The organism is Amycolatopsis sp. NPDC114505 (genome assembly GCF_055633615.1).
In genome coordinates, this window is sequence record NZ_JBVKDV010000001.1 from 3179172 (window position 1) to 3401269 (window position 222098).

The 222098-nt window shown below is 71.8% G+C and carries 220 protein-coding genes and 2 pseudogenes (1 of these 222 only partly in view); 109 read left to right on the forward strand and 113 right to left on the reverse strand.

Features of this window, described 5'->3' with window-relative positions:
* The first annotated feature begins 95 nt into the window (after nt 1-95).
* Nucleotides 96-587: a hypothetical protein gene (locus ACZ7OU_RS15765; RefSeq protein ID WP_470241232.1), complete on the forward strand. Its 492-nt coding sequence runs from the start codon at nt 96-98 to the stop codon at nt 585-587.
* Nucleotides 588-643: 56 nt separating this feature from the next.
* Here the strand turns inward: ACZ7OU_RS15765 and ACZ7OU_RS15770 are convergent, their stop codons facing one another.
* Nucleotides 644-1075, reverse strand: a complete 432-nt coding sequence (locus ACZ7OU_RS15770; RefSeq protein ID WP_470255517.1) for a MarR family winged helix-turn-helix transcriptional regulator — start codon at nt 1073-1075, stop codon at nt 644-646.
* Nucleotides 1076-1136: 61 nt separating this feature from the next.
* On the opposite strand from ACZ7OU_RS15770, the gene ACZ7OU_RS15775 reads away from it, so the two are divergent.
* Nucleotides 1137-2249, forward strand: a complete 1113-nt coding sequence (locus ACZ7OU_RS15775; protein WP_470255518.1) for an FAD-dependent oxidoreductase — start codon at nt 1137-1139, stop codon at nt 2247-2249.
* On the opposite strand, the gene ACZ7OU_RS15780 is transcribed toward ACZ7OU_RS15775, so the two are convergent.
* The 4 genes from ACZ7OU_RS15780 to ACZ7OU_RS15795 form a co-directional block, all read right to left on the reverse strand.
* Nucleotides 2246-2452: a helix-turn-helix domain-containing protein gene (locus ACZ7OU_RS15780; RefSeq protein ID WP_470241229.1), complete on the reverse strand. Its 207-nt coding sequence runs from the start codon at nt 2450-2452 to the stop codon at nt 2246-2248. The two genes, ACZ7OU_RS15775 and ACZ7OU_RS15780, sit on opposite strands and share 4 nt — an antisense overlap.
* The gene (locus ACZ7OU_RS15785) at nt 2452-2931 is read right to left on the reverse strand and encodes a DUF2975 domain-containing protein (RefSeq protein WP_470241228.1); all 480 of its coding nucleotides are present in this window, start codon (nt 2929-2931) and stop codon (nt 2452-2454) included. Before ACZ7OU_RS15785 ends, ACZ7OU_RS15780 begins: the two co-directional genes overlap by 1 nt.
* Before the next feature lie 50 nt (nt 2932-2981).
* Entirely contained in the window at nt 2982-4160 is a 1179-nt protein-coding gene (locus tag ACZ7OU_RS15790) for a PucR family transcriptional regulator (protein ID WP_470241227.1), read from the reverse strand.
* A 104-nt stretch (nt 4161-4264) separates the two neighbouring features.
* On the reverse strand, nt 4265-4630 hold the full coding sequence (locus ACZ7OU_RS15795) for a hypothetical protein (RefSeq protein WP_470255519.1): 366 nt from the start codon (nt 4628-4630) through the stop codon (nt 4265-4267).
* Nucleotides 4631-4640: 10 nt separating this feature from the next.
* Here ACZ7OU_RS15795 and ACZ7OU_RS15800 point away from each other — a divergent pair, with 10 nt between their 5' ends.
* Both ACZ7OU_RS15800 and ACZ7OU_RS15805 read left to right on the forward strand, forming a co-directional pair.
* Nucleotides 4641-6584 carry a glycosyl hydrolase family 28-related protein gene (locus ACZ7OU_RS15800; RefSeq protein WP_470255520.1) on the forward strand — a complete coding sequence of 648 codons (1944 nt, stop codon included), beginning with the start codon at nt 4641-4643 and terminating at the stop codon, nt 6582-6584.
* A gap of 23 nt (nt 6585-6607) precedes the next feature.
* Nucleotides 6608-7075, forward strand: a complete 468-nt coding sequence (locus ACZ7OU_RS15805) for a nitroreductase family deazaflavin-dependent oxidoreductase (RefSeq protein ID WP_470255941.1) — start codon at nt 6608-6610, stop codon at nt 7073-7075.
* Here ACZ7OU_RS15805 and ACZ7OU_RS15810 read toward each other — a convergent pair.
* Nucleotides 7065-7598, reverse strand: coding sequence for a GNAT family N-acetyltransferase (locus ACZ7OU_RS15810; protein WP_470255521.1), 534 nt, complete (start codon nt 7596-7598; stop codon nt 7065-7067). The genes ACZ7OU_RS15805 and ACZ7OU_RS15810 overlap by 11 nt on opposite strands.
* An 85-nt stretch (nt 7599-7683) precedes the next feature.
* Here ACZ7OU_RS15810 and ACZ7OU_RS15815 point away from each other — a divergent pair, with 85 nt between their 5' ends.
* Together ACZ7OU_RS15815 and ACZ7OU_RS15820 are read left to right on the forward strand one after the other, a co-directional pair.
* Nucleotides 7684-8262, forward strand: a complete 579-nt coding sequence (locus tag ACZ7OU_RS15815; protein ID WP_470255522.1) for a YdeI/OmpD-associated family protein — start codon at nt 7684-7686, stop codon at nt 8260-8262.
* Nucleotides 8263-8475: 213 nt separating this feature from the next.
* Nucleotides 8476-9815 (forward strand): annotated as a pseudogene (locus tag ACZ7OU_RS15820) (pyridoxal phosphate-dependent decarboxylase family protein).
* Here the strand turns inward: ACZ7OU_RS15820 and ACZ7OU_RS15825 are convergent.
* The gene (locus tag ACZ7OU_RS15825) at nt 9809-10201 is read right to left on the reverse strand and encodes a hypothetical protein (protein ID WP_470255523.1); all 393 of its coding nucleotides are present in this window, start codon (nt 10199-10201) and stop codon (nt 9809-9811) included. The pseudogene ACZ7OU_RS15820 and the gene ACZ7OU_RS15825 sit on opposite strands and share 7 nt — an antisense overlap.
* Nucleotides 10202-10356: 155 nt before the next feature.
* Between ACZ7OU_RS15825 and ACZ7OU_RS15830 the strand changes: the two genes are divergently transcribed.
* Entirely contained in the window at nt 10357-11577 is a 1221-nt protein-coding gene (locus tag ACZ7OU_RS15830) for a glycoside hydrolase family 18 protein (RefSeq protein ID WP_470255524.1), read from the forward strand.
* Nucleotides 11578-11626: 49 nt separating this feature from the next.
* On the opposite strand, the gene ACZ7OU_RS15835 is transcribed toward ACZ7OU_RS15830, so the two are convergent.
* On the reverse strand, nt 11627-12766 hold the full coding sequence (locus ACZ7OU_RS15835; RefSeq protein WP_470255525.1) for an MFS transporter: 1140 nt from the start codon (nt 12764-12766) through the stop codon (nt 11627-11629).
* 54 nt (nt 12767-12820) lie between these two features.
* Between ACZ7OU_RS15835 and ACZ7OU_RS15840 the strand changes: the two genes are divergently transcribed.
* Nucleotides 12821-13189: a MerR family transcriptional regulator gene (locus tag ACZ7OU_RS15840; RefSeq protein WP_470255526.1), complete on the forward strand. Its 369-nt coding sequence runs from the start codon at nt 12821-12823 to the stop codon at nt 13187-13189.
* A 58-nt stretch (nt 13190-13247) separates the two neighbouring features.
* Here ACZ7OU_RS15840 and ACZ7OU_RS15845 read toward each other — a convergent pair whose 3' ends face one another.
* Nucleotides 13248-13385, reverse strand: coding sequence for a hypothetical protein (locus ACZ7OU_RS15845; protein ID WP_470241219.1), 138 nt, complete (start codon nt 13383-13385; stop codon nt 13248-13250).
* 400 nt (nt 13386-13785) lie between these two features.
* Here ACZ7OU_RS15845 and ACZ7OU_RS15850 point away from each other — a divergent pair, with 400 nt between their 5' ends.
* Nucleotides 13786-13962, forward strand: coding sequence for a hypothetical protein (locus ACZ7OU_RS15850; protein ID WP_470255527.1), 177 nt, complete (start codon nt 13786-13788; stop codon nt 13960-13962).
* A 210-nt stretch (nt 13963-14172) separates the two neighbouring features.
* Here the strand turns inward: ACZ7OU_RS15850 and ACZ7OU_RS15855 are convergent, their stop codons facing one another.
* A complete protein-coding gene (locus ACZ7OU_RS15855; RefSeq protein ID WP_470241217.1) occupies nt 14173-15129 on the reverse strand; it encodes a LuxR C-terminal-related transcriptional regulator in 957 nt (318 codons plus the stop codon).
* 152 nt (nt 15130-15281) lie between these two features.
* A complete protein-coding gene (locus tag ACZ7OU_RS15860) occupies nt 15282-15707 on the reverse strand; it encodes a DUF5709 domain-containing protein (RefSeq protein ID WP_470241216.1) in 426 nt (141 codons plus the stop codon).
* A 97-nt stretch (nt 15708-15804) separates the two neighbouring features.
* Between ACZ7OU_RS15860 and ACZ7OU_RS15865 the strand changes: the two genes are divergently transcribed.
* Nucleotides 15805-16635: a cyclase family protein gene (locus ACZ7OU_RS15865; RefSeq protein WP_470241215.1), complete on the forward strand. Its 831-nt coding sequence runs from the start codon at nt 15805-15807 to the stop codon at nt 16633-16635.
* On the opposite strand, the gene ACZ7OU_RS15870 is transcribed toward ACZ7OU_RS15865, so the two are convergent.
* The 4 genes from ACZ7OU_RS15870 to ACZ7OU_RS15885 all read right to left on the reverse strand — a co-directional run bounded on the left by ACZ7OU_RS15870 (nt 16632) and on the right by ACZ7OU_RS15885 (nt 21191).
* On the reverse strand, nt 16632-18932 hold the full coding sequence (locus ACZ7OU_RS15870) for a putative bifunctional diguanylate cyclase/phosphodiesterase (RefSeq protein ID WP_470241214.1): 2301 nt from the start codon (nt 18930-18932) through the stop codon (nt 16632-16634). The two genes, ACZ7OU_RS15865 and ACZ7OU_RS15870, sit on opposite strands and share 4 nt — an antisense overlap.
* A gap of 97 nt (nt 18933-19029) precedes the next feature.
* A complete protein-coding gene (locus tag ACZ7OU_RS15875) occupies nt 19030-19845 on the reverse strand; it encodes an ABC transporter permease (RefSeq protein WP_470255528.1) in 816 nt (271 codons plus the stop codon).
* A complete protein-coding gene (locus ACZ7OU_RS15880; protein ID WP_470255529.1) occupies nt 19835-20740 on the reverse strand; it encodes an ABC transporter ATP-binding protein in 906 nt (301 codons plus the stop codon). Before ACZ7OU_RS15880 ends, ACZ7OU_RS15875 begins: the two co-directional genes overlap by 11 nt.
* Nucleotides 20637-21191 (reverse strand): hypothetical protein, encoded by a 555-nt coding sequence (locus ACZ7OU_RS15885; protein WP_470255530.1) that lies wholly within the window; start codon nt 21189-21191, stop codon nt 20637-20639. The genes ACZ7OU_RS15880 and ACZ7OU_RS15885 overlap by 104 nt, the downstream gene beginning before the upstream one ends.
* Nucleotides 21192-21341: 150 nt before the next feature.
* On the opposite strand from ACZ7OU_RS15885, the gene sigJ reads away from it, so the two are divergent.
* Nucleotides 21342-22214 (forward strand): RNA polymerase sigma factor SigJ, encoded by an 873-nt coding sequence (gene sigJ, locus ACZ7OU_RS15890; RefSeq protein WP_470255531.1) that lies wholly within the window; start codon nt 21342-21344, stop codon nt 22212-22214.
* Here the strand turns inward: sigJ and ACZ7OU_RS15895 are convergent.
* Nucleotides 22126-22905 (reverse strand): SDR family NAD(P)-dependent oxidoreductase, encoded by a 780-nt coding sequence (locus ACZ7OU_RS15895; protein ID WP_470255532.1) that lies wholly within the window; start codon nt 22903-22905, stop codon nt 22126-22128. The two genes, sigJ and ACZ7OU_RS15895, sit on opposite strands and share 89 nt — an antisense overlap.
* A 61-nt stretch (nt 22906-22966) precedes the next feature.
* On the opposite strand from ACZ7OU_RS15895, the gene ACZ7OU_RS15900 reads away from it, so the two are divergent.
* Together ACZ7OU_RS15900 and ACZ7OU_RS15905 are read left to right on the forward strand one after the other, a co-directional pair.
* Complete coding sequence (locus ACZ7OU_RS15900) at nt 22967-23599, forward strand: TetR/AcrR family transcriptional regulator (RefSeq protein ID WP_470255533.1); 633 nt, start codon at nt 22967-22969, stop codon at nt 23597-23599.
* Between the two features lie 400 nt (nt 23600-23999).
* Nucleotides 24000-24815: a hypothetical protein gene (locus ACZ7OU_RS15905; RefSeq protein WP_470255534.1), complete on the forward strand. Its 816-nt coding sequence runs from the start codon at nt 24000-24002 to the stop codon at nt 24813-24815.
* On the opposite strand, the gene ACZ7OU_RS15910 is transcribed toward ACZ7OU_RS15905, so the two are convergent.
* Entirely contained in the window at nt 24785-27490 is a 2706-nt protein-coding gene (locus ACZ7OU_RS15910; RefSeq protein ID WP_470255535.1) for a hypothetical protein, read from the reverse strand. The genes ACZ7OU_RS15905 and ACZ7OU_RS15910 overlap by 31 nt on opposite strands.
* 361 nt (nt 27491-27851) lie before the next feature.
* Here ACZ7OU_RS15910 and shbA point away from each other — a divergent pair, with 361 nt between their 5' ends.
* Nucleotides 27852-28481: an RNA polymerase sigma factor ShbA gene (shbA, locus tag ACZ7OU_RS15915; RefSeq protein ID WP_470242386.1), complete on the forward strand. Its 630-nt coding sequence runs from the start codon at nt 27852-27854 to the stop codon at nt 28479-28481.
* Between the two features lie 3 nt (nt 28482-28484).
* Here shbA and ACZ7OU_RS15920 read toward each other — a convergent pair whose 3' ends face one another.
* Nucleotides 28485-28787 carry a cupin domain-containing protein gene (locus ACZ7OU_RS15920; protein WP_470241205.1) on the reverse strand — a complete coding sequence of 101 codons (303 nt, stop codon included), beginning with the start codon at nt 28785-28787 and terminating at the stop codon, nt 28485-28487.
* 20 nt (nt 28788-28807) lie between these two features.
* Nucleotides 28808-29305 (reverse strand): sigma-70 family RNA polymerase sigma factor, encoded by a 498-nt coding sequence (locus ACZ7OU_RS15925; protein WP_470255536.1) that lies wholly within the window; start codon nt 29303-29305, stop codon nt 28808-28810.
* A gap of 156 nt (nt 29306-29461) precedes the next feature.
* Here ACZ7OU_RS15925 and ACZ7OU_RS15930 point away from each other — a divergent pair, with 156 nt between their 5' ends.
* Nucleotides 29462-29815 (forward strand): VOC family protein, encoded by a 354-nt coding sequence (locus ACZ7OU_RS15930; RefSeq protein WP_470255537.1) that lies wholly within the window; start codon nt 29462-29464, stop codon nt 29813-29815.
* Here ACZ7OU_RS15930 and ACZ7OU_RS15935 read toward each other — a convergent pair.
* Nucleotides 29802-30437, reverse strand: coding sequence for a hypothetical protein (locus tag ACZ7OU_RS15935; protein WP_470255538.1), 636 nt, complete (start codon nt 30435-30437; stop codon nt 29802-29804). The two genes, ACZ7OU_RS15930 and ACZ7OU_RS15935, sit on opposite strands and share 14 nt — an antisense overlap.
* 32 nt (nt 30438-30469) lie before the next feature.
* On the opposite strand from ACZ7OU_RS15935, the gene ACZ7OU_RS15940 reads away from it, so the two are divergent.
* Complete coding sequence (locus ACZ7OU_RS15940; RefSeq protein WP_470255539.1) at nt 30470-31240, forward strand: IclR family transcriptional regulator domain-containing protein; 771 nt, start codon at nt 30470-30472, stop codon at nt 31238-31240.
* Here the strand turns inward: ACZ7OU_RS15940 and ACZ7OU_RS15945 are convergent.
* Genes ACZ7OU_RS15945 through dctA form a run of 4 tightly spaced genes read right to left on the reverse strand, consistent with a single transcriptional unit; the run spans nt 31237 to nt 34673 of the window.
* Nucleotides 31237-32046, reverse strand: a complete 810-nt coding sequence (locus ACZ7OU_RS15945; RefSeq protein ID WP_470255540.1) for an amidohydrolase family protein — start codon at nt 32044-32046, stop codon at nt 31237-31239. The genes ACZ7OU_RS15940 and ACZ7OU_RS15945 overlap by 4 nt on opposite strands.
* On the reverse strand, nt 32046-32846 hold the full coding sequence (locus ACZ7OU_RS15950) for an SDR family NAD(P)-dependent oxidoreductase (RefSeq protein ID WP_470255541.1): 801 nt from the start codon (nt 32844-32846) through the stop codon (nt 32046-32048). The genes ACZ7OU_RS15945 and ACZ7OU_RS15950 overlap by 1 nt, the downstream gene beginning before the upstream one ends.
* Nucleotides 32843-33346 (reverse strand): carboxymuconolactone decarboxylase family protein, encoded by a 504-nt coding sequence (locus tag ACZ7OU_RS15955; protein ID WP_470255542.1) that lies wholly within the window; start codon nt 33344-33346, stop codon nt 32843-32845. Before ACZ7OU_RS15955 ends, ACZ7OU_RS15950 begins: the two co-directional genes overlap by 4 nt.
* A gap of 13 nt (nt 33347-33359) precedes the next feature.
* Entirely contained in the window at nt 33360-34673 is a 1314-nt protein-coding gene (gene dctA, locus ACZ7OU_RS15960) for a C4-dicarboxylate transporter DctA (protein WP_470255543.1), read from the reverse strand.
* Between the two features lie 124 nt (nt 34674-34797).
* Here dctA and ACZ7OU_RS15965 point away from each other — a divergent pair, with 124 nt between their 5' ends.
* Nucleotides 34798-35337, forward strand: coding sequence for a TetR/AcrR family transcriptional regulator (locus tag ACZ7OU_RS15965; RefSeq protein ID WP_470255942.1), 540 nt, complete (start codon nt 34798-34800; stop codon nt 35335-35337).
* A 44-nt stretch (nt 35338-35381) separates the two neighbouring features.
* Here ACZ7OU_RS15965 and ACZ7OU_RS15970 read toward each other — a convergent pair whose 3' ends face one another.
* A complete protein-coding gene (locus tag ACZ7OU_RS15970; protein WP_470255544.1) occupies nt 35382-35747 on the reverse strand; it encodes an RNA-binding S4 domain-containing protein in 366 nt (121 codons plus the stop codon).
* Between the two features lie 209 nt (nt 35748-35956).
* On the opposite strand from ACZ7OU_RS15970, the gene ACZ7OU_RS15975 reads away from it, so the two are divergent.
* Complete coding sequence (locus ACZ7OU_RS15975; RefSeq protein ID WP_470255545.1) at nt 35957-37513, forward strand: GMC oxidoreductase; 1557 nt, start codon at nt 35957-35959, stop codon at nt 37511-37513.
* 54 nt (nt 37514-37567) lie between these two features.
* Here ACZ7OU_RS15975 and ACZ7OU_RS15980 read toward each other — a convergent pair whose 3' ends face one another.
* On the reverse strand, nt 37568-38053 hold the full coding sequence (locus ACZ7OU_RS15980) for a carboxymuconolactone decarboxylase family protein (RefSeq protein ID WP_470255546.1): 486 nt from the start codon (nt 38051-38053) through the stop codon (nt 37568-37570).
* Nucleotides 38050-39126, reverse strand: a complete 1077-nt coding sequence (locus tag ACZ7OU_RS15985) for an NAD(P)H-dependent amine dehydrogenase family protein (protein ID WP_470255547.1) — start codon at nt 39124-39126, stop codon at nt 38050-38052. Before ACZ7OU_RS15985 ends, ACZ7OU_RS15980 begins: the two co-directional genes overlap by 4 nt.
* A 116-nt stretch (nt 39127-39242) precedes the next feature.
* On the opposite strand from ACZ7OU_RS15985, the gene ilvD reads away from it, so the two are divergent.
* On the forward strand, nt 39243-40934 hold the full coding sequence (gene ilvD / locus ACZ7OU_RS15990) for a dihydroxy-acid dehydratase (protein WP_470255548.1): 1692 nt from the start codon (nt 39243-39245) through the stop codon (nt 40932-40934).
* On the opposite strand, the gene ACZ7OU_RS15995 is transcribed toward ilvD, so the two are convergent.
* Complete coding sequence (locus ACZ7OU_RS15995) at nt 40913-42265, reverse strand: class I adenylate-forming enzyme family protein (protein WP_470255549.1); 1353 nt, start codon at nt 42263-42265, stop codon at nt 40913-40915. The two genes, ilvD and ACZ7OU_RS15995, sit on opposite strands and share 22 nt — an antisense overlap.
* A gap of 30 nt (nt 42266-42295) precedes the next feature.
* Entirely contained in the window at nt 42296-42709 is a 414-nt protein-coding gene (locus tag ACZ7OU_RS16000) for an SsgA family sporulation/cell division regulator (RefSeq protein WP_470241190.1), read from the reverse strand.
* A gap of 682 nt (nt 42710-43391) precedes the next feature.
* Here ACZ7OU_RS16000 and sigK point away from each other — a divergent pair.
* From sigK to ACZ7OU_RS16015, 3 genes are all read left to right on the forward strand, one after another.
* Nucleotides 43392-43988, forward strand: a complete 597-nt coding sequence (gene sigK, locus ACZ7OU_RS16005) for an ECF RNA polymerase sigma factor SigK (protein ID WP_470241189.1) — start codon at nt 43392-43394, stop codon at nt 43986-43988.
* A complete protein-coding gene (locus ACZ7OU_RS16010; RefSeq protein WP_470255550.1) occupies nt 43985-44665 on the forward strand; it encodes an anti-sigma factor in 681 nt (226 codons plus the stop codon). Before sigK ends, ACZ7OU_RS16010 begins: the two co-directional genes overlap by 4 nt.
* A 101-nt stretch (nt 44666-44766) precedes the next feature.
* Nucleotides 44767-45441: a fasciclin domain-containing protein gene (locus ACZ7OU_RS16015; protein WP_470241187.1), complete on the forward strand. Its 675-nt coding sequence runs from the start codon at nt 44767-44769 to the stop codon at nt 45439-45441.
* On the opposite strand, the gene ACZ7OU_RS16020 is transcribed toward ACZ7OU_RS16015, so the two are convergent.
* A complete protein-coding gene (locus ACZ7OU_RS16020) occupies nt 45442-46449 on the reverse strand; it encodes an LLM class flavin-dependent oxidoreductase (RefSeq protein WP_470255551.1) in 1008 nt (335 codons plus the stop codon). It lies immediately after the preceding gene.
* Between the two features lie 45 nt (nt 46450-46494).
* The gene (locus ACZ7OU_RS16025) at nt 46495-47154 is read right to left on the reverse strand and encodes a TetR/AcrR family transcriptional regulator (RefSeq protein ID WP_470255552.1); all 660 of its coding nucleotides are present in this window, start codon (nt 47152-47154) and stop codon (nt 46495-46497) included.
* A gap of 91 nt (nt 47155-47245) precedes the next feature.
* Here ACZ7OU_RS16025 and ACZ7OU_RS16030 point away from each other — a divergent pair, with 91 nt between their 5' ends.
* The gene (locus tag ACZ7OU_RS16030; protein ID WP_470255553.1) at nt 47246-48226 is read left to right on the forward strand and encodes an NAD(P)-dependent alcohol dehydrogenase; all 981 of its coding nucleotides are present in this window, start codon (nt 47246-47248) and stop codon (nt 48224-48226) included.
* Between the two features lie 4 nt (nt 48227-48230).
* On the opposite strand, the gene bdeA is transcribed toward ACZ7OU_RS16030, so the two are convergent.
* A complete protein-coding gene (gene bdeA, locus ACZ7OU_RS16035; RefSeq protein WP_470255554.1) occupies nt 48231-49163 on the reverse strand; it encodes a bis(hydroxyethyl) terephthalate hydrolase in 933 nt (310 codons plus the stop codon).
* 423 nt (nt 49164-49586) lie between these two features.
* A complete protein-coding gene (locus tag ACZ7OU_RS16040) occupies nt 49587-50186 on the reverse strand; it encodes a QsdR family transcriptional regulator (RefSeq protein ID WP_470255555.1) in 600 nt (199 codons plus the stop codon).
* 71 nt (nt 50187-50257) lie between these two features.
* Here ACZ7OU_RS16040 and ACZ7OU_RS16045 point away from each other — a divergent pair, with 71 nt between their 5' ends.
* Entirely contained in the window at nt 50258-50902 is a 645-nt protein-coding gene (locus ACZ7OU_RS16045) for a DsbA family oxidoreductase (RefSeq protein ID WP_470255556.1), read from the forward strand.
* Here the strand turns inward: ACZ7OU_RS16045 and ACZ7OU_RS16050 are convergent.
* On the reverse strand, nt 50880-51062 hold the full coding sequence (locus ACZ7OU_RS16050) for a hypothetical protein (RefSeq protein WP_465288484.1): 183 nt from the start codon (nt 51060-51062) through the stop codon (nt 50880-50882). The genes ACZ7OU_RS16045 and ACZ7OU_RS16050 overlap by 23 nt on opposite strands.
* A gap of 422 nt (nt 51063-51484) precedes the next feature.
* Complete coding sequence (locus ACZ7OU_RS16055; protein WP_470255557.1) at nt 51485-52471, reverse strand: LacI family DNA-binding transcriptional regulator; 987 nt, start codon at nt 52469-52471, stop codon at nt 51485-51487.
* Nucleotides 52472-52594: 123 nt separating this feature from the next.
* On the opposite strand from ACZ7OU_RS16055, the gene ACZ7OU_RS16060 reads away from it, so the two are divergent.
* The 7 genes from ACZ7OU_RS16060 (at nt 52595) to ACZ7OU_RS16090 (ending at nt 61906) form a co-directional block, all read left to right on the forward strand.
* Nucleotides 52595-53524 (forward strand): carbohydrate ABC transporter permease, encoded by a 930-nt coding sequence (locus ACZ7OU_RS16060; RefSeq protein WP_470255558.1) that lies wholly within the window; start codon nt 52595-52597, stop codon nt 53522-53524.
* A gap of 1 nt (nt 53525) precedes the next feature.
* Nucleotides 53526-54389: a carbohydrate ABC transporter permease gene (locus tag ACZ7OU_RS16065; protein ID WP_470241179.1), complete on the forward strand. Its 864-nt coding sequence runs from the start codon at nt 53526-53528 to the stop codon at nt 54387-54389.
* A gap of 29 nt (nt 54390-54418) precedes the next feature.
* Nucleotides 54419-55759 carry an ABC transporter substrate-binding protein gene (locus tag ACZ7OU_RS16070; protein ID WP_470255559.1) on the forward strand — a complete coding sequence of 447 codons (1341 nt, stop codon included), beginning with the start codon at nt 54419-54421 and terminating at the stop codon, nt 55757-55759.
* On the forward strand, nt 55756-57294 hold the full coding sequence (locus ACZ7OU_RS16075; protein WP_470255560.1) for an alpha-N-arabinofuranosidase: 1539 nt from the start codon (nt 55756-55758) through the stop codon (nt 57292-57294). The genes ACZ7OU_RS16070 and ACZ7OU_RS16075 overlap by 4 nt, the downstream gene beginning before the upstream one ends.
* Nucleotides 57287-59029: a glycoside hydrolase family 35 protein gene (locus ACZ7OU_RS16080; RefSeq protein ID WP_470255561.1), complete on the forward strand. Its 1743-nt coding sequence runs from the start codon at nt 57287-57289 to the stop codon at nt 59027-59029. The genes ACZ7OU_RS16075 and ACZ7OU_RS16080 overlap by 8 nt, the downstream gene beginning before the upstream one ends.
* Before the next feature lie 33 nt (nt 59030-59062).
* On the forward strand, nt 59063-61030 hold the full coding sequence (locus ACZ7OU_RS16085; protein ID WP_470255562.1) for an RICIN domain-containing protein: 1968 nt from the start codon (nt 59063-59065) through the stop codon (nt 61028-61030).
* A 159-nt stretch (nt 61031-61189) separates the two neighbouring features.
* Nucleotides 61190-61906, forward strand: coding sequence for an ANTAR domain-containing response regulator (locus ACZ7OU_RS16090; protein WP_470242383.1), 717 nt, complete (start codon nt 61190-61192; stop codon nt 61904-61906).
* On the opposite strand, the gene ACZ7OU_RS16095 is transcribed toward ACZ7OU_RS16090, so the two are convergent.
* From ACZ7OU_RS16095 to ACZ7OU_RS16105, 3 genes are all read right to left on the reverse strand, one after another.
* Nucleotides 61869-62825, reverse strand: coding sequence for an RNA polymerase subunit sigma-70 (locus tag ACZ7OU_RS16095; protein WP_470241174.1), 957 nt, complete (start codon nt 62823-62825; stop codon nt 61869-61871). The two genes, ACZ7OU_RS16090 and ACZ7OU_RS16095, sit on opposite strands and share 38 nt — an antisense overlap.
* Before the next feature lie 5 nt (nt 62826-62830).
* A complete protein-coding gene (locus ACZ7OU_RS16100) occupies nt 62831-63553 on the reverse strand; it encodes an SDR family oxidoreductase (protein WP_470241173.1) in 723 nt (240 codons plus the stop codon).
* 80 nt (nt 63554-63633) lie between these two features.
* Nucleotides 63634-64512 (reverse strand): MurR/RpiR family transcriptional regulator, encoded by an 879-nt coding sequence (locus ACZ7OU_RS16105; RefSeq protein WP_470255563.1) that lies wholly within the window; start codon nt 64510-64512, stop codon nt 63634-63636.
* A gap of 130 nt (nt 64513-64642) precedes the next feature.
* Between ACZ7OU_RS16105 and ACZ7OU_RS16110 the strand changes: the two genes are divergently transcribed.
* The 4 genes from ACZ7OU_RS16110 (at nt 64643) to ACZ7OU_RS16125 (ending at nt 69908) form a co-directional block, all read left to right on the forward strand.
* Nucleotides 64643-66034: an MFS transporter gene (locus ACZ7OU_RS16110; RefSeq protein ID WP_470255564.1), complete on the forward strand. Its 1392-nt coding sequence runs from the start codon at nt 64643-64645 to the stop codon at nt 66032-66034.
* Nucleotides 66031-66465: a GAF domain-containing protein gene (locus ACZ7OU_RS16115; RefSeq protein WP_470255565.1), complete on the forward strand. Its 435-nt coding sequence runs from the start codon at nt 66031-66033 to the stop codon at nt 66463-66465. Before ACZ7OU_RS16110 ends, ACZ7OU_RS16115 begins: the two co-directional genes overlap by 4 nt.
* The gene (locus ACZ7OU_RS16120; protein WP_470255566.1) at nt 66462-67676 is read left to right on the forward strand and encodes a metal-dependent hydrolase family protein; all 1215 of its coding nucleotides are present in this window, start codon (nt 66462-66464) and stop codon (nt 67674-67676) included. Before ACZ7OU_RS16115 ends, ACZ7OU_RS16120 begins: the two co-directional genes overlap by 4 nt.
* A 114-nt stretch (nt 67677-67790) precedes the next feature.
* Nucleotides 67791-69908 carry a tetratricopeptide repeat protein gene (locus ACZ7OU_RS16125; protein WP_470255567.1) on the forward strand — a complete coding sequence of 706 codons (2118 nt, stop codon included), beginning with the start codon at nt 67791-67793 and terminating at the stop codon, nt 69906-69908.
* A gap of 296 nt (nt 69909-70204) precedes the next feature.
* Here the strand turns inward: ACZ7OU_RS16125 and ACZ7OU_RS16130 are convergent, their stop codons facing one another.
* Nucleotides 70205-71425, reverse strand: a complete 1221-nt coding sequence (locus tag ACZ7OU_RS16130) for a hypothetical protein (RefSeq protein ID WP_470255568.1) — start codon at nt 71423-71425, stop codon at nt 70205-70207.
* 199 nt (nt 71426-71624) lie between these two features.
* On the opposite strand from ACZ7OU_RS16130, the gene ACZ7OU_RS16135 reads away from it, so the two are divergent.
* Together ACZ7OU_RS16135 and ACZ7OU_RS16140 are read left to right on the forward strand one after the other, a co-directional pair.
* Entirely contained in the window at nt 71625-74663 is a 3039-nt protein-coding gene (locus tag ACZ7OU_RS16135; protein ID WP_470255569.1) for an AfsR/SARP family transcriptional regulator, read from the forward strand.
* Between the two features lie 420 nt (nt 74664-75083).
* A complete protein-coding gene (locus ACZ7OU_RS16140; protein ID WP_470255570.1) occupies nt 75084-75422 on the forward strand; it encodes a helix-turn-helix domain-containing protein in 339 nt (112 codons plus the stop codon).
* A 587-nt stretch (nt 75423-76009) separates the two neighbouring features.
* On the opposite strand, the gene ACZ7OU_RS16145 is transcribed toward ACZ7OU_RS16140, so the two are convergent.
* Together ACZ7OU_RS16145 and ACZ7OU_RS16150 are read right to left on the reverse strand one after the other, a co-directional pair.
* Nucleotides 76010-77077 carry an aldo/keto reductase gene (locus tag ACZ7OU_RS16145; RefSeq protein WP_470255571.1) on the reverse strand — a complete coding sequence of 356 codons (1068 nt, stop codon included), beginning with the start codon at nt 77075-77077 and terminating at the stop codon, nt 76010-76012.
* Between the two features lie 87 nt (nt 77078-77164).
* Nucleotides 77165-78667, reverse strand: coding sequence for a tannase/feruloyl esterase family alpha/beta hydrolase (locus ACZ7OU_RS16150; protein WP_470255572.1), 1503 nt, complete (start codon nt 78665-78667; stop codon nt 77165-77167).
* A gap of 136 nt (nt 78668-78803) precedes the next feature.
* Between ACZ7OU_RS16150 and ACZ7OU_RS16155 the strand changes: the two genes are divergently transcribed.
* Complete coding sequence (locus tag ACZ7OU_RS16155; RefSeq protein ID WP_470255573.1) at nt 78804-81506, forward strand: AAA family ATPase; 2703 nt, start codon at nt 78804-78806, stop codon at nt 81504-81506.
* A gap of 92 nt (nt 81507-81598) precedes the next feature.
* The gene (locus ACZ7OU_RS16160; protein ID WP_470255574.1) at nt 81599-82630 is read left to right on the forward strand and encodes an alpha/beta fold hydrolase; all 1032 of its coding nucleotides are present in this window, start codon (nt 81599-81601) and stop codon (nt 82628-82630) included.
* Between the two features lie 51 nt (nt 82631-82681).
* Here ACZ7OU_RS16160 and ACZ7OU_RS16165 read toward each other — a convergent pair whose 3' ends face one another.
* The 6 genes from ACZ7OU_RS16165 to ACZ7OU_RS16190 form a co-directional block, all read right to left on the reverse strand.
* A complete protein-coding gene (locus tag ACZ7OU_RS16165) occupies nt 82682-83113 on the reverse strand; it encodes an organic hydroperoxide resistance protein (protein WP_470241160.1) in 432 nt (143 codons plus the stop codon).
* A 71-nt stretch (nt 83114-83184) separates the two neighbouring features.
* The gene (locus ACZ7OU_RS16170; RefSeq protein WP_470255575.1) at nt 83185-84777 is read right to left on the reverse strand and encodes an ABC-F family ATP-binding cassette domain-containing protein; all 1593 of its coding nucleotides are present in this window, start codon (nt 84775-84777) and stop codon (nt 83185-83187) included.
* 463 nt (nt 84778-85240) lie between these two features.
* Nucleotides 85241-85510: a hypothetical protein gene (locus ACZ7OU_RS16175; protein ID WP_470241158.1), complete on the reverse strand. Its 270-nt coding sequence runs from the start codon at nt 85508-85510 to the stop codon at nt 85241-85243.
* A 165-nt stretch (nt 85511-85675) separates the two neighbouring features.
* Nucleotides 85676-86260, reverse strand: a complete 585-nt coding sequence (locus ACZ7OU_RS16180) for a TetR/AcrR family transcriptional regulator (RefSeq protein ID WP_470255576.1) — start codon at nt 86258-86260, stop codon at nt 85676-85678.
* The gene (locus tag ACZ7OU_RS16185; RefSeq protein ID WP_470255577.1) at nt 86244-87077 is read right to left on the reverse strand and encodes a class I SAM-dependent methyltransferase; all 834 of its coding nucleotides are present in this window, start codon (nt 87075-87077) and stop codon (nt 86244-86246) included. Before ACZ7OU_RS16185 ends, ACZ7OU_RS16180 begins: the two co-directional genes overlap by 17 nt.
* Nucleotides 87078-87175: 98 nt before the next feature.
* Nucleotides 87176-88135 (reverse strand): ArsR/SmtB family transcription factor, encoded by a 960-nt coding sequence (locus ACZ7OU_RS16190; protein WP_470241155.1) that lies wholly within the window; start codon nt 88133-88135, stop codon nt 87176-87178.
* Nucleotides 88136-88597: 462 nt separating this feature from the next.
* Here ACZ7OU_RS16190 and ACZ7OU_RS16195 point away from each other — a divergent pair, with 462 nt between their 5' ends.
* The 5 genes from ACZ7OU_RS16195 to ACZ7OU_RS16215 are packed head-to-tail and all read left to right on the forward strand — an operon-like array spanning nt 88598 to nt 92986.
* Nucleotides 88598-90826: a HAMP domain-containing sensor histidine kinase gene (locus tag ACZ7OU_RS16195; protein WP_470255578.1), complete on the forward strand. Its 2229-nt coding sequence runs from the start codon at nt 88598-88600 to the stop codon at nt 90824-90826.
* Nucleotides 90826-91266, forward strand: a complete 441-nt coding sequence (locus ACZ7OU_RS16200) for a roadblock/LC7 domain-containing protein (RefSeq protein WP_470241153.1) — start codon at nt 90826-90828, stop codon at nt 91264-91266. The genes ACZ7OU_RS16195 and ACZ7OU_RS16200 overlap by 1 nt, the downstream gene beginning before the upstream one ends.
* Nucleotides 91263-91640, forward strand: a complete 378-nt coding sequence (locus tag ACZ7OU_RS16205; protein ID WP_470241152.1) for a DUF742 domain-containing protein — start codon at nt 91263-91265, stop codon at nt 91638-91640. The genes ACZ7OU_RS16200 and ACZ7OU_RS16205 overlap by 4 nt, the downstream gene beginning before the upstream one ends.
* Nucleotides 91621-92208: a GTP-binding protein gene (locus ACZ7OU_RS16210; protein ID WP_470255579.1), complete on the forward strand. Its 588-nt coding sequence runs from the start codon at nt 91621-91623 to the stop codon at nt 92206-92208. Before ACZ7OU_RS16205 ends, ACZ7OU_RS16210 begins: the two co-directional genes overlap by 20 nt.
* A gap of 19 nt (nt 92209-92227) precedes the next feature.
* Nucleotides 92228-92986, forward strand: a complete 759-nt coding sequence (locus tag ACZ7OU_RS16215) for an MHYT domain-containing protein (protein WP_470242382.1) — start codon at nt 92228-92230, stop codon at nt 92984-92986.
* 9 nt (nt 92987-92995) lie between these two features.
* Here the strand turns inward: ACZ7OU_RS16215 and ACZ7OU_RS16220 are convergent, their stop codons facing one another.
* Nucleotides 92996-93613 (reverse strand): PaaI family thioesterase, encoded by a 618-nt coding sequence (locus ACZ7OU_RS16220; protein ID WP_470255580.1) that lies wholly within the window; start codon nt 93611-93613, stop codon nt 92996-92998.
* Between the two features lie 30 nt (nt 93614-93643).
* Complete coding sequence (locus ACZ7OU_RS16225; RefSeq protein WP_470255581.1) at nt 93644-94405, reverse strand: SDR family NAD(P)-dependent oxidoreductase; 762 nt, start codon at nt 94403-94405, stop codon at nt 93644-93646.
* A 66-nt stretch (nt 94406-94471) separates the two neighbouring features.
* Between ACZ7OU_RS16225 and ACZ7OU_RS16230 the strand changes: the two genes are divergently transcribed.
* Both ACZ7OU_RS16230 and ACZ7OU_RS16235 read left to right on the forward strand, forming a co-directional pair.
* A complete protein-coding gene (locus ACZ7OU_RS16230) occupies nt 94472-95002 on the forward strand; it encodes a hypothetical protein (protein WP_470241148.1) in 531 nt (176 codons plus the stop codon).
* A gap of 47 nt (nt 95003-95049) precedes the next feature.
* Nucleotides 95050-95592: a ferritin gene (locus ACZ7OU_RS16235; RefSeq protein ID WP_470255582.1), complete on the forward strand. Its 543-nt coding sequence runs from the start codon at nt 95050-95052 to the stop codon at nt 95590-95592.
* A gap of 3 nt (nt 95593-95595) precedes the next feature.
* On the opposite strand, the gene ACZ7OU_RS16240 is transcribed toward ACZ7OU_RS16235, so the two are convergent.
* The 6 genes from ACZ7OU_RS16240 to ACZ7OU_RS16265 form a co-directional block, all read right to left on the reverse strand.
* Nucleotides 95596-95874 (reverse strand): hypothetical protein, encoded by a 279-nt coding sequence (locus ACZ7OU_RS16240; protein WP_470255583.1) that lies wholly within the window; start codon nt 95872-95874, stop codon nt 95596-95598.
* Between the two features lie 80 nt (nt 95875-95954).
* Nucleotides 95955-98075 carry an alpha/beta hydrolase family protein gene (locus ACZ7OU_RS16245; protein ID WP_470255584.1) on the reverse strand — a complete coding sequence of 707 codons (2121 nt, stop codon included), beginning with the start codon at nt 98073-98075 and terminating at the stop codon, nt 95955-95957.
* Entirely contained in the window at nt 98072-99181 is a 1110-nt protein-coding gene (locus ACZ7OU_RS16250; RefSeq protein WP_470255585.1) for an alpha/beta hydrolase family protein, read from the reverse strand. Before ACZ7OU_RS16250 ends, ACZ7OU_RS16245 begins: the two co-directional genes overlap by 4 nt.
* A gap of 19 nt (nt 99182-99200) precedes the next feature.
* A complete protein-coding gene (locus ACZ7OU_RS16255; protein WP_470255586.1) occupies nt 99201-100181 on the reverse strand; it encodes a transporter in 981 nt (326 codons plus the stop codon).
* Nucleotides 100178-101059: an ABC transporter ATP-binding protein gene (locus ACZ7OU_RS16260; RefSeq protein WP_470255587.1), complete on the reverse strand. Its 882-nt coding sequence runs from the start codon at nt 101057-101059 to the stop codon at nt 100178-100180. Before ACZ7OU_RS16260 ends, ACZ7OU_RS16255 begins: the two co-directional genes overlap by 4 nt.
* Entirely contained in the window at nt 101056-101451 is a 396-nt protein-coding gene (locus ACZ7OU_RS16265; protein ID WP_470241141.1) for a GntR family transcriptional regulator, read from the reverse strand. The genes ACZ7OU_RS16260 and ACZ7OU_RS16265 overlap by 4 nt, the downstream gene beginning before the upstream one ends.
* A 195-nt stretch (nt 101452-101646) precedes the next feature.
* Between ACZ7OU_RS16265 and ACZ7OU_RS16270 the strand changes: the two genes are divergently transcribed.
* On the forward strand, nt 101647-103152 hold the full coding sequence (locus ACZ7OU_RS16270; RefSeq protein WP_470255588.1) for an alpha/beta hydrolase: 1506 nt from the start codon (nt 101647-101649) through the stop codon (nt 103150-103152).
* A gap of 42 nt (nt 103153-103194) precedes the next feature.
* Here ACZ7OU_RS16270 and ACZ7OU_RS16275 read toward each other — a convergent pair whose 3' ends face one another.
* Both ACZ7OU_RS16275 and ACZ7OU_RS16280 read right to left on the reverse strand, forming a co-directional pair.
* Nucleotides 103195-104358 (reverse strand): glycosyltransferase, encoded by a 1164-nt coding sequence (locus ACZ7OU_RS16275; RefSeq protein ID WP_470255589.1) that lies wholly within the window; start codon nt 104356-104358, stop codon nt 103195-103197.
* Between the two features lie 76 nt (nt 104359-104434).
* Nucleotides 104435-105778 carry an NAD(P)/FAD-dependent oxidoreductase gene (locus ACZ7OU_RS16280; protein ID WP_470255590.1) on the reverse strand — a complete coding sequence of 448 codons (1344 nt, stop codon included), beginning with the start codon at nt 105776-105778 and terminating at the stop codon, nt 104435-104437.
* Between the two features lie 176 nt (nt 105779-105954).
* Between ACZ7OU_RS16280 and ACZ7OU_RS16285 the strand changes: the two genes are divergently transcribed.
* Nucleotides 105955-106512 carry a GNAT family N-acetyltransferase gene (locus tag ACZ7OU_RS16285; protein WP_470255591.1) on the forward strand — a complete coding sequence of 186 codons (558 nt, stop codon included), beginning with the start codon at nt 105955-105957 and terminating at the stop codon, nt 106510-106512.
* 4 nt (nt 106513-106516) lie between these two features.
* On the opposite strand, the gene ACZ7OU_RS16290 is transcribed toward ACZ7OU_RS16285, so the two are convergent.
* Nucleotides 106517-107008, reverse strand: a complete 492-nt coding sequence (locus ACZ7OU_RS16290) for a MarR family winged helix-turn-helix transcriptional regulator (RefSeq protein ID WP_470255592.1) — start codon at nt 107006-107008, stop codon at nt 106517-106519.
* A gap of 173 nt (nt 107009-107181) precedes the next feature.
* On the opposite strand from ACZ7OU_RS16290, the gene ACZ7OU_RS16295 reads away from it, so the two are divergent.
* From ACZ7OU_RS16295 to ACZ7OU_RS16310, 4 genes are all read left to right on the forward strand, one after another.
* The gene (locus tag ACZ7OU_RS16295) at nt 107182-107856 is read left to right on the forward strand and encodes a hypothetical protein (protein WP_470255593.1); all 675 of its coding nucleotides are present in this window, start codon (nt 107182-107184) and stop codon (nt 107854-107856) included.
* Between the two features lie 421 nt (nt 107857-108277).
* Nucleotides 108278-109828: a DNA polymerase Y family protein gene (locus ACZ7OU_RS16300; protein WP_470255594.1), complete on the forward strand. Its 1551-nt coding sequence runs from the start codon at nt 108278-108280 to the stop codon at nt 109826-109828.
* Nucleotides 109829-109963: 135 nt separating this feature from the next.
* Nucleotides 109964-113272, forward strand: a complete 3309-nt coding sequence (locus tag ACZ7OU_RS16305; protein ID WP_470255595.1) for an error-prone DNA polymerase — start codon at nt 109964-109966, stop codon at nt 113270-113272.
* Nucleotides 113273-113353: 81 nt separating this feature from the next.
* Nucleotides 113354-115330 carry a cellulose binding domain-containing protein gene (locus tag ACZ7OU_RS16310; RefSeq protein ID WP_470255596.1) on the forward strand — a complete coding sequence of 659 codons (1977 nt, stop codon included), beginning with the start codon at nt 113354-113356 and terminating at the stop codon, nt 115328-115330.
* Nucleotides 115331-115392: 62 nt separating this feature from the next.
* On the opposite strand, the gene ACZ7OU_RS16315 is transcribed toward ACZ7OU_RS16310, so the two are convergent.
* Nucleotides 115393-115803, reverse strand: coding sequence for a MarR family winged helix-turn-helix transcriptional regulator (locus ACZ7OU_RS16315; protein ID WP_470255597.1), 411 nt, complete (start codon nt 115801-115803; stop codon nt 115393-115395).
* Nucleotides 115804-115856: 53 nt separating this feature from the next.
* Here ACZ7OU_RS16315 and ACZ7OU_RS16320 point away from each other — a divergent pair, with 53 nt between their 5' ends.
* Nucleotides 115857-116261 (forward strand): SRPBCC family protein, encoded by a 405-nt coding sequence (locus ACZ7OU_RS16320; protein ID WP_470255598.1) that lies wholly within the window; start codon nt 115857-115859, stop codon nt 116259-116261.
* Complete coding sequence (locus ACZ7OU_RS16325) at nt 116258-116941, forward strand: class I SAM-dependent methyltransferase (RefSeq protein ID WP_470255599.1); 684 nt, start codon at nt 116258-116260, stop codon at nt 116939-116941. The genes ACZ7OU_RS16320 and ACZ7OU_RS16325 overlap by 4 nt, the downstream gene beginning before the upstream one ends.
* On the opposite strand, the gene ACZ7OU_RS16330 is transcribed toward ACZ7OU_RS16325, so the two are convergent.
* On the reverse strand, nt 116894-118939 hold the full coding sequence (locus ACZ7OU_RS16330; RefSeq protein WP_470255600.1) for an amylo-alpha-1,6-glucosidase: 2046 nt from the start codon (nt 118937-118939) through the stop codon (nt 116894-116896). The genes ACZ7OU_RS16325 and ACZ7OU_RS16330 overlap by 48 nt on opposite strands.
* A gap of 137 nt (nt 118940-119076) precedes the next feature.
* On the opposite strand from ACZ7OU_RS16330, the gene ACZ7OU_RS16335 reads away from it, so the two are divergent.
* From ACZ7OU_RS16335 to ACZ7OU_RS16350, 4 genes are read left to right on the forward strand one after another with little or no spacing between them, the layout of a single operon-like run.
* Nucleotides 119077-120345 carry a LacI family DNA-binding transcriptional regulator gene (locus ACZ7OU_RS16335; protein ID WP_470255601.1) on the forward strand — a complete coding sequence of 423 codons (1269 nt, stop codon included), beginning with the start codon at nt 119077-119079 and terminating at the stop codon, nt 120343-120345.
* 25 nt (nt 120346-120370) lie between these two features.
* Nucleotides 120371-121600, forward strand: coding sequence for a sugar ABC transporter substrate-binding protein (locus ACZ7OU_RS16340; RefSeq protein ID WP_470255602.1), 1230 nt, complete (start codon nt 120371-120373; stop codon nt 121598-121600).
* A gap of 4 nt (nt 121601-121604) precedes the next feature.
* On the forward strand, nt 121605-122669 hold the full coding sequence (locus ACZ7OU_RS16345) for a carbohydrate ABC transporter permease (protein ID WP_470255603.1): 1065 nt from the start codon (nt 121605-121607) through the stop codon (nt 122667-122669).
* Complete coding sequence (locus ACZ7OU_RS16350) at nt 122666-123478, forward strand: carbohydrate ABC transporter permease (protein ID WP_470255604.1); 813 nt, start codon at nt 122666-122668, stop codon at nt 123476-123478. The genes ACZ7OU_RS16345 and ACZ7OU_RS16350 overlap by 4 nt, the downstream gene beginning before the upstream one ends.
* Before the next feature lies 1 nt (nt 123479).
* Here the strand turns inward: ACZ7OU_RS16350 and ACZ7OU_RS16355 are convergent, their stop codons facing one another.
* Both ACZ7OU_RS16355 and ACZ7OU_RS16360 read right to left on the reverse strand, forming a co-directional pair.
* The gene (locus ACZ7OU_RS16355; protein ID WP_470255605.1) at nt 123480-124337 is read right to left on the reverse strand and encodes an LLM class flavin-dependent oxidoreductase; all 858 of its coding nucleotides are present in this window, start codon (nt 124335-124337) and stop codon (nt 123480-123482) included.
* Nucleotides 124337-125356 (reverse strand): aldo/keto reductase, encoded by a 1020-nt coding sequence (locus ACZ7OU_RS16360; RefSeq protein ID WP_470255606.1) that lies wholly within the window; start codon nt 125354-125356, stop codon nt 124337-124339. The genes ACZ7OU_RS16355 and ACZ7OU_RS16360 overlap by 1 nt, the downstream gene beginning before the upstream one ends.
* A gap of 89 nt (nt 125357-125445) precedes the next feature.
* On the opposite strand from ACZ7OU_RS16360, the gene ACZ7OU_RS16365 reads away from it, so the two are divergent.
* From ACZ7OU_RS16365 to ACZ7OU_RS16400, 8 genes are all read left to right on the forward strand, one after another.
* Nucleotides 125446-125982, forward strand: coding sequence for a TetR/AcrR family transcriptional regulator (locus ACZ7OU_RS16365; RefSeq protein WP_470255607.1), 537 nt, complete (start codon nt 125446-125448; stop codon nt 125980-125982).
* Nucleotides 125979-127097, forward strand: coding sequence for a cytochrome P450 (locus ACZ7OU_RS16370; protein ID WP_470255608.1), 1119 nt, complete (start codon nt 125979-125981; stop codon nt 127095-127097). Before ACZ7OU_RS16365 ends, ACZ7OU_RS16370 begins: the two co-directional genes overlap by 4 nt.
* A 4-nt stretch (nt 127098-127101) precedes the next feature.
* Nucleotides 127102-127533 (forward strand): pyridoxamine 5'-phosphate oxidase family protein, encoded by a 432-nt coding sequence (locus tag ACZ7OU_RS16375; protein ID WP_470241119.1) that lies wholly within the window; start codon nt 127102-127104, stop codon nt 127531-127533.
* Between the two features lie 117 nt (nt 127534-127650).
* Entirely contained in the window at nt 127651-128850 is a 1200-nt protein-coding gene (locus ACZ7OU_RS16380) for a cytochrome P450 (RefSeq protein ID WP_470241118.1), read from the forward strand.
* A gap of 5 nt (nt 128851-128855) precedes the next feature.
* Nucleotides 128856-129503: a TetR/AcrR family transcriptional regulator gene (locus tag ACZ7OU_RS16385; protein ID WP_470255609.1), complete on the forward strand. Its 648-nt coding sequence runs from the start codon at nt 128856-128858 to the stop codon at nt 129501-129503.
* Entirely contained in the window at nt 129500-129700 is a 201-nt protein-coding gene (locus ACZ7OU_RS16390; RefSeq protein ID WP_470241116.1) for a ferredoxin, read from the forward strand. Before ACZ7OU_RS16385 ends, ACZ7OU_RS16390 begins: the two co-directional genes overlap by 4 nt.
* A complete protein-coding gene (locus ACZ7OU_RS16395) occupies nt 129697-130860 on the forward strand; it encodes an NAD(P)/FAD-dependent oxidoreductase (RefSeq protein WP_470255610.1) in 1164 nt (387 codons plus the stop codon). The genes ACZ7OU_RS16390 and ACZ7OU_RS16395 overlap by 4 nt, the downstream gene beginning before the upstream one ends.
* 40 nt (nt 130861-130900) lie before the next feature.
* Nucleotides 130901-131236: a GNAT family N-acetyltransferase gene (locus ACZ7OU_RS16400; RefSeq protein WP_470255611.1), complete on the forward strand. Its 336-nt coding sequence runs from the start codon at nt 130901-130903 to the stop codon at nt 131234-131236.
* Here ACZ7OU_RS16400 and glmS read toward each other — a convergent pair.
* Complete coding sequence (gene glmS / locus ACZ7OU_RS16405) at nt 131223-133046, reverse strand: glutamine--fructose-6-phosphate transaminase (isomerizing) (protein WP_470241113.1); 1824 nt, start codon at nt 133044-133046, stop codon at nt 131223-131225. The genes ACZ7OU_RS16400 and glmS overlap by 14 nt on opposite strands.
* Nucleotides 133047-133078: 32 nt before the next feature.
* Nucleotides 133079-133351 (reverse strand): hypothetical protein, encoded by a 273-nt coding sequence (locus tag ACZ7OU_RS16410; RefSeq protein WP_364619670.1) that lies wholly within the window; start codon nt 133349-133351, stop codon nt 133079-133081.
* Between the two features lie 156 nt (nt 133352-133507).
* Between ACZ7OU_RS16410 and ACZ7OU_RS16415 the strand changes: the two genes are divergently transcribed.
* A complete protein-coding gene (locus ACZ7OU_RS16415) occupies nt 133508-134176 on the forward strand; it encodes a class I SAM-dependent DNA methyltransferase (protein ID WP_470255943.1) in 669 nt (222 codons plus the stop codon).
* Here ACZ7OU_RS16415 and dapA read toward each other — a convergent pair.
* Nucleotides 134124-134999, reverse strand: a complete 876-nt coding sequence (gene dapA, locus ACZ7OU_RS16420; protein ID WP_470255612.1) for a 4-hydroxy-tetrahydrodipicolinate synthase — start codon at nt 134997-134999, stop codon at nt 134124-134126. The two genes, ACZ7OU_RS16415 and dapA, sit on opposite strands and share 53 nt — an antisense overlap.
* A 72-nt stretch (nt 135000-135071) precedes the next feature.
* Between dapA and ACZ7OU_RS16425 the strand changes: the two genes are divergently transcribed.
* Both ACZ7OU_RS16425 and ACZ7OU_RS16430 read left to right on the forward strand, forming a co-directional pair.
* Nucleotides 135072-135983, forward strand: coding sequence for a LysR family transcriptional regulator (locus ACZ7OU_RS16425; RefSeq protein ID WP_470255613.1), 912 nt, complete (start codon nt 135072-135074; stop codon nt 135981-135983).
* A 446-nt stretch (nt 135984-136429) separates the two neighbouring features.
* Nucleotides 136430-136771, forward strand: a complete 342-nt coding sequence (locus ACZ7OU_RS16430) for a VOC family protein (protein WP_470255614.1) — start codon at nt 136430-136432, stop codon at nt 136769-136771.
* On the opposite strand, the gene ACZ7OU_RS16435 is transcribed toward ACZ7OU_RS16430, so the two are convergent.
* From ACZ7OU_RS16435 to ACZ7OU_RS16450, 4 genes are all read right to left on the reverse strand, one after another.
* Entirely contained in the window at nt 136737-137330 is a 594-nt protein-coding gene (locus ACZ7OU_RS16435) for a UbiX family flavin prenyltransferase (RefSeq protein ID WP_470255615.1), read from the reverse strand. The genes ACZ7OU_RS16430 and ACZ7OU_RS16435 overlap by 35 nt on opposite strands.
* Nucleotides 137327-138637, reverse strand: coding sequence for an MFS transporter (locus ACZ7OU_RS16440; protein WP_470255616.1), 1311 nt, complete (start codon nt 138635-138637; stop codon nt 137327-137329). The genes ACZ7OU_RS16435 and ACZ7OU_RS16440 overlap by 4 nt, the downstream gene beginning before the upstream one ends.
* Nucleotides 138638-138658: 21 nt before the next feature.
* Nucleotides 138659-139981 (reverse strand): MFS transporter, encoded by a 1323-nt coding sequence (locus ACZ7OU_RS16445; RefSeq protein WP_470255617.1) that lies wholly within the window; start codon nt 139979-139981, stop codon nt 138659-138661.
* Nucleotides 139982-140129: 148 nt separating this feature from the next.
* Nucleotides 140130-140894 (reverse strand): IclR family transcriptional regulator, encoded by a 765-nt coding sequence (locus tag ACZ7OU_RS16450; RefSeq protein ID WP_470241106.1) that lies wholly within the window; start codon nt 140892-140894, stop codon nt 140130-140132.
* Between the two features lie 111 nt (nt 140895-141005).
* On the opposite strand from ACZ7OU_RS16450, the gene ACZ7OU_RS16455 reads away from it, so the two are divergent.
* From ACZ7OU_RS16455 to ACZ7OU_RS16480, 6 genes are read left to right on the forward strand one after another with little or no spacing between them, the layout of a single operon-like run.
* Nucleotides 141006-141590, forward strand: a complete 585-nt coding sequence (locus ACZ7OU_RS16455) for a CoxG family protein (RefSeq protein ID WP_470241105.1) — start codon at nt 141006-141008, stop codon at nt 141588-141590.
* Nucleotides 141590-142474 (forward strand): FAD binding domain-containing protein, encoded by an 885-nt coding sequence (locus ACZ7OU_RS16460; protein ID WP_470241104.1) that lies wholly within the window; start codon nt 141590-141592, stop codon nt 142472-142474. The genes ACZ7OU_RS16455 and ACZ7OU_RS16460 overlap by 1 nt, the downstream gene beginning before the upstream one ends.
* The gene (locus ACZ7OU_RS16465) at nt 142431-144755 is read left to right on the forward strand and encodes a xanthine dehydrogenase family protein molybdopterin-binding subunit (RefSeq protein WP_470255618.1); all 2325 of its coding nucleotides are present in this window, start codon (nt 142431-142433) and stop codon (nt 144753-144755) included. The genes ACZ7OU_RS16460 and ACZ7OU_RS16465 overlap by 44 nt, the downstream gene beginning before the upstream one ends.
* Entirely contained in the window at nt 144752-145231 is a 480-nt protein-coding gene (locus tag ACZ7OU_RS16470; RefSeq protein WP_470255619.1) for a (2Fe-2S)-binding protein, read from the forward strand. Before ACZ7OU_RS16465 ends, ACZ7OU_RS16470 begins: the two co-directional genes overlap by 4 nt.
* Nucleotides 145228-145998, forward strand: coding sequence for an alpha/beta fold hydrolase (locus ACZ7OU_RS16475; protein ID WP_470255620.1), 771 nt, complete (start codon nt 145228-145230; stop codon nt 145996-145998). The genes ACZ7OU_RS16470 and ACZ7OU_RS16475 overlap by 4 nt, the downstream gene beginning before the upstream one ends.
* On the forward strand, nt 145995-147437 hold the full coding sequence (locus ACZ7OU_RS16480) for a UbiD family decarboxylase (protein WP_470255621.1): 1443 nt from the start codon (nt 145995-145997) through the stop codon (nt 147435-147437). The genes ACZ7OU_RS16475 and ACZ7OU_RS16480 overlap by 4 nt, the downstream gene beginning before the upstream one ends.
* Nucleotides 147438-147496: 59 nt before the next feature.
* Here the strand turns inward: ACZ7OU_RS16480 and infA are convergent, their stop codons facing one another.
* From infA to ACZ7OU_RS16505, 5 genes are all read right to left on the reverse strand, one after another.
* Nucleotides 147497-147718, reverse strand: a complete 222-nt coding sequence (gene infA, locus ACZ7OU_RS16485; RefSeq protein ID WP_284743821.1) for a translation initiation factor IF-1 — start codon at nt 147716-147718, stop codon at nt 147497-147499.
* On the reverse strand, nt 147711-148490 hold the full coding sequence (locus ACZ7OU_RS16490; RefSeq protein ID WP_470255622.1) for a GNAT family N-acetyltransferase: 780 nt from the start codon (nt 148488-148490) through the stop codon (nt 147711-147713). Before ACZ7OU_RS16490 ends, infA begins: the two co-directional genes overlap by 8 nt.
* Nucleotides 148491-148665: 175 nt before the next feature.
* Nucleotides 148666-149277 carry a TMEM175 family protein gene (locus ACZ7OU_RS16495; protein WP_470255623.1) on the reverse strand — a complete coding sequence of 204 codons (612 nt, stop codon included), beginning with the start codon at nt 149275-149277 and terminating at the stop codon, nt 148666-148668.
* Between the two features lie 24 nt (nt 149278-149301).
* Nucleotides 149302-150804 carry a phosphodiester glycosidase family protein gene (locus ACZ7OU_RS16500; RefSeq protein WP_470255624.1) on the reverse strand — a complete coding sequence of 501 codons (1503 nt, stop codon included), beginning with the start codon at nt 150802-150804 and terminating at the stop codon, nt 149302-149304.
* A gap of 58 nt (nt 150805-150862) precedes the next feature.
* Nucleotides 150863-152845 (reverse strand): APC family permease, encoded by a 1983-nt coding sequence (locus tag ACZ7OU_RS16505; protein ID WP_470255625.1) that lies wholly within the window; start codon nt 152843-152845, stop codon nt 150863-150865.
* Nucleotides 152846-153369: 524 nt separating this feature from the next.
* Here ACZ7OU_RS16505 and ACZ7OU_RS16510 point away from each other — a divergent pair.
* Complete coding sequence (locus tag ACZ7OU_RS16510; RefSeq protein ID WP_470241095.1) at nt 153370-153738, forward strand: STAS domain-containing protein; 369 nt, start codon at nt 153370-153372, stop codon at nt 153736-153738.
* A gap of 172 nt (nt 153739-153910) precedes the next feature.
* Here ACZ7OU_RS16510 and ACZ7OU_RS16515 read toward each other — a convergent pair whose 3' ends face one another.
* Complete coding sequence (locus ACZ7OU_RS16515; protein ID WP_470255626.1) at nt 153911-154498, reverse strand: TetR/AcrR family transcriptional regulator; 588 nt, start codon at nt 154496-154498, stop codon at nt 153911-153913.
* 130 nt (nt 154499-154628) lie between these two features.
* Here ACZ7OU_RS16515 and ACZ7OU_RS16520 point away from each other — a divergent pair, with 130 nt between their 5' ends.
* A complete protein-coding gene (locus tag ACZ7OU_RS16520) occupies nt 154629-155525 on the forward strand; it encodes an SDR family oxidoreductase (RefSeq protein ID WP_470255627.1) in 897 nt (298 codons plus the stop codon).
* Here the strand turns inward: ACZ7OU_RS16520 and ACZ7OU_RS16525 are convergent.
* The 8 genes from ACZ7OU_RS16525 to ACZ7OU_RS16560 form a co-directional block, all read right to left on the reverse strand.
* A complete protein-coding gene (locus ACZ7OU_RS16525) occupies nt 155519-157192 on the reverse strand; it encodes an alpha/beta fold hydrolase (RefSeq protein WP_470255628.1) in 1674 nt (557 codons plus the stop codon). The two genes, ACZ7OU_RS16520 and ACZ7OU_RS16525, sit on opposite strands and share 7 nt — an antisense overlap.
* 111 nt (nt 157193-157303) lie before the next feature.
* Nucleotides 157304-157462 carry a hypothetical protein gene (locus ACZ7OU_RS16530; protein WP_470255629.1) on the reverse strand — a complete coding sequence of 53 codons (159 nt, stop codon included), beginning with the start codon at nt 157460-157462 and terminating at the stop codon, nt 157304-157306.
* A 39-nt stretch (nt 157463-157501) separates the two neighbouring features.
* Complete coding sequence (locus tag ACZ7OU_RS16535) at nt 157502-158626, reverse strand: serine hydrolase domain-containing protein (protein ID WP_470255630.1); 1125 nt, start codon at nt 158624-158626, stop codon at nt 157502-157504.
* Between the two features lie 112 nt (nt 158627-158738).
* A complete protein-coding gene (locus tag ACZ7OU_RS16540) occupies nt 158739-159671 on the reverse strand; it encodes a PDR/VanB family oxidoreductase (protein ID WP_470255631.1) in 933 nt (310 codons plus the stop codon).
* On the reverse strand, nt 159668-159829 hold the full coding sequence (locus ACZ7OU_RS16545) for a hypothetical protein (protein ID WP_470241088.1): 162 nt from the start codon (nt 159827-159829) through the stop codon (nt 159668-159670). The genes ACZ7OU_RS16540 and ACZ7OU_RS16545 overlap by 4 nt, the downstream gene beginning before the upstream one ends.
* Nucleotides 159826-160857: a Rieske 2Fe-2S domain-containing protein gene (locus tag ACZ7OU_RS16550; protein ID WP_470255632.1), complete on the reverse strand. Its 1032-nt coding sequence runs from the start codon at nt 160855-160857 to the stop codon at nt 159826-159828. Before ACZ7OU_RS16550 ends, ACZ7OU_RS16545 begins: the two co-directional genes overlap by 4 nt.
* A gap of 84 nt (nt 160858-160941) precedes the next feature.
* A complete protein-coding gene (locus ACZ7OU_RS16555) occupies nt 160942-161700 on the reverse strand; it encodes an IclR family transcriptional regulator (RefSeq protein WP_470255944.1) in 759 nt (252 codons plus the stop codon).
* 118 nt (nt 161701-161818) lie between these two features.
* Nucleotides 161819-162484 (reverse strand): DUF4097 family beta strand repeat-containing protein, encoded by a 666-nt coding sequence (locus ACZ7OU_RS16560; protein WP_470255633.1) that lies wholly within the window; start codon nt 162482-162484, stop codon nt 161819-161821.
* Between the two features lie 264 nt (nt 162485-162748).
* On the opposite strand from ACZ7OU_RS16560, the gene ACZ7OU_RS16565 reads away from it, so the two are divergent.
* Nucleotides 162749-163795, forward strand: a complete 1047-nt coding sequence (locus ACZ7OU_RS16565; protein ID WP_470255634.1) for a DUF2235 domain-containing protein — start codon at nt 162749-162751, stop codon at nt 163793-163795.
* A gap of 4 nt (nt 163796-163799) precedes the next feature.
* On the opposite strand, the gene ACZ7OU_RS16570 is transcribed toward ACZ7OU_RS16565, so the two are convergent.
* Nucleotides 163800-164681, reverse strand: coding sequence for a LysR family transcriptional regulator (locus ACZ7OU_RS16570; RefSeq protein WP_470255635.1), 882 nt, complete (start codon nt 164679-164681; stop codon nt 163800-163802).
* Between the two features lie 105 nt (nt 164682-164786).
* Here ACZ7OU_RS16570 and ACZ7OU_RS16575 point away from each other — a divergent pair, with 105 nt between their 5' ends.
* Nucleotides 164787-165419 carry a dihydrofolate reductase family protein gene (locus ACZ7OU_RS16575; RefSeq protein WP_470255636.1) on the forward strand — a complete coding sequence of 211 codons (633 nt, stop codon included), beginning with the start codon at nt 164787-164789 and terminating at the stop codon, nt 165417-165419.
* A 110-nt stretch (nt 165420-165529) separates the two neighbouring features.
* Here the strand turns inward: ACZ7OU_RS16575 and ACZ7OU_RS16580 are convergent, their stop codons facing one another.
* Nucleotides 165530-166369 (reverse strand): alpha/beta fold hydrolase, encoded by an 840-nt coding sequence (locus ACZ7OU_RS16580; protein ID WP_470255637.1) that lies wholly within the window; start codon nt 166367-166369, stop codon nt 165530-165532.
* A 100-nt stretch (nt 166370-166469) separates the two neighbouring features.
* Here ACZ7OU_RS16580 and ACZ7OU_RS16585 point away from each other — a divergent pair, with 100 nt between their 5' ends.
* A complete protein-coding gene (locus tag ACZ7OU_RS16585; protein WP_470255638.1) occupies nt 166470-166850 on the forward strand; it encodes a winged helix-turn-helix transcriptional regulator in 381 nt (126 codons plus the stop codon).
* 9 nt (nt 166851-166859) lie between these two features.
* Here ACZ7OU_RS16585 and ACZ7OU_RS16590 read toward each other — a convergent pair whose 3' ends face one another.
* The 3 genes from ACZ7OU_RS16590 to ACZ7OU_RS16600 are packed head-to-tail and all read right to left on the reverse strand — an operon-like array spanning nt 166860 to nt 171840.
* Complete coding sequence (locus tag ACZ7OU_RS16590) at nt 166860-168275, reverse strand: APC family permease (RefSeq protein WP_470255639.1); 1416 nt, start codon at nt 168273-168275, stop codon at nt 166860-166862.
* Between the two features lie 26 nt (nt 168276-168301).
* Nucleotides 168302-169882 (reverse strand): amidohydrolase, encoded by a 1581-nt coding sequence (locus ACZ7OU_RS16595; protein WP_470255640.1) that lies wholly within the window; start codon nt 169880-169882, stop codon nt 168302-168304.
* A complete protein-coding gene (locus tag ACZ7OU_RS16600; RefSeq protein ID WP_470255641.1) occupies nt 169879-171840 on the reverse strand; it encodes a primary-amine oxidase in 1962 nt (653 codons plus the stop codon). Before ACZ7OU_RS16600 ends, ACZ7OU_RS16595 begins: the two co-directional genes overlap by 4 nt.
* An 85-nt stretch (nt 171841-171925) precedes the next feature.
* On the opposite strand from ACZ7OU_RS16600, the gene ACZ7OU_RS16605 reads away from it, so the two are divergent.
* Nucleotides 171926-172516: a TetR/AcrR family transcriptional regulator gene (locus tag ACZ7OU_RS16605; RefSeq protein WP_470255642.1), complete on the forward strand. Its 591-nt coding sequence runs from the start codon at nt 171926-171928 to the stop codon at nt 172514-172516.
* Here the strand turns inward: ACZ7OU_RS16605 and ACZ7OU_RS16610 are convergent.
* On the reverse strand, nt 172494-173192 hold the full coding sequence (locus ACZ7OU_RS16610) for a TetR/AcrR family transcriptional regulator (RefSeq protein WP_470255643.1): 699 nt from the start codon (nt 173190-173192) through the stop codon (nt 172494-172496). The two genes, ACZ7OU_RS16605 and ACZ7OU_RS16610, sit on opposite strands and share 23 nt — an antisense overlap.
* Before the next feature lie 68 nt (nt 173193-173260).
* Here ACZ7OU_RS16610 and ACZ7OU_RS16615 point away from each other — a divergent pair, with 68 nt between their 5' ends.
* From ACZ7OU_RS16615 to ACZ7OU_RS16625, 3 genes are all read left to right on the forward strand, one after another.
* Complete coding sequence (locus ACZ7OU_RS16615; protein WP_470255644.1) at nt 173261-174370, forward strand: FAD-dependent oxidoreductase; 1110 nt, start codon at nt 173261-173263, stop codon at nt 174368-174370.
* Between the two features lie 127 nt (nt 174371-174497).
* Nucleotides 174498-175718 (forward strand): cytochrome P450 family protein, encoded by a 1221-nt coding sequence (locus tag ACZ7OU_RS16620; protein ID WP_470255645.1) that lies wholly within the window; start codon nt 174498-174500, stop codon nt 175716-175718.
* A gap of 67 nt (nt 175719-175785) precedes the next feature.
* A complete protein-coding gene (locus ACZ7OU_RS16625; protein ID WP_470255646.1) occupies nt 175786-176154 on the forward strand; it encodes an STAS domain-containing protein in 369 nt (122 codons plus the stop codon).
* A 34-nt stretch (nt 176155-176188) separates the two neighbouring features.
* On the opposite strand, the gene ACZ7OU_RS16630 is transcribed toward ACZ7OU_RS16625, so the two are convergent.
* Genes ACZ7OU_RS16630 through ACZ7OU_RS16655 form a run of 6 tightly spaced genes read right to left on the reverse strand, consistent with a single transcriptional unit; the run spans nt 176189 to nt 182131 of the window.
* Nucleotides 176189-177739: a SpoIIE family protein phosphatase gene (locus tag ACZ7OU_RS16630; protein WP_470255647.1), complete on the reverse strand. Its 1551-nt coding sequence runs from the start codon at nt 177737-177739 to the stop codon at nt 176189-176191.
* 1 nt (nt 177740) lies between these two features.
* Nucleotides 177741-179489 carry an ATP-binding response regulator gene (locus ACZ7OU_RS16635; RefSeq protein WP_470255648.1) on the reverse strand — a complete coding sequence of 583 codons (1749 nt, stop codon included), beginning with the start codon at nt 179487-179489 and terminating at the stop codon, nt 177741-177743.
* On the reverse strand, nt 179486-180514 hold the full coding sequence (locus ACZ7OU_RS16640) for an ATP-binding SpoIIE family protein phosphatase (protein WP_470255649.1): 1029 nt from the start codon (nt 180512-180514) through the stop codon (nt 179486-179488). Before ACZ7OU_RS16640 ends, ACZ7OU_RS16635 begins: the two co-directional genes overlap by 4 nt.
* The gene (locus ACZ7OU_RS16645) at nt 180511-180921 is read right to left on the reverse strand and encodes an anti-sigma regulatory factor (RefSeq protein WP_470255650.1); all 411 of its coding nucleotides are present in this window, start codon (nt 180919-180921) and stop codon (nt 180511-180513) included. The genes ACZ7OU_RS16640 and ACZ7OU_RS16645 overlap by 4 nt, the downstream gene beginning before the upstream one ends.
* Nucleotides 180918-181283: an STAS domain-containing protein gene (locus ACZ7OU_RS16650; protein WP_470241066.1), complete on the reverse strand. Its 366-nt coding sequence runs from the start codon at nt 181281-181283 to the stop codon at nt 180918-180920. Before ACZ7OU_RS16650 ends, ACZ7OU_RS16645 begins: the two co-directional genes overlap by 4 nt.
* A complete protein-coding gene (locus ACZ7OU_RS16655; protein WP_470255651.1) occupies nt 181283-182131 on the reverse strand; it encodes an STAS domain-containing protein in 849 nt (282 codons plus the stop codon). Before ACZ7OU_RS16655 ends, ACZ7OU_RS16650 begins: the two co-directional genes overlap by 1 nt.
* Before the next feature lie 153 nt (nt 182132-182284).
* Here ACZ7OU_RS16655 and ACZ7OU_RS16660 point away from each other — a divergent pair, with 153 nt between their 5' ends.
* The 11 genes from ACZ7OU_RS16660 (at nt 182285) to ACZ7OU_RS16710 (ending at nt 190495) form a co-directional block, all read left to right on the forward strand.
* Nucleotides 182285-182647, forward strand: a complete 363-nt coding sequence (locus tag ACZ7OU_RS16660; RefSeq protein WP_470241064.1) for an STAS domain-containing protein — start codon at nt 182285-182287, stop codon at nt 182645-182647.
* Nucleotides 182644-183072, forward strand: coding sequence for an ATP-binding protein (locus ACZ7OU_RS16665; RefSeq protein ID WP_470255652.1), 429 nt, complete (start codon nt 182644-182646; stop codon nt 183070-183072). The genes ACZ7OU_RS16660 and ACZ7OU_RS16665 overlap by 4 nt, the downstream gene beginning before the upstream one ends.
* 150 nt (nt 183073-183222) lie before the next feature.
* The gene (locus tag ACZ7OU_RS16670; protein WP_470255653.1) at nt 183223-184617 is read left to right on the forward strand and encodes a LytTR family transcriptional regulator DNA-binding domain-containing protein; all 1395 of its coding nucleotides are present in this window, start codon (nt 183223-183225) and stop codon (nt 184615-184617) included.
* Nucleotides 184618-184758: 141 nt separating this feature from the next.
* Complete coding sequence (locus ACZ7OU_RS16675) at nt 184759-184950, forward strand: hypothetical protein (RefSeq protein ID WP_470255654.1); 192 nt, start codon at nt 184759-184761, stop codon at nt 184948-184950.
* A gap of 98 nt (nt 184951-185048) precedes the next feature.
* Nucleotides 185049-185510 carry an MSMEG_3727 family PQQ-associated protein gene (locus tag ACZ7OU_RS16680; RefSeq protein WP_470255655.1) on the forward strand — a complete coding sequence of 154 codons (462 nt, stop codon included), beginning with the start codon at nt 185049-185051 and terminating at the stop codon, nt 185508-185510.
* A 13-nt stretch (nt 185511-185523) separates the two neighbouring features.
* Nucleotides 185524-187224 carry a PQQ-dependent dehydrogenase, methanol/ethanol family gene (locus ACZ7OU_RS16685; protein ID WP_470241058.1) on the forward strand — a complete coding sequence of 567 codons (1701 nt, stop codon included), beginning with the start codon at nt 185524-185526 and terminating at the stop codon, nt 187222-187224.
* A gap of 35 nt (nt 187225-187259) precedes the next feature.
* The gene (gene pqqA, locus ACZ7OU_RS16690) at nt 187260-187355 is read left to right on the forward strand and encodes a pyrroloquinoline quinone precursor peptide PqqA (RefSeq protein ID WP_470241057.1); all 96 of its coding nucleotides are present in this window, start codon (nt 187260-187262) and stop codon (nt 187353-187355) included.
* 81 nt (nt 187356-187436) lie between these two features.
* Nucleotides 187437-187721, forward strand: a complete 285-nt coding sequence (gene pqqD, locus ACZ7OU_RS16695; RefSeq protein WP_470241056.1) for a pyrroloquinoline quinone biosynthesis peptide chaperone PqqD — start codon at nt 187437-187439, stop codon at nt 187719-187721.
* Complete coding sequence (gene pqqE / locus ACZ7OU_RS16700) at nt 187714-188790, forward strand: pyrroloquinoline quinone biosynthesis protein PqqE (protein WP_470255656.1); 1077 nt, start codon at nt 187714-187716, stop codon at nt 188788-188790. Before pqqD ends, pqqE begins: the two co-directional genes overlap by 8 nt.
* 137 nt (nt 188791-188927) lie before the next feature.
* Complete coding sequence (locus ACZ7OU_RS16705; RefSeq protein ID WP_470241054.1) at nt 188928-189263, forward strand: YciI family protein; 336 nt, start codon at nt 188928-188930, stop codon at nt 189261-189263.
* Nucleotides 189260-190495 (forward strand): RNA polymerase sigma factor, encoded by a 1236-nt coding sequence (locus ACZ7OU_RS16710; protein WP_470241053.1) that lies wholly within the window; start codon nt 189260-189262, stop codon nt 190493-190495. The genes ACZ7OU_RS16705 and ACZ7OU_RS16710 overlap by 4 nt, the downstream gene beginning before the upstream one ends.
* 115 nt (nt 190496-190610) lie before the next feature.
* Here the strand turns inward: ACZ7OU_RS16710 and ACZ7OU_RS16715 are convergent, their stop codons facing one another.
* Together ACZ7OU_RS16715 and ACZ7OU_RS16720 are read right to left on the reverse strand one after the other, a co-directional pair.
* The gene (locus tag ACZ7OU_RS16715; protein WP_470241052.1) at nt 190611-191594 is read right to left on the reverse strand and encodes an RNA polymerase subunit sigma-70; all 984 of its coding nucleotides are present in this window, start codon (nt 191592-191594) and stop codon (nt 190611-190613) included.
* 64 nt (nt 191595-191658) lie between these two features.
* The gene (locus ACZ7OU_RS16720) at nt 191659-191820 is read right to left on the reverse strand and encodes a MerR family transcriptional regulator (protein ID WP_470255657.1); all 162 of its coding nucleotides are present in this window, start codon (nt 191818-191820) and stop codon (nt 191659-191661) included.
* On the opposite strand from ACZ7OU_RS16720, the gene ACZ7OU_RS16725 reads away from it, so the two are divergent.
* The gene (locus tag ACZ7OU_RS16725) at nt 191809-192411 is read left to right on the forward strand and encodes a siderophore-interacting protein (protein WP_470255658.1); all 603 of its coding nucleotides are present in this window, start codon (nt 191809-191811) and stop codon (nt 192409-192411) included. The two genes, ACZ7OU_RS16720 and ACZ7OU_RS16725, sit on opposite strands and share 12 nt — an antisense overlap.
* 372 nt (nt 192412-192783) lie before the next feature.
* Complete coding sequence (locus tag ACZ7OU_RS16730) at nt 192784-194715, forward strand: LamG-like jellyroll fold domain-containing protein (protein WP_470255659.1); 1932 nt, start codon at nt 192784-192786, stop codon at nt 194713-194715.
* A gap of 46 nt (nt 194716-194761) precedes the next feature.
* On the opposite strand, the gene ACZ7OU_RS16735 is transcribed toward ACZ7OU_RS16730, so the two are convergent.
* On the reverse strand, nt 194762-195364 hold the full coding sequence (locus tag ACZ7OU_RS16735; protein WP_470255660.1) for a TetR/AcrR family transcriptional regulator: 603 nt from the start codon (nt 195362-195364) through the stop codon (nt 194762-194764).
* 20 nt (nt 195365-195384) lie between these two features.
* Between ACZ7OU_RS16735 and ACZ7OU_RS16740 the strand changes: the two genes are divergently transcribed.
* On the forward strand, nt 195385-196764 hold the full coding sequence (locus ACZ7OU_RS16740; RefSeq protein ID WP_470255945.1) for a DHA2 family efflux MFS transporter permease subunit: 1380 nt from the start codon (nt 195385-195387) through the stop codon (nt 196762-196764).
* Here ACZ7OU_RS16740 and ACZ7OU_RS16745 read toward each other — a convergent pair.
* Nucleotides 196646-197470, reverse strand: a complete 825-nt coding sequence (locus ACZ7OU_RS16745; RefSeq protein ID WP_470255661.1) for a lysostaphin resistance A-like protein — start codon at nt 197468-197470, stop codon at nt 196646-196648. The genes ACZ7OU_RS16740 and ACZ7OU_RS16745 overlap by 119 nt on opposite strands.
* Before the next feature lie 65 nt (nt 197471-197535).
* Nucleotides 197536-198435 carry an alpha/beta hydrolase family protein gene (locus tag ACZ7OU_RS16750; protein WP_470255662.1) on the reverse strand — a complete coding sequence of 300 codons (900 nt, stop codon included), beginning with the start codon at nt 198433-198435 and terminating at the stop codon, nt 197536-197538.
* 77 nt (nt 198436-198512) lie between these two features.
* Here ACZ7OU_RS16750 and ACZ7OU_RS16755 point away from each other — a divergent pair, with 77 nt between their 5' ends.
* Nucleotides 198513-199055, forward strand: a complete 543-nt coding sequence (locus ACZ7OU_RS16755; RefSeq protein WP_470255663.1) for a helix-turn-helix domain-containing protein — start codon at nt 198513-198515, stop codon at nt 199053-199055.
* A gap of 373 nt (nt 199056-199428) precedes the next feature.
* Here the strand turns inward: ACZ7OU_RS16755 and ACZ7OU_RS16760 are convergent, their stop codons facing one another.
* Together ACZ7OU_RS16760 and ACZ7OU_RS16765 are read right to left on the reverse strand one after the other, a co-directional pair.
* On the reverse strand, nt 199429-199836 hold the full coding sequence (locus tag ACZ7OU_RS16760) for a histone-like nucleoid-structuring protein Lsr2 (protein WP_470241043.1): 408 nt from the start codon (nt 199834-199836) through the stop codon (nt 199429-199431).
* Between the two features lie 321 nt (nt 199837-200157).
* Entirely contained in the window at nt 200158-202893 is a 2736-nt protein-coding gene (locus ACZ7OU_RS16765) for a tetratricopeptide repeat protein (RefSeq protein ID WP_470255664.1), read from the reverse strand.
* A 240-nt stretch (nt 202894-203133) separates the two neighbouring features.
* Between ACZ7OU_RS16765 and ACZ7OU_RS16770 the strand changes: the two genes are divergently transcribed.
* From ACZ7OU_RS16770 to map, 5 genes are all read left to right on the forward strand, one after another.
* Nucleotides 203134-204003, forward strand: a complete 870-nt coding sequence (locus ACZ7OU_RS16770; protein ID WP_470255665.1) for a helix-turn-helix domain-containing protein — start codon at nt 203134-203136, stop codon at nt 204001-204003.
* 11 nt (nt 204004-204014) lie between these two features.
* A complete protein-coding gene (locus ACZ7OU_RS16775; RefSeq protein WP_470255666.1) occupies nt 204015-205010 on the forward strand; it encodes an aldo/keto reductase in 996 nt (331 codons plus the stop codon).
* A gap of 68 nt (nt 205011-205078) precedes the next feature.
* Nucleotides 205079-205474: an HPF/RaiA family ribosome-associated protein gene (locus ACZ7OU_RS16780; protein WP_470255667.1), complete on the forward strand. Its 396-nt coding sequence runs from the start codon at nt 205079-205081 to the stop codon at nt 205472-205474.
* 30 nt (nt 205475-205504) lie between these two features.
* The gene (locus tag ACZ7OU_RS16785; protein ID WP_470255668.1) at nt 205505-206014 is read left to right on the forward strand and encodes a hypothetical protein; all 510 of its coding nucleotides are present in this window, start codon (nt 205505-205507) and stop codon (nt 206012-206014) included.
* 104 nt (nt 206015-206118) lie between these two features.
* Nucleotides 206119-206889: a type I methionyl aminopeptidase gene (map, locus tag ACZ7OU_RS16790; protein ID WP_470255669.1), complete on the forward strand. Its 771-nt coding sequence runs from the start codon at nt 206119-206121 to the stop codon at nt 206887-206889.
* Between the two features lie 14 nt (nt 206890-206903).
* On the opposite strand, the gene ACZ7OU_RS16795 is transcribed toward map, so the two are convergent.
* From ACZ7OU_RS16795 to ACZ7OU_RS16810, 4 genes are read right to left on the reverse strand one after another with little or no spacing between them, the layout of a single operon-like run.
* Nucleotides 206904-208322 carry an ATP-binding protein gene (locus tag ACZ7OU_RS16795; RefSeq protein WP_470255946.1) on the reverse strand — a complete coding sequence of 473 codons (1419 nt, stop codon included), beginning with the start codon at nt 208320-208322 and terminating at the stop codon, nt 206904-206906.
* Nucleotides 208323-208324: 2 nt separating this feature from the next.
* The gene (locus ACZ7OU_RS16800) at nt 208325-209020 is read right to left on the reverse strand and encodes a response regulator transcription factor (RefSeq protein ID WP_470255670.1); all 696 of its coding nucleotides are present in this window, start codon (nt 209018-209020) and stop codon (nt 208325-208327) included.
* A 22-nt stretch (nt 209021-209042) separates the two neighbouring features.
* A complete protein-coding gene (locus tag ACZ7OU_RS16805; RefSeq protein ID WP_470255671.1) occupies nt 209043-209657 on the reverse strand; it encodes a phosphatase PAP2 family protein in 615 nt (204 codons plus the stop codon).
* A gap of 18 nt (nt 209658-209675) precedes the next feature.
* Nucleotides 209676-210038, reverse strand: coding sequence for a cupin domain-containing protein (locus tag ACZ7OU_RS16810; RefSeq protein WP_470255672.1), 363 nt, complete (start codon nt 210036-210038; stop codon nt 209676-209678).
* A gap of 37 nt (nt 210039-210075) precedes the next feature.
* Between ACZ7OU_RS16810 and ACZ7OU_RS16815 the strand changes: the two genes are divergently transcribed.
* Nucleotides 210076-210669: a TetR/AcrR family transcriptional regulator gene (locus tag ACZ7OU_RS16815; protein ID WP_470241036.1), complete on the forward strand. Its 594-nt coding sequence runs from the start codon at nt 210076-210078 to the stop codon at nt 210667-210669.
* A gap of 9 nt (nt 210670-210678) precedes the next feature.
* Here the strand turns inward: ACZ7OU_RS16815 and ACZ7OU_RS16820 are convergent.
* Both ACZ7OU_RS16820 and ACZ7OU_RS16825 read right to left on the reverse strand, forming a co-directional pair.
* Nucleotides 210679-210792, reverse strand: a pseudogene (locus ACZ7OU_RS16820) (LLM class flavin-dependent oxidoreductase); the annotation flags it as partial.
* Nucleotides 210793-210837: 45 nt separating this feature from the next.
* Entirely contained in the window at nt 210838-211401 is a 564-nt protein-coding gene (locus ACZ7OU_RS16825; protein WP_470255673.1) for a CGNR zinc finger domain-containing protein, read from the reverse strand.
* Between the two features lie 82 nt (nt 211402-211483).
* Between ACZ7OU_RS16825 and ACZ7OU_RS16830 the strand changes: the two genes are divergently transcribed.
* Nucleotides 211484-212659 carry an epoxide hydrolase family protein gene (locus tag ACZ7OU_RS16830; protein WP_470255674.1) on the forward strand — a complete coding sequence of 392 codons (1176 nt, stop codon included), beginning with the start codon at nt 211484-211486 and terminating at the stop codon, nt 212657-212659.
* Here ACZ7OU_RS16830 and ACZ7OU_RS16835 read toward each other — a convergent pair.
* A complete protein-coding gene (locus ACZ7OU_RS16835; RefSeq protein WP_470255675.1) occupies nt 212643-215681 on the reverse strand; it encodes an MGH1-like glycoside hydrolase domain-containing protein in 3039 nt (1012 codons plus the stop codon). The genes ACZ7OU_RS16830 and ACZ7OU_RS16835 overlap by 17 nt on opposite strands.
* Nucleotides 215682-216145: 464 nt before the next feature.
* Here ACZ7OU_RS16835 and ACZ7OU_RS16840 point away from each other — a divergent pair, with 464 nt between their 5' ends.
* Both ACZ7OU_RS16840 and ACZ7OU_RS16845 read left to right on the forward strand, forming a co-directional pair.
* Entirely contained in the window at nt 216146-216736 is a 591-nt protein-coding gene (locus ACZ7OU_RS16840) for a hypothetical protein (RefSeq protein ID WP_470255676.1), read from the forward strand.
* Nucleotides 216737-216763: 27 nt separating this feature from the next.
* Nucleotides 216764-218380: an alpha/beta hydrolase gene (locus tag ACZ7OU_RS16845; protein ID WP_470255677.1), complete on the forward strand. Its 1617-nt coding sequence runs from the start codon at nt 216764-216766 to the stop codon at nt 218378-218380.
* Here the strand turns inward: ACZ7OU_RS16845 and ACZ7OU_RS16850 are convergent.
* From ACZ7OU_RS16850 to ACZ7OU_RS16865, 4 genes are read right to left on the reverse strand one after another with little or no spacing between them, the layout of a single operon-like run.
* Nucleotides 218306-218965 (reverse strand): response regulator, encoded by a 660-nt coding sequence (locus ACZ7OU_RS16850; protein WP_470241030.1) that lies wholly within the window; start codon nt 218963-218965, stop codon nt 218306-218308. The genes ACZ7OU_RS16845 and ACZ7OU_RS16850 overlap by 75 nt on opposite strands.
* A complete protein-coding gene (locus ACZ7OU_RS16855) occupies nt 218962-220224 on the reverse strand; it encodes a sensor histidine kinase (RefSeq protein WP_470255678.1) in 1263 nt (420 codons plus the stop codon). The genes ACZ7OU_RS16850 and ACZ7OU_RS16855 overlap by 4 nt, the downstream gene beginning before the upstream one ends.
* Nucleotides 220221-220919, reverse strand: coding sequence for a TetR/AcrR family transcriptional regulator (locus ACZ7OU_RS16860; RefSeq protein ID WP_470255679.1), 699 nt, complete (start codon nt 220917-220919; stop codon nt 220221-220223). The genes ACZ7OU_RS16855 and ACZ7OU_RS16860 overlap by 4 nt, the downstream gene beginning before the upstream one ends.
* A gap of 47 nt (nt 220920-220966) precedes the next feature.
* Complete coding sequence (locus ACZ7OU_RS16865; protein ID WP_470255680.1) at nt 220967-221635, reverse strand: TetR/AcrR family transcriptional regulator; 669 nt, start codon at nt 221633-221635, stop codon at nt 220967-220969.
* 151 nt (nt 221636-221786) lie between these two features.
* Here ACZ7OU_RS16865 and ACZ7OU_RS16870 point away from each other — a divergent pair, with 151 nt between their 5' ends.
* Nucleotides 221787-222098, forward strand: partial view of a medium chain dehydrogenase/reductase family protein gene (locus ACZ7OU_RS16870; RefSeq protein ID WP_470255947.1) — the start only. 708 nt of this gene lie beyond the right edge of the window; 312 of the gene's 1020 nt are visible here — the first part of the coding sequence; it begins with the start codon at nt 221787-221789; its stop codon lies off the right edge, out of view.

Genomic DNA, 222098 nt, shown 5'->3' on the forward strand with positions numbered 1-222098 from the left:
TCCCGGGCACAACGGGCACGGGACCACCATCGGACGATCCTCCCTCCGCCGCGCCGTACCGCAAGGAGAAATTCCTTTTGCCCCAGGACCCCTCGATGGTCGCCATCGCGGCCACCGCGCGCTGGCGGGCCCGGATCGTGGCGGCGGCCGCGAGCGCGGGAATCACGCTGACCGACCCCCTGGCCGGCGTACCCGGCATCCGCGTGCTCGCCTGCACCCCGGGCGACCTCGCCGTGATCGTACCGAGACTCGGCGGCGAGCCGTCGCGAGCGGCGATCGGTGCGCATTCGGACTCGATCGCCGACCGCGAGCTCCGTGACGCGGTAGCCGACGTGGCGGCCCTGCTTTCCCTGCACGGCAACGTGGTGCTCGACCTCGACGCGGGCGGCCGCCGACGCCCGGCGACCCGTCCGGATGTGGTCGTCTCGGCCGGTGTGGACCGTCCCCAGTGGACGGAGCCGGCGGTGACCCTCCCGGTGGGGACGGGCCGGCGCGGGGGCCCGCTGACGGTGGCGCTCAGCGCGGGCCCCGGCTTCGAAGGCACGCTGCTGGAGCTGGCGAGACTGGTGGAGGCGGATGCGGCTTAGCCGGTCTGCCGCGGCGGGTCGTGAGTGGGAAACCGCGTTAGAACACTGTTTCTCACTCACGACTCCTGTGCCACGAACCGGCTCAGCAGCTCGTGCAGCCGGCGCCGGTCGGGTTCGTCGAACCCCGCCAGCAGCCCCGTCATCGCCTCGCTGAAGCGCTCGTTCGCCTCCTCGAGCCGCCTCTTGCCCTCCTCCGTGATCACGATCTCGTACGCCCGCCGGTCACTCGCGGAACGCTGGCGCCGCAGGAGGTTGCGGTGCTCCAGGTCGTCGACGATGCGGACCAGGGTGGACTTGTCGACCCCGAGGGCCGCGCCGAGCTCGCGCTGGCTGCGGAGCCCGCCGGCCAGGACCGCCGACAGCACTCCGGCGTGCTGCAGCTCGATGCCGGTCGGCCGCGCCGCGTCGTTGGCGTGGGCGCGGGCCAGCCGGTGCGCGCGGTTGAGCAGCATCCCGATGGCGCTCGGGTCGACGGGTTGAGCCTCCATGGCCGGAATGCTAGCATCCGAGACGGTCTCACTTGAGACCATCTTACCTCGGGGGTAAATCGTGCGAGTACTCATCAGCGGGGCCGGTCTGGCCGGCCCGTGCCTGGCCCACGGCCTGCGCCGGCACGGCGTCGACGTCCTGCTCTTCGAACGCGACGCCGCGGTCGACGCCCGCGCGCAGGGCTACCGGATCCACATCGGCGGCGACGGCGACGCGGCCCTGCGCGAGTGGCTGCCCGCCGAGGTCTACGAACAGGCCGCCGCGACGTCCTGCCGGACCGGGCGCGGGGTCACGGTGGCCGGCCCCGAGCTCGGGACGTTCACCGAGATCCCGCTGCCGCCCACCGTCGGCGGGCTCACGGTCGACCGGCTGACGCTGCGCCGGATCATGCTGCGCGACCTGGCCGGCTGCACGCGCTTCGGCACCGAGTTCGCCGGCTACACCCTGCTCGACGACGGCCGGGTGCGAGTCCGCTTCGCCGACGGCACCACCGAAGTCGGCGACCTGCTGGTCGCCGCCGACGGCGTCGGCTCCGGCATCCGGCGGCAGCTGCTGCCGGACTTCCCGGTGACCGTCGACGACCACCGGCTGATCTACGGCCGCACGCCGCTGGTCGGCGAAGCCCGCGACCTGACCCCGGACGCGGCGCTCGAAGGCTTCCTCGGGGTGGCCGGCGCGGACGGCCGCGGGCTCGTCCTCGCCGCCCAGCGCTTCCGGCGCGACCCGGCCGAGTTCGGCTTCCCGCCGGGCCAGGACTACGTGATGTGGGCCGCGGGCGCCCCGTCGGCCACGTTCGGCCCGGACCTCTTCCGGCTGGGCGCCGGGGAGCTGATCGACCTGGCGGCGCGGACGCTCGCCGGCTGGCACCCGTCGCTGACCGCGCTGATCCGCCTGAGCGACCCGGCCTACGTCGTGCCGTCGAGCGTCTACACCGCCGAAAGGCCCGAGCCGTGGTCACCGGGCCCGGTGACCCTCGCCGGCGACGCGGCGCACCCGATGCCGCCCGCCGGCATCAGCGCGGGGGTGGCGCTGCACGACGCGGGCCTGCTCGCCGGCCGGCTGGTCTCGGGCGCACCGCTGCTCGACGCGGTCGGGGAGTACGAGAAGGAGATGCTCGACCACGGGTTCGCCGCGGCCGCCCAGGCCACCCGCCGCCACCGGGGCGAGCACTAGTCGTCGACCCACTCCAGGAGGTCGCCGGGCTGGCAGCCGAGCACCCGGCACATCGCTTCCAGCGTGCTGAACCGGACGGCCTTGGCGCGCCCGTTCTTCAGCACGGCGACGTTGGCCGGGGTGAGCCCGACCTTCTCGGCGAACTCCCCGACGCTCATCTTGTGCTTGGCCAGTTCGACGTCGATGCGCACGACGATCGCCATCAGATGACCGATTCCAGGTCGGTCCGCAGGGTGGTGGCCTGCCGCAGGAGGGCGCGCATGACGATCATCAGCAGGCCGAGCACGGTGATCCCGACGGTCACCAGGAACAGCAGCATCGGCATCCCCGGGTCGTCCGCGTTGAAGCCGACGAAGATCAGCATGCCGACGAAGACCAGCCACGCGGCGCCGATGGCCCAGACGATCGCGTCGACCCACTTCAGGGATGCGGTCGTGAAGATCCGGTCCTTCTTGACCAGCGTCAGCAGCTTCCAGGTCGCGACCAGCACCACCTGGACGCACAGCACGAGGAACACCGCGATGGCGGTCAGCGGCCAGCGCAGCGGAGCGTCGTGCGGGTTCTGGCTCGTCTGGTAGGCGATCCCGCCCGGCAGCGAGAGCGTCTGGAACACGAGGAGGACCCCGAACAGCACCACGAGGAACACCCGGAGCGCGGCAACCGCGCGTCTTTCGGTCAGCATGCGACGACTATCGCCGCTGATCTATCGAAAGTCAATCGGTAACTGTCGATCTACGATGGCTCCGGGTCCAGTCGCACCGATTCGAGGGCGACGTACAGCTCGCCGATGTCGACGGGGTCGGTCAGGTCGCGCTTGGTCAGGTCCTGCACGCGCCGCAGCCGGTAGCGGACGGTGTTGGGGTGCACGAACAGGCGGTCCGCGGCCTCCTTCGCCGAGCCGTGGCCGGCGAACCAAGCGAGCAGCGTGTCGAGCATGACCTTGCGTTCCGCGCCGGGCAGCGCGAGCACGCCGGCCAGCGCGGACCTCACGACGTCGCGGGCCATCCCCGGCGCGGCGGCGACCAGCGTCGTCACGGGCGAGTCGCCGAACACCACCACGCCCGCGGTCGCCGACGGCAGCGAGCGGCGGGCGATCCGGGCCCGGTGCAGCGCGTCCGGGACGTCGGGGAACCCGCTGAACGGCCTGCTCATCCCGGCCGCGACCGGCAGCGACCCGAGCACTTCGCGCAGCCGCCGGACGTCCTCGATGCGGTCGATCGCCACCAGGCCCGCCTCGCCGCCGGGCCGCCAGGCCGAGCGCCAGCGGCGGGCCCGCAGCAACGCCTCGACGGTGTCGTGCTCGTCGGGCTCGACGCGCTCGGTGACCACGACGACGAACATGCCCGCGGTCGGCAGGCCCAGGTCCCGGGCGGCGGCCTCCATGTCGGCCTGGGTGGTGAGCCGGCCGCGGAACAGGTCGTCCAGCCGTCGCGCGTCGGCGTGCGACGGCTCGGCCGCGACCTGCTCGTACGCCGTGGTCAGGGCGTCGGAGTAGAGGTCGATCGCCTTCCAGACGTAGGAGTTGATCTCGATCGTCCGGGTGGGGTTGAGGAACTCCGGACCGGCGAGCTCGAGGAGCGCTTCGTAGACGAAGGTGCCGCCGATGCGGAACGCCCGCAGCACCGCGGGCAGCGGGATGCCTTGGCGCGCTTGGACGAGCCCGGTCTTGCGGGCGGCGTCGATGGCGAGGCCGCGGCCGTCGACCAGCGCGGTCAGCGCGCGCTCGAGGTTGGCCCGGCAGACCTGCCGCAGCTCACCGGGCGCGACGTGCTCCACCTGGCGGTAGAACTCGTCTTCTTCGCTGAGCAGCCGGGCGAGGCGGTCGGCGAACTCGGGCAGCCTGGTCAGCATTTCGCGGACCAGTTCGCGGTGTTCGCGAGGTACCGGCCTGGCCAGAGCTTCGATGCCCATTCCTCACTTTAGCTCGGGTCCGAGGCCCGGGACACGTACGAACTTGAGTAAAATTCATGTCCAACGAGTAATCGGCCTGGTGAGCGGTTGACGCCACGATCGACTCACGAAGACTTGCACGCGGTGAAGTAGACGTGCGGCTCGGGCCCGGCATCGGGGTGATCGGGAACGAACAGCGCTTGCTCTTCGCGGACGATCTCCAGGCCGGCCGCGGTGAGCAGGTCGGCGACCGGGCGCCCGGTCCCCGAGCCGAGGTCGAGAACCTTCGCTGCCGGAGTGAGCCGTTCGGCCAGCGCCGTGATCGCGGCCCGCTGCCCGGCCAGGCGCCAGACGTTCGATTGCGCAACTTCCGTACTAGTATCTGCAATTATCGAGTAAGTTCCAGCAAAACCTTGTGCAGCGAGTAATTCGCGACCTACTCTTCCGCGGCACTCCACTCGAGAATCGAGGTCCGCGATGGCGCGACGCACCTTCGGAACCGTGCTAGTCGCGGTCGTCACCCTGCTTTCGGTGGCCGCACCCGCGTCGGCCGCCGCGGCCCGGCCGGTCGTGACGCGCGCCGCGCTCGACCCCGCGCTCGTCGCCGGGCGGGGCGCGAGCGTCGGCTTCCTCGAGCAGGAGGCGGAGAACGCGCGTACCGACGGCGTCGTGATCGGCCCGGACCGCTCGGCCTACACGCTGCCGTCCGAAGCGTCCGGGCGCCGGGCGGTCAAGGTGACGCCGGGGCAGTACGTCGAGTTCACGCTGCCGGCCGCCGCGAACGCGATCACCGTCCGCTACAGCATCCCGGACGCGCCCGGCGGTGGCGGAATCACCGCGCCGCTGGACGTCACCGTGAACGGTGCGCACCGGCAGCGGATGACGCTGACCTCGCAGTACTCCTGGCTGTACAACCAGTACCCGTTCACCAACGACCCGAACGCGGATCTGCTGCACCCGGACTGGTGGATCACCGAGTGCTCGTGCGTGCCCGCGGCGACCACCCCGGCGCCGGTGATCGCGAAACCGTTCCGCCCCAGCCACTTCTACGACGAGCAGCGGCTCCTGCTCGGCCGTTCGTACCGGGCGGGGGACAAGGTCCGGCTCACTGTCCCGGCCGGGAGCGCGGCCGCGTGGACGGTCGTCGACCTGCTCGACTCCGAGCAGGTCGCGCCGCCGCGGGTGGTTCCGTTCGCGGCCAACGCGCTGCTCTTCGGCGCCGACCCGACGGGCCGCCGCGACTCGGCCGACGCCCTCGACCGCGCCATCTCCTTCGCGCGGCGCGCTCACCTCAAGGTGTACCTGCCGCCCGGGACGTACCAGGTCAACCGGCACATCGCCGTCGACGACGTCACGATCGAAGGCGCCGGTAGCTGGTACACGATCGTCAAGGGCCACGAGGTGGCGCTCGGCACCCCGGCGCCCGACGGGTCGGTGCACACCGGCGTCGGCTTCTACGGCGACCACGCGTCGAACGTCCACCTCTCGGGCTTCGCGATCGAGGGCGACGTCCGGGAACGCGTCGACACCGACCAGGTCAACGCGATCGGCGGCGCGCTCAGCGACTCCACTGTGGACTCCCTGTACCTCCACCACACGAAGGTCGGCCTCTGGTTCGACGGGCCGATGCGCAACACGCGCGTCACGAACAACGTCATCGCCGACCAGGTCGCCGACGGCCTGAACTTCCACACGGGAGTGACGGACTCCCTGGTGCGGAACAACTTCGTCCGCAACACCGGCGACGACGGACTGGCCATGTGGTCGGAGAAGACCCAGGACGCGCGGAACACGTTCGACCACAACACCGTCCAGACGCCGGTGCTGGCCAACGGGATCGCGCTGTACGGCGGCGTCGACAACACGGTCTCGGGCAACCTGGTCGCCGACCCGATCCGCGAAGGCAGCGCGATCCAGGTGGGCTCGCGGTTCGGCGCCGAGGCCTTCGGCGGGACGCTGCGGATCGCGGACAACACGACCGTGCGGGCGGGGACGTTCGAGCTGAACTGGAAGATCGGCCTCGGTGCGATCTGGTTCTACGCGCTGGAGCAGGACATCGCCGCGGACGTCTCGGTGGCCGGCGACCACTTCCTGGACAGCACGTACAACGCGATCATGCTGGTCAGCGACTTCCCGGTGAAGGACAAGTACACGATCACCGGGCTGAAGTTCGCGGACCTGCGCGTCGACGGCACCGGGACGTCGGTGCTGAGCGCGCGGTCGGCCGGGTCGGCGTCGTTCCGGAACGTCGACGCGCGCAACGTCGGCGCGGTGGGCGTCAACAACTGCGGGTCGTTCAACTTCCCGCCGACGGGGTCGGAGTTCGCGCTGACGGACCTCGGTGGCAACGACGGCGGCTGGCTCGCGCCGTGGCTCCTGCCGAACACGATCACCTGCGACGACCGGCCGCCGGTCGTGCCACCGCCGGCGCCGTCGGGGTGGTGACCTAGGGTTCGACCGTGGCTGGTTTGCGGGGTGTCTTCGCGGGGTTCGGCAAGAGCAAGGCGTTCGCGGTGCTCGGGCGGGCGCTCGTGCCCGCCGACCGGGTGCTGCTGCGCATCAGCGGCGGCCGGGTCGGCGTCGGCGCGGCCGTCGGGCTGCGGACGCTGCTGCTCACGACCGTCGGGCGCCGCAGCGGCGAACCCCGGCAGGTGCCGCTGCTGTACGTCGAGCGCGCCGGCGGGTACGTCGTCATCGGCTCCAACTGGGGCGGCGAAGCGCACCCGGCGTGGTCGGCGAACCTGCTGGCCCAGCCGAAGGCGGCGGTCGCGATCGGCGGCCGGACCGTCGAGGTCACCGGACGGCACCTGACCGGCGGCGAGCGTCAGGAGATGTGGGACGCCGTCGCGTCGTACTGGCCGGCCTACGACCGCTACGCCGTGCGCGCCGGCGACCGCGAAATCCGCGTCTTCCTGCTGGAGCCGGTCAGCCGATGAGGTCGGTGTGCCGGATCCGGTACACCTGCAGCCGCAGGTTGTAGTACTTCTCCGTCTCGCCGACCCACTGCATGCCGAGCCGCTTCGCGACGGCGATCGCGCGGGTGTTGTTCGGCCGTGCGACGGCGAACAGCTCCTCGGTGTCCTGAGTGAAGGCCCACTCGATCAGCGCGGTGGCCGCCTCCGACGCGTAGCCGTGGCCCCAGGAGCCGGGGCTGAGCTGCCAGCTCAGCTCGAGGTCCTCTTCGAACGGCGGCAGCAGCCGGATGCCGAGCCCGCCGATCACCACGCCGTCTTCCTTGCGCTCGACGGCCCACCGCCCCCGCGGCGGCGGCAGGTTCGGCTGCGTCTCCTGCCAGGCGTGCAGCACCGAACGCATCGCGCCGACATCACCGACGCGTTCCATGGCCGGGGTGAGCCAGTGCGTCACGTCTTCCGCGCCGTAGATGTCGAACGCGGCTTCGGCGTCGTCCACCGTCCAGTCCCGGATCACGAGCCGGTCGGTGTGCAGCGGGGTCTCCATACCAGGACGCTACGCCGCGCGGTGCCCGATTGTTCCCGGGTCAAAGTGCTCAGAAGATGAACACTTCACCCCCGACGATGTGGGCATGGAGACTTTGGAAGGAATTGCGGTGCTGAAGGTCACGTCGGTGGCGCAGTGGCGGCAGTGGCTGGCGGCCCCACCGGAGCGGGCGGTGTGGCTGGTGATCCGCCGGGCGGCGAGCGCGGAGCCGGGCGTGCTGGTCCACGAGGCGATGGAGCAGGCGCTGTGCTTCGGCTGGATCGACAGCAAGGCGTTGAAGCGCGACGGTTCGAGTACTTATTTGTGCTTCACGCCGCGGAATCCGCGGAGTACGTGGAGCAAGGTCAACCGTGAGCGGGTGGTCAGGTTGACCGGCGCCGGTTTGATGACGCCGGCGGGGCAGGCGGTGGTCGACTCGGCTCGGCGGACGGGGACTTGGGATGTGTTGGCTGAGGCGCAGGACGGAGTGGTGCCGCCGGATCTGGCGGGGGCGTTCGACGCTGTCGCGGCGGGGCACTTCGCCGCGTTCCCGCCGTCGTCGCGGAGGTTGATTCTGGAGTGGATCGCGAAGGCCAAGCGCCCGGAGACCCGGCAGCGCCGGATCGCGACGACGGTGGAGCTGGCGAGGGAGAACCGCCGCGCGGCTCACCCGAAGGCAGCGTAGGCACGCGCCTTCGAGTTGCGGTGGCCGCCCCGCTCCCGGAAATCGGCGGCCGACCGCCGGCCTGCTCGGGCGATCCCGGCCCTCGGCGACCGAATCCGGCGGCCGTCCCGCTTGGCCGGGCGCCTCCGGCGATCGAGGTTGGCAGCCCGGCCCTCGGCGCCCGAATCCGGCGCCACCCCACCCGATCCGGCCTAAAGTCACCCCGTGGACGAACTGCGTGACCTCCTGGCCCGCGCCGCTGAGCTGGCCGCCGACCACCGGGCCTCCCTCGCCGACCGGCCGGTCGCCCGGGAAGTCGACCCCGCCGCCCTGCGCGCCGGCTTCGGGCAGCTCCGCGACACCCCCACCCCACCCGCCGCCGTCCTGGAAGAACTCGCGCGAGCTGCCGAACCCGGGCTCGTCGCCACCGCCGGGCCGCGGTTCTTCGGCTTCGTCGTCGGTGGCGCCCTCCCCGCCGCCACCGCGGCCGACGTCCTCGCCACCGGCTGGGACCAGAACGGCTTCAACGCCGTCCTCTCGCCCGCCGCGGCCGCCGCCGAAGCGGCCGCCGGGAGCTGGTTGAAGGAGCTGCTCGGCATCCCCGCGACCGCTTCCGCCGGCTTCGTCACCGGTGGGCAGGCCGCGAACACCGTCGGGCTGGCCGCCGCGCGGCACCACGTTCTCGCCGAGGCCGCTGGGACGTCGAGCGCGATGGGCTCGCCGGTGCTCCGCGCGTTCGCGTTCTCGCGAGCGAGGAGCGGCATGCCACCGTCGATCGCGCCCTGCGGCTGCTCGGCTTCGGGACCCGGGCCGTCGAGCCCATCGCAGCCGGGCCGCAAGGCGCCATCGACGTCGACGACCTCGCGAAGCGAGTCCAAGGCGGCCCGACGATCGTCTGCCTGCAAGCGGGCAACGTGAACACCGGCGCCTGCGACGACATCCGGGCCGTCCGCGCCGTCGCGAAGAACGCCTGGATCCACGTCGACGGCGCCTTCGGTCTCTGGGCCGCCGCCAACCCCGCCACGAAAGCGCTCCTCGACGGCGTCGAACTGGCCGACTCCTGGGCCTGCGACGGGCACAAATGGCTCAATGTCCCCTACGACTCCGGGTTCGTCTTCTGCGCGCGCCCCGAGGTCCACGCCGGGGCCATCGCCTACCGCGCCGCCTACCTGACCGGCGCCGGCGAGGTGTCCGGCATGGGCGACCTCACGCTGGAGTCGTCGCGCCGCGCCCGCGGCTTCGCGGTCTGGGCGGCGCTGCGGGAACTGGGCCGCGACGGCGTCGCCGAGCTCGTCGACCGCTGCTGCCGGCTCGCCCGCCGCTTCGCGCGCGCCCTGGCCGACGGGGGTGCCGAGATCGCCAACGACGTCGTCCTCAACCAGGTCCTGGTTTCCTTCGGCGACGACGCCCGGACCGACGCGATCATCGACCGGATTCAGCGCGACGGCACCTGCTGGCTCGGCGGAACCACCTGGCGTGGCCGCCGGTACCTACGGATTTCGGTGTCCAACTGGACGACGACGGAAGCCGACGTCGACCGTTCGGCCGCCGCGATCCTCCGTCTGGCTCAGTAGCCTTCGCGCACCGAAAGAGTGTCCGTCCGCCAGGCGATCCGCTTCTCCTTGCCGGTGGGCCAGCTCGACGAGAGCCGCCGCCGGACGCTGCCGAGTGAGCCCAGGCGCACCAGGTCGACGCGGGATCCCTGCGCCGCCAACGATGTCACCTCGGCGGGGGTGAGCGGGACGAAGTCGAAGTACTGCGCGTCCTCGCCGCCGGTCCAGTCGACGAACTCCGTGAAGATCGCGGCGAACGCCTGGCCGCATTCCGGGCACACGCGTAGCGAGATGCCGAAATGCGACTGTTCGACCAGGCGGTGGGTCTCACGCAGGCGGGTCGTGCAGAAAGCCAGCGCGGTCAGGGCGTCTTCGCCGGAGCAGCGCGCGCAGCCGAACTCGGTCATCGGCTGATCCTCCCACGCGTGAATCCGCACCCGGCTCCGGGGGTACCGAGAAACCCTTTGACCACAACGATTGACCCTGGTTCACAGTGGTCTGGACCTGTTAGCCTCACCGCGTCCGACCGGCCGGCTCGCCGAAGGAGAGTTCCTTGCTTCGCATGAGAAAACGCATTGCCGTCGCCGCGCTGGCGTTGGCCGGCGCCTCCCTTGTCGCACCGCCCGCCGCCGAGGCCGGGCCGGACCGGAGTGGACAGTCCCAGGGCAAGGTGATGGCCTACTTCGCCGACTGGGACGTCTACGCCCGCAACTACCACGTCAAGGACATCGAGACGTCCGGTTCGGCCGCGAAGCTGACCCACATCAACTACGCGTTCGGCAACGTGACGGGCGGCGGCTGCGCCGTCGGCGACCCGTGGGCCGACCACGACATGCCCTACGACGCCACCATGAGCGTCAACGGCCAGGCCGACAGCACCGAGCCCGGCGCGCTGCACGGCAGCTTCAACCAGATCCTCCAGCTCAAGAAGCTGAACCCGAAGCTGAAGGTGCTGTGGTCCTTCGGCGGCTGGACCTGGTCGGCCGGCTTCACCGAGGCGGCGAAGAACCCGGCCGGGTTCGCCGAGTCCTGCTACAACCTCGTCAACGACCCCCGCTGGGCCGGCGTCTTCGACGGCATAGACATCGACTGGGAGTACCCGAACGCCTGCGGCAACACCTGCGACGCCAGCGGGCCGAAGGCGTTCACGGCCCTGGTCAAGGCGCTGCGCGACAAGTTCGGGCACAAGCAGCTCGTCACCGCCGCGATCACCGCGGACGGTTCGAAGAACGGCAAGATCGACGCCACCGACTACGCCGGGGCGAGCCGCTACCTCGACTGGTACAACGTGATGACCTACGACTACTTCGTCGCGGGCGGCCAGCCGACCGGGCCCACCGCGCCGCACTCGCCGCTGCGGTCCTACCCGGGCATCCCGACCGCCGGGTTCTACGCCGACGCGGCCATCCAGAAGCTGCGCCACCAGGGCGTGCCGTCGTCGAAGATGTTGCTGGGCCTCGGGTTCTACGGCCGCGGCTGGGACGGCGTCACGCAGAAGCAGCCCGGCGGCACCGCCACCGGACCCGCGACGGGCACCACGACCGGCGAGGACGGCGTCGAGAACTACAAGGTGCTGAAGACGACGTGCCCGGCCAACGGCAAGATCGCCGGTACGGCGTACGCGAAGTGCGGCTCGCAGTGGTGGAGCTACGACACGCCCGAGACGGCGTCGGCCAAGGCCGGCTACGCGAAGTCGCAGGGGCTGGGCGGCGTGTTCGCCTGGGAGCTGTCGGGCGACACCGCGAACGCGGAACTGCTGCGGGCCATCGCCGGCCGCTGCTGACCACGAACTGGAGGGCCCGGGCGGGAACCCGCCCGGGCCCTTCGTCCACTCAGGACGCCACCGGGAACCCGTGCCGCCGGGCGCCGAGCACCACGGCGAGCACCGGGACCAGGAGCACGAGCAGCGTCCAGGGGAACGCCGTCGGCCCGGCGGCGTCGAGCAGGACGCCGCCGAGCACGCCGCCCGCGGCCATCGCCGCGTTCCACAGCGTGACGAGCATGGCCTGCGCGTTGTCGGCCGCGTCGCCGCCCGCGTTCCCGGCGGCGGTCTGCAGGAGGGTGGGGACGCCGCCCCAGCCGAGGCCCCACAGCGCGACGGCGGCGTAGACCAGCGCCGGGCTGCCCGCCGCGGTCGCCAGGAGCGTCGCCGCCACCGCCACGAGGATCGTGCTGAGCACGGTGAGCACGCGCAGCGCGCGGTCGATGCGCGCGCCGACGACCCAGATCCCGGCCATCGACGCGACGCCGAAGACCAGCAGGACGACGTCGACCGCGCCGCCCATCCCGGCGTGGCCGAGGAACGCGGCGACGTAGGTGTAGAGCACGGTGTGGGCCAGCACGAACACCAGCGTCACGGCCAGCACGGGCGCGACGCCCGGCACGGTGAGCGTGCGCAGGACCGGCACCCGGCCGCCGGCCTGTCCGGGCTGGTCCGGGACCCGCGCGGCGATCCAGCCGAGCAGCACGACGGCGATCACCGACATGACGCCGAACGCCGAGCGCCAGCCGAACAGGCCGCCGAGGAACGTCCCGGCCGGGATGCCCAGCGAAAGCGCGAGCGGGATGCCGGCCATCACGACCGCGATGGCCCGGCCCTGGTTGTCCGGCGGCGCGAGCCGGCGCGCGTACCCGGCCAGCAGCGCCCAGACGACGCCCGCGGCCACCCCGGCGACGAACCGCGCGACCATGGTGAGCGGGTAGTCGGCGGACAGCGCCGTCACGGTGTTGGCGACGGCGAACCCGCCCACCCCGGCCAGCAGCAAGCGTTTGCGGGGCCAGGCCGCGGTGGCCGCGGCGAGGGGGATCGCGGTGAGGGCCGTGCCGAGGGCGTAGACCGTCACGGCCTGGCCCGCCGCGGACTCGCCGACGCCGAGGCCCGCGCTCATGCCGGGCAGCACGCCGGCGGGCAGCGCCTCGGTGAGCACGGTGACGAACGCGGCGGTGGTGAGGGCGAGGAGTGGGCTTCTCATGCCGTTATGCTCGAACCTTCACATACGTGTGAAGGTCTACGTGAGGTGGCGCACATGCGGATCGGGGAGCTTTCGGAGCGCACCGGCACGGCCCGCCGGCTGCTCAGGTACTACGAGGAGCAGGGGCTGATCATCGCCGCGCGCGGGGCGAACGGCTACCGCGACTACGATTCCGCGACGGTCGATCGCGTGATCCAGGTGCGCGGGCTGCTCGACGCGGGGCTGCCCACCCGGATCATCAAACAGATCCTGCCCTGCCTCGACAAGCCCCGCGCGATCTACTTCCCCGACGCGACCCCGGAGATGATCGCGACGCTGGAGCAGGAGCGCGACCGGATGGAGCGCCGAGCGGAGTGCCTGCTGCGCAACCGGGACGCGATCGCCGAGTACCTCGACGCGGTGCGCGAGTACAACCCGGCTTGACCTCGGTTGTGTCGCGTTCGGCGCCCGGTTCGGCGTGGGGCGTTTGCCGCCGGGCACGCTAGCCGGGTGGGTCGTCGGCGGTGCGGCGGACCTGGACCCAGTGCAGCGTGTCGGCCTCGGGCCACCAGCCCACGGGCTCCGGCCGGGGCCGCGCACCCTCCTCGGCCCACCAGCGCGGGGGCGCGTCCTCACCCATGCCCCGACGGTAGGAGCGCACCGCCCCGCGCGCACCGGTCGAGGGCGGCCAACGTCCGGTTCCGGCCGGGCCGGGGTCGCTCCGCCGGCTTTCATCCGCTCGTCTCCGGCGAACCGGCGGCACCGGGGACGTGGCTCGTGTGCCGGTGGGGTGCCCGCTCGGCAGCGGGCTCGGGCGCGAGCGGCAACGCCCGGAGGTCGTCCGGACCGCGCCAGGCTGGTCTCCCGGACCGCGCCCGGGCCGGTCGTCCGGACCACGCCGGCCCGCTCACCCGGACCGAGCCGCCCCGCACCCGGGCGGACGGTGGCCGGAAGCGGACAGTGGCCGAACCCGCCCCTGCCGGTGCACAGGGCCCCCGCCCTAGGTTGGCCTGGGAAGATCACCTCGGGGAAGGACGAACATGCGCAAGCGAGCCTGGGCCGGTCTGGCCGCGGCACTCGTCGGAGTGGCGGCGTTCGGCGCGCTGACGGCGCCGGCGGCTTCGGCGGCGGCCGGCAGTGGCCCCGTCGGCAAGCCGAGGCCGATCTGCGTGTGGATCTGGACCGGCGGGCCGCCGGAGTGCCGGGAGCTTCAGTAGCGGCCGGGCCTCAGCCCAGCCAGCCCAGCCTCAGGCGCAGCGCAGCCCGGGCCTCAGCCCAGCCGGCCCAGCCGGGTCGCCGCGAAGACGGCCGCCACTCGGTTGTCCGCCTGCAACGGCTCAGGCGCTGGCCCGGCCAGGGCTCCGGCCAGGTCAGCCTTCATCCCCGCAGCGGCCCAGCCCAGCCTCAGGCGCAGCGCAGGCCGGGCCTCAGCCCAGCCAGCCCAGCCGGGTCGCCGCGAAGACCGCCGCCACTCGGTTGTCCGCCTGCAGCGCCTCCAGCAACCCCTGTACGTGCCGGCGGACCGTCCGCTCGCTCACGTCCAGGTGCCGCGCTATCGCGCCGTCCGTCATGCCCGTCGCCAGCAGGTCCAGGACCTTCGCCTGGGTCGGGGTCAGACCGTGGCGCGGCTGCGACGACGGCCCCTGCACCGCCACCGCCTGGCTCCAGACCAGCTCGAACAGCATCCGCAGCGATGCCACGATCGTCGGGCTGCGGATGAACAGCGCGCCCTCCATGCCGCTCGGGTCCAGCGGGACCAGTGCCGAATGGCGGTCCGCGATCACCATCTTCATCGGCAGCTCCGGCGCCACCCGCATGGTCCAGCCCGCCGCCACACTCGCGTCGACGACCGCCTTCGCGCCTTCGAACTCCAATGCCGCGCGCTCGTAGACGTTGCGGAGGACGACTCCGCGCTCGGTCACCGCGTCCGGGAGGCGCATCACCGTGCTCGCGTCCGGCTTGCGCTTGAAGTGGTGCGTCGTGAACGTCAGGAACTCCTCGCGCGCGGACAGGCACAGCTCCAGCGACAGCGAGCCGATGCGCCGCGGGTCGGTCAGCACCTCGACCGCCGCGTCGCCGCCCGAACCGTTCGCCGCCCGGTACACCGCCTGCAGCACGTCGAGCTGCTGGCGCGCGGCGACGATCTGCCGCTGCTGCTCCAGCAGCTGCTGCTGGGCGCCCAGGATGGCGTGGTCGACCGCGCGCACCGGCTCCATCGGCGCGATGACCGGGTCTTCGCGGTAGTCGTGACGCACGAACCCGCGGTCGAACAGCTCCCGCATCTCCGGGCTCTCGGCCCGCGGGTCGTCCATCGGTAGCGGCCCGGTGCGCACCATCGTGTCGTACAGCGCGCCCGCGCCGGGTGTCAGCAGCCCTTCGAGCATCCCGTGTCCCCTTCCGGCAGCGCGGGCGGGTCCGGCCGGATCCGGACATGACCGCTCTGCCGCCTACCCCACGCGCCGGACGGGGGAAAGGATTAGGCCGCTCGCGAAATCGGGGCCGGACTCGTCGTGGGGGTGGGTCCGGCCCCGTCACGTCACCAGCGCCGCGACGGGTCGATCACGTGGACGGCCGCTTCCTCGGCCGACGCCGCGCCGCCGTCGATGCCCGCGTCGGACGCGTACAGCTCTTCGTCGGTGTCCGCGCCGAAGCCCTCGTCCGTGGCCACCAGACGGCCCGCGCGGACGTCGCCGACCTCGTCGTCGATCAGCTCGCCGTCGGAGTCTTCGCTGTCGCCGAGGCCGTCGCCGTCGTCGCCGGAAGCGAGGTCCGGTTCTTCGCGGGCCAGCCGGCCTTCCCAGCTCTCGCCTTCGGCGGCCTCGCGCGCGGTCGTGCCCCACTCTTCGGTGCCCCGCGGGCGTTCCGGCGGTGAATAACCCTCCGCCTGCTCGTCGCGGTCGTCCAAAGTGTCCTCGGGGTCGAGGATGCCTTCGTCGGCGTGGTCTTCGATGTCGTCGTCCATGCGTCCATCCTCGCGCAACTCCTTGGCCCCGCGCGGCTCGGGTGATATCACCGAGCAGGCCGCCGTCCGGGCGGTGTTCCGGTGAAAGGTGATCCCCATGCCGATGAGACGCAGGGTGCTGGCCGCGGGGCTGGCCGGGGTGTTCGGCGCCGCGGTGTCCGGGCGGACGGCCCAGGCCGCCCAGCCCGCGACGCCGCCGGTGCGGCTGGACCAGCTGAACCTGGTCAACCTGTCGCACGTCAACGACCCCGCCACGACCAACGTGTTCCCCGGCGACCCGGCCTTCTCGCTGGAAACCATCGCCACGATCCCCGACGACGGCTACTACCTCCAGTTCGTCCGCGAGGGCGAGCACACCGGCACGCACTGGGGCGCGCCCGGCCACTTCAACACCGGCCAGCCCCTGGCCGACGACATGGACCCGGCGGACCTGTTCCGGCCCGCGGTCAAGATCGACGTGAGAACGAAGGTCAAGCACAACCCCGACTACGGCGTGACGATCGACGACCTCAAGGCGTGGGAGAAGAGCCACGGCCGGATCCCCGACGAGTCCGTCGTGGTGCTCTGGACCGGCTGGGACGCCAAGTGGGGCACCCCGGCCTACCCGAACACCGACGCGGACGGCGTGCTGCACCAGCCCGGCTTCTCGATCCCGGCGGTCCAGTGGCTGATCGACACCGGACGGCTAGGACGTAGAGGAGGAACCGGCACCGACACGTTCAGCCCGGACGTCGGCACCGACGAGACGTACACGGTGTCGAAGCTCGTCTACCAGCGGCACCGGATCAGCCTGGAGATCCTGGCGAACCTGAAGGCCCTCCCGACGACGGGCGCCTGGGTGCTCGCGGGCGGCCCGATCAACCGCAAGGGTGCTGGCTCGACGGCGACGATCTTCGGCGTCCTCCCACCCGGGGTCCGCGCGGACTAACCCGCGGGGATCGCCGAGAGACGCAGTGCCGAAAGCGGCGCGGGGCGGCCGTACAGGTAGCCCTGCGCCGTGGTGCACCCCGCCGCGATGACCAGCGACGCCTGCTCGGCCGTCTCGATCCCTTCGGCCACGACGTCCAGCTCGAGGTCCGCGCACAGCCCGACCAGCGACCGGCACAGTGCCGCGTCCCGCTCCGGCTGCACTCCCGTCGTCAACGCCCGGTCCAGCTTGATCAGGTCGACCGGCAGCGCGTGCAGCACCGTCAGCGAGCTGTACCCCGCGCCGAAGTCGTCCAACGCGACCCGCACGCCGAGCGCCTGCAGCCGCCGGATCGCGGCCGCCCCCGCCGCCAGGTCGGGCACCGGCACCGTCTCGGTGATCTCGACGACGAGCCGGGACGCCGGCAGCCGGTAGCGCTCCAGCGCGGACCCGACGCTCTGCTCCAGCGCGGCCGCGCCGAGCCGGCTCGCGCACACGTTGACGTGCACCGTCAGGTCCAGCCCGGCCGCCGTGATCTCGCGGCACGCCAGGTCCAGCACCAGCGCGTCCAGCTCGGCGCCGAGGCCCGCGCCCTCGGCCGCGCGGACGAACGTCTCGGGCGAGACCGCCGTGCCGTCGCGGGTGGTCCAGCGGGCCAGCGCCTCCACGGCCACCGGGGTCTCGTCGGCCAGCCGGACGATCGGCTGGAACACCAGCCCGAAGCCGTCCGGGATGCCGCCCTTCGCCCGGCGCAAGGCGGACGGGAAGTCCGGCGGCCCGTCCTGCGACGGGCGGTAGACGACGGTCGTGTCCTTGCCCAGCCGCTTGCCCGCGTACATCGACGTGTCCGCGCGGCCGAGCAGCACGTCCGACGTCACCAGCGGCTCGGCCGGGTCCGGCACGACCAGGCCCATGCTCGCGCGGACCGGGACGAGCGTGCCGTGCACCGCGAACGGCCGCCGCAGCGCGCCCTGGATCCGGTCGGCGACCGCCTGCGGCGCGTCCAGCTCGCCCTCCAGCAGGATCGCGAACTCGTCACCGCCCAGGCGCGCGACCGTGTCGCCCGCGCGCACGCAGCTCAGCAGCCGCTGCGCGACGGCGTGCAGCAGGACGTCGCCGCCGGCGTGCCCGAACCGGTCGTTGACCTCCTTGAAGTCGTCCAGGTCGACGAAGATCAGCACGAGCGTGCGGTCGGTGGACTCCACGGCCCGGTCCAGCCGGTCGGCGAACAGCGCGCGGTTCGCGAGCCCGGTCAGCGGGTCGTGGTAGGCCTGGTGGGTCAGCTGCTGCTGCCCGTCGTAGACCCGGCGCAGCAGCAACCTGTTGTCCAGCAAGGAAAGCAGCTGCCGGGCGAGCACGAGGAACACCACCAGCACGCCGACGACCACCTCGACGCCGTCCGGGCCGGCGCCGGCCAGCAGCTGCCCGGTGATCAGCAGCGCGACGGCGGTGACCGGGACGTAGGGCAGCGCCAGCTGCCACCAGTCCACGCCGCCCACCGGGCCCGCCTCGTCGTGCCGCCGCTGACCCGGCGTCACCAACAGGGCGAAGGCGATGAACAGCGGCCCGAGCACGAATCCGCCGTCCGACCACGGCTTCATGCTCTCCGCGCCGATGCTGACCAGGTAGGCGAACACGCTGTCGGACGCGGCGAGCGCGACGATCCCGACGGCGGCCAGCAGCAGGTTCTTGCGGTAGGGCCGGTCCACCCGGTCGAACACGACCAGCAGCACGGCGACGACCACGATCACCAGGTCCGACAGCGGGTAGGAGATCGCGACGGCCCAGGTCAGCTTGTCCGGCGCGGTGGCCCGGACCAGCTGCCCGAGCGCCGCGGTCCAGGTGAGGATGAACAGCGAGCCGGTGACGATCAGGCCGTCGAGCACCACCGCGACGCCGAAGTGCGCCGTCCACTGCGCGGGCTCGAAGCGTTCGCGGTCCGGCCGGATCCGCGCGCGGGCCAGGACGAACAGGGCGGCGAGCGCGAACACCGGGAAGCTGAGGTAGCCGACGTCGGCCAGCGACGGCGACGGCAGCCCGCGCCCGTCGATCAGCTGGTACCAGGACCAGACGCACTGGCCGAGCGACCAGCCGGCCATGCCGATCGCGACGAGCACGCGCCACCAGCGCTGGTGCCCGCGGACGCGGCGCGCGAGCAGGACGCCGCAGACGACCGCGCCGACCCCGGCGCTCAGCTGCATGGCGTCGTCGATCCAGAGGGCGAAGGTGTCGCCCCAGAACGCGAAGCCGTTCACCACGACCAGTGCCACCGTGACGACGACGAGCAGGACCGCGACTGGGTACCGCCGCACTGTCATGGCACCTCACGTGGGTCACCCGCCGGTCGGACCGGCAAACACTACACCGGACGGACGCGTGCCCCGGCTCACCGCACCGGTGGCCGGTACCCCCTCATCAGGCGATGTCGCGGCGGTGCAGCAGCCAGGCGCCGAGCACGCCGAAGGCGACCACGTACGCGGCCAGCACGGCGGTGGCCTGCGCGGACCCGACGATCGGATCGACGCCCGGTGCGCTCGCCCCGAACGCCGCCGCGAGCGCGCCCGCGTTCGGCCCCGGCAGGGCCTTCTGCAGCTGCGCGACCCAGTCCAGCAGCGGCGCGGCGATCGACGCGAGGAGGTTCTGCACGGCCAGCAGCCACACCAGACCGAGCCCGATCGGCAGCGCGACCGACCGCAGCCCGATCGCGAGGACCACGCCGAGCGCGCCCCACATCGTCGTGACGAGCCAGCCGGCGCCGAGGCCGAGCAGGACGTCGGACACCGCGGGCCAGACCGGCGGCCGGTCCTTCAGCGACGCGACGAGCACGCTTGCCCCGGCGGTCGCCGCGAACAGCGCGAGCACCACGGCCAGCGCTCCGATCGCGACGGTGACCAGCTTCGCGGTGAAGACGGCGACACGCGACGGGTGCTGCACCAGCACGGTCTTCCAGGTGCCGTAGCCGTATTCGCTGCCCGCGACCAGCACGCCGAAGATCAGCGCGAGGGCGCCGACGAAGATCGGCAGGCCGCCCAGCGCACTGCCGATGAACGCCCCGGGCAGCATCCCGTCGAGCCCGCGGCCGGAGCCCGGGGGACCGGCGGCGCCGCTCAACCCCGCGTACGGGACGGCGTAGCCGAAGGTCAGCGACAGCACGACGGCGACGGCGAGCAGCAGCCAGCTCGCCGGGCGGCGGGCCTGCTTGGTCAGCTCGGCACGGATGTCACGCAGCATGATCGGTACCTCCGGTCAGGGCGAGGAAGGTCTGTTCCAGGTCGGGTTCGTGCCAGCGCAGCTCGGTGACGGTGATCCCGGCGCCGACCAGCTCGGCGTTGACCCGCCCGGCCGCACCGGGGTCGACGTCCAATTCGAGGGCCTTCCCTTCGACGCGGACGCCGCCGTAGAGCCGGCTCAAGTGGTCACGGGCCCGCTCGAGCGGCTCCGCGACGACGCGCAGCGCGCCGCCCGCCCGCAGGTCCTCGACGGTGGTTTCGCTGACGAGCCGGCCGTGGTCGAGCACGCCGACGCGGTCGCAGATCTGCTCGACCTCGGCCAGCAGGTGGCTGGACAGCAGCACCGTGCAGCCGTCGGCGGCGAGTTTGCGGAGGGTGACCCGCATGTCCGCCATGCCGGCCGGGTCGAGGCCGTTGGTCGGCTCGTCGAGCACGACCAGCTCGGGCTCCTTCAGCAGCGCCGCGGCCAGGCCGAGCCGCTGCTTCATGCCGAGCGAGTACGTCGAGTACTTGTCCTTCGCGCGGTCGGCGAGGCTGACGACGTCGAGCACGGCGTCGACGCGCGTGCGCCGCACGCCGGCGTGGTCGGCGAGGACCCGCAGGTTGGCCCGGCCGGACAGGTACGGGTAGAAGGCCGGGCCTTCGATCAGCGCGCCGACGCGGGCGAGGCTGCCGGGCCCCGGTTCGGCGCCGAGCACCCGGACGCGGCCGGAGGTCGGCCGGATCAGGCCGAGCAGCATCCGCAGCGTGGTCGTCTTCCCGGCACCGTTCGGGCCGAGGAAGCCGTACACCTCACCGGCGCGCACCGACAGGTTCAGGTCCTCGACCGCGGCGGCCGGTCCGTAGCGCTTGGTCAGTGCGGTCGTTTGAACGGGCAGAGCGACGGGCAGGGTCATGGGATTCCTTCCGGACGCGGCCCCACGGCTTGAAGACCGAGAGCACGCTGGCGAACAGCAAGAGCGTCGGAGCGACGACGACGGGGTAGAGCAGGCCTTCGGGGTGCTCGACGGCCTCGGCGATCCCGGGCCGCAGCGCGAACAGGATCAGCAGCGCCATGACGACGTTGACGGTCAGCTTCACCGCGACCCACCAGTACCGGACGAGGCCGTACTTGCTCCCGAGCCCGAGCACGGCCCCGCTGGCAAGGGTGAGCAGCGCGGCGATCAGCATCGGCCAGACGGCGAAGAGGTCGAGCGCCCGCAGGCTGGTCGCGACGACGGCGGCGTCGCCCGAGATCAGCGCCGTGCAGACCAGGATGCCGAGCACGGCGTCCATCCCGATCCACAGACCCGCCGAGACGATGTGGGCCACCAGGTACCACTTCCGGGCCCGGGGCTTGAGAGTCATGGCTCCTCCTTCTGGGATGGCTCCATGGTGGTGACCGGGGACGCCGCGGTCGTCCGCCGACGTACGGCACTTGCGGCTACGCCGGAGCGCGTACGCCTGTCACAGATCGCCGCCGGGATTCGTCAGGGGCGTGTGAGCGAGAACGACGTGATGACCGAACGGCCGCGGCTGATCGGGATCGCCTACCGGCTGCTGGGTTCGCTGAGCGACGCCGAGGACGTCGTCCAGGAGGCGTACGGCCGGTGGTACGCCCTGCCCGGGCGGCAGCGGGACGCGATCGACCGGCCGGGCGCGTGGCTGACCACGGTCGCGAGCCGGATCTGCCTGGACGTCCTGGGCTCGGCGCGGGTCCGCCGGGAGCGGTACACCGGCGAGTGGATCCCGGAGCCGGTGCCGTCGGACAGCCTCACCGACCCGGCCGAGCTGGCGCTGCTCGACGAGTCGATCACGATGGCGTTCCTGGTCGTGTGCGAGGCGATGACCCCGGCGGAGCGGGTGGCGTTCGTCCTGCACGACGTCTTCGGCTACCCGTTCGCGGAGGTGGCTTCGATCGTGGGGCGTACGCCGGCCGCGTGCCGCCAGCTCGCGTCGTCGGCCCGTCGCCGTCTTCGTCCCGCTCCGGCGCCTTCGCCCGCGCGGAGTGCTTCCGTCGTCCGGGCGTTCAAGGAAGCCTGGGAGGCCAAGGACATCGCGGGCCTGGTCGGGCTGCTGGACCCGTCGGTCGTCGCGGTCGCCGACGGGGGTGGGCTCGCCAGCACGGTGGCGCACCCGGTCGCGGGCGCGCAGCGGGTGGCGCGCTACACCGTGCAGATCACCGAGCGGGTGCCGGCGATGACGCTGTCGGAGCGGGTGGTGAACGGCCGGCCCGGGCTGGTGGCCTCACGCGACGGCGTGGTCGAGACGGTGCTCGCGTTCGACGTCGCCGGCGGCGTGATCAGGCGGATCTGGGCCGTGCGGAACCCGGAGAAGCTCCGGCCGTGGCGGCCGGCGGCCCGCCGTCGACCGGCAGGCCGGCCCCGGTGACGAACTGGGCGGCGTCGGAAGCGAGGAACACGACGGCGTCGGCCAGGCCGGTGCCCTCGCCGAGCCGGCCGGCGTCGGGGTAGACGCAGTTGACGCGCACGTCGTAGCCGAGCTTCCCGGCCTCCGCCGCGGCCACCCGGGTCAGCCGGTCGACCGCGGACTTCGACGCGGAGTAGGCGGCGGTGCCGGGGACGGCGGTGGTCGCGGCGACCGACGCGATGTTGACGACCGCGCCGCCCTTCCCGGCCGCGCCGCCCGGGCGCATCACGCGGAAGGCGTGCTTGATGCCGAGCGCGGTGCCGAGGACGTTGACGTCGAGCATCCGCCGCAGGCCGGCCGGGTCCAGGTCGGCGAGCGGGCCAGGAAGCTCGACTTCGGCGTTGTTGACCACGATGTCCAGGCCACCCAGCCGGGCGATCGTCTCGGTGACGGCCCGCTCCCAGCTCGCGTCGTCGGTGACGTCGAGCCGGACGAACGCGGCGCCGCTCTCGCGGCCGAGCTCCTCCCGGGTGCCGGCGACCACCACGGCGGCCCCGGCGGCGGCCAGTGCCGCGGCGAGCTCGGGGCTGTCGCCGGTGACCAGCGCCGCGCGCCCGGACAGGTCGTGCCGCCCCATGAACTCCTCCTCCTCGAGCGGGTCGGCGCCCAGCATCGTCAAGGCCTGGACAGTCGTCAAGAGTCTCTTGGACACTCGTCAAGGAAAAGCTGGTCATAGACTGGACCCGGCAACCACGAAGTGACGGACGGTGCACGTGACTGAGGCGAAGGAGCGGACCCGGGACCGGATCTCGCGCCGCCAGGTGGACAAGTTCGCCGACCGGCGGGCCGAGCTCGCGGCGTCGGCGCTGCGGACGCTGGCCGAGCTCGGCTACGCGCGCACCAGCCTGCGGGAGATCGCGCAGAACTCGGAGTTCTCGCACGGCGTCCTGCACTACTACTTCGCCGACAAGGTCGACCTGCTGACCCACTGCGTGCGGCAGTTCGAGGAAGTCTGCGTCACCCGGTACGACGAGCTCGTCGCCCGCGCGCGGACGGCGCCGGACCTGGAACGCGACTTCGCGGCGGCGATGGCCGCGACGCTGCGCGCGGACGCCAAGATGCACCGGCTCTGGTACGACCTGCGCAACCAGAGCCTGTTCGAGGAGTCCTTCCGCGCCGACGTGCTCGAGATCGACCGACGCCGCGAGGAGATGATCCACCACGTCGTCGCGCGCTACGCCGAGCTGGCGTCCGCGCCGGCGGTGGTGCCGCAGGCCGTCGCGTACGCACTGCTCGACGGCTTGTTCCAGCAGGCCCTGCTCCGGCACCTGGCCGGCGAGGTGGACGCCGCGGCCGGGCTCGAACGGGCCGTCCCGTCCGTGCTGGCGCGCATCGTGGCCGCCTAGCGGCTCAGGCCGTTCGTGCGTCGTTTCGACACTTTCGACACGACTGCGAGCCGGGTCGGTCTTTGGTGGGCGCGAGTGCCGGCTCGCGTTCCGGTGATTTCCCGCGCGAAATCGGCGAGGCCCGTCAAGAATGCGGCGGATAACGATCCGTTTTCCGCGCCATGATCGACTGGACATCGGCGTCGGGGCTGACGAATATTGATGCCCGTGCGGGAACGGCGAGGGAGGAACAGTGGACCTCAGTGCGGCGGACGTGGTCGGCGAGCTGAAGGTCCTGCGCAAAGGGAGGGGAATTTTCACCGCACAGCTCGCGGATCGCGTCGGACCCGCTTTGCGTGCCACATGTGGCATTTTGGAAGATGACGACTCCGTGGAGATGAGGCGTAAACTCACGGACCGATTGCGCCCACTCGTCGAGTCGTTGCCGGACGATCTGAAGATCGCGCTGCGGGCCGCGTTCGCACTGGACGAACGGGCGCGGAAGCCGTTCTACCAGGAACGGGTCCACTGGGCGGCGATCACGCTCGACCGCGACGACCGGACGGTCCGGCGGCGCATCGACGAAGGAATCGAGCAGGTCGCGGCAATGGCCGTGGCGGCCGGTGCGCCGGAACTCCGGCCGCGCTATCCGAGCCGGAGTTGGCACACCGAAGAACTGCGCGTCACGCTCGCACTCGACCAGCCGGTGGCCGAGGCGTTCGAATTCCGTCGCGTGGTCGCCGACGCGGACGAAATCGCCGAGCTCGACCTGGCACTGACGCTCACCGCGGCCGGCGAATCCGGTCATTCGGTGCGTGCGTCCGATCTGGTGGTCGATGTGTTCCACGGCGGAGTGCTCGCCGGCCGGGCGATGGAGTCGAGCGACCGGGTGGGGCTGTCCTTGCGGTTACCGGAGCCGTTGCGGCGGGGTGAGCGCCACGACGTCGGACTGCGAATCCGGGCGAACATGCGGGAGCCGCATTACATCTGCGTGCCGCGGCACCCGTGCGATCTGTTCGACCTGCACGTCCGGTTCGGCGACCGGGTGCCGGACCGGATCGTCCGGCTGGAGAAGGCGTTCCAGAACGACACGCGGTCACCGCGCGGCGCGGTGCTGGAGACCGACGACGCGGGCGAGGTGCACGTCCGGTTCCGGCACCTGGCGCCGGGTTTCGCGTACGGGATCCGCTGGCAGCCGGCCGGCGCTCAGGGCCAGACGACCCGCTCGAGGGCGTGAAGCGCGGAGACGAACGGTTCGGGCAGCCGCACGACCTGCTTGGCGGCCCGCGCTTTGGCGGAGAGCCCGGGACTGGCGCCGGTCTCGGCGTCCCGGGCGGCGTCGTCGACGAGTTTCGTGGCGCGGCTGAGCGGGCCGCGTCCGCTGAGGGCGAGCGCGAGCCCGAGGTCGAGGCGGGTCTCGAGGGTTTCCGGGTGGGCCCGGCCGAGGAGGCGGATCTGCGGTTTCCGGATGGTTTCGAGCAAGTCGGCTTGGCGGTCGAACTCGCGGAGCCGGGCGTGGGCGAGGCCCAGGGCGTGGCGGACCCGGTGGTGCAGCCGGTGTTCATCGCCCAGTACTCGGCGGATGACTTGTTCGGTCTCGGCTAGCTTTTCGAGCGCCTGCCGGGGTTGGCCGAGCAAGGCCCGGCCGGCGTGGACCGCCGCGGTCAGCGTCAGGGGGCTTTCGAGGCCGTATCGCTGGGTGTAGGTCGTTTCGAGGTCGGTTGGGTTGTGGTCGAGCAGGTCGGCGTCGGCCCGGATCAGGTCGGCGTCCGGGCCTGTGGTTCCGGCCGCGACGTCTCGTGCTCGCTCGGGATGACCGGCTTGGAAGAGGTTGCGGGCGTACTCGAGGGTCAGTGCGTCGCGGATCGGGCCGGGGTCGGTGAGCGCGGGTTCGAGGAGGGCGATGGCGTCCTGGGGGTGGCCACGGAGTCGGCGGGCTCGTGCGGCGCGGTATCGCTCGGTGTTGGTGGTGGGGAGGTGGGCGTCCCAGAAGATCCGGTCGGCTTCGGCGTAGTGGCCTTGTCCGTCGAGGGCTTGGGCGGCGAGGAGGGCGGCGTCGTGGTGACCGAGAGCTTGGCGCGCGTGCCCGAGGGCTTCGGCGTCGAGCCCACAGGCGAGTTCGACCCGCGCCGCGGCGGCGAAGTCGGCGGAGGTCGCTTCGCCGGTCGAGAGGATGGCGGCATGGATCTCACCGGCGGTGATGGGGTCGCCTTGGGTTTCATGAGCGGCGGCGAGGGGCCGTAGGAGGGCGACCCGGTGGGTAGGGCAGTGGTCGGCTAGGGCGCGGGCGTGCTGAAGCAGAAGGTATCGGCGGCCGCCGGGGACGGGATCGGGGCGGGGATCGCCGCCGCTGGCCAGGCTGCTGCTCGCTGCTTCCGCGGCGGGCGCTTCGAACTCGCCGCCGGGTGCGGCGTTGCGGGTCGCGGCTGGCTCTCCGAACTCGCCGCCGCCGGGCAAACCGCCGGGCGCTTCGAACTCGCCGCCGCTGGGCACGGCTTCGCGGGTCGCGGCGGGTGCTTCGAGCTCGCGGCCGTCGGCTTGGCCGCCAGGTGTTCCGAACTCGCTGCCGCCGGCCAAGCGGCTGCGTGCGGCTTCCCCGGCCGGTGCCTCGAACTCGCTGCCATCGGCCGAGCGGCTGCGTGCGGCTTCCTTGGCCGGTGCCTCGAACTCGCCGCCGGCCAAGTCCTTGCGCGCCGCTTCTGCAGCCGGGTCTCCAGGCTCGCCGCCGGGTGCGGCGTTGCGGGTCGCGGCTGGCTCTCCGAACTCGCCGCCGCCGGGCAAACCGCCGGGTGCTTCGAACTCGCCACAGTCGGCCAAGCCGTCGAGCACCGCCTCCGCCGCTCGCTCCGCCTCTGCCGCCCCGAACTCGCCGCAGGCCACCTCCACCGCGAGGGCCTGGAGCCGCAGGTTCCCCTCCACCCAAGTCGCGAACCCCCGCGCGACAAGCTCCTCCGCCGCGGCCCCGAACGCAGCCACCTCCGGCGGGACCGGCGCCGGAGCCAGCACCCCGCCCAACCGCAACAACTCACACGCCGGCCCACCCAAAAGCCCCAACCCTTCCCGGATCGCATGAGGCGCAGTGTCCGGCAGAGCCCCCAACGACGCCCCAGACCGCACCACGAACGCCGCAGCCCGCAGCGTCATCGGATGACCATCACAGCGAGCGACAAATCCCGCGTCCCGTGACCCGAGCAGCCGCATACCCTCCTCGACCGGCAAACCCGGCACCTCCACCGCCGCCCCCTCCCAACGAACGCGCCGGCTCGTCAGCAACGTTCGCACCCGGTCCGACTCCAGCACCACCCGATCGAGCACTCCCGGTGGCAGCCCCGCCGGGACGTCGTCGACCACGACCAGCACCGGCACACCCGTACCGCCGAGCCGTGCACACAACCGGTCGAAGCCGAGCCCCGACGTGCCCGCCGCCGTTGCGAGGGCCAGGTGGAACTGCGGGAGGAAGTCGTCCGGGTCGAGGTGGCCGAACGGGCCCGTTCGCAGCACCCGGCCCCCGAACCGGCCGACCAGGCCCGCGTACTGCTCGGCGAGCGTTGTCTTCCCGATGCCCGCCGGGCCGCGGAGCAGCACCGCCCCGCGCGCGACGAGTTCGCGGTGGACGGTTCCCAGCAGCGAACGCCCGGGACCCGACTCGACCGCGGAACGAACCCGCCGGACGAGGTCCGGGAGCGGTTCTCCCGGAATCATCGTCAGCACCCGGTCCGTGCTCAACCCCGGCGGAAGATCGGTGAGCAGAACGCGCGCACCCGTGCTCAGGTCGAAATCGTCGAACGGATTACCGCGGAAAACGCTCAGCCCGTCGGCGCGCAGTGCTTTCTCCACCTGATCGGCCGCCGCGGAACACAGGAACACGTCGAACCGGGCGGCGGCCGCCGCGGGGGTCCCGGTGGCGTTCAATGGGTGATCATGGCTTCGGTTCCTGACAGTCGGGTCGAGTCACGCGCCAAGGATCGGAACGGAGCGCGAATTCGCTACCGGACACCCCGGATCGGCAGGATCTGTCCACTATTTGACCCGTGTGCCGGGGGTGACCGCCGGGTAACACCACTGGGCCGTTTCTGATTAACGGACAATATCTTGACAAGAACCACACCGCTGCAACGTTGCTGGTCAGCGGCTCGATTACTCCGGTTGTCGGACCGGGAATCGTGGGATGCGAACAGGAGAATCGTCCCAGGACCAGTGTGGTCTTTTGTGGGCGACGGGTTACCCGAGAGCGGTCCGGTGGACGATGCGAGGAGGGAAACCCGTGGACACCATGATGGCGGAGACGGCGGTCGAAGGCTACGTCGTGCTCGACGAGCTGCCGCGGCCGGACGGGAAGCTGACGAAGGAACAGCTCGACCCGTTCGTGGCCGCGGCGCGCGCCGGCGACCCGGACGCCGTGCAGACGCTGCTGCGGCTCATCAAGCCGACGGTCGTGCGCTACTGCCGCGCCCGGATCGGCGGGCGCGACCTGTCGTACCTCTCGGCCGACGACGTCGCGCAGGAGGTCTGCCTGGCGGTGCTGAAAGTGCTGCCCGGCTACCAGGACCGCGGCGGTTCGTTCCTCTACCTCGTGCGGGCGATCGCGGCGAACAAGGTCGCCGACGCGTTCCGCTCGGTGGCGCGCGACCGGTCGAAGCCGGTGCCGGAGCTGCCGGACCGGCCACTGGGCGGCAACGAGCCGGAGAGCCACGTGCTCGACATGGACCTCGGCGCCCGGCTGGGCCGGCTGATGGCGTCGCTGCCGCCGCTGCACCAGGAGATCCTGTCGCTGCGGATCGTCGTCGGCCTGTCGGCGAACGAGACGGCGGAGGCGCTGGGCATCTCCGCCGGCAACGTCCGCATCACCCAGTACCGCGCGCTGACGAAGCTGCGCGGCATGATCCCCGACGGCGGGCTCTGAGCGTCACTCCAGCCATTCGGTGATGAAGTGGTCGCTCTCGTGGATGTGCACGGCCTCGTAGACCCCGGGGCCGAGCACGGCGAACTTGTGCGCGGTGCCGGCCGGGACGACCAGCACGTCCCCGGCGCCGCCGTCGCGCTCCTCGTCGCCGATGGTGAACCGGGCCCGTCCCCGGATGATGACGAACGTCTCCGCGTACGGGTGCCGGTGCAGCCGCGGCCCGGACCCGACGACGTCGCTGCTTTCGCGGATGACGGAGATCCCGGACCCGACGTCGCGTCCTTCGAAGTTCTCGCTGTCGCTCACCCCGCCAGCGTAGCGCCGGCTCAGCCCTCGACGGCCTTCCTCAGCTGGCCGAGCGCCCGGTGCTGGGCGACGCGGACCGCGCCCGCCGTCGACCCGACCACCTCGGCCGTTTCGTCCGCCGACAGGCCGGCGACCACGCGCAGCACCACGATCTCCCGCTGCTTCTCCGGCAGGACCCGCAGCAGCTTGCCCATGCGTTCGCCCAGTTCGCGCTGCAGCGCGTGGTGCTCGGGGTCCATCGAGGGGTCGGCCTCCTCGGGGATCTCGGCGACCGGCTCGGCCAGGTGCCGCGCGGCGGCCTTGCGCGCGGCCGTGACGTGCTGCCGCGCGATGCCGCACACGAACGCGGGGAACGACCGCTCCGGCGACCACCGGGGCAGCGCCCGGAGCACCGCGATGCAGACGTCCTGCGCGACGTCGTCGGCCATTCCCGCGTCGAGGCGGGCGCGGCAGTACCGCACGACGAGCGGCCGCGCCGCGGCCAGCAACCGCTCCGGGGCATCCACTGCGGTGATCAAGGTTCCCCTCCGTCCGGCGGGGTACTACCCGTTTTCCGCCCGGACCGATCGGCGCCGGGCGAATTCCCCGTTATATCCGGGAAACCCGCGCGCGGGACATCGATCCCGAGGTCAACGCCCGAGATGACCATCGCCCCGGCGTGGCACGCTGGGCGCATGACCTTCGGCCTGCACCACGTCCAGCTGGCCATCGAGCCGGGCAGCGAAGAACGCTGCCGCGCCTTCTACGTCGGCGTCCTCGGCATGACCGAGATCCCGAAGCCGCCCGCGCTCGCCGGGCGCGGCGGGCTCTGGCTGCGGGCCGGCGGCCTCGAGCTCCACCTCGGCGTCGAGCCGGACTTCCGGCCCGCCCGCAAGGCCCACCCGGGCATCCTCGCCGACGACCTCGACGCGCTGGCCGACCGGCTGCGGGAGCACGGCGTGGAGTGGGACGACGGCTTCCCGGGCCACCGCCGCTTCTACACCCACGACTGCCTGGGCAACCGGCTGGAGTTCCTCACTCCGGAATGACCGGAGTGATCGTGCGGTGGTGGCCGAACACCCGCCGCTCGCGCCGCGTCACCGCCTTCATCACGGAGGCACGCGCCGGCGTGCTGGTCGCCTCCCGGTACTCCGGCGTGTCGAACAACCCGACGTCCGAGATCTCGTGGAACGCCAGCAGCGCCGGGCCGTCGCCTTCGAGCAGCCGGTAGCGGCGGGTGCGGTACCAGCCCGGCAGCCGGTGCAGCAGCGGCACGTGCTCCTCGCGGTACCACGCGTCGAGGCCGGCTTCGTCGGTCGTCGACAGCGCGACGCACACCACGACCGGCGCGGCGGGACCGGCCGGCCCGGCGTCGTCGAGCAGCCCGTAGACCCGCCGGTCCAGCGTCGCCAGCCGCCGGACGACGTCCTGTTCGCGCGGGCTGCGGCGGCGTGCCACCTCGTAGGCGGGGCTTTGCAGCGCGTCCGTGTCCAGCTCGTACCAGGCCAGCCACGTCGGCACCGCGCCGTCGAGGGCCCGGTAGCGGTGGCCGGTGCGGATGCCGGGGACGCGCAGGCGGGCCGGGGCGTGCTCGTGGTCGTACCAGTCGTGGAACTCCGCCTCCGGCACGTCGCCCGGCTCGGCGAACACGAACAGTAGTCCTTCGGTCATCGGGTAGTGTCCCAGGAAATCGAGGAGGGGCAGTGTCGCGCGAAGATCCGGACGTCATCGATTCGGTGGAGAAGGCGCTGCGGCTGCTGCAGAGCTTCTCCGGCGAGGCGCCGGCGATGAGCGTCAGCGAAGCGGCCGCGGCCACCGGCCTGACCCGCGCCACCGCGCGCCGGCTGCTGCTGACCTTCGAACGGCTCGGGTTCGCCGAGACCGACGGCCGCCGCTTCCAGCTCACCCCCCGCGTCCTGCGGCTCGGCTACGGCTACCTGGCCGCGCTGCCGTTCTGGGAACACGCCCAGTCGCACATGCGGGCGCTGTCCGACGAGGTCCGCGAGTCCAGCTCGCTCGCCACGCTCGACGGCGGCGAGATCGTCTACGTCGCCCGCGTGCCCGCGTCGCGGATGATGACCATCACCTTCAACGTCGGCTCGCGACTGCCCGCCTACCCGACGTCGATGGGCCGCGTGCTGCTCGCCGCCCTGCCGGCGGCCGAGCTGGAGTCCTATTTGGACCGGACCGAGCTGAAGCGGCTGACGGACCACACGATCACCGGCCGCGCCGCGCTGGAGGCCGAGCTGGCCCGGGTCGCCGAGCAGGGGTACGCGCTCGTGGACGGCGAGCGCGAGGAAGGCGTCCGGTCGGCCGCCGCGCCGGTCCGCAACGCCGGCGGCGGGGTGATCGCCGCGCTCAACGTCTCCGCCAACGCCGCCCGCGTCTCGGTCGAGAAGCTGCGCGAGGAGTTCGTGCCCCGGCTGCTCGAGACGGCCGACGCGATCACCAAGGACATCGCGGGCCTGCACTAGGCGAACCCGAAGCAGCGGACGGGGTTTTCGACGAGCAGTCGCCGCCGCTCTTCGTCCGAAAAGGACGCCAGAACGTGCACCAGGTCGGCGTCGTCGGGATCGAACCCGTGGGTGTTCGGGTGCGGGAAGTCCGTGCCCCACAGGACGCGCTCGGGCGCGTGGGCCACGAGCAACCGCATGAGCGCGAGAGAATCCGCCAGCGACGGCGGCGCGGTCGCGATCCGGTCCGCGCCACTGAGCTTGACCCAGACGCTCCCGGTGTCGAGCAACCGCCGCAACGCCGTCACCGAGGAGCTGTCGAGCCCGGATCGGAGGTCCACCCGGGCCATGTGGTCGACCACGACGGTCAGCCCGAGGCCGCGCACCAGCTCGCCGTGGTCGGCGATGCCGGTGCCGGCCACGTGCAGGGCGATGTGCCAGTCGTACGGCGCGATCTTGGCGACGATCGCCCGGATGGTCTCGGCCGAGGGCGCCGGGCCCAGGTGCGGCAGGAAGTGCAGCCGCGCGCCGCGGACCCCGGCTTCGTGCAGCCGGGCGATCTCGGCGTCGGGCGTCTCCGGCGTCACGAGCGCGACACCGCGGTAGTCACCGGACGCGAGGGCGTCCAGCAGCGCCGAGTGGTCGGTGCCGTGACACGCCGACTGGACGATCACCGCGCGCTCGAACCCGAAACGCCGGTGCAACTGCTGGAGATCTTCCTTCGGCGCTTCCGGCGGAGTGAACGTCCTATCGGGAGCGTAGGGGAAGACGTCCGTGGGCCCGAAGATGTGGCAGTGCGCGTCGCAGCTGCCCGGGGGCAGGATCATCAGTCGCACCTCGCCGTCATGCCGCCGTCGACGACGATCTCGGTCCCGGTGACGAACCGGGCTTCGTCGGAAGCCAGGAACAGCGCGGCGTACGCGGTGTCGCGCCCGTCGCCCGTGAACCCGAGCGGGATCCGGGCCTGCCGCCGTTCCAGCAGCGTCTCGACGTCACCGCCTTCGCGCTGGTTCGCCAGCCGGGCCTCGACCATCGGCGTGTGCAGCTGCCCGGGGACGACGGTGTTCGCGCGGATCCCGTCGGGCGCGTGCTGCACCGCGAGCACCCGCGACAGCTGGATGACGCCGGCCTTCGCCGACGCGTACCCGACCTGGGCCGAGCCGGTCCAGCGGATCCCGGACGTCGACGCGGTGTTCACGATGGACCCGCCGCCCTGCTCGCGCATCACCGGGATGACGTGCCGGCAGGTGAGGTAGACGCTGGTGAGGTTGTAGTCCAGCTGGGCCGTCCAGTCCTCTTCGGACAGTTCGGCCGGGCCGCCGGGACGCGAACCGCCGACGTTGTTCACCAGGATGTCCACGCGGCCGAACGTCTCCTGGCACGCCGCGACCGCGCCGGCCACCGACGCACTGTCGGTGACGTCGCAGGTGTGCGTGTGGACAGTCCCACCGTCCGAAGTGATCAGGGAAACGGTCTCGGTGAGCGCGTCCGGCTTCAGGTCCACAGCGAACACTTTCGCACCTTCGCGCGCGAACAGCACCGCGGCGGCGCGGCCGTTGCCCCAGCCGGGCCCGACGCTGCCCGCGCCGGTGATGAGCGCGACCTTCCCCGCGAGCCGGCCGGTCATTCCCGCCCCACCTCCAGGGCCACGAGGAACCGCGAAACCATGTTGTACGCGGCGACCGTCACGCTCAGCTCGACGACCTGCTGCTCGTCGAAGTGCGGTTCCAAGGCCTCGAACACCGGCTGGTCGACGGCGATCTTCTCGGTCATCGCGTCGGTGTAGGCGAGCGCGGCGCGCTGCCGGTCGTCCAAAGCGGACGGATCGCCGCCGCGCAGCGCGGCGAGCTGCTCGTCGGTCATCCCGGCTTCCCGGGCGACCGGCTCGTGCGCCGTCCATTCGTAGGCCGCGCCGTTGAGCTCGGCGACGCGCAGGACGGCGAGCTCGCGGACGTCCGCGGGCAGGGTCGAGGCGCCGCGGACCGCGCCGAGCAGGCTGTTCCAGCCGTCGGCGAGCGCCGGGCTGTGCAGCAGCATGCCGTCCAGCGGGGTGAGCCGCCCGCCGCGCCGCTGCCGGATGCGGTCGGCGACCTCGCCGCCATCGTGGCTGTAGCCGAGCCTGGCCAAGGTGTCTCCCTTCTCAGACCGCGACGGTGGTCGCGGGTTCGGTGGGTTCCGGGGTCTTGCCGTCGAGCACCGTGCGGGCCCGCGCGAGGTCGAGCACGCCTTCCCAGCGGCTCACGACGATGCTGCCGAGCAGCTGCCCGCACAGGCTGACGATGCCGCGCATGGTGGAGAGGAAGCGGTCGACGCCGAGGATGAGCATGATGCCCGCGACCGGGACGACCCCGGTGGTCGACAGCGTCGCGGCGAGGATGACGAACCCGGCGCCCGCTACTCCGGCGCTGCCCTTCGACGTGATCATGAAGACCGCGAGCAGCGCGATCTGCTGCCACAGCGAAAGGTTCACGTCGAAGGCCTGGGCAATGTAGAGCGAGGCGAAGCCGAGGTAGAGGCAGACACCGTCGCCGTTGAACGCGTACCCCGACGGCACGACCAGCCCGACGATCCGCTTCGGACAGCCCAGGTTCTCGAGCTTCTTCATCAGCTGCGGCATCACGACCTCGTAGTTCGCGGTGCCGAGGGTGATCAGCAGCTCGTCCTTGAAGTACCGGTACAGCTTCAGGACGCGGATCCCGCACAGCCGCGCGACCGCGCCGAACACCAGCAGGCAGAACAGGATCCCGACGACCCAGAACAGCAGCACGACCCCGCCGAGGCTGGCCAGCGTGGCGACGCCGAACTTGCCGGTGGTGTAGGCCATCGCGCCGAACGCGCCGAGCGGGGCCAGGTACATCACCAGCCGCACGATGCCGAACGTCGCCTCGCCGACCCGCTCGATCCCGCGCAGCAGCGGCGCGCCGCGTTCGCCGAGGGCCTTCAGCGCGATCGCGAACAGGATCGAGATCAGCAGCACCTGCAGGACGTTGCCCTCGGTGAACGCGCTGACCACCGTCTTCGGGATGATGTTGACCAGGAAGTCGTACCAGTGCTGGTTTTCCCCGGTCTGCACGTACTGCTGGGCGCTGCCGGAGAGCTTGAGCGACGCCGGGTCGGCGTGGATGCCGGCGCCGGGACGCAGCAGGTCCATCACGACCAGCCCGATGAGCAGCGCGATCGTGGTCAGCACCTCGAAGTAGACCAGCGCCTTGACCCCGACCCGCCCGACGCTGGCCAGCTCGCCCGCCGACGCTATGCCGGTGACGATGGTGCAGAAGACCACCGGCGCGATCAGCATCTGGATGAGCGCGATGAACCCGGTCCCGACCGGCTGGAGCGCGGCGCCGACGCCGGGTGCGGCGAAGCCGAGCACCGCCCCGAGCACGATCGCGACCAGCACGGTGACGTAGAGCTTGGTGGTGAAGGCACTGCGCAGGACTGATCGCGTCGACATCATCGTCTCCGTCTGTTCGTCTGGCGTACGTTTGCGCGACTGACGTACACATCCTGGGTGACGACTTCGCCGCGGTCAACCCCCGGACAGCTGTCCGGTTGGCTACGCTGACGACGTGACCCCGATGCGAGCCGACGCCGAACAGAACCGCGAGCGGATCCTCGAGGTCGCGCGCGTGGCGCTCAAGGCGTCGAGCGCCGCCTCGCTGCAGTCCATCGCGAAAGCGGCCGGCGTCGGCCAAGGCACGCTGTACCGCCACTTCCCGAGCCGGGAAGCGCTCCTGCTGGCCGTCTACCGACACGACGTCGAGGAGCTGATCGACGCGGCGCCGTCCCTGCTCGCCGAGCACGCACCCGTCGAAGCGCTGCGGCTCTGGTTCGAGCGCCTGGCCGCCTACGGCCGGATCAAGCACGGCGTCGGCGAGGCCGTCGAAGCCGCGACGCGCGCCGACCTCTCCGGCGAGTACTACGCGCCGACGTGCGCGGCGATCACCCTGCTGCTGGACGCGGGGAAGCGGGCCGGGACGCTGCGCCCGGACGTCGGCGCCGAAGATATCCTGCAGCTGGTCGGTTTCCTCTGGCGCTCCGATTTCGGGGCGGACCGGGAGGCACGCACCGCGCATTTGCTGACGCTGGTGCTGGACGGCTTGAAACCGCAGTCTTGAGACGACCGACTCATTTCACCGTGAAATGAGTCGGTCGTGGCGAATCAGGTGTCCTGCTGCCGGAACGCGTCCAGCACGCGACGCTCCCTTTTGGTCGGCCGGCCCGCGCCGCGGTCGCGCCGGGCGAGCGGGATCGCGGTCTCCGGCGGCGGCTTCGGCGTCCGGTCCACGAAGCACGTCGCCGCGTCCGGCGCGCCCACGCGTTTCTGGATCACCCGTACCACGTCGAGGATCCGGGTCGTCCCGGCGATGCGCAGGCGGACTTCGTCGCCCGGCACCACGGTCGTCGCGGGCTTCGCGGGTTTGTCGTTGACGCGCACGTGACCGCCCCGGCACGCCGCCGCGGCGTCCGGACGGGTCTTGGTCAGCCGGACCGCCCAAAGCCAGCGGTCCACTCGGGTCGACTCCATCGTCGTCCATCATGGCCCATTCAGCGGAATCCTCGCGCAACCCCGGGAGGTTACTCGCCGGTATATGTCGACTTGTCTGCACCACTGAGTTATAACCTGTTCTAATATACCTCAACGGTGAGGACTATCGCATGCGTGACGAACCCATGTGGAGAACAGCTTCTGGCGCAGTTTCCCGTCGTCTATTCATCGCAGGAACTGGTTCTATCTTGGCGGCCGCGGCAGTGGGGAGCCAGGCGGCCGCCGCGGCGTCCACCACGTCCGCCACGATCGCCGACGCGGCGCGCGTGCCCGCCCTCGTGATCGGCTCGGGCTACGGCGGCCAGGTCACCGCGCTGCGGCTCGCACAGGCCGGCGTCGACGTGCAGATGGTCGAGATGGGCATGGCCTGGGACACGCCCGGCTCGGACGGCAAGATCTTCGCCAACACGACCACCCCGGACCAGCGCTCGTTCTGGTTGCGCACCAGGACGAAGCAGCCGCTGTCCAACTTCCTCGGGTTCCCGATCGACAAGGACATCCCGAAGTACACGGGCATCCTCGACGCCGAGGAGTTCAGCGGCATCACCGTGTACCAGGGCCGCGGCGTCGGCGGCGGCTCGCTCGTCAACGGCGGCATGGCCGTCACGCCGAAGCGGGAGAACTTCGGGGCGATCCTCCCGACCGTCAACGCCGACGAGATGTACAACACCTACTACCCGCGCGCCAACTCCGGGCTCGGCGTCGGGCTCGTCCGCTCCGACTGGTTCGAGACCGCCGAGTGTTACCAGTACGCGCGGGTCGGGCGGAAACAAGCACAGCGGTCCGGGTTCCCGTTCGTCTTCGTCCCGGACGTCTACGACTGGAACTACATGGAGCAGGAGCAAGCCAACACCGTGCCGCGCTCGGCGCTGGCCGGGGAAATCCTGTACGGCAACAACTACGGCAAGAAGTCCCTGCAGAAGACCTACCTCCCGCTGATCAAGGCGACCGGCCGCGTGACCATCTCCCCGCTGCACCGGGTGACGTCGGTGACGCCCGCGGCCGGCGGCGGCTACACGGTCGTCATGGACCAGCTGAACACCACGGGCGGGGTGACGGCGACGAAGTCCGTGACGGCGGACAAGGTGTTCTTCGCCGCGGGCAGCGTCGGCACGAGCAAGCTGCTGGTGAAGCTGAAGGCCACCGGCGCGCTGCCCAACCTCAGCGGCGAGGTCGGCAAGGGCTGGGGCGACAACGGCAACGTGATGGTCGGGCGGGCCAACCAGATCTGGGACCCGACCGGCAGCCTCCAGTCGTCCATCCCCTGCGGCGGCATCGACAACTGGGCGGCCGGCGGCGCGTTCGCCGAGGTCGCGCCGCTGCCGACCGGCATCGAGACGTGGGCGTCGTTCTACCTGTCGATCACGAAGAACCCGAACCGCGCCCAGTTCACGTACAACCCGGCGACGCAGAACGTGGACCTCAACTGGCAGACCGCGTGGAAGCAGCCGGGGATCGACATGGCGAAGACCATCTTCGACAAGATCAACGCGAAGGAGGGGACGATCTACCGGTCCGACCTCTTCGGCTTCTACAAGATCTGGGGCGACCACCTGACGTACCACCCGCTCGGCGGCGCGGTGCTCGGCAAGGCGACCGACAACTACGGCCGGCTGGCCGGGTACCAGGGCCTGTACGCGATCGACGGGTCCCTGATCCCGGGCAACACCAGCGTCAACCCGTTCGTCACCATCACGGCACTGGCCGAACGGAACATCGAGAAGATCATCGCCACGGACTTCTAGAGTCCGCCGCGGCCGGTCGTGAGTGAGAAACAGTGTTCTAACACTGTTTCTCACTCACGACTGGTGGGACGGCAGCACGCAGACGGTGTCGATGCCCAGGACGTGGTTCAGCCGGCCGAACGCCAGCCAGGCGCCGAGGCTCATGCTCAGCTCGACGATCTCCTGCTGCGTGTAGTGCTCGGCCATCCGCTTCCAGAACTCGTCGTCCAGGTTGTGGTGGTCCAGCGTGTACCGCTCGGCGTACTCGGCCGCCAGGCGCGTCCGCTCGTCGAAGAGCTCCGTCGTGCGCCATTCGGTGACCGCGTCCGCGAACTCCGGCTCGACCTTCACGCCGTCGCGTTCGGTCCGCCAGTCCAGACAGAAGATGCACCCGTTGATCTGGGCGATCCGCAGCCGCGCGGCCTCGAACTCCCGCAGGCCCAGCGTCGTGTGCGCGTAGACCGCCAGCGAGAACTGCGACGCGGCGATGCCGATGCCGGGCACCAGCTCGCCCCAGACGTACCCGATCGGGTCCTTGCCCTCGGGGATGTCGATGTTCACGAGCGCCTCCTTCCGAGCTTGCCGGCTGCCGGGCGCAGCGGGACGTCGAGTGCGTCGTACAGGCCGGGTTCCGCCTCGGCCAGCCAGTCGATCGCGCCGACGAGCCGGCCGACGGCGGTCGCGTTGCCGCCCGCCGAACGGTTTTCGCCCTCGTCGCTCGCCTCGACGCTGACCTCGATGCGGGGCCGGCCTTCGATGATCACGCGGTGGGCGCCGTCGCCGCTGGGTGGCGTGGGCCAGTCCGGCGCGCACGACGGGTGGATGCGCGTCACGTGCTCGATGACGATCCGCGGTTCGCCGTCGACGATGCCCTGGACCTCGAACCGCACCGCGCCTTGGGTGCCCTTCTCGAAGTCACCCATGGTCCGCGTGGAGATCGTCTCCTCGAGGGGACGCCGTTGCAGCGTCTCGCGCAGCTCGTCCACCTCGACGCCGAGGCCGCGCGCGATCAGCCGGACCTGCCCGCCCCAGACCATGGACGGGACGCCGGTCATCAGCATCGGCGGGTCGTAGTCCATCGGCTGGCCCATGCCGACCAGGTACCGGACGGAGTCGGGCTGTTCGTAGGTCGAGTAGTCGAAGATCTCCTGGCAGCGGATGACGTCGACGTCCGTGCCGAGCCCGCTGATCAGCAGCGGCAGCACGTCGTTGCCCCAGCCGGGGTCGACGCCGGAGACGAACAGCGAGCCGCCGCCCTCCTTGATCGCCGCGAGCACCGGGTCCCGCAGTTCCGGGGGCGCGTTGCGCTGGTCGTAGAGCGGGTAGAGGGCCGGCGTCACGACGACCGCGCCCGTCCCGACCGCGCGGACGATGTCGGCGAGCGCGTCGTCGAACCGGACGTCCCCCGACGCGGCGTAGGCGACGGCTCGCGGACCCGCGGCCAGCACGGCGTCGACGTCGTCGGTCGCGGCGACCCCGAGGTCTCCGACGCCCGCCAGCGCGCCCGCGTCCTTGCCGACCTTGGCCGGGTCGTGGACGAGCACCGCGCTGAGCTCCAGCGCCGGATGGGCGTCGACGGCCCGGATTGCCGCACGGCCGACGTTGCCCGTGCCCCACACCACCGTGGCGATCATTTCGCCGAGTTTTCGCCGGTTCGCCCGGGTCCGGGAAGGGATTCGTTCCGGCCAGCGGACCGCGCGGACGCGGGTAGCATGCAGTGCGTCCGAACGTCGTACCGGAGGGCCCCGCGATGACGATCGATCCGAAACCCCGCAGCCGCACGGTGACCGACGGGATCGAGGCCGCGCCCGCGCGCGGCATGCTCCGCGCCGTCGGGATGGGCGACGGCGACTGGCGCAAGCCGATCATCGGCGTCGCCAGTTCGTGGAACGAGATCACGCCGTGCAACCTCTCCCTCGACCGGCTCGCGCAGGCGTCGAAGGAAGGCGTCCACGCGGCCGGTGGCTACCCGCTGCAGTTCGGCACGATCTCGGTGTCCGACGGCATCTCCATGGGCCACGACGGGATGCACTTCTCGCTGGTGTCGCGGGAGGTCATCGCCGACTCCGTCGAGACGGTCATGCAGGCCGAGCGGCTCGACGGCTCGGTGCTGCTGGCCGGCTGCGACAAGTCGCTGCCGGGCATGCTGATGGCGGCGGCGCGCCTCGACCTGGCCTCGGTGTTCCTCTACGCCGGCACGATCGCCCCCGGCTGGGTGAAGCTCACCGACGGCACCGAGAAGGACGTCACGCTCATCGACGCCTTCGAGGCCGTCGGCGCGTGCCGGGCGGGCCGGCTCAAGACCGACGACCTCGACCGGATCGAACGCGCCATCTGCCCCGGTGAGGGCGCCTGCGGCGGCATGTACACGGCGAACACGATGGCGTCGGCGGCCGAGGCCATGGGGATGAGCATGCCGGGGTCGGCCGCGCCGCCGTCCGCGGACCGCCGTCGCGACCACTACGCGCACCTTTCGGGTGAAGCCGTGGTGGGGCTGCTCGAAAAGGGCATCACCGCGCGGGACATCCTCACGCGCGAGGCGTTCGAGAACGCGATCACCGTCATCATGGCGCTCGGCGGCTCCACCAACGCCGTGCTGCACCTGCTGGCCATCGCGCACGAGGCGAAGGTCGAGCTGACCCTCGACGACTTCAACCGCGTCGGCGACCGCGTCCCGCACCTCGGCGACCTCAAGCCCTTCGGCAAGTACGTCATGAACGACATCGACCGCCACGGCGGCATCCCGGTGCTGATGAAGGCGCTCCTGGACGAAGGTCTGATCCACGGTGACGCGCTGACCGTCACCGGCCGGACCGTCGCCGAGAACCTCGCCGAGCTGAACCCCGACCCGATCGACGGCGAGGTCCTGCGCACCCTCGACAACCCGCTGCACCCGACCGGCGGCATCACCATCCTGCGCGGTTCGCTCGCCCCCGAAGGCGCCGTCGTGAAGTCCGCGGGCTTCGACACCGCCAACTTCGAAGGCCCGGCGCGGGTCTTCGAGCGCGAGCAGGAGGCGATGGCGGCGCTCAACGAAGGCCGGATCGCGGCCGGGGACGTCGTCGTCATCCGCTACGAAGGTCCCAAGGGCGGGCCGGGCATGCGCGAGATGCTCGCGATCACCGCGGCGATCAAGGGCGCCGGGCTGGGCCGCGACGTCCTCCTGCTGACCGACGGGCGCTTCTCCGGCGGCACCACCGGCCTGTGCATCGGCCACGTCGCGCCCGAAGCGGTCGACGGCGGGCCGATCGCGTTCGTCCGCGACGGCGACCGGATCGCCGTCGACATCAAGGGCCGCAGCATCGACCTGCTGCTGGACACCGCCGAGCTGGCGCGTCGCCGCGAGGGCTGGGAGCCGCTGCCGAACAAGTTCCCGGAGGGCGTGCTCGGGAAGTACGCGAAGCTGGTCCGGTCGTCGTCCTACGGCGCCGTCACGAGCTGAGCGAGCGCGCGTTTGTCGACCTTGCCGACGGCGGTGAGGGGCAGTGCGTCGACGAAGTCCACCTTCGCCGGGACGTAGTGCTCCTGGCCGAAGGCGTCTCGCGCGTGGGTTTTCAGGTCGTCTTCGGTCACTTCGCCCATGGTGACGACCACGGCGCGCAACAGGCCGCCCTGGCCGAACACGGCCGCGCTCCGCACCGCCGGGTGCGTCTCCAGCGCGTGTTCGACGACGGTCGTGGGGACCTTCGTGCCGTGCTCACCGACCACGACGACGTCGTCGGCGCGGTCGAGGAGGTAGAGGTAACCGTCGTCGTCGAAGCGGCCGAGGTCGCCGGTCCGCAGCCAGCCGACGCCGACGGGCGGGCTGCCGAGGTAACCGTCCATCATGGACAGTCCGCGGACCTCGACCTCGCCGTCCTCGGTGATCCGGGCTTCCATGCCGGGCACGATCCGGCCGACCGAGCCCAGCCGCTCCGGGTGGCCGGCCAGCTCGGCGGCGGAGATGCTCGCGATCATCGGGGCTTCGGTGAGGCCGTAACCCTGGCCGACGACCGGCCCGAAGACGTCGAGGGCCTGGGCGAACCGGTGCGGCGGCAGCGGCGCGGCGCCGAGGGAGAGCGACCGGACGCTGCTGAGATCGGTGCTTTCGCGCGCGGGGTGGTCGAGGACGGCGGCCAGCCGCGGCGGCGTCAGGGAGAGCGTGTCGATGCGGTGCTCCTGGATCGCGCCGAGGACCGCGCCCGCGTCGAAACCGTCCTGGAGGACCACGGTGTCGCGGCGCAGGAGGGCGCCGAGGACGGTGGCGTTGCCGGTCATGTGCGTCATGGGCGCGACGAGCAGGGTGCGGCCGGGGCCGTCCGGGCTCGGCGTGAAGATGTGGGCCATGCCGTCGTAGATGCCGCTGTGGCGGATGAGCTTCGGGGTGCCCGTGGTGCCACCGGTGGGGAAGAGGAGGTGGACGGTCTCGGGCGGGTTCGGCGGCGCGGGTTCGCCGTCGAGGTCGTCGAGGGTGCGGATGTCACCGTCGGGCCAGTCGTGCGGGCGATCGGTGACGACCGTGGTGCCCCGCGCCGCGGCGAGCCGGTCCTGCATCGGCGCCGACGCCGGGACCATGAGCACGGTCGCGCCCCGCAGGAGGGCGGCGAGCTGAACGAGCAGCGTCTCGGGCCGGTTGCGCAGGTCGACGGCGACGGTGCCGTTCGTCCCGGTGTGCAGGCGGTGCAGCCGGTCCCGGGCCTGGTGGTAGGTCGTGACGCCGCTTTCGTGGTGGAAGAGCGGCCGGTCACCGCCGTCCTCGAGCGCGGCGAGCACTGTCGTCAGGAAGAAGCTCACCGCGCGACGGTACTCAGTGCTGGCCGGTGCTCAGTCTTGGTAGGAGAGCTTCTCGAGTTCCTCGTCGAAGTCGAACCAGCCGGACTCGTCCCCGACGGGGATGACGTCGTAGGTCCGGTCGAGGAAGGCGGCGATCTCCTTCGCGGGCGCTTCGAGCACGGCGGCGCCGTCGGGGGAGTTCAGCTCCACGACGACCAGGGCCGGATCGCCGGCGGGCCCGACGCGCACGTCCCCGTCGCCGCAGCGGGCCAGCAGGCCGTCGGCGAGGAGGTCGCGCCCGAAGAGCCACCGGACGGCCGCGGGCCCGGCGTGCAGCACCACGGCGACCGCGTAGGGGTCACGGGTGTCGTACTCCAGCTCGGCCGGCACCGGCCGCGGCGCCGCCCCGAAGGTGCGCAGGGCGAAGTCGAAGCTGGCACTGGTCACGCTGTGCGGGTCGGCCATGGGGACCGCCTTTGCTACTCGTCGGTTAACTTCGTCTTGTTCCAGGGATAACCCATAGTGAGTTCAACGCCCAGCGTTCCGAAAAACTTTCACACTCTGGGGTGATCAAGAAGTGTCCGAGGTCACCGTCGGCGTGGCCGAACGGGCAAGGTGCCCACGCAGAGTGAGCTGCCGTCGCGGAGCCGGCGCATAGGTGGAGTCGCTACACCTTCGACGTCGTTACAGCACTGCGCTCGGTGCGCGGCTGGAGTCGCTGCACAAGTGGAGTCACTACATCTTTGGAGTCGGTGCGGGATTGTGGCGACTTCGCGTTCGGGGCCGATGCGCGGGTGGAGCGACTACACCTTTGGCGTCGCTGCGGGACTGAAGCGACTCCGCGTTTGGGCCGATGCGCGGCTGGAGCGACTGCACCTTTGGACCCGATGCATGACTGAAGTGACTACACCTTCGGACCCGATGCGCGACTGGCGTCACTACGGCATTTGAGCCGCTACGCCCCCGGAGCGCCAGCCGGCCCACCACCCACACCCCGACGCAAAGCCTTCGGAACCACCGAGCCCCCGGATGGGTCCCGGCGCCGGAGTTGCACCGTCCGGGTGGGAACCGCCACCCCACACCAGTCCGCGACGCCCTCCGGCCGCGAACGCCTCGCATAACCAGGGTGAGGTGGAGGGTGCCGGGCATGGGTGAGCGTGGGCGGCTACGGCTGCAACCGGACGAGGCGCCGGTGCCCGCGGCGAGCGCCGAGGAACTGCTTCGGCGCGTCGCGGCGGGGGATGAACCGGCCTTCGCCGCGTTGTACGACCTCATCGCCGGGCCGGTGCTCGGGCTGGTGACGCGCGTGCTGCGCAACCACGCCCAGGCCGAGGAAGTCGCGCAGGAGGTGCTGGTGGAGGTGTGGCGCAAGGCCACGAGGTACGTCCCGGAACGCGGCAGCGCGCTGTCGTGGGTGCTGACGATCGCCCACCGCCGGGCCGTGGACCGCGTGCGCTCGCACCAGGCCGTGCTCGACCGCGAGGAGCGGGCGGGCCGGATGGACGTGCGGCGGCCGTTCGACGAGGTCACCGAGTCCACTTTGGCCACGCTCGACCAGCAGCGCGTGCGGCAGTGCCTGGCCCAGCTCACCGATCTCCAGCGCGAGTCGATCGTGCTGGCGTACTACAACGGCTACACCTATCCCGAGGTCGCCGAGGTGCTGAAGGTGGCGCCCGGGACCGTGAAAACCCGCATCCGGGACGGCCTGATCCGGTTGCGCGACTGCTTGGGGGTGGATCGATGACCGCCGAGCTGCACACGCTGACCGGGGCCTACGCGCTGGACGCCGTGTCCGATGTGGAGCGTGCCGGGTTCGAACGGCACCTCGGGGAGTGCGCCGCGTGCCGCCAGGAGGTGGCCGAGCTCCGGGCGACCGGGGCCTGGCTCGGCGTGGCCGAGGCCGTCGGGCCGCCGCCGGAGCTGAAGGCGCTGGTGCTCGCCGGTGTGGCCGGCACCCGGCAGCTGCCGCCGAGGGTTCCGGCGCCGCGAGCCGAACCCGGGCGGCGCAAGGGTTTCGGGCTGCGCGTCGCCCTGTTCGGGGCCGCCGCGGCCGCCGTCGTCGCGGTCGGGGTCGGCGTCGTCACGACGTCCGCGCCGACGGCGCCGGTCGACTCGGTGTTGTCCGCGCCCGATGCCACGGCCATCCAGGGGATCGGCGAGGGGCACGCGACCCTGGTCGTCTCGCGCAGCCGGAACCAGGCGGTGCTGCTCGCCTCGGACCTGCCCGCGCTCGACGCCGGCCACGTCTACCAGGTGTGGCTCATCCGCGCCGGTGAAGCGCATTCGGCGGGTCTCCTGGAGCCGCGGATGCTGATGTCCGATCTCCCGCCGGGCACCGATCGGATCGGGATCACCGTCGAGCCCACGGGTGGTTCGGCCGGCCCGACGACCCCGTCGGTCACCCGGATTTCCCTGACCTAGCACCAAAAATGAATCACCCGATCGGATGCCAATCCGTTTCCCGTACAGCCCCGAATAAACCGCAAGAAGTAGTACACAGCCGCGTTATTGGAGTGATTTTCGTGACCAAGCTTCGTGTCGCCGGTATCGGTTTCGCCGCCGTGGCCGCCCTTTCGCTGACCGCGTGCAGCGGCAGCGACACCGCTTCCTCCGGGAGCTCCAGCAGTGCCCCCGCCCCGGCGCCTTCTTCGTCGATGGCTGCCCCGTCGTCCAGCGCGGCCGCCGGTGACGGCGTGACCACCAACGCCGACGTCTTCGGCCCGGCCTGTTCGCAGCTGCCGCAGGGCTCGGCGCCCGGTTCGCTCGACTCGATGGGCCCGCAGCCGGTCGCGTCGGCGGCGTCGACGAACCCGCTGCTGACCAAGCTGGTCGCGGCGGTCAAGGCCACCAACCTGGTCGACACGCTCAACAGCGCCCCGGCGATCACCGTGTTCGCGCCGGCCGACCCGGCGTTCGCCGCGCTGGGCGACGCGAAGTTCGCCGAGCTGGCGGGCAAGCCCGCCGAGCTGTCGCCGATCCTGCAGTACCACGTCGTCGGCAAGCGGTACGACGCCAAGGGTCTCGAGTCGGCCGGCATGCTCGACTCGCTGAACGCCGCCGGCGGTCAGCTGAAGATCGAGGGCTCGGGCGAGAACATGACCGTCAACGGCGCGAAGATCCTGTGCGGCAACATCCCCACGAAGAACGCCACGGTCTTCGTGATCGACAAGGTGCTGACCCCCGGCACCAACAAGTAGTCAGGACCGCCGGCCGAGCGCCGGGCCGAGCCGTTCCGCGATGTCGGTGAGGATCTGCACGTAATCTTCGTGTTCGAAGGTGAACGGCAGGGCGAAAGCCACCTCGTCGACCTCGCGGAACGCCGCGTGCTCGTGCAGCCGGTCGGCGATCTCGGCCGAGGTGCCGACGAAGTCGGGGGAGAACAACATCCGTGCCGGGCCTTGCGGTTCGGCGGTGCGGGGAAGCCGTTTCGCCGCGTAGGCCTCGTATTTCGCGCGCTGCTCCGGCGTGGCGGTGTCGGTCGGGACGACGACCAGCCCCTGCGAGACGCGGGCCGCCGCGCCGGCCGGGTGGTGCTCGCGGAACGCCCGGATGTGCGACAGTTGGATTTCGGCGAAGTCCGCGCTCTCGCCGTCGGCCTTGACCACGCTGCTGGTCAGGAAGTTCATCGCGTGCTGGCCGGCCCACTCCGCGGAACGCAGGCTCGCGCCGCCGTACCACAGGCGGTCGCCGAGCCCGGGTGCCTGCGGCTGGACGCGGTCGGAGAAGACCTCGAAGCCTTCGGTGCCGCTGAAGCCGGTCGCCGGCTTGCCGCGCACGAAGTCCAGCAGCCGTCGCACGCGGTCGTAGGAGAAGTCTTCGGCGTCGGCGGTGTCGGGGTAGAGGGCGTGCTTGACCTCGTCGTAGCGCATCGGCGGGCCGACGCTGATCCCCGGGTTGAGCCGGCCGCCGGAGAGCAGGTCGACGGTGGCCAGGTCTTCGGCCAGCCGCAGCGGGTTCTCCCAGCCGAGCGGGATGACGGCGGTGCCGAGGTCGATCCGGCTGGTCCGCTGCGACGCGGCGGCGAGCACGGCGACCGGCGACGAGATGCCGTGCTGCAGGTGCCGGTGCCGCACCCAGGCGCTGTCGAACCCGAGCTGTTCCCCGAGCTCGATGATCCCGAGGGTCGACTCGTGCCCCCGCCGCGGATCGGCGGGGTCGAACAGGCCGATGGTCAGGAAGCCGAGCTTCCGCAGTGGTCGCGACACCCTGCCGATTCTTCCCTTGCGAGGGAGGGTGTCCCACCTGGTGGACTACCGCCCTCGCAGCAGGTCCAAGCCGCCGAGGATGAGGTCCAGGCCGAACTCGAACTCCGCCTGGTCGTCGCACCACCCCAGCGTCGAGTCGGGGTCGTCGTGGGCGATCTCGCTCAGCATCCCGACCAGGTTCGGCAGCTGTGCGGCCAGCTCCGGCGGGACCTCCGCCGACGCGCCCGCGCTCGGGTCGAACAGCTCCTGGCTGAACCCGAGCGCCCGGCTGCCGAGGGCGTGCAGCGCGTGGTGGATGCGGTCGTGGGAGAACCCGCCGTCGCGCATCACGCCGACCAGCGCGTCGTAGTACTTCAGCACCTCGAGGCTCGTCGACGACCGCGTCTCGAACAGCGCCGGCGCCCAGCGGTGGCGGAGGAACACCTGGCGGGCGGCGAGGATGCGCCGCCGGGTCGTCTGCCGCCAGTCCGGACCGGCCTCCAGGCGCGCGACGGTCTCGTTGATCTCCTGCGCCACGACGTCGACGATCCCGTCGAGCACGTCTTCCTTCTTGGCCACGTGGTAGTAGAGCGACATCGCCTCGGCGCCGAGCTCGTCGGCGAGCCGGCGCATCGTCAGCGCGCGCAGGCCGTGTTCGTCGGCGAGCGCGACCGCCGCGTGCAGCACGCGCTCGCGGCTGAGGGGGATCCGCGCGTCGGTCGTCACGCCCAAGATCGTACAACGTAAGGCCTCCTTGACCCGGCGGCCACTCCGGAGCTACCTTACGACGTAAGACTTACAACGTAAGGGAGACGCGATGAAGGCCCTCGTCCAGCGTGCGTACGGCTCACCGGACAGTCTGAGCTGGGAAGACGTACCCGACCCCGTGCCTGGCGACGGTGAAGTGCTCGTCCGGGTGCACGCCACTTCGGTCAACCCGTACGACTGGCACTTCATGAGAGGCGAGCCCCGCATGGCGCGCCTGATGACCGGCGGCTTCGGCCTGCGCCGTCCGCCGGTCGGCGTCCTCGGCTGCGACCTGGCCGGCCGGGTCGAGACGCGGGGTGCGAAGTTCGCCCCCGGCGACGACGTCTACGCGCTGCTGCCGAGGGGTGCCCACGCCGAATACGTCTGCGTGTCCGAAGAGCTGCTGGCGCCGATGCCGGCGAACCTGTCCCACGAGCAGGCGGCGACGATGCCGATGGCCGCGATGACCGCGCTGGTCTCCTTGCGCGGGGTGGAGGCCGGGCACCGGGTGCTGGTCAACGGCGCTTCCGGCGGCGTCGGCACCTTCGCGGTGCAGCTGGCGCGGGCGCTCGGGGCGCGGGTCGACGCCGTCTGCGGCGCGGCCAACGCCGAGCTGGTCCGTTCGCTCGGTGCGGAGCACGTCGTCGACTACCGCTCGGCGGACTTCACCCGCAGCGGGCGCCGCTACGACTTCGTGCTGGACGTCGCCGGCGGCCGATCCGTGTTCGCCTGCCGCCGGGTGCTGGAGCGGGGTGGCACGTTCGTCGCCGTCGGCGGCCCGGCCGGACGCTGGCTGCAGCCCGCCGGGCACGTTTTCGCTGCGCTGGCCTCGGGCCCGTTCGCCCGAAGGCGGGTCGTGCTCGCCGACGCGGTCGCGTGCCGGGACAAGGCGGCGGTGCTGGGGGAGCTGGCCGCGTTCGCCGAGCGCGGCGCGGTCACGCCGGTCGTGGACCGGAGCTACCCGTTCGACGACCTGCGCGCCGCGATCGCGTACCAGGAAGCCGGGCACGCCAAGGGAAAGGTGGTCGTCACCCTCGGCGTGCCCGGCTGACCGGTCAGCCGTTGTGCGGGCAGTTCCCGCGGTAGTCCGAAATGGACAGGCTGGTGCCGGGGATCGGGCAGAGGAACTGTTCGTAGCGGGTGTCGTCGTCGATGAACCGCTTGAGCCAGGAGAGGGTGTACTTCGCGATCGTCGTGTTCGACGAGTTCGGGGCGAAGTGGCTGGCGCCGCGCAGTTCGAGGTACGCCTTGTCCAAAGAGGACGGAAGGCTGGTGTAGAAGGGGATCGAGTGCGAGGCCACCGGGGCGACGGTGTCCGACTGCGCCCCGACGACGAGCGTCGGCACGCGGACTCCTCCCCAGTTCTTCGTCAGGTTCCAGCCGGTGAGCGGGATCGCGGCCTGCAGCGACGGCCGCGAGCGCGCGGCTTCGAGCGTGCCGCCCCCGCCCATCGAGTGCCCGACCACACCGAGCCGGCTGCTGTCGATCCGGGAGCGGACGCTGCTTTGCTGGGTGAGGTAGTCGAGCGAGGCCAGCAGCTGCCGGCCGCGGCTGTCGGGCTGGTCGCTGGTGGTCAGGGTGTCGATCGTGAAGACGACGAAGCCCTGCGACGCGAGCCGCGGGCCCAGCCAGGCGATGCTCGACTGGAGCGCGGTGAACCCGGGCGCGATCGAGATGGCCCCGAAGGTGCCGGCGGTCGTGCTGGTCGGGTAGTAGATGGTGCCGCCGCCGAAGCCGGAGACGGACAGCCGCGAGACGGTCGCGGTGCTGGTGGCGAAGCTGCCGCGCGAGGCCTCGATGCTGGCGGTGGTCGGATCGGGGCCACGTTCGTAGGGGTTGGCGGCGGCGGGCGCCGGAGCGGCGAAGCCGGCGGTCAGCGCGAGCGCGGCCAGGACAACCCCGGCCGCCTTGGCACGAAACCCCCGACGGCGGTGTGAAACTGTCTCACCCAGGCCAGACGACGTCGGCGGGCTGGTGAGTACGGACATGGATCGCTCTCTTTCCCCGGGCAGGCGAAAGCGCGCCCGGACACAGGCGGGCGGATCAATGGAACCGTTGCACGGCAACGAAGGAGGTGCCGCGTGCGGGACGCGGGGTAACCGCTTTCCCGTGGTGTTATGAAACACTTGAACGAAATGTTCCACAACACCCGAACGGGTGAGTAGTTGACCGACTGTGCGCTTGCTCAGTGATCCGGGCGGGCTTCGTTCGTGTCGTCAGGCGAGGTGAGGGGGCGTTCACGTCGCGTCGGGGCGGGGTGGTCTGGCTGGGACCGGTCGCCCGAGCAGCCTCGGCTGGTGGTGGCTCGGCAGCCGCGGCGTGAGCGCGCGCGGAAGCTGGCCCGCGCCCAACCCGCGCTTGCGTGCACCGCGTTCGCGCCAACCCGCGGCAACTCCCGTACCAGCGCCGTGTCAGCGGGCCGCGGCCGGCTCCAATGCTCCGCCCACCAACGTGTCCAGCAGCGTCGTCGCGACCTTCAGATCCACCGTCCGCGCCGCCAGCACGTCCGAATACAGGAACGACTCGCCCAGCCGCACCACCGCGAACGCCAGATCCGGCAACCCCACCAGCGGCGTCAGCCCCGCGACCGATGCGTCCTCGCGGAACAGCTCCACGTGCGCGTCGACCAGGGCCGGCTGGACCGCGCCGCGGGGGTCCGTCAGGACCCTCAGCGCCACCGTGGACTCCGTCTCGAACAGCTTGGTCATCCCGTCGTTGCCCGCGACCTCGCGCCGGTACTCCTCCATCACCCACAGGCACCGCAGCCGGCCCTCGGGAGTGCGGACCGCGTCGCCGTGCTGCGAACGCCAGCTGTCCAGTGCGCGCTGCCACGTCCGGTCGGACAGCAGCCGCAGGCCCGCGCCCATCAGGTCTTCGCGGTTGCCGACGCGGCGGAAGAACGTCGTGCGGGAGATTCCGAGCTCCGTCGCCATGCGGCCGAGGTCGAGGCGGGTTCCGGTGAACAGCAGCCGTGCCGCGTGGCGGACGATGTCGTCGGTCGAGACGGTCACCCGCCCACCCTAGCCGCAGGTCGAGGACGGTTACTTTGAAGTGCGTGCCGCCGCGTGGTTAGCGTGGTGGTGTGCGCGTAGACATCTGGTCCGATCTCATCTGTCCCTGGTGCTATCTCGGCAAGCGCCGCTTCGAGCAGGCCGTCGCCGAGCTCGGGGCCGACGTCGAGGTCGTGCACCACTCGTTCCAGCTCGACCCGTCGTTCCCGCGCGGGACGTCGCGGCCGACGCGCGAGGTGCTGTCCGAAAAGTACGGCCGGACGCTCGAAGAAGCCGACGCCATGGAAGCGCAGATGGAGCAGCGCGCGGCCGCCGACGGTCTCGAGTACCACCTCGACGGTGTCCACATGGGAAACACCGTCGACGGCCACCGCCTCGTGCACCTCGCCCGCGAGCGCGGGCTGGCCGACGCCGTCGTCGACCGGTTCTACCGCGCGCACTTCACCGAGCGGCGGTCGCTGTTCGACCGCGACTCGCTGGTGGAGCTGGCCGCCGAAGCCGGGCTCGACGCCGCCGAGGTCCGCGCGGTGCTCGAGTCGGACGCCTACGAAACCGAAGTCGCGGCGGACGGCGAACAGGCGCGGGCGCTCGGCGCGACCGGGGTGCCGTTCTTCGTGATCGACCAGCGGTTCGGCGTCGCCGGCGCCCAGTCGCCCGAGGTGTTCACCCAGGTGCTGCGGCGCGCGGCGGACGTCAGCGGCGCCGCCGCCGGCTGAACCGCGAACGGTCGGTCGCGACGCCGGCCAGGTGCAGGGCGACGCACAGCAGCCCGGCGGTGGTGAGCGTGCTGGTGGTGATGATCGGGCCGAGGCCGAACCCGGCCAGCTCCATCAGGAGGGCGAGCCCGAAGAGCACGGCGGCGAGAATGGCGAGCATGACGCCTCGTTTCTGCTGCGGTAGGGCCAAATGGTCCACACCACTGCGACGTTCGCGGTGCCGGGGGACCCGGCTTGGTGGCCAGTAATTCCCGCGGTTCCGCGCGCTCAAACGAGAACATTCCGGGCGGGGCGGCGCCCCCCGTCTTCCACGCTAGCGGTGGGCACCGACAGTTTGGTCCAGGTGATCACTGGCCGCCGCGGGTACACGCCCGGCCACACCCTTGCCGGGCGACGTGCAGATGCCGCAACAGGTGCGGAAACATCGGTGCGTCCCCGGCCTGCCCGGGACCGGCCAACGTCGCCGGCGGTCGGCCATTGCCGTTGCTACGCGATCCCGGACCGATACCGGTGGACGGTTCCCCCTCGACCATCGCCTGCTCGTCGGAGAACGGCGAGCACCGGCAGTTCCGCTCCAGAACGTCACACCGGTGGGGGTGCCGTGCTCGACCGGACCACCAGCTCCGTCGGCACCGTCACCGGCTCGCCCGCCTCCGCGCCCGTCTCGATCTCCGCCAGCAACGCCGAAACCGCGTGGTGGCCGACCGCCTCGAACGACTGGCGGATCGTCGTCAGCGGGGGCCAGAAGCACGCCGACTCCTCCATGTCGTCGAACCCGACCACGCTCACCTCGGCCGGCACGCGACGTCCCGTCTCGTGCAACGCTCGCAACAACCCCAATGCCATCTGGTCGTTCGCCACGAACACCGCGGTCACCGACGGGTCCGCGGCCAGCGTCAGCCCCGCCTCGTAGCCCGACGCCGGTGACCAGTCGCCGACGAAGACCGGGGGGACGAACGCGCCCGCCAGCTCCAATGTCGCGCGCCATGACTTGCGGCGGCGCTCGGCCGAATACGACTGGGGTGGGCCCGCGATGTGCCACACCGTGGCGTGCCCCAGCGAAAGCAGGTGGCGGGTCGCCGTCGCCGCGCCGTCGGCCTGGTCCGTGTCGACCACCGGGTAGTCGTACCGCGCGCTCGAATCGATCACCACCACCGGTAGCCCGTGCGGCAGCTCGATTTCGCTCTGGTCGAGCTGGTGCTGCTCGATCAGGATGATCACGCCGTCGACGGCCTGCTCGTTCAGCTTGCTGAACGCCCCCGCCACCTCGCCCTGCGTCGGACGCGTCACCGGCATCAGGATGATCGAGAACCCCTCCGGGACGACCGCCGCCGCGATGGCGTCGAGCGTGCGGCTGTTGCCGAACGTCGGCAGCGCCGAGATGATCACGCCGATGCTGCGGAACTTGCCGTTGCGCAACGCCCTCGCCGCGCTGTTCGGGCGGTAGCCGATCCGGCGCATCGCCGCGAGGACGCGCTCGCGGGTGGCGTCGTCCACATTGGTCTTGCCGTTCGCGACGCGCGAGACCGTCTGGCCGGACACGCCCGCCTCGCGGGCCACGTCCGCCATCGACGGTCCTCGACGCGGGGCTGCAGCCGGCACAAGTACTCCTCAGAGGGTGTCCTGGACATGTTTACGTCAACACGTTACCCTCCGACCGGTCCATGTTGACGTAAACATGCGGAGAAGACGATGACGTCCACAGCAGCTCCGCCCGTCCCGGCACCGGCCCGGCCGGCGACGCCGGCCCGCCGGCCGCGGCGGAACTGGCGAGGTTGGCTCTTCGTCGCCCCCTTCATGCTGGTGTTCGCGCTGACGTTCATCGCGCCCGTCGTCTACGCGTTCGTGCTCAGCCTCTTCCGCGACCAGGCCTTCTTCGGTGGCACGGTGTTCGTCGGCGCCGACAACTACGCGCAGGTGCTCGGCGACCCGAAGTTCTGGGAGTCCTTCCAGCGGGTCCTGGTGTTCCTCGCCGTGCAGGTGCCGATCATGCTGCTGCTCGCGCTGGTCGCCGCGCTGGCGATCGACAGCGCCCGGCTGCATGCCGCCGGGTTCTTCCGGATCGTGATCTTCCTGCCGTACGCGGTGCCCGCCGTCGTCGCCACGCTGATGTGGGGCTTCATCTACGGCGACCACTTCGGACTCGCCGCGGACCTCAACCACCTGCTCGGCACCGACTCGATCAAGCCGCTGTCGCAGAACTGGCTGCTCACCTCGATCGGCAATGTCGTCACCTGGGAGTTCGTCGGCTACAACATGCTGATCTTCTACTCCGCGCTGAAGGTGATCCCCACGGAGCTGTTCGAGGCGGCCGCGATCGACGGCGCCGGCACGTTCCGGGTGATCCGGTCGGTCAAGCTCCCCGCGATCCGCGGCGCCATCGTGATCGCGACGATCTTCTCGATCATCGGCAGCTTCCAGCTGTTCAACGAGCCGAACATCATGCGCAACCTGGTGCCGAACGTGATCGGCACCTTCTACACGCCGAACATGTACGCCTACAACCTCTCCTTCGCCGGTCAGCAGTACAACTACTCCGCCACCGTCGCGATCGTGATGGGCGTGATCACCGCGGTCATCGCCTACGTCGTGCAGCTGCGCGGCTCCCGGAAGGGGATGTGACGTGGCCACGCTCTCGGTGACGCGGCCGCGCAAGTCGCGCACGCTCACGGCCGTCATGGCGCTGTACCTGGTCTACACCCTGATCCCGCTGGTGTGGCTGCTGATCAACGCGTCCAAGACCCAGACCGCGCTGTTCTCGACGTCGGGCCTGTCCTTCGGCGGCCCGTTCGCCCTCTTCGACAACATCGGGCAGACGTTCACCTACAACAACGGGATCTTCTTCCGCTGGCTGGGGAACACCCTGCTCTACGTCGTGGTCGGCGCCGGCGGCGCGACGATCCTCGCCACGGCGGCGGGCTACGGCCTGGCCAAGTACCGCTTCCCCGGCCGCCGGGCGGTGTTCGCGATCGTCCTCGGCGCCGTGGCCGTTCCCGCGACGGCGCTCGCCGTGCCGACGTTCCTGATGTTCAGCAAGCTCGGGCTGACGAACACGCCGCTGTCGGTCATCATCCCGTCGCTGATCAGCCCGTTCGGGCTCTACCTGATCTGGGTCTACGCCGCCGACGCCATCCCGGACGAGCTGATGGAGGCGGCGCGGATCGACGGCGCGGGGGAGCTCCGGATCTTCTTCACCGTGACGCTGCGCCAGCTCGCCCCCGGGATCGTCACGGTCGCGCTGTTCACGATGGTGCAGACGTGGAACAACTACTTCCTGCCGCTGATCATGCTCAGCGAGCCGAAGTGGTACCCGCTGACCGTCGGGCTCAACCAGTGGAGCGCGCAGGCGAACGGCGCCGGCGCCCAGCCGATCTTCAACCTGGTGCTCACCGGGTCGCTGCTCACCATCATCCCCCTCGTCATCGCTTTCCTGTTCATGCAACGGTTCTGGCAATCGGGGCTGAGCGCGGGGAGCGTCAAGCAATGAGCCGTCACACCGTCGTGAAGGGACACTCGATGTCACGCATCCGCAGTCGCGCCAAGGCGTTCGCCGCCGTGGCGCTCGCCGCCGCTCTCGCGGTCGGCTGCTCGTCCGGGAGCTCGTCCGGGCCCGCCGCCGCCACCGGCACCCAGGACTCCGTCGACGCCGCGCTCAAGGCGGGTGGCTCGATCACCTACTGGAGCTGGACCCCGTCGGCGAAGGACCAGGTCGCGGCGTTCGAAAAGGAATACCCGAACGTCAAGGTCAACTACGTCAACGCGGGGACGAACAAGGACGAGTACACCAAGCTGCAGAACGCGATCAAGGCCGGCACCGGCGGCCCGGACGTCGTGCAGATCGAGTACTACGCCCTCCCGCAGTTCGCGCTGACCGATTCACTCGTCAACCTCGACCAGTACGGCTTCGGCTCGTTCGAAAAGGACTACAGCGCCTCGACGTGGGCGCAGGTGAAGAGCAACAACGGGCTCTACGGACTCCCGCAGGACTCCGGGCCGATGGCGCTGTTCTACAACAAGGAAGTCTTCGACAAGAACGCGATCGCCGTGCCGAAGACGTGGGACGAGTACATCGCCGCGGCCAAGAAGCTGCACGCGGCCGACCCGACGAAGTACATCACGTCCGACACCGGTGACCCCGGGTTCGTGCTGAGCATGATCTGGCAGGCGGGCGGGCACCCGTTCGGCGTCGACGGCAAGAACGTGAAGGTCAACCTCGCCGACGCGGGCACCAAGAAGTGGACCGCAAAGTGGGACCAGCTGGTCCAGGGCAAGCTGCTCGCCCCGGTCAAGGAGTGGTCCGACGACTGGTTCCGCGCGCTCGGCGACGGCACCATCTCGTCCCTGGTCACCGGCGCCTGGATGCCCGGCAACTTCATCTCCTCGGTCCCCGGCGGCACCGGCAAGTGGGCGGTCGCGCCGATGCCGACCTACGACGGGCAGCAGGCGGTCACCGCGGAGAACGGCGGCAGCACCCAGTCCGTGCTCAAGCAGAGCAGCAACCCCGCACTGGCCGCCGCGTTCGTCCGCTGGCTCAACCACGGCGGCGGCGTCAAGCCGTTCATCGAGAGCGGCGGCTTCCCGGCCACCACGGCGGACCTGACCTCGCCGGCGTTCGTCGACCAGGCCGCGCCGTACTTCGGCGGGCAGAAGATCAACCAGGTGCTGACCCAGGCGTCGAAGGACGTCTCGAAGGACTGGACCTACCTGCCGTACCAGACCTACGCCAACAGCATCTTCAGCGACACCGTCGGCAAGGCCTACCTGAACGGCACCTCGATCGACGCCGGGCTGACGGCCTGGCAGCAGGCGATCGTCGACTACGGCAACCAGCAGGGCTTCACGGTCAGCGCGGGATGAGCGTCCTGATCGAAGGTGACGCGGGCCAGGTCGTCGGCCCGGTCCCGCGTCGCCTCTTCGGCTCGTTCGTCGAGCACATGGGCCGGTCCGTCTACACGGGACTGTTCCAGCCCGGACACTCCACGGCGGACGATCGCGGCTTCCGCGGCGACGTCCTCGAGCTGGTCCGGGAGCTCGGGCCGACCGTGCTCCGGTACCCCGGCGGCAACTTCGTCTCGGCGTACCGCTGGGAGGACGGCGTCGGGCCGGACCGCCCGGTCCGGCTCGATCCCGCCTGGCACAGCGTCGAGTCCAACCGCTTCGGCCTGCACGAATTCGCCGCGTGGGCCGAAGCCGCGGGTGCCGAGGTGATGTACGCCGTCAACCTCGGCACCCGCGGCATCCAGGAAGCGGCCGACGTCCTGGAGTACTGCAACCACGCGAGCGGCACGGACCTGAGCGAGCGGCGGCGCGCGAACGGCGCCGACCGCCCGTTCGGCTTCAAGGTGTGGTGCCTCGGCAACGAGATGGACGGCCCGTGGCAGATCGGCCACAAGACGGCGGGCGAGTACGGCAGGCTGGCCGCGGAGACCGCGCGGCTGATGCGGATGATCGACCCGGACGTCGAACTCGTCGTCGCCGGCAGCTCGCACGCGGACATGCCGACGTTCGGCGAGTGGGAACGCACGGTGCTGCGCCACACCGCCGAGCTGGTCGACCACATCTCGCTGCACGCCTACTACCAGGAGCTGCACGGCGACACCGACAGCTACCTGGCCAGCGGCGCCGCGCTGGACCGCTACATCCGGACCACCGCGAAGGTCATCGACGAGACACTGGCCGAGCTGGGGCTCGAGAAGAAGATCGGGATCAGCGTCGACGAGTGGAACGTCTGGGACCTGCGCCGCTGGAACGAGGTCGACCAGGCGCGGCTGGCCGAGGGCGGCTGGCGGCAGCACCCGCGGATCATCGAGGACACCTACACCGTCACCGACGCGGTCGTCGTCGGCTCGCTGCTGAGCTCCCTGCTGCGCAACGTCGACCGCGTCACGATGGCCAGCCAGGCGCAGCTGGTGAACGTCATCGCGCCGATCCGCACCGAGCCCGGCGGCCCGGCCTGGCGGCAGGCGACGTTCCACCCGTTCCGGCAGGTCGCGGCGCTGGCGAACGGGGCGAGCCTGCGCCTGAGCGTCGAAGGCGAGCGCCTGCGCACCGCGCAGCACGGCGAGGTCGACCTCGTGGACGTCGCCGCGACGGCCGGGGAATCCGGGCGGGGCGCGGTGTTCCTGACCAACCGCGCCACCGCGTCGCCGACCGAGGTCCGGATCCGCCTGCGCGGCGCGCGGTACGGCTTGTACGCCGCCGAAACGCTGACCACGCCCGACGGCGGGACGCGCCACACGACCAACACCGCCACCGCGCAACCGGTCCGGCCGGTGCCGCTGCCCGGCGCCGCCGCGACGTCCGACCCAGGGGGGACGACCATCACCGTGACACTGCCACCGCTGTCCTGGACCGTGCTCCAGCTGAGCCCGGAGGCGGCTTCGCATGCCTGAGTTCGCCATCGGGGAGACCGACTTCCTGCTCGACGGCCGGCCGTTCCGGATCCTGTCCGGTGCCCTGCACTACTTCCGCGTGCACCCGGACCTGTGGGCCGATCGCATCGACAAGGCCCGGCGGATGGGCCTGAACACCATCGAGACGTACGTGCCGTGGAACGCGCACGCCCCCTCGCCCGGTGAATTCGACCTCTCCGGCGGGCTCGACCTCGACCGGTTCCTGCGGCTCGTCGCCGACGCCGGGATGCACGCGATCGTCCGGCCCGGCCCGTACATCTGCGCGGAGTGGGACAACGGCGGCCTGCCGGCGTGGCTGTTCCGCGACCCGTCCGTCGGGGTCCGCCGGTACGAGCCTCGCTATCTCGACGCGGTGCGCGAATACCTCGCGCGGGTCTACGAAGTCGTGGTCCCGCACCAGGTCGACCGCGGCGGGCCGGTGCTGCTGGTCCAGATCGAGAACGAATACGGCGCGTTCGGCGACGACAAGCGGTACCTGCGAGCGCTGGCCGACCACACGCGGGCGTGCGGCATAACCGTGCCACTGACCACAGTGGACCAGCCGGACATGCTCGCGGCGGGCAGCCTGGAGGGGCTGCACCGCACCGCGTCCTTCGGCTCGAACGCCGAGGCGCGGCTGGCGATCCTGCGCGAGCACCAGCCGACCGGGCCGCTGATGTGCAGCGAGTTCTGGAACGGCTGGTTCGACAACTGGGGCGCGCACCACCACACGACCCCGGCCGCGGACGCGGCGGCCGAGCTGGACGTGCTGCTCGCCGCGGGCGCGTCGGTCAACCTGTACATGTTCCACGGCGGCACCAACTTCGGGTTCACCAGCGGCGCCAACGACAAGGGCGTCTACCAGCCGATCGTCACGTCCTACGACTACGACGCGCCGCTGGACGAAGCCGGTGACCCGACCCCGAAGTACCACGCCTTCCGCGACGTGATCGCGCGCTACCACAAGGTGCCGGACTCCGTTCCGCCGCCGGCCCACCCGGCGCCGGCTCCGCAGGCGCGGCTGCGCGACCCCGTGCGGCTGCTCGACGCCCCGGACCGGTGGGGCACCTGGGAGTTCCACGAGGAGCTGCCCACCTTCGACGACCTGACCCCGACGCCGCGGCTGGCCCTGCTGCGCACCCGCGTCACCGGCGACCGGCCGGGCGTCCTGACGTTCGGTGAGGTCCGCGACCGCGCGACGGTGTTCTTCGACGGCGACGCGATCGGCACGCTGTTGCGCGAGCACCACGACCGCGCGCTCGCGCTGCCGCGGGCGGACGGCGAGCTGCTGGTGCTGGTCGAGGACCAGGGCCGCGTCGACTACGGCCCGCGGATCGGCGAGGCGAAGGGCATCATCGGCGGCGCGTCGCTGCACGGCGAGCCGCTGGCCGGCTGGGACGTGCTGCCGCTCGACCTGGACGCGCTGCCGGCGCCGCTCACGACGTCCACTGTGGAGGGTCCGGTCGCCGGGCCGGTGCTGCTGCGCGCGTCGTTCGAGGCCGGGGCGTCCACCGACCTGTTCCTCGACACCGGCGAGTGGGGCAAGGGTCTCGTGTGGCTCAACGGGTTCCCGCTCGGCCGGTACTGGCGGCGCGGGCCGCAGCGGACGCTGTACGTGCCGGGCCCGGTCGTCCGCGCGGGCGCCAACGAGCTCGTCGTGCTCGAACTGGACACGATGCTGGACCCGGCGGCCCGGTTCGTGCCGCGGCCGCTGCTGGGCCACACGGAGGCCTGAGCAGTCCCCACCGAAACGAAGGGCAGTTCGACGATGAACCGCACGTTCCGGCGCCTGATAACCGTCTTTTGTGTACCGATCGCCACGGCCGGGCTGGCCGTGGCACCCGTGGCGGCCGCCACCGCCGTCACCGTGAAGCCCGACCCGAGCTACCGCCAGCAGCCGTTCGAGGGCTGGGGTTCGAGCCTGGCGTGGATGGCCGAGGCGACCGGCGGCTACCCGGACTCGGTCCGGACCAAGCTGGCCGACCTGGTCTTCGGCCCCGACGGGCTGAACCTGAACATCGCGAGGTTCAACATCGGCGGCGGCAACGCTCCGGACGTCCCGGCGTACCTGCGTCCGGGCGGCGCGGTGCCGGGCTGGTGGAAGGCCCCGGCCGGGACGACCCGCGCCGACAAGGACTGGTGGACGCCCGGTGACCCGGCCGAGTTCGACGCCGCCGCGGACCCGAACCAGCGCTGGTGGGTGGACCGGATCAAGAAGCGCGTCACGAAGTGGGAGGCGTTCAGCAACTCGCCGCCGTACTTCCAGACGGTGTCGGGGTACGTCTCGGGCGGCTTCACCGCCACCGACGAGCAGCTGCGTCCCGACAGGATCGGCGACTTCACGGCGTACCTGGCGCAGGTCGTGCGCACCCTGGAACGCGCGCACGGCATCAAGTTCGCGTCGGTGAACCCGCTGAACGAGCCGAACACCAACTACTGGAAGACGACCCTCGGCGCCGACGGCAACCCGGTCGGCGGGCGGCAGGAGGGTGCGCACATCGGGCCGTCGGTCCAGTCCCAGCTGATCCCGGCGATGGCCGCGGCGCTGCCCGGGAAGGTCGTCTCCGCCCCCGACGAGACCAACCCGGACATCTTCGCCGCCGACTGGGCCGGCTGGTCCGCCCCGGCGCGGGCGGCGGCCGGACGGCTGAACGTGCACACCTACGGCACCGGCAACCGGCCGATCCCGCGCGACATCGCCAAGGGTGCGTCGAAGCCGTTGTGGATGAGCGAGGTCGGCGGCAGCTGGCTCGACCGGCAGGACTTCACCAGCATGGACCCGGGGCTCGGGCTGGCCGGCCAGATCACCGACGACCTGCGCCTGCTCGAGCCGAGCGCGTGGGTCAGCTGGCAGCCGATCGAGGACTACGACAACATGAAGCCCGGCGGGGAGTCCGCGGCCGGGATGAACTGGGGCGAGATCCAGGTCCCCTTCGACTGCACGACTTCGGACTGTCCCATCAGGACGAACACGAAGTTCGACACCATGCGGAACTTCACCCACTACATCCGGCCGGGTGACCGGCTCATCGCGTCGGACGACACCACTTCGACGGCCGCGATGCGCGGGGAGGACCTGGCGACGGTCGTCCACACCAACTCGGGGACGAGCGAGCAGGACGTCACGCTGGACCTGTCCGGGTTCGGGTGCGTCCGGCCCGGCGCGTCGGTGACGCCGGTCGTCACCGACGTCACCGGTGCCCTTCGCCGCGGGAAGCCGGTGCGCGTGACCTCGGCGCACGCCACGCTGCGGGTCCCGGCCCGGTCGGTGACGACGTTCCTCGTCGACGGCGTCTCGTCGACGGCCGCGGGGACCGGTCTGGGCTCGGGCAAGCCGGTCACGTTCACCGGCGTGCAGAGCGGCAAGTCGCTGGCGGCGGAGGGCGGCACGCTGGTCCAGCGCACGACGGACGCCGCCGCGGCCGCGCAGCGCTGGACGCTGACCGACCGCACGGGCCGCTACGGCAGCCGCGACCGGTTCACCGTGTCCAACGCCGGCACCGGCCAGGTGCTCAGCACGGCCGGCGGCGCGGTGACGCTGGCCCCGCCGGGGACTTCGGGCGCGGCCGCGCAGTGGACGGTGTCGACGACCGGCGACGGGACGTGGACGTTCGTGAACGCCGCGGACGGGCAGCTGCTCGACGTCACCGGCGAGTCGAGGGACGACGGCGCCCGCATCGGCCTGTACCGGCCGACGAACGGCCCGAACCAGCGCTGGCAGGCGACCGTTCGGTAGGCCTCGACGCCGAACCGGACGCCCGTGGCCGGTAGAGTTCCCCGCGGACCCGTTGAAACGCCAGCGGTGGTCTTGGTTGACGCTGCTGGCGGGCTCTCTCCTCTTGCTCGCCGCTCGACGGATGGGGAGAGGTGAGCAGTGCCGACGACTGGCGACGGCATGGCGGAGCGGGTCGACGAGCTGAACGCCGTCCTGGCCGATCTGGTCGGGGTCCTCGAGTCGGTGTCCGACACGCCGGGGCTGCTCGACGCCGTCTGCGGCGAGGCGGTCCGGGTGGTCCCCGACGCGGATCTCGCGAGCATCGTGGTGGTCCGCGACGGCGCGACCACGACGGCGGCCTTCACCGACGAGCGCGCCCGGCGCATCGACGACGCGCAGTACGCGGCGGGCGACGGCCCCGGCCTGCTCGCGGCGCTCACGGGCGAGGTCGTGCGGGTCGCGGTCGGCGACACCGGCGAGCGGTGGCCCGAGTTCGTCCTCGCGGCCAAGGAGCTCGGCGTGGGCAGCTACCTGGCGGTGCCGCTGCGGGTGGACGACACGCTCGTCGGCGCGATCACGCTGTTCGGCTTCGGCGCCCACGGCTACCACGAGTTCGACACGAAGGTGCTGCGGCTGTTCACGTTGTGCGTGGAGACCGTGCTGCGGCTGACCCGCCGCTACCGGGAAGCCCGCGAGCTCGCCGACGAGCTGCGGAACGCGATGGAGACGCGCGCGGTGATCGAGCAGGCCAAGGGCATGCTGATGCTGATCCACCGGGTCAGCGAGGACACCGCGATGCAGCGCCTGATCGTCGAGTCGCAGAACACGAACACGAAGCTGCGCGACGTCGCGGCGCGCTTCACGAAGCGGATGAGCTCGGCCGGCGGCTCGTCCTAGGCACGTCGAACAGCGGGACCAGCGCCGGGTCGTTGAACGCCGTGATCCGGGCGATCCGGGCACCGATCAGCGTCAGCACCTGCACGCCATGGGCTTCGAACCGGCCGTCCCCGGTCGCCGCGTACTCCAGCAGCGCCGGCTGGCCGTTGGCGTTCGTCGGGACGAGCCGCCACGCGCCCGGGCGCAGCACGCGGCGGGCGAGGAACCCGGTGACCGCGTCGCGGCCGGTGAACCACGTCGGGATCGGCGGCATCTCCAGCTCGACGTCGGCGCGCAGCAACGTCACCAGCGCGTCCGGGTCGGCGCGGACGAACGCGTCGACGTACCGGTCGAGCACCGGCCCCTGCCCGGCCGGTTCCGCCAGGTCCGCCTCCACCGGGCCCGCCTCGGCGAGCCGGCCGCGGGCCCGGCGCAGCGCGCTGTCGACCGCCGCCGGGGTCGTGCCGAGCAGCTCGGCGACCTCGCCGGTGCCGAACGCCAGCACGTCGCGCAGGGTCAGCACGGCCCGCTGCCGCGCCGGCAGGAGCTGCAGCGCGGCGATGAACGCCAGCCGCACGCCGGCCCGCCCGGCCACGACGGCCGCCGGGTCGAGCAGCGCGTCGGGGATCGGCTGGAGCCACGGCATCGACGGGTCCGCCGCCGCGACGGCTACCCGGTGGTCGTCGGCCGGCGCGCCCAGCCCCGACGGCAGCGGCCGCCGGGCCCGGGTCTCCAGCGCCGTCAGGCACGCCGTCGTCGCGATCTTGTACAGCCAGCGCCGCACCGAAGACCGGCCCTCGAACCCGCCGAAGGCGCGCCACGCCCGCAGGTACGTCTCCTGCACGAGGTCCTCGGCGTCGTGGATCGAGCCGAGGAGGCGGTAGCAGTGCGCGAGCAGCTCGGGCCGGAACTGCTCGGTGCTCGCGGTGAAGTCGGGCATGACAGTCAGAGCGTACGCAGCCCGGTGCCGCTGACCTGGTATTCCGCCGCGTCGCCGTCGATGATCTCGAGGACGGCCTTGGCGACCTGCTCCGGCGTCAGGACCGACTCCATGTTCCCGACGAACGTGTCGCGGTCGACGCCGGTGCGCGCGGCGTAACCGTCGACGCCCACGCTGCCGAGGCCGGTGAGCGGGGTCAGCTGCGGCAGGAGCGTGGCGAACCGGAGGCCGAGCCCGGCGCGGTCCGACTCGTCGGCGGCGTACGCGCGCAGGTACCGGATAGCGGCCTTCGCGCTGGCGTACCCACCGCTGAGCGGCGACCCGCCGATGGCCGCCCCGCTCGACATCGAGACGACGACACCGCCCTGCTCGAGCGGCTGCCGGAGTGCGGCGCGCGTCCAGGCGAAGACGTGCCGGGTGTCGACGTGCCAGTTGCGGCTGAAGGTTTCCCAGGTCTGTTCGTGCACGGGCGCCATGTGCGGCACGGCTCCCGCGTTGAGGACGAGCAAGCCGGGGCGGTGGTCGCGCAGGACGCTCTCGGCGAGGGCGTCGTCAGTCGCGTCGGCGGCGACGGAGACGAAGCCCGCGCCGAGCTCGTCGCGCACGGCGTCGAGTTCGGACTCACTGCGCGCGACGCCGACGACGGTACGGCCCCCGGCGACGAGCGCGGCGGCGATGGCGCGCCCGAAGCCGCGGCCGGCCCCGGTGACTACGGCGGTGGTGGACATGAGGACTCCCGGTGGTCGATGCGGTGTGGACCGGGTCTAGACCGCCGGGGGAGCGAGAAACCGTCGCCGCGTGACGCGGGTCACACGGACTTGGCCGACGGGCGCCGGTGCAGGAGGTCGAACCGCGACCACATCGCCTCCGCGGCTTCGATGGACTCGCTCGTCCGCGCCGGGTCGACCGCCGCCAGCTGGGCCACGATCGCCTGGACCAGTGCCATGCCCGCGGTCAGCGACGGGAAGAACGTCACGCCCTCCGCCGGCACCATCAGCACCTGCTCCACCGCGTCCGCCAGGGCCGGGCTGGCCGCGTCCGTCACGGCGAACACCCGCGCGCCGCGGCTCTTCGCCTCGCTCGCCGCCAGGACCGTGCTCTCGTACAGGCGCCAGAAGCTGATCGCCACCAGGACGTCGTCCGAGGTCAGCTTCGCCGTCTGGTTCGCCAGCTCCGCGTCGCCCGCCGTCACCGCGTGGACGTCGTAGCCGGCGAGCCGTGCGTTGTGCGCGAAGGCGATGCCGACCGCCGCGTAGCTGCCGTCGGCGATGACCAGCGTCCGGCGGGCCGCGGCGATCGCGCGGGCGACCTCGCGGAGCACCTCTTCGTTGAAGCGCCGGTTCAGCAGAGCGAGGCTGTCGAGGTCCCGGCGCAGCGACGCCGAGCCCGGCGAGTCGACGCCGCGGTGCTCTTCGGCCACCTGCGGCGCGCTCAGCGACGACAGGTACCGCGCCCGCAGCTCCTGCTGCAACGCCGGCCAGCCCGCGAAGCCCAAAGCCTGCGCCGTGCGCGTCACGGTCGCGACGTTGACCCCGGCGAGCTGCGCCAGCTCGGCCGTCGAGCCGAACGAGGCGCGCCGCGGCTGGGAGACCAGCACCTCCAGCACGGCGGCCGACTTCGGCCGCAGCCCCCGCTCGGGCAGCCGGTCCCGCAGCCAGCCCTCGAAACCGTCGTCGGTTTCCGCCACTTCGTGCCCTCCCTCGGATCGCGTAGACCGTAACGCAGGGATGTCTTCTTGCAATGAACGTTGCAAAAATCAGAAAACGCAGTATACGTTGTCCGCACTCCCCGGCGCCCGACACGGAAGGCGTTCCCCCATGACCCTGCTGGCCCGACTGGATCGGCTCCCGCTGAGCCGGCCCCACTACAAGCTGCTGCTCATCGGCGGTCTCGGCTACACCTTCGACGGCATGGACTCGGCGGTCGTCGCCTTCCTGCTGCCCAGCGCCAAGGCGGCGTGGGGCCTCGACAACGGCCAGCTCGGGCTGATCGGCTCCGCGACGCCGTTCGGCTTCCTCTTCGGCGCGATCGCGGCGGGCCTGCTCGGCGACCGCATCGGCCGCAAGAAGGTCATGATGTACGCGCTGGCCTTCTACGCGCTGTTCTCGGTCATCGCGTCCTTCTCGCCCAACTACGAGATCTTCCTCGGCGCCCGGGTGCTCGCCGGCGCGGGCGCCGGCGCGGAAAGCGCGATCATCGCGCCGTTCCTGTCCGAGTTCGTGCCGGCCAAGCGACGCGGCTGGTTCGTCGGCGCGCTGGCCGGCTTCTTCTCCTTCGGGTTCGTCGCGGCCGCGCTGATCGGCCGGTTCGTCGTCCCGTCGTTCGACGACGGCTGGCGGATCGCGCAGCTCGTCACCGCGCTGCCGATCGTGATGCTGCTGTGGTGGCGGCGATCCCTGCCCGAGTCGCCGCGGTTCCTGCTCGCCCAGGGACGGGCGGCCGAGGCCGAAACCGTCGTCGCCAAGATGGAACGCGACGTCGAGAAGGCCACCGGCACGACGCTCCCGCCGGTGCCGCCCGCCGACGCGCAGCCCGCCACCGAGACCCCGAAGGTCAACCTCGTCAGCGCGCTGAAGTTCCTGTGGAGCCCCGCGATGCGGCGCCGGACGGCGGTGATCTGGACCGTCTGGTTCGTGATCACGTTCTCCTACTACGGCTTCTTCTCGTGGATCCCGACGCTGCTGGTGGAGCGCGGCATCACGGTGACGAAGAGCTTCGAGTTCTCGATCATCATCTACCTGGCCCAGGTGCCCGGGTACTTCTCCGCCGCGTGGCTGTCCGAACGGCTCGACCGCAAGCACACCATCGCGCTGTACCTCGCCGGTTCGGCCGTGAGCGCGTTCTGGCTGAGCCAGACGAGCGCGCCGTGGTCGATCACCCTGGCGGGCGCGGTGCTGTCGTTCTTCCTCAACGGCACCTACGCCGGCGTGTACTCCTACACGCCCGAGGTGTTCCCGACCTGGATCCGCGCCAGCGGCACCGGCCTGTCCAGCGCGTTCGGCCGGGTCGGCAGCATCCTCGCGCCGACGATCATCGGCCTGTCCGCGGCGAGCCTCGGGTTCGCCGGCGTCTTCGGCCTGACGACGGCCGTGCTGGCGGCGGGCGTGCTCTGCGTGCTCGTCTTCGGCCTGTCCACCGCCGGCCGGTCCCTGGAAGAACTGACCGAACACGGCGCGCCGAAGGCCGCCGCGAAGGAGATGACGAAGTGACTCTGTCCACTGTGGAGGAACGGGTGCGCGACGCGATCGGCGTGCGGCTGTTCACCGTGCTCGCGTGGGTTCCCGAGCGCAACGCGCTGCGCCGGGTGCACAGCAGCCACCCGGCGGAATACCCGGTGGGCGGCGAGAAGACGGTTGAGGTCGCGGCCGGCTGGCTCGACCGCTGCATCACCGCGCAGGAGCCGTACTTCGGGCCGGACCGGGCGGCGGTGCGCGAGATCTTCGCCGACCACGACCTGATCGAGGGGCTCGGCTGCGGCTCGATCATCAACGTGCCGGTGGTCGCCGACGGCCGGACGCTCGGGGTGCTCAACATCCTCGACGCGGAGGGCAGCTACGACGACGATGCGGTGGTGGTGGCCGAGTCGCTCGCGCCGCTGGCCGTGTCCGCCCTGCTCGACCTGGAGAAGGAGAACCGGTGACCGGATCCCTGCTGCTGCGCAACGCCCGCCTGCTCGACCCGCTGTCCGGCGAGTACACCGAAGGCGACCTGCGTGCCGCCGACGGCCGCATCGTCGAGGTGGGGCCGGTGCTCGCCGCGGCCGACGTGCCTTCCCTGGACGTGCGGGGCGCGGTGGTCCTGCCCGGGCTGGTCGACGCGCACGTGCACGTCACGGCGTCGACGGCGGACCTGGGCTCGCTGCCGTCGTCGTCACCGTCCTATGTGGCCGCGCACGCGGCCCGCACGATGAGCCGGATGCTCGACCGCGGGTTCACCACGGTCCGCGACGCGTCGGGCGCCGACTACGGCCTCGCGGACGCCCAGGCGGAGGGCCTGTTCCGCGGCCCCCGGCTGCTGTTCTGCGGGCGCGCGCTGAGCCAGACGGGCGGCCACGGCGACAGCCGCACCAGGGGCACCCACGCGAAGGACGACCACCCGTGCTGCGCGGGCTTGGGCCGGGTCGCGGACGGCGTCGACGCGGTCCGCGCGGCCGCCCGCGACGAGCTGCGCAAGGGCGCCCACCACATCAAGGTGATGGCCTCGGGCGGCGTCGCATCCCCCACGGACCGCATCGATTCGACGCAGTACTCGGCCGAGGAGCTGACCGCGATCGTCGAGGAGGCGACGGCGGCCAACAGGTACGTGGCGGCGCACGCGTACACGGCCCGAGCGGTCAACCGCGCGTTGGAGCTGGGAGTCCGTTCGATCGAGCACGGCAACCTGCTGGACGACCGCAGTGTTTCGCTGTTCTTGTCTTCCGAGGCGTATTTGGTTCCGACCCTGGTGACGTACTGGGCGTTGAAGGAGGAAGGTCGCGAGCACGGCCTCCCGGAGTCGAGCTGGCGCAAGGTCGACGAGGTCCTGGGAGCGGGAATGGCAGCCCTGGAGCGCGCGGCTCGCGGCGGAGTGAAGCTGGTGTACGGGACGGACCTGCTGGGCGGGATGCACCGGCACCAGAACCACGAGTTTCGGTTGCGTGGCGAGGTCCAGACGCCGCTGGAGGTGATCCGTTCGGCGACTTCGACGGCGGCTGAGCTGGTGAGTCTGACCGGGGAGATCGGGACGTTGGCCGTGGGCGCGTTTGCGGACCTGCTGGTGGTGGACGGGGATCCGCTGACGGACATCGGAGTTTTGGCGGAGCCGAAGCACTTCCGCCACATCATCCAGGGCGGCGAGGTGGTTTCCGGCTGACGGGTGGGTCACCCCGGACGGGTTGCTGTCAGGCAATTCACTTGCCGGCCCACTGACTTTTCGGTGCGCACCCTGTAGACAGGGAGGCTCCGGGTGCGGCGGGGGTGTTTCGGGGTGAATGGCGTCAGCGAGGGCGAACGCGGGACGTCGGCGGGGGAGACCGGCCCGCACGTCACCCGTTCGCCGGAAACGGCGCGGGCTTCGGGCGTGCCGGCCCAGCAAGGCGCGGCCTCGGCCGGCCCGCGCCAGCTGCCGCCACCGCCGGCGCACTTCGTCAGCCGCGCGGACGAGCTCTCCGACCTGGACGAGCTGGCCGGGGACGAGGACGGCTCCCGGGCACAGGTGGCGGTCGTCGTCGGGCCCGGCGGGGTGGGGAAGACCGCGCTGGCCGTCACGTGGGCGGCCGGCCACGCGCACCGGTATCCCGATGGGCAGCTCTACACCGATCTGCAGGGCTTTTCCGACGAGACGGCCGTGGCGCCGGACGAAGTGCTGGGCGTGTTCCTGCGGGCGCTGGGAGTCGAGCCGGCGCGGGTCCCGGCCGGGCTGGCCGAGCAGGTCGGGCTGTACCGGACGCTGACCGCGGAGCGCCGGCTGCTGGTGGTGCTGGACAACGCGGTGTCGGCCGCGCAGGTGCGCCCGCTGATCCCGGCCGCGGCCGGGTGCGCGGTGGTGGTGACGAGCCGGCTCCGGCTGGACGGGCTGGTGACCGACGGCGCGCGGTTCGTCGACGTGGCGCCGTTGCCGCCGGACGACGCGGTCGCGTTGCTCGGCGAGACGCTGGGACGGCGCCGGGCCGATGCGGAGCCCGCGGCGGTCGCGGAGCTGGCCGAGTTGTGCGGCCGGTTCCCGATCACGTTGCGGGTGGCGGCGGCGCGGCTGGCGGCCCGGCCGCGCTGGCCGGTGTCACGGGTGGCGGACCAGCTGCGGGACGAACGTTCCCGGCTCGCGACGTTGTCCCGGCTGGCGGGTGCGGAGGACTCGGCGACGGCGGCGTTCGACTGGTCCTACCGCGAGCTCCCGGAGTACGTCGCGGTGCTGTACCGGCTGATGGCCGAACTTCCGGTGCCGGAGTTCGCCGCCGACCTGGCGGTCGCGGTCACCGGGCTGCCGGGGGCCGAGGTGCGCGACGCGGTGGAGGTGCTGGTCGACGCGAGCCTGCTCGAGGAGGTCGACCTCGACCGCTACCGGTTCCACGACCTGGTCCGGCTGCACGCGCGGGCCCAGCGGGATGAAGGCCGGTTCGAAGCGGTCCCACGCGCGGCCGAGTGGTACCTGCGGGAGCTGACGCGCGCGAACCTCGTGGTGATCCCGATGCGCTGGCGCGTCAGCCCGGTCGCGGACCGGCTGCGGGACGAGCCGGCGCCGTTCGCCACGGACGGCGAGGCACTGGACTGGCTGGCCGCGGAACTGCCGAGCGTGCTGCCACTCCTCGAGGAGGCAGTGGCCGAGCGGCACGACGAAGTCGCGTGGCAGCTGTGCGAGGCGCTGTGGGAGTTGTTGCTGCGCCGCAAGTACTACCCGGAGTGGCTGCGTTCGCACGAACTGGGGATCACGGCGGCGCAGCGCTGCGGCAACCGGGTGGCGGAGTCCCGGCTGCGGTACCAGCTCGGCCGGGCCCACCTGGATCTCGGCCACCTCGATCCGGCGGACCACGAGACGCGCCGGGCGGTGGAGCTGGCGCGGGAAGCCGGGGACCGCCCCAACGAGTCCGCCGCGCTGGAACAGCTGGGGCTGGTCGCGCAGAACCGCGGCGACGTCGACGCGGCGGTGCTGCTGTTCACCGACAGCCTGCACCTCGAGCAGGAGCTGGGCATCGACCGCGGGGTGGCGGCCCGGCACTGGCGGATCGGGGAGGCGTTGCTGCGCGCCGGCCGCGAAGCGGGGGCGGCGCGGCACCTGGGAACGGCGGCGCAGTTGTTCACCGAGATCGGCGACGAGCGAGGCGCGGCCTGGGCGGCCCTCGGACTGGCCCGGATCGACGCGCGATCCGGGCGTCCCGACGCGGCGGTCCGGCGGCTGGAACGGGCTCGCGAGGTGCTGGGGCGGCCGGGTTCAGCGGTGCACGAGGCGAACGTGCTGCTGGCGCTGGCCGACGTCACCCAGGACGACGTCCAGCGTGCCCGGCGGTACCTCCTCGAAGCGGCTGAGCTGCTCGCCGACGTCGGTGGAGAGGTGCTGTCCCGCGTGCGAGCCGCGCTCGAGGCCCTTGATCGCGGCGAGGGCGGTTAGCCGCCGCCCGGTGAACAGCCACAGGCAGGCCGCGACCGCGGCGAGCTCGGCGGGCCCGGCGCCGAGGAAGGTCGTGTCGCCGACGCGGTCGCCGAGCAGCAGGCCGGCCGCCACGACCGGGACGACGGCGAGGGTGAGCCCGGGCAACCGGTCGAACAGCGTGGCCAGGACGGCTCGTCCGTCGGCGTGGCTGCGGCCGGCCGGCGCGACCACGGCGTCGGCGAGCGACACCCGGCCGTGCGAGGTGGCGGTGACGAGCGCGCCGTGGCGGGCGCCGCAGACGTAGTGCCAGCTGGTCATGAGGTCACCGGCTTCGGCAGCGGAACCGGCGAGACGGGCACCGCGTGGGTCGGCTCGGGAAGATCGAGCAGCCGGTACATGGTGCGCCGCAGGCGGTGCCCGGCTCGGCCGGGGCGGGACGTCAGCAGTCCGCGGACGAGGCCGGGAAGCCCGGCGGCGTCGCGTGCCCGGGCAGCCGCGTGCAACTGGGGCCGCAGGGGCCGGTCCGGTCGCCATCGGGGTGCGTGCCGGGCGAGGACCTCCGTGGGGGTGCCGGCCAGGAGCGGCTGGTCGGGGTTGTCGGCGAGCAGGATCGCCGCGCCCGCCGCGGCGCCGTAGCCGGTGACGGACCCGTAGTCGCCGAGCACGTGGTCGGCGGCGGCCAGCGCGGCGCGCCACCCTTCGTCGGGCGGTACCAGGACGAGCCCGGCGCGGAGCGCGCCGGCGAGCCAGGACCGGATCTGCCACGAGCCGTGGTGGGACCAGATCGCCGGGTGCAGGGCGCCCACGACGAGGTAGCGGTCCCGCGGGAGCTCGGCGACGACGCGGTCGAACAGGTCGGGGTGCCTGCCGAACGCCGACCGCGGTGACCAGGTGGACGTCACCACGACCACCTGCCGATCGCCGGTGGCGCCCAGCGCCCGCCGGTACTGGTCGCGGTACGGGAGGCTCGCGGTGAGCCGGTCGAGGGCGATGTCGCCGGCGACGACCGCGGCGGGCAGCGCGGGCGGGCACAGCTCGGCCAGCAGGTCGCGTTCGCGGTCGTGAACCAGGACGATCGCGTCGGCGCGGACCCGGCCCGCGCGCAGCAGCTGGTCCGGCCCGAGACCCACCTGGGGCCGGTACCGGCCGCCGCCGGGCGGGCGCCAGGGCTGGTACTGCCCGAAGCCGCCGCCGTGCGGCACCAGCAGGACCGGGGCGGTGAGGTCGTCGATGCCGCGGGTGCTGCCGGCGAGGACGAGGTCGACGTCGCCGCGGCGCGCCTGGTCCCAGGGGAGCACGATGCCGCCCTGCGCCCGGAGGAAGTCATGCGTTGCCGGCCAGCCGTCGCCGGTTTCGGGGCTGCTGAACGCGATCTGGACGCGGTGGTCGGCTTCGAGCAGCGGCAGCAGGTCCAGCAACCGGGTGCCGGCCACGATGTGCGGTACGAGCACGAGAACGGACTTCGTCCCGAGCCGGGTGGCGAAGTGTGCGTCGGCGGTTCCGAAGGGGCTGCGCACCCGGGTCCGAGCGGCCATCGAGGTCCTCCACAGGTCGTGTCCAGTTGTTGTCACGAATGTCGTGGACCCGGTTGAGAAAAGCCTTTCGGCCTGTGGTTCCGTCCGTTGACAATTGATCAACGACCGTCGTCAACGGGCCTTTGTCATGCCTCTGACGTGGTCTTTCGGTCGAATCAATGGGAAAATGGCCGGGGAGGGTCCGGGGGAAGGGGGCGCGGTGGAAATCGTGTTCGGAATTCTTGGGCAAACGGCCTTGCTGCTGCACGGGAAAGTGACCGTGAAGTGGGCCCAGCCTCGTTCGAGGCAGGTTCTCGCCGCGTTGCTGACGTGGCCGAACCACCGGTTCTCCGTCGACGACGTCGTGGAATGGGTGTGGGCCGACGACGAGAGCGTGCCGAGGGAGGCGCTGGCGACTCTGCACCAGAACGCCGCGCACTTGCGAAAAGCTTTGCAGGCGAACGGAATCGACGCACACGTCGGGATCGGCAAGGCCGGGTGCGTCGTCGAGATCGACGAGGGGCTGGTCGACTACGTCGCTTTCGATCGGATGATGGCGCCCGCGCGGCAGCTGCGTGACCGGGGTGACCACCACCGGGCCCACGTCGAGGCGCAGGCGGCGATGCGGCTGTGGCGGGACGAGCCGCTGAGCGACCTGCGGACGCGGCGTGCCGCCGGCTGGCGCGCGCAGTGGCTGCGCAGCCACTGGCTTCCGGCGAACGCCTTCCTGGTCGCGGAGCTCCTGGCCGCCGGGCAGGCCGACGTGGCCCTCGGCCGGTTGATGGAGCTCGAACACGCCCATCCCCTGGAACTGAGCCTGGCGAAGCTGCGGGTCCGGGCACTGGCCGCGGCGGACCGCCCGGGTGAGGTGACGGAGTTCTTCCTCGCGATGCGCCGGCGGTACCTCGACGCGGGTGAACTGCGGGCCGCGGACGAACTGCGAGCGGTGCACGAGGAGGTGATCACCGGCGACGGCGGCTTTCCCCGCCAGGTGGTGCGGGTCCAGGCCGTGGCGGAGGAACCGTCCGGCTCGCCGGTGTGGCACGTCCCGCCGGACTGCGACGAGCTCGAGGGGCGGGCCGAGCTGCTGGCGGAGCTGGACGCGTTCACGTCCGATTCGACCGGGGCGCCGCGCCGGGGTGTGGTCGTGGTGACCGGCGGGCCGGGCGTGGGCAAGTCCGCCGCGGTGGTGCGGTGGGCGCACCGGGCGCGGCGCCGGTTCCGGCACGGGGTCGTCCTGCTGGACCTGCGGGGCGACAGCCAGGCGACGGCCGCGGACAGCGGCGAGGTCGTGGACACTTTGCTGTCGTTGCTGGACTTCCCGGTCGACAAGGTGGTGAACCCGGTGGCGAGGGCGGCGAAGCTGTCGGGGCTGCTGCGGGAGCGGCCGCTTTCGGTGGTGCTGGACAACGTCCGCAGCCGCGAGCAGGTCGCGCCGCTGCTGGGCGTGCTCGCCGCGTGCACCGTGCTGGTCGTTTCGCGGTGGCGGCTGCCGTCGCTGGCCGCGACGGTGTCCCCGCCGGTGGTGACCGTGCGGCCGCTGGCCGCCCACGACGCGGCGTCGATGCTGGATCGCCGGATCGGCCGGCGTGCCCGGGAGGACCGCCGCGGCGCGGCGGAGCTGGTGCGGCTGTGCCGGGGAAACCCGCTGGCGCTCACGCTGGTGGCCGATCGGGCGCTGGCGCGCACGGGCATGGTGCTGCCGACGCTGGCCGGGCTGCTGAGGGACGCCGACCTGCTGCTGGACCTCGGAGACGAGGGCGATTGGCCGCAGCGGAGCCTGCGGGCGGCGTTCACCGTCTCCTATCAGGCCCTGGACGCGGGTGAGCGGCGAGTGCTGGCGGTGATCGGGCTGCACCCGGGCGCGGAGCTCACGGCCGAAGCCGTCGCGGCCGCGGACGGGCGGCCGCTGCCTGCGGTCCGTCGGTCACTCGACGTCCTGGTGGCAGCGCACCTGCTCGAGCACCCCGGCAACCTCGACCGCTACCGCGTCCACGACCTCCTGCACGCCTACGCCGCTTCGATCGCGGCGCAGCTGGACGACGTCGCCGCGGCCCGGCGCCGGATGTTCGAGTTCTACCTGCTGATGGCCCGCGACGCGCATCGCCTGGTGTTCCCGCACAAGCCGCCACCGCCGTCGCCGGCCACGACCCTGGCGTGGCCGGGCGCCGGTTTCCGCGGCGCGGCGGCGGCCCGGCAGTGGGTGATCCGGGAAAAGAACCTGCTGGCCGAGGTCGTCACCGGCGCGGCCGCGGTGGGACTGCACGAGATCGCGTACCACCTGCCGGCGTTGTTCGTCGAACTGTTCGTGGCCAAGGGTTTCTTCGCCGACGCGATCAGTTGCCTGACCACCGCGGTGGCCAGTGTCGAAGCGGTCCTCGCCGATTCCGGCGGCACCGAAGCGCACCTGCGGGAGGTGCTGGGGTCGCACGTGAACGATCTCGGGGTCACCCTGATGCACCAAGGGGAGGAACGGGAAGCGGAACGGCACCTCCGGCGCGCGCTGGAACTGGCCGAGGGGTTCCCGATGGGCCGGATCGCCGCGACGTTGAACCTGGCCCGGTGGCACCTTCGATCCGGCCGGGCGACGGAAGCCGCGGTGATGTGCCGGCTGGCGCTGGAGCTGGCCTACGAGCTGGGCGAGCCGTCCTTGTGCGCCATCGCGGCGCACCGGCTCGCGAACGCGCTGGTGGAGGCGCGGGGGTTCGAGCAGGAGGCGCTGGAGCTGTACGCCGAGGCGCTGGACCACCTGAGTGACTCGCCCGACGCGACGACGCGGCTGGAGATCCACACCGCGCGAGGCTCGCTGCTGACCGACCTGGGGCGGCTGGCCGAGGCCGACGAGCAGTGCCGGCTCGCCTCGGAGCTGACGTCCGCGAGCCTGAGCCTGTCGTCGGTGATGAAGCTGAACACGGTACTGGCCAGGCTGAGGCACGAGCAGGGCAACGCGCGAGCGGCGTTGTGGTACGCCCATCGCGCGGTCGAGCTGGCCGATCGCACCGGGCACGCGACGGGCCAGGCCAGGGCCCTGTCGGCCTTGGCGGCGATCCTGCGCGAGCGCGGCAACCGGGTGGACGCGCGGGCGCTGTGGCTGCAGGCGGCGGAGCTCTACCGGGGCCGGGAGCGGGGCACGCGGGTGGCGGAGCTCGGCGAGCTGATCGACGAGCTGGACGCGTCGGAGCCGGTCGTTCCGGTCGCGCGGGACGGTGAGCGGGACACGGTGGCGATGCTCCCGCCGCGGCGGGAAGCGGAGCAGTAGCCGCTCATTCTTTCGGTGCTTCGTGCCGCGATATGCCGCGACACTGGAGTCCTGATTTTTCCTTGCTGGTAAGGGTTTTCTGCTCCTGACTGTCCACTGTGGCTGACATGACAGCCGATTTCGCCATGCGTGCTCTTGGTGTTGTGTCGGTGTGGCGTTGCAGAGTGTTACGGCGGACACAATCGGCCGAACACGCGTCATGGTCTCCGGGTAGCTCACTCGCAGGTGTGCGAGGAAGGCAAGCCGCGCACCAATCCAGGGAGCGGAGCACGCCATGAGCACGACGCCACCACTCGGTTGGCGGTTTGTTCGCCGACATCGATGTCGTTGGCTGGAAGCGGACCGCGTGACCCGCGAGCCGTCGCTACCCGGCCGCGTCAGCACGCACACGGATCAGCTGTTCGGGGCGGCGATGATCTGGTGAGCGACGACGACGGAGTCACGCGTTCGCCGGATCCCATCCCCGACGACGTCGTGCGGGAGCTCGTCGACGACTACGCGGCCGGGGAGACCATCGAGAGCCTGGTCGCGCGTCTGCCGTACAGCTACCGCAAGATCCGCACCGCGCTGATCGACGCGGGGGTCACCCTGCGCCCGCCGCGCATCCCGCTGCCGCCGACCCCGCCCGGACTGGTCAACGCTTACGCCGACGGGCGGTCGATCCGTCAGCTCGCGACCACCTACGGCATGTCCTACAACCAGACGCGCAACATCCTCCTCGCCGAAGGTGTCGAGCTCCGCCGTCGCGGCCAGCCTTGACGTTTCCGCGCTGCCGGGCTTCGCAGTAGGCGGCTGCCTGCGAAGCCCGGCGCGACTCGGCTTTGGTCGTGATCGCGACCGGCGGTGCCGGCTCAAGCACCGGCGAGCATGATGATCCACCACGCCATTTCGGCGAAGTGCGCCATGGGGATTCCTCCTTCGTCTCCGGGGACCGCTGCGGTGCTCGCCTCGTGGTCGGATGAGGTGCCATCTTTGCCCTCATGCGGTGTGGGGAGGAGCTCTTTCGGTGGTCATTCGAATGGGGCAGGGGAAGGTTACAGGGCGGGATGGGCTCCAATCTTCCGGGGTGCCACTCAACGGGACAACCCGTTCGAGAAAGTCCCACCCGATGGCTTGACTAGGAAAAATACGCTCTGAATTCGACAGCTGGCACTGTTTTTGCCACTCCACTGTAGAGCTTCGTGCTCCGAGTAGATCCAGTGATGGCAACGGATCCGATCCATCGGGAGGTCCGTGATGGCCCGGACAGAGCAATGCGGCCACTCGTTCGAGTGACCGCATTGCCCGCAATCCCGTGTCGTCGGCAAGAAAGCGAAAGAATTTCACCTGAAAGGGTGCCGCCGTTGCTACCAGTTCCGCACGGCCGGCGCGTACCCCTCCGGTTTGTCGCCCACCTTCGTGCCCGGCGTGACGATCCAGTTCTGGTACTGCGCCGTGAACATCCGGTACACCGACGCCGGCGGCACCGCACTCGCCTCGTTCAGCTGCGCACGCAGCTCCGCCGGGATCTCGAAGTCCAGCGCCGCCATGCTCTTGCCCAGCTGCTCGGCGCTGCTCGCCCCGACGATCGCCGACGCGATGCCCGGCTGCGTTGCCACCCAGTTGATCGCCACCTGGGCCATCGTCACGCCCAGCTTGCCCGCGACCTCCTCCAGCGGCTTCAACAACTGCCAGTCGCGCTCGGTCCAGGCCTGTGCGTCAGGATCGAACCGGCCCGAGCCGCCGTCGCGGTACTTGCCCGTCAGGAAGCCGCCGGCCAGCGGGCTCCATGCCGTGATGCCGAGGCCGAGACTCTGTCCCATCGGGACGTGCTCCGTCTCGATTTCGCGCTGTACCAGGGAATACGGCAGCTGCAGGTTGATCATCGGCGTGAGCGCGTGCGCCTCGGCGATGCTCTGGGCTCGGGCCGCGTACCACGCCGGTACGTCGGACAGGCCCGCGTAGCGGATCTTGCCCGCCCGGACGAGGTCGTCGAGCGTGTGCACGACCTCCTCGACCGGGGTCAGCCGGTCCCACGTGTGCAGCAGGAACAGGTCGATGTAGTCCGTGCCCAGGCGGCGCAACGATGCCTCGAGCGCGCGGACCAGGTGCTTGCGGCCGTTGCCGCCCGCGTTGGGGTCGCCCGGGTCGACGCTGTTGGTGAACTTCGTGGTGAGCACGACGCGCTCGCGCACGTTCGCCTCGGCGATGAGGCGGCCGAGGATGGTTTCGCTCTCGCCCGCCGTGTAGAAGTCCGCCGTGTCGAGGAAGTTGCCGCCTTCGTCGAGGTACTCGCGGAAGATCGGGCGGACCTCGTCCTCGGTCTTCCCGTAGGCGGCGTGGAAACCGCCGGTGCCGAAGTTCATCGTCCCGAGCGCGAGCCGGCTGACGCGCAGGCCCGAGCGGCCGAGGAGGTAGTACTGATCAAGTGCCATGACTTCAGCGTGCCGACCATTTTTTGGACCGGCAAGTCCAGTAACGCCGTGTGTGCCGGAGGGAGGCCGGCACACACGGCGTTCGGCTCAGCGGCAGCGGTAGCTCGACGCCGTCGCCGGATCGCCGCCGGTGTAGCGCGACACCGACGGCAGCGGGCACAGGTTCCGGGTCTTCCCGTCCGCGGACGCCGCCGCGAGCGTGGCCGGGGCCTTGCCGTGCTCCACCCAGTCGACGAGCTGCCCGAGCGCGTTCGTCGGCTCGGGGCCGCCGCCACCGAAGCAGTGCTCGACGCCCGGGGCGAGGAACAACCGGTAGAAGTCGTTGACGCCACCCATCGTCCGTTCGACCTGCTTGCGGTAGGACAGCGTGCCGCCCGGCGGGATCAGCTGGTCGTTCGCGCCCACGAACGTGATCAGCTTGCCGCCGGCGCGGCGGAACGCCGACAGGTCCGGGTCGGACGTGCCGATGACGTCGTCGTACTCCCGCACCGACTGGCGGAACAGCGCGGCGAACTGGCCGTACGTCAGCTTCGACGTGTCGAAATCGGGCTGCTTCTCCAGGAACGACTGCACCCACTTGACGGCCACCGGGAAGCCCGGCGCGACGAGCGTGCCGTCGGGGCCCGGCGTCGTGCCGGCCAGCCAGGTGAAGTCCGCGCCCTTGGGGAGCCCGGCCCACAGCTTGCGGCCGCGCTCGTCGGTCGGGCCCGCCCAGATCTTGCGCATGACCTCGGCGTCCGCCGCGGTGACGGTGAACTCCTGGCCGTCGCAGACCACCTTCGTGCCGACCAGGCTGCGCGGGTCGTAGCCGCACTCGTCCGGCCGGTCGACGATGCCGTTGGTGACGCCGTCACGCGCGTCGCACGCCTGGACCGCGGCGGTGCGGAACGCCGAAAGCACGCACGTGCTGGGGAAGTCGTGGCTCTGGTTCATCACGATCTGCGGCCAGAGCGTCGCGACGGCGAACTGCGTCCAGTCGACGGCCGGGGCGTTGGCGAGGATTCCGTCGAAGTCGCCGGCGTAGTTCTGGGCCTCGGAATACCCCTGGCGGCCGCCGGTCGAGCAGCCGGTCCAGTACGAGTACGCCACCGGGCGGTGGTAGTACCGCTGTGTGACGGCCTTCCCGATCAGGGCTTCCTCGTGCACCGAACGGGTGGCGAAGTTGGTCAGGAGCGTCTGGTCGACCTGGCCGTCGGTCACCGCCCACGACGTGTCGAGCCCGTCGAGGGACACGCCCGCGTCGGTCGTCACGCCGGTGTAGCCGTCCTTGACGGCCTGGGCGAGCCCGTCGAAGTTGCCGGCGGCGTAGGCGCTGCCGCCGAGGGCCTGCAGCCGGCCGGTCCACCCGGTGTCGGGCAGGGCCACGGCGACCTTGACGTGGTCGCTGCCGTCGTGGGTCAGGGTGACGGTGAGCTGGCAGTACGCGGTCTTGTGCTCGGCCGTGACCGACTCGATCTTCGCGCCGGCCGGGGCGGGTACGGAGACGGCGGCGCAGGCCGGCGTCGCGGCCGCCGCGCTCGGCGCCAGCGGCACCAGGCCGGTCAGCAGGAGCGGCACGGCGGCCGCCATGAACTTCGGGATGCGTCTCATCGGTTCCTCGGGTCGCTTGCGTGGACGCTGTGAAGCTAGGTGGCGGCCCGCGGCCGCCGCGCCCGTCGGATGACGCTGTTGATGTACGTCACTCGGCCTTGAGCTGCGGAAACGTGCGTTGGGTAAGGTCGGTTCCATGGCGCTGCACGGGCGGGAAGCCGAGCTGAAGGAGCTGGGCGAGCTCGTCGACGGCCCCGAAGACCGCGCCGGCGTCGTCCTGCGCGGCGAAGCCGGCATCGGGAAGTCGGCCCTGGTGGCCGAGACGGCGGCCGCGGCGTCGGTCGCCGGGCTGCGCGTGCTGCGGACGGCCGGGGCCGAGGCCGAGCAGAACCTCGCGTACGCCGGGTTGCACCAGCTGCTTCACCCCGTCCGTGGGGCGGTGGCGGAGCTGCCGGCGCCGCAGCGGGACGCACTGCGGACGGCGTTGGGGCTGGCAGACGGAGCTTCGCCGAGTGCGTACCTGGTGGGGCTCGCGGCGTTGACGTTGCTGGCGGAGGAGGCGGCCGCGAAGCCGTTGCTGCTGGTGGCGGAGGACGTGCACTGGCTGGATCGCGCGAGCGCGGACGTCCTGGCGTTCGTGGCGCGGCGGATCGAGACCGAGCCGATCGTCCTGGTGGCGACCCTCCGCGACGGCGTTTCGTCTCCGCTGCTCGACGCGGGGCTGGCGCCGATGGTCTTGGAGCGGCTGGGGGCGGACGACGCGGCGGACCTGCTGGACGCGGTCGCGCCGGGGTTGGCCCCGGCGGTCCGCACCCGGCTGCTGACGGAGGCGGCGGGGCATCCGCTGGCGTTGACGGAGCTGCCGCTGGGGCTGGCGGACTTCGACGGGCTCGACCCGGTGCTGCCGCTGACGGAACGTCTGGAGCGGACGTTCACGGCGCGGGTGGCCGGGCTGCCGGCGGCGACGCGGACGGCGTTGCTGGTGGCGGCGCTGAACGAAACGACATCGCTGGCGGAGACCCTGACGGCGACGGCTTCGCTTCTGACGACGGATGCCGTCGAGCCCGAAGTTCTTGCCCCCGCCGTCGAAGCTCGCCTCGTCGAACTCTCCGCCGGCATCGTCACCTTCCGCCATCCGCTCATGCGCTCCGCCATCCCCGCGGCCGCCACCCCCACCGACCTGCGGCGGGCCCACCTCGCCCTCACCGAAGCTCTCCACGACCAGCCCGACCGCCGCGCCTGGCACCAGGCCGCCGCGACCGTCGGGCCCGACGAGACCGTCGCCGATGAACTCGACCGGACCGCCGAACGGGCCCGGTACCGGGGTGGGGCCGCGGCCGCCATCGCCGCGCTCGAACAGGCCGCGCGGCTCAGTGACCTGCCCGGGCGCCGGTGTGCACGGCTGCTCAAAGCCGCCGAGCTGGCCGTCGAGTCCGGGCGGCGGGAGACCGCCGAACGCCTCGTGCACGCCGCCAACCCTTCTGACAAGAGCCAACGGGCCACCGCCAGCCGGCTGCTCAGCGAGTTCGAAGACGGCCTTCGCGAAGACCCCGCCCGCGTCGCCGAACTCGCCGTCGCCGCCGAAAATGCCGCGGATGACGGGGAAGTCGCCGCCGCCACGCGGATTCTCTGGAGCGCCGCGATGCGCTGCTTCTGGACCGAACCCGGTAGCGCCGCCCGGAACGCCCTGCTCGACGTCGTCGATCGGCTCCCCATTCCCTGCGACGACCCGCGCGTCGTGGCCGTCACCGCCTATGTCGCGCCGTTCGAGCGCGGGCAGGAAGTCCTCGGGAACCTCCGGAAGCTCGTCGGGGCCACCGGTGCCGATCCCGAGGTCGATCGGTACCTCGGCAGCGCCGCGCTGCAGGTCGGGGCCTTCGACCTCGCCGCGCGGTTCTCCGCGGCCGCCGCTCCGGGGCTGCGGGCGCAAGGCCGGCTCGGGCCGCTGCCGCGGGCGCTGGCCGTCCAGGCGTGGAGCCGCGTCCGGCTCGGTGACCTCGCCGCGGCCGTGCCCGTCGCCGCCGAAGCCGCCCGGTTCGCCCGGGAGACCGGCCAGCCCTTCATGTACGGCCTCGCCACCGCCGTCCAGGCCGAGATCGCCGCCCTGCGCGGTGACCACAAGCAGGCGAAAACCCTGGCCGCCGAGGCCGAACGCGCCGGGCTCGCCGCGGGCGCGCGGCCGGTGCTCGCCACCGTCCAGCTCGCGCGCGGGCTCACGAGCCTGAGCGAAGGCCGCTTCGACGACGCCTTCGCCGACCTGCGCCGGCTGCTAGACCCGGCCGACCCCGCCTACCAGCTCGCCCTGCGCGCGTACTGCGTCGCCGAGCTGACCGAGGCCGCGGTGCGCTCCGGGCAGACCGACGCCATGCGCGACATCCTCGCCGAACTGGAACCGCTGGCGAAAACCACGCCTTCGCCCGCCCTGCACATCGGGCTGCGGTACGCGCGGGCCGTGCTCGACCCGGGTGACGAGCGGTTCGCCGAAGCGCTGGGGGCCGACCTGGCCGGCTGGCCCGCCGAACGCGGCCGCGTCCACCTGGCCTTCGGCGAGTGGCTGCGGCGGCAGCGGCGGGTCGTCGAGTCGCGGACGCACCTGCGCACCGCGCGCGAGACGTTCGACGCCCTCGGCATGACGGCCTGGGCCGAGCGGGCCCGCGCCGAACTGCGCGGCGCGGGCGAGTCGAGCCCGAACCGCGGTCCGGACGCGCGCGAGAAGCTGACCCCGCACGAGCTGAGCATCGCCCAGCTGGCCGCCGACGGCCTGACGAACCGGGAGATCGGCCAGCGGCTGTATCTTTCGCACCGGACCGTCGGCACGCACCTGCACCGGATCTTCCCCAAGCTCGGCGTGAGCTCCCGCGCCGACCTCGCCGGGATGCTGAAGACCCTGGAAGGGTGACTTACACCGGCTGCGTCACCTGACGGGCGCGAAGATCACTCGAAGCTCTCTAACGTCGTGAAAGTCCCACGGTCTTTCGCACAGGAGTCAAGATGATCAGCAGGAGAAGGTTCGGGCAGGCGTTCGCGGCGGGACTGGCGGCCACCTCCTTGGCGGCCTGCTCGTCCTCGGGCACCCCCGCGGCCGCACCCTCGACCACGCCCGACCCGCGGGCCGGCTCGGGCGAACACACGTCGCTCGGCGAGGTCAAGCACGTCGACGCCGGGGTGCTGAACATGGCCTACTACGAGTCCGGGCCGGCGACCGGGCAGCCGGTCGTGCTCCTGCACGGCTGGCCGTACGACCCGTACAGCTACGTCGACGTCGCGCCGATCCTGGCCGCGGCCGGCCACCGGGTGATCATCCCGTTCCTGCGCGGCTACGGCCCGACGACGTTCAAGTCGGCGCAGACGGTCCGCAACGGACAGCAGGCGGCGGTCGCGCTCGACGTCGTCGCCCTGATGGACGCGCTCAAGATCGACAAGGCCGTCCTCGGCGGCTACGACTGGGGTTCGCGGACGGTCGACATCATCGCCGCGCTGTTCCCGGAGCGCTGCCAGGCCGTCGTCGCGGTGAGCGGGTACATCGTCACGAACCTGGTGGCGAACCAGAAACCCCTTGCGCCGCAGGCCGAACTCGGCTGGTGGTACCAGTACTACTTCGCGACCGAACGCGGGCGCGCCGGCTACGCGGCCAACCGTCACGACTTCAACAAGCTGATCTGGAAGACGGCGTCCCCGGCGTGGCACTTCGACGACGCGACGTACGACCGGAGCGCGGCGGCGTTCGACAACCCCGACCACGTCGACATCGTCGTCCACAACTACCGCTGGCGCCTGAGTCTCGCCCCGGGTGAGCTGCAGTACGAGGCGTACGAACAAAAACTCGCCGCGGGTCCGGCCATCACGGTCCCGGCGATCACGATCGCCAGCGACTTCGACGGCGCGGCCAAGGACGGCAAGGCCTACCGCGCGAAGTACACCGGCAAGTACGAGCACCGGATCCTCGACGGCATCGGCCACAACGTCCCGCAGGAGGCCCCGCGCCCGTTCGCGCAGGCCATTGTGGACGCCGCCCGCATGTGAACGGTCGTGAGTGAGAAACAGTGTTCTAACACTGTTTCTCACTCACGACGGTCAGGCGACCGTGGCGTCGAGGGTGACTTCGATGTTGCCGCGCGTCGCCTTCGAGTACGGGCACAGCTGGTGCGCGCCGGTCACCAGCTCGTCGGCCGTGGCCTGGTCGATGCCCGACGCCTCCAGGTGCAAAGCCGCGCTCAGCTTGAAGTCGCTCGCCTCCGTGTCGTGGTGCAACGTGACTTCGGCGACGACGGCGAGGTCGTTCAGCGGCACCTTCTTCGCGGCGGCGACCCGGCGGACCGCGCCGACGAAGCACGACGCCCAGCCCGCGGCGAACAGCTGCTCCGGGTTCGTCCCGTCGCCCGCGCCGCCGAAGGCCTTGGGCACGGCGAGGGTGACGTCGAGCGCGCCGTCGTCGGAGGTCGCGCGGCCGCCGTTGCGGCCCTCCGCGGTGGAGGTGGCGACGGCGGTGTAGGTCACTTCGGACATGGTGTTCCTTTCAGCGGGTGACTCCACCACGCTAGGAACCCGCCCACGCCCGCGGCGACCGTCGCACGACGTCACCCGTGTACGTCACCGTTTTCCAGCCGCAGCCACCGGTCGATCCCGATGCGCTCGAGGAAGCGCTCGTCGTGGCTCACGACGACGAACGCGCCGCGGAACGCCGTCAGCGCGCTTTCCAGCTGCCCGGCGCTGACGAGGTCGAGGTTGTTCGTCGGCTCGTCGAGCAGCAGCAGCTGCGGCGCCGGTTCGGCGAACAGGACGCAGGCCAGCGTGGCGCGCAGCCGTTCCCCGCCCGAGAGAACGCCGACCGGCAGGTGCACCCGCGAGCCCCGGAACAGGAAGCGGGCCAGCAGGTTCATCCGCTGCGACGGCGGCGACGCGGGAGCGGCCGCGGCCAGGTTCTCGGCCACCGAGCGGTCGTCGTCGAGGAGGTCGAGACGCTGGGACAGGAACGCGACCCGGCCGTCGGCGCGGGACACCGAACCGCTGTCGGGCGTGAGATCTCCGGTCACCAGCCGCAGCAGGGTGGACTTCCCGGCACCGTTGGGCCCGGTGAGCGCGATCCGCTCGGGGCCGCGGATCGTCAGGTCGACGCCGTCCGGGAAGAGGCCGCGCGCCCGCAGGCCCTCGCCGGTGAAGAGCGTGCGGCCGGCCGGGACCTCCGTCCGCGGCAGCTCCAGGCTGATCTTCTGCTCGTCCCGGCGCGCCCGCTCGGCCTGGTCGAGTTTCGCCTTGGCCGCGCCGACGCGGGCCGCGTGCGTGCCGTCCGCCTTGCCCGCCGACTCCTGCGCGTTGCGCTTCATGGTGCCCGCGAAGATCTTGGGCAGTCCCGCGCTACCGAGATTGCGCGACGCGGTGCTCGCGCGGCGGGCGGCGCGCTCGCGGGCCTGCTGCATCTCCCGCTTCTCGCGCTTGACCTCCTGTTCGGCACTGCGGATGTTCTTCTCGGCGACCTCCCGCGCGGCTTCGACGGCCTCTTCGTAGGAGGTGAAGTTCCCGCCATGGAACCGGATTTCGCCGCGGTCGAGCTCGGCGATCCGGTCCATCCGGTCGAGCAGCGCGCGGTCGTGGCTGACCACGACGAGACAGCCGGACCAGTCGTCGAGCACGGCGTACAGCTTGTGCCGGGCTTCGCGGTCGAGGTTGTTGGTCGGCTCGTCGAGCAGCAGCACGTCCGGCCGTTTGAGCAGCTGCGCGGCCAGTCCCAGCGAGACGATCTGACCGCCGGACAGCGTGCTCAGCGAGCGGTCGAGCGCGACGTCGAGACCCAGCCGGTCGAGCTGGGCGCGCGTGCGTTCCTCGATGTCCCAGTCGGTGCCGATGGTGGTGAAGTGCGCTTCGTCGACGTCGCCGGACTCGACGGCCGCGATGGCGTCCAGAACCGGTGCGACGCCGAGGATTTCGGCGACGGACGGCTCCCCGCTCAGCGGCAGGTCCTGGGGCAGGTAGCCGAGGACACCGTCGGCGGTGACGCTGCCCGAAGACGGCGTCAGCGTTCCGGCGACGAGCTTCAGCAGCGTCGTCTTGCCGGAGCCGTTCGGGGCGACGAGCCCGGTGCGGCCGCCGGGGAACGTGGCGGACAGGTGGTCGAAGACGGGGGTGTCGTCGGGCCAGGAGAAGGACAGGCCGGACAGCACGATTTCGGACATGGTGAAGACCTCGTGGTGGTGCGAAGCGAAAGGGGGACGTCGAAAGCGGCCCGCACCGGCACTGCCGGGGGCCTGCACACTCCGGAGCTACCCGGAGATGTCGACGTCACCTGCCACGACTGGTCTCCTCCGTTGATCTTCCCCGCGAAGATAGCAGCTGGGAGCTGCCCTGTAAGTCATCGGAGCCGGAGCACGATGCTTGAGCCGGTTGAAGCACCGAATACGCCTTGTCCGCGATCACCGTCTTCGGCCGACACCTCGGCCGGCCTGGCCCGGCGTCGTCGGCGTCGTCTTTGACGATCACCCGGTCGAGGATCTTGTCCCAGGTGCCGTCCTTGGTCCACAACCGCAGCCGTTCGTGCGCGGTCTTCGATCACCGCCCACGCTTTATCCGTCGACTCACCGCGACCGACCACGTCCGCAATCCAACCGGACCGCAGCTGGATCACTTACGAGACATCCCTTAGGCGAGCTCGGCCGAAACGACCGCGGTCAGCTCGCGCAACCGGTCCAGCAGGGGCTCGGTCTCTTCGGCGGCCAGCAGGACGGCGCAGACCATGCTGCTCTCGCGGACGCCGTCCTTGATGTCGACGGACAGCTCGTGGACGAGGTGGCCCGCCAGTGCGCTGACCAGTGCCGGGATTTCTCCGGCGCCACCGACGAAGTACGTGGCGATGCGGCGGCGCAGCAGCATGGCCGAGCGGGTGGCGGGAATGGCGAAGGACGTGGACATGGCTGATCTCCCGGGATGCAGAAGGAATGAGATCGGGGCCAGGTCCCGAGAAAACGCGATCGACGACGCTGCGCGCCGGCGACCTGGGTTCAGCCGGCGCGCCGGGTTACGAGTCGCGAGGACATCATCGGGCGCTGCACGGCGACAGGCTAACACGAGCTCCGCTCACCGGGGCAACACCCGATCGAGGAGGCTGGTCACGGTGTCGCGGTAGCGCTGCGGGTCGAGGTCGGGCTCCCACGAGCGCTGGAGCAGGAAACCCTGGATGAGCGCGAGCAGGACGCGCGCGAACATGTCCGGCTCGACGCCGTCCGGCAGCCCGATGCCGGCCAGCGCGCGGCCGACGTCGTCGAGCGGGGCGAGTCCCTCGGTGACGATCCGCCGGAGCCGCTCGTCGTGCTGGGCGCGGGCCCAGACGTGGACGGTGACGCGCCGCCGTCGTGCCTCCTCGGGGTCGGCCACCCAGTCGAAGTAGGCGTCGAGGAACCGGCGGAGGGCGTCCGGGCCGCCGTCGGCGATCGCGGCGCGGACCAGGTCCCGCTCGTGCTCGTGCCGGTCGGCGGCGACCGCCTCGATGATGGCTTCCTTGCCGTCGAAGTAGCGGTAGAGGGCGCCGGCGCTCATCCCGGACTCGGCGACGATGTCCTGCATGGACGCCCCGTCCGGGCCGGTCTTCTCGAAGCAGGTCATCGCGGCGTCGAGGATTCGCTGCCGTTGCTTCCGGCGGCGCTCGTCACTGATGCGGGGCACGGGCGCTCCTCGTGGCGACGGCGATCCGGTAGAGCCGCGAGCTGCCGCCGGCTTCGTGGGCCGAGACGTCTTTCCGCAGTTCGAAGCCGCGTTCGGCCAGGAACTCCCGGGTTTCGGCGGGCAGCAACCCGAAGGTCCACGGCTCCCCGGCCCGCGCGACGGCCCGCACCCACCGCCGCGCCTCGGGGAAGGGGCTGGGTTCGCGCAGCGCCCGGACGTCGACGTAGGTGAAGACGAGGTCGCCGCCGAGCCCGTGGATGGCCGCGAGGGTGGTGCCGACGGCGTCGGCGGTGAGGTAGTTGGTCACGCCCTCCCAGACGAAAACGCTCGGTTTCCCCAGGTCGAAGCCGTTTTCGAGGAGGCTCGCCGTCAGGTCGTCGTGCTCGAAGTCGACGGGAACGTAGACGGGACCCGGGCCCATCTTGGTGCGCTTCCGGGCCTGGGTGGCGGGGTGGTCGACCTCGAAGACGGCCCGCCCGTCGAGCGCGGCCAGCCGGTGCGCGCGGGTGTCGTAGCCGGCGCCGAGGAGGACGCACTGGGTGTCATCGGTCATGGCGTCGGCGAGGGCGTCGTCGATGACCTCGGTCCGCGCGATCCCGGACGTCCGCGGCCCCGGCCCGGCGACGACGTCGTAGAGGCCGGTGGCGAGCCGCCGGACACCGGGGACGCGCGCGGCCTCGGCGAGAACGCGCAGCGAGGGCCGGAGGAAGGCGGTGGCATAGGGGTCTTCGAAGCGTCTTCGCCCTCGGGGGCGGTGGGATTCGAAGGCGCGCTGCAGGGCCATCGTCTCCGCGGTGAAGCTGGCTCGGGAGTCCATAGCGAATGATTGTTCGCGTTGGCGGGTGGGTCGCGCAAGCCCTGGTCCGGAACGTCGCGAATGACTCATTCACGGCGTTCGGCCAGGTACGACGGGGTTCAGCTGGCCCGGATGACGCCCAGCCCCAGCGGCGTGATCTCGTGGATCTGCGACTTCCCCGACCGCGCGCTGGTGATCAGCCCGCTGGACCGCAGCACCGACGCGTGCTGGCTGGCCGTCGCCAGGGACACGCCCGTCAGCTCGGCCAGCTCGCTCGTGTTGCACGGCGTGATCGCGACCGTCACCAGCACCCGCGCCCGCGTGCGGCCGAGCAGGGCCGCCAGGGAGGGGCCCGGCTCCGCGTCGCTGTCGAAGCGGGGGTGGCTGATCGCGTAGACCAGCACCGGCTGGAGGCCCGGGTCCTTGTACGTCGTCGGCATGCCGTGCGCGAAGAACGCCGGGACCAGGCGCAGGCCGCGGCCGTCGAGGTGGAGCTCCTGCTCGATCGGGAAGCGCACCTGCAGCACCGGGGGTGACCACGTGATGTCCGGGTGCACCGTCGAGAGCAGCAGCTGCGGCCCGCCGCGGTCGAGGCTCGACTGCAGCCGGCGGCGGTCGCGGGCGACCGAGCGGCGGATCGTCGCCCAGTCCGGGGCGATGCACTGGCGGTAGTAGTCGTGCAGGGCCGTGCCGAGCCGGTGCAGCTCACGGGCCTCGCCGCCGGCCAGCCGGCGCAGCCACGGCGCCACGCGCGTGCCCTGCGCCGCCAGCTCGGCGACGTCGGTGGCCAGGGTCGTCGAGGACGTTTCGAGCACCGCCGAGACGCCGTCGCCGATCGTGGTGTGCCCGGCCGGGGTGAGGAAGTCCGGGCAGTACCCGTACGGCGGGACCGCGGACATCAGCAGCCGGCCGGACTCCGGGACCGCGGAGCGTGACCCCCGGCGCCACCGGCCGAAGAACGGCTCGCCCTCCGGACGCCGGATCCGGTAGCTGCTCATGAGCAGCTCCCACATCGGGTCGGCGTCCTCGGCGATGGTCAGCTTCGCCAGGTCCGCGTCCGTGAAGTGAATCTTGAGCATCGACGTACCGCCCTTTCCCGGGCGAGAATAGCCGCTGGTGACGCGCGGTCACGCCGCACTGTGACCTGGCACCTTTCGTGCAGGTGCGAAACCTCCGTTGTCCGGTTGACGCCGCTCGCGTGCCACTGGCACGTTCATGCCCGCACGGCCGCCGACGAAGTCGCGTGCCGGGTGCGGACCGGCTGGGGGTCGGTCCGGCCACGAGTCCTCAGTGGACAGTGGTCGGCGGCGCGGTCGGAGATTCACGGAACCGCGGGGAATCCGGGCGGTCCGCTCACCCTCCGCGAAGGCGAAATGCCACGCTGTGGAAGTTCACCCTGTGTAGCTGGTGCGTACGGGGGAAACGGCCGGTGTTCCTTGACAGCGCCGCCGTCGCCGGGGTTATGTCTCCGTTCTGAATTCCGTGGAAGAAATCCAGGAAATCGTTCTCGGGCCACCGGTACGAATCGAGCCACGCCACCGATGAAAGAAGATGAACCGCTGCGCCGTCGTTCCACCGCGTCGTGGAATCCCGGCACCTGGCGGCTGCGCACCAAGATCTCCGTCGTGTTGTTGCTGCCCGTCCTGGTCGCGTTGCTGCTGGCCGGTGGACGCGTGCAGGCCGAGCTCGACCAGGCGGGCGCGCTCAGCGGGGTGCGCGACCAAATGCCGGTCGTGCAAGGGATCGCCGAGCTCACCGGGCTCGTCGACGACGAGATGATCCACGACGGCGGGGCCGCGCAGACCGCCGCGGTCGACGCGAAAGCCGCCGTGATCCGGCACGACGCCGAATTCGCGCGGCTGAGCCCGGAGATTTCGCGGACACTGGAAGATCAATTGGGAAAATTGGCCGGTCTGCGCCAGCAGGACGGTTCCGCCGGTGGGAAAGCTCCCGCCTACCACGACTTCGTCGGCTCCCTCAGCGAAGTGATCCCCCGTATCGTCGGCCAGGCCGGGAATGTCGATCTCGACGCCGCGGCCGATATCACGAAAGCGTTGACGCAGCTGAGAGCGACGCTCGCCGGGCAGGAGGTCCCGGGTGGCCGATCGGCGGACGCGCTCGCCGCCGCCGTCGCCGAAGAGTCGGTGCTCACCGGGCAGATCCGCCGGGCGTTGCCCACCGGTGCGGTGGCCGCGCGGTTCGCCGCCGCCACCATCCCCGGCGCCGGCGGGCCCGCGGCCAAGCGCGCGGCGCTCGGCATCATCCTGACCGACCAGGCGAAAACGCTTTCGGACGCGGTCGGCGCGCGGACCGACCGCGCCCGGTCCGACGCGCTGCGCGACACCGCGCTGGTGCTCGCCACGCTGCTGGGCGCCCTCGCCATCGCGCTCGCCGTGGCCCGCTCGGTGCTCGCCCCGATCCGGCGGCTGCACGCGGCCGCGGTCGACACCGCGCGCCGCCGGCTGCCGGGCACCATCGAGCGGATCCGGGAGGGCGAGGACGTCGACTGGCAGGCGACCGAGCGGCTCCCCGTCGACTCCGAGGAGGAGATCGGCCAGCTGGCCCGCGCCTTCGACGACATGCACCGGCAGGCGGTGCGGCTGGCCGTCGGCGAGCAGGCCGAGATGCGGATCCAGGTCAGCGAGATGTTCATGACGCTGTCGCGGCGCAGCCAGTCGCTGGTGGAGCTGCAGCTGTCGGTGATCGAGGACCTCGAAGCCGACGAGCAGGACCCGCAGCGGCTGGCCGAGCTCTTCCAGATCGACCACATCGCCACCCGGCTGCGGCGCAACGGCGAGAACCTGCAGGTCCTCGCGGGCGGGCGGCCGGTGCGCCGGGACATCGGGCCGGTCGCGACGGTCGAGCTGCTGCGGGCCGCGACGTCGGAGGTCAAGGACTACCAGCGGATCACGCTCGGCAACGCGCCCCGCGGGTCGGTGCAGTCCGAGGCCGCGGCCGACGTCGTGCACATCCTCGCCGAGCTGCTGGAGAACGCGATCCGGTCGTCCCCGCCGGACGAGCAGGTCGTGCTGACCGCCGACCGCGGGTTCGACGGCGGCGTGCTGATCGAGGTCGTCGACGTCGGCCTCGGCATGACCCGCGAGGACCTCGAAGCGGCGAACGCCCGGCTCGCCGCCGGTGCCTCGGTGAGCCCGGAGACCACCCGCCGGATGGGCCTGTTCGTGGTGAGCAGGCTCGCCGCCTCGCACGGGATCACCGTGCGGCTGCGGCCCACGACGACCCGGACCGCGAGCGCCGGTATCACCGCCAGCGTGCACGTCCCGGGCGTGCTGATCCTGGTCGACCTGCCGGCGCGGCCCGGGCTGCCGGGGCTGCCGGAACGCCCGCCGGCGGTCAACGGCGCGGCCCGGCCCGAGTCGGAACCGCGGTGGCCCGCCGAAGAGCCCGCCGCCGTCGCGGCGGACTCGCCGATGCCGACGCCGATCTTCGACCAGATGCTGTCGCACTGGTTCGCCGACGACCGCGCGAAACCGGCGCGTCCCGCCGACTGGGCGACACCGGCCGACGACGTCCGCCAGGCCGCCGAAGCCGCGGTCGGCTCGCCGGACGACCTCGAGCTCACCGAGTGGGGCCTGCCGACCCGGAACCCCGGTGCGCAGCTCGTCCCCGGCTCGGTCGCCCCTCGGCAACCGCAGCCGGCCGACCCGTCGTTCCGGGACCCGGCCGCGGTGCGGAACAACCTTTCCCGGCACTACAGCGGCATGCGCGCGGCCCGCCACCGGGTCGCGACCGACCCGAAGGGCCAGTGATGAGCACGAGCGCGCGGCAGGAAGGAGCGGAAGTGACCGACCAGTCCCGGAACTGGCTGGTGTCGGCGTTCACGCAGGAGGTGCCCGGCGTCGCGCACGCCGCGCTCGTCTCGGCGGACGGCCTGCTCGTGGCGTCGAACGACTCGATGCCGCGCGACCGGGCGGACCAGCTCTCGGCCATCGCGTCCGGCCTCTCGAGCCTCGCGCTCGGCACGGCCGACCTGTTCACCGCGGGCCGGGTCGTGCAGTCGGTTATCGAGATGGAGCAGGGCTTCCTGATGCTGATGAACGTCGGGGACGGGTCGAACCTGGTGGTGCTGGCCAACCCCGGCTGCGACATCGGCCTGGTCGGCTACGAGATGACGCTGCTCGTGGACCGGTTCGGGAAGATGGTCGAGACACCCGCGCGGCCAGCGGCCGCTCCGGGAGCGAGCCGGTGACGGAAGGCCGGCGACGCGAGGGCGGGCGGCACGCGGCGTCACTGGCCCGCCCCTACGCGTGGACCGCCGGCCGCACCCGGCCGAAGGTCGACATGGCGGTGGAAGCCCTCGTCGAAACGACGGCGGCGGGGCGGACGGCGCCCTTCAGCCCGACCAACCCCCTGGCCGCGGTGACGCAGCTGTGCCTGCACCAGCGCTCGGTGGCGGAGGTCGCGGTGCACCTGGGCGTGCCGCTGGGCGTGGCCCGGGTGCTCATCGGCGACCTGCTGGTCGCCGGCCAGGTGTCCATCCGCGACACGCTCCCCGCGGACGCCTCCTTCGACGAACGCAACGAACTGCTCGAAAGGGTCCTCAGTGGACTACGCGCACTCTGACAGGCGGATCACCTCGGCCAAGATCGTCGTGGCCGGCGGGTTCGGCGCCGGCAAGACGACCTTCGTCGGGGCCGTCTCCGAGATCGACCCGCTGCGCACCGAGGCCGTCATGACGGCCGCGGCCGTCGGCGTCGACCGGACCGAAGCGGTGCCGGGGAAGTTCTCCACGACGGTGGCGATGGACTTCGGCCGGCTCACCCTCGCCGACGACCTGATCCTCTACGTGTTCGGCACGCCGGGCCAGCACCGGTTCTGGTTCATGTGGGACGACCTCGTCTGCGGCGCGGTGGCGGCGATCGTCCTGGTCGACACCCGCCGGCTCGCGGACTCCTTCGCGTCGATCGACTTCTTCGAGTCGCGCGGGGTGCCGTTCCTGGTGGCCGTCAACCAGTTCCAGGACACCCGCCAGCACCCGCCGGAGCAGGTGCGCGAAGCCCTCAAGGTCCCGGCGGAGGTCCAGGTGGTCACCTGCGACGCGCGTTCGCCGGAGTCGACGAAAGAGACCCTCATCGCCGCGGCGGAGTACGCACTCGCCGCGTTGCACGCGCCGCGGCAGCGGCAAGCCTGACAGGAGCACGGAAATGACCATGGACCACGACGACTTCGCGATGGGCCACTGGCTCGTCGTGCTCGCGTACCTGACCTCGGTGGTGGGCTGCGCGCTCGGGCTCGCCTGCACGCTGCAGGCGCGGACCACGGACAACGCGCGCACCCGGCTGACCTGGCTCGCGCTCGCGGCGGTGTCGATCGGCGGGGTCGGCATCTGGGTCATGCACTTCATCGCGATGCTCGGGTTTTCGACGCCGGGGCTGCCGGTGCGCTACGACATCCTGCGCACGGCGCTGTCGGCGGTCCTGTCGGTGGCGGCGGTGTTCTGCGGGCTGCTGGTGTTCGGCGTCCGCAACCGGTTCGCCTGGAAGCGGCTGCTGCTCGGCGGGCTGCTGACCGGGCTCGCCGTGAACGTCATGCACTACACCGGGATGTGGGCGGTCCAGATCAAGGGGACGATCGGCTACGACCCGACGCTGGTGGTGCTGTCGGTGGTGATCGCGGTGGTCGCGGCGACGGCGGCGCTGTGGTTCACGGTCGGGCTGGACAAGCTCCTGCCCCGGCTGGTGGCGGGCCTGGTGATGGCGGCGGCGGTGACGGGCATGCACTACACGGGCATGGCGGCGGTCCGGCTGCACCTGGACCCGGCGGCACCGGACCCGTCGGGCGCGGAGGTGTTCTCGTTCCTGTTCCCGGTGTTCGTGCTGGCGGCGCTGGCGATGGCGGTGCCGATCTGCGCGGTGCTGATGGCGTCGTCGAGCTCGGAGTCGCCCCGGCACACGACGCTGGTGCCGTGAGGTCGTGACTCAGTCCTGGACCGGTACCGGGAACCGATCGGCGCTGAAGTGGACGAGGATGGCCTTGGCCGTCGCGCAGATCTCGGCGCCCGCCCGGAGGGTGCCGGTGGCGTGCAGCTTGCGCCCGTCCCGGCGCTCGAGCCGTCCCTCCGCGACCAGCGGCACACCGTACGGCGTGCCGCGGAGGTAGTCGATCGTCAGCGACGCCGTCATCCCGGGGTAGCCGGCCGCGGCGGTGGCCCGGCCGAGCACGTGGTCCAGGACCGCCGCCACCCAGCCGCCGTGCACGCGGCCGGGCGGTCCTTCGTGCGCCGCGCCGAGGAGGACCTCCGCGCGGACCTCGTCGTGCCCGACGTACGTCCACGACAACGGTGGCGCCAGCGGGTTCCCGGGTCCTTCCAGGGGGTTGTTGACGCTGAGGTGCCCGCCGCCCTCGAGCGCCGCCAGCAGCAACGGCGGTGCGCCGCCGGTCGCCCGCAGCGCGGCGGTGACCGCCTCGACCCGGCTCGCGGCGGCGGCCAGGTCGGCGTCGTCGCCCGCGCACACGGAAGCGTCGATCAGCTCGCGGATCCGGGACCCGAGCAGCGCCCGCCCGGGCGGCACGCCGTCGACGATCGGGAAGGTCATCGCGCCCCCAAAACTAGAACGTGTTCCACGTTACCAGGTCGGCCGCGCCGTGACCCCGCCGTCGACGACCAGGTCGTGCCCGGTGATCCAGGAAGCCAGCGGGGAAGCCAGGAAGACGCACGCGTCGCCGACGTCGGCCGGCGTGCCCAGCCGGCCCAGCGGGGCGGCGCGCCGCCACCGCTCGACGCCTTCGGGCCAGTCCCGCTCCAGCCCCGGACGCGAGATCAGGCCGGGCGACACCGTGTTGACGCGGATCCCGCGCGGCCCGTACTCCAGCGCGGCACCGCGGGCGTGCATCACCAGCGCCGCCTTGGCCGCGCTGTAGTGGACGTGCCCGGGCGCGGGCTGCCGGGCCTCGATCGACGCGATGTGCGTGACGCTGCCGCCGTCGCCGAGCAGCCGGCTTGCCGCCTGGGTGCAGGAGAACGCGCTGGTCAGCGTGCTGTCCAGCATCGACTGCCAGCCTTGCGCCGTCAGGTCCGCGAGGGGTTCGACCGGCTGGACGCCGGCGTTGTTGACGAGCGCGTCGAGCCGCCCGCCCCAGTCCGCGACGGCTTCCAGCAGGGCGTGACAAGCGGTGTCGTCGGTCAGGTCGGCGGCGAACGCCCGGGCCCGCCCGCCCGCGGCTTCGATCGCCGCGACGACGTCGTCGCCCGCGCCGGGACGGCGGTGGTGCACGGCCACCGCGCTGCCCGTTTCGGCGAACCGCAGCGCGATCCCGCGGCCGATCGTGCCGCTCGCACCGGTGACGCAGGTGACCGTGCCGGAAAGATCGAGAAGGCGGCTCGGCACCCGCCGATCGTAGCCGGGCCTCGATCGGCGGGCGTTTTCGGCGGATTTCGCGAGTATCGTGCCCGCATGATCTCGCCGGTGCCGACCGCTCTCGTCCCCGCCGCACCGGCTTCGGCCTCCGTGCCCTGGTGGGGCGTTCCCGTGATCGCGGGCAGCTTCCTGCTCGCGGGCGCGGTGCTCGCGTTCGTCGCGATCGCGGTGAGCGACCGCCGGAAGCTGAACCGGGAGGACCGCCGCCGGTGGGACCGGGAGATCCGCGACACCTACCTCGAGATCACCCGGCACCTCGCCCGGATCACCGCCTTCCGGTACCAGGTGCTCACCGACGAGGACGAGCGCCGCCTGCGCTACCAGGCCGGCGCCTACGCGCTCGCGGGCATGCGGGAGCAGGTCGCGATGCTGGAGGTGATCGGGACGCCGGCGTTGATCTCCAAGGCTCACGAGCTGGAAGATCGCTGCGGCGTGGTCGTTTCGCTGTGGCACGAGCTGATCAACCCCGGAAAACCCGAGTACCGGGCCCTGCACACCGCCCGGAACGAGTTCCTGGACGCGGTGAAGGACAGCATCCGGGTGGAGCAGTACCAGCCCCGCGCTTGACGCGTGTGACGGGTGCGCGGGGCAGCCCGGCGCCGTACTTTGTGGGCATGGCCGACACCCAGCGTTCGAAGTTCTCCGAGCTCCTGCGGGAGCAGATCCGGCACGAGTTCACCGCCGCGCAGCAGTACGTCGCCCTCGCCGTCTGGTTCGACGCGCGGGATCTGCCGAGGCTGGCGAAACGCTTCTACCGGCAGTCGATCGAGGAACGCAACCACGCGCTGGCGATGGTCCGGTACCTGCTCGACCGGAGCCAGCCGGTGGCGATCCCGGGCAGCGGCGACGTCCGGAACGACTTCTCGAGCGCGCACGAGGCGATCGAGCTGGCGCTGGCGCAGGAACGGGCCGTGACCGCCGACATCGAGGCGATGGCGAAGGCCGCGCGGCTGGAGGAGGACTACCTCGGCGAACAGTTCATGGCCTGGTTCCTCAAGGAGCAGGTGGAGGAGGTGGCCCAGATGTCCACGCTGCTCACGGTCGTCGAGCGCGCCGCGGACAACCTCTTCGAGGTCGAGAACCACCTGTACCGCGAGGCGGCCACGGTCGTCGAGGAGGCGCCGGACATGCCACCGGTCGCCGGCGGCAAGCTCTGACGGCTACATGAAGGTGGTCAGCCAGGTCGCCGGCCAGAACGTCTGGCTCAGCACGATCGCGAGCAGCCCCAGCGTCGCGACCGCGACGGCGAGGACGGCGGTGCCCAGCAGGACGGAGAGCAGCGACTCCTGACCCGGCGTGGAGTGCCGCTGCTGGGCGGCGAACACGAGACCGCCCAGCAGGGAGAACACCGCTGTCACGGCGCCCAGCGCGAGCGCGGCCGCGGCCGTGCGGGTCAGTCCCCGGCCGGGGCCCGGGGCCGCGGCGGGGCGGCGGGCCACCGAGGCGGTGCGGCGGGTTGTGGCCGATCCACGAGAAAGCGGAAGCGGCACACCCCCAACGAGTGCCGCTTCCGCCGTTTTCAGTGGCAGAACGAGACTTCCGGATACTCCGGCTCGTCGAGCACCGGCCGTGCCTCGCCCCGCAGGTGCTGGTCGAAGAACGCGTTCACGTACGCCCGCGTGATCTCCTGGGTGCGCAGAGCCGTGGTCGTCGCGCCGATGTCGACGCCGAACTCTTCCCCCACCAAGCCCACGTCGGTGAACGACGCGTGCTGCGTGCCCGCCACCTCGAGCCAGCGCCGCCAGCCGGTCAGCTGGGCCCAGTCCCGCTCCCACGGCTCGTTCCCCGGCGCGCAGGCCGTCGCCGCGTTCTGGTGGCTCATGAACATGAACGGCCTGGACAACCCGGGCGGGGTCAGCGGAACCTCCGTGCGGCCGTCGATGTCGATGCCGGCCAGGACGCGCGGGTCCGCGACCATCGTGGGCAGCGTGCTCGCCCCGCCCATGGAGTGGCCGGCCATGCCGATCCGGGACGCGTCGATCAGCGGCGCCCACTTCTTCGAGCGGGTCAGGGAGTCCAGCACGAACGACACGTCGGCGGCCCGGCCGAGCTCCAGCTTCGTCCAGAACGCGGAGTCGTGCGGCACCTCGCACGACGCGCAGCCCGCGAACCGCCCGTCGGGGAAGCTCTGGCCGGCGTTCTCGTACGTGTGGCCGACCACCGCGACGGCGTACCCGTGGCTCGCCAGGTCCTCGGCCAGCGCGCTGAGCGTGGCGCGGGGTTTCGTGTAGCCGGGCGAAAGCACCACCAGCGGCAGGTGGGTCCCGGCCGGGCGGGCGTCGGCCACCGAGTTGGTCACCAGCCGGGTGAGCAGGTCCGGCGGCACGTCCAGGCCGCTGCCGGTGAGCAGCGCCGCCGACTCGGCCGCGGTCAGGTACCGCGTCTTCGGCCCGTGCGGGGATTCCGCCGGGTAGAAGAGCGACACCATCAGCTCCCGGTAGGGCACCGACGGCACCCACGGGTCCGGCCGCGAGGTGTCCTTCAGGTACACCTGCGCGCTGCCCACCGGGTGGTTCCCGGTCGGCGCGGGCAGGTAGGGCGTCGACGTCATGGCGAAGCTGACCTCCGGGTAGCGCGACGACGGCTGGTCGAGCAGGGGCTGGGCCCGGCCCTCCAGGTGCTCTTCGAAGAATGCCCGAACGTAGGCCGCCGTGACGGCCTGTCCGCGCGCCGCCGGCGTCGTCGCGCCGAAGTCCAGGCCGAGCTGCTCGCCCACCAGGCCGATGTCGGTGAACGACGGGTGCGCCATGCCCGCGACGACCAGCCAGCGCTTCCACCCCGTCAGCTGCGCCCAGTCCCGTTGCCAGGTACCGGATTCCTGGCCGGTGCCGGGCGTGTACATGTTCGCCCGGCCCAGGAACAGGAACGGCCGGTCGAGCCCGGGCGCGAGCAGCGGGTCGTCCGTCGTGCCGTCGATGTCGATCCCGGCCTTGATCCGCGGGTCGGCCACCATCGCGCCGAGCGCGCTCGCGCCGCCGACCGAGTGCCCGGCCATGCCGATCCGGGCCGGGTCGATCAGCGACGCCCACTTCGAGTGCGTCAGCGAGTCCAGCACGAACGACACGTCCGCCGCGCGCCCGCGTTGCAGCTTCTTCCAGAACGCGTCGTCGTAGTTGCCGCAGGCCGCACAGCCGGTGACGTGGCCGTCGGGGAACGTCGTGGCGACGTTCTCGTAGGTGTGGTCGACCACGACGACCGCGGTGCCGTGGCTCGCCAGGTCTTCGGCCAGCGACGTCAGCTCGGCGCGTGGCCGCTTGAACCCGGGCGAGAGGACGACCAGCGGCAGGTGGTGCCCGGCCGGCCGGGCGTCGACCGCGGCGTCGGTGCGGACGGTGGTCATGACCGAAGCCGGGATGCCGGTGATGCCGGCCTCGTCGAACACCGCCTGCGCCTCGGCCTCGGTCATGAACTGCTTCTTCGGCCCCTGCGCGGAAACCGCCGGGTAGAAGAGCGACACCATCAGTTCCCGGTAGGGCACCGTCGCGACCCACGGGTCGGGGCGCGAGGTGTCCTTCAGGTAGAGCGAGGTGGTGCCGACCGGCCGGTCGCCGGTCGGCGCGGCCAGCGACAGCGCCGGTGACGCCGACGCCGGCACGGGCAGTGCCAGCGTCAGCGCGGTCACCATCAGGAGGATCTTCATCCGATGAACGTCACTTCCGGGTAGGCGGGCGACGGCGCGGCCAGCAGCGGCTGTGGACGGCAGCGCAGGTTCAGGTCGAAGAAAGCGCCTACGTAGTTCCGCGTGATCGTCAGGGCCCGGTAGGCGTCGATGGACGCGCCGATGTCGACCCCCAGCTGGTCGGCGAGCACGCCGAGGTCGGTGAACGAGCTGTGCACCGTGCCGGACACCATGAGCCAGCGCTTCCACCCGGTGAGGTGCGTCCAGTTCGTTTCCCAGTCGTCGTAAGGACCCTGCTGGCCCGGGACGTAGTTGTCCATGCTGCCCAGGAACAGGAACGGCCGGGACAGCCCGGACGCCGGGAGCGGGACGTGGATGCTCCCGTCGATGTCCGCCCCGGCGCGGATGCGCGGGTCGGCCAGCATCGCCTGCGTCGTGATCGCGCCGCCCGCCGAGTGGCCGGTCATGCCGATGCGCTGCGGGTCGATCAGCGCGCCCCACTTGGGTGAGCGCAGCAGCGAGTCGAGCACGAACGACGTGTCCTTCGAGCGCACCTGGGCCAGTTTCTCCCAGAACCCGGGCTGGTCGTCGACCTCGCAGGCTTCGCAGCCGGTGACGTGCCCGTCGGGGAACGTCGTGGCGCGGTTCTCGTGGGCGTGGTCGATCGCCGCGACGGCGTAACCGCGGCTGGCGAGGTCCTCGGCCAGCGCGGTGAGCGTGGCGCGCGGCTGTGTCCAGCCGGGCGACAGCACGACCAGCGGCAGGCCGTGCCACCGCCCGGCCGGTTTCGCGTCGACGACGGCGTTCGTCCGGACGGTGCTCAGGACGTCCAGGGGCAGCCCCGGGATGTTCTCCCGTTCGAGGTTGCGCTCGGACTCGAGCGGCGTCATGTACTGCTTCTTCGGCCCGTTCGCCGAGGTCGCCGGGTAGAAGACGGAGACCATCAGCTCCCGGTAGGGCACCGTAGCCACCCATGGGTCGGGGCGCGAAGTGTCCTTGAGGGACAGTGAAGTGACACCGACGGGCTCGTGGCCGGTCGGACGGGGCAGGTAGGGCGTCGTGGCCGCCGAAGCGGGCGACGCGGTCAGCGTGAGGGTCAAAGCGGTGGCTACCGCGAGAGTGCGCATGATTCCCCCAGGAATCGGTTCAGGACAGGTGACGGACGCGGCGGAAGGAGAACCAGGTGAGCAGGGCGGTCATCGCGAGGAAGAGCGCGAGTTCGAGCCACTGCAGCGGCCAGAACCGCGAACCCGGCTGGTAGGTCAGGCGCTGCTGGTAGCCGTGGGCGCCCAGCTGCCCCATGCACTGTTCGACGTTGCCGCGGTCCGGCACCGGGCCGCCCGGCCTCGGCAGGCAGTTCCGCACGAAGTCCGGCAGCGGGGAGGCCAGGTTCCCGGCCGGGTCGATCGTTTCGTTCGCCAGCACCCACGCGCCGGCCGGGTTCCGCACGCCGATCTCCTGCACACCGGATTCGTTGCCGGTGATGTTCGTGATGTTGTCGCCGACGATGGCGACCGTCATCGTCTGCGGCGGCAACAGGTACGGGCGCACGAAGTTCGGCACCACGAGCAGCACGGCGGCGAGCACGACGAGCGTGACGGCCATGGCGGCCACCGTCCGCTTCAGCAGCATCCCGACCGCGACACCGAGCGCGAGCGCGAAGGCCGCGTACCCGATCGGGACGATGCCGCGCGCGCCGAACACCACCGGCGCGATGCGCGAGAACATCTCGCGGTCGGTCTGCTGCGCCGCGAGCGCGTCGATCGGGCTCGCCCACCACGACACCGCGACGCTCAGCAGGCCACCGGCGACCATCGCGGCGAGCAGGCCGAACCCGAGCTTGGTGGCGAGCCACCGCTTGCGCGTGACGGTCTGGTTCCACACCAGGCTGTGCGTGCCGCTCTCCAGCTCGCGCGTGATCATCGGGACGCCCCAGAAGACGCCGATCACCGCGGGCAGCAGGTAGAGCACCAGGATCGTCCCGCCGAACATCGCGTCCTGGTCGGAGAAGTTCGTGCGCCCGACCAGCTCCGGCCCGGTGATCGCGAGCACGACGCCGATCAGGACCAGCGCGGCGGACACGGACAGCACGGGCAGGCGGAACTGGCGCCAGGTCAGCCAGGTCATCGCAAGACCTCCAGGGCGGGGCGGGCGGCGGCGGGGTTGCTCATGTACTCGAGGACGAGGTCTTCGAGGCCGATCTGCGCGACCGTCCACGCGGGGTCGAGGATCGGTGCCTCGGTGCGGACGAGCACGGTGGTCTGGCGGTCGGTGTGCTTCGCGGAGACGACGTGCTGCTCCGCCGGCAGCGAGTCGACCTCGCGGCGCGGCCCGGAGAGCCGGTGGTGCGTGGAAAGCAGCTCGTCGACGTCGCCGATCACCCGGACCTGGGAGTCCACCAGCACGACGAGGTGGTCGCAGACCCGTTCCAGGTCGTTGACCAGGTGCGAGGACATCACGACGGACAGCCCGTGCTCGGCGACGGCTTCCATCAGGTCCTGCAGGAACTCCCGGCGCGCCAACGGATCCAGTGCGGCGACCGGCTCGTCGAGCAGCAGCAGCTCGGGGCGCTTGGCGATGCCGAGGGTGAGCGCGAGCTGCGCGCGCTGGCCGCCGGACAGCTTGCCGGCGTGCTGCTTCGGGTCGAGCCCGAGGCGTTCGATCCGCTTCTCGGCGAGGGTGGTGTCCCAGCGCGGGTTGAGATGCGCGCCGAGCCGCAGGTGCTCTTCGATGCTCAGCCCGGTGTAGACGGGCGTGCTCTGTGCGACGTAACCGACCTTCGCCAGCTGGTCCGGGCCACTGCCGGGCACGCCACCGCACACCTCGATGGTGCCGCTCGTCGGCTCCAGCATGCCGGACGCGATGTTCAGCAGGGTGGACTTGCCGGCGCCGTTGGGACCGACGAGCCCGGTCACGTGACCGGCCTCGATTTCGAGGGTGCAGCCGGTCAACGCCCACTTGCGCTTGTACTTCTTGCCCAGTCCCTGGGCACGCAGGACGGTCACGCTATGTCCTCTCTGGCGGAGTCGCGAAACGTGGACATCAGCAGGGCCTCGATGCTCTCTTCGTCGAGGCCGGCCTTGCGGGCCTTCCCCAGCCAGCGGCGCAGGTCCTGCCGCAGCGGTGCGAGCGCGGCGAAGGAGGCACCGCCGTTGAGCGTCGCGGTGACGAAGGTGCCGACCCCGGGCCGGGCCGAGACGAGGCCGTCGTGCTCCAGCTCCCGGTAGGCCTTGAGCACGGTGTTGGGGTTGATCGCCAGGTCGGCGACCACGTCCTTGACCTTCGGGAGCTGGTCTCCCTTGTCGAGCAGGCCCAGCCGCAGCGCGTGCCGCACCTGCTGGACCAGCTGCTGGTACGGCGACAGGCCCGAGCGGGCGTCGAGGTGGAACTCGATCATCGGCAACTCCATTTAACTAGGTGACTAGCACTATAGCTAAGGAGTGGAAGTCGGCGCCAGGGGTTCTTCCGGGAACCTCCTCCGGCCGGATCGCGAATGGCTCGTGGAACCTCGGCGGGCGCCCCGCGTCTGTGGAGGTGATCGTTTCCTTCGACGAAAGGGTTCTTCGTGCGTCGTTTTCCTGGGGGAGGCATCGTGCGCGGCGTGGTCGTCGCGCTCGGCGTCTCGGTGGCCGTCGCGGCCGGACCGGCGGTGGCTTCGGCCTCCGTCGACAGCGTTCCCACTCCGAACCTGAGCTGGACCGGCTGTGAAGACGGCTTCCAGTGCGCCACCGCCGCGGTGCCGCTCGACTACGATCGGCCGTCCGGCGCGAAGATCGACCTCGCGCTCATCAAGCTGCCCGCCACCGATCCCGCGCACAGGATCGGCACGCTGTTCGTCAACTTCGGCGGCCCGGGCGCGTCCGGCCTGCAACGCCTGCGGGAGCGCGGGAAGTGGCCGTGGCTGTTCTCCGACCAGCTGCGCGCGCGGTTCGACGTCGTCTCGTGGGATCCGCGCGGGATCGGCAACAGCACCGCCGTCCGGTGCTTCGACACCCTCGCCGAGCAGGAGTCCTTCTTCGGCTCGTTCCCGGAGATGCCGGGCGACCCGAGCGGCAACGCGGCCTTCTACGCCAAGTCGAAGGAGCTGGCCGATCGCTGTGCGGCCAAGGCGGGCCCGATCCTCGACCACGTCTCGACGGCCGACACCGCGCGGGACCTCGAACTACTGCGCCGCGCGGTCGGCGACGCGAAGCTGACCTACCACGGCATTTCCTACGGGACCCAGCTCGGCGCCACCTACGCGAACCTGTTCCCGAACCGGATCCGCGCCATGGTGTTCGACGGCACCATGGACTTCACCGGCAACTCCACCGGGCACGACGGCAGCGGTCGCAGCGTCCCGCTGGACACCCGCCAGGACGTCGCCACCGGCATCTCGCAGACGTTCGACCAGTTCCTGCGCCTGTGCACCGAAGCCGGTCCGAAGTGCGCGTTCTCCTCGGGCGACCCGAAGGCGAAATGGGCTTCGATCACCGCCCGGGCCAAGCAGTCGCCGATCACCTCGGACGGCGAAACCTGGACGTACTCCGGGATCATCAACGCGGCGGCGGACCTGTCCGACTCGCGGGGCTGGCCGGACATCGCGTCGCTGCTGCAACGCCTGTACGACGCTCCTCGCACGGCCGTCGCGTTCAAGGCGGGCGAGCCGTACACGTCCAACCGCACCGAGGCCTTCAACGCGATCCAGTGCGGTGACAGCGATGTGCCGACCGACCCGGCGGTCTACAGCCGGTACGCCGAGTCCGAGGACCAGCGCGTCCCGTACTTCGGCCGGATCGCGGTGCTGGACATGATGAGCTGCGCGTTCTGGAAGGGGACGGCCGCGGACCGCTACACCGGCCCGTGGAACCGTCCGACGTCGGCGGAGATCCTGGTGCTGAACAACCGCTACGACCCGTCGACGCCGCTGGCCGGCGCTCGCGACGGCGCGGCGGAACTGGCGCGTGCCAGGGTGTTCGTCACCGAGGGGTACGGGCACTCGTCGATGTACGTGCCGAGCACGTGCACCGAGCAGGTGAAGCGGGACTACCTGATCGCCGGGACGTTCCCGGCCGCGGGCAAGACCTGCGCGATCGACGCGAGCCCGTTCGCGGGCTGAGGCCGGGCGGGCCTCGCCGGGAGCTCCGGCGAGGCCCGTCGCTCAGACCAGCTCGACGAGCCGGTTCGCGGCCGTCGTCGCGCCGTCGGTGCGGATGTCCACGCGGCCTTCCGCGGCGAGTGCCTTGGCCAGCGCGGCGGACAGCGACTCGGCGGTCGGCACCGGGTCCGGATGGGCCGCGCCGATCCCCAGCTCGGCCACGCGGCTCGCCCAGTAGGGCTGGTCCGCGATCCGCGGCACCACCACCTGGGGCGCGCCGGCCCGGGCGGCCGTCGTGGTGGTGCCCGCGCCGCCGTGGTGCACGACCGCCGCCACCCGGCCGAAGAGCGCCTGGTGGTTGACCTCGCCGACGACGAAGCAGTCCTCGGCGTCGTCGACCGCCGTCAGGCCGGCCCAGCCGCTGCCCAGGACGACCCGGCGCCCGTGCGCGCGGATCGCCTCGGTCGCGATCCGCGCGATGCCCTCCGGCGCGTACGCGGCCATGCTGCCGAAGCCGACGTACACCGGCGGCTCGCCGTCATCGAGGAACTTCGCCAGATCGTCCGGGAGCGGCCGGTCGTCGGGCAGGATCCACGCGCCCGTCTGCCGCACGTCCAGGTCCGTCGGGCACAGCACCGGATCCGCGGCCAGCCACGGCCGATCGGTGAAGACGTGGTCGCGGACGTTCTCCACCGGCGGCAGGCCGAGCGCCGCCCGGTGCCGGTGGAGCGCGGGGCCGTACAAGGCGTTGACGCGCTCGGCGTCGTGGCGCCACAGCACCCGGTTGTCGGTCTCGCCCGCCGGGGACGGCGTGCCCGGCCGCATCCCCGGCGGGAAGTGCGGCGACGGCAGCCCGTGCAGGTGGTAACACGCGTACACGTACGGGATCCCGGCCCGCTCGGCGACGTCCCGCGCGCCGGCGGGCAGCAACCCCTGTGCCACTACCACGTCACAGTCCTTCGCCACCGCGGTGAGCGTGTCGAACCGCGCGGTGACCAGTTCGTCGGCGAGCGCGAACGGGTCCGGCCGCTCGCGGGTCACCACCGAGCGCACCGACGGGCCCAGCGGCACGTGCGCCACCCCGGCGCGCTCCAGCAGCGTCACGAAATCCTCGTCCGGTGGCGCGCAGACCACCGAGTCCACGCCGAGCCCGCACAGGGCCACCGCCAGCCCCGCCAACGGCTCGACGTCCCCGCGCGATCCCCACGTCGTCAGCAAAACACGCATGCGTTCCCCCTGTTGTCGCTGGTTGCGCGGCCATTGTGGGGGACGACCCCGGCCTTGCGGCAAGCCCCGGGGTCGGCTATACCTTGAAGGGGGCGGGGAGTTCTTCCCCAGTCCATTCCGGACGGTCACCGCCGCTGACGAACGCGTCGCGCGGGTGCTGCACCGAAGCCAGCGACAGGATGTCCCGCCCGAACAGCGCGGCGGTCAGCCACACCGCGAGCACGCGGACCTTGCGTTCCCAGCTCGGCACCGCCAGCACGTGGTAGCCGCGGTGCATGAGCCACGCGGGCAGGCCGGTGATCACCAGGCGCCGGTACTGGAAGATGCCGCGCCCGAGGCCGAGCGTCGCGATGGCGCCGAGGCCGTGGTGGACGTACGGCTTCGGCTCGCGGCCGCGCAGCGTCGCGATGATGTTGCGGGCCAGCAGTTTTCCCTGCCGGTAGGCGTGCTGGGCGTTGGGCACCGTGCGCGCGCCCGGGACCGGCGAGGCGAGGTCGGGCACCGCGGCGTCGTCACCGGCGGCCCAGGCGTCGGCCACGCCCTCAACCCGCAGGTCCGGCCGCACGACGACCAGGCCGCGCTCGTCGACGGGCAGGTCGGTGTGCTTGCCGATGACGGGGTTGGCGCCGTTGCCCGCCGTCCAGACGATCAGCTCCGAGTCGAACTCCTCGCCCGTCGAAAGCGTCACGTGCCCACCGGTCGCCGACGTCACCAGCGTGTCCAGGTGGACGCGCGCGCCGCGGCGTTCCAGCTCGCGCACGACCCAGCGGCCCGGCCGGTCGGTGACCTCGGGCAGGATGCGGCCCGACGCCTCGACGAGGTGGAACCGCAGCTCGTCGCGGTGCAGTTCCGGGTAGCGCTTGAGCAGCGCCGTCGCGAGCGACAGCAGTTCGCCGAAGCCCTCGACGCCCGAGAAGCTACCGCCGACGAAGGTGACGGTGAGCAGCTTCCGGCGTCGCGGGCCGTCGGGCAGCACGGCGGCGCGGTCGAACGAGGTCAGCAGCCGGTCGCGGATCGCGACGGCCTCCTCGACGTGCTTGAGCCCGATCGCCTGCTCGGCGACCCCGGGCACGGGCAGCTTCCGCGTGACGGCCCCGGCGGTGACGACGACGAGGTCGTAGCCGAGCTCGAAGGCGTCGCCGTCGGTGGGCCGCACGGTGACGACGCGGTGCGCGTGGTCGATGGCGGTGACGGTCCCGGCGACGACCCGGGTGCGGCGCAGGTGCCGCCTGAGCGACACGGCGGCGTGCCGCGCTTCGACCGCCCCGGCGACGACCTCGGGCAGGAACGGCTGGTAGGTCAGGTAGGGCCGCGGGTCGACGAGGGTGACCTCGGCTTCGTGCTGGCGAAGCTTCTTCTCGAGCTTCCAGGCGGCGTAGAACCCGGCGTAACCACCACCGACGATCAGGATCCGGCGCATCTCGTCCTCTTTTCTCGCTTCACCACTTGGACGAGGTGGTGGGGGAGGACGTGACAGGGATCCGCGTCACAGCGAGGACGCGTTCGCGGCGGTGCCCTCGTCATCTCGGCCGGGCCGTCAAGCCGCGCTGGAGTGGCGGGGTTCACGACGCGGCCCGCTTGCGGCAGGATCGCCGGGTGACCTACACCACGCGGTCCCTGGACGCCTCGACGTGGGACGCGTTCGCGGAGCTGGCCGAGCGCAACAACGGCGTCTTCGGTGGCTGCTGGTGCCTCGGGTTCCACCCGGAGGGCAAGCTGCGTGGGCCGGCTCGCCGTGAGCTCAAGCAGGAGCGGGTCCGGACCGGGGGCGCGCACGCGGCGCTCGTGTTCGACGACGACGGCGTCGCGCAGGGCTGGTGCCAGTACGGGAGCCCGGACGAGCTGCCCCGCATCAAGCACCGGCGCGAGTACGACAAGGCCGCGCCGCAACGTCCGGACTGGCGGATCACGTGCTTCTTCGTCGACCGGAAACACCGGCGCGCCGGGGTCGCCCGCGCGGCGCTGGACGGGGCGTTGACGCAGATCGGCGCGGCCGGCGGCGGGCTCGTCGAGGCGATCTCCGAGGTGACGACCGGCCGGGACGCGCCGGGCCGGTTCCTGTTCAGCGCGACCGTCGAGCTGTTCGAGGAGTCCGGGTTCACCCGCGTGCGGCAGGTCGGCACGCACGCGTGGGTCGTGAGCCGCGTGGTCTGAGCCGTCAGCCCCAGATGTCTTCGGGTGCCGCGGCGGCGGGCGGTTCCCCGCCGGCTTCGGCGAACGCGGTGAGCGCGCCGACGAGTCCCTGCCGGCTCTCCTCCGGCATCCGCGCGACGATCTTGGCGATCTCCTTGCGCCGCCGGGTCGTCACCTGCCGGACGATCCGGCCACCCTCGCGGGTGATCTCCAGCACGATCTCGCGCCGGGACACGGGACTGTGCCGCCGGTCGACCAGCCCGCCGGCGACCAGCCGGTCGACCATGCGGCTGGCGGTGGACGGCGTGACCCCGAGGTGCTCGGCGAGCGTCGCGTGCTTGAGCGGCCCGCGCGTGTGCAGCACGACGAGGAGCCGGAACTGCGGCAGGGTCAGACTGTCTTCGGCCGCGGCGATCGACCGGACGGACACCGCCACCAGCAGCCGCGACGCGGTGAGGACCGCGTCGGTCAGCGTGTCGACGCCCGCGGCGTCGATGCCCGGGTTCGTGCGGGTCATGCGGTCCAGTGTGCCGGAGCGGCCATGCCCCGCCGGGGTGACCCCCGGCTTGACAGCGGGCCGCCCGTCTCGCACTATGCGAACAAGTGTTCGATGACTTTCTCCAGGGTGCGCCCGCGGCTTCCGCGGCGGGTGTCTCCGGTGCGAGTACGTGGTGCTGGAGGTGAGCGGTGGTGGCGGTGCCGGAGGCGCTGGCCGGGCTCACGGCGATCCCGGGAGTCCGCACGGCGACGGATTCGCCGTCGTCGGAGGTGTTGACGGTGCTGCCACCCCTGGCGAGGCTGCTGCCGGGCGGCGGGTTGCGCCGTGGCACCACGATCGCACTGGGCGGCGCGACCTCGCTGGTCCCGGCCCTGCTGGCAGCGGCAACCCGCGACGGTTCCTGGGCGGCGGTGACGGCATTGCCGGAACTGGGCCTGGCCGCGGCGGCGGAGCTGGGCGTCGCCCTGGAACGGCTGGCGCTGGTACCCCATCCCGGAGCGGAGCTGACGGGTGTGTTGTCGGCACTGGTGGACGGGTTCGACCTGGTGGTGCTCGGACCGGTCGCGGTCCAGCCCCAGCTCGCACGTAGGTTGGCGGGCCGGGTCCGCAGCAGGGGAACGGTGTTGCTGACGCTGGGTTCGTGGCCGGGAGCGGACTTGGAGCTGCGCGTGTCCGGACGTCGTTGGCACGGACTGACGCAGGACGGGTACGGGCACCTGCGAGCCCGCGAGGTAGTGGCGACGAGCCGCGGCCGAGGGGCAGCGGTCCGCCCGTTGTCGGTGCGGCTGCAGCTGCCTGGGCCGGGCGGGAGTTTGGCGGCGGGGGAGCCACCGGAGCGGCGGCGCTTGGCCGAGGTGGCCGGGTGAGTTGTGGTGCGTGGGTTGGGTTCCGCGGGCCGGGACGCGTTGCCGGGCTTGCGCAATGACTGGCCGGCGGGGGTTGTTCACGCTGGCCGGGATGCGCTGCGAGGCTTGCGCGATGACTGGCCGGCGGCGGTTGTTCGCATCGGCCGGGTCTGTGCGATGAGCGGGGAGCCAGGGTGCGAGCCGGCCGGGTGTTTTGCCGCGGCCGCACGGTGAATCGCACGAGTTGCGGTGCCAGCCCGGGGATGTGTGGCCGGGCGGGCGTTCTGTGGTCGCGCGGTGGTCGGTGGGCTGCGTTGTGTGGCCGAGCGGGTGCCCCGTGGTCGCGCGTTGAGCGTCGGCGCGCCGTTGTCCTTGGCCGCCGGGGGTTCTGCCGCGGTCGTGCGATGAACCACTTCTACGCGCCGCCGTTCCCCTCCGCGGGATGAGCTCTTCGCCACGGCTGCTCGTGCTGTGGTGCCCGGACTGGCCGGTCGTCGCCGCCGGGGCCGCCTCCGGGACTCCGCCGACCGCCCCCTCTGCCGTCTTCTCCGCCAACCGCGTCGTCGCCTGCTCCGCCGAAGCTCGCCGCAGCGGGGTCGGGCGCGGGATGCGGCGGCGCGACGCCCAGTCCCGGTGCCCGGAACTCGTTGTGCACCAACACGACCCGGACCGCGATGCCCGGCTCTTCGAACCCGTCGCCGCCGCTGTCGAAGCGCAGGCCGTCGGGGTCGAGGTTGTGCGGCCCGGCATCGTCGCCGTGCCCGTCGCCGGTGCCGCCGGGTACTTCGGTGGCGAAGAAGCCCTCGCCGAACTGCTCGTCGACGAGGTCGCGGCCCGGGCCGGAGTCGAGTGCCAGGTCGGGATCGCCGACGGCCTCTTCGCCGCGACCCTCGCCGCCCGCCGCTCGGCCCTCGTCCCGCCCGGTGGCACCCAAGCCTTCCTCGCGCCCCTTTCGATCACCGAGCTGGACCAGCCGGGCGACGACCGCGGTGAGCTCGTCGGCCTGCTGCGCCGCCTCGGCCTGCGTACCCTCGGGGCCTTCGCCGCGCTGGCCGAACGCGACGTCGCCGGCCGCTTCACCAAGGACGCCATCACCGCCCACCGCCTCGCCCGCGGCCTCGCCGAACGCCCGCCGCTGCGGCGCGCCCTCCCGCCGGACCTGACCGTCACCGAAGAGTTCGACGAGCCCCTCAGACGAATCGACGAAGCCGCGTTCGTCGCGAAAACCCTCGGCGAACGCTTCTTCGCCGGCCTCGCGAACCACGGCCTCGCCTGCACCCGCCTGGCCATCGTCGCGGTCACCGAAGCCGGCGAAGAGCGCGTACGCGTCTGGCGCTGCGCCGAACCCCTGACCGCCCGCGCGACGGCCGACCGCGTGCGCTGGCAGTGCGAAGGCTGGCTCACCGCCCGCGACCGGCCCACCGCCGGGATCGTCCGGCTGCGCCTCGACCCCGAAGAGGTCGTCGGCGGGCAGGCGCTGCAGCTGCAGCTCGGCTCGCTGGGCCGCGACGCCGACGCCGCCGAACGCGCCGGCCGCGCCCTCGTGCGCATCCAGGGCCTGCTCGGGCCCGACGCCGTCTTCACGCCGTTGCTCGACGGCGGCCGCGGCCCGGCCGAGCGCGTCCGCCTGGTTCCGTGGGGCGAGCCGCGGCGCCCGGTGACCGAGGACCGGCCGTGGCCGGGACGCCTGCCCGCACCGTCGCCGGCCTGGGTGCCGCCCCGGTCCCCGGCGGCTTCGGTGCTCGACGCCGTCGGCGACGCGGTCCGCTGCACCGAGCGCGGCGAGCTCAGCTACCCGCCGGCCACGGTCTCGATCGGCGACGGCCCGGTGAGAAGGGTCCTCGGTTCGGCGGGGCCGTGGGTGGTGCGCGGCGCGCGCCCGACGGCGCGGGTGCAGGTGGTGCTGGAAGGTGAGAACGACGACCTCGCGCTGCTGCTCGAAGCCACCGTCGGCGTTGATCCACAGTGGACAGTTGAGGGCGTCTACGACTAGTCCTTTGTGACCGATGCGACTCCCGAGTTGACACCGGGCGCTCCCCGGCTCAGGATCGACCCACAGTACTCGCACGTGTGTTCGAACGGTAGTCGCTGGCTTCCCCACAGCGAACTCCTTGTGGGGAGCGGAATCTTGGCGTTCAACAACCCGAACGTGCCGTGGTCCGAAGTGGAGCGGATCGCCTCCGGGCGACCGCCCGTCCCGGGCGACGGCAACGATGCCCCGGCGTGGTCGCGCAAACGCGAAGGGTACGCCGGGGCGCCCGAAGACCTGCGCTCCCGCAAGAGCCGGGACGACGGCGGTGACCGGATCCGTGCTCCCTACGCCGAGCTGCACGTCCACTCCAACTTCAGCTTCCTCGACGGTGCGAGCCACCCCGAGCGGCTCGTCGAGGAGGCCGCGCGGCTCGAGCTCGACGCCCTCGTCCTCACCGACCACGACGGCATGTACGGCGCCGTCCGGTTCAACGACGCCGCGCGGGAGCTCGGCGTGCGCGTCGGGTTCGGGGCCGAGCTCTCGCTCGACCTGCCCGCGCCGCAGGCCGGCGAGCCGGACCCGGAAGGGTCGCACCTGCTCGTGCTCGCCCGGCAGCAGGAGGGCTACCACCGGCTCTGCAAGGTCATCTCCCGCGCGCAGCTCGCGGGCGGCGAGAAGGGCAGGCCCGTCTACGACCTCGAGGAGCTGGTCGACGAGCTGGCCGGGCACGTCGTCGTGCTCACCGGGTGCCGCAAGGGGCCGGTCCGGCGGGCGCTCGCCGAGCACGGGCCCGCCGCCGCGCGGGCCGAGCTGGGCCGGCTCGCCGACTGGTTCGGGCCCCGGCACGTCGCCGTCGAGCTGATCGACCACCGCCAGCCCCTCGACGACACGGCCAACGACCACCTCGCCGGGATGGCGAAGGACCTGCGGCTGCCGACCGTCGTCTCGAACAACGCGCACTACGCGCGCCCGGAAGACGCCGTCGTGGCCGACATGGTCGCCGCCGTCCGGGCCCGCCGGTCGGCCGAGGAGCTGGAAGGCTGGCGGCCGCCGTCGGGGCAGGCGTTCCTGCGGTCCGGGATGGAGCAGCGCCGCCGCTTCGAACGCCGCTACCCGGGCGCGGTCGGGCGCGCCGCCGTCCTCGGCGTCGAGGTCGCGTTCGACCTGAAGCTCGTCGCCCCCGACCTCCCGCCGTTCCCGGTGCCGGCCGGGCACGACGAGATGTCGTTCCTGCGCGAGCTGACCTGGCGCGGCGCGGCGGAGCGCTACGGGCCGCGGGAGGACAACCCGAAGGCCTACGCCCAGCTCGACCACGAGCTCGGCGTCATCGGGAAACTCGGCTTCCCCGGCTACTTCCTCGTGGTGTGGGACATCGTCCGGTTCTGCAAGGAATCCGACATCCTCTGCCAGGGCCGTGGTTCCGCGGCGAACTCCGCCGTCTGCTACGCACTGGGAATCTGCCACGCCGACCCGGTGAAGTGGAACCTGCTGTTCGAACGCTTTCTCGCCCCGGAGCGCGACGGGCCACCGGACATCGACATCGACATCGAGTCCGGCCGCCGCGAGGAGGCCATCCAGTACGTCTTCGAGAAGCACGGCCGCTTCCACGCCGCGCAGGTCGCCAACGTCGTCACCTACCGGGCGCCGTCCGCGATCCGCGACGCCGCGAAGGCCCTCGGCCACAGCCCCGGGCAGCAGGACGCCTACAGCAAGCTCGTCGACCGCTGGGGAGGCACCCGACAGCACACGGCCGGCGACATCCCCGCCGACGTCCTCGACCTCGCCGCCCGGATCGAGGACTTCCCGCGTCACCTCGGCATCCATTCCGGCGGCATGGTGATCTCGAAACAGCCGGTGTCCGAAGTGGTCCCGGTCGAATGGGCGACGATGAAGGATCGCAGCATCCTGCAGTGGGACAAGGACGACTGCGCCACCGTCGGCCTGGTCAAGTTCGACCTGCTCGGCCTCGGCATGCTGTCGGCACTGCACTACACGATCGACCTCGTCGCCGAGCACCACGGGTCCACTGTGGACATGGGGGAGCTCGACCTCGCCGACCCGAACGTCTACGACATGCTCTGCGAGGCCGACGCCGTCGGAGTGTTCCAAGTGGAGTCCCGCGCGCAGCTCGCGACGTTGCCGCGGTTGCGGCCGCGGAAGTTCTACGACCTGGTCATCGAAGTCGCGCTGATCCGCCCCGGCCCGATCCAGGGCGGTTCGGTGCACCCGTACATCCGGCGCCGCCGCGGGGAAGAGCAGTGGCAGCACGCGCACCCGCTGCTGGCGTCCAGTTTGGACCGGACGCTCGGGGTGCCGCTGTTCCAGGAGCAGGTGATGCAGATGGCCGTCGACGTCGCTTCGTTCACCGGCGCCGAGGCCGATCAGCTGCGCCGCGCCATGGGCGCCAAGCGGTCCAGCGCGAAGATGAAGGCGCTGATGGCGCGGTTCTTCGCCGGCTGCGAAGCCAACGGCCTCGACCGCGAGCTGGCGACGCGGATCTTCGAGCAGATCCACGCCTTTTCCGGCTACGGCTTCCCCGAGGCGCACTCGATGTCGTTCGCGCTGCTGGTGTACGCGAGCGCGTGGTTCAAGCGCTACTACCCGGCCGCGTTCTGCGCGGGGCTGCTGCGCGCGCAGCCGATGGGCTTCTACAGCCCGCAGTCGCTGGTCGCCGACGCGCGCCGGCACGGCGTCCGCGTCCGGGAGCCGGACATCAACGCCAGCCTCGCGCACGCCACCCTCGAACCCGACGCCGGGAGCACCGGCGGTGTCGCGCTCCGCCTGGGCCTCGCCGGCGTCCGGCACCTCGGCGACGACACCGCGGCGTCGATCGTCGCCGAGCGTGACGCGAGCGGCCCGTACGCCGGGGCCGGCGACCTCACCCGGCGTGTCCGGCTGAAGAAGAACGCCGTCGAAGCCCTGGCCACGGCCGGCGCGTTCGGCGGCGACCGGCGGCAGGACCTCTGGGCCGCGGGCGCCGCGGCGGCCACCCGGCCCGGGCACCTGCCGGGTCTGGCCCCGGGCCTCGACGCGCCCGCGCTGCCGGGCATGACGCGGCTGGAGGTGACGGCCGCGGACCTGTGGGCCACCGGCGTCTCCCCGGACAGCCACCCCGTCGAGTACCTGCGCGCGCTGCTCACCGCGCGCGGCGCGCTCACCACGGCCGAGCTCGCGCGGGTCGAGGACGGGACGCGGGTGTGGGTCGGCGGCGCGGTGACGCACCGGCAGCGCCCGGCCACCGCCGGCGGGATCACGTTCCTCAACCTCGAGGACGAGACCGGCATGGCCAACGTCCTCGTCTCGCCCGGCCTGTGGCAGCGGCAGCGCCTGGTCGCCCGCACCAGCTCGGCGCTGCTCATCCGCGGGCAGGTGCAGGCCGCGGAGGGCGTCGTCACGCTCGTCGCCGACCGCCTCGAACGCCTCGATCTGTCGATGCGGGCCGGGCCGTCCCGGGACTTTCGTTGACTTCCGGGCCGCGCACTGGTTCTCTGCTCTGAGAGCGCTCTCAGCCATCCGTGCGTCTCGACGAGTGAGGATGGACGATCCATGACAGCTCGACGTCTGCGCTGGGCAGCGTGGCCGGTGGCCGCCGTGCTCGTGGCGGCCGTGCCGGCGGCGGCCGCGGCGACCCCGCCCGAAGCGACCGTGACGGTCAACGCGAAAGCGGGGCTGGCCACCGTGCCGGACACCGCGCTCGGCATCAACCACGCGGTGTGGGACAGCCAGCTCGGCACCGACACCGTGGCCGACCTGTTCGGCGCCGCGGGGGTCACCGCGATGCGCTACCCCGGCGGCTCCTACGGCGACATCTACCACTGGAAGGACAACACCGCGCCGGGCGGGTACGTGGCGCCCGGCACGGACTTCGACACGTTCATGGGCGGCGTCCGGCGGGCCGGCGCGCAGCCGGTCGTCATCGCCAACTACGGCACCGGGACGCCGCAGGAGGCCGCCGACTGGGTGCGGTACGCGAACGTCACGAAGGGTTACGGCGTCAAGTACTGGGAGATCGGCAACGAGCTCTACGGCAACGGCCACTACGGCGCGAACTGGGAGGCCGACAACCACGAGGACAAGAGCCCGGCCGCGTACGCCGCGGGTGTCGTCGCGTACGCCGACGCGATGAAGGCCGTCGACCCGTCGGTGAAGATCGGCGCGGTGCTCACGACACCGGCGAACTGGCCGGACGGCATCGTCGGCGCCGGGGACACCGGGACGTGGAACCAGACCGTGCTGTCGATCGCGGGCCCGCACGTCGACTTCGCCGTGCTGCACTGGTATCCGGGCGGGTCGACGGCGGCGGAAGCGCTTACCAAGACCGAGCAGGTGGACGACATGATCTACCTGGCGCGGGAGCAGATAGCGCGGTACGCGGGCCGGCCGCTCGGCATCGCCCTGACCGAGACGAACACGCCGATCGGCATGAACACCCAGCCGGGCGCGCTGTTCGCGGCCGAGGCGTACGCGTCCCTGCTGGAGAACGGTGTGTTCACAGTGGACTGGTGGGACACGCACAACGGCGCGACCGCGCTGTCCACAGTGGCTGGATACCCGGATTACGGCGACTTCGGCCTGCTCTCGAGCGCGACCTGTCTCGACGGCGGGTGCGAGCCGGCGCTCAACACGCCGTTCGCGCCGTACTACGGACTGAAGATGCTGAGCGCGTTCGCGCGTCCGGGCGACCAGTTCGTGCGGGCCGGCACGGACGACCCGCTGCTCGACGCGCACGCGGTCCGCCGTCCGGACGGGGATGTCGCGGTGCTGATGGTGAACAAGGACCCTGACTCGGCTCGCACGGTGAAGTTGTCCGGCGCGGGTGCGTCCGTGGCCGAGGTGTCGACGTTCACGAACGGCGCGACGTCGATCACCCGCGCGTCGACGTGGGACGGGACGGTACCGCCGTATTCGCTGACGACGGTGGTCCTGCACCCCGCCGCGGCGTCGATGCGGTTGGCGGCACCGGGCCAGCCGACCGCGACGACGACCGACACGACGGCGACGATCAGCTGGCCCCCGTCGGCGCCCGGCGTGAAGTACGAGGTGTACCGGCAGGCGGGCGTGGTCAGCGAGCAGTGGGGCGAGACGACGGGGACGTCGTTGACCGTGGGAAACCTGGCCCCGGGCACGAGGTACACGGTGAACGTCCTGGCGCGCGATGCGGCGGGGAAGGTGTCGTGGGCGTCGCCGCCGTTGACTCTTACGACGGGCGCACCTTCGTCGAGCAGTTGCGCGGTGGCGTTGACGGATGTGAACGACTGGGCGAGCGGTTTCGTGGGCGGGATCCACGTGGTGTCGGCGGCGGTGACGGGCGATTGGACGCTGACGTTCACGTGGCCGACGGCGCGGCAGCGGGTCACGAGCGGCTGGAACGGGACGTGGACGCAGTCCGGTTCCGAGGTGAAGGTGACGTCGGCGGCAGCGCTGAGCGGTGGATGGGACGTCGGGTTCGTCGCGGACTACGGCGGGCCGAACATCCTGCCGACGGCGTTTCGGTTGAACGGAACCCTCTGTTCGGTGGGCTGACCGGGATCGAGGGGCGAGTGCCGGCCGGCGCTCGCCCCTCGCGTGCGCCCTGACAGCGGCGCTCAGTCCGAGTGGGCCAGGTGGGCCAAGCCCACCCGCAGCGCTCGCCGGGTCTCTTCGTCCAGCCCGCTGAGCAGCCGGTCCTCCAGCGCGCGGATCGCGTCGCGGACCGCCGCATGACGCCGTACTCCGAGGGGGGTCAGCCGCACCACGCGGGCCCTGCGGTCGGACGGGTCCGGCGAGCGGCTCACCAGTCCCTCCGCGACCAAGCCGTCCAGCAGTGCGATCAGCCGCGTCTTGTCGTAGTGGATCTGCTGGGCCAGTGCCAGCTGGCTCGGCGCCGCCCCCGGGGACAGCGCCGACAGCACCACGTACTGCCACATCGAGAGCCCGTGCTCCTCCAGCACCGGGCGCTCGGCCTCGGCCAGCGCGCGGCCCGCTCCGGCGCACAACGCTCCGAGGTCTTCGCTCACCGGCCAGATCTTACGCGTGGACAAATCATAAGCAGCTGCGTATCGTTTATCGCATGACATCATCCGAACCGGGGCGCGCCGAGACGCGCACCATCTCCGTGTCCACCCCGCCCGAGCGGGTCTTCGACTACCTCGCCGACGCCCGCCACATCCCGGCCTGGGCGCCGGACTTCGCCCAGGCCGTCGAGCACGACCACGACGACGTCTGGCGCGTCCGGTCCGGCGGCGAGCAGCGCCAGGTGGTGGTCAAAGCTGCGAAGGCCCACGGCGTCGTCGACGTCGTCAGCGCCGACGCCCCGAACCTCGGCCTCTTCACCCGCGTGGTCCCCAACCTGACCGGCGCCGAGCTGATCTTCAGCCTCTTCTTCCCCGCAGGGACCGAGCCGGCGGCCATCGACGCGCAGATGGCGGTCATCGACCAGGAGTTGCGGGCCGTGCGCGACCACGTCGAACGGTGAACCGCGACATCCGGTCGGTCGACGACCTCCTGCACATGCTGGACGGCCTCTTCGAAGACATCCCGTGGGACGGCTTCTACGCGGACCGCGACCGGCCCGTCCCGTTCTTCGCCGAGCAGCCCGACGAAAGCCTCGACGCCTGGCTCCGCGACGGCCCCCTCCGGAAAGGCCGCGCGCTGGAGCTGGGCTGCGGACCCGGGCGCAACGCGCGAAGGCTCGCCGCCGCGGGATATGAGGTGGACGCGGTCGACCGGTCGCCCGCCGCGATCGCCTGGGCGGCCGAACGCGGCGCCGGTGTCCGCTTCCACCAGGCCGACATCTTCGCCATGGACCTGCCGCACGAGACCTACGACCTGATCTACGACTCCGGCTGCCTGCACCATCTCGCACCACACCGGCGGATCAGCTACCTGGCCCTGCTGGACCGCCACCTGAAGCCGGGCGGCCACTTCGGCCTCGCGTGCTTCGCCGCCGGCACCGGCGATCCGGACTCCGGCGTCGAAGTCCCGGACGCGCAGCTCTACCGCGACCGCAGCCTCCACGGCGGTCTCGCGTACACGCCGGACGAGCTGCGCCGGCTGTTCGGCGGCTACACCGAGGTCGAACTGCGGCCGATGCGAAAGACCGCCGGCCTATTCGGGGTGCCCTTCCTGCTCGCCGGACTGTTCCGCAAGGACTGAAAACCCCGGTGGCAGCCGCAGTTCCGTCACCGAGCCCGCGGCGTCGATCGCGATGTCCACAGTGGATCCGGCCAGCGGCAGGCCCCGGACCCGCAGTGCCCCGACCGGGCTCGGCCGGGGCGGGGACAGCGTCACCGTCCGCGCCGGAACGTCGACCTCCAAGCCGAGGAACGCCATGAGCAGGCTCACCGCGGCCGCCGCCGACCAGGCTTGGGGCCGGCACGACGCCGGGTAGGGGAGCGGCGACGAACTCTCCGCCACGTCGTACCCGGCGAACAGCTCGGGCAGCCGGTAGCCGAACGCCGGAGCGGCCGAAAGCAGTTGGGCGGCAAGGGAAGCCGCGCGCGAACCCTGGCCCGAACGCTGCAGGCCGCGGACCACCACCGCCGTGTCGTGCGGCCAGACCGAGCCGCAGTGGTAGCTCAACGGGGAGTAGCCGCCCGCGGTCGAACTCATCGTGCGCAGGCCGAATCCCGACGCCAGCGATGGGTCCAGCAGCAACGCCCCGATCGACGCGCTTTCGTCCGCGGAGAGCAGGCCGGTGTCCAGGAGGTGGCCGATGTTGCTCGTCAGTGCGTCGACCGGCTGCTTGTCGCCGTCCAGGGCCAGTGCCGGGTAACGTCCGTCCGGAGTGGACACCCAGAACCGGTCGCGGAAACGCTTTCGCAGAGCCGAAGCCCACTCGGTCAGACCGTCGGAAGGTTCGCCCAGAGCCGTCAACAGAGAAGTCGCGCGCACCACCGCTTCATGTTGGTACGCCTGGACTTCGGCCAGCGCGATCGGCGGCTTCGCCTGCGAACCGTCGCGGAAGCGGACCGCGTCCCCCGAGTCCTTCCAGCCCTGGTTGGCCAGGCCGTGACCGCTCTCGTCGCGGTACTCGGCGAACCCGTCGCCGTCCGGGTCCGCGGCGCCCGTGATCCAGGACAACGCGAACCGCAGCGTCGGCAGCAGGTCGCGGACGTCGTCCTCGGGCAGGCCCCAGCGCCAGGCGTCGTGCAGCAGGCACACCCACAACGCGGTCGCGTCGACGGTCCCGTAGTACTCGGCGGGCAGCGAGGCGCCGCCGATCGTCTCGAAGGTGTCCCGGCGCCGCTCGTGCAGGATCTTGCCCGGCGCCTCGCCGGTCGCCGGGTCGTGCCGGGTGCCCTGCGCGCGGGCGAGCGTCCGGAGCGTGCCGCGCGCGACGTCGACCGACAGCGGCAACGCGAGCCGCGCGGCCCAGAGACTGTCGCGCCCGAACAGCGTGAGGAACCAGGGTGCGCCGGCGCCGGCGAAGCTGTCGCCGGGGTGGTCGCGCTCGGCGAGCAGGAGGCCGTCGAGGTCGTCGAGCGCGCGGTCCAGCAACGCGGTGAACCGGCGGTCGTCGGCGTGCACCTCGGGCCGCGGCAGCCGGGTGCCGGCCGGCACGAACAGCGCGCGTTCGTCGGAAACCCGCAGTGACCAGCGCAGCGTGGCCGGCGCCGCCACCGTCCAGCGCAGCCGGACGCGGGGGCCGTCGACGACGACTTCGGCGCCCTCGGCCGTCACTTCGGACGTCGCCGAGTCGCCGGCCCAGCGAGCGCCGTCCGGGGTCGCCGGCGAGCGGCGGCCACCCGACTTGATCTCGTCGATCGGCGCGAAGTCGGCCGCCAGAACCACTTCCACGACGCAGTCGCGGTGCACCCCGTCCGTCGAGACGAGCGCAAGCTCCTCGGTCATCCCGGACGCCGTGACGTGGCGTTCGCGTCGCAGCCACACCGTCGGGTCGGGCCCGGGACTCCCGAGCCGGCGCAGCAGCCCGGTGAACCGCGCGCGGTCGGCGCCCGGCTCGTCGCTCCCGATGGCCTCCGGTTCGTCCCCGTCGACCGTCACCACGGCTTCGCTGAGCAGCCGCAGGTCGCCGTGCAGGAGGCCCTGCGTCCCGCCGCCGCGGATCTGCCCGTCCCGGCCGGACAGGACGACGGTCGGCGCGTGCAGGGCGATCGCGAGGTCGTGAAGAAGGGGCTGGAGGTCGGCCATGACTACGATTGGATCGATCAAACGAAAGAATGTCAACTGACTTCGAGGTCTTGACAGCTCAACGCCACGGGTTCAGAGTGACCGGCAGTTGAACGTTCAAACCCGGAGGCGACATGGCGCGGCCCACGCTGAACTCGGTGGCTGAAGCGGCCGCGGTGTCGCGGCAGACCGTGTCCAACGTGATCAACTCGCCCGAGGTGGTCAGCCCGGAGACGCGCGAACGCGTCCAGGCCGCCATCGAGCGGCTGGGTTACCGCCCGAACACCGCAGCGCGGCAGATGCGTACCACGCGGTCGCAGATCATCGGGCTGTGCATCCCGCCGTCGGGCAACGGCGTCAGCGGCGTCGTGCTCGACCAGTTCCTGCACTCGCTCACCGCGACCGCCGAGCGCTTCGACCACCGCATCATGCTGTTCACCGCGGCCGACGACGAAGCCGAGACGCGCGCCTACGCCGACCTGATCGCCTCGGTCGGCATCGACGGTTTCGTCCTGACCAACACCCACCACGACGACCTGCGCACCCGCTGGCTGCTCGAGCGCGAGCTGCCGTTCGTGACGTTCGGCCGGCCGTGGGGAGCGGAGGACACCCACCCGTGGGTCGACGTCGACGGCGCCGCGGGCACCCGGCTGGCCACGGACCACCTGGTGCGCCAGGGCCACCGCCGGATCGCGTTCGTGGGCTGGCCGGAGGGGTCGGGAAGCGGCGACGACCGCCGCGCGGGCTGGGCGGCTGGTCTCGCGGCGGCCGGACTGGGCGAAGGCCCGCAAGCTGCGGTGTTCGACGGGGTGGAGGGTGGCCGGTCGGCCGCCGCCCGGCTGTTGGACGCGAGCGGGCCGGCCGGAGGAGAAGGGGGCGGTCGTTCGGCGAGCTTGCCCCGCGGTGCCGGGCCGGCCGGTGGTGTGAGCGGCAGCTCGGCAGATCTGCCCAGCGGCGCCGGGGAAGCGGGCGGCGGTCGCTCGGCGAGCTTGCCCCGCGGTGCCGGGGCGGCGGGCGGCCGCTCGGCGAGCCGGGCCGGTCGCGGCGAGGTCGGCCGGTCCGGCACCAGCGGGCCGATCGCGGGCGGTGGGGGCGGCAGCTCGGCGAACCGGCCCGGTCGCGGCGAGGGCCACCCCGCGCACTGGTCCGGCGGCGGCGCGCCGACCGCGTTCGTCTGTGCCAGTGACTCCCTCGCTCTCGGGGTCACCGCCGAACTGCGCGACCGCGGTATCCGGCCCGGTGCCGATGCCGCCGTCATCGGCTTCGATGACACCCCCACCGCTTCCGTCCTCGGCTTGAGCAGTGTCGCGCAGCCCATCGCCGATGTCGCCGCCGAATGTGTGCGGCAGCTGCGGGCCATCCTGCGCGGGCAAACCGAACCCGTGACCACCCTCTTCACCCCGCACCTGGTGCTGCGCACCACGTGAGTCCCCGCGCGATCAAGGAGGATCGATGCTTCCCCGCCGAACTGTGGCCGCCCTCGCGGCGGCCGGTCTGCTGCTCCCGCTTTCCGCCTGCGGCAGTGGCTTCGACGACTCGTCGAAGCCCGCCACCCAGCAGGCCGGGCCCGCCACGCTCAAGGTGATGATCGCCGCGAGCGGCGGTGCCGAGCTCAAAGCCATGCAGGATGCCGCCGCGGCCTGGGGCAAAGACGGCTCCAAGGCCGAGGTCGTCTCCGCCAACGACCTGGCGCAGCAGCTCAGCCAGGGCTTCGCCGCGGGCAGCCCGCCGGACGTCTTCGCCGTGGACGCGACCAAGTTCGAGGGCTACGCCGCCGAGATGCTCCCGTACGGGGACGCGTTGTCCTACAAGGAGGACATCTATCCCACCCTGAGGACGACGTTCACCAAGGACGGCAAGCTCTACTGCGCTCCCAAAGACTTCTCGACGCTGGCCTTGGCGATCAACACCGACGACTGGACCGCCGCCGGGCTCACCGACGCCGACTTCCCCAAGACTTGGGACCAGCTGAAGACCGTCGCGCAGAAGCTGACCACCGGCGGCCGGACCGGCCTCGTCTTCAACGACACCCGCGACCGCATCGGCTCCTTCCTCGTCCAGGCCGGTGGCTGGTCGGTCGACGCCGACCAGAAGAAGGCGACCGCGGACACCCCGCAGAACCTCCAGGCTCTGACCTACGTGCGAGACCTCCTGTCCTCCGGGGTGGCCAAGTACCCGAAGCAGATCGGCGCGGGTGACTCCGGCGAGGCCTTCGGCCAGCACAAGGCGTCGATGAGCATCGACGGCAACTGGATGGCCGGCGGGATGAAGAAGGACTACCCGGACGTCAAGTACCGCGTCGTCGCGCTGCCCGCCGGGCCGGCCGGGCCCGGGACGCTGTCGTTCACCCAGTGCTGGGGCATCGCGGCCAAGAGCAAGTTCCAGGACCAGGCCAAGCAGCTCGTCGACTCCTTCATGCAGCCGCAGCAGCAGCTCGCGTTCGCCGAGGCCTTCGGCGTGATCCCGTCGCGGCAGTCCGTGCGGGCGCAGTACGAGCAGAAGTTCCCCGCGCAGGCGGCGTTCGTCGCCGGCGCCGACCACGCGCACGGGCCCGTCACCCTGAGCAAGATGGACCCCGTGCTGACCGACTTCGACGCCCAGCTGCAGCAGCTGCCGGGCGCCGACCCGAAGCGGATCCTGCAGCAGCTGCAGCAGAACACCGCGGCCGCGCTGGGGCAGTGACGTCATGGGCACGCTGCTCACCACGCCGGTGGTCCCGGGTACCGCACCCCTGCGCGGCACCCGGGGCCGCCGCCCCCTCCGGCGCGAGGGCCGGGCCGGCTGGCTGTTCCTCGCCCCGACGCTGATCGTGCTCGGCCTGTTCATGGTGCTGCCGATCCTGATGGCGCTCTGGGTGAGCGTCAGCGACTGGACCGGCAACGGCAGCCCGTTCTCCTCCCGCGTGAACTTCGTCGGCGGCGACAACTACGCCGCGCTGCTCACGGAACCCGGGCTGACGCGCCAGAACTTCGCCACCAGCGTCCGCAACAACGGCTACTTCGTGCTGTTCGTCGTGCCGCTGCAGACGGCGCTGGCGTTGTTCCTCGCGCTGCTGCTCCACCGGAAGAAACTGAAGGGCCGCCAGTTCTTCCGGACCGCCTTCTACTTCCCGACCGTGACGAGCTCGGTCGCGATCTCCGTGGTGTTCCTCTTCCTGTTCTCCAGCACCGGCACGGTGAACGCCGCGCTGAAACTGTTCGGAGTGGACGGTCCCAGCTGGTTCGCCGACCCGCGCGGCATCTTCCACCTCGCCGTCGGTGATCCCGCGAGCCCGCCGGGCACGCTGACCGGGCACAGCTTCCTCGGGCTGTCCTGGTGGGACTGGCTGTCCGGCCCGAGCGTCGCGATGTGCTCGATCATCGTGCTCGTCGTCTGGACGTCCACCGGCGGTTTCATGCTGATGTTCTACGCGGCGCTGCAGAACCTGCCGCCGTCGGTGGACGAGGCCGCGCTGATCGACGGCGCGACGTCGTGGCAGAGCTTCTGGCGCGTCACCCTGCCGCAGCTGCGCCCGACGCTGTTCCTCGTGCTGACGCTCGGGCTGATCGGCACCTGGCAGGTCTTCGACCAGGTGTACGTGCTCAGCCGCGGCAACCCGGCCAACACCACGCTGACGCCCGCCTACCTGTCGTACTCGTCGTCGTTCATCGGCCACCAGTGGGGCCAGGGCGCGGCGATCGCGTTCCTCCTGTTCGTCGTGATCGTGGCGTTCACGCTGGTGCAGCGCTGGGTCCTGCGAGAACGCCGGTGAAGCGCCGGCTCGGGTACGCGGTGCTGCTGCTGGTCGCGGCGCTCTACATCTACCCCTTCCTCATCCAGCTCGCGACGGCGTTCAAGACCGACGCCGACGCCACCGCGCACCCGCTGCTGCCCTGGCCCCAGGAGTGGTCCGCGAGTGTCTTCAAGACGCTCGCCGAGCAGAACTTCCCGCGCTGGGCGGCGAACTCGGTGTTCGTCTCGGTGACGATCACCGTCGGCCGGGTCGTGTTCAACTCGCTGGCCGGGTACGCCTTGTCCCGGCTGCGCTTCCGCGGCCGGCGCGCGATCTTCGGGGCCGTCCTGGCGGTCATCGCGGTGCCGAGCGTGGTGCTGCTGATCCCGAAGTTCCTGGTGCTCAACCAGCTCGGCATGTACGACAGCTACTCGGGCATGATCATCCCGCTGCTGGTCGACGGCACCGGGGTGTTCATCATGAAGCAGTTCTTCGACACCGTGCCGGTCAGCGTCGAGGAGGCCGCGCGGATCGACGGCGCGAGTCCTTTCCGGACGTTCTGGTCGGTGGTGCTGCCGATGTCGAAACCCGCGCTGATCACCGTGACCATCCTGTCGTTCCAGGGATCCTGGAACGAGCTGCCGCACTACATCGTGTCGCGGCAGGACCCGGCGCTGAACACCCTGACCTCCGGCGTGGCGAGCCTGGTCTCCGGCGAACTGGGCCAGGGAAACCAGTTCCCGCTGAAGCTCGCCGCGGCGCTGCTGATGACGCTGCCGGTGGCGATCGTGTACTTCGTGTTCTCGCGCCGGTTCACCCAGGGCACCTACGAAGGAGTCGACAAGTAGCTCAGCGGATCAGCTCGTCGGCGACCCAGCGCGCGACGCCGTCGGGGTACGGGTTCGCCAGGCCGAGGACGATGTGCCCGAAGCCGGCGTCGACGGCTTCCTCGATCTTTTCCTTCGTGGAGGCGGGTTTGTCGTAGTCCACCGGCAGGAAGATCGAGCGGGTGATCTCCTCGGGGTCGCGACCGATCTCGGCGCAGTAGCGGTCGAGCAGCCTGCTGCGGCCGGCGAGGTCTTCGATGTCGCCGCCGCCGGGGATGTTCCACAGGTCGGCGTGCTCGGCGACGACCCGCAGCGTGGCGCTCGCGCGGCCGCCGATCATGATCGGCGGGTGCGGCCGCTGCACCGGCTTGGGGTTGCCGAACGCGCCCTTCAGCCGGACGTGCTCGCCGTCGAAGTCGAACGGCGCGTCGTCCGTCCACAAGCGACGGATGACGGTCAGGGCTTCGGCCAGCGCGGCGACGGCGTCGTCCTGGGTGTGGTACGGCAGGCCGTGGCCGTCGTATTCGCGCCGGGCCAGCGGATGGCTCGGGCGCGACCCGGCGCCGATGCCGAAGTCGAGGCGTCCGCCGGACACGATGTCCACTGTGGTCGCGATCTTCGCCAGCACCGCCGGCGGCCGGAAGCGGTTGCTGGTGACGAGCAGGCCGAGGCGCATCCGCTCGGTCTGCGCGGCCAGCGCCGAAAGCAGCGTCCAGCCTTCGAGGATCGGGCCGTCCGGGTCGCCGCCGATCGGCATGAGGTGGTCGAACAGCCAGGCGTGCTCGATCTCGGGAACGGTGTCGGCCTCGCGCCAGACGCGCAGGACCTCGTCGTAGCCGACGTTCATCGGTGCGGTCAGGATGCCGAAACGGGGTGTCATCAGCGCCTCCGGAGGGACGGGTCGAGCAGCGCGGGCGGGGTGTCGAACTTCTCGTGGGCGGCCAGGTCGACGCCGGGGGCGACGATCGTGTCGATTTCGTCGAGCACGTCGGCGGGCAGCACGGTGTCGGCCGCTTCGAGCTGCGACTCCAGGTGGCCGAGCGTGCGGGGTCCGATGAGCGCGCTGGTCACGGCCGGGTGCGCGGTCACGAAGCCGAGGGCGAGCTGGATCAGCGTCAGCCCGGCCCGATCGGCCACCTTGGCCAGCTTCTCGACGGCGTCGAGGCGGGCCTGGTTGGCGGGGTCGGCGAGGTCGAAGCGCTGCGGCAGGACGGTCGCGCGGTTGGTGGCGATCTCCTGCCCGGCGCGGACCGCGCCCGACAGCCAGCCGGACGCCAGTGGGCTCCAGGCCAGGACGCCGAGACCGTACTCCTGCGTCACCGGGAGCACGTGGGCCTCGATGCCGCGCTGCAGGATCGAGTAGCTGGGCTGCTCGGTGACGTACCGGCCGAGGCGCTGCTCGCGCGCGGCCCACTGCGCCTGGACGATCCGGTAGGCCGGGAACGTCGAGGAGCCGAAGTACCGGATCTTCCCCGCGCGCTGCAGGTCGGTCAGCGCGGAAAGCGTTTCCTCGTCGCTGGTGCGCGGGTCCCACCGGTGGACCTGGTAGAGGTCGACGTGGTCGACGCCGAGCCGGCGCAGGCTGTCCTCGAGCGCGGTGACCAGCCAGCGGCGCGAGCTGCCCTGGTGGTTGCGCTCCTCGCCCATGGGCATGAACGCCTTCGTGGCCAGCACGATGTCGTCGCGGCGGTCGCGGATGGCGTGGCCGACCATGACCTCGGACTCGCCCTGGCCGTACATGTCGGCGGTGTCGATGACGTTGATCCCGCCGTCGAGCGCGGCGTCGACGATGGCGGTGGCCTCGTCCTGGGTGGTGCGCCCGATCGCGCCGAAGTTCATGGCGCCGAGTGCGAGGGAGCTGACCTGGACGCCGGTGCGACCCAGGGTGCGGTACTGCATTTCGCGGTCCTCCGTGACAAGATGGCAAGCGGAACGTTGCTCCGCTAACGATACGGAGCGATGTTCCGTTTAGCAACCCTGGAGGTGTCGTGGCCAAACCGAAGCGTGCCGACGCGCGGCGCAACGAGCGGACGTTGCTCGACGCGGCGGCGGCGGTCTTCGTCGCGTCCGGGGTCGACGCGCCGGTGCGGGACATCGCGGCCAAGGCCGGCGTCGGCATGGGCACGATCTACCGGCACTTCCCGACGCGGGCGGACCTGATCGTCGCCGTCTACCGGCACCAGGTGGAGGAGTGCGCCGCGGCCGGGCCCGTGCTGCTCGAGACGGCCGAGTCGCCGCACGCCGCGCTGGCGCAGTGGATCGACCTGTTCGTCGACTTCCTGGTGACCAAGCACGGGCTGGCCGGCGTCCTGCAGGGCGACGGCTTCGACACCCTGCACGCGTACTTCATCGACCGCCTGGTCCCCGTGTGCGCGCACCTGCTGGAAGCGGCCGGGCTGACGTCCCGGGTGCGTCCGCTGGAGCTGATGCGCGGCGTGGGAAACCTTTGCGTCGGCGCCGAGGACAACCCGGACTACGACGCGCGCCGGCTGGTCGGGCTCCTGATCGAGGGCCTGCGGGCGTGATCGAGCAGCTCACGACCGACCCGTACGCCCTGCTGGCCCGGCTCCGCGCGACCGAGCCGGTGGCCTGGCTGCCGGAGCTGAACGGCTGGCTGGTCACGCGGCACGACCTCGCCCTGCGGGTCATGCGCGACGCGGACGGTTTCACCGTGGACGACCCCCGCTTCTCGACAGCCCGGGTCGTCGGCCCGTCGATGCTCTCGCTGGACGCCGCCGAGCACACCCGGCACCGGACGCCGTTCGCCCGGCACTTCCGGCCCCGGGAGATCGAGGACCGGTTCGGCGGGTTCGTGCGCGCCGAATGCGACCGGCTGGTCGGCGGGTTCGCCGCGGCCGGGCGGGCGGAGCTGCGCCGGGCGCTGGCCGGCCCGCTGTCCGTCGCGGTGGTCGCCGACGCGCTGGGCCTGGCCGACACCGACACGGCGCGGGTGCTGGCCTGGTACGACGCGATCGTGTCCACAGTGGACGACATTTCGGCCGGCCGGCCGACGGGATCCCGTGGTGCGGAAGCGTTCGGGGAGCTGCGTGCCCACATCGAGGGCGCGGTCGGCCGGCGCTCGCTGGTGGCCGAGGCGGCTTCGGTGCTGGACCTGCCGGAGGTGGTGTCGAACGCGGCGGTGCTGATGTTCGGGGGCATCGAGACCACCGAGGGCATGATCGCCAACCTCCTGCTGCACCTGCTGCGGGACCCGGCGCAGCTGGCGCTGGTGCGGGCGGACCGCACGCTCGTCCCCGCCGCGATCGAGGAGTCGCTGCGGCTCGAACCCGCGGCGGCGATCGTCGACCGGTACGCGACCCGCGACGTCTCGCTCGCGGGCGCGTCGATCGCGCGCGGCGACCTCGTGACGGTCTCGCTCACGGCCGCCAACCGGGACCCCGCGGTGTTCCCGGACCCGGACGTCTTCGACGTGCACCGCCCGGACCTGCGCAAACAGCTGGCGTTCGCGCACGGCCCGCACTTCTGCCTCGGCGCCGACCTCGCCCGGCTGGAGACGCGGACCGCCGTGGAGACCGTGCTCGACCGGTTGCCCGGGATCGAGCTGGCGGAGCCGGCCGCGGCGGCGGGGCTGGTGTTCCGCAAACCGCTGGGTGTGCACGCGCGGTGGCTGCCATCATGACCGCATGACGGCGTGGCGTGAGTTCGAGGCGGCGGAACCGGAGTTCGCCCAGCGCGTGCAGGGGCTGTTCGACGCGCACAAGCACAAGACGATGGCGACCCTGCGGGCCGACGGCTCGCCGCGGATCTCCGGCATCGAGACGAAGTTCGCGGACGGCGAGCTGACGTTCGGCTCGATGCCCCGGGCGCGCAAGGGCGCGGACCTGAAGCGCGACCCGCGGCTGGCGCTGCACAGCGCGACGGTCGACCCGGTCGACGGCGCCGAGGCCGACTGGCCGGGGGAGGCGAAGATCGCCGGCCGGGCCGTGGAGGCGGGCGACGGCTTCCGCGTCGACGTCACCGAGGTGGTGCACACCCACCTGAACGAGGCCGCGACGCTGCTGGTCGTCGAGTGGTGGACGCCCGAGGGCGGGCTCCGCAAGGTCGAGCGCGAGTAGTCCCCGCCGGCACCCGGCCGCGTCTCTCGGTAGGCCAAATTAAGTCAAGCGCTTGACGTAATCCTCGCTCCTCGCCATGCTCGGTGGCAGGGGACATTCACCAACGAGGAGTCCGTCATGACGCGAAGTCACACCGAGCTGCCGAGCTTCCCGTTCCGGTCCGACACCGCGCTGGAGCCGCCGGCCGAGTGGGCCGAGCTCCGGGCGAAGTGCCCGGTCGCGCACGTCCAGCTGGCCAGCGGGGACGAAGCCGCCCTGATCACGCGCTACGCCGACGTCAAGAACGTCCTCTCCGATCCGCGGTGGACGCGGCCCACACCCGCCGACAACGCCGCGCGGGTCGCCGACACCGAGTCCGGCGGGGTCTTCAACAGCGAGATGGCGACCGTCCTCCCGCAGCACGGCGAGGCCCACCTCACCTGGCGCCGCACGATCGGCAAGTGGTTCACCGCCAAGCGGATGAACGCCCTGCGGCCGGGTATGGCCGCGATGGCCGAGCAGCTCATCGACGACCTCGTCGCCGAGGGCGCGCCCGGGGACCTCAAGGCCGGGGTCGCCTTCCCGCTGCCCGTCTGGGTCATCTGCGACATGCTCGGCGTGCCGGACTCCGACCGCGACCGGTTCGCGCACTGGTCGGACGTCATGCTCAGCATGACCCGCTACACGCAGGCCGAATTCGACGCCGCGCAGCAGGACTTCGGCCGGTACATGGGCGGGCTCATCGCCGCCAAGCGCGCCGAACCCGGTGAGGACATCCTCAGCGCGCTGCTGCCCGAGGGCTGGTCCGACGCCATGCTCATCGCCACCGGCATCGGCCTGCTGATCGCCGGCCACGAGACCACCGCGAACATGATCGCCAAGATGGTCGCGATGCTGCTCGCCGACCGCAGCCGGTGGGAGCGGCTGCTGGCCGACCCGGCGCTGGTGCGCACCGCCGTCGAGGAGTCGCTGCGCCTGGACGCCAACGCGGGCGTCGGCATGATGCGCTACTTCACCGACGAGTTCGAGGTCGGCGGGACCGTGCTGCCCGGCGGGACCACCGCGATGTGCAGCATGGCCGCGGCCAACCGCGACGACAGCGCGTTCGAGAACGCGTCCGAAATGGACCTGGGCCGCAGCCCGAACCCGCACCTGTCCTTCGGTGCCGGCGCGCACGCGTGCCTCGGGCAGCCGCTGGCCCGCACCGAACTGCAGGTCGTGCTGGAAGTCCTGCTGCGCAAGCTGCCCTCGCTCGAGCTCGCCGTCCCGGCGGACGAACTGCGCCGCGTCGAAGGGCTCGCCGTCGGCGGACTGCGGGAACTGCCCGTCCGGTGGTGACGGCCGTGGATCGGGCGCACGCGACGCGGGAGGCGATCCTGACCGCGGCCGAACGGCTCTACGCCGAACACGGCGTGCTCGCCGTGTCCAACCGGCAGATCAGCGAGGCCGCCGGGCAGGGCAACAACACCGCCGTCGGCTACCACTTCGGCACCCGGGCCGACCTCGTCCGGGCCATCGCCCGGCGGCACTCCGCGGCGGTCGAAGACCTGCGCGGGCGCATGCTGGCCGGCGTCGGCGAGGGCGCGGACCTGCGGGACTGGGTCCGGTGCCTGGTGCACCCGTCCACCGAGTACCTGGCCGCGGCGGGCCGGCCGAGCTGGTTCGCCCGGTTCACCGCGCAGGTGATGACCGAACCGTCGCTGCGCTCGGCCGTCGCCGTCGAGACGCTGTCGTCGCCGTCGCTGGCGCGGACCGTCGAGGGGCTGAGCCGGTGCCTGCCCGAGCTGCCCGCCGACGTCCGCGCCGAACGCAACGCCATGACCCGCCAGCTGCTGATCCACACGATGGCCGAGCGCGAACGCGCGGTGGCCGAAGGCGGCGACACCCCGAGAGCCAGCTGGCGCGAAGCCGCCACCGGCCTGACCGACGCTCTGGTCGGGCTCTGGCTCGCACCCGTGACGCACCCCCGCGAAGGAGAGGAACGACCATGAAGGTCACTGTGGACGAAGGCAAGTGCTGCGGTGCCGGCACCTGCGTGATGCTCGCGCCGGACGTGTTCGACCAGCGCGACGACGACGGCATCGTGATCCTGCTCGACGAGACCCCCGGCGAAGCGCACCACGCGATCGTCCGGGAGGCGGCGAGCGTGTGCCCCGGGGTCGCGATCTCCGTGAGCGAGGACGCGTGACGGTCCTCGTCGTCGGAGCCTCGGCCGCGGGGATCGCCACGGTGGAAGCGTTGCGGCGCAGGGGCTACGAGGAGCGCGTGACCGTGCTCGGCGCCGAGCCGCACCTGCCGTACGACCGGCCTCCACTGTCCAAACAGGTCCTCGCCGGGAGCTGGGCACCCGGGCAGGCGAGCCTGCGCACGCCGGACGCACTGTCCGCATTGGACGCCGAGTTCGTGCTCGGCGACCCGGCGGTGCGGCTGGACGCCCGCGCGCTCTCCGTGCACACCGAGAGCGGACGCACCCTGACCGCGGACGCGGTCGTGCTCGCCACCGGCCTGCGGCCGCGCACCCTGCCGGGCCAGGACGGTCTCGCGGGCGTCCACGTCCTGCGCACGCTCGACGACGCGCTGGCCCTGCGGGCGGAGCTGACGCCGGACAAGCGCGTGGTGGTCGTCGGGGACGGCGTCCTCGGCGCGGAGATCGCGGCGACCGTGTGCGGCCTGGGCGTGCCGGTGACGCTGGCCGGGCCGCAGTCCGCGCCGCTGGCGTACCAGTTCGGGCCGCTGGTGGCCGGCATGCTCGCGTCCCTGCACGTCGACCGCGGCGTCCACTTGCGACTCGGTGCGGCGGTCACCGGACTGTCCTCACGGGACGGGCGGGTCACCGGCGTTCGTGTGGCAACGGGTGAAGAGCTGCCCGCCGAGGTCGTCGTGGTGGCGTTCGGCGCGGCCCCGGCGACGGAGTGGCTGGCGGGCAGCGGGGTGCTGTGCGACAACGGCGTCGTCTGCGACTCCCGCTGCCGCGCGGCGGACGGGATCTACGCGGCGGGCGACGTCGCGCGCTGGCACCACGAAGGCCTCGACGTGCTGCTGCGCCTGGAGAACCGGACCAACGCGACCGAGCAGGCGGTCGCCGTCGCGGCGAACATCCTCGGCGACGACCGCCCGTACACGCCGGTGCCGTACTTCTGGACCAACCAGTTCGACGCGCGCATCCACGTCCACGGAACGCTGTCCGCGGACGCCGATGTGTCCATTGTGGAGGGAAGCACCGCGTCGGGCCGGTTCGTGGCCGAGTACCGCGCGGACGGCCGTGTGATCGGGGTGCTGGGCTGGAACATGCCCAAGCAGGCCCGGGTTCACCGGCAGGCCATCGCCGGCGCCGCCGTGCCGGCGTAAGTCACTGGCGGGACGGCCGGCATCCCGCCACAGTGGCGGGGTGCCCCTCACGATCCGCGCCGCCCGCCCCGCCGACTGGCCGGCGATCTGGCCGCTCGTCCACGCCGTGAGCGCCGAGCAGGAGACGTTCCCCCTACGACCGGAGCATGAGCGAAGCGGAGGCGCGGCGGGTGTTGGTGTGGCTGGTGCCCGCACCTGCCCGGGTGGGTTCGCGGCGGTCCAGTTCAACGCTGTCGTCGACACCGACACCGCCGCGATCCGCCTCTACGAAAGCCTGGGCCTCACGACCCTCGGCGTCGCCTCGGGAGTGTTCCGCCACCCGGCGCACGGAGACGTCGGGCTGCGGATCATGTGGCTGAGCCTCACTCCACCGTGACGGACTTGGCCAGGTTGCGCGGCTTGTCGATGTCGTAGCCGAGCGTCAGCGCCGCGTGGTAGGCGAGCAGCTGCAGCGGGATCGTCAGCAGGATCGGGTCGAGCTCCGGCTCGGTCCGGGGCACGACGATCTTCGGCACGTCCAGCTCGCCGAAGTCGACGTCCTCGTGCGTCACCGCCAGTACCGCTCCGCCGCGGGCGCGGATCTGCTGCATCGCGGCCAGGTTGCGGTCGGCCAGCTCGTCGGCGGGCACGATCGCGACCGTCGGGAGCGACTCGTCGATCAGGGCGAGCGGGCCGTGCTTCAGCTCGGACGTCTGGTACGCCTCGGCGTGCCGGTAGGAGATCTCCTTGAACTTCTGCGCGCCCTCGCGGGCCACCGGGAACCCGCGGACGCGGCCGATGAAGAACAGGCTGTTCGCGGCCGCCGCGGTCTTGGCGTGCTCGGCGATCTCCGCCTCCTGGGCCAGGACCGCGCGGATCTGGTCCGGCAGCGCGCGGATCGCGTCGATGATCCGCTGACCGTCCGCATTGGACAGGTCGCGCACCCGGCCGAGCGACAGCGCGATCAGCGCGAAGCCGACGGCCATGTTCGTCAGCGCCTTGGTCGAGGCGACCGCGATCTCCGGGCCGGCGTGCAGGTAGACGCCGCCGTCGCAGGCGCGGGCGATGGTCGAGCCGACGACGTTGACCAGGCCGGTGACCCGGCCGCCCTTGCGCTTGATCTCCTCGACGGCGAAGGCGGTGTCGATCGTCTCGCCGGACTGGCTGACCGCGATGTAGAGCGTGTCGGCTTCGATGATCGGGTTGCGGTAGCGGAACTCCGACGCGGCTTCGGCGTCGGCCGGGATCCGGGCCAGCTCCTCGATCATCGTCGCGCCGATCTGGCCGACGTAGTACGCCGAGCCGCAGCCGAGGATCTTCACGCGGCTGAACCCGCGCAGCTCACGCGGCGTCAGGTTGAGCCCGTCGAGGCGGGCGACGCCGAACCGGTGGTCCAGGCGGCCGCGGATCATCCGCTCCACCGACTCGGGCTGCTCCTGGATCTCCTTGGCCATGTAGTGCGGGAACCCGCCGAGGTCGAGGTCTTCGGCGGCGATGTCGATCTCGGTGGCGGGCTTGGTGGTGTCGCTCTCGTCGACGGTGAAGGTCCGGTAGCCGGTCGCGAAGACCGTCGCGAACTCGCCGTCGTCGAGGTGCGCGACCTGCGAGGTGTGCCGGACCAGCGCGGCGAGGTCGCTCGCGACGAACATCTCGCGCTCGCCGACGCCGATGATCAGCGGCGAGCCGTTGCGCGCGATGACCAGGCGGTCCGGGTGCGCGGAGTCGGTGACGGCGATCGCGTACGTGCCGGTGATCCGCGAGACCGCCTCGACGACGGCGTCTTCGAGGGTGTCGGCGCCCGACCGCGCGATCAGGTGGGCGAGGACCTCGGTGTCGGTCTCGGACGTCAGCTTCACGCCGGCGTCGGCGAGCTGGGCGCGCAGGGCGTCGGCGTTGTCGATGATGCCGTTGTGGACGACGCAGACGCGGCCGTCTTCGGACGTGTGCGGGTGCGCGTTGTCCTCCGACGCGGGCCCGTGCGTGGCCCACCGCGTGTGGCCGATGCCGACCTTACCGGTGAGGCGCTTGGGCAGCGCGGCGGTGAGGTTGCGGACCCGGCCGACGACGCGGTGGACCTGCGCGGTGTCCTTCGGGCCGAGGACGGCGATGCCCGCGGAGTCGTAGCCGCGGTACTCGAGCCGGGTGAGGCCTTCGAGGAGGATGGGGGCGGCGTTCTGGCCGCCGATGTAGCCGACGATCCCGCACATGGCGAACCTCTTCTTCCAAGGGGGGCTGGGTCTCAGCCGTAGACGATGCGGCGCAGCTGGCGCTCGGACAGGTCGGGGGCGGCGACGAGCCTGCCCCGGAGCTCGGCGGCGATCAGCGGGAAGATCTCGGGGTTCTTCCGGCCCTCGGCCTGCAGCTCGGCGTGCCTGCGGCGGACGTACTGCTCGGTGGGTGTCCGGTAAAAGGCGAGGACGTCGTCGACGACGCGGGCGGCGACGCCCGGCGGCAAGCCGGTCGACGCGGCGACGCGCTCGACGATGTCCGTGTCCTCCACGCCGGACAGCATGCCTCATCGATCGGGTGAACCCCAAATTCTTGCCCGGAATCGGGCAAGTTTATTGGTTGGACACATCTCAGGGGTGGGTCAAGGGTTGACGACGTGCGCCAGGAAGACATTTGGGACGTCGAAACCGCCGAACGCTACGACACCCCGGGCCGCGGCATGTTCGCGCCCGAGGTCGTGGACCCCACCGTGGACCGCCTCGTCGCGCTGGCCGGCGGCGGGCGCGTGCTGGAGTTCGCCATCGGCACCGGGCGCATCGCCGTCCCGCTCGCCGCGCGAGGCGTGTCCGTCACGGGCATCGAACTGTCCGAGCCGATGCTCGACCGGCTGCGGGCGAAGGCCGAGATCCCGGTGGTCGCCGGCGACATGGCGACGGCCACGGCGCCGGGCCGGTTTTCGCTGGTCTACCTGGTCTTCAACACGATCGGGAACCTGCTGACCCAGGACGAGCAGGTCGAGTGCTTCCGCAACGCGGCCCGGCACCTGGACCCCGGCGGCCGGTTCGTGATCGAGCTCGGCGTCCCCGAGCTGCGCCGGCTGCCGCCGGGGCAGGACGCGGTGGTCTTCACCGCGGAGTCCGGGTACCTCGGCGTGGACACCTACGACACCGTGCGCCAGCACCTGGTCTCGCACCACTTCAAGTTCGGCGAGGGGCGGGAGGCGCGGCTCGGCCGGTGCCCGCAGCGCTACATCTGGCCGGCCGAGCTGGACCTCATGGGCCGGCTGGCGGGGTTCGAGCTGGAGTCCCGCCACCAGGACTGGACCGGCGGCGAGTTCACGACGCGATCGCCGTCGCACGTATCGGTGTATCGGCTGCCTCCGAGCTGACCTCGATCAGCGGCAGCCGGACCGTCGCGTGCGGGATGACACCCAGGTCGGCCAGCGCGGCCTTCGCCGCCGCCACCCCGGGGCCGACGCGCATGATGGTGTCCACCAACGGAAGCAGTGCGTCGTTGAGCGAGCGGGCCGTCTCCAGGTCGCCGCGGCGGACGGCCTCGATGAGGGCCGCGGTGTGGTCGGCCGCGACGTTGGCCACCACGCTGACCACGCCCGCCGCGCCGCACGCCAGGTACGGCAGGTTCAGCTCGTCGATGCCGCAGTAGTACGCCAGCGACGTGCGGGTCATGACCGTCATCGCCTCGAACAGGTCGCCCTTGGCGTCCTTGACCGCCCGGATCCGCGGGTGGGCGGCCAGCTCGATCAAAGTCGACGGCGTCATCGCGATGCCGGCCCGCGCCGGGACGTCGTAGAGCATCACCGGCAGCTCGGTCGCGTCGGCCACCGCCAGGCAGTGGGCGATCACCCCGGCCTGGGTCGGGCGGGAGTAGTAGGGGCAGACGAGCAGCAGCCCGTCCGCACCGGCCGCCTCGGCTTCGCGGGCCCGGCGGACGCTCGCGGCCGTGTCGTAGGTGCCGATGCCGGCGATCACGCGGGCGCGGTGCCCGGCCCGGGCCACGACGCTCCGGACGAGCCCGGCGGCTTCGGGTTCGGTCAGGGTGGGGGACTCGCCGGTGGTCCCGCCGACGACGAGGCCGTCGCAGCCGGTGGCCAGCAGGTGGTCGACGAGGCTCGCGAGGCCGGGTTCGCTGAGTGCCCCGCCGGGCCGCATGGGGGTCACCATCGCGACGAGGTTGGCGCCGAAGTCGGTCATGGTTCGACCTTGCCCGGCGTGACTGGTGCGGTCCAGCGATGCTTTTTTGCCGATACTGCGTAATCTTGCTTCATGATTGAGGTCGGTGCGCTGCGGGCGTTGCGGTCGGTGGCGGCGCTCGGGACGCTGGCGCGCGCGGCCGAGGAACTGGGGTTCACGGCGTCCGCGGTGTCGCAGCAGATCAAGCGGCTGGAGCACCAGGTCGGGGTGCCGATCCTCGCGCCGGCCGGACGCGGCGTGGTGCTGACACCGGCCGGGCAGGCCATCGTCGACTCGGCGCCGGAGGTGTTCCAGGCGCTGGAGCGGTGTGTCGAAGCGGCCCAATCGGTCTCGGAGGGCGCCCCGCGCGGCACGCTCCGGGTGGTGGCGTTCTCGACCGCCATCCGCGGCCTGCTCGCGCCGCTGCTGGGCGGATTGTCCTTGCGCTGTCCCGACTTGCGCGTCCACCTCACCGAGCAGGACCCCGAGGAGGCGCTGCACAGCGTCGACGCCGGGACGGCCGACTTCGCGCTCGTCCACGACGCCGACGGGCTGCCGGCCGCGCACCCGCCGTCGTTGACGCAGCGGCTCGTGCACACCGACGTCGGCGACGTGGTGCTGAGCCGGGCGCACCCGCTCGCGTCGGCCACCGAACCGCTCGGCCGCGCCGACCTCACCGGCCACGCGTGGGTGACCAGTCCGGCGGGAACGGTGTGCCACCAGTGGTTCCGCCGCCTGTTCGCGGACGCGCCGGCGGAGCCGGACGTCCGGCACCTGGTCGACGACTTCGCGACGCAGCTGTCCCTGGTCGCGTCCGGCGAGGTGATCGCGCTGATCCCGCGCCTGGCCCGGCCACCACTGGGGGAGGACCTGATCGCGCGTCCGTTGCGCCGGCAGCCGAAGCGCGAGGTGCACGCGGCGTGGCGGCGCAGCGCCGACGCGAGCCCGGCGATCCGGGCGCTGCTCGCGGAACTCGGTGCGGATCAGCCGGCTGTGCTCCCCTGAGGTGTGTGTTGCTCGTCTTTCTCGTCCGCGGAGCGACGGGTGAAGAACCACGGCGGTGTAACCAGGCCGAAAGTGCGAGCGACGGTATGGAGCCAGCCACCCTTGCGCACCCGTGGGGCCACGCTGCGGGATCGTCGGTGCAGCAGCAGTGCTCTCTCGAGTTTTCGCGCGGCGTGCTCCGGCCGCCGGGGTAGGTCGGTGCTCTGCGCGAGTGGATGCTCGTCACGAGTCCCCACAGGAACGGCGAGACCAGGTCCAGCAGTGCCGGGACCCGTGCCCGGCCGGTCCGCTCCCACCACGGAGGCGGCGTCACCGAGGTCCGGCCGGGTTCGTCGCGGCGGAACTCGGCTAGGCTGGCGGTGAGCGGGTGCAGCGTCGGAACGCCCGCCCGGCACTCCCTTTGGCGCACTGAGCCGGAGGAGTGCGCCTTGATCACCTTTGCCGGGATGAGTCTGCCCGTCACCAGTCTGGACCGTTCGGTCCCCTTCTACGAGTCGCTCGGGTTCGCCGTCGACGTCCGCAACGGGCGGTTCGTGTTGCTGCGCCTGGAAAGCGGGACGCTCGGGCTGCTGGAACTGGGCGACGTCGTCGAGCGGGAAGCCGGGCGGTTGCGGCAGTTCGTCCAGGTCGAGCTGCTGGCCGACGACCTCGACGAGCTGTACGCGGACTTCCTCGCTCGCGGGGTGCCGGTGCCGGGCCCGCCGCGGGACCGCGGGTTCGAGCGGCAGCTGCAGCTGCGGGACCCGGACGGCTTCACGGTCGAGTTCGCCGATCGGAGCCCCCGTTGAGATCTCCTTGCCACGCAGGGGGAGCCAGCTCGCGCAGCCCGACCCGCGCCAGCGCGCGCCGGGCCGTGTGGTCCACCAGGTCGTCGACCGTCTTCGGGTGCGGGTAGAACGCCGGGACCGGTGGGGCGATGATCGCGCCCGCCTCGGCCGCCGCCGTCATCGCGCGGAGGTGGCCGAGGTGCAACGGCGTCTCACGCACCATCAGCAGCAGCGGGCGCCCTTCCTTCAGGCAGACGTCGGCCGCGCGGCTGACCAGGTCGTCGGTGTAGCTCCACGCGATCGCCGACAGCGTCTTGATCGAGCACGGCGCCACCAGCATCGCGTCCACCGGGAACGAGCCCGACGCGATGGACGCGCCGATCTCGCCCGGCCGGTGGTGCACCGTCACGAGCTTTCCCAGCTCTGCCGGGGAAAGCCCGCATTCGTGCCGGACGGTCACCGCGCCGGCCTTCGACAGCACCAGGTGCACCTCGACGTCCGGTCGGTACGCCAGCAGCTCCAGGATCCGGACGCCGTAAGCCGCGCCGCTGGCACCGGTGATCGCGACGACCACCTTCATTCGATCGCCTCGATGCGCCGGCCGGTCTTGTCCGGCGCCACGACCGCCAGTACCGCCGCGGCGACCGGGCCGACGATGCCGAGCGCCAGCGCGAGCGGCACCGTGCCCGCGAGTGACAGCGCCACCAGCGGGAACAGCCCGGCGCCGAACCCGCGTCCGGCGTAGTAGCTGAGGTTCGAGCCGCTCGAGCGCACGCGCGTCGGGAAGAACTCGGCCATCCAGATGCCGAGCACGCCGAACCCGCCGCTGCCGCCGGCGCACATCATCAGCGCCCAGAACGTCGGCGACGCCCAGAAGTCCGTGCCGATCTTCGCCGCACCGCTCACCACGAGGGTGAGGAACCAGGCGAACCCGAGCACGCCGAACAGCGCCGAGGCGAACATCGCCCACTTGCGTTTCAGGACGTCCGACAGGATTCCGGTCAGGGGATAGGTGATCCCGGTGACAATAAGTCCCAAGAGGACGATCAGGCTCGCCGTGCCCAGCGGCACCTTCTCCACCTTGATCAGGAACGTCGACAGGTACGAGATGAGCGAGTTCGTGGTGAGGAACAACGCCGTCGCCAGCGCCATGAACAGGATCGTGCCGGCCGCGTACCCGCCGCGGAACACGTCCAGCAGCGGCACCTTCGTGCGGCGCAGCTTCTCCGGCACCCGGCCCGCCTTCAGCTCGCGCTGGTACTCCAGCCACTGCTCGGACTCCGGCAGCAGCACGGCCGCGGCGATGCCGATCACCAGCGTCGTGACGCCGATCAGGACGTACCCCGTGCGCCAGCCGCGGTCTTCGCCGAACTCGACGAGGCAGACGTACACCACGCCCTCGGTCAGGATCTGGCCGACGAAGTACATCGCCTGGATGGAGCCGCCCATCATGCCGCGTTTGCGCGTCTTCCAGCACTCGGCGAACATCGAGAACGACAGCCCGAACAGCCCGCCCATCCCGACGCCGGCGAGCAGCCGGGTCAGCAGGAACAGGAAGTAGTTCGGCGCGAGCCCGCCGAGCAGCGCGGCGACGCCGAACGCCAGCACGGACCCGGTGTAGGTCCAGCGCCTGCCGTAGAGGTCGCCGAGCCAGCCGCACAGGATCCCGCCCACGATCGAGGCGAACCCCTGCAGCGTGGCGACCTGGATGATCTGGATGGTGCTGACGTGGAAGCTCTCCGCCAGGTAGGACAGCGGGTAGCCGACGAGGTTGAGCTCCGCGCCGTCGAAGAGCGTGCCGAGGAACGCGAAGAACAGGATGCGAGCGGTGTAGGAGCGCACGGGAGTGAGCCCACCGCTGCCGGTGGGCGTCTGCAGGGTCGACAAGGAGGTTCCCTTTCGCGGGGATCAGTCAGGCAGTTTTTGGCCCCGGGTCTCGGGGCAGAACGGGGCGACGACCAGGCCCAGCACGTAGATCGACCCGACGGCGGTCGCGGCGACGCCGTACCCGCCGAGCTTCGAGATGACCGCGCCGGCGGTGAGCGGGCCGAGGAAGGCGATGAACCGCGCCGCGTTGAACACGAACGCCGCGCCGGTGGCGCGCAGGTGGGTGGGGTAGAACTCGGGCAGCCACACCGGCATCCACGTGTACTGGCCGAGCGTGAAGAACCCGTTGACGACGAGCACGACGACGATCAGGCCGAGGCTGTGCGTCCACAGGAACAGCACCGGCGTGAGGATCAAAGAAGCGGCGAAGTACAGCAGCACCGCGGGTTTCCGGCCGACGCGGTCGGCGATGAAGCCGAAGGCGATGTAGCCGGCGATCGCGCCGGCGTTGTAGATCATCCCGGCCCCGCTCGCCCACGACGTCGCCGAATGCCCGTCGGCGGCGGCGCGCGAGGCGACGTAGGCGGGGACCCACGTCGAGATGCCCCACCAGCCGAGGGTGGTGACCAGTGACATCAGCGAGCCGAGGATGGTCAGCCTGCGCAGCTTGGGGTCGACCATGATCTGGCGCAGGGTCAGCCGGGTGAACGACTTTTCGTGGTCGGTCAGCTCGCCGCCCCGCTGCTTCAGCTCCCGGCGGCGGCGGTGGGCACTGGTCCACTGGTCGGACTCGGGCACCTTGCGGCGCAACCACAACGCGAACACCGCCGGCAGCACGCCGATCAGGAACATGTACCGCCAGGAGTCCGGCCCCAGCGGCGCGATGAAGTACCAGCAGGCCGACGCGAGGAAGAAGCCCAGCCCGAGCCCGCACTGCATGAGGCCGGCGGCCTTGGCGCGCGCGTGGGCCGGCCAGGTCTCGGCGACCAGCGACGTGCCGGTGCCCCACTCCGAACCGAGCGCGAACCCGGTGATGAACCGCAGGACGAGGAACGACGCCCACGACCAGGAAACCGCGGTGAGGCCGGTGAACGCGGCGTACAGCACCATCGAGGTCAGGAGCGCTTTCCGCCGGCCGAAGTAGTCGGCGAACACCCCGCCGAGGATTCCGCCGAAGCCCCAGCCGAGCAGCGTGACGGCGATCGTGGCGCCGGTCAGGAACGCCACCTGCGTCGCCGGCGCGCCGGGCTCGAGTGTCTTCAGGACGAGACTCGCGGTCAGGATGAGCGCGTAGGTCTCGAAGCCGTCGAAGAGCCAGCCGAGGTTCGCGGCGAGCAGCGACCGCCACTGCGTGCGGTTCAGTGTCTTGGCCCAGGGCTTCCGGGCGAGTGCGACCTCGGACACGGGATCTCCTTTCCGGGCCGCCGTGGGCCGGAAGTCTTGTCCTCTATCTAGGACATCGAGTCCTGCATGCGGAACCGTAAGCGAGCCGCAGGGTGAGGTCAAGGCACGATCCGGAGCCCCGGATCGTGGAGATTCCGCTGAAGCGGAACTATTCCGCTATTTTCTCCGCACCGCCGGTGCGTTCGGTGATGCGCGAACCGCATTCGCGGATCAGGCCACCGTAGTGATCCACAGTGGACTCGTTGAGCTCCGACGCGAACGCCAGCGAGCACACGACCAGGCAGACGCGGCCCTGCGCGTCGAACACCGGGGCCGCCACGCCGGACTGGCCGAGGTCGTACTCCCGGATGCTCTCGGCGTACCCGCGCTCGCGGGTGTCGTCCAGGATCTCGCGCAGCTCGTCGGGGGTCGCGACCGTCTCGGGGGTGAACTCCTCGACGCCGAACTGCTCGACCAGCCGGTCCACCTCGGCCGGGGCGGACCAGGCGTGGAACGCGCGCATGATGGCCGGTGCCGAGAAGGGGAACGTGTCGCCGACGCCGACCGTGATCCGCACGCCCTTGCCCCGGTCACCCTTGGCCAGCACCGAATACTCGCCCTTCCCGTGCGGCTGCACCGCGAAGACGACGAAGTTGATCCGCTGGTTGAGCGCGTCGAGCTCCTGCTGGACGATCTCCGTCATCCAGTCTTCGGAGAGGCGGGCCATCGCGAGCAGCCGCGGGCCGAGCGACCAGCCGTCGCGGCTGGTGGTCCAGCCGGCCCGCTGCAGGGTGCCGAGGATGTTGTAGCAGGTGCTGCGGTTGAGACCCAGCTCCTCGATCAGCACCCCGGAGGCCACCGGTTCCGGCCAGTCCCGGGCGATCCGCTCCAGGAGCCGTACGGCGCTCAGCACCGCTGGTACGTCGCTCGTCATCCTCGCCCCTCGTCGTTCTTCCTTCGCGCACGGTAGCCGAGCGGGTTTGCGTGTCGCCAGGACCGTGTTAGTGTCCTCTATATTAGACACCTAGTCCTCTCTGGTGGTCATATGAAGCTCGGATCCTCCTTTCTCGTTCCCGCCGGGCACGAACGCGTGTTCGCGCACTTCCTCGACCCGGACTCGATGCGGGTCAGCGTCCCCGGCTGCACCGAACTCGACCGGGCGGACGCGGAGCACTACCGCGGCCGGCTCGTCAACGAGATCGCCCACGTCCGGTTCAGCGCCGGGTTCTCCGCGGAGATCACCGAACTGACCGAGCCGGAGCTGGTGCGGGCGCTGCTCAAGGGCGAGGACCACAAGCTCGGCAGCTCCATCAAGATCGACGCGCGCCTCGGCGTCCGGCCCGACGGCCCGGACTCGTCCAAAGTGGACTACAGCCTGGACGTCGCGATCTGGGGCCGGATCGGCCGGCTCGGCGAGTCGCTCGTGCGGCGCCGCTCGCAGGAGGTCGAGAAGGAGTTCGTCGCGGCCTTCTCCGAGATCTGCGCCGCCGGTCCGCCGGGGCCGGACAACCCCGGGCTGCGCAGCGTCCTCGAACGCCGGAACGGCCCGGCCGCGCCGGCCGACGCTGCCGAAAAGCCCGTCTCGTGGTGGCGCCGCCTGCTCGCGCGGCTGTTCGGGAAGAAGAGCTGATGCCCGTCTACCACTACCCGGACACGCTCGGCGAAGCCTGCTCGCTCCTGGCGGAGGGCGAGGACGCGATGGTCTACGGCGGCGGCACCGCCGTCCAGATCCTGCTCAAGCAGGGCGTCCTCTTCGCGTCCGACCTGGTCGACATCGCCGCCGTCCCGGGCCTCGGCGAGATCACCCGCACCAAGGACGGCCTGCGCGCCGGCCCGCTGGTCACGTTGCGCCAGATGGAAACCAGCCCGCTCGTGCGGGAGCTCGCACCGCTGGCCGCCGAGGTCTACGGCCGCGTCGCGAACCCCCGCGTCCGCAACACCGCGAGCGTCGGCGGCAACCTCGCGCACGGCGACTACCGGCTCGACCCGCCGACCGCGCTGATGGTGCTCGACGCGCGCGTCGAGCTCACGTCGTCGCGGGGGAAGCGGACCGTGCCCGCGCGCGAGTTCTTCGTCGACTTCCAGCAGACGGCCCTGGAACCCGGCGAGCTCATCACGGCCGTCGAAATCCCGCGGCAGCCCGAAGACGCGGGCGCGCACTTCGCCAAGCTGTCGAGCCTCGCGGTCAACGACTGGCCTGCTGCGTCCGCCGCCGTGCTGGTGGTGCCGGCTTCCCGCGGCCGCCGCCAGGTGCGGCTCGGGCTCGGCGCGCTGGCCCACGTGCCGGTGTTCACCCAGTTCGAGCTCGCCGGCGACACCGCCGTCGACGACGTCGTGGCCACGGCGAAGGACGTCGCCGGGCCGCTGATCGACCCCCTCCCGGACGTGCGCGGGGGAAGCGCTTACAAGACGCGGCTCGGCCTCGTGGCCGTCGAAGAAGCCGTGCGAGCCTCCTGGAAGGAGCGAGACGATGAGCGACGGATCCCGTTCCTCGGCCGGCGCCGCCGTCGGTGAGCGGTGGGCCCGCACCGACGGGCGCGCCAAGGTCCGCGGCGAGTTCCGGTACGCCGCCGAAGAACCCGTCCGGCCGTGCCTCGACGTCGCCGTCCACCGCGGCACCCGGCCGCACGCGAAGATCGTCTCGGTCGACACGTCCCGGGCACTCGCGGTCGAGGGCGTCGTCGCGGTCGTCACCGGCGCGGACCTGTTCGCCCTGCTCGGCGAGCGGATGATGACCGGCCCCGCGTTCTCCGACCAGCCGTGCCTGGCCGTGGGCAAGGTCCGGTACGTCGGCGAACCCGTCGCGGCCGTGCTCGCGCACAGCGTCGCGCAAGCTCGCCAGGCGGCCGAAGAGATCCAGGTCGAGTACGACGAGCTGGCCCCGGTGCACGACGTCGACGACGCCATCACCGGAACCTCCTACGTGCACGAAGAACTGCGGCCGTCGGCGGTGTTCGGCGACCTCAAGCACCTGCGCGGCAAGCGCGACACGAACGTCAACTACGAGTTCAACCTGCGGAAGGGCGACCCCGACGCGGCCGGGGGAACCAAGGTGAGCGCGGAGTTCTGGGCGCCACCGACCCACCACGTGCCGATCGAGCTGCCGTACGCGGCCGCGTGGCCCGAGGGCGACCGGGTCGAGCTGATCGCGACGACGCAGACGCCGTCCTACGTCCGGCAGAGCCTGGCCGACCTGCTCGACCTGCCGCTCAACCGGGTCCGGGTGCGGACCGCGCCGCTCGGCGGCAGCTTCGGCGCCAAGATGTACGACCGGCTGGAACCGCTGGTCGCGGCGCTGGCGTGGACGCAGCGCAAGCCCGTGCGCATCACCGCCACCCGCGAAGAGGCGTTCCTGCTCACCACCCGCCACGGCGCCGCCGTGTCCGGCAGCATGACCGCCGGCGAGGACGGCTCGATCGTGGCCGCGACCGCCGACGTCCGCTACGACACCGGGGCCTACGCCGACGTCGGGCCGCGCATCACGGCCAAGTCGGGCATGGTCGCCACCGGGCCGTACAAAGTGGACAACGTCCGTGTGCGCTCCCGGTGCGTCTACACGAACAAGCCGTCCGCCGGGCCGTTCCGGGGCTTCGGTGTGCCACAGGTGACGTGGTCCCACGAGTCCCTTGTGGACGAGCTGGCGCGCGAACGCGGCGAGGACCCGGCCGAGTTCCGGCGGCGCAACCTGCTGCGGGAGGGCGACATCGCGCCGGTCGGCACGCCGATGCACAGCGCGGACTTCGTCGGCTGCCTCGACGCCGTCACCGAGGCCATCGGCTGGGCCGACCCGCTGCCGCCAGCGGAAGGCCGGTTCGTGCGCGGGCGCGGGGTCGCGGTCGGGATCAAGGCCGTGCTGACGCCGACGATCTCCAACGCCACCGTCCAGCTCAACCAGGACGGCTCGGCGACCGTGCTGATCAGCACCGTCGACATGGGACAGGGCAGCGACACGATCATGGCGCAGATCGCCGCCGAGGTGCTGTGCCTCGGCGAGGGCCGGGTGCGGGTCGTCGGCGCGGACACCGACGTCACGCCGTACGACACGATCACCGCCGGCTCGCGGTCGACCTACCACACCGGCAACGCCGTCCGGCTCGCCGCGGAGTCCATGCGGGACAAGCTGACCGGCCTCGCGGCGAAGCACTTCGACGTCGAAGCGACCGACATCAAGATCACCGGCGACGGGCTCGTCAGCGCCCAGAGCCAGGCCACCGTCAGCATCCCGGACCTGCTGCTCGCCCACTTCGGCGCGCGGGGCACCACGCTCACCGCCGAGGCGAACTTCAGCACGACGTGGCAGCCCTACGACCACGAGACCGGGCAGTCCCCGCGGGTCACCGAGCACTGGTTCGCCGGCGCGGCCGCCGTCCAGCTGACCGTCGACACCGCGACCGGGCGCGTGCACGTCGAGCACCTCGCGGTCGCCGGCGACGTCGGCCGCGCGATCAACCCGGCCATGGTCGAGCAGCAGCTCTCCGGCGCGGCGATCATGGGCCTCGGGCACGCGCTGTTCGACCAGCTCGTGTTCGACGAGGGCCAGATCGTCAACGGCACCCTGCTGGACTACCAGCTGCCGTCCATCAAGGACATGCCGGACAAGCTGACGCCGATCGTCATCGAGAGTCCACACCGGACTGGACCGTTCGGCGCCAAGGGTGTCGGCGAGACCGCGATCATCCCGCTCGCGCCGGCGATCGCCAACGCCGTGCGCGACGCCACCGGCGTCCGGCTGACCGAGCTGCCGCTCACCCCGGAGCGGATCCTCACCGCGATCACCGAGCAGGAGCAGTCATGAGGGAGATCCAGCTGACCGTCAACGGACGGCGCCGCCGCCTCGCCGTCGCCGACGACGAGCTGCTGCTCGACGTGCTGCGCCGCGAGTTCGGCGTGACGAGCGCGCGCGAAGGCTGCGGCGTCGGCGCGTGCGGGGCGTGCACCGTGCTGGCCGGCGGGCAGAGCGTGTCGAGCTGCCTGGCCCGCGCCGCGCGGTACGACAACGCCGAGATCACGACGGCCGACGGGCTGCCGGAGGACGACGAGGTGGTCGACGAGTTCGTCGCGGCCCGCGCGATGCAGTGCGGCTACTGCATTCCCGGGTTCGTGCTGATGGCCCACGAGCTGCTGGCGGAGAACCCGAGGCCGACCGACGACGACGTCACCGAGCACCTGGAGGGCAACATCTGCCGCTGCGGCACCTACGGCGAGATCCGCACCGCGATCAAGGCCGCGGCCGCCCGCCGGGAAGCCCGCGAGGGAAGGAAGAGCGCGTGAAAGAAGTGCACGTCCACCGCACCGGGACCCAGGGCCGTCCCGTCGTGCTGCTGCACCCCCTGGCGCTCAGCGGCGCCGTCTGGGACCCGGTCGCCGAATACCTCGGCACCCGGCACCAGGTGCTCGCGCTCGACGCGCGGGGCCACGGCGAGTCCTCTTGGGACGGTGCGGAGTTCACTGTGGACGACATGGCCGCCGACGCGGCCGCCGTCATCGAGGACTTCGGTGCCGGCCCGGCGGACGTCATCGGCCTGTCGATGGGCGGCAGCACCGCCCTCACACTCGCCGTGAACCGGCCGGACCTCGTGCACCGGCTCGTGCTCGCCGACGCGACCGCGTGGTACGGCCCGGACAGCGTCGCCGAATGGGCGCAGCGGGCCGAGCGCGCGCTGACCGTGGCCCGGCCGGCGCAGCTGGAGTTCCAGCGGGACCGGTGGTTCGCCGACGCCTTCCGCGCCGAACACCCCGAAGAGGTCGAGCGCGTGTGCGAGATCTTCACCGCGACGGACTCGAAGGCCCACGCGGCCGCGTGCCGGGCCCTCGGCGCGCTGGACGCCCGCGACCGGCTCGGCGACGTCCGGGCCGAAACGCTGGTCCTGGTCGGCGCCGAGGACTACGCGACGCCGCCGGAGATGTCCCGCGAGCTGGCCGCCGGGATCGAGGGCGCGCGGCTGCGGGTGCTGGACCGCGCGCGGCACCTGAGCCTGCTGGAGCGGCCCGACCTGTGGCCGGTCGTCGCCCAGCACTTCGCCGGGGACGAGAAGTGACGGAACCGTTGCTGAGCCTGCGTTCGCACCTCGACGCCGTCGCCGGGTTCGGGGAGCTGCGGACCGTGCGGGGCGCGCACTGGGACCTCGAGCTGGGCGGGATCGCCGAGCTGAGCTACCGGCTGCCCGGGGCGCCCGCCGTCCTGTTCGACGGGATCGCCGGGTACCCGGCCGGGATGCGGGTGCTCACCGGCAGCACCGGTTCGCCGCGGCGGTTCGGGCGGACCCTGCGCCTGGGCGACGACCTCGACGACGTCGGCGTGGTCGAGGCCCTGCGCGGGAAGCCGTCGCGCTGGGCGGCGTCGGCCCGGGACTTCCCGGTGCGGCCGGTCGAGGACGCGCCCCTGCTGGCCCACGAGGTCCCCGGCGAGCAGGTCGACCTGCTGACGTTCCCGGTACCGCGCTGGCACGCCCACGACGGCGGGCGGTTCATCGGCACGGGCTGCTTCGTCGTCACCAGCGATCCGGACACCGGCGTCCACAATGGAGGCTGCTATCGGATGGAGGTGGCCGACGAGGGCCGCAGCGTCACCCTCGCGGTGGTGCCGGGCAAGCACGGCGACCAGAACATCCGGCGCTGGTTCGAAAAGGAGGGCCGTGCGCCGGTGACCGTCTCCTTCGGACACGACCCGTTGCTGCTCGTGCTGGGCGGCACCGAGGTCCCGCACGGGATTTCGGAACTGGAGTACGCCGGGGCGGTGCTGGGCGAGCGCGTCCCGGTCGTCACCGGGCCGGAAACCGGGCTGCCGATCCCGGCGGGCAGCGAGCTGGCGATCGAGGGCTGGCTGCGGCCGGACCACCTGCGCGAGGAGGGACCGTTCGGCGAGTGGACCGGGTACTACTCGGGCCGCCGGCGGCCGAACCTCGCCGTCGAGATCACGCGGCTGTACCACCGCGACGACCCGATCCTGCTCGGCGCTCCGCCGGGCAAGCCGCCGCACGACTATTCGTACATGCGCACCGTGATGAAGTCGGCGATGATCCAGGACGAGCTGGCCGCGTCGGGCGTCCCGGGCGTCGTCAAGGCGTGGGCCCACGAATCCGGCGGCGGGCGGCTGTTCATCGCGGTTTCGGTGCGGCAGCGGTACGCCGGGCACGCGCGGCAGGTGGCGTACCTGACCGCCCAGTGCCCGGCCGCCGCCTACATGAACCGGTACGTCGTGGTGGTGGACGACGACATCGACCCGGCGGACCTCGACCAGGTCGTCTGGGCGATGTCGACGCGCAGCGACCCGGCCGGGGACATCGAGGTGATGAAGCGGACGTGGGGCAGCAAGCTGGATCCCTTGTCGGTCGAGGGCGAGCCCCCGTTCAACAGCCGCGCGATCATCGACGCCTGCCGTCCTTACGAGCGCCTGGAGTCTTTTCCCCGGGTGGCGGAGAGCGATCCGGACTTCCTGCGGGAGCTCGAACGAAAGTGGCGCGCGGAGCTGGCCTGAGCGGTCGTGAGTGAGAAACAGTGTTCTAACGCTGTTTCTCACTCACGACCCTTCGGGGACTAGTTGCGGTAGCGGAAGAGGATCCGGCCGCGGCTCAGGTCGTACGGGCTCAGCTCCACCAGCACCCGGTCGTACGGCAGGATCTTGATGTAGTTCTTCCGGATCTTCCCGCTGATGTGCGCGAGGACCTGGTGCCCGTTCGGCAGCTCCACCTTGAACGTGGCGTTGCGCAGGCACTCGAGCACGGTGCCCTCGACTTCGATGCCGCCCTTGTCAGCCATGGCGCACCAGCTCCAGGTTGCTGCCCGCGCGCCGGGCGCCGACGCTCTCGAACAGCGCCGTCGCCGCCGGGTTGGCTTCGTTCACTTCCGCCGTCGCCGTGGGGATTCCCGCGTCGTGCAGGGCGCCCAGCACCTGGGTCAGCAGCGCGTGGGCGATGCCCCTGCGACGGTGGTCCGCGCGGACCGCGATCAGGCCGATCCGGGGCAGGCGCGTCACCTGGACCACCCGGACCAGGCCGACGTACTCGCCGGCTTCGGCCGCGGCCGCGTACAACGCCGGGTCCACGACCGTGTCCCCGTCCGGCCGCGGCAGCACCTCGGCCGGCATCTCCTGCCAGCCGACCGTCGCCTCGACCTCGGCGCGGACCACGCTGTCCAGCGCGCGCAGCGGGCCTTCCGAAGCCGAGCCGCGGGGCACGATCGTCACGCCCGGCGGCGGGAGCACCGGGACGGCGTCCGTGGGCACCGAGTACTCCCACTCGCGACGCCGGGTCGTGAAGCCGGCTCGTTCCCAGCCGGCCGTCAGTTCGACGTCGCTCTCGTCGACGATCGTGTGGAGCGGGGCCGGGAGCTCGGCGAGCATCGCGTCGGCGAGCTGGTCGAAGACCGAGCGGTGCCAAGCGTCGACGCTGACGAAGAGCCGTCCGTCGGGCCGCGTCGAAGCCTCGCCGCGGCCGATCACGCGGTCGTCCTCCAGCGCGTGCCAGAGCCGCTGCGCGACCCGCGTGATCACCACCGCGGGCGCGCCTGAAGTGAAATGGGAAGTTTCCATGGGTTCGTACCTCTCGGGAGTGCCTGAAGCGCTCCCGGCGACCCCTACGACAGTCGCCCGACCGTGACGACGAGGGGAGCACCCACCATCGAAACAGCGTTCATGGGGCTCACCTCCCGGCGTCGAGTCACGGTCAAGGGCACGATAGCGGCCCGTCGCCGCCGTGCCCACCGATTTACCGCGCGGCCCGGCGGCTCCGCAGCCAGAGGGCGATCCTCGCCGGGAACAGCAGCAACAGCAGCACGTAGTAGCCGATGCTCGGCTTGAACACCGCCACGACGACCGCGAGCGCGAACACGGCCGCGCTCAGCACGTGGTTCCAGAACGTCTCGTCGGACACCGGCTCGGCGTCCCCGCGGATCTGCGGGTCGTGGCGGATGATGAACACCATCGCGGTGTGGCACAGGCTGCTGGCCAGCAACGTCCCCAGGTAGAACAGCACGGTGAAGCGCTCGGACTGGTACGCGCCGATCAGCTCGGTGGGGAAGGGCAGCAGGGCGATCGTCAGCAGCCAGAGGAAGTTCACGCGCACGAGCGCGGTGCTGTACGACCGCACGTGCTCGAAGATGCGGTGGTGGACGGACCAGAAGCGCCCGATCACGAGAAAACTGAGTACGAAGCTGATGATCTTCGACCAGTTGCCGGTCACGGCCTCCACCGCGGGCTTGTGCTCGGCGACCAGCTCCGGCACCAGGTCCGTCAGCGGCAGGACCAGCAACGTCAGCGCGATCGCGACCACGGCGTCGGTGAAGAACACCAGCCGTTCGGATGATTTCTTCTGCTCCACGCGCACCATCAAACCATTCGATGATCAGCGTCGAGGCAGGACCAGCAGGGCGTCGCCGACCGGACGTTCTCCCGTCGCGTCCGAGGGGGAGCTGACCAGCTTGCCGTCGATCGCCATCGCCGTCGAGCCGCCGCCGTCGAGGTTGATCGCCGTCACCGCGCCCAGCCGTGCCATCTGCTTCGCGCCCTCGATCAGGGACAGGCCCTCGGCGAACCCCGGCTGACGCCCGTCGGCCGTGACGATCAGCAGCCGTCCCTCGCGGTCGAGGCCGACCATCGTGCGCGGGTTGCGCTTGACGCCCCAGCCGTACACGAACGACGGGTCGCCCGGGTGCACGATGCCGTCCGCCGCCGCGTTCACCGCGATCCGGCCGCCGCGGACCAGCCACGGGCCGCCGTTGACGACGCCGGCCGGGTGGATCGGCCGGCCGGCTGCGGAGATCCGCGTCCCGACTGGCAGCTTCGCGCCCGGCCGCGCGTGGTCGCTCAGCCAGGTCGCCGCCGCACCGATGCCCTGCACCGTGTGCCCGCCCGCCGGGACGTCGCCGCCCGCGGGACGCACCGCCGTGACGACGTCGTGGGAGTCCAGCACGGCTTCGACGCCGGTGCCGGCCGGGGTCGGCGTGCCGAGCTGCGGGGTGAAGAGCACCAGCTCGTCGGCGTGGGTGCAGGTCGTGTCGTGCAGCGGCCGGTCGGTCGGGACGTCACCGGGCTCGCCGCAGTTGCGGATGAGGCCGGGCTTGCGGTTGACGCCGTTGACCTCGCGGCCGCCGACGGTGACCGCGGTCCGCGGAACGCCGATCGACGGCCGGTCGCCGAGCAGCAGCGCGGGCCGTCCGGTGGTGGCTTCGCTCTGCAGGAGGCCCTGGTAGACGCCGATGCCGGCCGGTTCGCCGGGGATGCCGTCGCGCGGGTCGATGACGAAGAAGCCGCCGTTGGTCCCGACGAGCGCCCCCGCGGCGGCCGACAGCGCCGACGTCGTGCGCCGGCCCGACACGGACTCGCCGTGTGACGCGACGACGTCGCCGCGGAACCGCCGCGGATCGACGACGGCGACCCGGATGCGTTGCGGGCCTTGCGCTTCGGGACCGTCCTGGCCGGTCCATTCGACGGAGTTGGCGAAGCCGTTCGCGGCCATGGCGCTCGCGGTGGCGGCGGCCTGCGCCCGGTCGGCGAACGAGCCGACCCGCACCCGCCAGCCGAGCGCGCCACGCGGCGTGTCGGCGAACGCGGGCCAGTCGACCCGCTCGGCGCGGGCGGCGAAACCCTTGCCCCGCAAGGACGTCACGAGCGCGTCGGCGTGCTCCCGGCTCCCGAGCGCGGACGGCGGTGCGTCCGGATCGGGGCTGGACCCACCGGGCACGAGCGTGGTGACGGTCCAGGTGCTGTGCCCGGTGCCTTCGCCGGTGACGGTGGTGGAGACGGTCAGCCCCGGCGCGAGCACGTCGCCGGCGGCCGAGGCCGGCGTGCTCAGCGCCAGGGTGAGCACGGCGGACAGGGGCAGGGCGAGCAGCACCGGAGTCTTCACGCGGAGCAACGTACCCAGCCGGGGTGACCGGCGCACGCGTTCCGGGTGAACTCCCGGTTCAGCCGCCGACGTGGATGCCCGGCCGGCGAGCCGGGTCCTTCTCCGCGGTGCGGATGATCTCCCGGACCACCGGGGCCGTGTCGCCGCGGCCGAGGATGAGGTAGCGGAACAGGTGCCCGAGCGGGTTTCCTTCGGCCCACTCGAAGTGGCACTGCGGCCGGACGCCCGTGACGTCGCGCAGGGCGAGCAGGATCGCCGCGATCGCGTTCGGCGCCGCGGGGCTGTCCGCACGGAGGATCCGGTAGCCGTCGATGTCCACACCGCGCACCTGGAGCACGTTGGCGAACTCCGACGGGTCCACGACGTCGATCTCCAGGAAGATCACGTCGGCGGCGCCGGGGACCGGGTTCATCGAGCGCTGCTCGGCTTCCTTGGCCGAATACTCGGCTTCGTCGCCGCCTTGGCGCTTGTTGGCGATGATGTGCAGGTTGCCGTCGTGGGCCAGCGAATCGGTGATGAACCGGCGCGCTTCCTCGTCGAACTCGATGCGCTCGGCCCGCAGCTCCGTCGTGCGCGAAACCCGCGAAACCAGGGAGACGACGATGATCCCGAGGATGAACAGGCCCGAGATGGCGATGCCGTCCGGCTTTTCGATGACGTTCTCGACGAGCGCGTAGAGCAGCACCAGCGTCAGGACGATGAACCCGATCGCCGCGCCGCGCTGTCCCCGCCGGATCGCCGAGATGCTCACCGCGACCGCGCCGGACACCATCATCGCGAGGATCCCGGTCGCGTAGGCGCCGGCCTGCGCGTTGACGTCGGCGCCGAACGCGACGGTGATCAGGATGCTGATCACCGTGTAGACGATCACCACCGGCCGCACCGCGCGGCCCCACTCCGGCGCCATGCCGTAGGAGGGCAGGTACCGCGGGACGATGTTGATCAGCCCGGCCATCGCCGACGCGCCGGCGAACCACAGGATCAGGACGCTGCTGATGTCGTAGGCGGTGCCGAAGATCTCGCCCAGCTCGTGGTGGGCGAGGTAGGCCATGGCGCGGCCGTTGGCCTCGCCGCCCTCCTTGAACGCGTCCGCCGGGATCAGCACGGTCGTGATGAAGCTCGTCGCGATCAGGAACACCGACATGATCAGCGCGGCGACGGTCAGCAGCTTGCGGGTGTTGCGGACCCGCGACTCCAGCTTTTCTTCGGCGGTCTTCCCCTCCGCGGCGACCAGCGGCATCATGCTGACCCCGGTTTCGAAGCCCGAGAGGCCCAGCACCAGCAGCGGGAACGCGATCACGGCCGGCCCGATGACGCCGGTGAACCCGCCGCCGCCCGCGGTCAGCGCGTCGCTCCAGCGGGAGAGGTCGGCGGAGTTGCCGAGCATGTCGACGACGCCGACCACCGTGACGATGGCGTTGAGCAGCAGGAAGACCGCGACGAGCGGGATGGCGACGCCGACCGCCTCGCTGAAGCCCAGCAGGAACACCCCGCCGAGGATCAGCAGCAGCACGACGGTGATGAGCACGGCGTGGCCGTGCAGGAAGCCCGGCAGGTACGGGTTTTCCAGCATGTGCACGGTCGCGTCCGCCGAGGACAGCGTGATCGTGATGATCCACGACGTCGCGACGAAGCCCAGCAGCGTGAGGACGAAGAGCTTCCCGCGCCAGAACGGCAGCAGGTCCTCCAGCATCGCCACCGAGCCTTGCCCGTGCGGGCTTTCGCGGGCGACGCGGCGGTACATCGGCAGCATGCCGAGCAGCGTCAGCGCGACGATCAGCAGCGTGGCGAGCGGCGAGAGCGCCCCGGCGGCGAGCGCGGCGATGCCGGGCAGGTAGGAGAGGGTGGAGAAGTAGTCGACGCCGGTCAGGCACATGACCTTCCACCAGGCCTGCGGCGTGCCGTGGTCCTCGCCGCCCTGCCGCCCGACGGGCGCGACCCGGTGCTCCAGCAGCCAGCGGGCCGGCCCGGAAGCCGGCGGCTTCGGCGGAACCGGGCTGTCGACGCTCGCCGGCACGGTCACCTCGGGTGAAGCACCCATCCTCGTCCCCTCATCGCTGGACACAGCGGGTCCAAGGATGCCCGACGCGGGTGGGGTGCGGTGGTGCAGGTGGCCGATCGCGGGTGGGGCGGGGTTTCGGGAGGTGCTCGGCCTGCGGGGGCGCGCCTGGCGTGGTTCCGCACGAGCGTTGTCAGCAGCGGGGCGGGCTCGCCGAGGGACGCCGGGCGGTCCGCGCGCGGTCGTGGGTGGCCGGCCGGGCCCGGCGAGGACGGGCCGCCGGGCGACTGCTCCGCAGACGACCGCCGGCGGTGAGCGCGGGCCGGCGCCGCGCGGTGTCCGGAACGGACCCGCCCAGGAACAGGGCCGCGCCGCTGTGTTCGGCCGGTGCGCCGCGCGCAGTGCTCCGGCGGCAGGGCGTGGCGATCCTCGTCGGCGCACGACGACCGCGCTGCTCGGTGATCGTCGTGACTCCTTCCGGGGGTGGTCCGGCTCCGGTAACCCGGTGAATCGATGACAAACCGATGCGGGCGGCTTAAGGTCGGCACCGGCGGGAGGGAGATGCGGTGACCGGCGAGCGGACGCTGACGGTGCGGGTGCGCACCGTGCCCGAGGCCGTCGTCGTCGTGGCCGCCGGGGACCTGGACCTCGGGTCGGCGCCCGTGCTGCGGGAGCGGGCGCGGGCCGTGCTGGACGGTCGGCCGGACGCGCTCATCGTCGACCTGGACGCGATCGGGTTCTGCGGCTCGGCGGGCCTGCAGGTGCTGGCCGAGCTCGTCGCGGCGACGACCGACGGCGGCGTGCCGCTCGCGGTGGTCGCCGACCACTACCCGGTCGTGCGCGCGGTGCAGCTCAGCCGGCTGGACGAGGCGTTCACCCTGCACCCGACGGTCGACGCCGCCTGCGACTGGATCCGGCGGCGGCCGGGGCAGTGACCGTCTGCTCCACTGTGGACGGTCTCGGCCGGCACCGTCGAAGAACCAGGCGGGATCCTGCGCGGCCAGGGCGTGGACCCCGTGCGCTGGTACGGGGACTGGCTGTTCGCCGACTGGCTCGGCTTCGGCGGCACCGAAGCAGACCCGGCCGGCGCGACCCCAGCCGCGTCTTTCACCTCGTGGGACGCAAGGCCTGAGTCGCCGTTTCGGCCAGCAACAGCAGCTCGGCCAGCACGTCGGCCGCGATGTCAGCCAGTGACTTCTCCTCGCGCAGCCACCGCGTGAACGCGATCCCGAACACGGTCGCGCCCGACTCCGCCGCCAGCGTCGCCGCGAGCTCGTCGACGCCGCGGGTGCGCAGGGCGTCAGCGACTGTCGTCGCCAGGGTGGTCAGCTTGTGCTGCTCCCGTTCCTGCAGCGCGGGGTTCCGGTCGATGACGGACTGCCGCGTGCGGGAGTGCGCGCGGCGCTCGTCCGGGAAGAACGTCGCCGCCGACGCCAGCGCGGAGGCGACGACCTCGAGCGGCGACGCTTCCGGCGGAGCGGCGTCGATACCGTCGAGGAACGCCTGGACCAGCAGTTCCTGCCCCTGGAAGAGCACCTCGCGCTTGTCGCTGAAGTGCCGGAAGAACGTGCGCTCGGTCAGGCCGACGGCCTGCGCGATCTCCGCGGCGGTCGTCTGTTCGTACCCGCGGGTCGCGAACAGTTCGAGCGCGGCCTTCTGCAGCCGCTCCGCGGTTCCCGGTTCCCAGCGCACCATGCTCCCGATTCTAGTGATGACAGCGGCTGACATAAAGGCGTAGGGTGCGTATGTCAGCGACTGACGTCGGTCGCTGACATCAGTCTAAGACGTCACAGGCACCACGTCAGTCACTGAAGGAGTTCACGCCATGCGCGTTTTCGTCACCGGAGCCTCCGGCTGGATCGGCACCGCCGTCGTCGGCGAGCTGCTCGCCGCGGGCCACGAGGTCAGCGGGCTGGCCCGGTCGGCCGCGTCCGCCGCGAAGCTCGAAGCGAAGGGCATCCAGGTCCGGCGCGGCGACCTCGACGACCTCGACGGCATCCGCGCCGGCGCCGAAGCGGCCGAAGCGGTCATCCACCTGGCGAACAAGCACGACTTCGCCGACCAGGCCGCGTCGAACGCGGCCGAGCGGGCCGCCGTCCAGACGATCGGCGACGCGCTCGCGGGCAGCGGCCGCCCGTTCCTGCTGGCGTCGGGGGTCGCCGGCCTGACGCGGGGCCGCCCGTCCACCGAAGCCGACGCGTCCCCGTTCCACGGCCCGGACTCGCCCCGCGGCGGCGCCGAGAACCTCGCGCTCAGGTTCGCCGACCGCGGCGTGCACCCGGTGAGCCTGCGGTTCTCGCCGACCGTCCACGGCACCGGTGACCACGGGTTCATCGCGCACCTGTCGGCGATCGCCCGCGAGAAGGGCGTGGCCGGCTACCCCGGCGACGGCACGAACCGCTGGGCGGCGGTGCACGTGAGCGACTCCGCGCGCATGGTCGTCCTCGGGCTGGAGAAGGCGCCCGCCGGCAGCCGCCTGCACGCGGTCGCGGAGGAAGGCGTGCCGACGCGCGAGATCGCGGAGGCGATCGGCCGCGCGTTCGACCTGCCGGTGGTGTCGATCGACGCGGCCGACGTCCCGGCGCACTTCGGCTGGATCGGCGCGTTCTTCGCGATGGACCTCGCGGCGACGAGCGCTGCCACGCAGGAGCTGCTCGGGTGGACGCCGACCGGGAAGACGCTGATCGAGGACCTCGACACGGGCGCGTACTCGGGTCAGTAGTCCCGGTTCACGGCGCTGATCCGGTCCTGGAGCTGGTGCCGCGTGGACGAAAGCGCGTCCCGCGGCGCCGGCTCCGGTTCCGGGGCCTGCTGCTCGGGCGCGTCGCCCGCCGGGCCGGTCACCGGGAAGACCTGCTTCTCCCCGGGCAGCGGGACCCCGGGGCAGATGGTGGCGGCCGGCCGGGCGGCGCCGAGGAAGTAGCCGCTCACCAGACCGTCCACACAGGAGTTCCCGCTGACCGCATATTGGCCGTGGAACGGCGAATCCGCCACCGAGACCATCGGGATCCCGGCCGACCGCGCCGCCGCCTCGGCCTGCTCGTAGCCGGTCTGCGGGTCGAACTCGCCCTGGACGACCAGCACGTTCTTCGCCGCTTCCGGAGACAGCTTCGGCAGCGGGTGCCGGGGGAGGTCGGACCAGTAGCCGCACGCCTCGCTGAGCCCGTACGCCCAGCCGAACAGCGGGTACTGCGGGCCCTGGAGGTCGCTGAGCAGCTTGTACCAGGTCGACGCCCGCGTCTGCTGGTCGCCGCACGCCACGGCCAGGCGGGTGCCGCCCACGTCGGCGTAGTCGGGCTCCGGCGGCGCCACGTCCGACGCGGTCAGCCGGGCCGCCGGACGCCCGAACGCCGAGCGCGCGACGCCGTCGAGGTCGGCGGGCTCGGGCGGGGCCGTGCCGTTCAGCGCTGCCAGGCCCTTGGTGAGGATCAGCGCGCCGACCAGCCACTGCTTCGTGCTGCCGTTGCCGACGAAGACGTGGTCGAAGACGTCCGGCGACACGCCCTCGTGGCGGAAGTAGGCACGCACCCGCTCCCAGTTCTTCTTGACCTCCGCGGCGTTCTTGCCCAGCTGGTCCGGGTACCGCCGGGCCAGCCACGGCGCGTAGACGCGGTCGAACTGCCGCTGGTCGATCTTCGGGAACGCCTCGAAAGCGGCCTGGAGCCGCCCCTCGAAGTTGACGCTGGAGTCGAGGACCACCCGGCCGGCGTGCTCGGGGAACAGCGACGCGTACTTCGCGCCGAGCCAGGTGCCGTAGGAGTAGCCGAGGTAGTTCAGCTTCTCGTCGCCCAGCAGCGCGCGGATCAGGTCCATGTCGTGCGTGGTCTGCCAGGTGGTGACGAACGGCGCGAGCGCGTCGCTCTGGCAGGCCTCGGCCACCGCCCGCGGCGTCCGCTGGTGCAGCGCGATGCTGGCGGCCGACCGGTCGCGCGCGTCGAGGTCGTCGTCGGCCGGGATCCGGCCGAGCGGCACCCGGCAGACGAACCCCGCGTCGTCGGTGCCCTCCTGGCCGGTGCCGCGCGGGTCCATCCCGACGAAGTCGAAGTGCTCGTTCACCGCCGGTTCCAGGCCGGCCAGCACGCCGGCGAGCGAGGTGCCCTGGCCGCCGGGCCCGCCCGGGTTCACCAGGATCGCGCCCCGCCGCTCGCCGGTCGCGGTGGCCCGGCTGATCGAGACCTTCAGGTCCTTCCCGGCGGCCGGTGCGGCCCAGTCCCGCGGGACGGTGATCCGCGCGCACTGGGCCTTGTCGCCCTTGAAGGGGCAAGCGCCCCACGCGACCTTCTGGGTCAGGTAGGGCGCCAGTGGATCGGGTGTGGTCGCGGCGGCGGGCGCCGTCGCCGCCACCAGGACCGCGACGGCCACCGCCAACCCCGCTCGCGACGTCCGCACCGCAGCTTCCTCCCCGACTCCCGGCAACCCCGCGATCACCCAAGCACGGCGGTGCGGTCGCGGGCAGCCCGAAGACCACCGTTCGCGCCGGGGATTCCCCCGATCCGGTGATCAGCTCGGCGGTTCGGCCTCGCCGGCGTCCTCTTCGACGTCCTGGTGCTCGGGCTGCTTACGGTCGGTTTCGGGGATTTCGACGTCGAGGTCGACCTCCGGGACGCCGGGCGGGCGGGGGACGTCGGGGCTGATCGGTGCGTTCTCGGCTTCGGTCATGGGGAGGGGTTACCCGCGAGCCGGTGTCTCAAGCGCAGGTCACCGGCAGAAGGCCGTATCCACAGTGGACAGCACGGCGTTCGCCGCCTGCTGCGGGTCGCCGAAGGTGCCCGGCAGCGCGGTCACCGCCAGCGCGACCGAACGACCGTCTTCCGTGGCGCCGCCGCGGGTTTCGTAGCCCGGGATGTCGCCGCCGTGTCCCCAGTAGACGCCGCCGCAGCTCAGCGGGACGCGGAACAGGCCGAGGCCGTACTGCCACCCCGGGTACAGCGGCGCGTCGACGGTCTTGCGCATCTCGGCCAGCTGCGCGGGCGGCAGCAGCTTGCCGCCGAGCAGGGCGCGCGAAAGCTGCGCGAGGTCGCTCGGCGTGGAGATCAGCTGGCCGGCCGCCCCGCCCCACGACGGATCCATCTCGGTCGCGTCGACGACCCGCGTGCCCGTGCTGTCCGCGATCGAGTAGCCGTGCGGGTGCGGTCCCTGGATGGTCTCGTCGCCCGGCTGCGGCCAGTACGTGTCGCGCAGGCCCGCCTTCGCGATCACCCGCCGGGTGATCTGCTCCTGCACCGGACGCCCGGTCACGTGCTCGATCAGCAGGCCGGCCAGCAGGTAGTTGGTGTTGCTGTAGTCCCACTTCGTGCCGGGCGCGAACTTCGCCGGGTGCGCCAGCGCCGCGGCGAGCAGGTCGTGCGGCTGGAAGAACTTGTGCTGGATCTCTTCGAAGCTCTCGACGCCGAGGTACTCGGTGTAGTTCGGCAGCCCGCTGGTGTGCTGCAGCAGCTGCCGGACGGTGATCGCGTTCCCGTCGATGCCCTCGCCGCGCACCAGCCCGGGCAGGTACTTCTCGATCGGCGCGTCCAGCTCGACCTTGCCCTCGGCCACGAGCTGGAGGACGACGACCGCGGTGAAGGTCTTCGTGTTGCTGCCCGCTCGGACCCGGCCGTTGCGCGGGACCGGAGCGGGGCGGTCGAGCCGCGCGGACCCGGCGACCAGCGACGCGCCGTCGCCGTTGCGGCCCACCCAGGCCAGCGCCGCCGGGAACTTCTGCTGGCTGACCAGCGCGTCGAGGCTTTCCTGGACGGGCGACTTCGGGGTCGTGGCCGCCGCTGTCGTGGTCAGGCCGCCCAGCAGCCCCGCCACCGTCAAGATCACTGCACCCTTGCGCATCGGTTCTCCTTCATGTCCGGTTCGATACCGGAAATGCTGCTCGAATCCGACGCGAAGATCAGTAGCGCGGGCTACCGGATCCGGGGTGGTGCGGGCGCTACCTTCCGGAGGATCAGAGGTCCAGTACCAGCCGGGGTGAACACGAGCGGGACACGCAGATCATCATCACCTCGCCCTCCCGCCGTTCCGCCGGGGTCAGCACCGCGTCGCGGTGGTCCGGAGTGCCCTCCAGCACGCCGGTTTCGCACGTGCCGCACGTTCCTTCGCGGCACGACGACAGCACCTGCGCGCCCGAGTCCTCGACCACCTCCAGGATCGACCGGTCCGCCGGGACCTCCAGGACGCGCCCCGAGGCCGCGAGCTCGACCTCGAACGCGGTGTTCGCGAAGTCGTCCGCCACCGGCGTGAACCGCTCGACGCGCAACGCGCCCTCGGGCCAGCCGGCGCAGTGCTGCTCCACCGCCGCCAGCAGTGGTTCCGGGCCGCAGCAGTACACCGCCGTGTCCGGTTGCGGCTCCGCCAGCAGCCCGGGCAGGTCGAGGAGTCCGTGTTCGTCCTGCGGGTGGATCGTCACGCGGCCCTCGTGCCGGCGCAGGTCGGCCGTGAAGGCCATCGACGACCGCGTCCGGCCGCCGTAGACGAGCTGCCACTCGCGGCCCGCCTCCGCTACCCGCTCGATCATCGGCAGGATCGGCGTGATGCCGATGCCACCGGCGACGAACAGGTAGCGTTTCGCGTCGACCAGCGTGAAGTGGTTGCGGGGTCCGTCCAGGGAAACGCGGTGCCCGGCCGCGAGTTCGTCGTGCACGAACGCCGATCCGCCGCGGCCGCCCGGCTCGCGGAGGACGGCCACCTGGTACGCCGACGTGTCCCCGGGCCGGCCGCACAACGAATACTGCCGGACGACGTCGCCGGGCAGCCGGAGATCGACGTGCGCCCCCGGTTCCCACGGCGGGAGCGGGTGCCCGGCCGGCTCCCGGAGCGTCAGCCGGACGACGCCGTCGGCGATCTCCTCCTTGTGCGCCACCAGCAGTTCGAGTGTCATTCGTGCCCCTCGGGGTGGGCCAGGAGCCAGTCCCACAGGGCGACCGGGTCGTCGAACTCGCGCTCGGCCGCGCAGTGGCAGACCGCGCGCAGCCGGTCGGTGCCCAGCACCCAGTGGATGCGGTAGACGCGGTCGCCGGTGAGCATCGGCCGCGTCACGACGTGACCAGCCGCTGCAGCAGCCGGCGGGCCGCGAGGCCGCCGGTGTCGATGTTGATCGACAGCTCCTGGTAGCCGTCCGGCTCGGCGGCGATCACCCGCTCCAGGACGTCGAGCGCTTCGACGTCCTGCAGGACGACCGTGCGGTTGTTCTCCGCGAGGAAGGCCGACACGCCTTCGTCGTCGAGGGCGAAGTCCCTTGCCACCGCCCAGAAGTCGTGCGTCGAGTGCTCGGTTTCGGGCGTGATCGCGTAGACGACCTCGACGTGGAAGGCGTCCGGGTCGGTGCCGTCCGGGTTCGGCACCGAGCCGACCGGCGCGATGCGGCTGTGCAGCTTGTACAGGCACGGCGGCGTGTACTCGATGTCCTGCCAGCGCGCGATCCGGCCCTGCAGGCCGGTGGACTTGGCGTAGAAGGGCGGGCACGCCGCGTCGGCCATGTGGCGGGACACGTAGACGATCCCGGCCTCGTCGTCGACCTCGGTCGTGATCGGTGTCTCTGCGACCTCCGGCGTACCGATGTAACCGCCGTGCAGGTACGTCTCGTGCGAGAGGTCCAGCAGGTTGTCGACCAGCAGCGAGTAACGCGCCTTCAGCGGTTCCATCCCGGCGACCGTCGTGTACCCGGGGGAGTCGAGGTAAGGCGCCCGCGGGATCTTCGTGACGTCCGCCTTCTCCGGGTCGCCGATGAACACCCAGACGAAGGAATCCTGCTCCGCCAACGGATAGCTCCGCAGCCGCGCCGTCCGCGGCACCCGGGTCTGGCCCGGCACGGACACGCACTTGCCGTCGACGCCGTAGGTGAAACCGTGGTAGCCGCAGACGACCTGGTCGTCGACGAGCCGGGACGGCGCCTGCGACAGCGGGAACCGGCGGTGCACGCAGCGGTCGGTCATCGCGGTGACGCCGCCGTCGCGCTTCCGCCAGAACAGGATCGGCTCCCCGCAGATGGTGCGGCTGAACAGGTTCTGGCCGATCTCCGAGCCGTACGCGGCGACGTACCACTGGTCGCGGGGGATGGCGCTCATGGGCTTCGTCCTCTCGTGGCGGGGCCCCCAGCGTGCGGGAACTCCCCGGCGCCCACGAAGGGCGTTTCCATAAGATGGAAAGCTTCAGGCGAGCGCGCGTGAGATCGCGCGGGCGCTGGTCATGACCAGCGGGGCCAGCTCGTGCGGCGACGCGCTGCCGTACCGCACGACCAGCGACACGGCGGCGACGACCTGCCCGCGCGCGTCGTGGATCGGCGCGCCCACCGAAAGGCTGTCGAGGGTCACCTGGCGCTCGCTGGTGGAGAAACCGTGGGTGCGCACGTCGGCCAGCAGGTGCCGCAGGCGGTCCGGATCGGTGACGGTCTCGGGCGTGTACCGCTCGATCGGGCTGCGCAGGACGTCTTCCTGCACGTCGGCGGGAGCGTGGGCGAGCAGGACTAGCCCGACCCCGGTCGCGGTGAGCGCGAACCGCCCGCCGACGCGGGTGAGCACGGGAACGGCTCCGGTCCCGGCGATCCGCTCGATGTAGACGACTTCGGTGCCTTCGCGGACGGCGAGCTGCACGTTCTCGCGGGTGATCTGGGAGAGGTCCTCGAGGAACGGCAGGGCGCGTTCACGCAGCCCCAGCCCCCGCGGGGCGAGCGACCCGAGCTCCCACAGCCGCAGCCCGACCCGGTAAACGCCGGATTCGTCCCGTTCGAGCGCGCCCCACTCGCAGAACTCCCGCAGGACGCGGTGCGCGGTGGCGGCGGGTATGCCGGCGCGGCGCGCGATCTCGCCGAGCCGCAGGGCGGGGTGGTCCGGGGTGAAGGCCCCGAGCACCCGCAGGGCCCGCCCGAGAACGGGCCCGGTGGATCCCGGAGCACGACCTCGACGCGGCACGGCCACCGAGCCTAGTGGACGGAGCCGGCCGCCCGGGTGGGCTGGCGGGCACCTTCGTCGCGGGGAAGGTGCCCGCCAGCCGTCACGTGCCCCCGGCGGTTTCTCCAGCACCGGCCGGTCAGAGGCCGCGGGCGACGATGTCGCCCTGGCTGGTGGTGGCGCGGATGGCGAGCCCGGGGGTGCCGTCGTTCTTGAGGGTGTTGTCGATGCGGCCGTAGGACGTGCCGGCGTCCAGCGACGCCGAGACGCCCGGGGCGGCGCCGATGCTGATGGAACCGGACTGGGCGGTCAGCGTGACCAGGCCGGCCGCCGCTTCGCCGATGCGGATGTCGCCGCGGGCGGTGGTGATCTCGGCCGGTCCGGCCAGGCGGCCGATCTCGACGTCGCCGTCGGTGGCGGTGAGGTGGACGCTCGCGGCTTCGTCGAGCTTGATGTGGCGGTACGCGCCGGTGAAGCTGACCTCGCCGAGGCGGCCGGTGCCGTCGAGCTCGCTGGCGGCGGTGGTGGCTTCCACGCGGGAGTCCGCGGGCAGCTCGACGGTGACCTCGATGGATCCCGAGGGGCCGAAGTACTGGTTCCGGCCCTGCGGGGTGTGGACGCGCAGGACGCCGTCGGCGTAGCTGACGGTGGTCTGCTCGGCCGCCTTGACGTCGCGGTTCTTGGCCGGGTCGGCCGGCCGGACCTCGACGGTGGTGTCGGCGCGGTCGGTGGCGGCGAGCCGGATGCGGCCGGCGGCGAGGTCGAAGGCGGCGGTGATCGGGAAGGCGGTGGCGAAGGTCTGCATCGGGTGCTCCTGGAGTTGTGGTCCCCCGTGGTGGGGACGAGAACCACCGTCGCGGATCTTGCTGACACCCGGCGGCCACCGCACTGACACGGCGGCTGACATGGTGGCTTCGGTCGCGCTCGGGCGCTCGATCTGGCTGACCGTCCACGGCCGAGTTTCGCCGGACGATCACCGGAACCGGGCCGACCCGGAAAGCTCCACCCCGGCGTAACGGGCGACCGTCCGGGCGCGACTCACGCGTGTCCGGCGGGCCGGGAGGGCACGATGAAGAAACGACTGGTGATCTGCTGCGACGGGACCTGGAACTCCCTCAAACAGCCGGCCCGGACGAATGTCGCGCGGGTGTGGAAGGCCGTGTCCGGCGAGTCCGCGGCCGGCACGCGTCAGCTGACCTGCTACATCGAGGGGGTCGGCGCCAACCTGCCCCTGGTCGGGCACCTGGCCGGCGGGGCGTTCGGCTGGGGCCTCTCGGCCAACGTGCGGGAGGCCTACCGGTTCGTCGTCGAGAACTACGCGCCCGGGGACGAGCTGTTCTTCTTCGGGTTCAGCCGCGGCGCCTACACCGCGCGCAGCACCGTGGGCCTCATCCGCAACTGCGGTGTCCTGCGCGCCGAGCACGCCGGCCTGATCGGGCAGGCGTACCGGCTCTACCGCGACCGCGACGTCGCGACCGGGCCGGACAGTCCCGCGGCGGTCCGGTTCCGCGACGAGCACGCCCAGGAGAACGTGACCCCCATCCGGTTCATCGGGGTGTGGGACACGGTCGGCGCGCTGGGCATCCCGCTGAGCGGCGGCCGGCTGCTCCACCGGTTCAACCGGCGCTGGCAGTTCCACGACATGACGCTGAGCTCGACCGTGCAGGCGGCCTTCCAGGCGCTGGCGGTGGACGAGCACCGGAAGTCCTACGTCCCGGCCGTCTGGCTGCCCTCGTTCAAACGGGCGGAGCAGAACCAGGAACGGGAGCAGGTCTGGTTCGCCGGCGCGCATTCCGACGTCGGCGGCGGGTACCGGGAGCACGACCTGTCGGACCTCGCCCTGCGGTGGCTGGCGGACCGGGCCGAGCGGTGCGGTCTCGAGTTCGGCCAGGGTGCGCTCGGGGACCTGGCCGAAGCGGACCCGGCCGGGGAGCTGCACAACTCCCTCAACGCGTTCTTCCGGCTGTTCGGCTCGGCCGACCGCCCGATCGGCGCGGCGGACGGGCCGTCGGAGTCACTGGCGTCCAGCGCCCGCGACCGGCACCAGTCGATGGCGTACTCGCCCGCGAACCTCGTGACCTACCTCGAAGGCAGCCCCAAGATCACCACGGTCTGAGCTTTCAGGATCCTCCCGGCACCGACGCCGCGGCTTCGGCCAGCGCGGCGAGCAGGGCGGTGGTGGCGGGCGGATCGGGAGGTTCGCCGTAGGTCGCCGCGTAGATGTGCTGACGCGACCCGGGCAGCTCGCTCGCCTCGATCCCGTCGACGCGGTGGGCGCGCAGCGCCAGCCCCGGACTGGTCGTCACGCCCAGCCCGGCGACGACCAGCGCCTGCATGACGACCATGTCGTCGGACGTGTACCCGATCCGCGGTTCGAAACCCTGCTCGGCGCACATCGAGAGCAGGTGGACGCGGCACCGGTCGCAGCCGGCGATCCAGGTGGCGTCGCGCAGGGTGGCCAGCGTCTGCCCGGGGCGGGTGGACAGCAGGTACAGCGGGTCGTCGAGCAGGTGGTGCAGGCGGACGTCCGGCGGTTCGGGCTCGGTGTCGTCGTAGCGGAAGATGATCGCGACGTCGATCCTGCCGGTGCGCAGCAGTTCCAGCGCTTCGGGCGGTTCCGTGTCGGTGAGGCCGATCTCCAGCCCGGGGTGCGCGGCCGTCAGCGCGGCCACCGCCCGCGGGATGAGCGAGCCGATCACGGACGAGAAGCTGGCCACGCGCACCCGTCCGGCGCTCAGGCCGACGTGGGCGGACAGCTCGGCGTCGGCGGCGTCGATCCGCCCGAGGATCTCGGCGGCCCGGGACGCCAGCAGCTGCCCGGCCGGGGTGAGCCGGACGCCGCGCCCGGCTCGTTGCAGCAGCTGGGCGCCGGTCTCGGCTTCGAGCCGGGCGAGGTGGTGGCTGACGGTCGGCTGCGTGTAGTGCAGCTCCTTCGCCGCCGCGGTGACCGAGCCGAACCGCGCGAGCGCGTCGATGACGCGCAGTCTGGTGACGTCCAGCATGCATCGACTTTATCTATGGAATGGCATGAACATCGCCATTGGACGGACGAGCGGATTCCCTGCACGATCGACGGCACCGACACCGCCACGCAAGGAGCAGCGACCATGTCCCTCGTCCGCGTCCACAGCTTTTCCCTTTCCCTCGACGGTTTCGGCACCGGCGAGGGCCAGACCGCCGACGCCCACTTCGGGCACGCCGGGGACCGGCTGCACGAGTGGATGTTCACGACCCGGTGGTGGCAGCCCGGCGGCAGCGGCGGCGTCGACGACACCTTCATCCGGCAGCACGACCCCGGGATCGGCGCCGAGATCATGGGCGCCGGGAAGTTCGGCCACCCCGGCTGGCACGAGGACCCGGACTGGAAGGGGCCGTGGGGCCCGAACCCGCCGTTCCACACGCCGGTCTTCGTGCTCACCCACCACGTGCGCCCGCCGATCGAGATGGAGGGCGGCACGACGTTCCACTTCCTCGACGCGTCCCCCGCCGAAGCGCTCGACGTGGCCCGCGAAGCGGCGCAGGGCAAGGACGTCCGCTTGGGCGGCGGCGCGACGACGATCCGCGAGTTCCTCGCGGCCGGGCTCGTCGACCACCTGCACGTCGTGATCGTCCCGATCGTGCTCGGGCGCGGGGTGCGCCTGTGGGACGACCTGGAGGGCCTGGAGAAGGACTACCAGGTCGAGGCGACGTCGTCCCCGAGCGGCGTCACGCACGTGACCTTCACCCGCACCACCGGCTGACCGGAGGATCAGCGCACCGCGGCGAGACAGCCGGCCGGGGGCCCGGCTGTCCGTCATCCGGCTCCGCTCGTCGAGTGCCGGCACCGCCCGGTCGGCTCGAGCGTATCCGCTCACCGGCCGGCGGAGACGCGTGAACCACCGGACTTCAGCAGCGGAACCAGGGCGTCCGGGCGGTCCAGCGGGATGATGTGGCCGCAGTCCTCGAGGACGTGGGACTCGAGGACGTCGGCCACCGGGCGCAGCTGGCGGGCGAGGGTGTCGCCCACCGGGTGGGCGCCGATCGCCACGGTGGGCACCGTGAGCCGGGCCGTCGCGACCGCCTCCGCGATCTGCCGCGCGCTCTCGGGCATGGCCCGGTAGTGGGCGAACGCGCCGCGCAGCGCGTCGCGGCCGGTGTAGGCGGTGGTGAAGTGGTCCCGGAGCCCGGCCGGTACGCCCCGGCGGGTGCCGGTGTCGAGGAACCAACCGATGTACTCGGCTTCGTGCCCGGTGAGGACCGTCTCGGCGAGGCCGGGGACGGCGTGGAACCCGAACCACCACGGCGGCCCGCCGGCGAGGAAGTCTTCGGCGCCGGGGAGGCGGCCGAGCAGGGACTCCATGAGGACGAGCCGGTGGACGCGCTCGGGGCGCGTCAGGGCGAGGAGGAAGGCGGGCGGGGTGCCCGCGTCGATGCCGGCGATCGTCGCCGCCGGTTCGCCGAGGGCGTCGAGGAGGGCTTCGGCGTCGGCGGCGAGGGTGCCGGCGTCGTACCCGCCGCCGGCGCGGGTGGTCGCGCCGAGGCCGCGCAGGTCGGGCGCGATGACGCGGTGGTGCGGGGTCAGGTGCGGGATGACCGCGCTCCAGACGCGCCAGGTGTGCGGGAAGCCGTGCAGCAGCAGGAGCGCGGGTCCCCGGCCGCCGACGGCGACGTTGACCTCGATGCCGTTCGCGGTGATCCGGTGTTCGCGCACGATGCCTCCCGGGGGCGGTTACCATTGGTTAGTGGCTAACGGTAGGTAACGACCGAGGCCCGGCCAAGACGGCACTTCCCCGACAGGTGGTGAGCTCCAGGTGACCCCCTCACCGAAGGGCACGCGCGGCGACCTCTTCGACCCCGCGTGCCCGACCCGGAGGCTGCTCGACCGGATCGGCACCAAGTGGACGTCGATGGCGGTCAAGGTGCTGGCCGAGGCCGGCCCGGCCGAGGTGCGGTTCGCGGACCTGCAGCGACGGATGCCGGGGGTGTCGCAGAAGATGCTGTCCGTGACGCTGCGGAGCCTCACCCACGACGGCCTGGTGGCGCGCCGGGTCGAGCCGACGGTGCCGCCGAAGGTCCACTACCGCCTCACCGACCTGGGGCGCTCGCTCGAGGTGCCGCTGGCCGCCCTGCGGAACTGGGCCGAGGAGAACATGCCGGTGATCGACCGGGCCAACGCCGCCGCCCAGGACTGACGGACGCCTTCACCGGCTCGGGCGGGTGAACCGAGCCACCACGAGGCCCGCGGCGAAGAACAGCACCACGAGCGCCAGCAGGATGGCCGCCAGCGTCGCCGAGCCGCTGATCAACGTCGTGAAGTTCACCAGCACCAGTACCGTCACCCCGACGATCCCCGCCAGGCCGAGCGCGGGCGCGACGCGCGTGTGCCAGAGCCGCGGGTCGACCCGGTTCCGCGCGAAGAACACGATGATCGCGACGCCCGTGAGCACCATCAGCGCCAGGATGCTGACCGTCGCCAGCCCGGACATCCACGTGAACAGGTTCAGCACCGGATCGCTGCCCGCGAGGACGAACACCGCCAGGATCACGGCCGCCGACGCCGACTGCGTGAGCGAGCCGATGTGCGGCGAGCCGTGCCGTCGGTGCGTGCGGGCCAGTGCCTCCGGGCCGGCGCCCTGGCGGCCGAGGGCGTAGAGGTAGCGCGCGATCGCGTTGTGGAACGCCAGCAGCGCGGCGAAGAGACTCGTCAGCAGCAGGACGTTCATGATGTCGGCGTACGTGCCGCCGAGGTACTGGGCGGCCGCGCTGAAGACGAGACCCGCGGTGTCGCCGCCGGCCGCGGCCTCCACCTTCGACGGCCCGTAGGCGATGACCATCGTCCAGCTGCAGACCGCGTAGAACACGCCGATCAGCAGGACGGCGATGTAGGTCGCCTTCGGGATGGTGCGTTTCGGGGACCGCGCTTCCTCGCCGTAGATCGCGGTCGCCTCGAACCCGATGAACGACGCGACGGCGAACATGATCGCGATCCCCGGGGCGCCGTGGAAGAAGCCCGCCGGGCTGAACGAGCCGGCCGAATACCCCTCCGGGCCGCCCTTGACGAGGATCGTCACGGCGAGCACGGCCAGCACGCTCATCTCGAGCACCAGCATCACGCCGAGCACCCGGGCCCCGAGGTCGATGCTGCGGTAACCGAGCGGGGCCACGACGAGCAGCAGCACCCCGGCGAGGACCCACCACGGGATCGACGGCCCGCCGTAGTGGGTGATGAGGCCCTGCAGGGTCGTCGCGGCCAGGCCGTAGATCCCGGCCTGGATGGCGGTGTAGGTCAGCAGCGCCAGCCCGGCCGCGCCGAGCCCGGTCGCCGGGCCCAGCCCGCGCGTGACGTAGGCGTAGAACGCGCCCGCGTCGACGACGTGGTGGCTCATGGTCGCGTAGCCGACGCTGAACAGCAGCAGCACGACCGCGACGACGACGTAGGCGAGCGGGACGCCCGGCCCGTTGCTGATCGCGAGCATGACCGGCAGCGCGCCGCCGATCGCGGTCAGCGGGGCGGCGGCCGCGACGACGAGGAAGACGATCCCGGCGATCCCGATGGAACCGCGCAGGGTGTGACCGGTGTCGGTGGAGGGGACGGGAGTGGTGCCCGGTTCGGCCATGGTCGGCTCCGAGGGAGACGGGGGCGTCAGGGATTGGACGGCTCGTGGTGGTGGACGAGCCGTCCGGCGAAGTACGTCCGCTCGACCACGGTGGCGTGGATGTCGCCGGGGTCGATCTCGAACAGGTTCCGGTCCAGCACGAGGAAGTCGGCCGCGTACCCGGGCGCCGGCCGGCCCGCGACGTCGTCGATCCCCATCGCCTTCGCCGGGTTGGTCGTGAAGGCGGCCAGCGCTTCCTCGACGGTGACGGCCTGACCGGGGTTGAGCGTGCCGGGGAACCGGCCGTCCGGGTTCGCGCGGGTGACCAGGGTTTCCAGGCCGGTCCACGGGTCGGGCGTCGGCGCGGCGCACGGCCAGTCCGAACCGGCCGCGACGAGCGCGCCCGAGTCGACGAGGTCCCGCACCGGCCAGGACTCCTCGATCAGCGCCGGCTCGATCTGCACGCCGATGCTGTCCTGGATGACGCTGGGGTACCAGATGTAGGGGGAGAGGTCGGCGACGACGTCCAGCGCGCCGAACCGGCCGATGTCGTCGCGGTGGACGAACTCCGCGTGGGCGATCTGCAGGCCGATGCCCGACCCCGCCCGCCGGATCCGCTCGGCGGCGTCGAGCACCAGCCGGACCGACGCGTCGCCGGTCGCGTGGAGCTTCGCGCCCAGCCCCAGTTCGGTGCACCGGGTCAGCTGCTCGACCAGCTCCGGCAGGGTCCAGTAGGCCTCGCCGCGGAACGGTTCTTCCCCGTGGTGACACCGATAAGGCGCCAGCAGCGCGGTGGTGCGGGTCATCGGGACGCCGTCGAGCACGATCTTGACGAAGTCGGGGCGCACCAGCTCCCCGCGCAGCTTTTCCAGCTGCGCGAACAGGTCCTCGCCGACGACGCCGTCTTCGAGGAACGGCCTCGCCGGTCCGGAGAGGACGACCCGGGCGTTGAGCTCACCCGCGGCTTCGAGGTCGTGCAGCGCGGTCGCGGGCCCGAGCATCGTGGCCGCTTCCTGCGCGGAGGTGACGCCGTAGCCGTTGAGGACCTCGATCGCGCGGCGCACGGCGGTGGCCGTCCGCGCCGGGAGGTCGGTGATCGAGCGGGCGAAAGCGCTTTCGGCCTGCGCGGACGCCGCTTCGTGCAGCACGCCGGTCAGCCGGCCTTCGGCGTCGCGGACGTACCGGCCGCCTTCCGGGTCCGGCGAATCGGCCCCGACGCCCATCGCTTCGAACGCCTTCGAGCTGACCCACCGGTTGTGCATGCTGTCGTCGCGCAGCAGGACCGGCCGGCCGCCGGCGAGCCACGCGTCCGGAGTGAGCTTTTCCGCCCACTCACGGACTTTCTCCAGGATCGTGGCCAGGTCGTCGGTCGGCAGCAGGGGCAGTTCGAAGGCGGCCTGGCTGCCGCCGAGGTTGAGGTGGACGTGCCCGTCGATCAGGCCCGGCACCACCAGCGCGCCCCCGACGTCGTGGACCACCGTGTCCGGCCCGATGAACGCCTGGACGTCGGCGTCGCTGCCGACCGCGACGAGCACGCCGTCGCGCACGGCCAGCGCTTCGGCCCACGGCTGCGCCGGGTCCTGCGTCCGGATCCGGCCGCCGGTGACGACGAGGGTCGCGGGGGTCATGCCTGGCCTCCCTCGTGGTGGCAGTGCGCGCTCGCCGACGGCGGCACGTCCAGCGTCGGGTTGCGGTCGAAGAACCCGACCGGCTTGAGGGTGAAGCCCGTGTGGTCGACCGGCATGATCGGCCAGTCCTCGGGGCGCGGCACGTGGGTGAGGCCGAAGGTGTGCCAGACGACGACGTCCTCGCCGTCCAGCGAGCGGTCCTGGGCCGCGTAGGCCGGGAGCCCGGCCCCGCCGGCGTGCTGGTTGACGAAGTCGCCCCCCGAATACCGTTCGGCCGGGTCGTAGCGCGTCACCCACAGGTGTTTCGTGGCGAACCCGGCGCGCCGCGCGATGGACGACGCCGGGTCGGCGAGCAGGGTCGGCAGGCCTTCCGGGATCAGCGCGTAGCCGACCGGGCGGCCGAGGCGGTTCTCGCGGCCGGGGTTGACGATGTGCCAGGCCCGGTTGCGGCCGGGATCGGCGTCGCGCTGCGCTTCGGACTCCCTCTCGAGGACGGTCCGGCGCGTGGTGAAAGCGTTTCCCCGCGGGTTGTCCGGCCCGATCGGCACACGTTCGACGTCGATTTCCTCGACGCGGTTGTGGACGCCGTCGACGGTCATGTCGAGCCGCGCGCTGAACAGGTGCTGGTGCAGCGGCGCGCCGAGCCCGGGTGCGATCTGCGACGCATATGGGTAGTCGCCGCCGTCGTGGGCCGAGGTGAAGACGACGCCGGTCGCCTTGGTCTCGAACGCGATCGTGCCGTCCAGGGAGAAGTACCAGTAGAAGCCGTAGTCGTAGTTGCCGACCGTGGTGAAGAACGAGACGACCAGCCGGCGCTGCCGCCGCGTCTGGGCCGAGCCGGACCACAGATCCGTGTGCTTCCACAGGATCCCGAAGTCCTCTTCGTGGATGCAGATGGCGTTCGGGAGGGTCTTCGGCTCACCCCGTTCGTCCGCGATCACCGCGTCCAGGTAGGTGATCTCGCCGAGGCAGTCGCAGCCGAGCTCGAGCGCGTTCGCGTACCGGCCGACGAGGTACTCGCCGGTGTCGAAGTAGTTCTGCCACGACCGCACCGGCGCCGGGTCGGCGTAGGGCACCACCATCTCGGCGATCGACGCGCGGTGGACGATCGGGCGGACGCCAGTACCACCACCGCCTTCGTCGAAGCCGATCTGGTGCAGCACCAGGCCTTCCCGGGCGTCGAACCCGACGCGCAGCGACCACTTCTCCCACGTGAGGAGGTTGCCGTCGAGGTGCAGGCTCGACCCTTCGGGCTGGGTGATCTCGATCGGCTTCTGCGTGGTGCGCGGGGGACCGCTGACCGCGGGGTCGTCGTAGTTGCCGGACTCGCGCGGCACCGGTACCGCGCCGCTGTCGATGACCTGGTCGACGACCCGGTTCATCGTGTCGACGTAGGCGACGAGGCCGTCGATCGGGTGGGCCCACGCCGAGTCGGTTTCCTGCTCCTGCAGGAAAGCCAGGCCGCGCAGGATCCGCCGGCCGGACTCGCCCGGGTATTCGTCGGCGTAGACGCCGGCGGAAAGCGGGGCCACGCGGATATTCTCGACAGCCAGACCGCGGGCTTCGAGCGCGGCGAGCCAGCGTTCGTCGGTCGAGAGGACCTGCTCGACGAGCTCGAACTCCTCGTCCAGTACGGGAAGCTGGCCGCTGGTCGCGGTGTCGAGCTCGGTGGCGGAAACGACTTCGGCGGCGAGCACGTCGATGACGACGTCCCGCGACACCTGGGTCTCGAGGTCCAGCAGCAGCGCGCGGAACCGGCGGCCCGCGGTGCCGTCGAGCACTTCGGCTTTCGGCGGTTCTTCGAGGCCGGCGTAGACGAACCGGGTGCTTTCGGCGACCAGTCCGGCCTTCTCGGCGGTTTCGCGGACGGTCCGGATCTCTTCGGCCGTCACCGGGGCGAGCGGATGCTGAGGCATCGGCGTCCTCCTTGAGCGCGTGGCGGCAACTATACTGAGCACTTGTACAAAATAAAGAGGGCCGAAAGTCACGGCTGGGTCACGGCCTAGGCTGGCAGGACGTGCCGCCGTCGGAAAGAGAGCACCCGTGCCCAAGGTTGTCGATCACGACGCGCGCCGCCGGGAGATCATCGGGGTGGTCTGGCGGCTCGTCGCCGAGGAGGGCATCCAGTCGGTGACCACCCGGCGGATCGCCGAAGCGGCCGGCTTCGCGAACGGGGCGCTGCTCTACTACTTCCCGAACAAGGACGCCGTCCTCACCGCTGCCTTCCAGCACATCTTCGACGCGACCAACACCCGCGCCGACAAAGCGGAAGGGGATCGCCACGGCCTGGCCGGACTCCGGACGCTGTGCCTGGAGATCATGCCGCTGGACGAGGAGCGCCGCACCGAGGCGCGGCTGGCGATCACGTTCTGGCAGCAGGCGCTGAACTCACCCGAAAAGGCCGAGATGCACACGGGCTTCATGAACTGCTGGCGCGTGGAGATGAGCGCCCTCCTGGCGGAGGCGGCGGCCGACGGCGAGATCGGCGAGCCGCCGAGCATCGACGCCGTCGTGGACGAGCTGCTCTCGATGCTCATGGGCCTGCAGATCCTCGGTGTCCTCTCGCCGAGGGAGGCCACCCCGGAGCGGCAGCTCGGTCAGCTCGACGAGTTCATCGCGCGTCTCCGCCGCTGACGGTCACGCCGGCTCCGATGCCGTCGAGGAGGAAGCCGAGGCCGGTCCGGAAGGTCTGCTCGGCGTTGAGGTGCGCGGCGTCGCGGACGACCGTCTCCAGCGCGGGGTACCGGCCGGTCGCGAACATCCGTTCCAGGTAAGGGCCGTAGGCGGACTGCCACGCTCGCTGGTCCAGCCCGGAGCTTCGCTCGGCGCGCCGCTCGGCGATCTCGCGGCGGACCGTGCCGATCACGAACGCGTCGACCGCGCTGACCACCGGCATCACGACGTCCACGTCGATGCTGCCCAGCGCGGACAGCACGGCCTCGCCCCTGGCCAGCGCGTTCGGCCCGAGCTGGGGCCGCCCGCCGATCAGGTCGGCGAGCCACTCGTGCCGGTGCGCGGCTCGCCGGGTCAGCTCGGCGACCGACGTCAGCACCTCCCGCCAGTCGTCCCCGGCCGGCCGGATCTCGGCGTAGACCGCGTCGACCATCAGGTCGAGCAGCTCGTCCTTGGTGGCGAGGTAGCCGTACAGCCGCATCGGCCCGACGTCGAGGGCGGCGGCGACCTTGCGCAGCGACACCGCTTCCAGGCCGGCCGCGTCGGCCAGCGCGATCGCCGCCTTGACGATCCGCTCCCGGCTCAGCGGGCCCGGCACCGGCCGGTCCGGCGGCTCCGGCCGTTCCCACACCACCATGCGGGTGACAGTACATCGCATCCTTCGATACAGTGTATTTGACAATACGGTGTATCGAAGGGGGACCCATGAAGATCGCCATCGTCGGCGCCGGGCCGGGTGGCCTGGCCCTCGCCCGGATGCTGCACGTGAAGGGCATCGACGCCGTCGTGTACGAACGCGAGTCCTCGCGTGACGCGCGTGGCCAGGGCGGCATGCTCGACATCCACTCCGGCCAGCGGGCGCTGCGCGAGACCGGCCTGATCGAGGGGTTCCACGCGATCGCCCGGGGTGAAGGCCAGGACATGCGGCTGCTCGAGCCGGACGGCACCTTGCTGCTCCAAGAGGACACGCCCGACGACGCGCCGCTCCTGCGGCCCGAGGTCGACCGCGCCGATCTGCGCGACCTGCTGCTGGACTCCATCCCCGGCGACGCGGTGCGCTGGGGGCACGCGTTCGAGTCCGCCGGCGACGGTGTCGTGCGGTTCACCGATGGCCGCAGTGCGCCCTACGACCTGCTGGTCGGCGCGGACGGCGCGCAGTCCCGGGTCCGCGCGCTGGTCACCGACGCCCGCCCGGCGCACATCGGCCAGAACGCCGTCGAGGTCGGCATTCCCGACGTCGACCGCACGCACCCGGACCTCGCGGCGATGGTCGGGCGCGGCAACTACTGGGTGCTCGGCGACGGGAAGTCCCTGGTGGCGCAGCGCAACGGCGACGGCCGCGTCCGCATCGGCCTCAGCTTCTACCACACCGGCGAGGACTTCTTCGCCACCACCGGGATCCCGTTCGACGACCCGGCCGCCGCCCGGGCGCGGCTGATCGAGCTGCTCCCCGGCTGGGACCCGCGGTTCACCGCGCTGATCGCGGCCTGCGACGACACGGTCCTGGGGCGGCCGTTCTTCACCCTTCCGGTCGGCCTGACCTGGCCGTCGAAGGCGGACGTCACGCTGCTCGGCGACGCCGCGCACCTGATGCCCGCGGTGGGCGAGGGCGCCAACATGGCCCTGCTCGACGGTGTCTCGCTCGGTCTCGCGCTGGCCGCGCACCCGGACGACGTCCCCGCCGCCATCGCCGAGTACGAAAGCGAAATGTTCGAACGCACCGGCGCCGTCGGCCGGAAGTCCGCGGAGATGAAGGAACTGCTGATGTCGCCGGACGCCGCGCGGCGACTGCTCGCGTTCTTCCAGCCGAGCTGACGGCGGGCAGGGGGCACCCCTATTCGTGGTGCTCATTCTCCCACCACCGTGCCGGAATCCGCTGCCCTGCTGGTAAAACCGGAAGGACGGCCTACGGTTAGGCCGGTCCGGCTGCGGGAGGAACCAGATGACCAGGGGCAACGTCTTGCGGCTCGACGTGACCGGCCAGGACGTGCACGGAGAGGGACGGCTCCTGCGGGCCGAAGGCTCGGCCGGGCTCGTGGAGCTGCCCGGCGGCGTCCCGGCGTGGGCGGTCGCGGACGCGGCCACCCTGCGCAAGCTCCTGACCGACCCCCGGGTGTCGAAGGACCCCCGCGCGCACTGGACCGCGTTGCGCGAAGGGCGGATCGGTGAGGACTGGCCGCTGCTGATCTGGGTGTCGGTCCGCAACATGTTCACCACCTACGGCGCCGACCACCGGCGGCTGCGGGCCTTGGTGTCCAAGGCTTTCACCGTGCGCCAGGTGGAGGCCATGCGCCCGGAGGTCGAGCAGATCACGACCGGGCTGCTCGACCGGCTCGAACGCAGGGGTGCGGGACCGGTCGACCTGCGCGAGGAGTTCGCCTACCCACTGCCGGTCGAGGTGATCTGCCGGCTCTTCGGCGTGCCGGCCGACCGGCGGTCCGCCGTGCGTTCGGTCGTGGACACCATCTTCGACACCACCGTCACCGCCGAACAGGCCCAGGCGAACTCGCTGGAGCTGTACGAGCTCATGCGCGGCCTGGTCGCCGACAAGACCGCGAACCCCGGCGACGACCTCACCAGCGCCCTGATCACCGCGCGGGCCGAGGACGCCACCCGGCTCGACGCCGACGAGCTGGTCGACACCCTCATCCTCATGCTCACGGCGGGCCACGAGACCACCGTCAACCTGCTCGACCACGCCGTCACGGCCCTCCTGACCCATCCCGACCAGCTCGCCGCCGTCCTGCGCGGCGACCACACGTGGGCCGCGGTCATCGAGGAAACGCTGCGCTGGCAGGCTCCCGTGCCGTACCTGCCGCTGCGGTACGCGATCGAGGACATCGCGCTGGACGACGGCACGATCATCGGCCAGGGCGAAGCGATCATCGCGGCGTACGCGTCGGCCGGCCGCGACCCGGCCGAACACGGCGTCACGGCCGAGGAGTTCGACCTGTCCCGCGAAGACAAGCAGCACCTGGCGTTCGGGCACGGCGTGCACTTCTGCCTGGGTGCGCCGCTGGCCCGGCTCGAGGCCGCGATCGCCCTGCCCGCGCTGTTCGCGCGGTTCCCCGGGCTCCGGCTGGCGGTGGACCCGGCGGAGCTGACCACGGTGCCGTCGTTCCTGTCCAACGGTCACACCGCCATCCCGGCTCTGCTCGGTTGACGCCCGGAGCGTGTACGGTGGCGCGACGGCGGTTCCGTCGCACGGTTTTCCGTTGAGGAGGCCCACCGTGGCTTCAGGGTCCTTCGAGGTGAGCACGACCGCCGAGGCGACGGTCGTCACGGCGGCGGGTGACCTCGACCTCGCCGTCACGGACGACCTCATGGCCCTGCTTGACCGCGAACTCAGGCGCCGACCGGCGGCCCTGGTGTTCGACGCGGCGGCGGTCACGTTCTGCGCGGCCCGGGTCCTGACGATCATGGTGGACACCACGGCCGACGCCGTTCTGCACGGAGTGCCGTTCGCACTGGCGGGCCGCACGAGATCGCTGCTGCGGCCGATCGCGACGCTCGGCCTGGACCGCGTCCTCCCGATCCACCACGACACGCGGGAAGCGCTGGCCTGGCTGGCCGCGGTCCCGCTGCTGACCGACCGCTAGGCGAACTGCCGCACTGCCGTACTCGCCGAGCGGGTCAGGCGTGGCGGCGGAAGGCCAGCAGGGCGATGTCGTCCTGGGCGTCGCGGCCGAACTCGTCCAGCAGCTTGTCGCACAGCACCTCGAGGTCCGCGTCGTGCGCAACGGCTCCGGCCAGGGCCGCCATCCCCGCGTCGAGGTCCGTGCCCGAGCGCTCGATGAGCCCGTCGGTGATCAGGAGCGCCAGGGTGCCCACCGGGAGCTCGAGCTTCGTCGCCGGGGGACGGCGGAGGCCGACGCCGAGCAGCGGGCCGCGGATGTCGAGGTAGCGCGTTCCGGTGGCGTCGGCCAGCAGCGGCGGGATGTGCCCCGCGCAGGCCACCTCCGTCGCGCCGGTCGCCGGGTCCAGGAGCATCAGGCACGCGGTCGTCAGGCCGTCGGGGTGGAAGCGGCTCACCAGCGCGTCGAGGCGGTCGAGGATCTCCACCAGGCCGTGCCCTTCGACGGCGTACGCGCGCAACGCGTGCCGCACTTCGCCCATCACCAGCGCCGCCTGGAGGGAGTGGCCCGAGACGTCGCCCACCGCGATGAGGAGGCGCCCGTCGAGCTCGGTGACCTCGTAGAAGTCGCCGCCGATCTCGGTGTGGCTCGACGCCGGGAGGTAGCGGGCCGCCATCGGCAGCTCACGGCTGCTCGGGAGCCGGCGCGGCAGCAGGCTCCGCTGCAGCGCGACGGCCAGGTCGCGCTCCCGGGACAGGGTGCGCAGGGCGTCGGCGGCCAGCGCGCTCACCTGGCCGAGCTGGATCAGCACGTCGCGGTCCTGGTCGGTGGCCGCCACGGCGTCGTCGACCGCGACGCACACCACGTCGGCGCCCGGTTTCGCCCGGGCCAGCACGATCGTCGACCCGCGCCCGGGCCGCCACCCGAGCTCGTGCCCGCCGCTGACGGTGGTGCGCATGTGGGGCTGCAGCAGCGACGCGGTCAGGTTGTCGAGCACGGCGGGCTCGGTGCCGGTGGCCTGCCGGTGGTCCACGGCGGCGCTCGCGGTGCGCACCGAGCCCTGCGGCGTCGTCGCCAGCGCGCTCGCCGGGGCCGCGAAGATCGCCGCCGCGCCCGCCGCGACCGCGGCGAGGAAGCCGTCGAACGTCGTCGCGGAGTTGATCGCGAGCGTGGCTTCGGTGAGCTTCGTGAGCCGGCGGGCCAGCAGCTCGGCCACGGCGCGGGCGCGGTGGTAGCGCAGCGCCGATTCGACCACCGCGACCAGCTCGGCCGGGTCCACCGGTTCGACGAGGTAGCCGTCGGCGCCGCGGTTGAGCCCGCGGGCCCGGTCGTCGATCTCGATGGCGGTGGCGGACATGTGGATCACCGGGATGGCGGAGGTCGCCGGGTCCGCCTTGATCCGCTCGCAGACCTCGATCCCGCTGATGTCGGGGAGGTTGACGTCGAGCAGGACGAGGTCCGGCCGGTGCTCGGCGACCGCTTCGAGCCCGGCGCCGCCGGTGCCCACCTCGACGACGCGGTAGCCGTTGCGGCGCAACCAGCTGCTCGCCAGGTAGCGGCTGGCTTCCATGTCGTCGACGATCAGGATGGTCGCGGCCGGCTTCGCCATTTCACGTCCTCCGCACTACAGCGAACGCTTCTCCGACCGCGAGCTTGACGGTTTCGGCGGAGATCTGCGACTTGAGCAGCAGGGCCGCGCGCAGCCCGGCCGCGGTGAGGTCGAGCCCGTCGGGGACGGCCGAGGTGACCACGACGACGGGCAGGTCACCGTGCTCCGCCTTCGCCCGGAGCACGGTGAGGACCTCCCGGCCGTTCATGCCGGCCATGGCGAGGTCGAGGAAGACCACGTCGGGGCGGAACCCGGACAGCGTCTCCAGGGCTTCCCGGCCGTCGCCGGCCACCCGGACCTCGGGGGAGAGCTCGGCGATCCGGCGGGTGAACTCGTCGCGGAACACCGGGTCGTCGTCGACCACGAGGACGCTGCCGAGCGCGGTGATGTCGCCGCCGTAGGGCCGGGCGGGCAACCGCAGCTCCGCCGTGGTGCCCCGGCCGACTTCGCTGGTCAGGTCGAGTTCGCCGCCGAGGATCTCGGCCAGCTTCCGCGCGTAGGACAGTCCCAGCCCGGTGCCGGAGGTCTTCGCCTGCAGCTTGTTCCGGACCTGGTGGAACTCCTCGAAGACGCGCTCGAGCTGTCCGGCCGGGATGCCGATGCCGGTGTCGGTCACGGTGAAGCGGACGTGCTCGTCGCCGGTCGCGGTCACCGAAACCCCCACCGAGCCGCGCTCGGTGAACTTGATGGCGTTGGAGAGCAGGTTGCGGAGGATGCGCACGAGCATGGTCTCGTCGGTGACGAGCGTGGCGACCTCGGCGTCGTCGATGCGGAGTTCGACACCGGCCGGGACGGTCGACCGCAGCACGCCCTCCAGGTGCAGGAGCACGGCGCGGACGTCGACGGGCGTCGGCTGGGGGACCAGCCGGCCGGATTCGGCCTTGGCTGTGTCGAGCAGCTCGTTGACGAGGGCGAGCAGGGTTTCGCCGGAGTCGTTGATCAGCCGGACCTGGCGGCGCTGGTCGCCGGTGAGCGGTTCGGATCCCGCGGCGCCGAGCAGGCGCGCGAGGCCGACGATCGAGTTCACCGGCGAGCGGAGCTCGTGGCTGATGTTCGACCAGAAGCGGGTCTTGGCCTCGTTGACGGCGGCCAGCTGCGTCGTCTTCTCGTTGATCTCGGCGTAGAGCGCCACCACGCCGCGGTTGGTCTCTTCGAGCTCTTCGGAGAGCTCCTTGTACAGCGCGACGACGCCCTGGTTGGTCTCTTCGAGCTCCTCGTTGAGCCGCAGCAGCTCCCGCCGCTTGCTTTCGAGGTCCTCGAGCGCGCTGAGCAGCTCCTGGTTCTGCGCGCGCAGCTCGTCGAGCGGGCCGGCGGCTCTGCCTCCGGCGAGCCGTTCGCGCAGGGCGTCGAGAGAAATGTCCATGGGCGCTGAACCTGCCGTCGTGCCCTTCGTCATGGTCATGGTGGCGCGGCCGGCCTCGTGGGTGGTGGCGACCTCGTCCATCAGCCGGGCCATGGTGTCACGGCTGACGTCCAGGACGTCGTCGGCGGGCGGCCCCTGCCAGGTGAACTCGATCGCCAGGCCGCGGGCCGGCGTCGAGACGAGCAAGAAGACGACGGTCGCCTCGATACCCCCGCGCACCAGGTCGCGGCCGACGTCGCTGAGGGCGGTGGCCACGCGGACCTGGTCCTGCCGGTCGAGGCCGATGGCCCGGGCCGTTTCCCGGCCGTACTGCCGCATCGCGAACACACCGGACTCGGCCGACAAGGCCATCCGCAGCAGCTCGTTCGCGCGCCGCCGGGAGGTCATGGCCGCGGCTTGCCGACGAGGACGCCCGCGTCGTCGTTGTTGCGGGCACCGGCGTCGCGCACGAGGGCGGCGGCGATCACCAGCGGGGTGCTGTCGAACAGGGCGGTCCACTGGCCGGGGCGCCACTTCTCGGTCAGCCCGTCGCTGTGCAGCACGACCGCGGCGCCCGGCGGCAGCTCGTGGTCGAACGCGCGGATCGTGCGGGCCTGGTAGCCCGCGATCCCGGGCACCGAGATCATGCCCTGCTTCCGGTCGCCGAGGACGACGGACGCGGCGATGTTGCCCAGCCCGGCGAAGCGCACCCGCCCCTCGGCCGGCGCGAGGTCGGCGACGGCGACGGCGCCGCCCCGGCTGCTGCGCAGCGCCGCGTGGATCGCGGCGATCACCTGTTCCGGCGGTTCGCCGGCCGGCCGCTCGCAGAAGACCCGGACGGCTTCCCGGGCCGCGCTGGCCGCCAGCGGGCCGTGCCCGGAGCCGTCGCACATCATCAGCCGCAGCCGGCCGTTCGCGCGCATCACGGCGTAGGCGTCACCGCAGACGTCTTCGCCGGTGATCGGCCGGGTCATCCCGGCCGCGTCGTCGTCGGCCAGGTCCACCGCGGCCGGCCGGAACCGGGCGGTGACGATCGTGCCCTGGCCGGGCTCGGAGAACACCGTCACGGCGTCGGAGAGCCGGTGCACCGCGCCGAGCCCGACCCCGAGGGTGCCCGCGGTGGAGTGGCCGTCCGCGATCGCCGCGGCCGGGTCGCCGATGCCGGGGCCGCGGTCGGTGGCGACGACCTCCACCGCAGCGTGGGTGGTCGCGCGGACCGACCGGACCAGGAGCGTGCCGTGCTCCGCGTGGCGGTCGAGGTTCGTGGCCAGCTCCGTGACGACGATGCCGACCTCGGCGGTCCGCCGCTCGGAGAACCCGAGCCGCTCGGCCAGGCCGGTGGCGATCCGGCGCGCCCGGCCGGTGGCCGTCGGATCGTCGACGGCCACCCAGGCGACGTCCTCGGTCACCGGCAGGCAGTCGGCGGAGGTCATCGCGACCACTTGACCACGGTCACTTCGGTGCCCCGGCCCACCTCGGTGTCCAGTGCGAACTCGTCCACGAGCCGGCGGGCCCCGCTCAGGCCGAGGCCGAGGCCCTTGCCGCTGCTCCAGCCGTCGGCCAGCGCGAGGTCGGTGTCGGGGATGCCGGGGCCGTCGTCGTGGAAGAGGGCCTTGACGCCGGTGCGGCGGCCGTCGTCGACGAGCTCGATCCGGGCATGCCCGCCCCGGCCGTAGACCAGGGTGTTGCGGGCGAGCTCGCTGGTCGCCGTGACGAGCTTGGTCTGGTCGACGAGGGACAGCTTGATCCGCTGGGCGAGGGAGCGCACCGACTGGCGGACCCGGACGACGTCGGAGTCCGTCACGATGGGGATCTCCTCCGCCTCGCCGGCCGAGGTCATCTCCGGGCCGCCCGGAGCCCCTGCAGGATCGCCATGCCCTTTTCCAGGTTCAGGGCCGTGCGGACGTCGCCGAGCGTGAGGCCGAGCTCGACGAGCGTGATCGCGACGGCCGGCCGCATGCCGACCACCACGGTGTCGGCGTCGAACAGCCGTGACAGCGACGCGATCGTCGCGAACATCCGCCCGATGAAGGAGTCGACGATCTCGACCGCGGAGATGTCGATCACCACCCCGGACGCGCCGGTCGTGCTGATCTTCTCCGCGAGGTCCTCCTGCAGCGTGAGGACGCTCTGGTCCTCCAGGTCGACCTGGATCGAGACCAGCAGGATGTCGCCGATCTTCAGGATCGGGATCCGCTCCATCAGGCGGGCCTCTTCTCGCCGTGCACGAGCTCCACGCCTTCGAAGCGCAGGGCGTGGCGCAGGGCGTCGGCGAGCGTCGCCTTGGTCGTGATGTCGCCGAACTCGATCCCGAGCGCGACGATCGTCTGGGCGATCTGGGGGCGGATGCCCGAAATGGTGCACTCGGCACCCATCAGCCGCGCCGCGACGACGGTCTTGAGCAGGTGCTGCGCCACCTGGGTGTCGACGGCGAGGACGCCGGTGATGTCGATGATCGCGTGCTGGGAGCTCGTCTCGACCAGGCTCTCGAGCAGCTTCTCCATCACGACCTGGGTGCGCGCCGAGTCCAGGGTGCCGACCAGGGGCACCGCGAGGACGCCTTCCCACAGCTTCACGACCGGGGTGGTCAGCTCGAGCAGCTGCTCGGACTGCTCCCGGATGATCTCCTCGCGCGCGGCCGCGTACGACTCGAACGTCCACAGGCCCAGCCCGTCGAGCAGCCCGGAGAACGCCATGAGCCGGCGGAACACCTCGGGGTCGTCGTCGTTTTCGGTGAGCTCGAAGACGGCCTGCTTCAGCGCGAAGACACTGGCCGCGGTTTCGGTGGGGCTGAACCCCTGGCGCGCCCGGTTCCGGGACAGGTCGGCCAGGAACGCCCGGATTTCGCGTTGCCGGTTATCGTGGAGCCCGGCGGCGGACTCGTCCGCCACCGGCAGCAGGATGGTGAACAGGTCGCCCAGTTCGCGCCGCAGCTCCGTGGTCGTCATGCGCCCGCGCAGGCCGGCCCCGGCCAGCTCGGCCCAGCGCTCGACCAGGCTCTCGCCGTGTTCGCGCAGCAAATCCGACAGCTGCCCCTGACCCGCAGTCATCCAGAGTCTCCTCGCCTTCGGTACGTCCGCGAACTTTAGCCTGGCGGCCCGCCCGGCCGGGGTTCCCGGTACCGGCCGATCCCCCGCGGGGCGCGGAGACCCGGCCCGTAGGCTGGCGGGGTCGGCGCGTGCGCCGCGGAAAGGGGCCGAGCAGTGGACGAGGGCGAGCCGGTGGTCCTGCGCATCTCGCACCGGCGGGCCGGCGCGGCCCACGTGGTCGAGGTCGCCGGGGAGATCGACGCGGGTACGGCTCCCGAGTTCCGCCGTGAGCTCGCCCAGGAGAGCGTGGACACCACCGCGGCCGAGCTCGTCGTCGTCGACCTCACCGAGGTCGGGTTCATCGACTCCGCGGGGCTGACCATCCTCGCCGGGCTCCACCGCCGCAGCCGCGAACGCGGCGTGGGCGTCAAGGTCGTCGCGAGCCAGTACGCCGTCAAGCGCGCGCTGAACATCACCGGGCTCGACGAGCTCATCCCCGTCGTCGCCGACCTGGCCGAAGCCCTGCCGGCCGAATGACCGGCCACCCCGGAGACGGCGACCCGGCGCTGTACGACCTCCACGGCACGGGCTCGGGCGACCTCGCCGCCGTCCGCCGCTGGGCGGCCCGGCAGCTGGGCGACCTGGGCGAGCCGCACCGCGAAGACGTCCTCCTGGTGCTGAACGAGATGGTCCAGAACGCGTACGAGCACGCGGGCGGCGCGCGCCGGCTCCGGCTGACGCGCCACGCGGAGCCGTGCGAGGTGACGATCGGGGTGGAGGACAACTCCCCGACCCCGCCCCGGCTCCGGGCTTCGGCCGGGACCGGCTTCGGCGGGCGCGGCCTGTACCTCGTCGACCGGCTGGCGACCGCGTGGGGCTCCCGCGACGACCTGCCGGTGGCCGGCAAGACGGTGTGGGCCAAGGTTTCGTGCACCCTGGCGCACCAGGAACCCTGCCGCTGAGCCGGATCCGGCGTTCCGGCTGCGGCGATCGGCGGTACGGGTTCCGCTGGCCGAGGGATGTGCTCGACCGCGCGGCGAAGCCTACGGTGGGCATACCGATCGTGACGCGGTGACGAAACAGCTGTCACAGGCCGAAGGTGGTTACCCACCATGATGGATGCACGTCGGTTCGACGGGAGCGCGGCGAACCCCGGTGGGGACGCCGTGTTCGAGGCGTGGGAGCGGTTCGTGCGCGGCGAGGACCAGGTCCCCGGCGTCCGGCCCGTCGTGGCCATCTCCTGGCACCGCTGCCGGGAGCGGTACCGGGTCGACCCCCACCTGACCGAAGCCCCGGTCGCCGCCGGCGACCGCGACCACACCCCCGAGCACGACGTCGTCTTCGCCGAGCTGGGGTTCCGCGCCGCCTCCGTCGCGCACGAGATGGGCAGCCTGCGCGGTGTCGTCAGCGTCACCGACGCCGCCGGCCGGATCCTGGCCGAGTGGGGCGACCAGGCGACGCTGGCCCGGGCCACCGACTTCAACCTGGCTCCCTGGTTCTGCTGGTCCGAGTGCGCGGCGGGCACGAACGGCATGGGGACGGCCCTGGAAGCGCACGGCCCGGTGCTGATCAGCGGCGCCGAGCACTGGTGCCAGGCGTTCCACCACTGGGTCAGCGCGGGCATCGCCGTGCGGAACGTGGTGACGGGGGAACCGATCGGGGGCCTGAACCTCTCCTGCTGGCGCAACCGGCTGCCCCCGGCCGCGGGCGGCTGGCTGGCGAACGCGGTCGCCAAGACCCAGCGCGCGCTGAAACGCCGTGCCCGGGACAGCGGTGCCGAGCTGGTCGCCGCCTACACCCAGGCCGGCGCCCGCTCCGGCGCGCCGCTGGCCGCGGTCGACACCGCGGGCAAGGCGGTGATCGCGGACGACACGGCGAGCGTGCTCATGGGCGTCCCGGCCGCCACCCCGGCCGTCGACGCGACCCTGCGGTGGAACCCCGGGCTGCCGGAGCTGATCGCCGCCGCCCGGCACGCCAGCAAACAGGCGGCGGGCAACCCCGGCTGGGTCGGCTCGACGCGGATCTTCACCCACCTCGCCGACGAGCCGACGGCGATCAGCATCCGGCCCGTCTTCTCGTCCGCGAACCTGATCGGGCACTTGATCTCCTTCGGCGTCTCCGAAGGAGAGCAGTTACCCCCGGCCGAGCGGCCCGCGCGTCCCCGCGAGGAGCCGCGCCGGCTGGTCGGCGTGCGGGACAACCGGATGGTGCTGCTGCGGCTGCCGGAGGTCTCCCTCGCGGAGTCGGAGGGCAGCGACGTGTGGCTGTCGACCGCGCAGGGGCGTCTGCGGGCCGCGTCACCGAGCCTGGACAAGCTCGACACCGAGCTGGCGGACGACGGGTTCCTGCGGGTGCACCGCCGGTACGTCGTCAACCTCAGCCGCATCCGGGAGGTCGAGCGCGGGCACAAGGGCGAGCTGTGGCTCGTCATGGAAGACGGGACGGACGAGCTGGTGCCGGTCTCCCGCCGGAACGCGCCGGCGGTGCGCCGCGCGCTGCACCTCTGAGACCCGGAGGTCCGGCGTGGGTGACAGCGTGCGCGCGTGGTGGCCGGACCGGCTCGACCTGACGGTGCTGCGGAAGCACCCCGCCGGGGCCGACCCAATGGGAACGCGACACAGGAGTGGACCGACGCGGAGTCTTTCGCCGTGCTCGCACCGTTCTCCGACGGATTCCGCGGCTACGAAGGAAAAGCGCCGAACCCGGAGCGGCGGCTGGTCGAGCGCGCGAACCACGGGCAGTCGCCGCCGGGCGTCTTCACGTCCCGGATCGGCCTGCTGAGCAACGACTTCTTCGTGCACCTCGACCGCCAGTGGGGCCCGATCGGCTGTGAACGGTAGCCGGTCGCTGACGAGCGGTGCGAGCCCCGTTCGCCGGCCGGCTCCGGCGTACCGTGCTTTGTTCCGGCACGAAATCGGCGCGAGGAGGACAAAGGCCGATGACGAGCATTCAGGAGCGTACCGACCTGCTCAACAAGATCGGGCTGGACGCGCAGAACAAGGCCGCGCTGGGCGCGGTGCTGGGCACCGGCACCATCGGCCAGGCCGTCGAGGGACGGAACGGCCGGCTGCAGGCCACCATCCGGATCAACCCGGACGAGCTGACCTGGGATCCGTCCATTTTGGTCATGCCGCGCGGCGGCGAGATCGACCTCGAGATCATCAACGACGACCGGAACACCCACTGCGCGCTGCTGCCGAGCAACGGCGACCGCAAGTTCCTCTGGCTGGTCAACCATTCCCGGGGTCGCGCGACGCTCGACCTCGACGGGCCGGGGTACTACTGGTTCAGCTCGCCGACGGGCAACGACGAGGGCCGGGGCCTGACCGGGGCGATCGTCGTCCTCGGGGACGCGCCGCCGGAAGCCCGCCTCGACCGGCCCCAGCAGCCGCGGCCGTAGGGAGGAACAGGACATGACTGTCGAGTACGTCGACGCGGGCGAGGCCATCGACCAGGGCACGCTGAGCGGCAAGGTCGCGGGCGGTGAGGTCGCGCCGCCGGTGGTGGCCCGGCTCGGGTACGAGCGCATCCTCAACGCCCGCGAGGAATCGCACAACTGGATCACCTACTACGGCGCCTACGACGGGCAGCGCTACAGCACGCTGGACCAGATCAGCACCGAGAACGTCAAGCGGCTCGTCCCCGCGTGGATCTTCCAGGCCGGCACGACCGGCCTGATCGCGGGCGCGTCGACCTACTCCTTCGAAGCCGCGCCGATCGTCGTCGACGGCGTCATGTTCCTCTCCGGCTGGGACGGCTGGGTGTGGGCGCTCGACGCGAAGACCGGCGTGGAGATCTGGCGGTACAAGCACGCCGTCCCGTTCGACGTGTCCCTGTGCTGCGGGAACGTCAACCGCGGGGTGGCGGTCGCCGCGGGCAAGGTCTACTTCGTGACGGCGAACGCGCGGCTGGTCGCCCTCGATGCCACCACCGGCAAGCGGGTGTGGGCCAAGACCTACGGCGACGTGCGCGCCGGCGAGAGCGCCACCGTCGCTCCGCTGGTCGTGAAGAACCTCGTCATCGTCGGGAGCTCCGGCGGCGAGTTCGGGGTGCGCGGTCACCTCGACGCGTTCGACCTCGAGACCGGCGACCACCAGTGGCGCTGCTACATGGTGCCGAAACCCGGCGAACCCGGCTCGGAGACCTGGCCCACCGAGGGCGAGGCCTGGGCGCGGGGCGGCGCGAACTGCTGGCTCACCGGCACGTTCGACCCGGAGACGAACCTGCTCTACGTCGGCACCGGTAACCCGGCGCCCGACTTCGACGGCGAAGTCCGGGAAGGCGACAACCTCTACACCGACAGCATCGTCGCCGTCGACGTCGACAGCGGCCGGATCCGCTGGCACTACCAGTGCACGCCGCACGACCTGTGGGACTACGACAGCATCGCCGAGTGCATCCTGTTCGAGCACGACGGCCGCAAGCTGCTCGGGCACTTCGACAAGAACGGCTACTTCTTCGTCCTCGACCGCACGAACGGCTCGCTCGTGCGGATCACCCCCTTCGTGGACCGCATCACGTGGGGCGCGATCACGCGCGACGGCAAGGTCACGGCCAAGGTGTACCCGGAGAAGGAAGGCGAGCCGGTCCACTTCTACCCGGGTCCGGCCGGTGCCAAGGAGTGGACGCACGCGTCCTACAGCCCGAAGACGGGGCTCTTCTACGTTCCGGTGCAGGACACCGGGGCCACGGCCACCCGGCGGCGCCGGGAGTTCCGGGAGAGCATCCCCTACTGGGGCGCGGGTGTCGCGGTGGACATCGACGACATGGCCGGCTCGGTAAGCGCTTTCGACGCGACCGGCGAGGAGAAGTGGCGCTGGCGCAACGAGCTCCCGATGTGCGCGTCGACGCTCGCCACCGGTGGTGACCTGGTGTTCGCCGGCGAGCCGTCGGGTGAGTTCAACGCGCTCGACGCCCGCACGGGCGAGCTGCTGTGGCAGTTCCAGTGCGGCAGCGGGCACCACAGCAGCCCGACGACGTACTCGGTCGACGGCAGGCAGTACATCGCCGTGCCGGTCGGCTGGGGCGGCTGGGCCGAGGGGTTCCTGCCCGGCATGCTCGGCGCGGGCCACGGCAGCGCCCTGATCGTCTTCGCCCTCCCGGAAACGTCGTAGGGCTGCCCGCGCAACGGGGCGGAGGAGGTGAAGCCATGGAGTCCGGAGTCGTGGTGTGGGAGACGCCGGAGTTCGACGAGATCGCCGTCGCACCGGAGGTGACGATGTACGTCGGCCTGCTGGACGACTAGCGGCCGGGGCGCCGGGCCGATGGGTCCGGCGCCCTCCCCGCGCGAAAGCCCGATGGCCGCCATCGACCGAGCCCATCCGGAGTGACCGTGCCCGAAGTGTCCACAGTGGATCGTCCCCGATTGGCGCGCCACGTCCGGTTGGGCTTCGACCGGGCCCGGGGGCGGCACGTCCTGCTGCTGCCCGAGACGGTCGTGGTGCTCAACGGCACCGGCGCGGACATCCTGGAGCTGTGCGACGGGCAGCGCACGGTGGCCGGGATCGTGGCCGAGCTCCAGGTGCGGTACGGGAGCGTCCCCGGCGACGAGGTGCGGCGGTTCCTGACCCGGCTCGCCGCCCGGCGCTGCGTGGAGCTCGCCGATGGATAGCCCCTTCGGGCTCCTGGCCGAGCTCACCTACCGCTGCCCGCTGGCCTGCGCGTACTGCTCCAACCCCCTCGACCTGGGCGGCTACTCCGACGAGCTGACCACCGGCGAGTGGCGGCGGGTGCTGCGCGAGGCCCGCGACCTGGGCGTCCTGCAGTGCCACCTCTCCGGTGGCGAGCCGCTGCTGCGGCGCGACCTCGCCGAAATCGTCGCCGAAGCCCACGGGCTCGGCCTGTACACCAACCTCGTCACCAGCGCCGTCGGCTTCTCGCGGTCCCGGGCCGAGCGGCTGCGCACCGCCGGGCTCGACCACGTGCAGGTCAGCGTCCAGGCCGACGAGCCGCTGCGGTCCGACCGGATCGCCGGGACCCCGTCCTTCCGGCGCAAGATCGAGGCCATGGCCCTGGTGAAGGAGCTGGGCTGGCCGCTCACCCTGAACGTGGTGCTGCACCGGCGGAACATCGACCGCGTCGCCGAGCTGCTCGCGCTGGCCGAGGACGTCGGGGCGGACCGGGTGGAGCTGGCCAACACCCAGTACTACGGCTGGGCCTGGCGCAACCGCGACGCGCTGCTGCCGGCGCGGTCCCAGCTCGACGCCGCCGAGGCCGTCGTCCGGGCCGCGCGCGAACGTTTGCGGGACCGCATGGACGTCCTCTACGTCCTGCCCGACTACTACGGCCGTTACCCGAAACCCTGCATGGGCGGCTGGGCGTCGCGCCAGCTGACCGTGGCGCCGAACGGTGACGTCCTGCCGTGCCCGGCTGCGCAGTCCCTGCCGTTGCCGCGAGCCAGTGTGCGGGCGGACTCGCTGGACCGGATCTGGTCCGAGGCACCGGTCATGACGGCGTTCCGGGGAACGGACTGGCTGCCGGATCCCTGCCGGAGCTGCGCCCGGCGCGACGTCGACTTCGGCGGCTGCCGCTGCCAGGCGTTCCAGCTCACCGGCGACGCGTCGCGCACCGACCCGGTCTGTCACCTCTCGCCCGACCACCACCTCGTCGAGCGGGCGATCGAGACCGCGAACGGCAGTCAGGCTCGGTCGGTGCCCCGCCGGAGAAATCACGACGAATAAATGTCCCTTTTCCGGACGGATTCCGGCCGATTCCGGCCGATTCCGCGGTGGCCCGCCGCCGGGGTCGCGGGAAGGGCGGAAACCCGGCAGTGGCATTCTGGCCTGGTTGATCCTGACACCAGAGGGGATGTTTCCGGATGCAGTTCCTGCTTTCCGTGGTCCACGACCAGGTCGCCGTCGCCGTCCCGGAGGAGGAGGCCGCGATCGACGTGTTCAACGACCAACTCCGCGCCGGGGGGAACTGGGTGTTCGCCGGTGGGCTCGGGCTGCCCGGCGACGCCGCGGTCATCGACAACCGGGGCGAGGCGGCGGTGCTCACCGACGGCCCGTTCGTGGAGTCCAAGGAGTACCTCGCCGGCTTCTGGATCATCGAGGCGCCCGACTTCGATGTCGCGCTGAAGCTCGCGACCGAGGGGTCGAAGGCCTGCAACCGCAAGATCGAGGTGCGCCCGATCCTGGTCGAGGGCGCGTGAGCGACGTCCGTGCGGCGATCACCCGCGCCCACCACGAGGAGTGGGCCCGGGTGGTCGCCGCCCTGACCAGGCGCTTCGGCGACCTCGACATCGCCGAGGAGGCGGCCGCGGAGGCGTTCGCGACCGCCGTCGAGCGGTGGCCGGCCGACGGCGTGCCGCCCAACCCCGGCGCCTGGCTGACCACCACCGCCAACCGCAAGGCCATCGACCGGATCCGGCGCGAGAACAAGCGTGACGACAAGCAGCAGGAAGCCCAGTCGGCGTACGACGGCGACCCGGCCGAGCCGCTCGGCGCCATCGACGACGACCGGCTCCGGCTGATCTTCACCTGCTGCCACCCGGTACTGGCGCCGGAAGCCCGCGTGGCGCTGACGTTGCGCATGCTGGGCGGCCTGACCGTGCCCGAGATCGCCCGCGCCTTCCTGGTCGCCGAAGCCACGATGGGCCAGCGGATCACCCGCGCGAAGGCCAAGATCAAGGCGGCGCGCGTCCCGTACCGGGTGCCGTCCGCCGAAGACCTCCCCGCCCGCGTCTCCGGTGTGCTCGCCGTGCTGTACCTCGTGTTCAACGAGGGTTACCTGGCCACCGGCCCCGACACCGACCCGGTGCGCCACGACCTGACGACCGAGGCGATCCGGCTCACCCGCCTGATCCGGGGCCTCCTGCCGGACGACGGCGAGGTGGCCGGGCTGCTGGCGCTGATGCTGCTCATCGAGGCCCGCCGCCCGGCCCGCGTCTCGGCCGGCGGTGAGCTGGTCCCGCTGGCCGAGCAGAACCGCGGGGAGTGGGACGCGACGCTGATCGCCGAGGGCCACGGGCTGGTGCGCGAGCGCCTCGCGGCGGCCGCCGCCGGGATCCCGCCGGGCCGCTACCAGATCCTCGCGGCGATCAACGCGGTGCACACGTCGGCCCGCGAGATCGGCGACACGGACTGGTCCCAGGTCGTCGCCCTGTACGACCAGCTGGTCCGCGTCGACCCGGCACCGACGGTCGCCCTCAACCGCGCGATCGCGGTCGCCGAGCTGGACGGCCCGGACGTGGCACTGGCGGCCATCGACGGGCTGGGGGACACCCTGGAGGGGTATCACGCCCAGCACGCGACCCGCGCGGAGCTGCTCCGCCGCCTGGGCCGCAGCGACGAGTCCCGCGCGGCGTACGACAAGGCGATCGAGCTGGCGGGCAACACGGCGGAGACCGCGTATCTGACGCGCCGTCGCGACCAGCTGGGGTAGGCGCGCCGGCAGCGGTCCGTACCCTCGCCGCGCGACGGCCGGGAGTGCGGACGCCGGTGCCGGAGCCGCGCGGCTCCAGCCGAACGCGCCGTACCACTCCGCCGCGGCCGCCGGACTACTCCGTGCCGTCCGCCAGGAGGCGCTCCGGCAGTCCGAGCCGCGGGAACCGGTCGTCGTGGAACGTGATGATCTCGGCGATCGCTCCGCCCGTGACGCGCAGGACGTCGATCGTCAGCGGCAGGTACGCGCCCTCCTGCTGCCGCCAGTGGTAGAACCCCACAGCGGGCTGCCGGTTGACCGACGTCGCGACCGCGCGCAGCCCCGTCATGCTCTCGAAGCCGCTCTCGACCCAGTCGCTCACCACCGCTTCGCGGCCGAGGTGCAGGCCCGGCGTCGGCGGCATCGAGCACCGGACGTCGTCCCGCAGCAGCGCGGCCAGCCCGGCGACGTCGGTGGCCACGCTGGCCTCGGTGTAGCGGCGCACCAGCTCGCGCGTCCCGGCGTCCTCCTCACCTCCGGTCCAGTCCTGCCGCTCGGCCGGCAGGTGCGCTCGCAGGCCGGCGCGGGCTCGCTGCAACGCGCTGTTCACGGAGTTGACGGAGTCCCCGAGCAGCTCGCCGACCTCCTTGGCCGGCCAGCCGAGCACGTCGCGCAGGATCAGCACGGCCCGCGGGCGTGGCGCGAGGTGCTGGACCGCGACCAGGTAGGCCAGCTCGATCGTCTCCCGGGCCAGGGCGACGGACTCGGGCTCGTCCGCGTCGCCCGCGGGCAGCTCGTCCAGCAGCCGGTCCGGGTAGGGCTGCAACCACGGCACCTCGCCGCCGGTCGCCGGCTCCGGGCGGCACTTGGCCAGCAGGTCCAGGCAGGCGTTGGTGGCGATCCGGTACAGCCAGGCGCGGAACGTCGAGCGCCCCGCGAAGGTCTCCCGCCGTCGCCAGGCACGCAGGAACGTCTCCTGCACGGTGTCTTCGGCGTCCTCGAACGACCCGAGCATCCGGTAGCAGTGCACGTGCAGCTCCCGCCGGTGCCGCGCGGTCAGCCCCGAAAACGTCGGCTCGTCGACCTCGCCCGGCTCCGCCTGCCGTGGTTGCGCGCTCATCACGTCATCCTTCCGCCTCGTCGTGTCCCGTCACAGGTAAGACGGGAGCGGGCGCGACAACTCATCACGGCGGCGGGATGCGGCCGGCGATCTCCTGCCGGTCCTCGAGCTTGAGCGGGCACTCCAGCGCGTGCTCGATCAGCTCCTGCGCCTCCTCGATCCGGCGCTGCCCGCCGGCGGCCCTGGCCGGCGCGAGGAGGCCCACGCTTTCCCAGTGCCGCAGCACGTGCGTGGCCACCCCGAACCGCCGGGCGAGCTCCGGCTCACCGGGGTGCCCGGCCTGCGCTGGACGCCGGGCCAGCACATCCGGGTCCGGGTCGGCACGCTGACGCTGCGCACCTACTCGATCTGGGACTACGGCGACCACCTCGACCTGTGCGTCCTCGACCACGACGGCGCCGGGCCGGGCGCCCGCTGGGCCCGCGAGGTCCGCCCGGGCCGCCAGGTGTCGTTCTTGAAGCCCGAGGGCCGGCTCGTACCGCAGGAGGGCGCGCCGTACCACCTGTTCGCCGGGGACGCGACGGCGTCGGTGGCGTTCGGCGCGATGATGCGCGCACTGGCCGCCGACGCGCCGGTCCACTGCGTCATCGAGGCGGCCGACCGGTTGCCGATGCCCCGCGAGGTCACCTGGACGGACAACCTCCTCGCCACGCTCCCCACGCTGGACCTGCCGGCCGAGCCGGGCATCGCGTACGTGGCCGGCGAGGCCCGCACGTGCCAGGCGGCTCGCCGTCACCTGGTGCAGGACCGCGGCTGGCTGCGCCGCTCGGTCGTCGTCAAGCCGTTTTGGACGCCCGGAAAGCGTGGGATGGACTAGGAGCGGCCCTGAGGTCCCGGCAGAGTCTCGGCAGGACTCGTTCACGACGTTCGGGCCGGCGATCCCCGGGGCGCTGCCACCTCCGCATCGAGCGGCGACTTGCCGAACGTGCTGTCCCATGAGTCATTCCGGCACCGGCGCCCGGCGCAAGCCCGGCCGTCGCACGGCGGGGTACGCATCGTCACGCCCAGGACCGACGCCGGCGCGGGCGGGTCCGGGCTGGAGCTGCGCGACGGCGAGCCGGGGCCGGCGATCACGGGACAGGAATTGTCGCCGTGAACAGGCCACCTGGTGTTCGCATGGGCTCAAGCAGGCGCGCATAGCGTCCGGGGCGCTGGAGAATTCTCCCCGAAAACCTGAATGAGGCACATCATGCGCGAAAACCAGGCGGGCCCGAACCGACGGTCCTTCCTGCGCAACGCGGGCTTGGCCGGTGTCGGTGCGACGGCGCTGGGTGCGCTCGGCGCCGCACCGGCCGGAGCCGACACCGCGATCAGCGCGGACAGCGCCACCAGTGGGAACAAAGGAAGGTGGAACCCGGATGGCGAGAGCCTCCAGTTCACCGTCGCCGTGATGCCGGACACCCAGTACCTCTACTGGGGCAGCCAGAACAGCATCAACCCGGAGCCGCAGGAAGCCTCGCTCCGGTACGTGATCGAGAACAGCGGGAAACCGGACAACAACGTCGTCTTCCTGGCCCACCTCGGCGATCTGACGCAGGACGCCGACGTCACGTCGTTCCAGGCCGTGGACAAGACCTTCAAGCCGGCCGACTCCGCCGGCGTCGCCTACAGCGTCCTCGCGGGCAACCACGACGTCTCCGGTGACGACACCCGCGGCACCACGCCGTACCTGCAGACGATGGGGCCGCAGCGGTTCCGCCGGCAGAAGTCGTTCCTCGGCTCCGACGCGAGCGGCTACAACACCGCGCACGTCTTCCGCGCCGCCGGGCGCGAGTGGCTGCTGCTGGCCATGGACTGGCGCACGTCGGCCGCGGGCTTCGCTTGGGCCAACGATGTCATCAAGAAGCACCCGAAGCTGCCGGTGATCCTCACCTGCCACGAGATCGTCGCGCCGACCTACGGCGACGAGGTCTACCCGTACGAATCGGGCGACGCCGAGAACAACGCCGAGATCACCGGCTACGGCCAGACCGTCTGGGACTCGCTGATCAAGGACAACGACCAGGTCTTCCTCACGCTCAACGGCCACTACTGGCCCTCGGGCCGGATGACGAAGAAGAACACCGCCGGCAACGACGTGCACCTGCACATCACGAACTACCAGAACCGGTACATGAGCGGCGGCGGCATGCTGCGCCTGTACCACTTCGACCTCGAGCGCGACACGATCGACGTCGAGACGATCTCGCCGTGGATCCTCGAGAAGGACCCCGCGAAGCGCAACCGCATGGAGGTGCTGGAGTCGCGGCTCACCACTTCCGTCGACCGCTTCTCCATGCCGTTCGACTTCGAGCGGCGCTTCGCCGGCTTCATCCCCGTGCCGGTCCGCCCGGCGCGGCCCGCGAACAAGGTGCTCGTGCCGGGCACGCTCGCGTACTGGCGCTTCGACAACGTCGGCGCCAACGGCAGCGCCGTCACCGCCAGCCAGCAGGTGCGCGACCTCTCGGGCCACGGCAACGACCTCACGCTGCAGTCCGTCGCCGGCACCGCCCCCGACGCGCTGACCTGGACCGACGACCACCACCCCGACCAGCCGGGCCACGCCAGCCTCCGGTTCGTCGGCGGCCGGAGCCCGGTGCACGGCGCGTACCTGACGACGGGCTCGCGGGCGCCGCTGAACACCGAGACGTTCAAGCGCGGCTACACCATCGAGACGTTCGTCAAGATCCCGCGCGACTGGGACGGCGGCACCAACGGCAACATGCCCGTCCTGGTCCGCCGAGGCGCGTCCGGCGACGCGGGCAAGCACGGCAAGAACACCGACCCGAAGGAGCCGGTGGCCCAGCTCATGACCACGAACAACGGTCGTGAGGTGCAGTTCAACTGCTACCCGCTCAGCCAGACCTACCCGACCACCAACTGGAGCCACGGCCTGGCCGAGGACCAGTGGTGGCACATCGCGGTCGTCAACGACGGGCACCGCACCACGGTCTACGTCGAAAGCTCCCCGGTGGCGGACAACCCCTTCACCGACTCCGTCGGCATCGCGTCCCTCGGCCTCACCTGGCTCCTGGGCGGCCACGAATACGGCGGCGCGCTCGACAACGTGTTCCACGGCTGGATCGGCGACGTCCGGATCGTCGGCCGCGCGCTGCGGCCGGCCGAGTTCATGACCGAGTGAACCACCGGCAGCGGGTGACCCGGGTGGCCACCCGCTGCCGGACCGGCTACTTCGGCGCGACGAGCGGCCAGAAGATGTCGTCGACGATCGACCGGATCCGCTCGGGGGACGCCGGCCGGAGGGTCATCAGGATGTCGTGGCGCATCAGCTCGAACGGCAGGTCGAGCACGTCCCGCGGGATCCGCGCGAGGTCGATCTCGCCCCGGTCGTGGGCCTGGCGGAACACTTCGTAGGACCGCCACGGGCCGTCGCCGAGGAGGGCGCGGCGGATGTCCTCCGGGGTGCGGCCGGTGCTGTCGTGGAGGCCGGCGAACGTCGCTCCGACGAGCGCCGCGAGCTCGTTGCGGCCCGCGCTGATGTTCCCGAGGAGCACCCGCAGGTCCTCGCGCAGGCTTCCGGTGTCCGGGATCGCGACCGGGTGGGTGTCGCCGTAGTGGCGGATCGCGGCGAGCACGAGCTCGTCCTTGTTCGGCCAGCGGCGGTAGAGCACCGCGATCCCCGTCTTCGCGCGGTCCGCGACCGACTCCATCGTCAGCTTCGCGAAACCGGCCTCCGCCAGCTCTTCCCAGGCCGCGGTGAGGAGCGCGTGCTCCAGCTCGGTTCCCCGGCGTCGGCGTTTGACCCCTTCGGACGTCGTCTCGGCAGCCATGCCACCAGACCGCGCTGATCCTGGTCGTCGGCGCGCTGGCGGTCGTCTTCGACACCACGATCGTCAGCGTCGCGCTCCACCAGCTCGCGACCAGCCTCGACGTGCCGGTCTCGACGATCCAGTGGGTGAGCACCGGCTACATGCTCGCGCTCGGCGCGGCGGTGCCGCTCAGCACCTGGGCGCTCGGCCGCTTCGGCGGCAAGCGGGTCTGGATGTTCGCCCTCACCGTGTTCCTCGCCGGCTCGGTCGGCTCGAGCACCGCGTGGGACGCGGGTTCGCTCATCGGCTGGCGCGTCGTGCAGGGCCTCGGCGGCGGGCTGATGCTGCCGGTGATGACGACGCTCATCATGCAGGCGGCGGGCGGCCGCGCGCTCGGCCGCACGACGACCTGGGTCGCCCTGCCCGCCCTGCTCGGGCCGATCCTCGGCCCGCTCGCCGGCGGCGCGATCATCACGGATCTCAGCTGGCGCTTCATGTTCTGGGTCAACGTGCCCTTCTGCGTCGCCGGCCTGATCCTCGCGGCCCGCTACCTCGCCGACGACCCGCCCGCCGCCACCGCCGCGCGCCCCCGGCTCGACGTCCGGGGGCTCGCCCTGCTGGCCCCGGGGATCACGGCCGTGATCCTCGGCCTCTCGAACGCCGGCTCCGCGGACGGATTCGCCCACCTCGACGTCCTCGCGCCGCTCGTCGCCGGCGTCGCCTTCCTCGTCGCCTTCACGTTCTACGCGCTGCGCCGCCGCGACCCGCTCGTGGACATCCGGCTGCTCGCCGCGCGTTCGGTCGGATCCTCGTCCTCGGTGCTGTTCCTGTCGGGCTTTTCGTTGTACGGGGCGATGTTGCTGCTGCCGCTCTACTACCAGCAGCTCCGCGGGGCGAGCGCGCTGGCCGCCGGGCTGATGCTCGTGCCGCAGGGGATCGGGACACTGCTCAGCCGGCAGATCGCCGGCCCGCTCACCGACCGCATCGGAGCTCGCTCGATCGCCGTCGTCGGCTTCCTCGTCGTCGCGGCCGCCACCGTGCCGTTCGCCTTCGCCGACGCGACCAGTGACGGCCGGCTGCTCGCGCTGTGGCTGCTGGTCCGCGGCATCGGGCTCGGCGCCGTCACCATGCCGGTGATGACGGCGTCCTACGTCGGGCTCGACCGTGCCGAGATCGCCCACTCGAGCGTCCTGACCCGGATCTCGCAGCAGATCGGCGGATCGTTCGGCACCGCGGTGCTCGCCGTCATCCTCGAGCAGTCCGGCTTCCCCGTCGCGTTCTGGTGGGCGACGGGGTTCGCGCTCATCGCGACGGCGCTGTGCGCATGGCTGCCGGGGCGGGAACAGGTTCGTGCCGCGGCAATGCGAGCGCGACGACAACCTGCACCGCCAGCACCAGCGCCTGAGTCACCGGTGCGCTGACGGTCAGCAGCGCGACCGTCGTGTTGACGCCGAAGTGGACCGCGATCGACGCCGGCACGCCGCCGCGTTCGTAGGCGTAACCGGTCAGCAGCGCCATCGGGACGACGCTGAGCGTGAACAGCAGCCCGCTCCAGCTGAGCAGGCCGAACGCGGCCTGGACGGTCCCGGGGATGAAGAACAGCGGCAGGTGCCACGCGGCCCACACGACACCCAGCAGCAGGCCGGCCCGCAGGCGCGTCATCGACCCGCGCAGCCGGGGGTGGGCCGTCCCCCGCCAGCCGGGTTCTTCGGCCAGCGGGCCGGCGATCAGCATGCTGACCAGGAACGGACCCAGGCCGCCGACGGTCGCGATCAGGTTCCGTCCGGCCGTCAGGTCCAGCGCCGGACCGCCGAGGGCCTGCGCGAGCAGCGCGGCCGCCACGACGGTCGCCGATGCCAGTAGCAGCAAGGGAATCACCCAGAGCCAGCGTGCGCCGGGCCGGGACGTCACGGTGTGCGCCGGGGCGGGTTCACCGCGGCGGGCCCGGCGCACCCGGACGGCGATCGCGCCGATCACCGGGCCGAACCCGCCGAGCAGGTACGGGACGACGGTGGGCGAGCTCGTCGGCGGTCCGCCGAGCAGGATCGCGACGAACCAGAAAGCCCAGCTCGTCGTGAACGTGACGGTCCAGAAAAGCGCGAGACCGCTTTTCTCTTTGATGGTCACCACTTCTGCCTTTCGTTCGGAAAATGGGCAGCACGAAGCCCGGGGACAATGCGGAATCGGGGGAGTCAGTTCTTCCGGAGCCGGCCGGCGAGCCAGCCGGACACCTGGGCCAGCAGGTCGGCGTCGACCGGGCGGCGCAGCTGCCGCGAGTACGACCGCATCGACGGCCGCCCGGGGTCGCGGCGCAGCAGGTGGGTGAGGTCGGCGATCCGGTGGACCTCGACCTCGCCGGGCACCAGCCGGCGGATCACGTCCAGGTCCGCGGGGTCGACCTGGATGTCCTTCTCGCCGGTGATCGCCAAGACGGGGACCCGGATGTTCGCCAGGTCCCGGCGTGAGTCGTGGGCGAGCAGCTCGCGCAGCCACCGCGCGTTCACCGGGATCCCGGCGACGCGCGCGACGTCGGTGTCCGTCGTCTTGAGCCGGGTCAGCTGCCGCCCGGCGAAGGCGCGCAACGCCGGCCGAGTGAACGCGGGGAGGTCGCGGGCGATCATCCCGGCCTGCCGGCGCAGGGCGTCCTCGCCCGGGCGGGCGAACCCGGCCAGCAGCACGACCGCGGCGACGTCCGGGTGCGCGCCGAGCGACATGGCATGGACAGCGCCTTCGCTGTGCCCGACGACGCCGACGGCGTCCGCGCGGATGTCCGGCCGCCCGGCCAGTGCGCGCACGGCGGCGGCACCGTCGCGGCGGTTGTCGGTGAACCCGGTCGCCCGCCAGTCGCCGGGCGTGGCGCCGACCCCGCGCCGGTCGTAGCGCAACGTGGCAATCCCTGCCTCCGCCAGGGCGGCCGCCAGTGGCGCGCCGTAGGCCATGCGGAGCCGGCCGGTGTTGGCGTCGCGGTCCAGGCGCCCGGAGCCGTGCAGCAGCAGGACGGCGGGGTGCGGGCCGGCGCCCGCGGGCAGGGTCAGGGTGCCGGCCAGGCGCAGCCCGTCGTCCGCGGTGACCGTCATGTCGACGTCCCGCATGGTGCGTCTCCCATCATTCTCGATCATGCAAATGTTCTCATCTGTGAGAACGGTATCGCATGTGAGAACATTCGTCCATGGCTACCGCGGACCTCCTCCTGCATCCGGTCCGGATGCGCATCCTGCAGGCGCTGTTCGACGCCGATCCGCTGACCACGGCGCAGCTGCGCGAGCGCATCCCCGACGTCGCGCCCGCGACGATGTACCGCCAGATCGCGGTGCTGGCCGAGGCGGGGGTGCTGGAGGTGGCGGAGGAGCGGCGGGTGCGCGGCACGACGGAACGCAGCTACCGCGTCCACAAGGAGGAGGCGGTGGTCGACCCGGCGGCGCGCGCGGCGATGTCGCGCGAGGACCACCTGCGCGCGTTCACGACGTTCGCGGCCTCGTTGATGGGGGACTTCGACCGCTACCACGCCCACCCGGACGCCGACCCGGTCGCGGACGGCGTCGTCTACCGCCAGGCGGCGGTGTGGCTGACCGACGAAGAGTTCGAGGTGATGGTCGAGGAGATCGAGCGGGCGGTAGTGTCGCGCGTCGGCAACGCCAGGGAGGGCCGGATCCGCCGCGTCGTCAGCCTCGTCGTCGTCCCGGACGAGCCGACGTCGCCGGCTTCGGGCTGAGAATTGAAGAGGCGGTGGGAAAGCTTCCGTGGTGCCTCATCGGTATGCCTCGGCCATGGTGTGGAAGGGCCCGCTTCGGTGCGAGGCTGCCGTCGGGCGTGGTATTCGCGGACGCCTTGGCGGAAGGTGCCCGAACGTCAGCGAGAGCGCGAAACCCCGGGGCCGGCGTCTTCGGGACCGATACGGCGGCCGGAATCCGGCTCGCCACCGCGGGCCGATTCCTCGGGCGGCTCGGCGACGACGTTCTCCGCGCCGCCGAAAACGCGGGCGCGCTAGCGGTGAACTGTCCTCCGTCGGCGACGAGGGTGATTCGTCCTCGTCGCCGACGGGCGGGTCTCGGTGATCTCTCCCCAGTGATCTCCCGGCACGGCGGTCACTTCCGCGCGGCGGCGACCTTCTTGCGGGGCGCGCGCTTGCGTGCCGCCTTGGCGGGCTCGGCTTCCTGCGCCTGGGCGGCGTCGAACGCGGCGGTCACCTCGGAGGACAGGCGTCCTCGTTCGGAGACTTCGTAGCCGTTCGCGTTGGCCCACGCCCGGATCTGCTGGTTGCGTTCGCGGTCCGTGGCGGTCGTGGTCGACTGGCCGGTCGCGACGCGGACCTTGCGCCCACCGGTGCGGCGGCCGGCGCTGATGTAGCGGGCGAGTTCGTCGCGCAGGGAGGCCGCGTTTTCGTCGGAGAGGTCGATCTCGTAGGTGACGCCGTCGAGGGAAAACGGGATGGTGTGCGCGGCGGGTGTGCCGTCGATGTCGTCGAGCATCTCGACGAGGACCTTCTGGGCCATTCCTGCTCCTTGGCGCGGTATATACCAGTAAGAGAACGTACGAATTGCGCGCTCCCGTGTGGAGTGTATACACGCCGGTCCCGTCAGGGAAATTTCTTCCTCCGGTCCGCAGCTCGCATCAATTGGATCGCTGCTCGGCGTGACTGAGATGAATCTGATCTGCGGGAGGAGAAGCCACCGTGAACCCGGAAAAGGCGCCAGTCGGCAACACGAATCTGCAAGTTGCAGGTGCCGGGAAGCGGTTTCGGGTTTGCTCTGTTCGGAGCAGCGGGCGAGTTCGAACGGCGAATTCGCGCCGATCGAACCCGCTGTTTTCGCTGCTCACCCGTGCAGTGCGATCGGCGCGTCCGACGCCGGGCGCCAAGGTGTCACGCGGTCGATGTCCGCCAATTGTCGCGTGATGCGGTTCGCATCGGTGATCCGGTGCTGGGCGCGGCTCAGCGCCAAAGCGCGCAACCAGGCCTCACGGGCCTCGGCGTGCCGTCCCAGCGCGGAGTACGTCCCGGCCAGGTGGTCCAGGGTGTCCGCCTCGTAGTAGGTGGCACCGATGTCCCGGCAGAGCTCGAGCGACTCCCGGAAGCAGACCAGCGCGCGATCGTGCCGCCCGCGGTGCTGCTCGATGTAGCCGAGGCAGTCCAGCGTGACGGCCTGGCCCTGCCGGTTGCCGTGCCGGACGAACAAGGCCAGCGCCTGCTCGCACGAGGTCTTGGCCGGCCCGAAGTCACCGAGCAGCGCCTGGTACCAGCCGATCATGCTGAGCGCTTCGCCCTCCCACACCGGGTTGTCCAACGTCCGGAACAGCCGCAGCGCGAGGTCGGCGTAGTCCAGGGCCAGGCGGTCGTCCAGCTGCCGCCAGACCCAGGAGAGGTCGTAGTACGCGCGGGCTTCGCCGTGCGTGTCGCCGATTTCCCTGGCCAGGCCGAGCGCGCGGTGCAGGTGGCAGGATGCCTCGGCCCGCATCCCGGCCCGCGCGTACGCCTGATCGAGCAGGCGGTGCGCGTGCCCTTCGAGCTCGGGATCGTCCAGTTCCTCCGCCGCGCCGAGCGCGGCACCCCAGGTCGTGAGCTGCTCGTGCAGGTGCCCGCGGCGCACGAGGTAGCCGTGTGCCGTCCAGGCGAGCTGCCAGACGAGCTCCGGCCAGCCGTGCCGGACCGCGGCCCGCTGCGCGGCGAGCAACCCGGCGTGCTCGGTGTCGAACCAGGTGAGGACCGAGGCGTCGTCGGCGAAAGCCGGGACGGCGAAGTGGTCGGGCCGGTCGCCGACGTCGATCGGTTTGCGGTGCGGGTACAGGATCCGTTCGCCCGCGTGGCCGGCGTGGACGTAGAAGCAGACCAGCCGCCGCAACGACTGCGTCCCACCTGACGGCGACTCCGCGGCCCGCTCTCCCGCGTAGAGGCGGACGAGGTCGTGCATGCGGTAGCGGGGCGAGCCTTGGCGCTGCACCAGGTGCGCGTTCTCGAGCTGCCGGATCAGGGCGGTGACCCGGCCGGCCGGCAGCCCGGTCAGCGCCGCGATCGCGGGCAGCCCGATGTCCGGCCCCGGCGCCATGCCGAGCAGCCGGAACACCCGGGCCGCGTCGGGTTCGAGCGCCTCGTAGGACCAGGACAGCGCGGCGCGGAGGTTCGAGGCGAGCTCGCCGCCGTCGAGCGCGTCCAGCCGGGCCGACGCCTCGCCGAACTCGGCCGCCAGCAACGCCAGCGAAAGGTCCGAGTAGGTCGCCGCGTAGGCCGCCACGATCCCCAGCGCGAGCGGCAGGCCGGCGCAGTAGGTCACCAGCAGGTCCACCGCGGCCCGGTCGGTTTCGACCCGCACGGGGTCGAGGCGCTTCGCGAGCAGTTCACCGGCTTCCGGGGCGTCCAGCACGTCCAAGGTCAGGGACCGGGCGTCGTGGGTGGTGAGGAGCCCGGTCAGCTGGTTCCTGCTGGTGACCACCACGGTGCACGTGGGGCTGTCGGGCAGCAGCGCCGTCACCTGGACGCTGTCCCTGGCGTTGTCCAGCACGACCAGCATGCGCCGGTCCATCGTCGTGTCCCGGTACAGCGCCGCCTGTCCCTCGGCGTCGAGCGGGATCGACCCCGGTGGCAGCCGCAGCGCGTCGAGGAATCCGCGGATCGCCGCCACCGGTTCCACCGGCGTGCCCGACGGGTCGAACCCCCGCAGGTTCACGTACAGCTGCCCGTCCGGGAACAGGTGCGCGTTCTCGTGGGCCCACTGCAGTGCGAGCCACGTCTTCCCGATGCCGCCCATGCCGACGATCGCGACGATCGGGGTGGCGCCGTCCGCCGTCGCGGGCAACGACTTCGTGAGCTCGGCCAGTTCCCGGGTCCGCCCGGTGAACGACCTCGGCCGGGCGGGCAACCGGGGTACCGGCGCCGAGCCGGCTCGCGGCGGACCGGGCGCGTCGTCCGGCGCGTAGGGGTGGTCGGGCAGGCAGATCCAGGCCCCCACCGCCGTCTCCTTGACCGTGACCTCGGCGTGCCGGTAGGTGGTCGCGTCTTCGATCGAGCTGTGCCGGACCACTTCGTTGAAGAACCACGACGAGACGATGAGCGCCAGCACGCCGGGCGAGCCGGCCAAGGCGGCTTTCAACGGTGGTGCGTCGAGGAGCCGGAACGCCATGTTGATCGACTTCGCGGTGACCCCGAACTCGTCGTAGGTGATCTCGCCGGCGTGCAGCGCCATCCGCAGCCGGACCCGCTCGGGGCCCAGGTGCGTGCTGTTGTGCCGGCGCAGGGCCGTGGCCAAGGCCCTCGGCAGCGACTCGACGAACGCGGCCTTGGGCACGTCCGCCCCGGCGAGGACGAACACGCCGTCCCCGCGATCCTCGACGTCACAACGGTCCCAGGGAATCCCGGCCGCTTCGAAGGCCACCCGCAGCGCCCGGTACACCCCGCTGCGGACCGCCACCTGGTCGGGGTTCGTCCGCTGCGGGTTCCCGAACCCCTCGACGTCCACGATGAGGATCGTCCGGTGCACCGCCTGCCGCCTGCCCACCGAGCGGAGGGCCTGGACCGGTGAGGAGGCGCCGAGGTTCAGCTCCCGCCGCTGATCAGGCACGAAGCGGGTTTCGCCGTCCGATCCCGCCGATCGGGCAGCCGTTCCGATGACCTCCGGAAAGCCGTCGAACATGAGCGGTCCTCCTCCCGGGGAATGCGTTACCAGGATGAGTCAGCGCAAGGAACCAGGGTAGTCTGATTGCAATATTGCACGGGAACCATCACGCAAGTTCTGCCGTATGATCCCCCGAGGACTACCGCGACATTCCGCATGCATTACTCCGAGAGGGGCACCCGGCTCATGACGCAGGACGCACCGTCCGCGCGCGAGCGTCAGCTGGCTCACGAACTCCGGCTGCTCCGTTCGACCGTCGGCCTCACCGGCAAGGACGTCGCCGAACGACTCGGCTGGTCGACGTCGAAGGTCTCCCGGATCGAGACGGGCCGGATCGGGATCGGCCAGGACGACCTCGAGTCGCTGTTCGGCCTGTACCAGGTCCTCGACGACAAGGCCGAAGACCTGCGCAGGCTGGCCGCCTCGGCCCGGGCACAGGGGTGGTGGGACGCCTACGCGAACAACCTGTCGTCCGGGTACTCCAGCCTGATCAAGCTGGAAGCGGGCTCCGTCGACCTCCGGTGCTACTGCGCCCTGATCCCGCACGCGCTGCTGCAGACGTCGGAGTACTCGCGCCACGTCATCCAGTCGACCCTGCAGGTGCCCGCGCCGGCCGAGGTCGACCGGCGGATCGACATCGCGCGCCGCCGGCAGGCGGTCCTGCAGCGGGAGAACCCGCCCATGCGGCTGTCCGCCGTGATCGACGAAGCCGCGTTCCGGCGGCACATCCGGACGCCCGACGGGCGGATCGACAACAGCGTCACCCGCGCGCAGTTCCGGCAGCTGGCCGATCTCGCGGCGTGGCCGAACATCACCATCCGGGTCCTGCTCTTCAAGTCCGGGATCCCGCCGGTGACGTCCGGCTCGTTCTCGATCCTGGAGTCCATGGCCACCAACCGGCCCGACGTCGTCTACCTGGAAAACAAGACCAGGTTCTTCTTCATCGACACCGAGAGCGAAGTCCATCAGTACGTGCAGGAGTTCGAACTGCTCAGCTCGATGGCGCTGGACCCCGACGAATCCCTCGCCTTCATCGAGCGCGCGGCCAACCGCTGAGGACACCACAGATGCAGATACGTGAACTCGGGGAGTCGGGGCTCAAGGTTTCCGCCATCGGACTCGGCTGCATGGGCATGTCGGAGTTCTACGGCAGAGCCAATCCGGAAGCGGGCATCACCGCCATCCGGCGGGCGATCGACCGGGGAATGACCTTCATCGACACGGCGCCCTCCTTCGGCGCGCCGCAGCACGGTGAGTCCGCCAACGAACGGCTCGTGGGCCGGGCTCTTCGCGGACGGCGGGACTCCGTGGTGGTGGCGACGAAGTGCGGTTTCGTCCGGGACGGGAACGACCGTGTCGTCGACAACTCACCCGAATACATCCGGCGCTCGGTCGACGAGTCGCTGGTCCGGCTCGGGACGGACCACATCGACCTGTACTACCTTCACCGGCGGAGCCCGCACGTGCCGATAGAGGACGTGATCGGGACGATGAAGGACCTGGTCCGAGCCGGCAAGGTCCGGCACCTCGGCCTCTCCGAAGTCAGCGTCGAGACTTTGCGCCAGGCGCACGCCATCCATCCGATCACCGCCTTGCAGAGCGAATACTCGTTGCTCAGCCGCCAGCTCGAGGACAAGACCCTGCCCGCGGCGCGGGAACTCGGCGTCGGTGTCGTCGCGTACGCGCCGGTCGGGCGTGGCCTGCTGTCGGGCGACCTGACCACGTTGGACGGCCTGGAGCCGCACGACCTGCGTCGCGCGCAGCCGCGTTTCCAGGGCGGCAACCTCGGCCGGAACCTCGCGCTCGTCGGCCGGGTGCGCGCCGTCGCGGAGGAGGTCGGCTGTACCACGGCGCAGCTCGCCCTGGCGTGGCTGCTCGCCAAGGGCGACGGGATCGTGCCGATCCCCGGCACGACCAGCTTCCGGCACGTCGAGGAGAACGCCGCGGCGGTCGACGTCGTGCTGTCGGCCCTGCAGGTGAAGGAACTCGACGAGGCCATCCTGCCGGACGAAGTCATCGGCGAGCGGAACACCGCGGCGAGCCTCGCGCTGATGGAGCTGTAGCCGCGCCGGGTTTGAGCCGGTGGCCGCCGTGGTACTGACGGAGATCAATCGTCGTCTCGCGTTGGAGGGTGCTCGTGCAGATCCAGGTCAACACCGACCACAACATCCACGGTGGCGAAGGACTGGCCACCTACGTGACCACCGACCTGGAGGGCAGCCTCTCCCGGTTCGGCGGATGGTTGACCCGGGTGGAGGTGCACCTCAGCGAGGACGGCGGCAGCAAGCCGGAAGACAAGAAGTGCGTGATCGAGGCGCGGCCCGGTGGCAAGCAGCCGGTCGCAGTCACCCACCACGCGGCCACCGTGGACGACGCGTACGCCGGGGCGGCCCACAAGCTGGGGCGGGTGCTGGATTCCCGCTACACCCGCGCCCACGACCACAAGGGCAGCGACAGCATCCGGCACATGCCCGCCCCGGAAGACCCGGAGCAGGTCGGCGCCATCGAGGAGCAGCCGCCGGCCTGAGCCGGGGCGGCGCCGGTCTATCGTTCCGCCATGCTCGAGCGCATTCGCGAGAACGCCCGCGCCGCCGCACTGCTGGCGGACGTCTTCGACTTCGACATCGCCCGCCTCGACCCCGTCGAACCCGTGCGGCTCGCGTCGGGCGGCAAGTTGCGGGTGGTCGCCGGCGACGCCTCGGGCGGCACGTTCTTCGTCTGCGACGACCTACCCGTGCTCTACGCCGGCTCCGAAGGCTCCGCCGGGATCCTCGCCGACGACCTGGCGGGCGCGGTCCGCCTGGTCGTCGGTGTGCCGACCTGGCAGGACGTCGTGTCGGACGCCCCGGACGTCGACGCGATGCGCGCGTCCTTCGAGTCTTCCTACGCCGAGCTGAAGGAGGACGAGCCCCGGATCGACGAGCTCCGCGCCGAGGTCACCGCGGAGCTGGGACTCGGCGAGGTCGCCGTCGAGGAGCTGCTGGCGGCGCTGAGCCGGTGCCTGACCGAGGTATCGCCCGGTTACGTGGTGCTCAACGAGGACGGCGACGAATACGAGTCCCTCTGACCACGCGAAGCGGATCATGCCCCGAGGGGTGACTGGTATAGTTATACCGGCAAGTGTCCATCAGCCGGTATCACCCTGCCGGCACCTTGAACCGCGAGGTTTTCGTGATCGAACTGAAGACGCCCGCCGAGATCGAGCGCATGCACGTGGCCGGGCGTTTCGTCGCCGAGGTGCTCTCCGAGGTCGGGCGGCTCGCCGACGTCGGCGTCAACCTGATGGACCTGGAGCACCACGCACGCGGCATGATCAAGCGTCGCGGGGCGGAGTCCTGCTACTGGGACTACGCGCCCTCCTTCGGCAAGGGCCCGTTCCGCAACGTCATCTGCCTGTCGGTCAACGACGCCGTCCTGCACGGCCTGCCCCACGACTACACCCTGCGCGACGGGGACGTCGTCACCGCGGACCTCGCGGTCAGCATCGACGGCTGGGCGGCCGACTCGGCGCGCACGGTCGTCGTCGGCACCGCCGCCGAGGAGGACCTGCGGATCATCCGCGCCACCGAAGAAGCGCTGGAGGCGGCGATCGACGCGGCGCGCCCGGGCAACCGCCTCGGCGACATCTCGGCGGCGATCGGGGCGGTGGCCGGTGCCTACGGCTACCCGGTCAACACCGAGTTCGGCGGCCACGGCATCGGCCGCACCATGCACGAGGACCTCCACATCCCCAACAAGGGCACGGCCGGGCGCGGCCTGAAACTCCGGCCGGGACTGACCGTCGCGCTCGAACCCTGGTTCGCGCGCACGACCGACCGGATCGTCTTCGACCCCGACGGCTGGACCATCCGCTCGGCCGACGGATCGCGCACGGCCCACTCCGAGCACACGGTCGCCATCACCGAGGACGGCCCGTTGGTGCTCACCCGGCGGGAAGCGTAGATCCCGGCGTCCGGTCAGGAAACGGCTCGGGGCAAGGAAAGCTCGAGCCGCGTTCCGCCGGTGTCGGCGCGGCCGGCCCGCACGGTGCCGCCGTGCTGCGAGACGACCTGGGCGACGATCGCCAGCCCGAGCCCGGAGCCGGGCCGCGCCCGGGCCGCCTCGGCGCGGTAGAAGCGCTCGAACACGTGCGGCAGGTCGGCGGGGTCGATTCCCGGGCCCTCGTCGCAGACCACGATCCGCGCGTCGCCGGGGCCGGGCTCGATCACCGCGGTCACCGTCCCGCCGGGCGGGCTCCACTTCGCCGCGTTGTCGAGGACGTTGAGCACCGCGCGTTCCAGCGCCGCCGCCCGGCCGTCCACCACCGCCTCGGCCACCTCGATCGTGAACCGCACGTGCGGTGAGCGGGCCCGGACGCGCTCGATGGCCGCGCCCAGCACGTCCGCCAGGTCGATCCGGTCGACCGGCTCCGGTTCGTGCTCGCCGGTGGACAGGTCGACGAGCTCTTCCATCAGCGTCGTGAGCTCGACCGACTGGACGTCGAGATCGGCCAGCAGCCGGGCCCGGTCGTCGGCCGGGAGCGCCCTGGACTGGCGCTCGGCGTGGATCAGCAGCTCGATGTTGTTGCGCAGGCTGGTCAACGGCGTGCGCAGCTCGTGGCCGGCGTCCTGCACCAGCCGGCGCTGCTCGTCGCGCGAGCGGTCCAGTGCCGTGAGCATCTTGTTGAACGCCTCGGCGAGCCGCGCCACCTCGTCCTTGCCGGTGACGGTGATGCCGGACGAGAGCTCCTGGGTGCGGGCGATGTCCTCCGCGGCGACGGTCAGGTCGTCGACCGGACGCAGCGCCGTGCGGGCGACCGCGCGGCCGGCCAGCGCCGAGCCCAGGATGCCGATCAGGCCGGCCAGCGTGAGCCAGACGCCGAGCTTGGCGAGGGTCCGGTCCAGCCCTTCGGAGTTGCTCGCCACCTGCGCGACGCCGCCGCCGGGCCGGGCCACGCTCAGGACCCGGTACCGGTCGCCGTCGATCTTCACGACGCTGGAACCCTGCGGCAGCACGCCCGCGGCCACCAGTGCCGTCTCGGGCCCGACCGGGAGCGTCGCCGCGCCGGCCGTGCCGACGATCGTGCCGTCGGCGTCGAGGAACTGCACGGCCACGACGTCGCCACGGCCGGCGGCGGGACCGGGGTCGTCGTCGGGTTCGAGGCCGAAGTCGCGCCGTTCGACCGTGCGCAGGGTCGCCAGCGCGTCGGCCGGCGACGCGGCTTTCGCCGCCACCTGGGCGTAGGTCTGCAGCTGCGTGTCGAACTGCTGGTAGAGGTTGGTCTGGGTGAGCAGCCACGCGGCCGACGACGTCACCACGACGGCGACCGCCACGGCGAGCGCCACCAGCACGGCGAGGCGGGTGCGCAGCGACTGTTCGCGCCACCGCGCCCGCATCTTCACAGCGGCTCTTCCCGGAGCACGTAGCCGACGCCGCGCACGGTGTGCAGCAGCCGCGGTTCGCCGCGTTCCTCCAGCTTGCGGCGCAGGTAGCTGACGTAGACGTCGAGGCCGTTCGACGCGGTGCCGAAGTCGTAGCCCCAGACCCGGTCGAACATCGCGGCGCGGGTGAGCACGATCCGCGGGTGCCGCAGGAACGCCTCCAGCATCGCGAACTCCGTGCGGGTCAGCCGGACCGGGCGATCGCCGCGGCGGACCTCGCGGGTGTCCGGGTCGAGGACGAGGTCGGCGAACGTCAGCACGGGCCCGCCGGCCGGCCGGGCCGGGGTGTCGTACTCGACGCGCCGCAGCAGCGCCCGCACCCGCGCCAGCAGCTCCCGCAGCGCGAACGGCTTGACGAGGTAGTCGTCGGCGCCGGCGTCGAGCCCGGTGACCCGGTCGGTGACGCCGGTGCGCGCGGTCAGCATGAGGATCGGCACGAAGTTGCCCTCGGCGCGCAGGACGCGGCAGCTGTCCAGGCCGTCGAGCACCGGCATCATGAGGTCGAGGACGACACCGTCCGGTTTCTCGGCCCGGATCACCTCGAGGCCGGCGGCGCCGTCCGCGGCCAGCGAGACGGTGTACCCCTCGAACCGCAGCGTCCGCGACAGCGAGTCCCGCACGGCCTCCTCGTCGTCGACCACGACCAGATGCACTCCCGGCTCCCTTCCGCCACCCTCACTTTCCCCGGTGAAGATGAAAATCGGGTGAGAACAGCCGCGATCGGGCGACCAGCGCCGTCAGCGGTGTGCGCACGAGGAGTCCGCAGAGCGCCACGAGTGCGCCCAGGACTGCGCCCGCCAGCACGTCGTGGACGTAGTGCGCGCCGAGGTAGACCCGCGAGAACCCGATCGCCGCCGCGACCGCGAGCCCGGCGACGCCGAGCCGCCGGTCGGCCAGGAGCAGGGCGACCGCGGCGGACACGGCGATCGTCACGTGGTTGCTCGGGAAGGAGTAGTCCGTCGCGAAGTCGCACGGGGACACGGTCGGCGCGGCCGGGTACCGGATGCACGGCCGCGGTTCCCGCACGACGAACTTGACGAGCGTGCTCGCGCCGTAGGCGAGCGCGACGGCGATCGGCACCCACAGCGCGGCCGCCGTCCGCCCGGCGTCACCGCGGCCGCGCCACCACACCACGGCGAAGGCGAGCACGTACAGCGCCAGCCCGGCGTTGGTGAAGACCTCGAAGAACCCGTTCAGCCACGGGGTTTCCCGGGCGAACGACAGCAGGTCCAGGTACCAGCCGCCGTCGATGACTCCGCCGTCCACGCCGGTCTCTCCGTTCAACGACATCCATGTAGAAGATCTACACTACTGTAGATGTTCCACGCCGGAGCCGGCCGGGCCCAAGGCGACGTCCGGGGAGACGGTGGGCGAAGGTTCTTTCAGCTCGACGAACAGCGAATGCGTCGGGGTGTCCCCGACGTTCTCGCCGGAGTGTTCCTGGGCGCCGACCCAGCGCACGGCGTGCGCGGGCAGGTCGACGCCGGCCTCGCGGCCGCCGGAGTGGATCCGGCGGCGGAAGGCGCTGAGCGTGACCATCACGGAGTCGGGGTGCCGGTGCGGCGCGGTCCGGTCGCCGGGCCGGTCGCGGTACTCCAGCACCCGGACCCGCTCGTTTTCGAAGACCACCTGGTACAGCTCGGGATTCGTGTCCACCGGGTCGCCGGTCATGGCCGCCTCCTTCATGGGACTGAAGTACCATGATGGCATGGAAGTACCATATGAGTCCACGGGCCGCAGCCGGCAGAAGAGCCGGACGCGGGCCGCACTGGTGACGGCCGCGCACGAGCTGCTCGCGCAGGGCCGGTCTCCCGCGGTCGAGGACGCGGCCGAGGCCGCCGGGATCTCGCGGACGACGGCGTACCGGTACTTCCCCAACCAGCGGGCTCTGCTGCTGGCCGCGTACCCGGAAATCGACGACGACGCCGGCCTGCTGCCGGCCGACGCCCCGGCGGACCCGGCCGCGCGGCTGGACCTGGTGCTGCGGGCGTTCATCGCGTTCACGCTGCGCTGGGAGCCGCAGCTGCGAGCCCAGCTGCGGCTGTCGCTGGAGCCGGGAGCCCCGCAGCCGGTCCTGCGCCGCGGTCGCGCGATCCGCTGGATCGAGGAGGCGCTGGCACCGCTGTCGGCCACCCACCCGCGGATCGACGTGCGCGACCTCGCGGTCGCGATCCGGTCGGCGAGCGGCATCGAGTCGCTGGTGTGGCTGACCGACATCGCGGGCCTCGACCGCGAGCGGGCCGCGGAGGTACTGGCCGGCTCGGCCCGGGCGATCCTGCTGGCCGCACTCGAACGCCCGTAGCACCTGAGCGGCGGCGACCTTCGGCATGATCTCCTCAGTCAGCCGCTTGAGGTCGTCGAGCGTCTTCGACGTCGGCACGTGGCGGAACGGCGGCCACAGCAGCGGCATCGTCAGCCCGGCTTCCTCAGCCGCAGCGCGGAAGCCACCACGCGCGATCGCGGGGGCGGGTCACTCCGCTTTGCGCTGGTTGGCCAGGAAGCGCGCCTTCTTCTGCCGGTTCCCGCACGTGTTCATGTCGCACCACCGGCGGGTGCGGCTCTGGCTGGTGTCGAAGAAGGCGGCTCGGCAGGTCGGCGAGGCGCACAAGGCCAGTTTTCCGTCCCGTTCGCCCGAGATGACGCTGATCGCGTCGGCGGCGATCACGCTGAGGGCGTCTTCCACACAGGACGCCGAGCTGAGCTGCCACTGCCGTTTGCCGTCGGGGGTCAGGATTGCCGCCGCCCGGCCTTGCGCACTGCGCTCGTTGATGACCCGGACCGCGGACGCCGGGAGGGCTTCCTGGGTCGCGGCCGCGGTCGCGGCGGCGTGGATCGACTCCCGCAGCTCCCGGGCGAGGTCGAGCTGGGCCGTCGTGCAGGAGTCCACGGCGAGACCGCTCACCGCCAGCCAGTCGGCGAGCCGCTGCGGCGTCGGAATGCGCTCCACGGCGTCGCCGCGGCGCTCGGTCAGCGTCGCCGTGAAGCTCGTCGCGAGCACGCTACCGAGGCGGAAGTCGGGGAACCCAGCAGGCATGGAACCACCTTAGCCGGTTGCGCCGAGGCGGCGTGGCCTGTTAGAACCGTCTAAGCCGGTTCCGCACCGAACAGGAGGACTCATGCCCAGCGACGTCCGAGCATTCGAAGCCCACGCGACCGACGCCGACCTCGACGACCTGCGCGCGCGACTGGCCGCCGCGCGGCTGCCCGAGGCCGAGACGGTCCACCGCGCCGCACCCGGCCGTCGCCGCTGGGACCAGGGCGTTCCGCTCGCCGACCTCGCCGACGTCGTCGACTACTGGCGCACCGGGTACGACTGGCGCCGGTTCGAAGCGCGCCTCGACCGGATCGGCCAGTTCCGCACGACCATCGACGGGCTGGGCATCCACTTCCTGCACCGCCGGTCCGCGCGCGCGGACGCCGTCCCGCTGGTCTTGACGCACGGCTGGCCGGGCAGCGTCGCCGAGTTCGTCGACGTGGTGGACGAGCTGGCGGACCCGGCGGACGCGGACGCTCCGGCGTTCCACCTCGTGGTCCCGTCGCTGCCGGGCTTCGGGTACAGCGACAAGCCGGCCACCACCGGCTGGGGAACCGAAAAGATCGCGGCCGCCTGGGTGGAGCTGATGGGCAGGCTCGGCTACGCCAGGTTCGCGGCCCACGGCGGCGACTGGGGCGGCAACATCACCACGGTGCTCGGCGGCCGGTTCCCGGCGCACGTCCTCGGCATCCACACGACGTTCGCGGAGGGACCGCCCGGGTTGTCGACCGACGGGCTGACCGCGCTCGAGCGCCGGTGGACCGAGGAAACCCACGACTTCTGGCACCACCGTGCGGCGTACGCGAAGCAGCAGGCGACGCGGCCGCAGACCATCGGCTACTCGCTCGTCGACTCACCGGTCGGGCTGCTCGCCTGGATCCTCGACAAGTTCGCAGAGTGGTCGGACACCGAGGACAGCCCGTTCGAGACGATTTCCCTGGACCGCGTGCTCGACGACGTCACCCTGTACTGGCTGACGCGGACCGGCGCGTCGGCGGCCCGCATCTACTACGAAAGCCACAACTCGCTCGACCCGGAACTCCGGGTCGACGTCCCGTCGGCGATCACCATGTATCCCCGCGACATCGAGAAGTGCCCGCGTCCCTGGGCACAGGAGCGGTACCGGCGGATCGTCCGCTGGCGGGCGCCCGAACGCGGGGGACATTTCCCTTCGCTCGAGGTTCCCGGCTACTTCGTCGAAGATCTGCGAGAAGGCCTCGCGGCGGTGCTGTCGGCCCCGGTCACGGTGTCGCGCTGAGCTCACCCGCCGTCAGGACCCGGTTCCACACCCGGACGTCGTCGACGCTGCCCGGCCACAGGTCGCTGTGGTTCCCGCCGGACACCGCGCGGCCGATCGCCAGCGGGCCGGGGGCGGCGTCCCCGCTGGGCTGGCTCCAGGTCTTGGCCTGCGCCACGCCGTCCACGTAGAGGACGTAGGTGCCCGCGTCGGCGTCGTGCACACCGACCAGCCGGTACCAGCGGCCCGGTTGCGGGGCGACGTCCGACAGCGCGCGGCCCGCACTCGTCGAGAACGCCAGGCGGTCGTCGGCGGCGGAGTACTGGAGGTAGAACCCGCTGCTCGGGTTGCCGTCCTGGCTGACCGCCGTCGCCCAGGAGCCCGTGCGGTCCAGCCGGACCCAGGCGCCGACCGAGAAGTTGCCGGTCGTGTCCAGGACGGGACCGCTCGTTTCCGCGTACTGGCTCGAGCCGTCGAGCTGCAGGGCGGTGCCGGTCACGCCGGGCACCCAGCTGGGTGAGCCGGTCAGGGTGGCGTCGTGCGCGCCCGCGGTGTCGTGGGCGACGGTGCCGCTGCCCTCGTCGAGGTTCCAGGCGCCGACGGGGTCCTTCTGGCCCGCCGGGTGCGCGATCTGGAGGTTTTGGCGCTGGTGCGTGCTTTCCACGCGGCCACCGGGACCGCGGTAGGACGCCGTGGCGGTCAACGTGGCTTTGCTGCCCGGCTCGGCGCCGGGCGGTGCCGTCAGCGCATAGGTCCAGGTCCGCGCCTGGCCGGGCGGGATCACGGCGGCAGGCCGTCCGGTGGACGTCACCGTCCAGCCGTCCGGCACGGCGAGGCTCACCCGCGGGGAGACGAGCGGGCTCGACGTCGTGTTGCGCACCGTGACGGTCAGCGGCGTGCTCCCGTCGACCGTGACGACGCCGTTGGCGTTGGCGGGGCCGGCGGTGATCCGGGCGTCCGGGCTCGACGTCGTCCAGGACTCCAGTTCGGTGACGCCGACGAACGCGCCCGGCGGGTTGGTGAACACGAGCCGGACCTTGCTGGTGGTCAGCGCGGGGAACGTGACGCGGTTGACGCCGTTGCCGGCCGGGCTCGCGGGTGCCCGGACCTGGCCGGGGATCTCCTGCCAGGCGGAGCCGGTCCAGTACTCCAGCCGGTACGCGGCAGCCGGCCGGACTCCGCCGCCGTCGTCGTAGCCGCTCCACCGGAGGTCGGAAACCGTTGTGGGAGAACCGAAGTCGACGCCGTAGAAGTCGCTCGGGTTCGGCGAGCCGTAGTTGGTCCACCGGGTGTTCTCCGGGACCTCGCTGTACCAGACCTTGCCGTCGAGCGCGTTCCACGGGTTGTCGTAGGGGGAGGTGTAGGAGGTGATCGGCTGGGGGTAGCCGGTGCGCAGCGGGTTGGCGGCGTCGTTCACCAGGTCGTCGGCCTTCGGGACGAGCGTGCGCCCGACGTCGATGCTGGTGTTCCGCAGTGCCGGGGACCGCTGGACGAGCTTTCCGTCGACGTAGAGCCGCATCCCGGCGCCCTGGCCGTAGTGCGTGCCGTCGCGGTCCCACAGCACGGTGACGTTGTGCCCGTGGTACGGCACGTTCTCGGCCGCGAAGTGGTCCCATGTGGACGGTGTGAGCGGCCGGACCTCGAGGGTGTCCCCGGTCTGCGGGCGCAGGCCGAGCAGGCCGGACAGCACCAGGTCGGTGTAGGTGGAGTGGTTGTAGTCCTCGCTGTGGTTCCGGCCGTCGTAGATCCACGCGTCCCGGTCCGGGTCGTGGGCTTCGGCGACGTAGGGCTTGCCGTCCTTGGTCTGCGTGCGGGCGTAGGTGGCGAGCGCGGCGGCGTAGTCCTCTTTGGACACCGTGCGCTGGGCCGGGTAGTCGTCCAGCAGGTTCGCCAGGCCGGTCAGGGTCTGCGACGTCGCGAAGGGCCAGCTCGGCCCGTCCCAGCGGCAGCAGGAACCGGCGTCCTTCATGAAGAACGGGCTGCGGCGCTCGGCGGTCGTCGGGCCGAAGGCGCTCGCGAACCCGGCGGGGTCGAGCAGCTGGGACCACGCCGTGCTGTCGGCCGGCTGGGCGGCGCCGAACATCCACGGGAGGTACCCGATCTGCTCCCGGCTGCCGGACAGCTGGTGGCCCGGGTTGTCGTCGCGGGCCATCGCGTAGTAGAAGCCGCGTTTCGGGTCCCAAAGCCACTTCTGCAGCGACGTCTTCAGCTTCGCGGCGTGCTGGGCGTACTCGGCGGCGAGCTTGTGGTCGCCGACCGAGTCGGCGATGCGGCTGATCGCGACGGCGTCGCCGTACTGGTACGAGTTGAGCGTCGGCCGGTAGCCGGCGCCGCCATGGTACGGGTTGGGCGACTCGTACGACGACGCGGAGAACTCCATGGCGTCCCACACCGGGACCGACCAGTACAGGCCGAGCTCGGCGCTGAACTGCTTGTCCCAGCCGCGGTACTGGCGCACCAGCGCGGGCAGCAGTTCGCGCAACGGCGCGAAGTCCCCGGTCGCCTGGGCTTGGCCGTAGGCCGAGGTGGCCAGCCAGACGCTGTACTCGTGCGCCCAGTCGGTGGTGTCGGCGTTGACGTCGTCGGTGGCGGGCTTGGCGCCGGCGCCGGGGCCGGTGAGCCAGAACCGGAGGTAGTCCTGGCCGTAGCTCGGGTCGCGCAGCCACCGCCCCTCGGTCAGCTGGTGCCCGGCGGCCGCGTTGATCGCCTGGTAGGGCGCGGCATAGCCGCAGCAGTCGAGGAACTCCGTCGAGATCCAGCCGTCGACGGGGTTCGTGTACCGCAGGTGCTCCTTGAAGACGCGCCACCGGTAGTAGTAGACGCTCTGCATGGTGGCGTCGGGCAGATCCACGAACGGGATGTTCGCTTCGTACCACGCGGGATCCGCGTACCCGGCGAGATCGGCGGAGTGGTCGAGGAAGTGCGTCCCGGTCGCCGGCCGGGCGGTGTCGTCCGCCGCGTCGGCGACGCCGGTGAGCGCGACCTGCGCGAGCAGGCCCACCGCGGCCAGCCAGGCAGTTCCCCAGGACAGTCGCCCGCGCATCGGGTCCTCCCGCAGGTTTACAACGTTGTAAAACTCAGACTCGACCACTATCGCTCAAGAACGCTCAAAAGGGAACACCCCGGCGAGACCGGCTTCAGCGGCGGCAAGCGGTCGCGTTTCGTGCAGCTGCTTCGCGGTGTCCGGTGGCAGCTCGGCCGCGGTGTTGTGCAGTTCCTGCGGGTCCTTGGTCCGGTCGTAGTACTCCTCGGTCCCGTCGGTGTACTCGACGTAGGTGAACGTGGCGCCGCGGATCGCCTCGTAGGTGCTCTACCAGCCAGACCGTGCGCCAGGCCGGCGGTGTGGTGCCGGTCAGCAGCGGCACCAGGCGTTCGCCGTCGAGCGGTGTCCGCCGCGAGGACTACCCGCGATGTCCGTCGCGCGACGGACGAATCCGCGCCCGGCTGTCCCTACGGTGGCACCATGCGCCGGAATCGCCGGCAACACCCTTCATCCGCGGAGACAGAATGTCCGGCAACGGCAAGGATTTGCCCGCAAACCAGACCACCGCCCCCGCGTCACCGGCGGACGAGAACAAGCCGGGAACCCGCGTCCTGCGGGTCGCCACGATCGTCGTGACCGTCCTGGCCGGCATGTTCGCCGCCCTGAACATCCACGAACTGGGGCACACCGCCGTCGCGTGGCTCGCCGGTGACCACCAGGCCTCCTACCAGCTGCGGTGCGCGCCCGCCGGGTTCGGCTGCAACCACTTCGACGCGAGCGGAATGAGCGTCCCGTCGAAGGTGGCGGTCTGCTGCGGGGGGTGCCTGGTCACGCAGGTCATCGCGTGGTCGCTCCTGGCGGTCCGCCGACGCGCCGGCCGGCGCCTGCGGCTGGTGCTGACGCCGCTGGTCGCCGTGTTCGCGGTGGACCTCTTGCTGCAGTTCCTCCAGGCGATCTTCACACCGCTGCCCGAGTACGACCTGACGAAGGTGGACTTCACCGCGATCGCCACGCTCCTGGGGTGGTCGCAGTCGTTCGCGCTCGTCGTCTTCATCGCCGGCACGCTCGGGTACATCGCGTTGTGGACACGCGTGATCCGCCGTGCACGGTCCTGACCATCACCTTTCTCGAGGGGGAAATCAATGCGTGGGAAATCTGTGCTCGTCGTCGCGCTGGCCGGCGTGCTGGTCGGCACGGCAGCGGGCGGTGCGTCGGCCGCGGAGGCCGGCGGATATGGCTCGGCGCCGGTACCGGACCGGTTTCTGAGCCAGCGGATCACGTGGACGCCGTGCTTCGACCCGGCCCACCTGCCGGCGGACGTGCCGCCCGGCGGCGAACGGCTGCAGTGCGGCAGCTACCGGACGCCGCGGGACTGGCGGCAGGCCGCGCGGAGTGGCGACATCACGATCTCCGTGACCAGGCTGCCGCCGACGAGTGGTGCGGCGAAAGGCACGGTGCTGACCAATCCCGGCGGACCGGGCGGGCGGGGACGGACGTTGCCGCTCAGCTTCCTGAACCAGCCGAAGCTGCTGGCGAGCCAGGAGATCATCGGGATCGACGTGCGCGGTACCGGGGAGAGCACCACCGTTTCGTGCGGTGGCTACGACTGGCTCGGCTCCGCCGACCCGCGCGATCGCAGCCCCGAGAACGTCAAGCTGCTGTTCGACAGCGCGGAGAAGCAGGCGCGGACGTGCCAGGCGGAGTCCGGCGACTTGGGCAAGGTCGTCAACACCGAGCAGACCGTCCGCGACCTCGACCTGCTGCGGCAGCTGCTGGGCCGGGACAAGGTCAACTGGATCGGGTACTCCGGCGGCACGTGGCTGGGTGCCTACTACGCCACGTACTTCCCGGAGCACGTCGGCAAGTTCGTGCTGGACTCGAATGCCGAGTTCACCTCGAGCTATCAGACGGTGTTCGGCGAGTTCGGCCGGGGCTTCGAACGCCGCTTCCGCACGGACTTCCTGCCCTGGGTGGCGAAGTACGACTCGCTCTACCACCTCGGCAAGACCGGCGAAGAAGTCCGCCAGAGCTACGAGAAGGTCCGTGCCGCACTGGTCGCGAAGCCCGAACGGCAGGCGGACGGTGCGCCGTTTACCGCGGCCACCTTCGACCAGTGGCTGTTCGACTCGCTGTACTCGAAGTTCTCGTTTCCCGGTGCCGCCGAGCAGTTCTCCCGCCTGGCCGGGACCGTGGTGGACCATCAGGGTCCGGCTCCGACGCTCGGCAAGCTTCCGGATTCGGTCAACGCCACGATGTACGCGACGGTGTGCAACGACACGCCGTTCCGCGGCGACCGCGATTTCCTGGTCCGGGAGTCCGCCCGGCTCGGCGAGCTCTACCCGCTGGTCGGGGGTTACGTGGTGGCGGCTCCGTGCGCGTTCTGGGATCGGCCCGCACTCCAGCTGAAGACGCCCACCGGAGCCGGGGTGCCGCCGATCCTGATGGTGCAGTCCGTAACCGACCCGGCCACCCCGATCGAGGGCGCACTGCGGGCCCACCGGCAGTTCGCGGGATCGCGGATGCTGACCGTGACCAACGAGGGCGACCACGGCCTCTACGCGTTCGGCAACGCGTGCGTGGACGACGTCGTGGAGTCGTTCATCGTCGACCAGGTGGTGCCGCAACAGGACCTCACGTGTGACGGCGTGCCCCTGCCGGTGCCGTCCGCGCCGACGCGCCGGCCGTCAGGGTGGGTTGTCCCCGGGGCTGACGACGCCGGTTTCGTAGGCGTAGACGACCGCTTGCACCCGGTCGCGTAACCCGAGCTTGTTCAAGACCCGGGACACGTGGGTTTTCACCGTTGCCTCGCCGACGAAGAGTTTCGCCGCTATTTCGGCGTTGCTGGCTCCGCCGGCCAGGAGGCGGAGGATCTGCTCTTCCCGTTCGGTGAGCAGGGCGAGCAGGTCCGGCCGTTGCGACGCGGGTGGTCGCGTGACGAACCGGTCGAGCAGCCGCCGGGTCAGTTCCGGTGCCAGCAGTGCGTCGCCGCGTGCGACGACCCGGACCGCCTGGATCAGTTCCTCGGGCGCGGCGGTTTTGAGCAGAAAGCCGCTCGCCCCGGCCTGAAGCGCTTGGAAGAGGTAGTCCTCCCGGTTGAACGTCGTGAGGATGAGGACCACGCAGTCGCAGGCGGCGGTGATCAGCCGGGTGGCGTCGAGCCCGTCGAGCCCCGGCATCTGGACGTCCATCAGCACCACGTCGGGGTTCAGGGTTTTCGCGAGGTCGAGGGCTTGCGCCCCGTCTTCGGCCTCGCCGATGACGCGGAAGTCGTCCTGGCTCTGCAGGATCATCCGGATGCCACCGCGGATGAGGTGCTGGTCGTCGGCCAGCAGGATCTTGGTCATGACAGGGGGAACCGGGCTCGGACGGTGTAGCCGTGGTCGTCCGAGCCGAGCTGGAGGGTGCCGCCGTGGAGCGCGACCCGTTCCCGCATTCCCGTGTGGCCGAGGCCGCCACCTTTCCGCGCGACCGCGGTCGCGGTGGGCGACCCGTCGTCGACGACGGTCAGTTCGACCACCGTCTCGTGGTAGTGCAGCGTGACGAGGGCGTTCGAAGCGTTCGCGTGCCGCACGGTGTTGGTCAGCGCTTCCTGGGCGATTCGGTACAGCGAGATGGACAAGGATGGAGGGAGTTCGCGTGGTTCGCCGGAAACCGTGCAGGTCGTGCGAAGGGCTCCGCGCGGTTGTGCCGCCAGCGCCGCGAGTTGCTCGACGCCGACGTGCGCCTCCTGGCCGGGGTGCCCGCTGTCGCGAAGAACGCCGAGCATGCGGTGCATTTCTTCGATCGCGTCGCGGCCGGCCGATTCGATCGACTTGAGCATCTGCTCGACAGCGGCGGGGTCACGGGTGGCCGTCATCCGGGCGGCGCCCGCCTGCACGCTCATGACGCTGACGTGGTGCGCGACGGCGTCGTGGAGTTCACGGGCGATGCGGAGACGATCCATGATCACGGCGTTGCGCGCGTTTTCTTCACGCTCGTCTTTCAGCTCGCGGTTTCGTTCGTCCAGTTCCGCTTTTTCGCGAGTCTGCGTCCACGCAGCGTCGCCGAATACCCAGGCACCGGCGAGGAACAGGACGTTGGTTCCGATCGTGGACAACGCCGACGCGGTCATCGCCGGGAGCGCGCCGGGTTGGTGTACGGAGGTCAGTTCGTTGAGAACCGGCCAGGTGCTCGAGCTGAAGGCGTAGCCGAGATAGGCCGCGAGGAGCACGATGATCACGATTCGGGTGACGGTCGCGCGAGAGCGGTCACGACTCCACGCGCCGACGGTGTAGAAGGCGGTGAAAAGGCAGACCGAACTGATCGTGGAATCGCCGACGAAGCGCAGTTGCAGGCCGATGAGCGCGGCGACGCAGGCCGCGAGCACGCTCAAGGGGAAGCTGCGGCGGAGGCAGAGGGGCAGGCCGACAGCGAGGGCCCAAACGAGTTCTTCGCCCCGGCCCGGCCGCAGCGAACCCGGATCGATGCCCGCATAGCCGGAAAGGACGGTGCTCGCGGCCACCCCGGCTGCCAGCGTGACGCCGAGGGCCAGATCCCAGCCGCGCTGGCGGCCGGTCGGTTTCGGCCGTACCAAACCTCCTGGGGCGAAGACCGCCGACGTCATGCGGGTGCGGAAAGGGACTTGATGGCGCTGTCGATCTCCAGCTTGATCAGCCGCTGGGCTTCGATGCTCTGGTTGTCGAGCACGCCGGCGAGTTCCAGGCTCACGATCCCGTGCACGCGCGTCCAGACCACGATGGCCGCGCGGCCGACCTGGGGGCTCGTGTCCGGTCGTTCCTGCGCACGGGCCCATTTCTTCAGCTGCCCGTCGAGCGTCCGGTCGCCGCTGGTGCCGTCGGCCGTCGAGGGCTCCCGGGCCGCGGTCAGCACGTCGATCAGCAGGGCCATTGCCTGGTCGAGGGGGGTGGGTCCGGTCGCGTCGGCGGGCACGTCGCCGCCGCGTTCGCTGAAGAGCATCCCGTAGCGCCGCCGGTGCCGCAGGGCCCAGTCGCGGTACGCGGTGACCAACTGCTCGACCTGCGCGCGCGGTGCTCGTTTGCTGCCTTCGACCGCTTGGGCCATGGCGTCGGTGAGCTGCCGGTAGGACAGGGTGATCAAGTGCGCCACCAGCGCGTCCCGGGACGCGAAGTACCGGTAAACCGCCGGGGCGGACATGGCCATGTTCCGCGCCAACGCCGCGATCGACAGGGCGTGCACGCCCTCGGCGTCGATGATCGCGAACGAGGTGTCCTCGATCTCCTGGAGCGTCTGGGCCCGCAGCCGCTCACGTCGGTTCATCGTCGGCGGTTCGTCGGTCATCGGGCGAGCATAACGGGCCGTCGCACTGTGGCGGGACTGTCGCCGTGTTATGCCCCTTCACGTGGCGTCAGGCTGTTCACCATGGCCTCGACCTCGCTCCGGTAGAGCAGGGCGGGATCGACCCCGGTGGCCGCCGTGTGCTGCCCCAGCTCCCAGCTGATCAGGCCGTGCAGCCTGCTCCACCACACCAGTCCGAAGTGCAGCACGCCGGCCGAGCGGCCGCTGTCGCCGTCCCGGCAGTGCAGCTGTGCGCGCAACCCGGCCGGGATCTCGGCTTCCGGCGGGTCGCCGACTTCGGCGACGACGTCCAGCAGCACGTTCATGCTCCGCCGCGCGGCCGGGACCACGCGCTCGGCGGAGCCGTGAGGGGACTCGCAGGCCAGCTGGTAGAGGTGGGGCCGGGCCAGCGCCCAGTCCCGATAGGCGCCGGCGACCGCCCGGAGCCGTGACTCGGGGGAGGTTTCGCCGGCCGCGGCGGCTTCGAGCGCGCCGGCCAACGCCAGGTGGATGTCGACGGCCAGTTCGGCGAGCAGTGCGTCGCGGCCGGCGAAGTAGCGGTAGAGCGCCGGTGCCGACATCGCCATGGTCCGTGCGATCGCGGCCAGCGACAGGGTCTCCGGTCCGCCCGCCCGCACCTGGGCCATGGCCGCCTCCTTGATCTCGGCCACGGTCCGCTGCCGGTACCGGTCGCGCCGGGTCGGCTCCTGCTCGGTCACGTCGGAAACCTCCGTCGAGTTATGGGTTGACTCTTCATGACGATGCAATGCATAGTTACGGACATTAACAGAGCGATGCACAGTCGCCAAAGCTGAGGAGCCGGCCGTGACCGAGAAGAACACCGCCACCGTGACCGTCACCGAGGTGGTCATGCCGGGCAAGGTCGAACCGTCCGGCCTGCGGGTGGTTCAGCGTGAGCTGCCCGCGCCGGCGGCGGGCCAGGCCCTGGTGCGGGTCGAGTCGACCGCCGTGTCCGCCGCGGAGACCGGCATGCGCCGGGGTCGCTACTTCCCGCAGCCCGAGTTCCCGTTCGTGCCGGGCTACGACCTCGTCGGCGTCGTCGAGGCGGTCGGCTCCGGCGTGGACCGCGCGCTGGTCGGCCGCCGGGTGGCCGCACTGACCAAGACGGGCGGCTGGGCCACGGCCGTCCTGCTGACCGCCGCCGACCTGGTCGAGGTGCCC

Excerpts from the sequence above, each read along its gene's own strand:
- ACZ7OU_RS15765 (WP_470241232.1), top strand. The coding sequence starts at position 96 with ATGGTCGCCATCGCGGCCACCGCGCGCTGGCGGGCCCGGATCGTGGCG.
- ACZ7OU_RS15770 (WP_470255517.1), bottom strand. The coding sequence starts at position 1,075 with ATGGAGGCTCAACCCGTCGACCCGAGCGCCATCGGGATGCTGCTCAAC.
- ACZ7OU_RS15780 (WP_470241229.1), bottom strand. The coding sequence starts at position 2,452 with ATGGCGATCGTCGTGCGCATCGACGTCGAACTGGCCAAGCACAAGATG.
- ACZ7OU_RS15785 (WP_470241228.1), bottom strand. The coding sequence starts at position 2,931 with ATGCTGACCGAAAGACGCGCGGTTGCCGCGCTCCGGGTGTTCCTCGTG.
- ACZ7OU_RS15790 (WP_470241227.1), bottom strand. The coding sequence starts at position 4,160 with ATGGGCATCGAAGCTCTGGCCAGGCCGGTACCTCGCGAACACCGCGAA.
- ACZ7OU_RS15810 (WP_470255521.1), bottom strand. The coding sequence starts at position 7,598 with ATGGAGACCCCGCTGCACACCGACCGGCTCGTGATCCGGGACTGGACG.
- ACZ7OU_RS15815 (WP_470255522.1), top strand. The coding sequence starts at position 7,684 with ATGGAGACTTTGGAAGGAATTGCGGTGCTGAAGGTCACGTCGGTGGCG.
- ACZ7OU_RS15825 (WP_470255523.1), bottom strand. The coding sequence starts at position 10,201 with ATGACCGAGTTCGGCTGCGCGCGCTGCTCCGGCGAAGACGCCCTGACC.
- ACZ7OU_RS15830 (WP_470255524.1), top strand. The coding sequence starts at position 10,357 with ATGAGAAAACGCATTGCCGTCGCCGCGCTGGCGTTGGCCGGCGCCTCC.
- ACZ7OU_RS15835 (WP_470255525.1), bottom strand. The coding sequence starts at position 12,766 with ATGAGAAGCCCACTCCTCGCCCTCACCACCGCCGCGTTCGTCACCGTG.
- ACZ7OU_RS15840 (WP_470255526.1), top strand. The coding sequence starts at position 12,821 with ATGCGGATCGGGGAGCTTTCGGAGCGCACCGGCACGGCCCGCCGGCTG.
- ACZ7OU_RS15845 (WP_470241219.1), bottom strand. The coding sequence starts at position 13,385 with ATGGGTGAGGACGCGCCCCCGCGCTGGTGGGCCGAGGAGGGTGCGCGG.
- ACZ7OU_RS15850 (WP_470255527.1), top strand. The coding sequence starts at position 13,786 with ATGCGCAAGCGAGCCTGGGCCGGTCTGGCCGCGGCACTCGTCGGAGTG.
- ACZ7OU_RS15855 (WP_470241217.1), bottom strand. The coding sequence starts at position 15,129 with ATGCTCGAAGGGCTGCTGACACCCGGCGCGGGCGCGCTGTACGACACG.
- ACZ7OU_RS15860 (WP_470241216.1), bottom strand. The coding sequence starts at position 15,707 with ATGGACGACGACATCGAAGACCACGCCGACGAAGGCATCCTCGACCCC.
- ACZ7OU_RS15865 (WP_470241215.1), top strand. The coding sequence starts at position 15,805 with ATGCCGATGAGACGCAGGGTGCTGGCCGCGGGGCTGGCCGGGGTGTTC.
- ACZ7OU_RS15870 (WP_470241214.1), bottom strand. The coding sequence starts at position 18,932 with ATGACAGTGCGGCGGTACCCAGTCGCGGTCCTGCTCGTCGTCGTCACG.
- ACZ7OU_RS15875 (WP_470255528.1), bottom strand. The coding sequence starts at position 19,845 with ATGCTGCGTGACATCCGTGCCGAGCTGACCAAGCAGGCCCGCCGCCCG.
- ACZ7OU_RS15880 (WP_470255529.1), bottom strand. The coding sequence starts at position 20,740 with ATGACCCTGCCCGTCGCTCTGCCCGTTCAAACGACCGCACTGACCAAG.
- ACZ7OU_RS15885 (WP_470255530.1), bottom strand. The coding sequence starts at position 21,191 with ATGACTCTCAAGCCCCGGGCCCGGAAGTGGTACCTGGTGGCCCACATC.
- sigJ (WP_470255531.1), top strand. The coding sequence starts at position 21,342 with ATGACCGAACGGCCGCGGCTGATCGGGATCGCCTACCGGCTGCTGGGT.
- shbA (WP_470242386.1), top strand. The coding sequence starts at position 27,852 with ATGATGGCGGAGACGGCGGTCGAAGGCTACGTCGTGCTCGACGAGCTG.
- ACZ7OU_RS15930 (WP_470255537.1), top strand. The coding sequence starts at position 29,462 with ATGACCTTCGGCCTGCACCACGTCCAGCTGGCCATCGAGCCGGGCAGC.
- ACZ7OU_RS15935 (WP_470255538.1), bottom strand. The coding sequence starts at position 30,437 with ATGACCGAAGGACTACTGTTCGTGTTCGCCGAGCCGGGCGACGTGCCG.
- ACZ7OU_RS15945 (WP_470255540.1), bottom strand. The coding sequence starts at position 32,046 with ATGATCCTGCCCCCGGGCAGCTGCGACGCGCACTGCCACATCTTCGGG.
- ACZ7OU_RS15950 (WP_470255541.1), bottom strand. The coding sequence starts at position 32,846 with ATGACCGGCCGGCTCGCGGGGAAGGTCGCGCTCATCACCGGCGCGGGC.
- dctA (WP_470255543.1), bottom strand. The coding sequence starts at position 34,673 with ATGTCGACGCGATCAGTCCTGCGCAGTGCCTTCACCACCAAGCTCTAC.
- ACZ7OU_RS15965 (WP_470255942.1), top strand. The coding sequence starts at position 34,798 with ATGCGAGCCGACGCCGAACAGAACCGCGAGCGGATCCTCGAGGTCGCG.
- ACZ7OU_RS15970 (WP_470255544.1), bottom strand. The coding sequence starts at position 35,747 with ATGGAGTCGACCCGAGTGGACCGCTGGCTTTGGGCGGTCCGGCTGACC.
- ACZ7OU_RS15985 (WP_470255547.1), bottom strand. The coding sequence starts at position 39,126 with ATGATCGCCACGGTGGTGTGGGGCACGGGCAACGTCGGCCGTGCGGCA.
- ilvD (WP_470255548.1), top strand. The coding sequence starts at position 39,243 with ATGACGATCGATCCGAAACCCCGCAGCCGCACGGTGACCGACGGGATC.
- ACZ7OU_RS16000 (WP_470241190.1), bottom strand. The coding sequence starts at position 42,709 with ATGGCCGACCCGCACAGCGTGACCAGTGCCAGCTTCGACTTCGCCCTG.
- sigK (WP_470241189.1), top strand. The coding sequence starts at position 43,392 with ATGGGTGAGCGTGGGCGGCTACGGCTGCAACCGGACGAGGCGCCGGTG.
- ACZ7OU_RS16010 (WP_470255550.1), top strand. The coding sequence starts at position 43,985 with ATGACCGCCGAGCTGCACACGCTGACCGGGGCCTACGCGCTGGACGCC.
- ACZ7OU_RS16030 (WP_470255553.1), top strand. The coding sequence starts at position 47,246 with ATGAAGGCCCTCGTCCAGCGTGCGTACGGCTCACCGGACAGTCTGAGC.
- bdeA (WP_470255554.1), bottom strand. The coding sequence starts at position 49,163 with ATGTCCGTACTCACCAGCCCGCCGACGTCGTCTGGCCTGGGTGAGACA.
- ACZ7OU_RS16050 (WP_465288484.1), bottom strand. The coding sequence starts at position 51,062 with ATGCTCGCCATTCTCGCCGCCGTGCTCTTCGGGCTCGCCCTCCTGATG.
- ACZ7OU_RS16055 (WP_470255557.1), bottom strand. The coding sequence starts at position 52,471 with ATGGCGGACGTGGCCCGCGAGGCGGGCGTGTCCGGCCAGACGGTCTCG.
- ACZ7OU_RS16060 (WP_470255558.1), top strand. The coding sequence starts at position 52,595 with ATGACGTCCACAGCAGCTCCGCCCGTCCCGGCACCGGCCCGGCCGGCG.
- ACZ7OU_RS16070 (WP_470255559.1), top strand. The coding sequence starts at position 54,419 with ATGTCACGCATCCGCAGTCGCGCCAAGGCGTTCGCCGCCGTGGCGCTC.
- ACZ7OU_RS16075 (WP_470255560.1), top strand. The coding sequence starts at position 55,756 with ATGAGCGTCCTGATCGAAGGTGACGCGGGCCAGGTCGTCGGCCCGGTC.
- ACZ7OU_RS16080 (WP_470255561.1), top strand. The coding sequence starts at position 57,287 with ATGCCTGAGTTCGCCATCGGGGAGACCGACTTCCTGCTCGACGGCCGG.
- ACZ7OU_RS16085 (WP_470255562.1), top strand. The coding sequence starts at position 59,063 with ATGAACCGCACGTTCCGGCGCCTGATAACCGTCTTTTGTGTACCGATC.
- ACZ7OU_RS16090 (WP_470242383.1), top strand. The coding sequence starts at position 61,190 with ATGGCGGAGCGGGTCGACGAGCTGAACGCCGTCCTGGCCGATCTGGTC.
- ACZ7OU_RS16095 (WP_470241174.1), bottom strand. The coding sequence starts at position 62,825 with ATGCCCGACTTCACCGCGAGCACCGAGCAGTTCCGGCCCGAGCTGCTC.
- ACZ7OU_RS16100 (WP_470241173.1), bottom strand. The coding sequence starts at position 63,553 with ATGTCCACCACCGCCGTAGTCACCGGGGCCGGCCGCGGCTTCGGGCGC.
- ACZ7OU_RS16110 (WP_470255564.1), top strand. The coding sequence starts at position 64,643 with ATGACCCTGCTGGCCCGACTGGATCGGCTCCCGCTGAGCCGGCCCCAC.
- ACZ7OU_RS16130 (WP_470255568.1), bottom strand. The coding sequence starts at position 71,425 with ATGGCCGCTCGGACCCGGGTGCGCAGCCCCTTCGGAACCGCCGACGCA.
- ACZ7OU_RS16145 (WP_470255571.1), bottom strand. The coding sequence starts at position 77,077 with ATGGCACTTGATCAGTACTACCTCCTCGGCCGCTCGGGCCTGCGCGTC.
- ACZ7OU_RS16150 (WP_470255572.1), bottom strand. The coding sequence starts at position 78,667 with ATGAGACGCATCCCGAAGTTCATGGCGGCCGCCGTGCCGCTCCTGCTG.
- ACZ7OU_RS16155 (WP_470255573.1), top strand. The coding sequence starts at position 78,804 with ATGGCGCTGCACGGGCGGGAAGCCGAGCTGAAGGAGCTGGGCGAGCTC.
- ACZ7OU_RS16160 (WP_470255574.1), top strand. The coding sequence starts at position 81,599 with ATGATCAGCAGGAGAAGGTTCGGGCAGGCGTTCGCGGCGGGACTGGCG.
- ACZ7OU_RS16165 (WP_470241160.1), bottom strand. The coding sequence starts at position 83,113 with ATGTCCGAAGTGACCTACACCGCCGTCGCCACCTCCACCGCGGAGGGC.
- ACZ7OU_RS16170 (WP_470255575.1), bottom strand. The coding sequence starts at position 84,777 with ATGTCCGAAATCGTGCTGTCCGGCCTGTCCTTCTCCTGGCCCGACGAC.
- ACZ7OU_RS16175 (WP_470241158.1), bottom strand. The coding sequence starts at position 85,510 with ATGTCCACGTCCTTCGCCATTCCCGCCACCCGCTCGGCCATGCTGCTG.
- ACZ7OU_RS16185 (WP_470255577.1), bottom strand. The coding sequence starts at position 87,077 with ATGGACTCCCGAGCCAGCTTCACCGCGGAGACGATGGCCCTGCAGCGC.
- ACZ7OU_RS16190 (WP_470241155.1), bottom strand. The coding sequence starts at position 88,135 with ATGCTCAAGATTCACTTCACGGACGCGGACCTGGCGAAGCTGACCATC.
- ACZ7OU_RS16195 (WP_470255578.1), top strand. The coding sequence starts at position 88,598 with ATGAAAGAAGATGAACCGCTGCGCCGTCGTTCCACCGCGTCGTGGAAT.
- ACZ7OU_RS16200 (WP_470241153.1), top strand. The coding sequence starts at position 90,826 with ATGAGCACGAGCGCGCGGCAGGAAGGAGCGGAAGTGACCGACCAGTCC.
- ACZ7OU_RS16215 (WP_470242382.1), top strand. The coding sequence starts at position 92,228 with ATGGACCACGACGACTTCGCGATGGGCCACTGGCTCGTCGTGCTCGCG.
- ACZ7OU_RS16220 (WP_470255580.1), bottom strand. The coding sequence starts at position 93,613 with ATGACCTTCCCGATCGTCGACGGCGTGCCGCCCGGGCGGGCGCTGCTC.
- ACZ7OU_RS16230 (WP_470241148.1), top strand. The coding sequence starts at position 94,472 with ATGATCTCGCCGGTGCCGACCGCTCTCGTCCCCGCCGCACCGGCTTCG.
- ACZ7OU_RS16235 (WP_470255582.1), top strand. The coding sequence starts at position 95,050 with ATGGCCGACACCCAGCGTTCGAAGTTCTCCGAGCTCCTGCGGGAGCAG.
- ACZ7OU_RS16245 (WP_470255584.1), bottom strand. The coding sequence starts at position 98,075 with ATGAAGATCCTCCTGATGGTGACCGCGCTGACGCTGGCACTGCCCGTG.
- ACZ7OU_RS16250 (WP_470255585.1), bottom strand. The coding sequence starts at position 99,181 with ATGCGCACTCTCGCGGTAGCCACCGCTTTGACCCTCACGCTGACCGCG.
- ACZ7OU_RS16255 (WP_470255586.1), bottom strand. The coding sequence starts at position 100,181 with ATGACCTGGCTGACCTGGCGCCAGTTCCGCCTGCCCGTGCTGTCCGTG.
- ACZ7OU_RS16265 (WP_470241141.1), bottom strand. The coding sequence starts at position 101,451 with ATGATCGAGTTCCACCTCGACGCCCGCTCGGGCCTGTCGCCGTACCAG.
- ACZ7OU_RS16275 (WP_470255589.1), bottom strand. The coding sequence starts at position 104,358 with ATGCGTGTTTTGCTGACGACGTGGGGATCGCGCGGGGACGTCGAGCCG.
- ACZ7OU_RS16280 (WP_470255590.1), bottom strand. The coding sequence starts at position 105,778 with ATGCGCCGGATCCTGATCGTCGGTGGTGGTTACGCCGGGTTCTACGCC.
- ACZ7OU_RS16290 (WP_470255592.1), bottom strand. The coding sequence starts at position 107,008 with ATGACCCGCACGAACCCGGGCATCGACGCCGCGGGCGTCGACACGCTG.
- ACZ7OU_RS16300 (WP_470255594.1), top strand. The coding sequence starts at position 108,278 with ATGAGCTCTTCGCCACGGCTGCTCGTGCTGTGGTGCCCGGACTGGCCG.
- ACZ7OU_RS16310 (WP_470255596.1), top strand. The coding sequence starts at position 113,354 with ATGACAGCTCGACGTCTGCGCTGGGCAGCGTGGCCGGTGGCCGCCGTG.
- ACZ7OU_RS16320 (WP_470255598.1), top strand. The coding sequence starts at position 115,857 with ATGACATCATCCGAACCGGGGCGCGCCGAGACGCGCACCATCTCCGTG.
- ACZ7OU_RS16330 (WP_470255600.1), bottom strand. The coding sequence starts at position 118,939 with ATGGCCGACCTCCAGCCCCTTCTTCACGACCTCGCGATCGCCCTGCAC.
- ACZ7OU_RS16340 (WP_470255602.1), top strand. The coding sequence starts at position 120,371 with ATGCTTCCCCGCCGAACTGTGGCCGCCCTCGCGGCGGCCGGTCTGCTG.
- ACZ7OU_RS16345 (WP_470255603.1), top strand. The coding sequence starts at position 121,605 with ATGGGCACGCTGCTCACCACGCCGGTGGTCCCGGGTACCGCACCCCTG.
- ACZ7OU_RS16355 (WP_470255605.1), bottom strand. The coding sequence starts at position 124,337 with ATGACACCCCGTTTCGGCATCCTGACCGCACCGATGAACGTCGGCTAC.
- ACZ7OU_RS16360 (WP_470255606.1), bottom strand. The coding sequence starts at position 125,356 with ATGCAGTACCGCACCCTGGGTCGCACCGGCGTCCAGGTCAGCTCCCTC.
- ACZ7OU_RS16375 (WP_470241119.1), top strand. The coding sequence starts at position 127,102 with ATGACGGCGTGGCGTGAGTTCGAGGCGGCGGAACCGGAGTTCGCCCAG.
- ACZ7OU_RS16380 (WP_470241118.1), top strand. The coding sequence starts at position 127,651 with ATGACGCGAAGTCACACCGAGCTGCCGAGCTTCCCGTTCCGGTCCGAC.
- ACZ7OU_RS16390 (WP_470241116.1), top strand. The coding sequence starts at position 129,500 with ATGAAGGTCACTGTGGACGAAGGCAAGTGCTGCGGTGCCGGCACCTGC.
- glmS (WP_470241113.1), bottom strand. The coding sequence starts at position 133,046 with ATGTGCGGGATCGTCGGCTACATCGGCGGCCAGAACGCCGCCCCCATC.
- ACZ7OU_RS16410 (WP_364619670.1), bottom strand. The coding sequence starts at position 133,351 with ATGCTGTCCGGCGTGGAGGACACGGACATCGTCGAGCGCGTCGCCGCG.
- ACZ7OU_RS16415 (WP_470255943.1), top strand. The coding sequence starts at position 133,508 with ATGTTCGCGCCCGAGGTCGTGGACCCCACCGTGGACCGCCTCGTCGCG.
- dapA (WP_470255612.1), bottom strand. The coding sequence starts at position 134,999 with ATGACCGACTTCGGCGCCAACCTCGTCGCGATGGTGACCCCCATGCGG.
- ACZ7OU_RS16425 (WP_470255613.1), top strand. The coding sequence starts at position 135,072 with ATGATTGAGGTCGGTGCGCTGCGGGCGTTGCGGTCGGTGGCGGCGCTC.
- ACZ7OU_RS16430 (WP_470255614.1), top strand. The coding sequence starts at position 136,430 with ATGAGTCTGCCCGTCACCAGTCTGGACCGTTCGGTCCCCTTCTACGAG.
- ACZ7OU_RS16435 (WP_470255615.1), bottom strand. The coding sequence starts at position 137,330 with ATGAAGGTGGTCGTCGCGATCACCGGTGCCAGCGGCGCGGCTTACGGC.
- ACZ7OU_RS16450 (WP_470241106.1), bottom strand. The coding sequence starts at position 140,894 with ATGACGAGCGACGTACCAGCGGTGCTGAGCGCCGTACGGCTCCTGGAG.
- ACZ7OU_RS16455 (WP_470241105.1), top strand. The coding sequence starts at position 141,006 with ATGAAGCTCGGATCCTCCTTTCTCGTTCCCGCCGGGCACGAACGCGTG.
- ACZ7OU_RS16460 (WP_470241104.1), top strand. The coding sequence starts at position 141,590 with ATGCCCGTCTACCACTACCCGGACACGCTCGGCGAAGCCTGCTCGCTC.
- ACZ7OU_RS16465 (WP_470255618.1), top strand. The coding sequence starts at position 142,431 with ATGAGCGACGGATCCCGTTCCTCGGCCGGCGCCGCCGTCGGTGAGCGG.
- ACZ7OU_RS16470 (WP_470255619.1), top strand. The coding sequence starts at position 144,752 with ATGAGGGAGATCCAGCTGACCGTCAACGGACGGCGCCGCCGCCTCGCC.
- infA (WP_284743821.1), bottom strand. The coding sequence starts at position 147,718 with ATGGCTGACAAGGGCGGCATCGAAGTCGAGGGCACCGTGCTCGAGTGC.
- ACZ7OU_RS16490 (WP_470255622.1), bottom strand. The coding sequence starts at position 148,490 with ATGGAAACTTCCCATTTCACTTCAGGCGCGCCCGCGGTGGTGATCACG.
- ACZ7OU_RS16505 (WP_470255625.1), bottom strand. The coding sequence starts at position 152,845 with ATGGGTGCTTCACCCGAGGTGACCGTGCCGGCGAGCGTCGACAGCCCG.
- ACZ7OU_RS16515 (WP_470255626.1), bottom strand. The coding sequence starts at position 154,498 with ATGGTGCGCTGGGAACCGGGAACCGCGGAGCGGCTGCAGAAGGCCGCG.
- ACZ7OU_RS16520 (WP_470255627.1), top strand. The coding sequence starts at position 154,629 with ATGCGCGTTTTCGTCACCGGAGCCTCCGGCTGGATCGGCACCGCCGTC.
- ACZ7OU_RS16530 (WP_470255629.1), bottom strand. The coding sequence starts at position 157,462 with ATGACCGAAGCCGAGAACGCACCGATCAGCCCCGACGTCCCCCGCCCG.
- ACZ7OU_RS16535 (WP_470255630.1), bottom strand. The coding sequence starts at position 158,626 with ATGCGCAAGGGTGCAGTGATCTTGACGGTGGCGGGGCTGCTGGGCGGC.
- ACZ7OU_RS16540 (WP_470255631.1), bottom strand. The coding sequence starts at position 159,671 with ATGACACTCGAACTGCTGGTGGCGCACAAGGAGGAGATCGCCGACGGC.
- ACZ7OU_RS16550 (WP_470255632.1), bottom strand. The coding sequence starts at position 160,857 with ATGAGCGCCATCCCCCGCGACCAGTGGTACGTCGCCGCGTACGGCTCG.
- ACZ7OU_RS16560 (WP_470255633.1), bottom strand. The coding sequence starts at position 162,484 with ATGCAGACCTTCGCCACCGCCTTCCCGATCACCGCCGCCTTCGACCTC.
- ACZ7OU_RS16565 (WP_470255634.1), top strand. The coding sequence starts at position 162,749 with ATGAAGAAACGACTGGTGATCTGCTGCGACGGGACCTGGAACTCCCTC.
- ACZ7OU_RS16570 (WP_470255635.1), bottom strand. The coding sequence starts at position 164,681 with ATGCTGGACGTCACCAGACTGCGCGTCATCGACGCGCTCGCGCGGTTC.
- ACZ7OU_RS16575 (WP_470255636.1), top strand. The coding sequence starts at position 164,787 with ATGTCCCTCGTCCGCGTCCACAGCTTTTCCCTTTCCCTCGACGGTTTC.
- ACZ7OU_RS16590 (WP_470255639.1), bottom strand. The coding sequence starts at position 168,275 with ATGGCCGAACCGGGCACCACTCCCGTCCCCTCCACCGACACCGGTCAC.
- ACZ7OU_RS16595 (WP_470255640.1), bottom strand. The coding sequence starts at position 169,882 with ATGACCCCCGCGACCCTCGTCGTCACCGGCGGCCGGATCCGGACGCAG.
- ACZ7OU_RS16610 (WP_470255643.1), bottom strand. The coding sequence starts at position 173,192 with ATGGTGGTGTGGGAACGGCCGGAGCCGCCGGACCGGCCGGTGCCGGGC.
- ACZ7OU_RS16615 (WP_470255644.1), top strand. The coding sequence starts at position 173,261 with ATGAAGATCGCCATCGTCGGCGCCGGGCCGGGTGGCCTGGCCCTCGCC.
- ACZ7OU_RS16620 (WP_470255645.1), top strand. The coding sequence starts at position 174,498 with ATGACCAGGGGCAACGTCTTGCGGCTCGACGTGACCGGCCAGGACGTG.
- ACZ7OU_RS16630 (WP_470255647.1), bottom strand. The coding sequence starts at position 177,739 with ATGGCGAAGCCGGCCGCGACCATCCTGATCGTCGACGACATGGAAGCC.
- ACZ7OU_RS16635 (WP_470255648.1), bottom strand. The coding sequence starts at position 179,489 with ATGACCTCCCGGCGGCGCGCGAACGAGCTGCTGCGGATGGCCTTGTCG.
- ACZ7OU_RS16640 (WP_470255649.1), bottom strand. The coding sequence starts at position 180,514 with ATGACCTCCGCCGACTGCCTGCCGGTGACCGAGGACGTCGCCTGGGTG.
- ACZ7OU_RS16645 (WP_470255650.1), bottom strand. The coding sequence starts at position 180,921 with ATGACCTCGGCCGGCGAGGCGGAGGAGATCCCCATCGTGACGGACTCC.
- ACZ7OU_RS16650 (WP_470241066.1), bottom strand. The coding sequence starts at position 181,283 with ATGGAGCGGATCCCGATCCTGAAGATCGGCGACATCCTGCTGGTCTCG.
- ACZ7OU_RS16655 (WP_470255651.1), bottom strand. The coding sequence starts at position 182,131 with ATGACTGCGGGTCAGGGGCAGCTGTCGGATTTGCTGCGCGAACACGGC.
- ACZ7OU_RS16665 (WP_470255652.1), top strand. The coding sequence starts at position 182,644 with ATGACCGGCCACCCCGGAGACGGCGACCCGGCGCTGTACGACCTCCAC.
- ACZ7OU_RS16670 (WP_470255653.1), top strand. The coding sequence starts at position 183,223 with ATGATGGATGCACGTCGGTTCGACGGGAGCGCGGCGAACCCCGGTGGG.
- ACZ7OU_RS16680 (WP_470255655.1), top strand. The coding sequence starts at position 185,049 with ATGACGAGCATTCAGGAGCGTACCGACCTGCTCAACAAGATCGGGCTG.
- ACZ7OU_RS16685 (WP_470241058.1), top strand. The coding sequence starts at position 185,524 with ATGACTGTCGAGTACGTCGACGCGGGCGAGGCCATCGACCAGGGCACG.
- pqqA (WP_470241057.1), top strand. The coding sequence starts at position 187,260 with ATGGAGTCCGGAGTCGTGGTGTGGGAGACGCCGGAGTTCGACGAGATC.
- pqqE (WP_470255656.1), top strand. The coding sequence starts at position 187,714 with ATGGATAGCCCCTTCGGGCTCCTGGCCGAGCTCACCTACCGCTGCCCG.
- ACZ7OU_RS16705 (WP_470241054.1), top strand. The coding sequence starts at position 188,928 with ATGCAGTTCCTGCTTTCCGTGGTCCACGACCAGGTCGCCGTCGCCGTC.
- ACZ7OU_RS16715 (WP_470241052.1), bottom strand. The coding sequence starts at position 191,594 with ATGAGCGCGCAACCACGGCAGGCGGAGCCGGGCGAGGTCGACGAGCCG.
- ACZ7OU_RS16730 (WP_470255659.1), top strand. The coding sequence starts at position 192,784 with ATGCGCGAAAACCAGGCGGGCCCGAACCGACGGTCCTTCCTGCGCAAC.
- ACZ7OU_RS16735 (WP_470255660.1), bottom strand. The coding sequence starts at position 195,364 with ATGGCTGCCGAGACGACGTCCGAAGGGGTCAAACGCCGACGCCGGGGA.
- ACZ7OU_RS16750 (WP_470255662.1), bottom strand. The coding sequence starts at position 198,435 with ATGCGGGACGTCGACATGACGGTCACCGCGGACGACGGGCTGCGCCTG.
- ACZ7OU_RS16755 (WP_470255663.1), top strand. The coding sequence starts at position 198,513 with ATGGCTACCGCGGACCTCCTCCTGCATCCGGTCCGGATGCGCATCCTG.
- ACZ7OU_RS16760 (WP_470241043.1), bottom strand. The coding sequence starts at position 199,836 with ATGGCCCAGAAGGTCCTCGTCGAGATGCTCGACGACATCGACGGCACA.
- ACZ7OU_RS16770 (WP_470255665.1), top strand. The coding sequence starts at position 203,134 with ATGACGCAGGACGCACCGTCCGCGCGCGAGCGTCAGCTGGCTCACGAA.
- ACZ7OU_RS16775 (WP_470255666.1), top strand. The coding sequence starts at position 204,015 with ATGCAGATACGTGAACTCGGGGAGTCGGGGCTCAAGGTTTCCGCCATC.
- ACZ7OU_RS16785 (WP_470255668.1), top strand. The coding sequence starts at position 205,505 with ATGCTCGAGCGCATTCGCGAGAACGCCCGCGCCGCCGCACTGCTGGCG.
- ACZ7OU_RS16795 (WP_470255946.1), bottom strand. The coding sequence starts at position 208,322 with ATGCGGGCGCGGTGGCGCGAACAGTCGCTGCGCACCCGCCTCGCCGTG.
- ACZ7OU_RS16805 (WP_470255671.1), bottom strand. The coding sequence starts at position 209,657 with ATGTCGTTGAACGGAGAGACCGGCGTGGACGGCGGAGTCATCGACGGC.
- ACZ7OU_RS16810 (WP_470255672.1), bottom strand. The coding sequence starts at position 210,038 with ATGACCGGCGACCCGGTGGACACGAATCCCGAGCTGTACCAGGTGGTC.
- ACZ7OU_RS16815 (WP_470241036.1), top strand. The coding sequence starts at position 210,076 with ATGGAAGTACCATATGAGTCCACGGGCCGCAGCCGGCAGAAGAGCCGG.
- ACZ7OU_RS16825 (WP_470255673.1), bottom strand. The coding sequence starts at position 211,401 with ATGCCTGCTGGGTTCCCCGACTTCCGCCTCGGTAGCGTGCTCGCGACG.
- ACZ7OU_RS16830 (WP_470255674.1), top strand. The coding sequence starts at position 211,484 with ATGCCCAGCGACGTCCGAGCATTCGAAGCCCACGCGACCGACGCCGAC.
- ACZ7OU_RS16835 (WP_470255675.1), bottom strand. The coding sequence starts at position 215,681 with ATGCGCGGGCGACTGTCCTGGGGAACTGCCTGGCTGGCCGCGGTGGGC.
- ACZ7OU_RS16840 (WP_470255676.1), top strand. The coding sequence starts at position 216,146 with ATGTCCGGCAACGGCAAGGATTTGCCCGCAAACCAGACCACCGCCCCC.
- ACZ7OU_RS16845 (WP_470255677.1), top strand. The coding sequence starts at position 216,764 with ATGCGTGGGAAATCTGTGCTCGTCGTCGCGCTGGCCGGCGTGCTGGTC.
- ACZ7OU_RS16850 (WP_470241030.1), bottom strand. The coding sequence starts at position 218,965 with ATGACCAAGATCCTGCTGGCCGACGACCAGCACCTCATCCGCGGTGGC.
- ACZ7OU_RS16855 (WP_470255678.1), bottom strand. The coding sequence starts at position 220,224 with ATGACGTCGGCGGTCTTCGCCCCAGGAGGTTTGGTACGGCCGAAACCG.
- ACZ7OU_RS16860 (WP_470255679.1), bottom strand. The coding sequence starts at position 220,919 with ATGACCGACGAACCGCCGACGATGAACCGACGTGAGCGGCTGCGGGCC.